The 230,686-nt window shown below is 43.2% G+C and carries 224 protein-coding genes, 3 pseudogenes and 2 riboswitches (1 of these 229 only partly in view); of the genes and pseudogenes, 154 read left to right on the top strand and 73 right to left on the bottom strand.

Annotation, left to right across the window (positions count from 1 at the left end):
* Window positions 1-152: 152 nt before the first annotated feature.
* The 11 genes from MHI25_RS17530 (at window position 153) to MHI25_RS17480 (ending at window position 10,397) form a co-directional block, all read left to right on the top strand.
* Window positions 153-941 (top strand): TIGR01457 family HAD-type hydrolase, encoded by a 789-nt coding sequence (locus MHI25_RS17530; RefSeq protein WP_340393789.1) that lies wholly within the window; start codon window positions 153-155, stop codon window positions 939-941.
* 45 nt (window positions 942-986) lie between these two features.
* Window positions 987-1,802, top strand: coding sequence for a DNA-formamidopyrimidine glycosylase family protein (locus MHI25_RS17525; protein WP_076133771.1), 816 nt, complete (start codon window positions 987-989; stop codon window positions 1,800-1,802).
* A complete protein-coding gene (locus MHI25_RS17520; RefSeq protein WP_340393787.1) occupies window positions 1,792-2,655 on the top strand; it encodes a deoxyribonuclease IV in 864 nt (287 codons plus the stop codon). Before MHI25_RS17525 ends, MHI25_RS17520 begins: the two co-directional genes overlap by 11 nt.
* Window positions 2,652-2,996 carry a cyclic-phosphate processing receiver domain-containing protein gene (locus tag MHI25_RS17515; RefSeq protein ID WP_076128423.1) on the top strand — a complete coding sequence of 115 codons (345 nt, stop codon included), beginning with the start codon at window positions 2,652-2,654 and terminating at the stop codon, window positions 2,994-2,996. The genes MHI25_RS17520 and MHI25_RS17515 overlap by 4 nt, the downstream gene beginning before the upstream one ends.
* Window positions 2,993-3,316, top strand: a complete 324-nt coding sequence (locus tag MHI25_RS17510) for a thioredoxin family protein (RefSeq protein ID WP_076128425.1) — start codon at window positions 2,993-2,995, stop codon at window positions 3,314-3,316. The genes MHI25_RS17515 and MHI25_RS17510 overlap by 4 nt, the downstream gene beginning before the upstream one ends.
* Complete coding sequence (locus MHI25_RS17505) at window positions 3,316-4,098, top strand: ATP-binding cassette domain-containing protein (protein ID WP_036687827.1); 783 nt, start codon at window positions 3,316-3,318, stop codon at window positions 4,096-4,098. Before MHI25_RS17510 ends, MHI25_RS17505 begins: the two co-directional genes overlap by 1 nt.
* A gap of 47 nt (window positions 4,099-4,145) precedes the next feature.
* Entirely contained in the window at window positions 4,146-5,162 is a 1,017-nt protein-coding gene (locus MHI25_RS17500; protein WP_340395691.1) for an SAM-dependent methyltransferase, read from the top strand.
* Window positions 5,163-5,285: 123 nt separating this feature from the next.
* Window positions 5,286-6,779, top strand: coding sequence for a serine/threonine-protein kinase (locus MHI25_RS17495; protein ID WP_340393786.1), 1,494 nt, complete (start codon window positions 5,286-5,288; stop codon window positions 6,777-6,779).
* Between the two features lie 114 nt (window positions 6,780-6,893).
* Window positions 6,894-8,447 (top strand): ABC-F family ATP-binding cassette domain-containing protein, encoded by a 1,554-nt coding sequence (locus tag MHI25_RS17490; RefSeq protein WP_036687697.1) that lies wholly within the window; start codon window positions 6,894-6,896, stop codon window positions 8,445-8,447.
* A 73-nt stretch (window positions 8,448-8,520) separates the two neighbouring features.
* Window positions 8,521-9,561 carry a ThiF family adenylyltransferase gene (locus MHI25_RS17485; protein ID WP_340393784.1) on the top strand — a complete coding sequence of 347 codons (1,041 nt, stop codon included), beginning with the start codon at window positions 8,521-8,523 and terminating at the stop codon, window positions 9,559-9,561.
* A gap of 116 nt (window positions 9,562-9,677) precedes the next feature.
* Window positions 9,678-10,397: a response regulator transcription factor gene (locus tag MHI25_RS17480; RefSeq protein WP_076128431.1), complete on the top strand. Its 720-nt coding sequence runs from the start codon at window positions 9,678-9,680 to the stop codon at window positions 10,395-10,397.
* Between the two features lie 45 nt (window positions 10,398-10,442).
* Here the strand turns inward: MHI25_RS17480 and MHI25_RS17475 are convergent, their stop codons facing one another.
* A complete protein-coding gene (locus MHI25_RS17475; protein WP_076128433.1) occupies window positions 10,443-10,943 on the bottom strand; it encodes a C40 family peptidase in 501 nt (166 codons plus the stop codon).
* 294 nt (window positions 10,944-11,237) lie between these two features.
* Window positions 11,238-11,879 (bottom strand): thiamine diphosphokinase, encoded by a 642-nt coding sequence (locus MHI25_RS17470; RefSeq protein ID WP_076309789.1) that lies wholly within the window; start codon window positions 11,877-11,879, stop codon window positions 11,238-11,240.
* 165 nt (window positions 11,880-12,044) lie between these two features.
* Between MHI25_RS17470 and MHI25_RS17465 the strand changes: the two genes are divergently transcribed.
* A complete protein-coding gene (locus tag MHI25_RS17465; protein WP_076184504.1) occupies window positions 12,045-12,509 on the top strand; it encodes a low molecular weight protein-tyrosine-phosphatase in 465 nt (154 codons plus the stop codon).
* A gap of 137 nt (window positions 12,510-12,646) precedes the next feature.
* On the opposite strand, the gene MHI25_RS17460 is transcribed toward MHI25_RS17465, so the two are convergent.
* Window positions 12,647-13,378 (bottom strand): alpha/beta hydrolase-fold protein, encoded by a 732-nt coding sequence (locus MHI25_RS17460; RefSeq protein WP_076279314.1) that lies wholly within the window; start codon window positions 13,376-13,378, stop codon window positions 12,647-12,649.
* A 265-nt stretch (window positions 13,379-13,643) separates the two neighbouring features.
* On the opposite strand from MHI25_RS17460, the gene pdhA reads away from it, so the two are divergent.
* The 9 genes from pdhA to MHI25_RS17415 all read left to right on the top strand — a co-directional run bounded on the left by pdhA (window position 13,644) and on the right by MHI25_RS17415 (window position 25,522).
* A complete protein-coding gene (gene pdhA, locus MHI25_RS17455) occupies window positions 13,644-14,711 on the top strand; it encodes a pyruvate dehydrogenase (acetyl-transferring) E1 component subunit alpha (RefSeq protein WP_038571556.1) in 1,068 nt (355 codons plus the stop codon).
* A 15-nt stretch (window positions 14,712-14,726) separates the two neighbouring features.
* Window positions 14,727-15,704 (top strand): alpha-ketoacid dehydrogenase subunit beta, encoded by a 978-nt coding sequence (locus MHI25_RS17450; RefSeq protein WP_038571553.1) that lies wholly within the window; start codon window positions 14,727-14,729, stop codon window positions 15,702-15,704.
* Between the two features lie 106 nt (window positions 15,705-15,810).
* Window positions 15,811-17,457 (top strand): 2-oxo acid dehydrogenase subunit E2, encoded by a 1,647-nt coding sequence (locus MHI25_RS17445; protein ID WP_076184428.1) that lies wholly within the window; start codon window positions 15,811-15,813, stop codon window positions 17,455-17,457.
* A 2-nt stretch (window positions 17,458-17,459) separates the two neighbouring features.
* Window positions 17,460-18,872: a dihydrolipoyl dehydrogenase gene (gene lpdA, locus MHI25_RS17440; RefSeq protein ID WP_036687684.1), complete on the top strand. Its 1,413-nt coding sequence runs from the start codon at window positions 17,460-17,462 to the stop codon at window positions 18,870-18,872.
* A gap of 152 nt (window positions 18,873-19,024) precedes the next feature.
* Window positions 19,025-19,999: a S66 peptidase family protein gene (locus MHI25_RS17435; RefSeq protein ID WP_076279317.1), complete on the top strand. Its 975-nt coding sequence runs from the start codon at window positions 19,025-19,027 to the stop codon at window positions 19,997-19,999.
* Between the two features lie 141 nt (window positions 20,000-20,140).
* Complete coding sequence (locus MHI25_RS17430) at window positions 20,141-21,121, top strand: thymidylate synthase (RefSeq protein ID WP_340033169.1); 981 nt, start codon at window positions 20,141-20,143, stop codon at window positions 21,119-21,121.
* 81 nt (window positions 21,122-21,202) lie between these two features.
* Window positions 21,203-21,694, top strand: coding sequence for a dihydrofolate reductase (locus MHI25_RS17425; RefSeq protein ID WP_076130027.1), 492 nt, complete (start codon window positions 21,203-21,205; stop codon window positions 21,692-21,694).
* A gap of 235 nt (window positions 21,695-21,929) precedes the next feature.
* Window positions 21,930-23,417, top strand: coding sequence for a glutamate synthase subunit beta (locus tag MHI25_RS17420; protein WP_076130028.1), 1,488 nt, complete (start codon window positions 21,930-21,932; stop codon window positions 23,415-23,417).
* Window positions 23,418-23,809: 392 nt separating this feature from the next.
* Complete coding sequence (locus MHI25_RS17415; RefSeq protein WP_340393777.1) at window positions 23,810-25,522, top strand: proline--tRNA ligase; 1,713 nt, start codon at window positions 23,810-23,812, stop codon at window positions 25,520-25,522.
* A gap of 15 nt (window positions 25,523-25,537) precedes the next feature.
* On the opposite strand, the gene MHI25_RS17410 is transcribed toward MHI25_RS17415, so the two are convergent.
* The gene (locus MHI25_RS17410) at window positions 25,538-26,401 is read right to left on the bottom strand and encodes a pentapeptide repeat-containing protein (RefSeq protein ID WP_339168123.1); all 864 of its coding nucleotides are present in this window, start codon (window positions 26,399-26,401) and stop codon (window positions 25,538-25,540) included.
* 164 nt (window positions 26,402-26,565) lie between these two features.
* Here MHI25_RS17410 and MHI25_RS17405 point away from each other — a divergent pair, with 164 nt between their 5' ends.
* The 13 genes from MHI25_RS17405 to MHI25_RS17345 all read left to right on the top strand — a co-directional run bounded on the left by MHI25_RS17405 (window position 26,566) and on the right by MHI25_RS17345 (window position 42,173).
* Window positions 26,566-28,821: a DNA topoisomerase 3 gene (locus tag MHI25_RS17405; protein WP_340393775.1), complete on the top strand. Its 2,256-nt coding sequence runs from the start codon at window positions 26,566-26,568 to the stop codon at window positions 28,819-28,821.
* Between the two features lie 510 nt (window positions 28,822-29,331).
* Window positions 29,332-29,820: a YfbM family protein gene (locus MHI25_RS17400; RefSeq protein ID WP_076130031.1), complete on the top strand. Its 489-nt coding sequence runs from the start codon at window positions 29,332-29,334 to the stop codon at window positions 29,818-29,820.
* A 158-nt stretch (window positions 29,821-29,978) separates the two neighbouring features.
* The gene (locus MHI25_RS17395; protein WP_248548722.1) at window positions 29,979-30,434 is read left to right on the top strand and encodes a DinB family protein; all 456 of its coding nucleotides are present in this window, start codon (window positions 29,979-29,981) and stop codon (window positions 30,432-30,434) included.
* Window positions 30,435-30,958: 524 nt separating this feature from the next.
* Entirely contained in the window at window positions 30,959-31,951 is a 993-nt protein-coding gene (locus tag MHI25_RS17390; protein WP_340393773.1) for a helix-turn-helix transcriptional regulator, read from the top strand.
* Between the two features lie 503 nt (window positions 31,952-32,454).
* On the top strand, window positions 32,455-33,321 hold the full coding sequence (locus MHI25_RS17385) for a GNAT family N-acetyltransferase (RefSeq protein ID WP_076218224.1): 867 nt from the start codon (window positions 32,455-32,457) through the stop codon (window positions 33,319-33,321).
* 200 nt (window positions 33,322-33,521) lie between these two features.
* Window positions 33,522-34,082 (top strand): MarR family transcriptional regulator, encoded by a 561-nt coding sequence (locus MHI25_RS17380; RefSeq protein ID WP_076279322.1) that lies wholly within the window; start codon window positions 33,522-33,524, stop codon window positions 34,080-34,082.
* Window positions 34,083-34,198: 116 nt separating this feature from the next.
* Window positions 34,199-34,702 carry a hypothetical protein gene (locus tag MHI25_RS17375; RefSeq protein ID WP_248548720.1) on the top strand — a complete coding sequence of 168 codons (504 nt, stop codon included), beginning with the start codon at window positions 34,199-34,201 and terminating at the stop codon, window positions 34,700-34,702.
* 2 nt (window positions 34,703-34,704) lie between these two features.
* On the top strand, window positions 34,705-35,571 hold the full coding sequence (locus tag MHI25_RS17370) for an SDR family oxidoreductase (RefSeq protein ID WP_312148827.1): 867 nt from the start codon (window positions 34,705-34,707) through the stop codon (window positions 35,569-35,571).
* A gap of 549 nt (window positions 35,572-36,120) precedes the next feature.
* Entirely contained in the window at window positions 36,121-38,262 is a 2,142-nt protein-coding gene (locus MHI25_RS17365; protein ID WP_076302598.1) for a peptide ABC transporter substrate-binding protein, read from the top strand.
* A gap of 75 nt (window positions 38,263-38,337) precedes the next feature.
* Window positions 38,338-39,300 carry an ABC transporter permease gene (locus MHI25_RS17360; protein WP_036687660.1) on the top strand — a complete coding sequence of 321 codons (963 nt, stop codon included), beginning with the start codon at window positions 38,338-38,340 and terminating at the stop codon, window positions 39,298-39,300.
* Window positions 39,301-39,336: 36 nt separating this feature from the next.
* A complete protein-coding gene (locus MHI25_RS17355; RefSeq protein WP_081383373.1) occupies window positions 39,337-40,239 on the top strand; it encodes an ABC transporter permease in 903 nt (300 codons plus the stop codon).
* Between the two features lies 1 nt (window position 40,240).
* Window positions 40,241-41,227, top strand: a complete 987-nt coding sequence (locus tag MHI25_RS17350; protein WP_036687658.1) for an ABC transporter ATP-binding protein — start codon at window positions 40,241-40,243, stop codon at window positions 41,225-41,227.
* Window positions 41,217-42,173, top strand: coding sequence for an ABC transporter ATP-binding protein (locus tag MHI25_RS17345; protein ID WP_076130038.1), 957 nt, complete (start codon window positions 41,217-41,219; stop codon window positions 42,171-42,173). Before MHI25_RS17350 ends, MHI25_RS17345 begins: the two co-directional genes overlap by 11 nt.
* Window positions 42,174-42,315: 142 nt before the next feature.
* Here the strand turns inward: MHI25_RS17345 and MHI25_RS17340 are convergent, their stop codons facing one another.
* The 3 genes from MHI25_RS17340 to MHI25_RS17330 form a co-directional block, all read right to left on the bottom strand.
* Entirely contained in the window at window positions 42,316-43,023 is a 708-nt protein-coding gene (locus MHI25_RS17340) for a DsbA family protein (RefSeq protein WP_036687653.1), read from the bottom strand.
* Window positions 43,024-43,132: 109 nt separating this feature from the next.
* Window positions 43,133-43,879: an HAD hydrolase-like protein gene (locus MHI25_RS17335; RefSeq protein WP_340393769.1), complete on the bottom strand. Its 747-nt coding sequence runs from the start codon at window positions 43,877-43,879 to the stop codon at window positions 43,133-43,135.
* A 36-nt stretch (window positions 43,880-43,915) separates the two neighbouring features.
* Complete coding sequence (locus tag MHI25_RS17330) at window positions 43,916-44,833, bottom strand: helix-turn-helix domain-containing protein (RefSeq protein WP_036687649.1); 918 nt, start codon at window positions 44,831-44,833, stop codon at window positions 43,916-43,918.
* A 160-nt stretch (window positions 44,834-44,993) separates the two neighbouring features.
* Here MHI25_RS17330 and MHI25_RS17325 point away from each other — a divergent pair, with 160 nt between their 5' ends.
* From MHI25_RS17325 to MHI25_RS17300, 6 genes are all read left to right on the top strand, one after another.
* Complete coding sequence (locus MHI25_RS17325) at window positions 44,994-46,148, top strand: MFS transporter (RefSeq protein ID WP_076130060.1); 1,155 nt, start codon at window positions 44,994-44,996, stop codon at window positions 46,146-46,148.
* 90 nt (window positions 46,149-46,238) lie between these two features.
* Window positions 46,239-46,964 carry an ATP-binding cassette domain-containing protein gene (locus tag MHI25_RS17320; protein ID WP_036687647.1) on the top strand — a complete coding sequence of 242 codons (726 nt, stop codon included), beginning with the start codon at window positions 46,239-46,241 and terminating at the stop codon, window positions 46,962-46,964.
* Between the two features lie 34 nt (window positions 46,965-46,998).
* Complete coding sequence (locus tag MHI25_RS17315; RefSeq protein ID WP_248548717.1) at window positions 46,999-48,279, top strand: hypothetical protein; 1,281 nt, start codon at window positions 46,999-47,001, stop codon at window positions 48,277-48,279.
* Window positions 48,272-48,970, top strand: coding sequence for a response regulator transcription factor (locus MHI25_RS17310; protein WP_036687642.1), 699 nt, complete (start codon window positions 48,272-48,274; stop codon window positions 48,968-48,970). The genes MHI25_RS17315 and MHI25_RS17310 overlap by 8 nt, the downstream gene beginning before the upstream one ends.
* Window positions 48,967-50,433 carry a HAMP domain-containing sensor histidine kinase gene (locus MHI25_RS17305; RefSeq protein WP_051491526.1) on the top strand — a complete coding sequence of 489 codons (1,467 nt, stop codon included), beginning with the start codon at window positions 48,967-48,969 and terminating at the stop codon, window positions 50,431-50,433. Before MHI25_RS17310 ends, MHI25_RS17305 begins: the two co-directional genes overlap by 4 nt.
* 6 nt (window positions 50,434-50,439) lie before the next feature.
* Window positions 50,440-51,498 (top strand): GNAT family N-acetyltransferase, encoded by a 1,059-nt coding sequence (locus MHI25_RS17300; RefSeq protein WP_340393766.1) that lies wholly within the window; start codon window positions 50,440-50,442, stop codon window positions 51,496-51,498.
* 100 nt (window positions 51,499-51,598) lie between these two features.
* Here MHI25_RS17300 and MHI25_RS17295 read toward each other — a convergent pair whose 3' ends face one another.
* Window positions 51,599-52,822 (bottom strand): glucose-1-phosphate adenylyltransferase, encoded by a 1,224-nt coding sequence (locus MHI25_RS17295; protein ID WP_340393765.1) that lies wholly within the window; start codon window positions 52,820-52,822, stop codon window positions 51,599-51,601.
* A 216-nt stretch (window positions 52,823-53,038) separates the two neighbouring features.
* On the opposite strand from MHI25_RS17295, the gene glgB reads away from it, so the two are divergent.
* The 5 genes and pseudogenes from glgB (at window position 53,039) to MHI25_RS17270 (ending at window position 60,765) form a co-directional block, all read left to right on the top strand.
* On the top strand, window positions 53,039-54,976 hold the full coding sequence (gene glgB / locus MHI25_RS17290) for a 1,4-alpha-glucan branching protein GlgB (protein WP_076218219.1): 1,938 nt from the start codon (window positions 53,039-53,041) through the stop codon (window positions 54,974-54,976).
* Between the two features lie 47 nt (window positions 54,977-55,023).
* Window positions 55,024-56,448, top strand: a complete 1,425-nt coding sequence (gene glgA, locus MHI25_RS17285; RefSeq protein WP_340393764.1) for a glycogen synthase GlgA — start codon at window positions 55,024-55,026, stop codon at window positions 56,446-56,448.
* A gap of 452 nt (window positions 56,449-56,900) precedes the next feature.
* A pseudogene (locus MHI25_RS17280) lies at window positions 56,901-58,364 on the top strand (ABC transporter permease subunit); the annotation flags it as partial.
* Window positions 58,351-59,073 (top strand): amino acid ABC transporter ATP-binding protein, encoded by a 723-nt coding sequence (locus MHI25_RS17275; protein ID WP_076130044.1) that lies wholly within the window; start codon window positions 58,351-58,353, stop codon window positions 59,071-59,073. The pseudogene MHI25_RS17280 and the gene MHI25_RS17275, both read left to right, overlap by 14 nt.
* A gap of 162 nt (window positions 59,074-59,235) precedes the next feature.
* Entirely contained in the window at window positions 59,236-60,765 is a 1,530-nt protein-coding gene (locus tag MHI25_RS17270; RefSeq protein WP_076218218.1) for a Ppx/GppA phosphatase family protein, read from the top strand.
* On the opposite strand, the gene ppk1 is transcribed toward MHI25_RS17270, so the two are convergent.
* Complete coding sequence (gene ppk1, locus MHI25_RS17265; RefSeq protein ID WP_076130046.1) at window positions 60,713-62,827, bottom strand: polyphosphate kinase 1; 2,115 nt, start codon at window positions 62,825-62,827, stop codon at window positions 60,713-60,715. The two genes, MHI25_RS17270 and ppk1, sit on opposite strands and share 53 nt — an antisense overlap.
* A 400-nt stretch (window positions 62,828-63,227) precedes the next feature.
* Between ppk1 and MHI25_RS17260 the strand changes: the two genes are divergently transcribed.
* A complete protein-coding gene (locus MHI25_RS17260; RefSeq protein ID WP_076130047.1) occupies window positions 63,228-63,884 on the top strand; it encodes a 3D domain-containing protein in 657 nt (218 codons plus the stop codon).
* An 88-nt stretch (window positions 63,885-63,972) separates the two neighbouring features.
* Here the strand turns inward: MHI25_RS17260 and MHI25_RS17255 are convergent, their stop codons facing one another.
* A complete protein-coding gene (locus MHI25_RS17255) occupies window positions 63,973-64,854 on the bottom strand; it encodes a polysaccharide deacetylase family protein (protein ID WP_076184412.1) in 882 nt (293 codons plus the stop codon).
* 187 nt (window positions 64,855-65,041) lie between these two features.
* Between MHI25_RS17255 and MHI25_RS17250 the strand changes: the two genes are divergently transcribed.
* From MHI25_RS17250 to glp, 8 genes are all read left to right on the top strand, one after another.
* Entirely contained in the window at window positions 65,042-66,076 is a 1,035-nt protein-coding gene (locus tag MHI25_RS17250) for an NADH:flavin oxidoreductase/NADH oxidase (protein ID WP_076130049.1), read from the top strand.
* A gap of 87 nt (window positions 66,077-66,163) precedes the next feature.
* Entirely contained in the window at window positions 66,164-66,868 is a 705-nt protein-coding gene (locus tag MHI25_RS17245) for a dihydroorotate dehydrogenase electron transfer subunit (RefSeq protein WP_076130050.1), read from the top strand.
* A complete protein-coding gene (locus MHI25_RS17240; protein ID WP_076098788.1) occupies window positions 66,861-67,793 on the top strand; it encodes a dihydroorotate dehydrogenase in 933 nt (310 codons plus the stop codon). Before MHI25_RS17245 ends, MHI25_RS17240 begins: the two co-directional genes overlap by 8 nt.
* 24 nt (window positions 67,794-67,817) lie before the next feature.
* Entirely contained in the window at window positions 67,818-68,156 is a 339-nt protein-coding gene (locus MHI25_RS17235) for a hypothetical protein (RefSeq protein ID WP_256721057.1), read from the top strand.
* Between the two features lie 70 nt (window positions 68,157-68,226).
* Window positions 68,227-68,895, top strand: coding sequence for a PspA/IM30 family protein (locus tag MHI25_RS17230; protein WP_036687619.1), 669 nt, complete (start codon window positions 68,227-68,229; stop codon window positions 68,893-68,895).
* Window positions 68,896-69,018: 123 nt separating this feature from the next.
* Complete coding sequence (locus tag MHI25_RS17225; protein WP_076184410.1) at window positions 69,019-69,423, top strand: DUF350 domain-containing protein; 405 nt, start codon at window positions 69,019-69,021, stop codon at window positions 69,421-69,423.
* A gap of 14 nt (window positions 69,424-69,437) precedes the next feature.
* Window positions 69,438-69,944, top strand: coding sequence for a DUF4178 domain-containing protein (locus MHI25_RS17220; protein WP_340393760.1), 507 nt, complete (start codon window positions 69,438-69,440; stop codon window positions 69,942-69,944).
* 168 nt (window positions 69,945-70,112) lie between these two features.
* Window positions 70,113-71,375, top strand: a complete 1,263-nt coding sequence (gene glp, locus MHI25_RS17215; RefSeq protein ID WP_340393759.1) for a gephyrin-like molybdotransferase Glp — start codon at window positions 70,113-70,115, stop codon at window positions 71,373-71,375.
* 670 nt (window positions 71,376-72,045) lie between these two features.
* On the opposite strand, the gene xerS is transcribed toward glp, so the two are convergent.
* On the bottom strand, window positions 72,046-73,128 hold the full coding sequence (xerS, locus tag MHI25_RS17210; RefSeq protein WP_076130054.1) for a tyrosine recombinase XerS: 1,083 nt from the start codon (window positions 73,126-73,128) through the stop codon (window positions 72,046-72,048).
* Between the two features lie 165 nt (window positions 73,129-73,293).
* Here xerS and MHI25_RS17205 point away from each other — a divergent pair, with 165 nt between their 5' ends.
* The 8 genes from MHI25_RS17205 (at window position 73,294) to MHI25_RS17170 (ending at window position 79,547) form a co-directional block, all read left to right on the top strand.
* A complete protein-coding gene (locus MHI25_RS17205) occupies window positions 73,294-73,803 on the top strand; it encodes a GNAT family N-acetyltransferase (protein WP_339281082.1) in 510 nt (169 codons plus the stop codon).
* Between the two features lie 363 nt (window positions 73,804-74,166).
* On the top strand, window positions 74,167-74,268 hold the full coding sequence (locus MHI25_RS17200) for a sporulation protein YjcZ (RefSeq protein ID WP_197069683.1): 102 nt from the start codon (window positions 74,167-74,169) through the stop codon (window positions 74,266-74,268).
* Window positions 74,269-74,451: 183 nt separating this feature from the next.
* Entirely contained in the window at window positions 74,452-75,075 is a 624-nt protein-coding gene (locus tag MHI25_RS17195; RefSeq protein ID WP_340393756.1) for a TetR/AcrR family transcriptional regulator, read from the top strand.
* A gap of 60 nt (window positions 75,076-75,135) precedes the next feature.
* Window positions 75,136-75,987, top strand: a complete 852-nt coding sequence (locus MHI25_RS17190; protein WP_340393754.1) for a hypothetical protein — start codon at window positions 75,136-75,138, stop codon at window positions 75,985-75,987.
* A 33-nt stretch (window positions 75,988-76,020) separates the two neighbouring features.
* Complete coding sequence (locus MHI25_RS17185) at window positions 76,021-76,500, top strand: flavodoxin domain-containing protein (RefSeq protein ID WP_339168085.1); 480 nt, start codon at window positions 76,021-76,023, stop codon at window positions 76,498-76,500.
* A 241-nt stretch (window positions 76,501-76,741) separates the two neighbouring features.
* Window positions 76,742-77,614, top strand: coding sequence for an AraC family transcriptional regulator (locus tag MHI25_RS17180; RefSeq protein ID WP_076302589.1), 873 nt, complete (start codon window positions 76,742-76,744; stop codon window positions 77,612-77,614).
* A 31-nt stretch (window positions 77,615-77,645) separates the two neighbouring features.
* Window positions 77,646-78,629 (top strand): phosphotransferase, encoded by a 984-nt coding sequence (locus MHI25_RS17175; RefSeq protein WP_340395690.1) that lies wholly within the window; start codon window positions 77,646-77,648, stop codon window positions 78,627-78,629.
* A gap of 177 nt (window positions 78,630-78,806) precedes the next feature.
* A complete protein-coding gene (locus MHI25_RS17170; protein WP_081383371.1) occupies window positions 78,807-79,547 on the top strand; it encodes a class I SAM-dependent methyltransferase in 741 nt (246 codons plus the stop codon).
* A 172-nt stretch (window positions 79,548-79,719) separates the two neighbouring features.
* Here MHI25_RS17170 and map read toward each other — a convergent pair whose 3' ends face one another.
* Together map and MHI25_RS17160 are read right to left on the bottom strand one after the other, a co-directional pair.
* On the bottom strand, window positions 79,720-80,466 hold the full coding sequence (gene map, locus MHI25_RS17165) for a type I methionyl aminopeptidase (protein ID WP_076302587.1): 747 nt from the start codon (window positions 80,464-80,466) through the stop codon (window positions 79,720-79,722).
* Window positions 80,467-80,473: 7 nt separating this feature from the next.
* Window positions 80,474-81,178: a TetR/AcrR family transcriptional regulator gene (locus MHI25_RS17160; RefSeq protein WP_248548709.1), complete on the bottom strand. Its 705-nt coding sequence runs from the start codon at window positions 81,176-81,178 to the stop codon at window positions 80,474-80,476.
* A gap of 419 nt (window positions 81,179-81,597) precedes the next feature.
* Between MHI25_RS17160 and MHI25_RS17155 the strand changes: the two genes are divergently transcribed.
* The 4 genes from MHI25_RS17155 to MHI25_RS17140 all read left to right on the top strand — a co-directional run bounded on the left by MHI25_RS17155 (window position 81,598) and on the right by MHI25_RS17140 (window position 85,334).
* Window positions 81,598-82,410 carry a hypothetical protein gene (locus MHI25_RS17155; RefSeq protein WP_076302586.1) on the top strand — a complete coding sequence of 271 codons (813 nt, stop codon included), beginning with the start codon at window positions 81,598-81,600 and terminating at the stop codon, window positions 82,408-82,410.
* A gap of 557 nt (window positions 82,411-82,967) precedes the next feature.
* Window positions 82,968-83,930 (top strand): YafY family protein, encoded by a 963-nt coding sequence (locus MHI25_RS17150; RefSeq protein ID WP_076126739.1) that lies wholly within the window; start codon window positions 82,968-82,970, stop codon window positions 83,928-83,930.
* A 109-nt stretch (window positions 83,931-84,039) separates the two neighbouring features.
* Window positions 84,040-84,666: a type 1 glutamine amidotransferase family protein gene (locus MHI25_RS17145; protein ID WP_340393751.1), complete on the top strand. Its 627-nt coding sequence runs from the start codon at window positions 84,040-84,042 to the stop codon at window positions 84,664-84,666.
* A 197-nt stretch (window positions 84,667-84,863) separates the two neighbouring features.
* Entirely contained in the window at window positions 84,864-85,334 is a 471-nt protein-coding gene (locus MHI25_RS17140) for a DUF3889 domain-containing protein (protein WP_254848769.1), read from the top strand.
* 504 nt (window positions 85,335-85,838) lie between these two features.
* On the opposite strand, the gene MHI25_RS17135 is transcribed toward MHI25_RS17140, so the two are convergent.
* Window positions 85,839-86,774 carry a Gfo/Idh/MocA family oxidoreductase gene (locus tag MHI25_RS17135; RefSeq protein WP_339168071.1) on the bottom strand — a complete coding sequence of 312 codons (936 nt, stop codon included), beginning with the start codon at window positions 86,772-86,774 and terminating at the stop codon, window positions 85,839-85,841.
* A gap of 111 nt (window positions 86,775-86,885) precedes the next feature.
* On the opposite strand from MHI25_RS17135, the gene MHI25_RS17130 reads away from it, so the two are divergent.
* Window positions 86,886-87,842 (top strand): WYL domain-containing protein, encoded by a 957-nt coding sequence (locus tag MHI25_RS17130; protein ID WP_339168069.1) that lies wholly within the window; start codon window positions 86,886-86,888, stop codon window positions 87,840-87,842.
* A gap of 163 nt (window positions 87,843-88,005) precedes the next feature.
* Here MHI25_RS17130 and MHI25_RS17125 read toward each other — a convergent pair whose 3' ends face one another.
* On the bottom strand, window positions 88,006-89,250 hold the full coding sequence (locus tag MHI25_RS17125) for an MFS transporter (protein WP_076126732.1): 1,245 nt from the start codon (window positions 89,248-89,250) through the stop codon (window positions 88,006-88,008).
* Window positions 89,251-89,393: 143 nt separating this feature from the next.
* Here MHI25_RS17125 and MHI25_RS17120 point away from each other — a divergent pair, with 143 nt between their 5' ends.
* The 3 genes from MHI25_RS17120 to MHI25_RS17110 all read left to right on the top strand — a co-directional run bounded on the left by MHI25_RS17120 (window position 89,394) and on the right by MHI25_RS17110 (window position 92,792).
* The gene (locus MHI25_RS17120) at window positions 89,394-91,166 is read left to right on the top strand and encodes an ABC transporter substrate-binding protein (protein WP_340393745.1); all 1,773 of its coding nucleotides are present in this window, start codon (window positions 89,394-89,396) and stop codon (window positions 91,164-91,166) included.
* A 254-nt stretch (window positions 91,167-91,420) separates the two neighbouring features.
* Window positions 91,421-92,344, top strand: a complete 924-nt coding sequence (locus MHI25_RS17115) for a ketopantoate reductase family protein (protein WP_076306022.1) — start codon at window positions 91,421-91,423, stop codon at window positions 92,342-92,344.
* A 34-nt stretch (window positions 92,345-92,378) separates the two neighbouring features.
* Window positions 92,379-92,792 (top strand): VOC family protein, encoded by a 414-nt coding sequence (locus MHI25_RS17110; protein WP_076306021.1) that lies wholly within the window; start codon window positions 92,379-92,381, stop codon window positions 92,790-92,792.
* Between the two features lie 126 nt (window positions 92,793-92,918).
* Here the strand turns inward: MHI25_RS17110 and MHI25_RS17105 are convergent, their stop codons facing one another.
* On the bottom strand, window positions 92,919-93,479 hold the full coding sequence (locus MHI25_RS17105) for a TetR/AcrR family transcriptional regulator (protein WP_076306020.1): 561 nt from the start codon (window positions 93,477-93,479) through the stop codon (window positions 92,919-92,921).
* A 153-nt stretch (window positions 93,480-93,632) separates the two neighbouring features.
* Between MHI25_RS17105 and MHI25_RS17100 the strand changes: the two genes are divergently transcribed.
* Entirely contained in the window at window positions 93,633-94,313 is a 681-nt protein-coding gene (locus tag MHI25_RS17100) for an SDR family NAD(P)-dependent oxidoreductase (RefSeq protein ID WP_076306019.1), read from the top strand.
* Between the two features lie 112 nt (window positions 94,314-94,425).
* Here the strand turns inward: MHI25_RS17100 and MHI25_RS17095 are convergent, their stop codons facing one another.
* Window positions 94,426-94,818, bottom strand: coding sequence for a hypothetical protein (locus MHI25_RS17095; protein ID WP_248548701.1), 393 nt, complete (start codon window positions 94,816-94,818; stop codon window positions 94,426-94,428).
* Window positions 94,819-95,004: 186 nt separating this feature from the next.
* Here MHI25_RS17095 and MHI25_RS17090 point away from each other — a divergent pair, with 186 nt between their 5' ends.
* Entirely contained in the window at window positions 95,005-95,877 is an 873-nt protein-coding gene (locus MHI25_RS17090) for a GNAT family N-acetyltransferase (protein WP_340395689.1), read from the top strand.
* Window positions 95,878-95,998: 121 nt separating this feature from the next.
* Here MHI25_RS17090 and MHI25_RS17085 read toward each other — a convergent pair whose 3' ends face one another.
* Window positions 95,999-96,166 (bottom strand): hypothetical protein, encoded by a 168-nt coding sequence (locus tag MHI25_RS17085; RefSeq protein ID WP_175618918.1) that lies wholly within the window; start codon window positions 96,164-96,166, stop codon window positions 95,999-96,001.
* 220 nt (window positions 96,167-96,386) lie between these two features.
* Window positions 96,387-96,845: an Hsp20/alpha crystallin family protein gene (locus MHI25_RS17080; protein WP_076126722.1), complete on the bottom strand. Its 459-nt coding sequence runs from the start codon at window positions 96,843-96,845 to the stop codon at window positions 96,387-96,389.
* Between the two features lie 115 nt (window positions 96,846-96,960).
* Here MHI25_RS17080 and MHI25_RS17075 point away from each other — a divergent pair, with 115 nt between their 5' ends.
* Genes MHI25_RS17075 through MHI25_RS17055 form a run of 5 tightly spaced genes read left to right on the top strand, consistent with a single transcriptional unit; the run spans window position 96,961 to window position 98,624 of the window.
* A complete protein-coding gene (locus MHI25_RS17075; RefSeq protein WP_036687577.1) occupies window positions 96,961-97,185 on the top strand; it encodes a spore germination protein in 225 nt (74 codons plus the stop codon).
* A 13-nt stretch (window positions 97,186-97,198) separates the two neighbouring features.
* A complete protein-coding gene (locus tag MHI25_RS17070) occupies window positions 97,199-97,426 on the top strand; it encodes a spore germination protein GerPB (protein ID WP_076126721.1) in 228 nt (75 codons plus the stop codon).
* Window positions 97,427-97,468: 42 nt separating this feature from the next.
* Window positions 97,469-98,083, top strand: a complete 615-nt coding sequence (gene gerPC, locus MHI25_RS17065) for a spore germination protein GerPC (protein ID WP_340393740.1) — start codon at window positions 97,469-97,471, stop codon at window positions 98,081-98,083.
* The gene (locus MHI25_RS17060) at window positions 98,061-98,237 is read left to right on the top strand and encodes a spore gernimation protein GerPD (RefSeq protein WP_111504304.1); all 177 of its coding nucleotides are present in this window, start codon (window positions 98,061-98,063) and stop codon (window positions 98,235-98,237) included. Before gerPC ends, MHI25_RS17060 begins: the two co-directional genes overlap by 23 nt.
* 3 nt (window positions 98,238-98,240) lie before the next feature.
* Window positions 98,241-98,624, top strand: a complete 384-nt coding sequence (locus MHI25_RS17055; protein WP_076126717.1) for a hypothetical protein — start codon at window positions 98,241-98,243, stop codon at window positions 98,622-98,624.
* Window positions 98,625-98,630: 6 nt separating this feature from the next.
* Here MHI25_RS17055 and MHI25_RS17050 read toward each other — a convergent pair whose 3' ends face one another.
* The 3 genes from MHI25_RS17050 to MHI25_RS17040 all read right to left on the bottom strand — a co-directional run bounded on the left by MHI25_RS17050 (window position 98,631) and on the right by MHI25_RS17040 (window position 102,517).
* On the bottom strand, window positions 98,631-99,944 hold the full coding sequence (locus MHI25_RS17050) for a PQQ-binding-like beta-propeller repeat protein (protein ID WP_340393738.1): 1,314 nt from the start codon (window positions 99,942-99,944) through the stop codon (window positions 98,631-98,633).
* Between the two features lie 188 nt (window positions 99,945-100,132).
* On the bottom strand, window positions 100,133-101,089 hold the full coding sequence (locus MHI25_RS17045; RefSeq protein WP_339281074.1) for an alpha/beta hydrolase: 957 nt from the start codon (window positions 101,087-101,089) through the stop codon (window positions 100,133-100,135).
* A 105-nt stretch (window positions 101,090-101,194) separates the two neighbouring features.
* Window positions 101,195-102,517 (bottom strand): amino acid permease, encoded by a 1,323-nt coding sequence (locus tag MHI25_RS17040; RefSeq protein WP_340393737.1) that lies wholly within the window; start codon window positions 102,515-102,517, stop codon window positions 101,195-101,197.
* Between the two features lie 128 nt (window positions 102,518-102,645).
* On the opposite strand from MHI25_RS17040, the gene MHI25_RS17035 reads away from it, so the two are divergent.
* The 3 genes from MHI25_RS17035 (at window position 102,646) to MHI25_RS17025 (ending at window position 105,565) form a co-directional block, all read left to right on the top strand.
* A complete protein-coding gene (locus tag MHI25_RS17035) occupies window positions 102,646-103,548 on the top strand; it encodes a LysR family transcriptional regulator (protein ID WP_076133707.1) in 903 nt (300 codons plus the stop codon).
* 28 nt (window positions 103,549-103,576) lie between these two features.
* The gene (locus MHI25_RS17030; protein WP_076106781.1) at window positions 103,577-104,482 is read left to right on the top strand and encodes a tyrosine-type recombinase/integrase; all 906 of its coding nucleotides are present in this window, start codon (window positions 103,577-103,579) and stop codon (window positions 104,480-104,482) included.
* A gap of 111 nt (window positions 104,483-104,593) precedes the next feature.
* Window positions 104,594-105,565: a glycosyl hydrolase family 53 gene (locus tag MHI25_RS17025; RefSeq protein ID WP_340010294.1), complete on the top strand. Its 972-nt coding sequence runs from the start codon at window positions 104,594-104,596 to the stop codon at window positions 105,563-105,565.
* 191 nt (window positions 105,566-105,756) lie between these two features.
* Here the strand turns inward: MHI25_RS17025 and MHI25_RS17020 are convergent, their stop codons facing one another.
* Window positions 105,757-106,680, bottom strand: a complete 924-nt coding sequence (locus tag MHI25_RS17020) for an L-lactate dehydrogenase (RefSeq protein ID WP_036687562.1) — start codon at window positions 106,678-106,680, stop codon at window positions 105,757-105,759.
* Window positions 106,681-106,852: 172 nt separating this feature from the next.
* Between MHI25_RS17020 and MHI25_RS17015 the strand changes: the two genes are divergently transcribed.
* From MHI25_RS17015 to murB, 15 genes are all read left to right on the top strand, one after another.
* A complete protein-coding gene (locus tag MHI25_RS17015) occupies window positions 106,853-108,235 on the top strand; it encodes an amino acid permease (RefSeq protein ID WP_076302576.1) in 1,383 nt (460 codons plus the stop codon).
* A 30-nt stretch (window positions 108,236-108,265) separates the two neighbouring features.
* Window positions 108,266-109,555, top strand: a complete 1,290-nt coding sequence (locus MHI25_RS17010) for a hypothetical protein (protein ID WP_081383369.1) — start codon at window positions 108,266-108,268, stop codon at window positions 109,553-109,555.
* Between the two features lie 223 nt (window positions 109,556-109,778).
* Window positions 109,779-109,955 (top strand): hypothetical protein, encoded by a 177-nt coding sequence (locus MHI25_RS17005; protein WP_169744776.1) that lies wholly within the window; start codon window positions 109,779-109,781, stop codon window positions 109,953-109,955.
* A 194-nt stretch (window positions 109,956-110,149) separates the two neighbouring features.
* Window positions 110,150-110,542, top strand: coding sequence for a DUF2500 domain-containing protein (locus tag MHI25_RS17000; RefSeq protein WP_076190442.1), 393 nt, complete (start codon window positions 110,150-110,152; stop codon window positions 110,540-110,542).
* Between the two features lie 636 nt (window positions 110,543-111,178).
* A complete protein-coding gene (locus tag MHI25_RS16995) occupies window positions 111,179-111,610 on the top strand; it encodes a cell wall hydrolase (protein WP_076126705.1) in 432 nt (143 codons plus the stop codon).
* A 144-nt stretch (window positions 111,611-111,754) separates the two neighbouring features.
* Entirely contained in the window at window positions 111,755-112,219 is a 465-nt protein-coding gene (gene gerQ, locus MHI25_RS16990) for a spore coat protein GerQ (protein ID WP_036687556.1), read from the top strand.
* Window positions 112,220-112,533: 314 nt separating this feature from the next.
* Window positions 112,534-113,850: a hemolysin family protein gene (locus tag MHI25_RS16985; protein WP_036687555.1), complete on the top strand. Its 1,317-nt coding sequence runs from the start codon at window positions 112,534-112,536 to the stop codon at window positions 113,848-113,850.
* Between the two features lie 197 nt (window positions 113,851-114,047).
* Window positions 114,048-114,764, top strand: coding sequence for a DsbA family protein (locus tag MHI25_RS16980; protein ID WP_076126808.1), 717 nt, complete (start codon window positions 114,048-114,050; stop codon window positions 114,762-114,764).
* Window positions 114,761-115,225, top strand: a complete 465-nt coding sequence (locus MHI25_RS16975; protein ID WP_076126701.1) for a disulfide oxidoreductase — start codon at window positions 114,761-114,763, stop codon at window positions 115,223-115,225. The genes MHI25_RS16980 and MHI25_RS16975 overlap by 4 nt, the downstream gene beginning before the upstream one ends.
* Before the next feature lie 194 nt (window positions 115,226-115,419).
* Window positions 115,420-115,579: riboswitch (cyclic di-AMP (ydaO/yuaA leader) on the top strand.
* A 124-nt stretch (window positions 115,580-115,703) separates the two neighbouring features.
* Window positions 115,704-117,521, top strand: a complete 1,818-nt coding sequence (locus MHI25_RS16970) for an APC family permease (protein WP_076126699.1) — start codon at window positions 115,704-115,706, stop codon at window positions 117,519-117,521.
* A gap of 203 nt (window positions 117,522-117,724) precedes the next feature.
* A complete protein-coding gene (locus MHI25_RS16965) occupies window positions 117,725-118,732 on the top strand; it encodes an iron-hydroxamate ABC transporter substrate-binding protein (RefSeq protein WP_081387609.1) in 1,008 nt (335 codons plus the stop codon).
* 220 nt (window positions 118,733-118,952) lie between these two features.
* Window positions 118,953-120,008 (top strand): iron ABC transporter permease, encoded by a 1,056-nt coding sequence (locus MHI25_RS16960; protein WP_076184381.1) that lies wholly within the window; start codon window positions 118,953-118,955, stop codon window positions 120,006-120,008.
* Window positions 120,008-121,042 carry an iron ABC transporter permease gene (locus MHI25_RS16955; protein WP_076126695.1) on the top strand — a complete coding sequence of 345 codons (1,035 nt, stop codon included), beginning with the start codon at window positions 120,008-120,010 and terminating at the stop codon, window positions 121,040-121,042. Before MHI25_RS16960 ends, MHI25_RS16955 begins: the two co-directional genes overlap by 1 nt.
* Before the next feature lie 55 nt (window positions 121,043-121,097).
* Window positions 121,098-121,898 (top strand): ABC transporter ATP-binding protein, encoded by an 801-nt coding sequence (locus MHI25_RS16950; protein ID WP_036687549.1) that lies wholly within the window; start codon window positions 121,098-121,100, stop codon window positions 121,896-121,898.
* A gap of 150 nt (window positions 121,899-122,048) precedes the next feature.
* A complete protein-coding gene (murB, locus tag MHI25_RS16945) occupies window positions 122,049-122,960 on the top strand; it encodes a UDP-N-acetylmuramate dehydrogenase (protein ID WP_076106777.1) in 912 nt (303 codons plus the stop codon).
* Window positions 122,961-123,024: 64 nt separating this feature from the next.
* On the opposite strand, the gene MHI25_RS16940 is transcribed toward murB, so the two are convergent.
* A complete protein-coding gene (locus MHI25_RS16940; RefSeq protein WP_036687547.1) occupies window positions 123,025-123,360 on the bottom strand; it encodes a hypothetical protein in 336 nt (111 codons plus the stop codon).
* 312 nt (window positions 123,361-123,672) lie between these two features.
* Window positions 123,673-123,716, top strand: a riboswitch (PreQ1 riboswitch).
* A gap of 163 nt (window positions 123,717-123,879) precedes the next feature.
* Here MHI25_RS16940 and queF point away from each other — a divergent pair.
* The 15 genes from queF to MHI25_RS16865 all read left to right on the top strand — a co-directional run bounded on the left by queF (window position 123,880) and on the right by MHI25_RS16865 (window position 139,120).
* On the top strand, window positions 123,880-124,353 hold the full coding sequence (gene queF / locus MHI25_RS16935; RefSeq protein ID WP_036687775.1) for a preQ(1) synthase: 474 nt from the start codon (window positions 123,880-123,882) through the stop codon (window positions 124,351-124,353).
* 29 nt (window positions 124,354-124,382) lie between these two features.
* On the top strand, window positions 124,383-125,045 hold the full coding sequence (gene queC, locus MHI25_RS16930; RefSeq protein WP_340393735.1) for a 7-cyano-7-deazaguanine synthase QueC: 663 nt from the start codon (window positions 124,383-124,385) through the stop codon (window positions 125,043-125,045).
* Window positions 125,045-125,527, top strand: a complete 483-nt coding sequence (locus MHI25_RS16925; protein WP_036687544.1) for a 6-carboxytetrahydropterin synthase — start codon at window positions 125,045-125,047, stop codon at window positions 125,525-125,527. The genes queC and MHI25_RS16925 overlap by 1 nt, the downstream gene beginning before the upstream one ends.
* Window positions 125,520-126,242, top strand: a complete 723-nt coding sequence (gene queE, locus MHI25_RS16920) for a 7-carboxy-7-deazaguanine synthase QueE (RefSeq protein ID WP_076184377.1) — start codon at window positions 125,520-125,522, stop codon at window positions 126,240-126,242. The genes MHI25_RS16925 and queE overlap by 8 nt, the downstream gene beginning before the upstream one ends.
* Window positions 126,243-126,377: 135 nt before the next feature.
* Complete coding sequence (locus tag MHI25_RS16915; RefSeq protein WP_076184376.1) at window positions 126,378-126,899, top strand: cysteine hydrolase family protein; 522 nt, start codon at window positions 126,378-126,380, stop codon at window positions 126,897-126,899.
* On the top strand, window positions 126,900-127,718 hold the full coding sequence (locus tag MHI25_RS16910; protein WP_076126687.1) for a VanW family protein: 819 nt from the start codon (window positions 126,900-126,902) through the stop codon (window positions 127,716-127,718). It begins immediately after the preceding gene.
* Between the two features lie 81 nt (window positions 127,719-127,799).
* The gene (locus MHI25_RS16905; protein WP_076304133.1) at window positions 127,800-128,936 is read left to right on the top strand and encodes a zinc-dependent alcohol dehydrogenase; all 1,137 of its coding nucleotides are present in this window, start codon (window positions 127,800-127,802) and stop codon (window positions 128,934-128,936) included.
* A gap of 142 nt (window positions 128,937-129,078) precedes the next feature.
* The gene (locus tag MHI25_RS16900; RefSeq protein WP_340393733.1) at window positions 129,079-129,993 is read left to right on the top strand and encodes a DMT family transporter; all 915 of its coding nucleotides are present in this window, start codon (window positions 129,079-129,081) and stop codon (window positions 129,991-129,993) included.
* 32 nt (window positions 129,994-130,025) lie between these two features.
* Window positions 130,026-130,871: a class I SAM-dependent methyltransferase gene (locus MHI25_RS16895; RefSeq protein ID WP_076217755.1), complete on the top strand. Its 846-nt coding sequence runs from the start codon at window positions 130,026-130,028 to the stop codon at window positions 130,869-130,871.
* A gap of 225 nt (window positions 130,872-131,096) precedes the next feature.
* Window positions 131,097-132,596: a sugar ABC transporter ATP-binding protein gene (locus tag MHI25_RS16890; RefSeq protein WP_340393732.1), complete on the top strand. Its 1,500-nt coding sequence runs from the start codon at window positions 131,097-131,099 to the stop codon at window positions 132,594-132,596.
* A 71-nt stretch (window positions 132,597-132,667) separates the two neighbouring features.
* Window positions 132,668-133,621, top strand: coding sequence for an ABC transporter permease (locus MHI25_RS16885; RefSeq protein ID WP_143761952.1), 954 nt, complete (start codon window positions 132,668-132,670; stop codon window positions 133,619-133,621).
* A 60-nt stretch (window positions 133,622-133,681) separates the two neighbouring features.
* Window positions 133,682-134,662 carry an ABC transporter substrate-binding protein gene (locus MHI25_RS16880; protein WP_076184371.1) on the top strand — a complete coding sequence of 327 codons (981 nt, stop codon included), beginning with the start codon at window positions 133,682-133,684 and terminating at the stop codon, window positions 134,660-134,662.
* 80 nt (window positions 134,663-134,742) lie between these two features.
* Window positions 134,743-136,353 (top strand): response regulator, encoded by a 1,611-nt coding sequence (locus MHI25_RS16875; protein ID WP_340393731.1) that lies wholly within the window; start codon window positions 134,743-134,745, stop codon window positions 136,351-136,353.
* Window positions 136,350-138,134 (top strand): sensor histidine kinase, encoded by a 1,785-nt coding sequence (locus MHI25_RS16870; RefSeq protein WP_340393730.1) that lies wholly within the window; start codon window positions 136,350-136,352, stop codon window positions 138,132-138,134. Before MHI25_RS16875 ends, MHI25_RS16870 begins: the two co-directional genes overlap by 4 nt.
* The gene (locus MHI25_RS16865; protein ID WP_076184368.1) at window positions 138,131-139,120 is read left to right on the top strand and encodes a substrate-binding domain-containing protein; all 990 of its coding nucleotides are present in this window, start codon (window positions 138,131-138,133) and stop codon (window positions 139,118-139,120) included. Before MHI25_RS16870 ends, MHI25_RS16865 begins: the two co-directional genes overlap by 4 nt.
* 54 nt (window positions 139,121-139,174) lie before the next feature.
* Here MHI25_RS16865 and MHI25_RS16860 read toward each other — a convergent pair whose 3' ends face one another.
* Window positions 139,175-140,065: a LysR family transcriptional regulator gene (locus tag MHI25_RS16860; RefSeq protein ID WP_076306014.1), complete on the bottom strand. Its 891-nt coding sequence runs from the start codon at window positions 140,063-140,065 to the stop codon at window positions 139,175-139,177.
* A gap of 328 nt (window positions 140,066-140,393) precedes the next feature.
* Between MHI25_RS16860 and MHI25_RS16855 the strand changes: the two genes are divergently transcribed.
* From MHI25_RS16855 to MHI25_RS16810, 10 genes are all read left to right on the top strand, one after another.
* Window positions 140,394-141,329, top strand: a complete 936-nt coding sequence (locus MHI25_RS16855; RefSeq protein WP_076126671.1) for a phosphate ABC transporter substrate-binding protein PstS family protein — start codon at window positions 140,394-140,396, stop codon at window positions 141,327-141,329.
* 90 nt (window positions 141,330-141,419) lie between these two features.
* Window positions 141,420-142,322 carry a phosphate ABC transporter permease subunit PstC gene (gene pstC, locus MHI25_RS16850; RefSeq protein WP_036687519.1) on the top strand — a complete coding sequence of 301 codons (903 nt, stop codon included), beginning with the start codon at window positions 141,420-141,422 and terminating at the stop codon, window positions 142,320-142,322.
* Window positions 142,319-143,215, top strand: a complete 897-nt coding sequence (gene pstA, locus MHI25_RS16845; protein ID WP_076184366.1) for a phosphate ABC transporter permease PstA — start codon at window positions 142,319-142,321, stop codon at window positions 143,213-143,215. Before pstC ends, pstA begins: the two co-directional genes overlap by 4 nt.
* 38 nt (window positions 143,216-143,253) lie before the next feature.
* The gene (gene pstB / locus MHI25_RS16840; RefSeq protein WP_036687516.1) at window positions 143,254-144,030 is read left to right on the top strand and encodes a phosphate ABC transporter ATP-binding protein PstB; all 777 of its coding nucleotides are present in this window, start codon (window positions 143,254-143,256) and stop codon (window positions 144,028-144,030) included.
* A gap of 223 nt (window positions 144,031-144,253) precedes the next feature.
* Window positions 144,254-144,856, top strand: a complete 603-nt coding sequence (locus tag MHI25_RS16835; RefSeq protein WP_076099095.1) for a nitroreductase — start codon at window positions 144,254-144,256, stop codon at window positions 144,854-144,856.
* A gap of 1,538 nt (window positions 144,857-146,394) precedes the next feature.
* Window positions 146,395-146,598 (top strand): helix-turn-helix transcriptional regulator, encoded by a 204-nt coding sequence (locus MHI25_RS16830; protein ID WP_036676881.1) that lies wholly within the window; start codon window positions 146,395-146,397, stop codon window positions 146,596-146,598.
* A 2-nt stretch (window positions 146,599-146,600) separates the two neighbouring features.
* On the top strand, window positions 146,601-147,068 hold the full coding sequence (locus MHI25_RS16825; RefSeq protein WP_076126667.1) for a DUF6773 family protein: 468 nt from the start codon (window positions 146,601-146,603) through the stop codon (window positions 147,066-147,068).
* Window positions 147,069-147,187: 119 nt separating this feature from the next.
* Window positions 147,188-147,904 (top strand): MBL fold metallo-hydrolase, encoded by a 717-nt coding sequence (locus MHI25_RS16820; protein ID WP_340393728.1) that lies wholly within the window; start codon window positions 147,188-147,190, stop codon window positions 147,902-147,904.
* Entirely contained in the window at window positions 147,905-148,477 is a 573-nt protein-coding gene (locus MHI25_RS16815; protein WP_340393726.1) for a WHG domain-containing protein, read from the top strand.
* Window positions 148,478-148,502: 25 nt separating this feature from the next.
* Window positions 148,503-149,195: a hypothetical protein gene (locus MHI25_RS16810; protein ID WP_076190238.1), complete on the top strand. Its 693-nt coding sequence runs from the start codon at window positions 148,503-148,505 to the stop codon at window positions 149,193-149,195.
* Between the two features lie 74 nt (window positions 149,196-149,269).
* On the opposite strand, the gene MHI25_RS16805 is transcribed toward MHI25_RS16810, so the two are convergent.
* From MHI25_RS16805 to MHI25_RS16795, 3 genes are all read right to left on the bottom strand, one after another.
* Window positions 149,270-149,452 (bottom strand): hypothetical protein, encoded by a 183-nt coding sequence (locus MHI25_RS16805; RefSeq protein WP_076126661.1) that lies wholly within the window; start codon window positions 149,450-149,452, stop codon window positions 149,270-149,272.
* Between the two features lie 227 nt (window positions 149,453-149,679).
* Window positions 149,680-150,909 (bottom strand): aminopeptidase, encoded by a 1,230-nt coding sequence (locus MHI25_RS16800; RefSeq protein WP_076126659.1) that lies wholly within the window; start codon window positions 150,907-150,909, stop codon window positions 149,680-149,682.
* Window positions 150,910-150,953: 44 nt separating this feature from the next.
* Window positions 150,954-152,186, bottom strand: coding sequence for an aminopeptidase (locus MHI25_RS16795; protein WP_038571402.1), 1,233 nt, complete (start codon window positions 152,184-152,186; stop codon window positions 150,954-150,956).
* A gap of 178 nt (window positions 152,187-152,364) precedes the next feature.
* Here MHI25_RS16795 and MHI25_RS16790 point away from each other — a divergent pair, with 178 nt between their 5' ends.
* Complete coding sequence (locus MHI25_RS16790; RefSeq protein ID WP_076126655.1) at window positions 152,365-152,643, top strand: hypothetical protein; 279 nt, start codon at window positions 152,365-152,367, stop codon at window positions 152,641-152,643.
* 54 nt (window positions 152,644-152,697) lie between these two features.
* Here the strand turns inward: MHI25_RS16790 and MHI25_RS16785 are convergent, their stop codons facing one another.
* Window positions 152,698-154,014, bottom strand: a complete 1,317-nt coding sequence (locus MHI25_RS16785) for a TrkH family potassium uptake protein (protein ID WP_076184980.1) — start codon at window positions 154,012-154,014, stop codon at window positions 152,698-152,700.
* Window positions 154,015-154,205: 191 nt separating this feature from the next.
* On the opposite strand from MHI25_RS16785, the gene MHI25_RS16780 reads away from it, so the two are divergent.
* Genes MHI25_RS16780 through MHI25_RS16770 form a run of 3 tightly spaced genes read left to right on the top strand, consistent with a single transcriptional unit; the run spans window position 154,206 to window position 155,571 of the window.
* Window positions 154,206-154,559: a VOC family protein gene (locus tag MHI25_RS16780; RefSeq protein ID WP_036677380.1), complete on the top strand. Its 354-nt coding sequence runs from the start codon at window positions 154,206-154,208 to the stop codon at window positions 154,557-154,559.
* Between the two features lie 25 nt (window positions 154,560-154,584).
* On the top strand, window positions 154,585-155,013 hold the full coding sequence (locus MHI25_RS16775; protein ID WP_076184843.1) for a GNAT family N-acetyltransferase: 429 nt from the start codon (window positions 154,585-154,587) through the stop codon (window positions 155,011-155,013).
* A 24-nt stretch (window positions 155,014-155,037) separates the two neighbouring features.
* The gene (locus tag MHI25_RS16770; protein WP_076184844.1) at window positions 155,038-155,571 is read left to right on the top strand and encodes a GNAT family N-acetyltransferase; all 534 of its coding nucleotides are present in this window, start codon (window positions 155,038-155,040) and stop codon (window positions 155,569-155,571) included.
* Window positions 155,572-155,620: 49 nt separating this feature from the next.
* Here MHI25_RS16770 and MHI25_RS16765 read toward each other — a convergent pair whose 3' ends face one another.
* Window positions 155,621-156,931, bottom strand: coding sequence for a hemolysin family protein (locus MHI25_RS16765; RefSeq protein ID WP_076126650.1), 1,311 nt, complete (start codon window positions 156,929-156,931; stop codon window positions 155,621-155,623).
* A gap of 114 nt (window positions 156,932-157,045) precedes the next feature.
* Here MHI25_RS16765 and MHI25_RS16760 point away from each other — a divergent pair, with 114 nt between their 5' ends.
* The 8 genes from MHI25_RS16760 (at window position 157,046) to MHI25_RS16725 (ending at window position 168,545) form a co-directional block, all read left to right on the top strand.
* On the top strand, window positions 157,046-157,813 hold the full coding sequence (locus tag MHI25_RS16760) for a DUF1836 domain-containing protein (RefSeq protein ID WP_036676915.1): 768 nt from the start codon (window positions 157,046-157,048) through the stop codon (window positions 157,811-157,813).
* Window positions 157,814-157,894: 81 nt separating this feature from the next.
* Entirely contained in the window at window positions 157,895-159,106 is a 1,212-nt protein-coding gene (locus MHI25_RS16755; protein WP_094900681.1) for an MFS transporter, read from the top strand.
* 185 nt (window positions 159,107-159,291) lie between these two features.
* Window positions 159,292-160,848, top strand: coding sequence for a TerB N-terminal domain-containing protein (locus tag MHI25_RS16750; protein WP_076184845.1), 1,557 nt, complete (start codon window positions 159,292-159,294; stop codon window positions 160,846-160,848).
* Window positions 160,849-160,863: 15 nt separating this feature from the next.
* Complete coding sequence (locus MHI25_RS16745; RefSeq protein WP_076184846.1) at window positions 160,864-162,183, top strand: ATP-binding protein; 1,320 nt, start codon at window positions 160,864-160,866, stop codon at window positions 162,181-162,183.
* On the top strand, window positions 162,180-164,378 hold the full coding sequence (locus MHI25_RS16740) for a DEAD/DEAH box helicase (RefSeq protein ID WP_076126645.1): 2,199 nt from the start codon (window positions 162,180-162,182) through the stop codon (window positions 164,376-164,378). The genes MHI25_RS16745 and MHI25_RS16740 overlap by 4 nt, the downstream gene beginning before the upstream one ends.
* Window positions 164,379-164,550: 172 nt before the next feature.
* Window positions 164,551-166,221 (top strand): spore germination protein, encoded by a 1,671-nt coding sequence (locus MHI25_RS16735; protein WP_076184981.1) that lies wholly within the window; start codon window positions 164,551-164,553, stop codon window positions 166,219-166,221.
* Between the two features lie 37 nt (window positions 166,222-166,258).
* Window positions 166,259-167,362: a GerAB/ArcD/ProY family transporter gene (locus MHI25_RS16730; RefSeq protein WP_076184847.1), complete on the top strand. Its 1,104-nt coding sequence runs from the start codon at window positions 166,259-166,261 to the stop codon at window positions 167,360-167,362.
* Window positions 167,355-168,545: a Ger(x)C family spore germination protein gene (locus MHI25_RS16725; protein WP_076126641.1), complete on the top strand. Its 1,191-nt coding sequence runs from the start codon at window positions 167,355-167,357 to the stop codon at window positions 168,543-168,545. Before MHI25_RS16730 ends, MHI25_RS16725 begins: the two co-directional genes overlap by 8 nt.
* Window positions 168,546-168,620: 75 nt before the next feature.
* On the opposite strand, the gene MHI25_RS16720 is transcribed toward MHI25_RS16725, so the two are convergent.
* Both MHI25_RS16720 and MHI25_RS16715 read right to left on the bottom strand, forming a co-directional pair.
* Window positions 168,621-168,929 carry a DUF4190 domain-containing protein gene (locus MHI25_RS16720; protein ID WP_036676925.1) on the bottom strand — a complete coding sequence of 103 codons (309 nt, stop codon included), beginning with the start codon at window positions 168,927-168,929 and terminating at the stop codon, window positions 168,621-168,623.
* Window positions 168,930-168,953: 24 nt separating this feature from the next.
* Window positions 168,954-169,640: a GNAT family N-acetyltransferase gene (locus MHI25_RS16715; RefSeq protein WP_175620034.1), complete on the bottom strand. Its 687-nt coding sequence runs from the start codon at window positions 169,638-169,640 to the stop codon at window positions 168,954-168,956.
* A gap of 281 nt (window positions 169,641-169,921) precedes the next feature.
* Here MHI25_RS16715 and MHI25_RS16710 point away from each other — a divergent pair, with 281 nt between their 5' ends.
* Both MHI25_RS16710 and MHI25_RS16705 read left to right on the top strand, forming a co-directional pair.
* The gene (locus MHI25_RS16710) at window positions 169,922-171,142 is read left to right on the top strand and encodes an MFS transporter (RefSeq protein ID WP_076126637.1); all 1,221 of its coding nucleotides are present in this window, start codon (window positions 169,922-169,924) and stop codon (window positions 171,140-171,142) included.
* Window positions 171,143-171,187: 45 nt separating this feature from the next.
* Window positions 171,188-171,712, top strand: coding sequence for a GrpB family protein (locus MHI25_RS16705; RefSeq protein WP_076126799.1), 525 nt, complete (start codon window positions 171,188-171,190; stop codon window positions 171,710-171,712).
* Window positions 171,713-171,722: 10 nt separating this feature from the next.
* On the opposite strand, the gene MHI25_RS16700 is transcribed toward MHI25_RS16705, so the two are convergent.
* A complete protein-coding gene (locus MHI25_RS16700; protein WP_076126635.1) occupies window positions 171,723-172,586 on the bottom strand; it encodes an AraC family transcriptional regulator in 864 nt (287 codons plus the stop codon).
* 257 nt (window positions 172,587-172,843) lie between these two features.
* Between MHI25_RS16700 and MHI25_RS16695 the strand changes: the two genes are divergently transcribed.
* From MHI25_RS16695 to MHI25_RS16635, 13 genes are all read left to right on the top strand, one after another.
* Window positions 172,844-174,142, top strand: coding sequence for an alpha-glucosidase/alpha-galactosidase (locus tag MHI25_RS16695; RefSeq protein ID WP_076126634.1), 1,299 nt, complete (start codon window positions 172,844-172,846; stop codon window positions 174,140-174,142).
* Window positions 174,143-174,322: 180 nt separating this feature from the next.
* Window positions 174,323-175,000 carry a succinylglutamate desuccinylase/aspartoacylase family protein gene (locus tag MHI25_RS16690; protein ID WP_076126632.1) on the top strand — a complete coding sequence of 226 codons (678 nt, stop codon included), beginning with the start codon at window positions 174,323-174,325 and terminating at the stop codon, window positions 174,998-175,000.
* A 156-nt stretch (window positions 175,001-175,156) separates the two neighbouring features.
* Entirely contained in the window at window positions 175,157-175,537 is a 381-nt protein-coding gene (locus tag MHI25_RS16685) for a GntR family transcriptional regulator (protein WP_076126630.1), read from the top strand.
* Window positions 175,534-176,403: an ABC transporter ATP-binding protein gene (locus MHI25_RS16680; RefSeq protein ID WP_076126629.1), complete on the top strand. Its 870-nt coding sequence runs from the start codon at window positions 175,534-175,536 to the stop codon at window positions 176,401-176,403. The genes MHI25_RS16685 and MHI25_RS16680 overlap by 4 nt, the downstream gene beginning before the upstream one ends.
* Entirely contained in the window at window positions 176,396-177,031 is a 636-nt protein-coding gene (locus tag MHI25_RS16675; protein ID WP_076126627.1) for an ABC-2 transporter permease, read from the top strand. Before MHI25_RS16680 ends, MHI25_RS16675 begins: the two co-directional genes overlap by 8 nt.
* A gap of 17 nt (window positions 177,032-177,048) precedes the next feature.
* The gene (locus MHI25_RS16670) at window positions 177,049-177,687 is read left to right on the top strand and encodes an ABC-2 transporter permease (RefSeq protein WP_076126625.1); all 639 of its coding nucleotides are present in this window, start codon (window positions 177,049-177,051) and stop codon (window positions 177,685-177,687) included.
* 81 nt (window positions 177,688-177,768) lie between these two features.
* Complete coding sequence (locus tag MHI25_RS16665) at window positions 177,769-178,863, top strand: HAMP domain-containing sensor histidine kinase (RefSeq protein WP_036676951.1); 1,095 nt, start codon at window positions 177,769-177,771, stop codon at window positions 178,861-178,863.
* A gap of 189 nt (window positions 178,864-179,052) precedes the next feature.
* A complete protein-coding gene (locus tag MHI25_RS16660; RefSeq protein WP_248548678.1) occupies window positions 179,053-179,469 on the top strand; it encodes a MarR family transcriptional regulator in 417 nt (138 codons plus the stop codon).
* Window positions 179,470-179,531: 62 nt separating this feature from the next.
* A complete protein-coding gene (locus tag MHI25_RS16655) occupies window positions 179,532-179,744 on the top strand; it encodes a DUF896 domain-containing protein (RefSeq protein ID WP_036676956.1) in 213 nt (70 codons plus the stop codon).
* A gap of 278 nt (window positions 179,745-180,022) precedes the next feature.
* Complete coding sequence (locus MHI25_RS16650) at window positions 180,023-180,961, top strand: alpha/beta hydrolase (protein ID WP_076126624.1); 939 nt, start codon at window positions 180,023-180,025, stop codon at window positions 180,959-180,961.
* A gap of 147 nt (window positions 180,962-181,108) precedes the next feature.
* On the top strand, window positions 181,109-182,986 hold the full coding sequence (asnB, locus tag MHI25_RS16645) for an asparagine synthase (glutamine-hydrolyzing) (RefSeq protein ID WP_076126622.1): 1,878 nt from the start codon (window positions 181,109-181,111) through the stop codon (window positions 182,984-182,986).
* Between the two features lie 15 nt (window positions 182,987-183,001).
* Window positions 183,002-183,529, top strand: a complete 528-nt coding sequence (locus MHI25_RS16640; protein WP_340391790.1) for a putative immunity protein — start codon at window positions 183,002-183,004, stop codon at window positions 183,527-183,529.
* Window positions 183,530-185,235: 1,706 nt separating this feature from the next.
* Window positions 185,236-185,721: a hypothetical protein gene (locus tag MHI25_RS16635; RefSeq protein ID WP_340393716.1), complete on the top strand. Its 486-nt coding sequence runs from the start codon at window positions 185,236-185,238 to the stop codon at window positions 185,719-185,721.
* Window positions 185,722-185,823: 102 nt separating this feature from the next.
* On the opposite strand, the gene MHI25_RS16630 is transcribed toward MHI25_RS16635, so the two are convergent.
* Window positions 185,824-186,537, bottom strand: coding sequence for an SDR family NAD(P)-dependent oxidoreductase (locus tag MHI25_RS16630; RefSeq protein ID WP_339281062.1), 714 nt, complete (start codon window positions 186,535-186,537; stop codon window positions 185,824-185,826).
* A gap of 449 nt (window positions 186,538-186,986) precedes the next feature.
* On the opposite strand from MHI25_RS16630, the gene MHI25_RS16625 reads away from it, so the two are divergent.
* Window positions 186,987-187,745, top strand: coding sequence for an SDR family oxidoreductase (locus MHI25_RS16625; RefSeq protein WP_076302996.1), 759 nt, complete (start codon window positions 186,987-186,989; stop codon window positions 187,743-187,745).
* A 139-nt stretch (window positions 187,746-187,884) separates the two neighbouring features.
* Complete coding sequence (locus tag MHI25_RS16620; protein WP_076302995.1) at window positions 187,885-188,502, top strand: TetR/AcrR family transcriptional regulator; 618 nt, start codon at window positions 187,885-187,887, stop codon at window positions 188,500-188,502.
* A gap of 558 nt (window positions 188,503-189,060) precedes the next feature.
* Here the strand turns inward: MHI25_RS16620 and MHI25_RS16615 are convergent.
* The 22 genes and pseudogenes from MHI25_RS16615 to MHI25_RS16510 all read right to left on the bottom strand — a co-directional run bounded on the left by MHI25_RS16615 (window position 189,061) and on the right by MHI25_RS16510 (window position 209,103).
* A pseudogene (locus tag MHI25_RS16615) lies at window positions 189,061-189,408 on the bottom strand (ATP-binding protein).
* 99 nt (window positions 189,409-189,507) lie between these two features.
* Window positions 189,508-189,906, bottom strand: coding sequence for a histidine kinase dimerization/phospho-acceptor domain-containing protein (locus MHI25_RS16610; RefSeq protein WP_340393713.1), 399 nt, complete (start codon window positions 189,904-189,906; stop codon window positions 189,508-189,510).
* 203 nt (window positions 189,907-190,109) lie between these two features.
* Window positions 190,110-190,331 carry a hypothetical protein gene (locus tag MHI25_RS16605; RefSeq protein WP_340393711.1) on the bottom strand — a complete coding sequence of 74 codons (222 nt, stop codon included), beginning with the start codon at window positions 190,329-190,331 and terminating at the stop codon, window positions 190,110-190,112.
* Between the two features lie 19 nt (window positions 190,332-190,350).
* Window positions 190,351-191,055 carry a DUF885 family protein gene (locus tag MHI25_RS16600; protein ID WP_340393709.1) on the bottom strand — a complete coding sequence of 235 codons (705 nt, stop codon included), beginning with the start codon at window positions 191,053-191,055 and terminating at the stop codon, window positions 190,351-190,353.
* A gap of 8 nt (window positions 191,056-191,063) precedes the next feature.
* Window positions 191,064-191,231, bottom strand: a complete 168-nt coding sequence (locus tag MHI25_RS16595; RefSeq protein ID WP_340395688.1) for a winged helix-turn-helix domain-containing protein — start codon at window positions 191,229-191,231, stop codon at window positions 191,064-191,066.
* Between the two features lie 72 nt (window positions 191,232-191,303).
* Window positions 191,304-191,528: a response regulator gene (locus MHI25_RS16590; protein WP_340393707.1), complete on the bottom strand. Its 225-nt coding sequence runs from the start codon at window positions 191,526-191,528 to the stop codon at window positions 191,304-191,306.
* Window positions 191,529-191,534: 6 nt separating this feature from the next.
* On the bottom strand, window positions 191,535-191,675 hold the full coding sequence (locus MHI25_RS16585; protein ID WP_340393705.1) for a hypothetical protein: 141 nt from the start codon (window positions 191,673-191,675) through the stop codon (window positions 191,535-191,537).
* A gap of 217 nt (window positions 191,676-191,892) precedes the next feature.
* Window positions 191,893-192,030, bottom strand: coding sequence for a hypothetical protein (locus tag MHI25_RS16580; protein WP_340393704.1), 138 nt, complete (start codon window positions 192,028-192,030; stop codon window positions 191,893-191,895).
* An 89-nt stretch (window positions 192,031-192,119) separates the two neighbouring features.
* Window positions 192,120-192,485 carry a hypothetical protein gene (locus MHI25_RS16575; RefSeq protein ID WP_340393703.1) on the bottom strand — a complete coding sequence of 122 codons (366 nt, stop codon included), beginning with the start codon at window positions 192,483-192,485 and terminating at the stop codon, window positions 192,120-192,122.
* Window positions 192,486-192,575: 90 nt separating this feature from the next.
* The gene (locus MHI25_RS16570) at window positions 192,576-194,855 is read right to left on the bottom strand and encodes a GH32 C-terminal domain-containing protein (RefSeq protein WP_340393701.1); all 2,280 of its coding nucleotides are present in this window, start codon (window positions 194,853-194,855) and stop codon (window positions 192,576-192,578) included.
* The gene (locus MHI25_RS16565; protein WP_340393699.1) at window positions 194,852-197,323 is read right to left on the bottom strand and encodes a PfkB family carbohydrate kinase; all 2,472 of its coding nucleotides are present in this window, start codon (window positions 197,321-197,323) and stop codon (window positions 194,852-194,854) included. The genes MHI25_RS16570 and MHI25_RS16565 overlap by 4 nt, the downstream gene beginning before the upstream one ends.
* Window positions 197,324-197,347: 24 nt before the next feature.
* Window positions 197,348-198,973 carry an ABC transporter substrate-binding protein gene (locus MHI25_RS16560; RefSeq protein ID WP_340393698.1) on the bottom strand — a complete coding sequence of 542 codons (1,626 nt, stop codon included), beginning with the start codon at window positions 198,971-198,973 and terminating at the stop codon, window positions 197,348-197,350.
* A 111-nt stretch (window positions 198,974-199,084) separates the two neighbouring features.
* Window positions 199,085-199,981 (bottom strand): carbohydrate ABC transporter permease, encoded by an 897-nt coding sequence (locus MHI25_RS16555; RefSeq protein ID WP_076184861.1) that lies wholly within the window; start codon window positions 199,979-199,981, stop codon window positions 199,085-199,087.
* 13 nt (window positions 199,982-199,994) lie between these two features.
* Window positions 199,995-200,912, bottom strand: coding sequence for an ABC transporter permease subunit (locus MHI25_RS16550; protein WP_175617341.1), 918 nt, complete (start codon window positions 200,910-200,912; stop codon window positions 199,995-199,997).
* Window positions 200,913-201,183: 271 nt separating this feature from the next.
* Window positions 201,184-202,152, bottom strand: coding sequence for a LacI family DNA-binding transcriptional regulator (locus tag MHI25_RS16545; RefSeq protein WP_076184863.1), 969 nt, complete (start codon window positions 202,150-202,152; stop codon window positions 201,184-201,186).
* Between the two features lie 510 nt (window positions 202,153-202,662).
* A pseudogene (locus tag MHI25_RS16540) lies at window positions 202,663-202,966 on the bottom strand (alcohol dehydrogenase catalytic domain-containing protein); the annotation flags it as partial.
* Window positions 202,967-203,046: 80 nt separating this feature from the next.
* Window positions 203,047-204,129, bottom strand: coding sequence for an alkene reductase (locus MHI25_RS16535; protein ID WP_076184865.1), 1,083 nt, complete (start codon window positions 204,127-204,129; stop codon window positions 203,047-203,049).
* Between the two features lie 43 nt (window positions 204,130-204,172).
* Window positions 204,173-204,871, bottom strand: a complete 699-nt coding sequence (locus MHI25_RS16530) for an SDR family oxidoreductase (RefSeq protein WP_076133019.1) — start codon at window positions 204,869-204,871, stop codon at window positions 204,173-204,175.
* A gap of 161 nt (window positions 204,872-205,032) precedes the next feature.
* Window positions 205,033-205,611 carry a TetR/AcrR family transcriptional regulator gene (locus MHI25_RS16525; RefSeq protein WP_076133021.1) on the bottom strand — a complete coding sequence of 193 codons (579 nt, stop codon included), beginning with the start codon at window positions 205,609-205,611 and terminating at the stop codon, window positions 205,033-205,035.
* Window positions 205,612-206,137: 526 nt separating this feature from the next.
* Window positions 206,138-207,637: a dienelactone hydrolase gene (locus tag MHI25_RS16520; protein WP_340393692.1), complete on the bottom strand. Its 1,500-nt coding sequence runs from the start codon at window positions 207,635-207,637 to the stop codon at window positions 206,138-206,140.
* 272 nt (window positions 207,638-207,909) lie between these two features.
* Entirely contained in the window at window positions 207,910-208,143 is a 234-nt protein-coding gene (locus tag MHI25_RS16515; protein ID WP_076106729.1) for a transcriptional regulator, read from the bottom strand.
* A 408-nt stretch (window positions 208,144-208,551) separates the two neighbouring features.
* Complete coding sequence (locus tag MHI25_RS16510) at window positions 208,552-209,103, bottom strand: TetR/AcrR family transcriptional regulator (RefSeq protein WP_340391784.1); 552 nt, start codon at window positions 209,101-209,103, stop codon at window positions 208,552-208,554.
* A 148-nt stretch (window positions 209,104-209,251) separates the two neighbouring features.
* On the opposite strand from MHI25_RS16510, the gene MHI25_RS16505 reads away from it, so the two are divergent.
* The 3 genes from MHI25_RS16505 (at window position 209,252) to MHI25_RS16495 (ending at window position 210,910) form a co-directional block, all read left to right on the top strand.
* Window positions 209,252-210,175 (top strand): 2-dehydropantoate 2-reductase N-terminal domain-containing protein, encoded by a 924-nt coding sequence (locus MHI25_RS16505; protein WP_340393688.1) that lies wholly within the window; start codon window positions 209,252-209,254, stop codon window positions 210,173-210,175.
* 134 nt (window positions 210,176-210,309) lie between these two features.
* Window positions 210,310-210,627 (top strand): hypothetical protein, encoded by a 318-nt coding sequence (locus MHI25_RS16500; RefSeq protein WP_340393686.1) that lies wholly within the window; start codon window positions 210,310-210,312, stop codon window positions 210,625-210,627.
* On the top strand, window positions 210,584-210,910 hold the full coding sequence (locus MHI25_RS16495; protein ID WP_076184869.1) for an MFS transporter: 327 nt from the start codon (window positions 210,584-210,586) through the stop codon (window positions 210,908-210,910). The genes MHI25_RS16500 and MHI25_RS16495 overlap by 44 nt, the downstream gene beginning before the upstream one ends.
* A gap of 25 nt (window positions 210,911-210,935) precedes the next feature.
* On the opposite strand, the gene MHI25_RS16490 is transcribed toward MHI25_RS16495, so the two are convergent.
* Window positions 210,936-212,429 (bottom strand): SMI1/KNR4 family protein, encoded by a 1,494-nt coding sequence (locus MHI25_RS16490; protein WP_340393683.1) that lies wholly within the window; start codon window positions 212,427-212,429, stop codon window positions 210,936-210,938.
* Between the two features lie 346 nt (window positions 212,430-212,775).
* Here MHI25_RS16490 and MHI25_RS16485 point away from each other — a divergent pair, with 346 nt between their 5' ends.
* Window positions 212,776-213,093: a hypothetical protein gene (locus MHI25_RS16485; RefSeq protein ID WP_340393680.1), complete on the top strand. Its 318-nt coding sequence runs from the start codon at window positions 212,776-212,778 to the stop codon at window positions 213,091-213,093.
* Window positions 213,094-213,113: 20 nt separating this feature from the next.
* On the opposite strand, the gene MHI25_RS16480 is transcribed toward MHI25_RS16485, so the two are convergent.
* The 3 genes from MHI25_RS16480 to MHI25_RS16470 form a co-directional block, all read right to left on the bottom strand.
* Window positions 213,114-213,302, bottom strand: a complete 189-nt coding sequence (locus MHI25_RS16480) for an alpha/beta hydrolase (RefSeq protein WP_053781983.1) — start codon at window positions 213,300-213,302, stop codon at window positions 213,114-213,116.
* A 226-nt stretch (window positions 213,303-213,528) separates the two neighbouring features.
* Window positions 213,529-214,119 carry a YdeI/OmpD-associated family protein gene (locus MHI25_RS16475; RefSeq protein WP_232061375.1) on the bottom strand — a complete coding sequence of 197 codons (591 nt, stop codon included), beginning with the start codon at window positions 214,117-214,119 and terminating at the stop codon, window positions 213,529-213,531.
* Window positions 214,095-215,036, bottom strand: a complete 942-nt coding sequence (locus MHI25_RS16470; RefSeq protein ID WP_340393675.1) for an alpha/beta hydrolase — start codon at window positions 215,034-215,036, stop codon at window positions 214,095-214,097. The genes MHI25_RS16475 and MHI25_RS16470 overlap by 25 nt, the downstream gene beginning before the upstream one ends.
* Window positions 215,037-215,135: 99 nt before the next feature.
* Here MHI25_RS16470 and MHI25_RS16465 point away from each other — a divergent pair, with 99 nt between their 5' ends.
* Window positions 215,136-216,047 carry a YafY family protein gene (locus tag MHI25_RS16465; protein WP_340393672.1) on the top strand — a complete coding sequence of 304 codons (912 nt, stop codon included), beginning with the start codon at window positions 215,136-215,138 and terminating at the stop codon, window positions 216,045-216,047.
* Window positions 216,048-216,593: 546 nt separating this feature from the next.
* On the opposite strand, the gene MHI25_RS16460 is transcribed toward MHI25_RS16465, so the two are convergent.
* The 13 genes from MHI25_RS16460 to MHI25_RS16400 form a co-directional block, all read right to left on the bottom strand.
* Window positions 216,594-217,451 (bottom strand): ABC transporter ATP-binding protein, encoded by an 858-nt coding sequence (locus tag MHI25_RS16460; RefSeq protein ID WP_076190254.1) that lies wholly within the window; start codon window positions 217,449-217,451, stop codon window positions 216,594-216,596.
* Window positions 217,452-217,460: 9 nt separating this feature from the next.
* Entirely contained in the window at window positions 217,461-218,474 is a 1,014-nt protein-coding gene (locus MHI25_RS16455; RefSeq protein WP_340393669.1) for an iron ABC transporter permease, read from the bottom strand.
* The gene (locus MHI25_RS16450) at window positions 218,471-219,412 is read right to left on the bottom strand and encodes an iron ABC transporter permease (RefSeq protein ID WP_312149973.1); all 942 of its coding nucleotides are present in this window, start codon (window positions 219,410-219,412) and stop codon (window positions 218,471-218,473) included. The genes MHI25_RS16455 and MHI25_RS16450 overlap by 4 nt, the downstream gene beginning before the upstream one ends.
* Window positions 219,413-219,570: 158 nt before the next feature.
* Complete coding sequence (locus MHI25_RS16445; RefSeq protein WP_339187138.1) at window positions 219,571-221,526, bottom strand: AraC family transcriptional regulator; 1,956 nt, start codon at window positions 221,524-221,526, stop codon at window positions 219,571-219,573.
* Between the two features lie 261 nt (window positions 221,527-221,787).
* Entirely contained in the window at window positions 221,788-222,069 is a 282-nt protein-coding gene (locus tag MHI25_RS16440) for a hypothetical protein (protein WP_076179406.1), read from the bottom strand.
* 53 nt (window positions 222,070-222,122) lie between these two features.
* On the bottom strand, window positions 222,123-222,674 hold the full coding sequence (locus tag MHI25_RS16435) for an NADAR family protein (RefSeq protein ID WP_340393666.1): 552 nt from the start codon (window positions 222,672-222,674) through the stop codon (window positions 222,123-222,125).
* Window positions 222,675-222,676: 2 nt separating this feature from the next.
* Complete coding sequence (locus tag MHI25_RS16430) at window positions 222,677-223,564, bottom strand: NUDIX domain-containing protein (protein ID WP_340393665.1); 888 nt, start codon at window positions 223,562-223,564, stop codon at window positions 222,677-222,679.
* Window positions 223,565-223,590: 26 nt separating this feature from the next.
* The gene (locus MHI25_RS16425; protein WP_340393664.1) at window positions 223,591-224,601 is read right to left on the bottom strand and encodes an AAA family ATPase; all 1,011 of its coding nucleotides are present in this window, start codon (window positions 224,599-224,601) and stop codon (window positions 223,591-223,593) included.
* Window positions 224,598-225,278 (bottom strand): nicotinamide riboside transporter PnuC, encoded by a 681-nt coding sequence (gene pnuC, locus MHI25_RS16420; RefSeq protein WP_076217644.1) that lies wholly within the window; start codon window positions 225,276-225,278, stop codon window positions 224,598-224,600. The genes MHI25_RS16425 and pnuC overlap by 4 nt, the downstream gene beginning before the upstream one ends.
* 607 nt (window positions 225,279-225,885) lie before the next feature.
* Window positions 225,886-227,535: a DUF6138 family protein gene (locus tag MHI25_RS16415; protein ID WP_340393661.1), complete on the bottom strand. Its 1,650-nt coding sequence runs from the start codon at window positions 227,533-227,535 to the stop codon at window positions 225,886-225,888.
* A 44-nt stretch (window positions 227,536-227,579) separates the two neighbouring features.
* Window positions 227,580-228,506 (bottom strand): ADP-ribosylglycohydrolase family protein, encoded by a 927-nt coding sequence (locus tag MHI25_RS16410; RefSeq protein ID WP_340393656.1) that lies wholly within the window; start codon window positions 228,504-228,506, stop codon window positions 227,580-227,582.
* Between the two features lie 306 nt (window positions 228,507-228,812).
* Window positions 228,813-229,754, bottom strand: coding sequence for an alpha/beta hydrolase (locus MHI25_RS16405; RefSeq protein ID WP_340393652.1), 942 nt, complete (start codon window positions 229,752-229,754; stop codon window positions 228,813-228,815).
* A 60-nt stretch (window positions 229,755-229,814) separates the two neighbouring features.
* Window positions 229,815-230,686 carry the 3' portion of an LLM class flavin-dependent oxidoreductase gene (locus MHI25_RS16400; RefSeq protein WP_076126567.1) on the bottom strand. 181 nt of this gene lie beyond the right edge of the window, so 872 of the gene's 1,053 nt are visible here — the last part of the coding sequence; the start codon falls outside the window, past its right edge; its stop codon occupies window positions 229,815-229,817.

Genomic DNA, 230,686 nt, shown 5'->3' with positions numbered 1-230,686 from the left:
GACATATTGCCGAAAATCAGTAGGTGATATCTTCCACCTAAAGGGATTGAGTTTTCCTGTAAATCCAAGCAGGGCAAAGGCTACGAGTTTGTTAATACTATTATTTATTTATTATATTAATTAAATTTATTGTGGAAACTGAGGGGTTAGTGATGGAACAAATTGAAGGATTATTGATTGATCTAGATGGTACATTGTACCATGGGCATAAAATGATTCCCGGTGCTGATCTGCTGATAAAAGCTCTTCGTGAAGCGGATATCCCTTTTTTATTTGTTACTAATAACTCATCGCGTACGGCAGCTAACGTTGCTGCCCACTTAAGTGGAATGGGAATTGAGGCGAAAGCTGAGGAGGTATGTACCTCTTCTATGGCAGCCGCACGTTACATAGCTGAGGAATCACCTGGGGCTACAGTGGCGATACTTGGAGAAGAGGGACTGCGTATGGCTTGCGTTGAGGCAGGGCTCCAAATCGTTACAGAATCCCCTGATTATGTGGTGCAAGGTATCGATCGTTCTTTTAATTATGCTTCGTTAGCTCAAGCTTCGCGTTGGATTTTGAGCGGGGCAAAGTTTGTGCTCACCAATCCAGATTTAATGTTACCATCAGATGATGGGGTTATGCCGGGTGCGGGTACGATTGGTGCAGCAATTGAGGCTGCAAGTGGAGTGAAGCCAGTAGTGATCGGTAAACCTGAATCCCACCTGATCAAATATGCGACAGATCTTCTGAACATTCAACCTGAACATGCTGCTGTTGTTGGGGATAATATGCGTACGGATATCGCTGCGGGTGTTAATGCGGGCTGTCGTACAATCCTTGTTCTTACTGGTTTAACCACTACAGAGAATCTGGAGCACTATAAAAGCATCACAGGGATCACTCCCGATGAAATATGTGCCGATTTAGCTGAACTTAAAATGTTTCTCGGTGTATAATAGCTAGGGTCTTATTACTTCACCAACTTAGAGGGGACGATGAGTATGCCAGAATTGCCGGAAATGGAGAATTATAGACAGCTGCTTAGCCAGCGTATTATAAATGTTCCGATAACTAATGTAATTGTGAACAGAGAAAAAACAATTAACATGGAAACAGAAGCTTTCATTAATGCCTTGATCGGTGCGCGTGTTGTTTTTGTAGAGCGGCGCGCCAAGTATATTTTGTTTCATCTCCATGATGGACGAAGATTACTATTGCATTTAATGCTGGGTGGATTGCTTTTTTATGGTTCAGAAGAAGAACGGCCGGATCGTAATACGCAAGTAGAAATCGCATTTGGTGATCAGATCCTTTATTTTATGGGCCTGCGGTTAGGGTTCTTACATTTAGTATCCGTGAAGGAAAGCGAAGCAACGATGGGTAAGCTTGGACCTGAGCTGCTGGATCGACGGATGACGCCGGAACGTTTTGCAGGAATATTAAAAGGGCGGCGTGGTGCGTTAAAAAGTCTGTTAGTGAATCAGCATGTAATGGCGGGTATTGGAAATTGTTATGCGGATGAGATTGCTTTTGACGCAGGGCTTCTGCCTTCAGTTTTAGTACAAAATTTATCACCTGAAGCCATTTCCCGCCTGTATCAAAGCATTCAAAAAGTATTAACTGATGCGACAGAGATTGGCGGATACATGGAAATGCCATTTATGACCGGTGATACGGTTACGGGTTCTTATAATGATCAATGTAAAGTCTATGACCGTGAGGGCGAGCCTTGCCTACGCGATGGGGGAACGATTATCAAAACAGAGCTGTCTGGACGCAAAGTATTTTATTGCCCAGACTGTCAGCATGAAGCCTAAACCCAAAATAGGGGCTCATGTCAGCATTCGTGGTGGATATGGGAGAGCTGCCCGATTTGCTTGGGAGAGCGGTGCAACAAGTTTTCAATATTTTCCGAAAAATCCGCGCAGTCTGAAGTTAAAGACGGTTGATATTCGAGATACAAGGGATTGTGCACTCTTTTGCCAAGAAAAAGGGATCACCTCTATCGCCCACACCCCTTATGCAATCAATATGGCTGCGAATAGGGATGACGCTACCCCGCGAAAGGTGTATGTAGACTCCCTACTTAATGATCTGGAAATTGCTGAAGCCTGCGGTTCCTTAGGCATTGTTGTTCATTTTGGACATTTTGCTGGAATGGAGCCGTTACAAGGCTATCAAAATATTATACAATGTATGAATGAGACGCTGGAGTCCTGGGAAGGTAACGCCAAGCTGTTAATCGAGAATCAAGCGGGCAACCATGGTACCGAAGGGATTACACTTGAAGAATTGGTGAAGGTTCGTGAGCTTAGCCAGTTTCCCGAGAAGATTGGATTTTGTCTGGATACCTGTCATGCTTTTGCGGCGGGAATTTGGAATCCTGAGCATACGGAAGACTTGCTTGAACGAGGAAACCAGCTTGGATTTTGGACGCATCTTGTAGCTGTTCATCTAAATGATTCTAAGTTTCCCTTTGATTCGAGACGGGACCGGCATGCTGGAATAGGAAAAGGTTATATCGGCGAAGAGGGTCTAAAGCGCTTAATAACTTCTGATCCATTACGTAAAAAATCTGTTGTTTTGGAAACTGAAAAGGGTCCAGATGGCAGTCATCGGAATGAAATAGCTACTGTTCGCAGTTGGTTTGAAGCGGGGGCTAGAAAGTGATTCATATCTATATGGACGATCTCCGTAAAGGTCCGCTTGGATTTGCTTTAGCCAGGACAACAGAAGAATGTCTTCTGATGCTGCGTGAGTGTGAGGTTGGTATTTTATCGTTAGATTATGATATGGGACCGGATGATTATTCTGGTGGGGAAGTGGCCAGACGGATTGTTCTGGAAGGGCTGTACCCCCGTGAAATCTATCTACACACCTCCAGTGTTTTAGGGAGAAAAGAAATGTATGAAATCTTATACGCGGCTAAACCTGAGGGGATGATCTTGTTTAATGGTCCCCTAAGTTCTGATAAGCTTTATGATATCGCTGGGGAGACGGATCTGAAATGAAGGAAATGAATGAAGCGGATTTACTGGAGATACTCACGAGACCGGGAGAACCGCTGGTAGTATTTTTGCATACTCCGCTGTGTGGTACCTGTAAGGCTACAGAACGCATGTTGGAAGTAGCGGCACATCTATTGCCTGCTGAACTCCAAATGGTTGCCGGAAATGTAAACATGTTGCCTAATCTGGTCCAACAATACCGTATTACCAGTGTCCCTGCTCTACTTGTGGCTTCTGCTGACCGGATAGAGAATCCGCATATTTATTATTCAATGGTTTCAGTTGAGCGGATTCTGGAATACATAAGGAGTGTTATATCATGATCATTTCATTACAACATTTATCTCTGCGCAGAGAAGAAAGCCTAATCTTGGACGATGTATCGTTAGAAGTGAAGGAAGGCGAAAACTGGGTCATTTTGGGACGAAATGGTTCGGGCAAAACAACAATTTTGGAGATTATGACAGGTTATTTATTCCCTAGCAAAGGAACTGTTGAGGTATTGGGGAATAAATATGGTCAATGTGATTTACGCGAGGTTCGTAAAGAGATTGGTTATATTGGTCCTTCCTTAATGGAGAAAATGTCTTTAAATGATCCGGTGTGGGAGGTTGTAGCTACAGGAGCTTACGCTTATTTGCGTTTCTACGAGAGCATTCCACACGAAGTGAAGGAGAAGGCAATCCGCTTGCTAGAGGATATGAATCTGGGCAATATGGCACTTCATCCTTTTGGAACCTTGTCACAGGGAGAGCGAAAAAAAGCAATGCTGGCAAGATGTCTTATGGCTGACCCCAAACTACTGATTATGGACGAGCCTTGTGCAGGTCTTGATCTGTACGAAAGAGAAAAAATGCTGGCTGAAGTAGACAAGCTGAGACAACGTAATGTCTCCGTTGTATATGTAACTCATCATGTGGAAGAAATTGTCCCGCTTTTTACACATGTTGCTTTAATTCGCGACGGTAAGCTAGCTGGTTCCGGACCGAAAGAAGAAGTATTAACCAAAGAAATGATCTTGGCCACCTATGATATTCCTGTTGATGTAGAATGGGATAGCGGTCGTCCCTGGATTAAAATTAGACCTGGAGGCAAAACGATTTGAACGAATTAAGACATGATAACGAAGAGCAGACCACTGCTCCGGAAGAAATGGTGTACTCCCGATATATTTGTACAGCTAATCACGGCTTTGCGCCATATGCTCAGGAAGAGCTTCGGCGCTTGTTCGGCGCAGTGAAGAGTACGCTGCTGCTGCCGGGAGAAATCTTTCTAGCCACCTTGCAGTCTGAACCCGAGGAAGTATCACGATTGCTCACACAGAATCTGCCCATTTTCCTTCGTCATATACAGCCTGTGCAGTTTCAGGATGAAGGAACCATGGATGGGTTACAGCGTTTGGCTGTGTATTTAAGCCGCCGCAGTGAGCTAGAGGGGGAGAAAATATCCCTAAATGTTCGTAAAGGGGATCCTTCCTTCTGGCAGGAAAGTCCGGGCGAACTTCGTGAATGGCTGCAGGAGCAATTGCAGAGCTTGGGTGCAGAATTTACAGTACAAGATCCGGCATGGGTCATTTCTGTCTACGCAGACGGGAATGCCTTATATGCAGGAGTGTCCAGACCAGAAGAGAATCTATCCGGCTGGAATGGCGGTGCAATCCGTTTCCGCAAGGAAGACGGACAAATCTCACGTGCTAAGTTCAAGCTGATGGAAGCGGAGAAGGAGTTCGCTATTCCTTTTTACAGCTTCCGTAATGCGCTTGATATCGGTGCCTCTCCAGGGGGCTGGACTTCTTTCTTGCTGGAGCGTGGAATGAAGGTAACAGCGGTTGACCCTGCTTTGATGCATGAATCGCTGCGTAATTACCCGGGTCTGAAGATCCTGCGCAAAAATGCCGGAGAAGTGAAATTCCGCGACAATGAATTTGATCTGCTTGTATGTGATATGAGCTGGAGTCCTAAGCTGATGGCGAAGCTTGTAACCGGGCTGCTGCACAGCCTGTCCCCAGGTGGAACAGCGATTGTGACTGTGAAGTTGATGCATAAGAAACCACTAGCGATGATCAAAGAGATCATTGCAATGTTTGAGGGCGAACGTATGCAGATTCAACGGGCCAAGCAGCTGTTTCATAATCGTGACGAAATAACACTTTATATGATTAAATACTAAGTTAGATCCTAATTTAAAAATCTTAAGGGAAAGCATCCCGTTATTAACGTTATCGTAATCTGCGGTAACAACGTTAATGGCGGAAGCTTTCTCTTTTTTTATGTGAAAAAGGGGGGAGTTCAGGTGAATTTTGCATCGAAGCTTGGGGTAGGGCAGATAATGGACGCCAGATACAGAATTATTGATCAGATTGGAACAGGTGGAATGAGTATTGTCTATCTTGCGGAGGATCTGCGTTTAAAGGGGAAACGCTGGGCTGTAAAAGAAAGTGTAAGCTCAGAAGAACTACCTTCAGACATTGAGGCGGAAGCGGAGATGCTAATGGGTCTGGATCACCCGCGGCTTCCCCGTATTGTTGATTACTATCTTTCGGATAAAGAAGGGTATTCTTATTTAGTTATGGATTATATTGAAGGGATAACTTTAAGTCAGCTGATGAAGGATAATCCCGGACCTTTACCTTGTGAGTTCATCCTACAAATAGCTAAACAGCTTTTAGAAGTTCTGCAATATTTGCATGGTCATCATCCGCCCATTGTTTATCGTGATTTAAAGCCCTCCAATCTTATGTTAACTAAGCAAAAAGAATTGATGTTAATCGACTTCGGAATCGCTCGGAATTTTAGAAAAGGAATCGTTGAAGATACGGTGAAGCTTGGTACAGTAGGATTTGCGGCTCCTGAGCAGTATGGGAATGGGCAGAGTCAGCCGGTTTCTGATTTATATGGTCTTGGTGCGTTACTTTTGTATATGGCTACCGGAGGCTTATGCAGCCACTGGGAGTCTGGAATGGAAAATAAGTTGCGTGATCATGTTCCCGCAGCTTTTATTCCTATAATTAGACGTTTATTACGGCCTCATCCGGAGGAAAGATATCAGGAGGCAACAGCTGTTATTCAAGCGCTGGTTCGTGTGGAGAATGATATGGATGAAGGTAATCCTTTAGCAGTGTCTGTGCCCCTAGCGGTTGATAAACGGAAGGCTAAAGTGATCGCCTTACTTGGAGTAAGGCCGGGACTTGGAACAACACATACTTCATTTGCAATTAGCAGTTATCTGGCACAGATCGGTTCAACAGCTTGGGTTGATCTATCACCGGATTCATCGGTTTATGAGCGCATGCACAATATGGTTGATGTGCAGAGCGCTTCAGTTCCTGATGAGAGCTCTGAGTCTGTATTTTCCTGGAGGAAGGTTCATTACTGGAAGCGACCTCACCATGGGGATGTAGCAGAGCTTATGAGAGGGGCTTATCAATTTGTTGTCTTAGATCTGGGCACGGGTGGATTTGATGGAGCGCTGGAAGAAATCAAGCATAGCGATATTCCCATTCTGATTGCTTCTGGCGCCGATTGGCGATTGGAGGAATCTTTATTATGGATTAAACGGAGTGGGCTGCAGCCTGAACGGGAATGGAGAGTGGGGTTACCACTTGCTGAATACCAATCTGTTGAACTATTGCGAAATTCTTTAGGTATAGATAGAGTTTATAATCTACCGTGTCAGCAAGATCCATTTTTACAAAAAGGGAAGTTGGCAGATGTAATTGCTGAGCTGTTAGGGGACATTAAGGGCGAGCGAAACGTTAGAAAACGCCGTGGTTTTTTCTTAAGATAGACTATTGGGACTAACATTTAATTCAGTGTTCCGCTAAAGTATGATAAAATATATATTTATACGTGATTTGATTTACGCATTATTTAAGTATAGACAGGAGCTTGCGGAGAATTTATGAGTTTACTTACTGTAGAAGACGTTTCCCACAATTTTGGGGATCGGACATTGTTCAAGAACGTGTCTTTCCGGTTGTTACCAGGAGAACATGTGGGAATTGTTGGAGCAAATGGCGTTGGTAAATCGACGCTAATGAACATTTTGACAGGAAAGCTTTTGAAGGATAATGGTAAAGTAGAGTGGACCCCTCGGGTGCGTTACGGTTATTTGGACCAACATACGATTCTTACACCGGGCAAAACGATTCGCGATGTTCTAAAGGACGCTTTTTTGCCACTGCTTGAGTTGGAGCAGGAAATGCTGAAGATCACAGAGCAGATGGGTGATGCTTCGCCTGAGGAACTAGAAGTACTACTGGAGCAGATGGGAGACATTCAGGAACAACTGGATATCGGAGATTTCTATCTGATTGATGTAAAAGTAGAGGAAATGGCCAATGGTTTAGGCCTGTCCGTGATTGGGCTAGATCGTGATGTTGCTTCTCTCAGCGGTGGTCAAAGAACCAAAGTGCTGCTGGCGAAGCTGTTGCTGGAGAAACCCAATGTACTATTGCTTGATGAGCCTACCAACTATTTGGATGTTGAGCATATCGATTGGCTGACCAACTATTTGAAACAGTACCCATATGCATTTATATTGATTTCCCATGACACTGAGTTTATGAATAAAGTCGTTAATGTCGTTTATCACTTAGAGTTCGGTAAATTGACCCGTTACACGGCGAACTATGAGAAATTCCTCGATATGGCGGAGATGAACAAAAACCAGCATATCGATGCCTATGAGAAGCAACAAGATTTTATTAAAAAACAAGAGGACTTCATCCAGCGGAATAAAGCGCGTGCTTCAACTTCAGGCCGGGCAAAAAGCCGTGAGAAGCAGCTTGATCGTATGGACCGAATTGATCGGCCTGAAGAAGCTGCTAAGCCGACCTTTAAGTTTAAAGAGAGCCGGGCAAGCGGGAAAACCGTCTTCGAGGGAATTGATTTCGAGATCGGTTATGATCGTCCGCTGCTGCCACAGCTAAATATGGTCATTGAACGTGGAGAGAAGATTGCTATTGTTGGCTGCAATGGTGTGGGTAAATCGACACTGCTGAAGACAATTCTGGGAGTGATCCCAACATACAGCGGCAAAACCTATCTTGGGGATTATCTGAACCCTGCATATTTCCAACAAGAAGTGAAAGCAGCTAGTCTTACACCCATAGAGGATGTCTGGAATGAATTCTCCAGTTTAACTCAGAACGAAGTTCGTGGACATCTGGCACGCTGTGGCCTAAAAAATGAACATATTACACGTCCGCTTAGTATGCTGAGTGGTGGGGAGCAAGCGAAAGTGCGACTTTGTAAGCTTTTGATGCGCGAAAGCAACTGGGTACTGTTCGATGAACCTACCAATCACCTTGACGTTATTGCTAAAGCAGAGTTGAAGCGCGCTTTGCAAGAATATAAAGGCACAGTCCTGCTTGTATCTCATGAACCTGATTTTTATGAAGATTGGGTTACGAAAATTTGGGATGTTGAGCAGTGGTCAGCTGTACAGGTATAGAATAATCATAAATCCGGAGAATAGCAGACATCCTGCTGTTCTCCGCTTTTTGGATATGGGGAGGAGATAATGTATGTTTCATAACGCTGGGCGAGAAGATCGATACTCACGACAGATACGTTTCGCGCCGTTTGGAACTGAAGGACAGCAGGGTCTCGCAAAATCAAAAGTGCTTGTAGTTGGTGCGGGTGCGTTAGGTACAGGGATTGCAGAGACATTAGTCCGCTGTGGGGTTGGGCATGTTCTTATCGTTGACCGCGATTATGTAGAGTGGAGTAACCTGCAGCGCCAACAGCTGTATACCGAGATGGATGCGCAGGAGAGAGCTCCAAAAGCCATTGCAGCCCAGAACAGACTGCAGCAGATTAATTCTGAGGTTGTCATAGAAGCGCATGTTATGGATGTGCGGAAGGAAGAGCTGGAAGGACTCATCTCAGGGGTGGACCTGATTATGGATGGGACTGATAATTTCGATACACGTCTCATCATTAATGATATTGCCCAAAAGAATAATATCCCTTGGATTTATGGAGCATGTGTAGGAAGCTATGGAATTACATATACGATTTTGCCTGGAGAAACGCCATGTCTTCATTGTCTTTTAGGTACAGTCCCACTAGGGGGAGATACCTGTGATACAGCGGGTATTCTCCCACAGGCCGTGCAATTGGTTACTGCAAATGCTACGGCTGAGGCGTTAAAACTTCTCGGTAACCGTAAGGACCAATTACGAAATAAACTGCTGACTTTCGATGTATGGCGTAATGAACATCAAGAAATTGGCGTGAAAAGTGCTAAAAAGGAGAATTGTCCTTCTTGTGGGACTCATCCGATCTACCCTTATCTAACAGCCTCAAATACGGAACGAAGTGATGTGCTTTGTGGCAGGGATACCGTACAGATCCGCCCTGCCCGGCCGCAGAAACTTAACTTGCAGGAAACAGCCAGTCGTCTGTCTCGTTTAGGAGACGGTGAGGTAGAGAGCAATCCTTATCTGATTTCCTTTAAGGAAGGTCCTTACCGGATGGTGATCTTCGCAGATGGCCGGGCATTGATCCATGGAACGAAGGATATTGCCGCTGCCCGTAGCTTTTATCATCGATATTTTGGATAAAAAGCATAATAAACAGATCTTCAGGCCATTTCATAGGAATGGTCTCTTTGTTTTCCGGGGATTCTATATCTATTAATGGGATGCTGATGCATGTCTGATGGATACGGGGGATCTTCGTGAGTGAGCAAATGATATGGTACATGTCTGCGGGAAACGGAAGAGGAGAGGAAGAACTAGACGCTATTGCGAAAGTGTTTAATGATATCGGTCTGCAAATAACAAAAAGCGAAGATCCCGAAGATCTTCGCTTATCCATTTCTGAAGTAGAACCGGTATTACTGCTTGCTGATTTAGGCGAGGTGGGAACATGGGAAGGATGGAAAATCATTTCCGCAGTAAGAGATGAGGGAATGATTCTTCCGGTCATGGTGATTTCCGAAGAATTATCTGGTAACGGAGCAGTTGCGGCCTTTTTAGCCGGAGGGAATGATTTCATGACAAAACCACTACATACCGGTGAATTTAAATGTAGAATTCTAAATTTATTAACCCTCACGGGTCGGCGTCGAAATTTAAAACATCTGTTAAAGGTAGATGGTTTAATGCTCGATCCCAGCCGCAGGCTGGTCACCCGTGAAGGGATCGAGCTTAAGATGACGCATAAAGAATTCGATCTTCTATATTATCTCGCTGCGAATCGAGGGATTATATGTTCCCGCGAGGAAATACTCAAACAAGTATGGGGATATCAATTCCATGCAGATACCAATGTTGTAGATGTATACATCAGGCATATCCGCTTAAAAATTGATAAAGGGTACCGGAACAAGTTGATTCATACTGTTCGCGGAACAGGATATGTAATGAGGGTGCCCGAAGGCAGCACCACATCCTGAGACTAATTCTCTTTTATAGAAAAGACTCTACTATAGAGCTGTTGTTTACAGTACGCGGCGAGCCTTTAGATAAGTCTTTTTCCATGTACCAGAATTAAGATCAGAAACCGTAACACCTGGTTTACCGTAAGTGTGCAGAATTTTACCGTTTCCAGCGTAAACAGCTACGTGAGTTACATTTTTACCAGTTGCTCTGCTGCCGCTGGAGAAGAATACAAGATCGCCGACACGAAGGTTAGCTTTGGATACAGCAGTTCCTACTTTTGATTGAGCCGCAGCTGTGCGGGGTAATGATACATTATATTTATTAAAGATATGTTTCATAAAGGAAGAGCAGTCAAAAACCTTAGTAGTAGAAGTAGAGGCTCCGAATTTGTATGGAGTTCCCATAAAGTTTTTTCCGAAATTGACAACGCTTTGTCCTTTGGACACCGTAGCGGCTTCAACTTTAGTTGCACCTACACCAGTTGCCATCATTGTTCCTAAGCCCATTGTAGTAACCATTCCTATAACAATCGCTTTTTTTATCCATTGTTGTTTATTCATGTTGTAAGTACCTCCAAAGTTAGTATATCAATCTGTCTTGCTTGGCTTGTCTTGCTTGCCTGATTCGTAGTATAGCAGGTTATCTATGTCATAAAATTTGGTAGAGCAGCAATAAAGTGAGGCTGGGCCTGGGTTGTAAGCGTTTTATTAAAAATTCATTAAAAGTTACAAAAAATTAATAACTTGATATTTTGAGCAATAAAATAAGCCGCAAACCCCTTGATATATAAAGGATTTAACGGCTTTTTAATTTTGAAACAAAAGTTACAAGGATGTTTCTATATCACTATGTATTTAGTCTTTGCTCTGGATAATCAGCAATAATCCACTACGTATTCTAACTGTTCCAGTGGAGGAAATCAGTTTGTTGCTTACACCTAGAGATTGCCCTAGCTTTAAAGTAGCATCATTCAAAGGATATTGAAATCCTTCTAATGTAATCCCTGTTACTTCAGGAGTTAATGGAAGCAAAGATACATAGGTGTAGCCCAAATCTTCAATGACTGTTTGGGATCCGGTAAGTGTCACATAGTTATTAGAATCCATCACGTAGCAATTGATTTGACGTTGCAGAGCCCTTGTCATCATTTGAATGCTGGCTAAGGAGTGATCAATTCGAGTGCCTGTAACTCCTAATAGTAAAATAGAATCAGGTTGCTGATTCATTGCAATATCGAGTGCCATCTCACTGTCGGTTAAATCCTTGTTCACGGCGTCACAAGTGATTGTTTTTTTACTTTTGGATTGAATATCCTGAAAAGCCTCAGGCGATACAGAATCAAAATCACCTACCGCAATATCGGGTATATATCCATGTGAGATGAGGAATAATGCACCCCGGTCCGCACCGATAATAAAATCTTCTTCATCTAATAGAGCGAAATATTCCGGAGATAGTTCTCCACCGGCAAAAATAACAACTCGTTTGGATGGCATAACATCCATTCCTCCTCTAAAACTCTAGTTGGTTATCCTGTCCCAGTATAATGCAGATCGAAAAGTTGCACAATTGACCAAGACAACGCTAAAATGATAGTGTGCGATTTTTTATGTGCATAAATTCATATTTACTAATGTTTTAACAATTGGGAGGTGAATGAAATCGTAAACGTGCTATTTGTCTGTCTGGGTAATATTTGTCGCTCACCAATGGCGGAGGCCGTTCTGCGCCATAAGATTGATGAACGAGAGCTTTCACATAAGATTCTGGTTGACTCTGCAGGAACTGGAGATTGGCATATAGGTAAGGAACCGCATGAAGGGACTAGACGTATACTTGATCAAAACAAGATTAGTTATGCAAATATGGCAGCGCGTTTGGTCAGTAGCGAGGATTTTCAGAAGTTTGATTATATCGTCTGCATGGACAAGTCTAATGGAGAGAATGTTCGAAAGGTTCCTGGTGGGGAAGAGGCTAAGCTTTTGTTCTTCATGGATTTATTGCCTGAGGAAGAATTGAGAGAAGTACCAGACCCTTATTTTACAGGTAATTTTGAACAGGTGTATGATTTGATCAATGCAGGCTGTGATGTTTTGCTAGAAATGGTGATAAGAGAAAAGCTGTAACCCGGTTGGGTTCCAGCCTCTCTGATTAGTATTAAAGTAAATTAAGGAAATTTGCTGGATTAAACTGTAAGCGTAAACACGGCTGAAATCTACATACGTTCTTTAGATGTTCATTTTTTGCTTCTATCAATAAGGCATTATGTGTTTAAAAAATAGAGTAGAGATTCAGGGAGTTCCTTTTGCCAAAAGCCCCAGAGATGACGACCGTCTTTCTCCCGGTAGGATACGGTAGCTCCACGTGCTTCAAGCAATGCTTTTGTTTCTCTGTTCATCTGAACAAAATCATAGGTCCCTGTATCAGTCTGGTAATCTGTTTCCTGCAGTCCAACGACCATATTAATGTTGAGCCAGGAGAGATCTTCTTCTTTAGCCAGCATGGCTTGTGATTCGGGATAGAATGCACCGGATAGGCTGATGATACGTGTGAAGATAGCTGGATAAGCAAGAGCGAGATGGAGGGAGACGCTGCCTCCAAGGGAATCACCGGCTAAGATTCGTTCGTCGGGTGTACGGCGTACGGGATAATTTTTTTCAATGAAGGGAATAATCTCTTCGGAAAAGCAAGATAGGTACTCCTTGAATCGGCTGCCGAACGGAGCGTATTCTTGAGTCCGAACAGCGACGTTAACTTCTACACCAACGATAATGAAGGGCTCGACATCTTCTTCTATAATAAGTTGTCCAGCAAGTGTAGCAATGCGTCCAAAGTTGAAAAATTCTTCTCCGTCTTGGCAGTACACCACGGGGTAACTCAGAACTTCATTGTAGCCTGGGGGCAGATAGATACGTAATTTACGTTCCTCCTGCAGATGTTCACTCCAAAGCGTTTCTTTTACAATTGTGCGTTTCAGAAAAACAGAATCGCTCATCGTTGTCACGTCACCTTTCTTGTCGAATTTTGCAATACACACAGGGTTACGCTAAAATTATTAAATGTGTAACTGTGTTATTAATCATTTACTTGTTGGAAAAGTGTTAAACTGTTATATAAAATTTTCTCACCTGTTATACATACAAAATTTGAAGGAATATAAATTTTATAAGTATTTCTTTGACGAAAGTAACTAAACAGGTGTATAATAATATTATAACAGAGGCAGCTGATATTCAAATTTTTTTATTGAGGTGAAGATAATGAGTAAAGTTCCTTATGAAGTGTATACAGAGGACGTCGAGGCTCTATCGGTACTTTCCCCGGATGGAGAAATTATCAATAAGGATAAGATGCCCGATTTAACCGACGATCAACTGAAAGAAATTATGTATCGTATGGTATTTACCCGTACTTGGGATGATCGTGCAGTAAACCTTGGCCGTCAAGGTCGCCTTGGTTTCTACGCACCGGTATCCGGTCAAGAAGCTACCATGATTGGTAGTGAGTTCGCTTTGGAGAAAGAAGACTTCTTATGCCCAGGCTACCGTGATATTCCGCAGCTAGTATGGCACGGACTTCCATTGTACCAAGCTTTCTTATATTCCCGCGGTCACCAACATGGTGGAGCTATTCCTGACGGGGTTAATGTATTGATGCCACAAATTATCATCGGTGCGCAAATCCTGCACGCTACTGGTATTGCTATGGGCTTCAAATTGAAAAAACAAAAGAATGTTGCAATTACTTACACTGGTGATGGCGGTTCTTCAGAAGGTGACTTCTACGAAGGCTTGAACTTTGCTGGTCGTTTTAAACTGCCTGTAATCTTCTTTGTTCAAAACAACGGGTATGCGATTACGACTCCGTTCGCTAAACAAACGGCTTCCAAATCGATCGCTCACAAAGCGGTTGCAGCTGGTATTCCAGGGATTAAGGTTGACGGTATGGACATCTTTGCAGTAATCAGTGCTGTACGTGATGCTGCAGAACGTGCACGCAACGGCGAAGGTGCTACATTGATCGAAGCTGTAACTTACCGTTTCCGTCCACACTCCCTTTCTGACGATGCAAGTAAATATCGTTCGAAAGAAGAAGAAGGACAATGGAGTGAAAAGGATCCAATCGCCCGTCTTGCCAAGTATTTGGAGAAGAAAGGTCTTTGGACTGAAGAAGATACACTGCGTGTGAAAGATGAAGCGAAAGCTACTGTTAACGAGCAGATCAAAAAAGCTGAACAAACCGAAAAAATGACAATACCTGGCTTGATCGACAGCATGTTCGAAGTAACACCTAAACATCTGGAAGAGCAAAAAGCCGATTTTGAATAAGGGGGATATCAGGCAATGGCACAAATGAATATGAAAGAAGCGATTCGCGACGCGATGCGCGTTGAACTGAATCGTGACCCTAACGTTCTTATCTTCGGAGAGGATGTTGGTAATGTAGGCGGCGTTTTCCGTGTAACTGAAGGTCTGCAAAAGGAATTTGGCGAAGATCGTATTTTTGATACACCACTAGCTGAGTCCGCTATCGGCGGTCTGGCATTTGGTCTTGGTGTACAAGGCTTCCGTCCGATTGCTGAAATTCAATTCGTAGGTTTTATCTTTGAAGCACTGGATCAAATCGTTGTTCAAGCAGCGCGTTTGCGCTGGCGTTCTGGCGGTAAATATAACGCTCCAGTAGTATTCCGTACTCCTTTTGGTGGCGGAGTTAAGGCTGCTGAGCTTCACACTGACTCACTCGAAGGTTTGATCGCACAAAGCCCAGGGATTAAAGTTGTAATTCCTTCAAACCCATATGATGCGAAGGGACTTCTAATCGCGTCTATTCGCGACAATGACCCTGTCTTCTTCATGGAGCACTTGAACCTTTATCATGCATTCCGTGCTGAAGTGCCAGAAGGTGAATATACAGTTGAACTTGGTAAAGCGAACGTAGTACGTGAAGGTTCTGACGTTTCGATCATTACTTACGGGCTGATGGTACATACAGCTACCAAAGCAGCCGAGCAACTCGAAAAAGAAGGCGTTAATGTTGAAATTATCGACCTTCGTACTGTAAGTCCAATCGACATCGATACTATTGTAGCGTCTGTGAAGAAGACTAACCGTGCTATCGTGGTGCAAGAAGCACAAAAGAGTGCGGGTGTAGCTGCTGAAGTTATCGCACAAATCAATGAAAAAGCACTACTGCACTTGGAAGCACCTGTGCTTCGTATCGCAGGTCCTGATACTGTGTATCCATTCGCACAAATAGAAGATACATGGCTTCCAAACCCTGCACGTATTATTGCAGGCGTGAAGAAAGTTTTGGAATTCTAAATATTTTTACGAGAAACAGTTGTCATCCATATGGATGACAACGTTGTTTCATCTTATAAAGTTTAAATCATAAGGTTAGTCCCAATTTCACGAGGAGGTTTTCAAAGTGGCAAAGTTTGAATACCGATTTCCTGAACTAGGTGAAGGTCTGCATGAAGGTGAAATCATCAAAATGCATATCAAAGCCGGTGACAAGGTAACGGATGATGATATCGTAATGGAAGTTCAAAATGACAAGGCGGTAGTTGAGGTGCCTTGCCCAGTAAACGGTACTGTATTGGAAGTTCTGACAAAAGACGGTCAAGTATGCCGTGTCGGTGAAGTAGTGGCTATTATCGAAGCAGAAGGTGACGTGCCTGATCAAGAGGGTGCTGCTACTGAAGCTCCTGCTGCTCAAGCGCCAGCTGCACCAGCTGCTCCAGCATCTAACAAAGCATCGAATTTTGAATATCGCTTCCCTGAGCTGGGTGAAGGTCTGCATGAAGGTGAAATCATCAAAATGCATATCAAAGCCGGTGACAAGGTAACGGATGATGACATCATCATGGAAGTTCAAAATGACAAGGCGGTAGTTGAGGTTCCATGTCCAGTGAATGGTACTGTATTGGAAGTTCTGACTAAAGATGGCCAAGTTTGCCGCGTAGGCGAAGTTGTAGCTATTATCGCTGCTGAAGGCGACGTTCCTGAACAAGAAGGTCATGCATCTGCTGAAGCCGATGCAGCAAAAGGAAGTGCAAACACTACTTCTTCCCCTGCAGCAACAAGCCCTGCTGATGCTAAAGAAGGCGGATCTGCAAGTGTAACACCAGCTCCTGACCGCGATGTTTTGGCTACACCAAGCGTTCGCAAATTTGCTCGTGAGCAAAAAGTGGATATTTCCAAAGTGAACGGAACTGGTAAAGGTGGTAAAATCACTCGTGAAGACGTAGAAGCCTTCTTGAAAGGTGGTTCTACACCAGCAGCTCCTGCAGCAGCAGCGTCGTCTGAAGCTCCTAAGGCTGCTAAAACCGAAGCTAAAGCAGCACCTGCAGCAGCTAGCGGTAACGTTAGTCTTGAAGAAGAACGTGTACCATTCAAGGGTATTCGTAAGGCGATCTCCAACGCAATGGTTAAATCGGCTTACACGGCTCCACACGTAACCATCATGGATGAAGTAGATGTTACTGAACTGGTAGCATTCCGTACACGTATGAAACCTATTGCTGAGAAAAAAGGCGTTAAGGTTACTTACCTTCCATTCATCGTTAAGGCACTTGTTGCAGCTTCCCGTCAATTCCCAGCACTCAATGCTATGATTGATGAAGAAGCAGGCGAAATTGTCTACAAGAAATACTACAATATCGGTATCGCTACTGATACACCAAACGGTTTGATCGTTCCAGTTATCAAAGACGCTGACCGTAAGAGCATTTGGATGATTGCTAGCAGCATCACTGACTTGGCCGTTCGTGGCCGTGACGGTAAATTGTCTGCTAACGAAATGAAGGGCAGCACGATCTCCATCAGTAACATCGGTTCTGCTGGCGGTATGTTCTTTACTCCAATCATCAACTTCCCTGAAGTGGCTATCCTCGGAACTGGCCGTATCAGTGAAAAAGCAGTTGTGAAAAATGGTGAAATCGTAGTTGCTCCAGTAATGGCGTTGTCACTCAGCTTTGACCACCGTATTATCGATGGTGCGACTGCTCAAAACTTTATGAACTACATTAAATCGCTGCTCAATAATCCTGAGCTGCTGGTTATGGAGGTATAATTATGGTAGTAGGAGACGCTTCACTAGATATTGATACATTGGTCATTGGTGCAGGTCCTGGTGGGTATGTGGCGGCAATTCGTGCCGCCCAGCTCGGCCAAAAAGTCCTCATCGTGGATAAATCGGAACTCGGCGGTGTATGTTTGAACCGTGGATGTATTCCTTCTAAAGCCTTGATCGCTGCTGCGCATCAATTTGAATCCGCACAGCATGGTGAAGTTTTCGGCGTTACAGCTGAGAATGTTAAAGTGGATTTTGCCAAAACTCAAGAATTCAAGAACAGCGTAGTTAAAAAAATGACTAGCGGTGTGACTAGCTTGATGAAGGGCAACAAAATTGAAGTATTTAACGGCGAGTGCATGTTTATCAGCGACACAGAAGCACGTGTGTTCAATGATCATGAATCTCCACGTTACCGCTTCAAACACTGCATCATTGCTACAGGTTCCCGTCCAATTGAACTTAAACCTTTCCCATTCGGCGGACGTATTCTGTCTTCGACTGAAGCTCTGGAACTTCCAGAAATTCCGAAGAGCATGATCGTAATCGGTGGTGGATACATCGGTGCCGAGCTTGGTCAAATGTACTCTAAATTTGGCACTAAAGTAACAATCATCGAAGGTTTGGATACTGTACTTCCAGGCTTCGATAAAGATATGACTCGTCTTGTTGCGAAAAACATGGCTAAAACTGGCATCGAAATCGTAACTAACGCTAAAGCTGAAAGTGCTGTTCAGAACGACAAAGAAGTAACCGTGAAATACTCTGTTGGTGGCGAGTCCAAAGAAGTTACAGCAGATTACTTGCTTGTTACTGTAGGTCGTCGTCCTAACACTGACGGTGAACTTGGTCTGGATCTGATCGGTCTTGAGCTCGACGAGCGCGGATTGATCAAAGTTGATCACCAAGGACGCACAAGCATTCCTACCATCTTCGCTATCGGCGACGTTGTTCCAGGTCTTGCTTTGGCTCACAAGGCTTCTTACGAAGGTAAAATCGCTGCTGAAGCAATTGCAGGACTTACATCTGTTGTTGACTACAAAGTCATCCCAGCTGTTGTATTTACAGATCCTGAGTGTTCAAGCGTTGGTTTGACTGAAAAAGAAGCAAAAGACAAAGGCTACAAAGTGAAAAGCGGCAAATTCCCATTCGCAGGAAATGGTCGCGCAGTATCTTTGAACAGCCCAGAAGGCTTCATCAAAATTGTTGCTAACTCCGAGAACAATTTGGTACTGGGAGCTCAAATCGTTGGTATCGAAGCTTCTAACTTGATCGCTGAACTTGGTTTGGCAATCGAAATGGGCGCAACGCTTGAAGATATCGCTTTGACTATTCATGCGCATCCAACCCTTGGCGAAATCGTCATGGAAGCTGCTGAATTGGTTGAAGGTCACCCAATTCATGTAATGAAATAATTTTTCTCCAAAAATTGCTCTAGCAGGCAACAGAAAGGCGGACGCAAATGCGTTCCGCCTTTTTTTGTGTTTTCCACTTTTTTGAAAAGAGATATACTGGGAGGAAGAGCAATTACTTAATCTGTATTTTATAAATATAGGGAGGTTCAATGATGAGAGCTGATAAATTAAAGCCTGGAGATGAGCTGCGTATTATCTCTCCTTCCAGAAGTTTGTCATTAATCGATGCTCAGCAAAGAAAAATCGCTAAAGAGCAGCTTGAACGGTTAGGTTTTCGGATATCCATTTCAACAAATTCTTTTGAGACGGATGATTTTGTTTCCTCTTCTATTGATTCGAGAATTGAGGATTTGCACGAAGCCTTTTTAGACCCCAAAGTGAAAGGAATATTAACGACCATTGGGGGCTTCAATAGTAACCAGCTCCTGCGTTATATCGATTATTCAATCATTGCAGAGAATCCAAAGCGTTTATGTGGTTATTCGGATATTACTGCACTAAGTAATGCGATTTATGCTCAAACAGGATTAGTTACATACTCCGGACCGCATTTTTCCACATTTGCGATGCTCCACGATAATGAATATACCATCGAATATTTCCGCAAGCTGATGATGGACAATAAAGAAATTCTAGTGCAGCCTTCCAGGCATTGGAGTGATGATGAGTGGTATCTGGATCAGGAAAACCGGATATTTATTAAAAATGAAGGTCCTTTCATTATCAATGATGGGGAAGCGAAAGGAACGATTATTGGTGGCAATTTATGCACTTTAAATCTTTTGCAGGGAACAGAGTATATGCCAAGTTTAAAAAATTCTATCTTGTTCATTGAGGATGATTATGAGTCAGCACCTGCAACCTTTGATCGAGATCTGCAATCCCTAATTCATCAGCCTGAGTTTGAAGAGGTCAAAGGGTTGGTGATCGGCAGGTTCCAAAAAGAATCGCGTATGTCAAAGAAGCTACTGACCACAATTATCCGCTCAAAAGAAGAATTATCCGATATTCCTGTGATTGCAGACGTGGACTTTGGACATACATCGCCGATGATTACCTTTCCTGTGGGTGGACAAGCAAGCCTTCGGGCTTATGGGGCAAGAGTGGAGCTTAGGATAGCGGAGTAGAGATACAATTGCTGAATCAATCCTTTATAATTGAATAGGTAACCCGATTATTAAATATATTTAAAAATTATCTTACCTTCTACAAAAATCGGATTTTTCAGATATAATATATGAGGTGAAATATTACGGAGGTGCAATACTTTGACGAATGAGTTAGAACAAACCTATTTGAATTTTTTACAATATATTTTGGATCATGGTGTGAAAAAAGAAGATCGTACAGGAACTGGTACAATTAGTGTATTTGGTTATCAGATGCGATTTGATTTATCAAAAGGCTTCCCGCTGTTTACAACAAAACGTACACCGTTTCGCTTAATTGCAAGTGAGTTATTGTGGTTTATTAAAGGCGATACCAACATTCGTTATTTATTGAAAAATAATAATCATATTTGGGATGAATGGGCTTTTAAAAGATGGGTTGAATCGGACGAATATGCAGGCCCGGATATGACAGACTTCGGGAATCGTTGTTTAGTTGATGAAGATTTTAATCAATTATATCAAGCAGAGATGAAATCATTCTGTGATCGTGTCTTAGAAGATGATGAGTTTGCTGCGAAATATGGCGAGCTAGGAAACGTTTACGGTAAGCAATGGCGGAATTGGACATCTTCAACTGGCGAATCAATTGACCAATTACAAGACGTTATTCATCAGATCAAAACAAATCCTGATTCTCGGCGTTTAATTGTCAGCGCATGGAACCCGGAAGATGTTATAAATGCTGGGACGAAAGGAAGCAAAGCAGCGTTACCGCCCTGCCACGTTATGTTCCAGTTCTACGTTGCAAATGGTAAACTAAGCTGTCACTTGCTGCAACGCAGTGCGGACTCTTTTCTCGGGGCAAACTTCAATATTCCATCTTACTCCTTACTTACACATTTAATCGCATACGAATGTGGGCTAGAAGTAGGCGAGTTTGTATACAGCATTAGTGATGCGCATATCTATTCAAACCATGTTGAGCAAGTGAAAGAGCAATTATCAAGAGAATTAAGAGCATTGCCTACACTGGTTATTAATTCACAGAAGAAATCAATTTTTGATATTGAACTGGAAGATCTGGTCATTGAGGGGTACAATCCGCATCCTTCGATAAAAGCGCCGATCGCAGTATAACGTAATTGTAAATGAAGATTCGCAAATATAATTTTTGGCAATATAGTTTTTTACTTTAGTATGGAGGAAGGAGAGAACTTCATGAGTATTAGCTTAATATGGGCAATGGGTGCCAATCATGTCATAGGAAAAGATAACGATATGCCTTGGCATTTGCCGCTGGATTTTGCTTATTTCAAAGCAGAAACATTGGGCAAAAGAATGCTAATGGGCCGCAAAACATGGGATTCGCTCGGAGGCAAGCCCTTGAAGGGCAGAACGAGCCTAATTCTAACTAGGGATACTGATTATTCAGCTGAAGGTGCAGAGGTTCTACACACGCTTGAAGAGGCTCTCAGCGAGGGTAGAAAAGAAGATGAGCTGATGGTAATCGGTGGTGCGGAAATTTACCGGTTGATGTTGCCGTATGCTGACAAGTTGATGTTGACGCAGATCGAACAGGATTTTGAAGGAGATACCCGGTTTCCTGAGATTGACTGGAGGATGTGGAAAGAGGTCTCCAATATCAAGGGAATTCGTGATGAGAAGAATCCGTATGATTACCGTTTCCTTGTTTATGAACGTACGGAATAGCAATAAAACGTTTTCTCTGACATAACATGTGAAATAGTACAAATAATCAGTAGATTTATCCATTACTGTGCAAAAGTGATGAATGTTACTATAATTAAAATTAGAAATGATTATGTATAGGTATAGAATAGAATGTGCAGGTACTTCATTGCGTTGCTGACAACCATACGAAGCCGCAATATGCTACAATGTACTATACTTCAACACGAAGAGAACGGATGGGGGAAACGTAAACATGTCTACACCTACAGGTTTTATGGAGTATAAACGGCAGCTCCCAGGTGATCGGGATCCTGAGCAGCGGGTAAAGGACTGGGAAGAATTCCACCATCATTTATCCGAGGACGAGCTTCGGACACAGGGCGCACGTTGTATGGATTGCGGAACCCCCTATTGCCATACAGGTATTGATATGGCTGGCGGGACCTCAGGTTGTCCAGTACACAATTTAATTCCGGAATGGAATAACTTGGTGTATCGTGGACTCTGGAAAGAAGCACTGGAACGTCTGCATAAGACAAACAACTTTCCTGAATTCACAGGCAGTATTTGTCCCGCTCCCTGTGAAGGCTCTTGCACAGTGGGCCTGATCGGACAGCCGGTAACCATCAAAACAATTGAACTTGCGATCGTTGATAAGGGTTTTGAAGAGGGCTGGGTTGTACCTAATCCTCCGGAGAAACGGACTGGCAAAAAAATTGCAATCGTAGGCTCTGGACCTGCTGGACTTGCCGCAGCAGCACAGCTTAACAAGGCTGGACATTCTGTAACTGTATTTGAGCGCAGTGACCGCATTGGCGGACTGCTGACATATGGAATACCTACTATGAAGCTTGATAAAAAAGTTGTACAACGTCGTGTAGATTTGCTGGCTGCTGAAGGGATTAACTTCGTAGTGAACACTGAGATTGGTAAAGACATTCCGGCTCAGCAGCTTGTTGATGAGTATGATGCGGTCGTTCTGTGTGGTGGAGCTACTAAAGCACGCCGTTTCAACATTGAAGGCAGTGAGCTTAAGGGCGTTATGTATGCCATGGATTATTTAAATGGCACGATCAAGAGTTACTTGAATTCCAATCTGGAGGATGGTAACTATGTATCCGCTGAAGGTAAAGATGTAATCGTCTTGGGTGGCGGGGATACAGGATCTGACTGTGTTGCCACAGCGCTTCGTCATGGCTGCGGCAGTATCACTCAATTTGGTACACATGAAAAAGCGCCTCTGCAACGGGATCCGATTGCTAATCCTTGGCCACAATTTCCGAATGTGTACAGCTTGGATTATGCGCAAGAAGAAGCGAAAGCTATTTTTGGCGATGATCCGCGTGAATTCTCTATCATGACCACTAAATTTGTTGGGGATGAAGAGGGGAACTTGAAGGAGCTTCATACGGTGCAGATCCGCCGGATCGTGGATGAGACAGGTCGTAAAATCTACCAGCCCGTTCCTGGAACGGAAGCTGTATATCCTGCTCAACTCGCTCTCATCGCTATTGGTTTCGATGGACCGGAGCAAGATATTGTTGAGGAGCTTAACCTGGAGACTGATCGTCGTACCAATGTGAAAGCACGTTACGGCAAATTCAATACGAACGTGGATAAAGTGTTTGCTGCGGGCGATATGCGTCGTGGTCAAAGCTTGGTGGTCTGGGCCATCAACGAAGGTCGCGAAGCTGCACGTGAAGTGGATAAATACCTGATGGGCTCAAGCGTTCTTGTCTAGGCATTAATTCAAGAAGCCGTTTCAAAAGCAGTTTACCTGCTGGAGAAGCGGCTTCTTTTTGGAGCCGACGCTTGACGGAAATATTATTTTCATATAGATTTAATACAATATTTAAATGACAAAAGCATTGACCAAGGACTTACGATCCTAGTAGCGTTAGAACAGAGAGGGAACTCACCGGCTGAAAGGTTCCTCAAATACGTGTGGATGGTATCCTGCCTGGGTAGCTGCAGCGTATAACCGCTGCCGGAATCGGCCGTTATTCGATCGAGGATTGCCATGTAGACTTTGTACGGGCTGGCGGTTAAATAAGGGTGGTATCACGACACATTCGTCCCTGACGAATGTGTCTTTTTGCGTTTAGAGCGTTCATTTTTAGGGAGGGTACAAATATGCGTCAAAGTAATCTTTTATTAACAACTCTGCGTGAGGCACCTTCAGAGGCGGAGACAAGCAGTCATCAGCTGCTGCTGCGTGCGGGATATATCCGCCAATTAGCAGCGGGTGTGTACACTTATTTACCGCTTGGCAGACGTGTTTTACGGAAAATAGAAGCGATTGTGCGGCATGAGATGGATGTCTCTGGGGCTCAGGAGGTATTGATGCCATCTATGCAGCCTGCGGAGCTCTGGAAAGAATCAGGCCGATATGAGGTATACGGTAAGGAGCTGATGACGCTGCGGGATCGTCATGAGCGGGAATTCATACTAGGTCCTACACATGAGGAAGTAGTAACCACACTCGTCCGGAATGAGATCAGCTCCTATCGTAAGCTTCCTATTACCGTATATCAGATTCAGACCAAGTTCCGAGATGAACGCCGACCACGTTTTGGACTGCTGAGAGGCAGAGAGTTTTTGATGAAGGATGCTTACTCTTTTGACACAAACCTGGAAGGTCTAGATAAATCATATATCCAAATGTTCGAGGCTTATCACCGGGTATTGGAGCGATGTGGATTGAAATTCCGTGCTGTCCATGCGGATTCCGGTGCGATTGGAGGCGAGGGCGGCAGTCATGAATTTATGGCGCTGGCTGATATTGGGGAGGATACGATTGCAGCATGCACCGTTTGTGATTATGCGGCCAATCTGGAACAGGCAGAGTCCGTGCGGCCTGTAAAAAATGAAGTTGTCATACAAGTACCGGAGATAGAGAAATTCCTCACTCCTGATTTGCGCACAATTGAGCAACTAGAGCAGGAGCTAGATATCCGGCCAGACCAGATTATCAAAACATTAATCTATGAAGGTGACGGACAGATTTTTGCTGTACTGGTCCGGGGTGATCATGAAGTCAATGAAATAAAGGTAAGTAAATATTTAGGAACGAATGAGATTAAGCTTGCTGACTACGAGTCTGTGAAATCCTTAGCGGGCGTTGAAAGTGGATTTGTAGGACCTGTAGGCTTAACGCTTACTGTCCTAGCAGATGCGGCAGTAGCTGATATGACTCAAGGGATTACAGGGGCGGGAGAAAAAGATTATCACTTCCGTAATGTCGTACCCGGCAGAGATTTTTCGCTTGGGCATGTGGGGGATTTTCGGAATGTAGCAGAAGGTGAAGTTTGTCCGCATTGTTTGGAGGGTATTTTGCATTTTCATCAAGGGATTGAAGTGGGTCATGTCTTCAAATTAGGTACTAAATACAGTGAAAAGCTAGGCGCTTCTTACTTAGATTCTTCAGGCAAAAGTCAACCTATGATTATGGGCTGTTACGGAATTGGTATCTCACGGCTTTTATCCGCTATTGCTGAACAGCATCATGATGAGGATGGATTAATGTGGCCAGCAGCATTGGCACCTTATCAGGTTCATATCTTGATAATGTCCGGCAAGGATAGTGAGCAGCGGACGGTTGCCGAAGGTCTCTATGATCAACTAACCAAGCTTGGCATTGAGACGCTGATTGATGATAGGGATGAACGCGCTGGCGTGAAATTTAAAGATTCAAGCTTGATCGGGATACCTCTATCAATAGTTGTGGGCAAGGAAGCATCACAGGGAAGAGTAGAGTATCTGAAACGAAACACAGCGGGGAAAGAAGTCTTAGAAATTATGGAAGCTGTGTCTCGGATCAAACAATTCTATTCACCGCTGATATAAATGATCTTTTTTCATTTAATGGGAATGCCAATGATCAGGGCAGGAGAGTGTTGCTGGTAATTTTGTGAGAGTATTGCCTTTTGCCGCATTGATCTGTGCCTGAGTGAGAAAGAGAGCTTCTGCTAAATTAGCACCTCTAAGGTCAGTATCGCGAAAGTCTGCCCCAATAAGGTCTGCACCTCTGAGATCAGCGTCCCTAAGGTCTGCGGCTATTAAATAGGCTCCTCTCAAATTGGCGCCTCTAAGATCGGCTCCTTTGAGCTTAGCTCCCATAAGGTCGGCACCTCGACTGAAATTCTTCGCTGATTTCTTTAGTTTACGGCGAGCCTCAGTTCGTACAAGCTCACTGACCTGCAACAGTAACATATTGATTTTTGCTCGATGAGCGGCAACATCCACTTTTACAAGTGCTTCAGGATTAAGTAAAGTGAGCTGTTCCGTTTCATCGAGAGCTGTTTGCAGCTCCGTATGGATTGTACGGGTTATTTCTAAGTTTAAAGATTCATGTAAATACCAGAGCAGCTCGTGCAAATGCCACATGATCGGAAATACCTCGAACATTTGCTTCGCAGTTTTCGGCTTTTTCCTCCAGTCTTCTCCAGCATAAGTGACTTGAGAAATCTTTTGCCCAGCTCCAAAACAGTCATAGACCGTACAACCACGATAGCCTAATTCTCTTAGCTCTGTATGTACACCACAGCGAAAGTCCGACTGTAGATTGTGACATGGCTGTCCAGCGTCTTTGTCTCTAGCGAAATCTATGGAAGCAGCAAAAGGCAATGCGGCACAACACAAGCCAAAGCACTGCTCACAATCCGCCTTCAGGGCGGTGAGGCTTCGATCTGAAAAAGGTTCTGTAAATCTGTGATTCTCATACAAGGTTTGTTTCCCTCCGATACATGAATACGCTTATACCAACTTATTTTAAATCAAACGAAAGACTATGAAAAGTCCGGTCGATTAAAAAAAACCGAGGTTAATGTTATAATAGAGTACTGGACCTGTTTTGGACTTAAGAACGAGAAGGTAAGGAGCGAATGTTTTTGAAGACACTTATTATTGCGGAGAAACCGGACATGGGGCGGAATATCGCCGCCGCAATAGAACCAAAGGCTAAAAATTACCGTTCCTATCTTGAAGGGGAGCAGTACATTATTACATGGGCAATAGGGCATCTAATCGGATTGGCTGAGCCGGATGCATATGATGTGAAATACAAAAAATGGAATATTAATGATCTTCCCATTATTCCGGACCAATTCAAGCTGGTTCCTAATGCGCGGACCATTGATCAGCTGAAGGTAATCGGAGAGCTGGCTAAACGAAGCGATCTGCTGGTAAATTCTTGTGACGCCGGGCGAGAAGGCCAGCATATATTTTCGCTCATTCAGCGGCATTTGAAGCTTGAACATCCTGTGAAACGGCTGTGGATTTCCGATTTGACACCAGAGACAATCCGCAAAGGCTTTCAAGAGCTAAAGGATGGGGCGGAGTACGAGAATCTAACTAAAGCGGCAAAAGCGCGCAGTGAAGCCGATTGGCTAATCGGTATGAACGGATCACGTGCATTTACTACGAAACATAATGTTCTGCTGTCTGTGGGGAGAGTTCAGACCCCAGTACTTGCACTTATTTATGATCGCCAGAAGACGATTGAGGCGTTCTCATCCCTTAAGTTTTTTGAGGTGGAGGGCCATTTTACACAAAATGAAATGACTTATAAAGGTATGTGGCAGGGTGACCGCCTCACTGATGGTGAGAAGGCGGAGGCGCTGGCTGACAAGGTCAAAGGAAAACCGGGACGAATTGACTCTTATGAGGTTAAGGAAACGAAAGAGTATCCGAATAAACTGTATGATTTAACGCTGCTGCAGCGGGAGGCGAATGGGAAGTACGCTTTTTCCGCTAAAAAAACACTCGATATCGCACAAGCCTTATATGAAAAGCATAAGGTGATATCCTATCCGCGGACGAATTCTAACTATGTTACAGAACAAAATATTCCGGAGATGCATAAGACTTTATCTGCGCTCCAAGGGACGGCTTATGATGAATGGGTGAAGGGCGCGAATCGTAATCTCGTTCATAAAGGAAACAAATTTATCTGCAATCCCTCCAAGGTCGAGGATCACCATGCGATTTTGCCTACATATCGGAAAGCAACAGGGCTTAGTGCGGATGAGGGGAAGCTGTATGATTTGATTGTGCGGCGCTTTTTGTCACAGTTCTATCCGGCTGCGGAATATAAAGTGCATACGGTTATGACTGATGTAGAGGACGAAAAGTTCAAAACTACTGTTAAGGAATTATTAAGTCTCGGTTGGAAGGTAATTTACGCGGACCAGAAAAAAGATAAAGCGAAGTCGTCCAAGGGAAAAAACAAGGATGATGAGGAAGACGAAGAGATTGAAGTGAATGAACCGTTCGCAATCGCTCCGGCAGATGAGGTGATCTGTAGTGACGCTATCGTTAAAGAGAAAGATACACAGCCGCCAAAACACTATACGGAAGGCACGCTGCTTAGAGCGATGGAAAGTGCCGGAAAGCAGATTGAAGACGAAGAGCTTCGGGATGCTATGAAGGATTCAGGGCTGGGTACTCCCGCCACCCGTGCTGCAACCATTGAACGGCTTAAGAATGTCGGATACATTGAAATGCAAGGTAAAAAAATCGCCATCACGCAAAAAGGACGAACGGCTATTGAACTGATACGTGGAGCGGGCATCGAGCTGTTGACTTCACCTGAAATGACCGGTCAGTGGGAACGTCGCTTGAACGAGATATCCAGAGGTACGGCGTCGGACGGACAATTTATGGAGAATGTAAAAAGATTTGCCTGCATGATCGTGGACAAGGTTCGTGTGCAGTCTCGGGCGTCCAAAACTTCTTTTGAAGGGGAAACTCCTTCTGTGAACACAGGGGCTAAAGGTCGGAATGGTGGAGGTACATCTCGTAAAACCAGCGATAAACCTGCCGCGCCAAGAAAACGTAAACCTGCTAACGAAGAAGAATCAGCAAATTCAGGTCCGAAAATTATCGGAAACTGCCCGCGTCCTGGCTGTGGCGGGATGATTTTTATGGGTAAAAAAGGCTACGGCTGCTCTCATTACAAAGAAGGCTGCAAGTTCGTGATCTGGAAAGAGAACCACGGGCGTACCCTTACAGATACACAAGTAAAGGCATTAATTGAAAAGGGCCGTACGGGTAAGCTGAAGCTTGCGAGCGAAGACGGCACCCCGCTGGAAGGTAAACTTGTGCTTAATAATATGGATACGGGTCAATTAACAGTGGAGTCATAGTCTAACTGGAAGTTTATATGGAACACGGGTGATTACATCACATTTGCATGTACGAAGCCGCTAGCGGACACAGATGACCCTAAACGCGGGAATACGTCCTTTTTGGAATGCTATCGGACCACATAGTCGTTATTTGCATGAAAAGGGCTATATATGCACCGCTTGCGAGAGAATAGCAGCGCTGGAGTCCGCAAACTTGCTCCAAGGGCTATAAATTCGCCAATAGCGTCAGCTGGGTCCGTAGTCAAGACTATTAGTCGGACTCGCCGTATATGGGATATGGTTTCGGTGACAGCTGTGGGAGACTATATATTTTACACATAAAATTCATTAGTTAAAGAGTGTAGGACATACCTATCTTAAACGGGATGTAGTAACTTGTGCGCACAAGATATTATGATTACGTAGGGGGCTGATCTTCACTCTTTTTCTATCCTGCGGGATAAATCCAGAGGTTACATTATGATAGGGCAGTATAGTCACTACTAGAATGGAAGGAAGGATGACAACATGGGAATGCGTGGATATTACTTTGCTATGGATGACAACCTAGTGCAACAAATTGTTACAGGCGACATTGCATTGAATAGCTTGAAAATAGACGATTATCCCGGACTGGACATTGATAGATCCTGGGAGGCGATTCACTACTTGCTTTGTGGAGTTATTTCCGATGGAGATGCCCCTCTTAGTTATGTTGTTCCGCTGACATCAGACAAAGGCATCGATTTTGGCTCATTCGGGGCGTTTTCCTTACGTGCCAAGCAAGTTGCAGAAGCTCATCAGGTTATTTCTGAGCTGGATGAAGCGCAGCTCCGCTTGCGGTATGATTTCCCGGCCATGGTTAAGGAAGAAGTATATCCTCTTGAACCTGATATTGTTTCAGACGAGGATAAGGATGCGTTCTTTGCCTACCTGCTACAGCATTTTAACGAAATCCGGCGTTTCTACAGCCAAACTGTAGCCGAGGGCAAAGGTCTCATCTTTTATATTTTCTGATTCTAACCAAAAGACGACACACGTCTCCTGATTCCATTGAGCGCGATAAAAAATAGAACCTTTGACTGATGAAGATTATGATGATTTGTGAAATAAATGACCAATTACGGGAAACGGTAGGTTCAATTAATCAATGAGACGAAGAGGGGGAAACGAAAATGAAGACGATCAAGTGTATGATGGACCACCTGTACTGGGCGGACGCACAAATCTTAGAAGCGCTCGAGGAGAGTGAGATGAAGAACAAGGACCTTCTGAAGCTGGTTCGGCATGTTGCGGTTGCGGAACGAGTCTGGCTGTCCCGATTGCAGGGCAAGGGTAGTGCGCAATATTCGTTGTGGGAGGAAGCGGAGGACCTGACGGCGATCCGAACGATGTTCGAAGAAAACGCCGAGAAATATCGTGTGTATATCGAAGGGCTCGAGGAATCTGATTTGGACGTGAGGGTCGATTATGCGAACCAGAACGGAGTCCCGTTCCAAACGTCCGTCCGGGATATCTTGTCGCAGGTCATTTTACATGGGCAATATCACCGGGGACAGATCAACCGGGCATTTCGGATGGAATTGGCAGAACCTGTCCAAGTCGATTACATCACGTTCGCCAGACTCTAACAGGGCCTAATCATCACCATTACCCGGAATGAGATGGGCATTGAACTCCTCCGAAATGATTTAGTTTACTCATGCAGGCTCATGAATTCGTAGGATTTTACCCTTTAGCTAAATGTGAGATAAGAAGGAAATTGAGGAGGCGGTGGCTTGGAACAACTGTAGGGGCATGTCATTTTCACTCCCATGTCTCAACGGGTCCGAGCCCTTTTGTTTAATGCCTCCCGATACTCCATGCTTCTTGTCCATCCTGCGAATGCAGGACAGGCTTAAGCTGCTTGCGGAAATAACTTTGACAGAACGATAGAGTTCTACACCGACCACTAAATGCAAAGAGGAGTCTGAGATTCAATATGTATTCCTTAACGATCCAAACGAAATAGTGGTACCGTTTCATGATGAGATTCCGAAATAGTAGGACCAAAACGTTTGAATTGTCATCTCTTTTCCGCAAGTAGAATCAAGCAATGCAAATTCCATTACTCTACAATGACTATAGAGTGGTTGAAACGAGGTGAACAGACCAATTGTACGAGTGGCACAAGCAAATCCAAATAATCGTTAATGAAATTGACGAGTGTATTAAGAATCGTAACAGTGAAGCAATAACGCTACGATTTCTTTCTCACAAGTTAGGTTATTCCGAATTTCATACTACGAGAAAATTTAAGGAAATATCGGGAATGCAATTTAGGGATTATCTACGGCATAGAAAATTAGCCTTTGCACTAAAAGAGGTTCGGGATAGTGAAAAGAGCATTTTGGATATTGCTTTTGATTATGGTTTTTCATCACATGAAGCTTTTACCAGGGCTTTCAAGGGAACATATGGTGTAACTCCAAGTGAATACCGGAAAAAGCCTATGCCTGTCGCCCTTCGTACAAAAATAAACTCTTTCGACCGCTACTTTTTCGGATTTGGAGAGATTGGTATGATGAAATCTACAGATGATCTTAACATTTATTTTGTAACCATTCCTACTCACAAATTTTTGCACATTAAAAACTATGAGAGTAATGGGTATTGGGATTTTTGGCAAAAGCAAAGTCTTATTACAGGACAGGACTGCGAAACAATTTGCGGCTTACTCGATAGTATCAAGGGCAAATTGGATGACGAGGGCGGGAGTGAATCTAACGGTGGCAGCGGTCAGATTATGGCTTACATTAATGACCCGGATGGCAGACTCTGCGATTGGGGTATTCCACGTACAGAGTGTTTTGGTGTACGTCTTCCTTTTGATTATAAAGGTGAAGTACCTCCACAAATGCTTATGATTGATGTTCTCGAAGCCGAGTATATTGTTTTTGAACATGGGCCATTCAATTATGAGCAGGAAAATCGTAGTGTAGAGGAAAAGATGGAAAGGGCAATGGCAACTTTTAATTTTGCAGACACTGGTTACTGCTTTGATACTTCCGCTGGGAGAATCATTTACGTTTATCACGATCCGGAGCGGTTTTTGAAGTATATCAGGCCAGTAGTGAAGTTGACCTCTAAGCTAATCGAAACAGATTAAGCAGGTAAGTAAAAGGTTGGTGCTATGTGCTGATGAAGAAAATAAGCAGACTGGAGTGTAGTCTCCGCATTCATATCGTCGCATGATTAGTTAGTTAGATTATCTGCTTTAGAAGCAATATAAGTTTAAAGGTCCTTATTGTTGTTTGAATTATTGACAGATAGATCTGGAAACGCCGTTCAGAGAACTGCCGGTTGGTGCGAGGCAGCGGATATCCGAATCCAAAAATCACCTCAGAGCAGTCCCCCGAATTATAGTAGATGGGACCGGGATTCTACCGTTACAAAGAAGCATCGTTGTTGGACGATGGCAAAGAGGGCGTTTATTATAAACGTCAATCAGGGTGGTAACGCGGAGCAACTCCGTCCCTAATGGGATGGTTTTTTTTGCGTCTTCATAAATTAATTATTAAATTGGCAGGCGAAAAATCAACAAACCGTAAGAAGAACGATTAGTTCGAAAAATCCGGAAAAACGTTGACCAGATGAAAGGGGGATATTGCAATGCAATTCAAGTTGTATACGGATGTGTATGAGTTTTACAATGATACCTATGGTATGCTGATGCGTCATGAAGCACAAAATTTGATTCCTCTTGGCAATATCATAATTGGACATGAAGGAAAAGACAAAACAGACTGGCGTGACCCTGTAAATTGGCTTATGGTAACTATTTCGGATGCTAAGGGCATACAACTTACCGCCATAATGACACCGCCACACAATATTACGCTTTATGCAACAGACAACATAATTAACCCAGAAGCTATAAACTGTCTGGTAGATGGGCTGAAAGACCGTGAAATTCCAGGTGTGATGACCGAAAAAACCTTGGCAGAGTATTTTGCCAAAGAATATACTTTGCGCAAGGGAACAACCTTTAAAACAATCATGACCCAACGTATATATGAACTTACGGCAGTAAACCCAGACATTCAAAAGGTTGGTATCGTTCGATTACTAGATAAAAAGGATATTCACTTTTTCCCTTACTGGGCTGAAGCATTTTATGCAGCGGGGAGTTATGGTAAAACAGAAATGTCCATCCCGCAAGATGCAGACCCTTACCTCTACCGAATAGCATCGAAAAAACTATATATTTTAGAGGACAACGGGATACCCGTTTCTATGGCAGGATATACAAGGGAGATGCAGACGGCTATTGGCGTGGCATTTGTATATACCCCTCCATATGAGCGCGGAAAGGGTTACGCAACTTCAATTGTGGCGCAAATAAGCCAACTTGCATTGGATAAAGGGTTTACTAGATGCGTCTTATATACCGACTTAGCAAATCCCACATCTAATAGCATTTATCAAAAGATAGGCTATATGCCAATCTGTGATTCGCTTCAGTTAAAATTTGAATAGTAGAATGATGCGGATAGAACTTCTACTACTTTTGAAAATAAGAGCAGAATATTCACTACGGATTGAAGATCTTGAAGGTCGATTGATCAAGCTTTGGGAGAAATATAGAGTTACAACCAAATGCAACTGTTTAACTCCAGGGTTGACGAGGTATAAAAAAATGAGTTGACATAAAAGTAGTTAGGGACCATACTACATATATGAACAACAATAATAAAAAAATAAACGACATTGAGGCTATTCCCTCGCTTGTACAATCCAAGCGTCAGATTGATCGCTATAACCTAGACATAGACGCACAGGCTATACTCGTCGCGTCTAGGCTAATGGCAGCGGGAGCCATGCTTGGACACGCCTCGGAGATTCATTTCTCTAGATTCGGTTTATCAACAGGGCGTTATCGTTTATTGGCAGATCTTGAAGATAACGAAGGAGAAGAGTTGCCTTCGCAATTAGCGGAGCATCTAGGAGTTACACGTGCTACAGTGACTGGTCTTATCGACATTCTTGAACGAGATGGGCTAGTATCTCGGCGATTAAGCTCAGACGATGGCCGTCAGAAATCAGTTGTTTTAACGGAAGAAGGAGCGAAGAAGCTCCGTGAAATGGCTCCTGAGCATTTCGCTCGGCTGGAAGCTATGGTGGGGTTGCTCAACATCGAAGAACGCAGCGTATTTCTCGACTTGTTAGGTCGAGTTACACAAGGCATTTCAGCACTTACGGGCGAATTAGGCTCGAAACCAAAGGGGAAACATCAGTAATGAGTAGAATTGGGCTAGTGAAGCTAGCCTATTTTTACTCTTATATAGTTAGGCGCCTAATTATAGTTCGCTGAAATCAATCGTTGAACTATTTCAAAGAAGAAGGGAGCAAGTAAATGAACCAGATGAAATACCCGAATCAGACAGATGATGTTTACAGCATCAAGGCTGTTGGTTCCAAGAAAAAGACTTTTGTACTATGGCGTGAAGTTGTAATGGCCTATGCTGCTCCTGCCATTATGGCAGGTATCGGGGGATTGGTTACTGCAGATAGGGGGCTTCAAATAGCGGCATTGACCACTATTGGCGGTGCATCCGCCTTGATGGCCTTGATGATTGGACTTTTGTTGCATAGTCGAGTGGGCCATTTGCGATGGGTCATCGGTGCACCTCACTTGGTTGTGGTAGGGGTATTCGCAATGGCCGGGTCCTCATTTGGGCTATACGCTGCATGGGTGACATCTGTTGTAGTAGAAATTATGATTCCGAGTAATCACTTGGTCTGGGTAAATCGTGTCTGGATCGATTTCCCGTTGTCTGGATTCATAGCGAGCACGATAGTGACATGGCGGTGGCGACTTGCCGTCACAACTGATTTTTCATCCAAAAGGAGAAGATAAAAATGATAGTTATTATGGGAGCAACAGGTACGATTGGAAGTGCGCTTTTGGAACGTTTGGTTGATCTTGGTGTACCTGTCAGGGCGCTGAGCAGAGAGCCAGAGAAGTTGCGTGATCAAATCGGAGAAAAAAGCCGATCAATTATCGAGGTCGCTTTTGTGGATGCTTCTGACCCTACATCGGTGCGCCGCGCGTTTACAGGTGCTAGCCAGCTCTTCCTTGCCATGTCCAACAGTCCAAGACAAATCGAATTGGAAACCTCAATCATTCAGATTGCCACCGAATCTGGAATCAAACATATCGTAAAAATATCCAGTCCAGCCTTTGAGCAGAGCGCTCCAGTGGCAGTGGCGGGGTGGCATCAAGAAATTGAGAACACGTTGAGAGTATCGGGTATCACCCATACCGTATTGCGCCCTTATGCGTTCATGCAAAATTTAATGCGCTTTGCACCAACGATCACAACCCAAAATGTTTTCTTCGGCTCTATGGGCGTTTCACCGTGTAACTTTATTGACTGTCGCGATATTGCAGACGTTGCCGCAGAAGTTCTGACCAACGACAAGGTATCAGGCCATATATATACGCTTACTGGTTCGGAGATTTTCAGTTATCCCCAGATCGCGAGTCGACTATCTGCCCTGCTTAATCGGCCGATAAGTTACATCAACATGGACCCTCAAGTACTACTCCGTAATCTTATTGAGCATGGGAATCTGCCTCCTTGGCTCGCGAACCACGTTGTGGAAATTCAAACCATGTCTAGGATGGTGCCAGAAAGTCCAAATGACACTGTGAAGCGTTTACTCGGCAGAGATCCACGCACACTAGACGCCTTTCTACATGAGTGTGTAGATAATTTCCGGTAGAGGCGGAGTCCACCTATTCTGATATTTGTATCGATAACAGTATTTTATTCCGATTCCCATATCTAAATGGTTCAGAGTGTATCCCAAAGGTCATAAAATGACTGCCGGGATGCACTCTTTTTATTATGTCCTAAGGAACTCAACTCATAGAACTAGTTCTTCTATAGCATTTATATCAGTATTACAAGAAATAAGCTAAAATTCGTCAATAAGTTAGTGTTATTTACGAAATAACACTAAAAAAGCTAATAAAAAATTAACGAAAAATTCATATTATAAGATTAAGTTATATTAATAATAACTAGTTATGCTAACTAACGTAACATTTTTTCTTGACAATCTTTGTGGAAAATTTTAGAATGTAAGCGATTACTCTTAGTTTCCTAAGTGATATTCAAAAGAAGATATTCGTAAGTTCACCAACAAACATCGGAGTTTAAATTTAGGGGGGCAAAGCATGAAAAGGTGAAGGATAACATCATAGATAACAAGATAATAAAATGTTAGTTTTTTTGTTTCATGACTATGTATGAGGGGGTTCACTTGAGGATGAAAAAAAAGAACGCGTTCTTAGCTCTACTTCTGTCATTTTCTTTGTTATCTGTGACTGCTTGCAGTAATTCCTCTAATAGTGCCAATGAGAACGGTAAAAATGCTGCAGGTAATAGCAATACTTCGGTAAAAGCAACCAGTGATGTGGGTCAAACGGCAGTTAAGAATGAGGGCGCTTCTGATCTTGAAATTAAAGCGGGAAGTTCGGTAACCGTTTTCAATCCAAAGATCCCGACGCTCGATCCTACACAATGGCAAGGACAAATTCTGGTAGGGCAAGGAACTTTGCTCGAAGGGCTTTATGGCTACAATCAGGATAATGAAATCGTTCCGAAAATTGCGACAGGTTATACCGTTTCCGATGACAAAAAAACTTGGACATTTACCCTCCGTAAAGATGCCAAATGGTCAAACGGCGATCCAGTAACCGCCCATGATTTTTATTTTTCTTATATGTATCAATTGGATCCAGCTAACACAACCGCACAACTTTGGCTAAGCGTACTTAATTTTGTGAAGAACGGATATGCATACCATGCCGGATCTGTAAGTAAAGAAGAAGTTGGTCTAAAAGTAGTTGATGATTACACGCTGGAAATTACGACCACGCTGCCTCACGCTATTCTGGGGGATATGGTTCTTTCCGGGTCGATGCCTATGAATCCTAAAGCGGTCGAAGCGAACCCTGGTAAGTGGTTTGAACCGGGGAATTTTGTGAGCAACGGCCCTTACATGGTTAAATCTTTTACACCTAACGGTGAACTCGTCATGGTGAGCAATCCGAATTATGTAGGTGCAGCCGGCCAGCTTAATCACGGCAATGTAGAGACCATCCATGTTCTTCCGGCGACAACCGTGCCGGTGGAGGATTATATGTCCGGCCATGCAGATGTCGTTCTAATCCAAAGCGCGTCTGATTTACAATACGTGAAGAAAACGGAGGAGCTAAAGTCCCAGCTGTATACTGCAGCGACTTATGCGATCAAATATTTGCTCTGGAGCAACCCGACAACGGAATCTCCATATGACAAAAAAGAGGTGCGCCAGGCTATCGCCAAAGCGATCCAGCGTAAACCGATCGTAGAATCGGTGCTGAACGGCATGGGCGGGGCGACCAATATCTTTGCTTCACCAGGTTGGCCAACGGAAAAACTGGAGCAAGGACTTCCGGAAGATCTCGAGGCAGCCAAACAATTATTGAAGGATGCTGGTTATGAAGGCGGTAAAGGTCTGCCAACCCTATCGTTGTATGTTGGGGTCAAGCAAGTAGATGCTCAGGGTGAACAAATCGCTTTGGCGTTAGGTCAATTACTGCAACAAAATCTTGGTATCAAAACAGAGCTAGTTCAGCTCAATGAGGCGCAGTTTAACGCTTATCAGTACAGCGGACCTCAGGGCGATGCAAAACCAGGCTTTATTCTGGCGTCGGGCGCAACCAACTGGAGTGAACCAGGAAGTTTGGACATGGGTGCAACGCAGCAACTATATTCCATAGGAACACTGGATGCCCCGCTAGAAGCTACGAAACAATTCGTGGATTGGACCAAGGAAACTTATTATAAACCGGCTATTGAAAAATATGGGGATCCGGATAATAAGAACGCCGGTGTAGAATGGAGCGAATGGGCAGCATTAGAAAAAGCTGCTAATGAGGATATCGCCTTTTTGGATAAATGGACAGCAGAGCAGCCTGCAGATTGGCAGCCTTATTTGAAACAACCGGGGCTTCCAACGGCCGCTGAACAATGGCAACAGATTGTAGACCTTTGGAAAAATGCTAAAAATAACGATGAAAAACATGCCGCCTTTGTAACCGCTTGGACCTTCGTAGCACCAAACGCGCCAGGTGGCAAGTTGAATCAAAATGCACTTGATGTACAGGTATATTACAACAGTTATCAATCTGATACCTTAAGAGATTTGAGAATGTGGCAAGCGCAATTCGTAAATGCGCTGACCGTCGAAGACGCTGCTCCTATCGCGGCTAAGGTAGTTAATAACCTGCTCGAAGAAGCTTATGCTGTTCCGTTGTATTATCAACAGCAATACTTCTTGGTAAAACCCGGCATTACAGGAGTGCAATCAAATCCTTGGGCATGGGGCAACTTCTATGGGCTACATCTTTTATCTGTAGAATAATCCTAAATGGGTTGAATAATTACCAATCACGGGCGCCAATTATGGTGCCCGTGAATCGGTAAAGGAGGGTCGGATTTGACCATATTGAAATTTATTTCAAAGCGCATTTTACAAATTATTATCACTTTAATCTTGGTCATTTCAGTTAGCTATACCATGATGTATTATTCACCTGGCGGTTTCATGAATACGAATACCATGGCTACGGCACTGGCTCCGCTGCAAGGGCAAAACCCTGTTCTCTATCAACAAGTCATGGACCAGTTTCAAAGCCGGTATGGTTTGAATTTACCGCTGTGGCAACAAATCATGAAGTATATTTGGCATCAATTAACCTTCGATTTCGGTAATTCGATGCAGAATCCGTCTTTGCAAATTGCGACTCAACTGAAGCAGGCTTTGCCGATCAGTACACTTTTGGCCTTTGGATCTGTTGTTCTTTCGGTAATTATCGGGGTTCCGCTTGGCATTATTGCAGCACTCAAACGTAACACTTGGATTGATTATGTGGTAAGCACCATCTCATTGACGGGTCAGGCTATTCCGGCATTTGTTCTCGCGGTGATTATGGTTTTGTTATTTGGTGTTGTGTTTCAAGGGATACTGCCCGTAACGGGATGGGGTCACTGGAGGCAAGCAATTTTGCCGATTATTTGTCTATCTGCGGCGAATGTCGGTGTTGTTGCCAGATATATGCGAGGCAGTCTGATCGAAACCATGAGGTCGGATTTTATGCGAACCGCAAAAGCTAAGGGTGTCAAATATTGGCCGATGATTTTTAAGCATGGTGTCAAAAACTCGCTGACTGCGATGATAACCGTCATCGGACCACAATTTGCTTTTACCGTGATGGGCACGATCTGGGTGGAGCAAATTTTCGCCATTCCAGCGCTTGGTCAGGTGATGCAGACGGCATTTACCAGTTTCGACTATCCGCTCGCCATCACATCTGTATTTCTGCTGGGATCCATGATTATGATTATGAATTTACTCGTTGACATTATTTATGCCTTTATTGATCCGCGTGTCAGATTATAAGCGGCACAGACTATACGAACCTAGGAGGGGGAGCAATTGGCTGGCACAGTTGCAGCAACTCAATCGGATGTAGCTTTGAAGAGAAAAAAGAATCTTCAGAGATCCCAGTTTTATCAAGGTTGGAAGCGATTTAAAAGACATCGTCTTGCCGTTATTGGTTTGGTCTGGGTTATCCTTTTTTTGATCGCGGGGATTATTGGACCTTGGGTGGCCCCATATGACTATCGCACGGGGGATTTTTTGGCCATCAATCAAGGGCCGACCTGGCAGCATATTTTTGGTACGGATAATGTAGGGCATGACATGTTCAGCCAGATTCTGTTCAGTGTTCGAAGCGCTCTGATTATTGCTTTTGGCGCGACTTTGGTCAGCTTCATCATCGGGATCATATTGGGCTTGTGGGCCGGATTGCGCGGCGGAATCGCCGATATGATTATTATGCGTGCTGTGGATTTTATGATGACCTTGCCGGGATTTTTGTTCGCCTTGATATTAGTCATTATGCTGGGACGTGGGTATTTATCTTTGATTCTAGCAATTGGAATTCCGGGTTGGGCGGGGTATGCACGCTTGATCCGAAGTCTGGTCCTAAGTATGCGGGACGGGGAGATGGTGGAAGCGGCAAGAGCGTTAGGCGCATCTCAGGCGCATATTGCCAGACGGTATATGTTGCCGAATGTTATCGGCAGTATGGGTGTCTCTCTCGCCTTCGGGATTCCCGGTGATCTCATCCAGATTGCAGGCTTAAGTATTTTTGGCATGGGGCTTCGGCCGCCAATCCCTTCATTTGGGAGTATGATTGCTCAAGCCAGTGAGAATATTCTCGGCTTTCCATGGCTGCTGTATTTTCCGGCAGGTATCTTTGCAATAACCTTGCTTTCGTTTCTGTTTGTAGCAGACGGTCTCCAGGAAGCATTCAGTCCGAAAGGAGGCAATTAATATGGGTGAACCGCTACTTTCTATTGATGATCTTCATGTGAAGTTCTCCCGGAGTGAAGATGAAGTTTATGCCGTAAACGGCGTCAGTTTTTCGATCAATGAAAATGAATCCTTGGGGATTGTTGGTGAAAGTGGCTCCGGTAAGTCCGTTACATTGATGTCATCAATTGGGCTCATCCGTGAAAATGGAAAAATAACATCGGGGACAGCTCAGTTTAATGGTAAGGACTTACTTAAAATGCGTCCCAAACAATTAGAAGATATTCGTGGACGTGACATCGGCGTTGTTTTTCAAGATCCGATGACCAGCTTGAACCCGATCATGCGTATTGGGGATCAAATTATGGAAGCCATGCTGACACATCAATATGCAAACCGGAAGGAAGCTTTTGACCGAACCATTCAGCTCTTGCATGAAATGGGGATTCCGGATCCTAAATCACGGTTTAAAAGTTATCCTCACGAATTTTCCGGGGGGATGCGCCAACGTATCATGATTGCTATTGCTTTGGCATGTGAACCGCAATTATTGATTGCCGATGAGCCAACAACCGCGCTTGATGTCACTGTGCAGATGCAGATTCTTGCACTATTGCAGGAATTGCGCAGAAAACATGGGATGAGCGTAGTGATGGTAACGCATGATTTTGGCCTTGCGACCAACTTTTGTGACAAAATCATCGTGATGTACGGGGGCCAAATCATGGAGAAAGCCACTACGGACAAGTTCATAAGTGAGGCGGCGCATCCCTATTCACTTGGATTGAAACGCTCCATTATCGAAGTGGGCCACAAGGGAAAAGAAATAATGCCTATTCCAAAGACGGCAAAGACACTTACACAGACATTGACCGGCTGCCCATTTGCCGATCGTTGCTTCTATACAACTGAACGGTGTCAGAATGAAGTTCCCAAGCTTCGTGATTTTAGCACCGATCATCAGATCGCCTGCCATCATGCTGAGGAGGTCGCTTCCTATGCCCAATAATCCGCTCTTGCGCGTAGAAAATGTCTCGAAAACTTTTCGGGTACAAGGAAAAAAGCTGCATGCCATCGAGAATGTTTCTTTTACCCTGGAAGCGGGGAAAACACTGGGGCTTGTTGGGGAAAGTGGCTCAGGAAAATCAACCTTAGGGCGAATGGTTCTGCGTCTACTCGAATCTGACAAAGGAAAAATATTTTTTGAGGACGTGGAGCTCTCAAAGGCAAATAAAGAGAAGCTGCGGGCGATGCGCCGGGATATGCAAATTATTTTCCAGGATCCCAAGGCGAGCCTCAGTCCGAGAATGACGGTAGGAGACGCTATTGAAGATGCAATGGCTATCCACAAAATCGGAACTAAAGTAAGCCGGCATGAGCGTGTGATCGAACTACTTGAGCGGGTCGGTTTGCCTTCTGAAGTCCAATACGCTTATCCGCATGAACTGTCAGGTGGACAATTGCAGCGGGTTGGGATTGCCAGAGCGTTGTCACTGAATCCCAAATTGCTCATTTGTGATGAACCGGTGTCCGCATTGGATGTATCTATTCAGGTTCAAGTCATTCAACTACTAAAGGATTTGCAGAAGGAGTTTAACCTGACTTATATCTTTATTTCGCATAATTTGGCAGTAGTGGAGTATTTGAGTGATGATATCGCGGTTCTTTATTTAGGAGAGGTGGTTGAGCAGGCTCCGGCGGATGAATTGTTCAAGAAACCTACGCATCCTTACACGCAGGTCCTGCTAAATTCGATTTTGAAGATTCCGGATAGTGTGGAGCAGAAGCAGCAGATGGTATCGATTCAAGGTGAGGTACCATCTCCGCTCAATCCACCAAGTGGCTGCACTTTTCATCCCCGGTGTTCTTTTGCCTCGGATGTATGTATGGCTGTCAAGCCTGAACGGAAAATCGTGTCAGAAGGCCATAGTGCCGTGTGTCATTTGGTAGAATAAGCAGAGGCTTAATTAAGTAATCAGCAGATGACTTCTGTATATCATAGAAGTCATCTTTTTTAATTCATACACACAAAAAAGCCCTGTAAGAAGGTCACTTTTTTCAAAGTGAACAGCTTATAGGGCGCAGTTTAAAGACTGCTTACTGCTTGTCAATCGCTGCTGCTAACCCTTCATACGAAGAATCCTGAAGCAGCACTCCGTTCACCATAAATTTAGGAGTACCGTTCACTCCGTAGGAACCAGCGATCTTAAAGTCTTCTTTTACATCGAACATGTAGGTATGATTCTTGAGATCTGTTTCAAATTGGGCGTAATCAATGCCCTCGATGTTATTCTTAACGAATTTTAAAATGAATTTCTGAGTGGCCCAAATTTCGCTCTCATCGCCTTGATTAGCGTACAGCTTATGAAGGTATTCCCAGAACTTCTCGTTGCTTTGCTTGTAGATGGCTTCGCCGGCGCTAGCAGCAAGATAAGAGTCCCGGTCCAAAAATGCAAAGTTCATGAAGAAAAGTTCCACTTTTCCGGTATCTACGTAGTCTTTAATAAAAGTATCCAGATACTTTTCAGTCCACATTTTGCAGGCGGGACATTTGAAATCTGCGAATTCGATAACTTTAACTTTGGCATCAGGACTTCCAAGATGAGGTTGCTTCTCATATTTCAGCCCATCAACAACAATGCTTCCCTTTACGTCGGTGTAGTTGGGTAGATCTGCTGTATCATCAGTCTTATTGCTTAAGATGAAAACAATTACAGCGAGAAGGATTACAACAACGACACCTAATATCATGGGAAGCAAAGGTCTTTTGGTCTGAGATTGTTTAGCTGACACTTTCTTATTCATATCTCACCTCCTAGACAATATAGGAATACTATAAAAATAGTATAATCATCCAGTTGGTAGTGTAGATATGTCATTTGTAACAATGCTACGTAACGTTGCAGCTAGATTATTAGTTTTTGAATTTAGCGGCTGAGCGAATGACAGGGGGCACCTCGTGGATGGACGAAATAGTCATCACGGCTTGCTGCATCTCTTGCTCCAGCTCGATAAGGTTATAGCTCCATTCATATTGCTGCTTCAGGTAAATACTGTTGATGCCTGCGGTAACTGCGGGAAGTACATCTGTACGTAACGAGTTGCCAATCATCCAGGTACGTTTGCGGTCAAAGCTTTGGGTAGCCAAAATATTTTCAAGCGCCTCAACATTTTTATGCTTCCGAATATAGATACGATCGTCAAAATAAGCATCCAGCTTCATTTGTTCAATTTTACGTTGCTGAATGGTGTCGTCCCCGCCAGTATACAAGAATAAATGGTGACCCTCTTGCTTCAGCGTATCGAGTGTTTCAACCATGCCAGGGTAAGCTTCAATTTCTTGGTCATAGACGCTTAGGCCGAGCTTGTGTAATTGCTGCTCTTGAAAGCGATCTGTCGGACGGTTATATTTGGCGCAGAAATAACGGTAGGTGGCGATTAAGGATTTGGGAAAGTTGTCGCTGGCCAGGCCACTTGTGTTGACGGTATCAACATCAATTTCTATTTGCTTGCTGCGTAATTCACTGGTGCTTGGACCAAATTCATTAAACCAATCAGTCATGAGCTCGAAATATTGCCCTAAAATTAAATCGAAATATTTGTTGCAATGAACCAGCGTATCATCTAGATCGAAAATTACTTGTTGAGTTGTGTATTTCATATCTCTCACTCCTTGGATCTGTATCTGTATAGTGTTCTATAGGTGAATATAAGATTCTAGAAACATTTGAAGCTCAGAAGCGCCGTCTGGACGGATACTGAAGCGCTCGTCTTGTTCCCCGCGAAGATGGATACGGAGTAAACCGGCTACGCGTAGGATCATTAGGTGATGCATAAGCATTTCTCTGGATTGATTTAGATCGGACTGCATCTCCCATAGAGATTTGGGTTCATGGGCGACATACCGAAGCAATCGGAGTCTGGTTGGATCTGACAGTGCCTTGGTCATGCGCAATAGCACCATCGGTGGTTCATTTTCATCTTCCAATGGCACATCTACAGGATACTGTACAATCACCATAGTTTTGTAGAAGCAGTAGGTGTTAATTGGTCGATTATGAACGGTAGGCAATAATACTATAGTCTTAAGATCCCGTATATCCTCGAAAACTACACCACCGGATGCATATTCAATTAAAGAAATAGGGTCCATTTTGCTTTCCAGCATTTTTTTCTCAGAGGCATCTTCAATTAATAACGGTAAAATCTTGTGTTCTACATGACGAAAATATTGCTCATACCAGAGTCTAAGAAGCGGACTATAGCTGCTCTTGATCCGGGAAGCTTCATCTATGGTGAAATCATGAATTAACGGTGCGATCTGCTGATAACACTCTTCTATAGAAGCTGAATCCAGATCATCCAGGAAATGCAGCACTGATGTTGCGGGCCCCCGGCTGTAAACCCAAGCATATAACACATCATAATCTGTAAATGGCCACTCGGCAGCTTGCATGAGAGCTGTTACTTTATGAGGAGTAATGCGATCTTCCACATCACTAACCCAGTGGGGACCGAGGTCTAAATTGGAGATCCATTTTCTGGTTACATATATCATAAAACTGTCCAACAGTTCATAAACCGGCGATACGTCGATTTTTAATTCGTAATCCATGTAACATGCACCCCCAGAAATCCGTAACTTCTACATATTATCTCTTGTTTTGAAGAGGGTTGTCCACTATAATGTTCGGTGTTTGCCAATTGGCGTTAGATCACATCATTGTTTTTATTATAGGGGGATATCATCCGTGTCAGACCGGCTTAAAGTATCTATACGAAGTAATAGCAAAATGACTTTCATGATTCTTATTACCGCTACTATAGCCGCAGGGCTTAGCCAAGGGCTGTTGCTGCCCATTCTATCCATTCTTTTGGAGCAAAAAGGAGTGTCCTCGTCACTGAACGGACTGAATGCTGCTGCACTATACATAGGATCATTTGGGATGACCTTGATTGCTGAACGTGTTCTTGGAGCGGTTGGATTTAAAAAATTGATAGCTGGTGGGATTAGTTTAGTCTTAGTAAGCTTGCTCATGTTTCCCTTTTTTACAGGGATCAAGGTATGGTTTGTATTGCGTCTGCTTGTGGGTGTGGGCGATGCTGCGATTAATTACGGGGCCCAGCTTTGGGTTCTGCTTATGACACCTGCCGAGCATCGCGGACGTAATCTTTCACTATATGGCATGTCCTATGGTCTGGGTTTTAGCTTAGGACCACTTGGGATAAGTCTGCTGCGTTATGGACAGGCCGTGCCTTTTATTGTTCTCGCATTTCTATTTTTGTTAGTCTTAATCCTTGTGACTACAATTCTGCCGGATTCCCGGCCAGATAAAGCGGAGAGTGGTGAAAGCCAGGTTCGCCGTTTCGGTCGTTGTTACAGCTTAGCCTGGTTCGCTTTAATTCCAGCCCTTTTATATGGCTTTATGGAAGCCAGCTTAAATAGCAGCTTTCCGGTATATGGTCTGCGTATCGGTTACAGCACAGATCAAATTGCAGCGTTATTGCCTTTTGCAGGGATCGGAGGACTACTTCTGCAGTTTCCATTAGGTCTGTGGAGCGACCGGTTTGGCCGCAAGCGGGTACTGATTATTGCCGGGATCGGAGGCGGGATCGCCTTTGCGATGTTGCCGCTGGCAGGTGATCATTTTACGCTGACAATGGTACTTCTGATGATCGCAGGAGGATTAGTGGGCTCCTTTTTCTCATTAGGGCTAAGTCTGGCCGCGGATATTTTACCAAGACATCTACTGCCTGCTGCCAATGTGGTTGCTTCTTTCCATTTTAGTATTGGTAGTATTATCGGCCCCGGCATTGGTGGTTTGTTGCTGCAAGTGGGCTTAAGCGGCGGTATTTTCGCCCTGATGGGTGGTTTATATATCGTGTTCGGCTTGCTGGGGTTATTATTCTCGCCACAACCTAGAAATTGAGGTAAGATAAGAACGAGTGCTCGCATGGAAATTGAACTCACATTCAGAGTACACTATAGATTATAGATGAAGACAGGGAGAGGCTGAACTATGATCACAGTTGAACACTTAGCCAAGGCAGTTGGGGAAGACAAAAATCCGGTCCTGCAGGATATAGGATTTCAATTAGAGCCGGGTGAACTCGTAGCCATACTTGGAGCGAGTGGGAGCGGTAAGACCACTTTATTACGCTGTTTAGCGCTGCGAGAGAAGTGGGACAGAGGGAATTTTAGAGTGGACGGTACGGATATTATGGCGAGTGCCTTTTCCGGAAAAAGAAAAATTCGCCGGGAGTGGGCTTACCTGGAGCAGAATGCAGAGCTCAATCCTAACCGCACAGCGCTGAAAAACGTGCTGATCGGCCAGTCCGCACAGACGCCAATGTGGCGTATGGTTACAGGGATGGTTCGTTCAGATGATTATATGGGTGCGATGGATGAATTAGATGCCCTTGGACTTCTTGACAAAGCGAAGATGAAGACTAGCCAGCTAAGCGGTGGTGAACGTCAGCGTGTAGCGATTGCTAGAGCATTAACTCATGGTGCAAAAGTTATTTTAGCGGATGAACCGGTTACGGGTCTGGATCCCAAATCGGCAGAAAGTGTATTGGAAACTTTGCGCAGACTGTGTAAAGAGACGGGTCTTACCGTAGTGACGGTGCTGCCTATTGAACTGGCTGAACGTTTCGCTTCACGTATATGGGTACTAGAAGATGGACGAATTAAGCATGATATAAAGGGACGTAGATTAACGTCTCAGGAACGCGCGAATTTGTAAAGTTCGGACACGGATAAGGAAAAGAGTGATGAGGTTGAGTATAAAAAGTCTTAGGTGCCTGGCAGCTGCAACACTGTCGTTATCCGTACTTTCGGGTTGTACTTTCATCAGTGATCCCGTTTCGAAGATGAAAGCTCCGCAGCTGTCTGCTGACAAAGCAACACTTATGGCTGCTATTAATTCACATATTCCAGCGGGTACGGAGTTGATCCGTCCGGTTAATGATGAGAGCTCAATTTTCACAGAGGATCTTAATAACGACGGAATTATGGAGTCGTTGGTGTTCTATAGAACGCCAAGCGAAGCTGTAGAGATTCACGGGATGATCTTAGAGAAGCAAGGAGATGCCTGGGTCAAAAAGCTTGTTTTTGATGGGGATGGAACTATGCTGGAGTCCGTCGATCTGAAAGATATGACAGGTGACGGGAAGCTGAATATCATTACAGGTTATTCACGCGGGGAAGAAAAAGGCCTCGTCGTGTATAGCTATTCCAGCGGATCATTGGAAGAAGTGCTTTCACTTCCTTACACCAAATATATGCTTGATGATCTTAACAAGGATGGAATTGAAGACATCACCGTAGTTTATTTTAAAAGAAATGAATTTGCAACCATTTCGATCTATCAGTACAATGATGGCTTTAAGGTGCTCGATAAGATTGAGGATATCGATCCGTATTTTTTTAATTATTACAATATTGTCGCAGGAAAGATTGCCAAGGATAAAGAAGGAATCGTATTGGACGCTTCGGTGGATTTCCAATCCGCCTACAGTTTAATTGTTCTTATGGAGCATAACAAGCTGCGTGTGGTTTTGCCAGGTGATACGAGGACTTACAAAGATCGTCTGATTGCAAGCGAAGATATCGATCATGATGGCATTATTGAAGTTGGATTGCTTGAAGCGCCAAAAGGATGGGAGTATTTCGACCCCGCAGATATTCCTTATTTCACCTCCTATTATAAATGGGATGGAAAAGATGGCCTAACCTTTGCAGTCCAGCTATATCGTGATCCATCGGATCGCTTTACTATTAATTTTGATCCAGAGCTGCATGGAAAGGTAAGTATTGATACGAAATCTGTTCTGGATAAAAACCTTAAGTTCATCATGACTGATACCGGAGAGACTTTTGCTGAGGTTTCCTTCTTTTCTCCTTCGGAATGGGATAAGGCTAAGAATGAAGGCTGGGAGCTGCTTGGACGGGATTTAGATAAAGTCATCGGCTACCGTGGTGAGCTAGAACAAAGTACAACTAAAGAAGGAAGCAATAAGATTGCCTCCCCTATTGAAAGGAAGGGAATAGATGAGTAAAGTTCTGATATTGGAAGATGAAGAGTCCATTCGCAGTTTCATAGTCATTAATTTGAAGCGTAATGGTTTCGAAGTGCTGGAGGCTGCTGACGGGAATGAAGCATTGCATAAATTAACCACTATACCTGATATTGATATTGCATTATTGGATGTTATGGTTCCCGGCATTGATGGATTTGAAGTTTGTAGACGGATTAGGGAGACTAATGAACGCTTGGGAATTATTTTTCTTACCGCCAAGGTTCAGGAGCAGGATAAAGTTTACGCTTTGTCCGTAGGTGCAGATGATCATGTTAGTAAGCCATTTAGCCCAACGGAGCTAATTGCGCGTATTCAATCTTTGCTGCGCCGAGTAAATGTGCATCGTGAACAGTCGGCCAAGGTTTCTTTTCATTCGGGGCCTTTCAGCTTGGATCTTATTACCAAACAATTCAAACGTGATAATGTAGCCATTGAACTGACGCCTACGGAGTTCTCTCTGATTCAATTCTTTCTTGAAAAAGAAAACACTCCACTTAGCCGCGATCTTCTGTTGGATCATGTGTGGGGCAAGGAGTATATGGGTGATCCCAAAATTGTAGATGTAAATATCCGGCGCTTACGCCAGAAGATTGAGAACAATCCTTCGGAGCCGGAATTTTTGCAGACTGTATGGGGGCACGGATATAGATGGAAAGGCCAAGGACAATGATTAAGAAGGGGATGCGCAGACAGATTGTTCTGCACTACATTCTTGTAGTTTTTTTGGCGCTTCTCCTCGTAGAAGTTATCTTCCTGCTGGCCATCAGAACATATTATTATGACAGTGTATACAGCAAGATTAAAAATCACATTTCTGTTTCAGAGTCGTTTTTTCAAAAGAACATGATACCCAGCGATAATAGCATCTATCTGCTACAAGAAGTACTGGAGAGGTTCTCATTGAGCAAGACGGAGCTGGAAATCTTATCGCTAAATGGGGATATCATCACTAGTTCCACTGGCTTTCAGCCGGATCGGACCATTACGACCAGTGATGTACCAGAAGCCGTTGGCGGCAGCGTTGGACGCTGGGTAGGGCGTCAGGCAGGCACGAATGAGAGCGTAATGGCGGTTTCCAAAATGCTGCAGATTCATGGACAGGATAAGTATGTCCTAAGGTATATTACTTCACTAGAAGAAATCAATAATGATTTGCTTAATCTAACTTTATTGTCCACTGCTATTGCTGCAGCTGTTATGGCTGTAGTTGTTGGGTTTAGCTTCGGACTGGCCAACTCGATTGTGAAGCCGCTGAATAATATTACGGCAGTTTCAGCTCAGATGGCGAAGGGGAGATTCAACGTACGGATTAAGGGAGACTATAAATTTGAGATTGGTGATTTGGCTTCAACGCTGAATTATATGGCTCAGGAAATTGTACGCAGTAATCAGATTAAGGATGATTTTATCTCGTCCATTTCTCACGAGCTGCGGACACCTCTTACAAGTATCAAGGGCTGGAGCGAAACCTTGGTTTCCGGCGGGTATGATCCGGAGGAGACAAAACTTGGAGTCAGCATCATCTCCAAAGAAAGTGAACGTCTGATTGGGCTGGTGGAGGAGATTCTCGACTTTTCTAAGCTGCAGCAGAACCAAATGAAGCTGTCGATTGGGGTTGTAGATGTAAAGGTGCTGCTACAAGAGACGATACTGAATGTTTGGGCTAAAGCGGAAAAGAAACGAATTCATCTGCTGCTGGAATGTGAAGACGCGATCTTTGTTAAAGGGGATGCCAATCGATTAAAACAGGTATTCTTGAACTTGGTAGACAATGCAGTAAAATTCTCACATGAAGATTCCAGTATTGAATTGTCAGCAAAGAGGCTGTCTGCTACAGAAACAGCGATTATGGTACGAGACAGCGGGATAGGGATTAGTGAAGCGCATATCTCCAGAGTTAAGGACCGTTTCTTTCAAGTGGATGCACTTAATGGAGGAACAGGCTTGGGGTTAGCGATCTCACAGCAGATTGTAGAACTTCATAATGGGACACTTGATATGGCAAGTGAGCTTGGAAAGGGAACGGAAGTAACCGTCATCTTGCCTCTTACTGAACCACAGCCGGAAGTTAACTCAGATGAGGTAACTCAAATTACAGCTACCTTTCCTGAATTAGATGATTGGGAGACGTGACCTGAGATGGGGATAACGAAGAATTCGATCCGTATAGTTCGTGGAGAGCCTGATCGGGTTAATGACATCTTGAGGCTGTTGCAAGAAGCGGCAGGATGGATGGAGCGTAACGGGATTAACCAATGGACACCCGGACAATTTAATGAGACCGATATTGCAGGATATTTCGCTGACAGACATGTTTATTTAGCCCTTGACGATGGGGCTGTAGTTGGCATGTTCACGTTGCAATTCAGTGATCCACAGTACTGGGGCAGTAAAAATGATGAGTCCTACGCTTATTTGCACCGATTGGCTGTGAAAGACTCCCACCGCGGCCGAGGACTTGGACAGCAAATGCTTAAATATGCAGTAGTTCTAGCCAAAGATCTAGGCTGTAAGAGTCTTAGGTTTGACACTGTGGCACATAACATTAAGCTTAATCGTTATTATCAGAGCATGGGTTTTCACTACATGGGCACTAACGATATGGGAAATGGTCGTTTAGTGAACTTATATGAGCATTTTGAGGAAGGTGCTGAGTCAGACCGTCTGATCCTAAGGTTTATATCGGAATCTGATTTTGAACACTTAAAGCGCTGGAGTGTTTCTCCAGAGTATCTGAAGCAGTGGGCAGGACCTTCGTTAACTTATCCTTTAGATGATGAGCAGCTTGTTAAATACTTAAAGGATGCTAATCATCCAGGCTTATCCGATCGCCTTATCTTCTGTGCAATTCAAGAAGCTACGCAGCAGGTAGTGGGCCATATTAGCTTTTCAGTCATTGACCGGGTTAATCGTTCTGCACGTATCGGCAGGGTAGTAGTAGATCCTGAGTTTCAAGGTAAAGGCATTGGCAAACGTATGATGCAAGAAATGCTTCGAATCGGATTTGAAGGTCTGGACCTGCATCGTCTGTCTCTGGGTGCTTTCGATTTCAATACGGCTGCCCTGAAAGCTTATGAAGCTGTTGGCTTTAAGCGGGAGGGTGTTCAACGTGAGTCTGCTTTATTCGGTGAGCAATATGTAGATTGTGTGGAAATGAGCATATTAGACAGAGAATGGACGGCTAGCCGTAATTCATAAAATCACTAATTCTTTATAACCGAAGGGGCTGTTGCTCTGGTCATGATCGACCAGGACAACAGCCCCTTTTTATATAAAGTATTTTTCTATATAATGGTTGTTATGAAGGAAGAACTTCACGCAAACGTCCTGTCTTCTCATACACATCCTGAAACAGACGGGAAGGTTGGTTTCGGACCGCCGGCTTGGCAGCCACAGTCTCATGTGGTCCAACGACAACGATATTATTTATGCTTCCCTTGATGACTGCTCCATCCTTAATGATTGCCCCTTCACCAATAATGGCATTCTCAATCAGCACTCCACGGCCAATGCGAACTCCAGGCATAATAACACTTTGTTTGATCTGGCTCATCTTACCGATTTCTACCCCATTAAAGACTACAGAACGTTGTAGACTACCTTCTTGGGAGCAGGATTCATTCACGAGAGAGTCCGTTGCTGGGTTCTGTACACGTGGTTTATGAACTGCAAGCTTAGTCCGGCGAACCCGACTATACATAGGCCAATGAGTCTTGTCTAACTTCATGCCATTGTCTTTTTGCAGAAGGTCCATATGTGCTTCCCAGAGACTGCCGACTGTACCTACATCTCTCCAGTAACCCTTGAAACGGTAAGCGAATAAATCATCGTTCTGATCCAGCATGGTAGGAATTACGTCTTTACCAAAGTCATGGCTGGAATTAGGATTAGCTGCATCCCGCAACAAGTGTTCCTTCAGATAAGCCCACTCGAACAGGTAGATACCCATTGAAGCAAGATTACTTTTTGGTACTTTAGGTTTTTCCGCAAATTCGGAAATTTTCAGATCATCGTTTACGTTCATTACTCCAAAACGACTAGCCTCATCCCAAGGAACCTCCATTACGGAGATGGTTGCTTTTGCTTCTTTTTCAATATGATAATTCAGCATCTTACGGTAATTCATATGGTAAATATGGTCACCGGATAGAATGAGCACATGTTCTGGGTTGCGGCTATCAATAAAGTCAATGTTTTTATAAATCGCATCAGCAGTCCCTGTATAACTGTCTCTGCCTTCAACACCTGAAGGAAGCAGTGTGACACCTTTATCCTTTTGACTAACTAAGCCCCAAGGCTCACCTTCACCGATATGATTATGCAAAGAGTCAGCTTCGTATTGTGTCAGAACACCTACTGTATCAATGTTCGAATTTACACAGTTACTTAGCGGGAAATCAATAATTTTATACTGTCCACCGAAAGGGACTGCAGGCTTAGCCATACTGGAAGTCAAGGGAGCCAATCTGCGGCCTTCCCCTCCTGCCAATAACATGGCGATACAATCTTTTTTGTTGTTCATTTGTTATCCCTCCCATTATTTTGTCAATGCTTGTAATATAAACTTACGACAAGCGCTTGAAACGACATAGGTGAAATATATTGCTTTGTAAACAGAAAAATTACAATTAATATTTCTTTATCAGAAAATCTTTTCTTTTAACATCAAAACATTTTCAAAATGGTAATATTCGGGTAAGGTAATAGGTACAAGCACATTGAAAAAGGTGGTGTAGAATTGGCTGAAAAAGCAAAAATCGAGACCCTTCCGTCAGCTGCTGATATCTATCTGTTCCATGAGGGCACCAATTATCGCAGCTATTCTATGCTGGGTGCACACACTGCCGCTGAAGAAGGCGTTACCGGTGTGCGCTTTACCGTGTGGGCTCCTCATGCGACATATGTAGGACTAGCTGGTGATCATAATGATTGGGACGGAACACAGGGCGTGGACTCGTTATATAAGATACCCGATTCAGGATTTTGGAGTCGTTTTTTTCCGGGAATACAGCCGGGAACTTTTTACAAATACAGGATTCTTGCCTCAGATGGATCAAGTTTCCTTAAAGCGGATCCTTTTGCTTTCAAAGCTGAGGTTCGACCGGCAACGGCTTCGGTAGTAGCAGAACTGGATGGCTACCGCTGGGGAGATGCAGCATGGCGTAGGAAAAGCAAAGCTCCATATCAACAGCCAATGAACATTTATGAAATGCACTTCGGTACCTGGCGTCAAAAAGAGGATGGTGAGTTCTATACTTACCGGGAAATGAGCGAGCTGTTAATTCCTTATTTGGTGGAGATGAACTATACACACGTGGAATTTATGCCGTTGGCAGAACATCCATATGATCTATCCTGGGGTTATCAAGGGACGGGGTATTTTGCGGCAACCAGCCGTTATGGCGAACCCCATGAGTTGATGTATTTGATCGATCAGCTGCATCAGGCAGGTATCGGTGTGATTTTAGATTGGGTTCCCGCTCACTTTGCCAAAGACGCACACGGATTACGTATGTTTGATGGAGCGCCACTTTATGAATATGCCGATCCAATGTTAGCTGAAAAACCAGGCTGGGGGACACTTTCGTTTGATTTCAGTAAGCCGGAGATTTCTTCATTTCTTATTTCTAATGCGCTGTTTTGGTTCGAGTATTATCATATCGACGGAATGCGTGTAGATGCGGTTACGAGTATGCTTCGATTAGATTTCGAAAAGCGGGATCATCAATATCGGCGGAATGTTAATGGTGGATTGGAAAATCTGGAGGCCATCAAATTTATCCAGAATCTGAACAAGGCTATCTTTCATTATTTCCCAAAAGCATTGATGATGGCTGAGGAGTCCAGTGCTTGGCCGGGGGTTACTGCACCAGTGCATGAAGGGGGCCTTGGCTTCAATTACAAATGGAATATGGGTTGGATGAATGATACGCTAGGCTACATAGAACATGATTTTGGTGGGCGCCCTTATCATCATAATTTACTTACGTTCCCAATATGTTATGCTTATGCCGAAAATTACGCATTGCCGCTATCGCATGATGAGGTTGTTCACGGCAAGAAGTCTTTGTTAGACAAAATGCCGGGTACTTATGAACAAAAGTTCGCAGGTCTCAGGCAGCTGCTGGGATATCAGATCTCTCATCCCGGTAAAAAGCTTCTGTTTATGGGTGGGGAATTCGGTCAGTTTATCGAGTGGAAGGATCAGGAGCAGCTGGACTGGCTGCTGTTGGATTATGAGAGCCATCGTCGTATGCTTGCCTACACGGCTGCACTTAATAAACTGTATCGCTCCGAAAAAGCGTTGTGGGAGCTGGATCATTCTCAAGAGGGTTATCAGTGGATTGATGCGGATGACAATGATCAAAGTGTGATTTCGTATATACGCCGAGGGAAGAAACCAGGAGATACGCTGCTTATAGTCATCAATTTTCAACCGGTAGAACGGCACAATTATCGTATAGGCGTGCCACGGGCCGGGACTTATGAAGAGCTCTTTAGCTCAGAAAATGTAGAGTATGGTGGCTCCGGATTGCACAATGTCCCTCAAAAGAGCGTTAAGCTGGAATGGCACAATCAGGTGAACAGCATAGAGCTGACTCTTCCGCCCCTTAGCTTCCTGGTGTTTAAAAAAACGTCACGAATGGGTAAGAATAAAGAGGCAAAAGAGTTATAGATCTAAGTACGAATAGAGAATCCGTACAGTTTAAGGGGGAAATAATCATGAAAGTTTTATTTGCCGCAGCTGAAGCCCATCCTTTTGTCAAAACGGGTGGTTTGGCCGATGTCATTGGAGCATTACCTAAAGCGCTGAAGGCTGCCGGGGTAGATGTACGAGTGATTTTGCCTAAATATCGTGGGATTCCTGACAAGTTCACCGCTCAAATGGAGCATTTAACGGAAGTGTATGTTCCAATTGGCTGGCGAAAACAATACTGTGGAATTGAACGCATTATCTATGAGGGTATCCCCGTTTATTTTATCGACAACGAGTATTATTTTGGCCGTGATGGAATTTATGGTTATATGGACGATGGTGAACGGTTTGCGTTCTATAATCGTGCAGTGCTGGAGTGTTTGCCAGCCATTGATTTCCAGCCTGATGTACTGCATTGCCATGATTGGCACGCGGCCGTAATTCCAATGCTGCTACAGGGGCATTATCGCCACAATCCATTTTACAGTGAAATGCGGAGTGTATTTACAATACATAACCTGTTGTATCAGGGAGTGTTTCCTTATGAGGTACTTGGAGAGCTGTTAGGTCTGGATAGCAGCTATTTTGGTAGTGTGGAGTACTATGGTAATGTGAATTTCTTAAAAGGCGGGATTGTATTCAGTGATCGGGTCACGACCGTCAGTCCGACTTATTCAGAAGAAATTCGCACACCTTATTATGGTTACGGTTTGGATGGTTTGTTGAACGCACGGTCAGATGTTTTAAGCGGGATTGTGAATGGCATTGATACTAAAAGTTATAATCCAGCGACAGATTCGAGCCTTGTTACCCGTTATCGTTCTAATTTGACCAAGAAGACGGAGAACAAAGTAGCCTTGCAGGAAGAGCTGGGATTACCTGCGGATGCTAATATCCCAATGGTAGCCATGGTCACGCGTCTCGTGGACTCCAAAGGTTTAGATCTGCTTACCCGAGTGCTGGATGAGCTGCTATATCACGAGGATATTCAATTTGTGCTGCTTGGAACAGGTGATGAATCCTACGAGCGTTGGTTCAAGGAAGCGGCATGGCGGTATCCGACCAAGCTGTCTTCACAGATCTTATTTAATGATGCACTCTCACGAAAAATATATGCTGCCAGCGATATCTTCCTTATGCCGTCTAAGTTTGAGCCCTGTGGCATCAGTCAGCTGCTCGCTTTACGGTATGGTAGCATACCCGTTGTCCGTGAGACAGGTGGCCTAAATGATACTGTGCACGCTTATAATGAAGAAACCGGTGAAGGCAATGGCTTTACGTTCAGCAATTATAATGCACACGATATGATGTTTACGCTGCGCCGGGCGCTTTCTTTTTACAAGCAGCCTGAACATTGGAAAAAGATCACAAAAAATGCTTTCGCGGGAGATTATAGCTGGAATGTATCCGCTCAGCAGTACATGGATATCTACGATGATATAACCAGATAAAGTTTAACGAATTCTGTAATGGGTTAATAAGGGATTGCACCTGGGAGTATGGTAAATACTCTGGGAGCAGTCCTTTTTTTATGAAATTAGGAATAAACAGTCGAATGATTTAGCCAGTATAGGGGATAGTAAAAATGTATAAATTTAGCTTCAACGTGAATAAAAGTGATTTTTTTGCTGCGTATTATAGAATTCCCCTCATAGCAATCCATTAAAAGGAAGTTATTGTCACAATTATGCCTTTGCATATTCATGCGTTCTGATTTATAATAAGTCAGTCATTGGGTCAACTTAGATTTTTTCATATGAATAGGGGAGATATAGAAATGAACAAATGGGGTAAACTTAGTTTAGGAATGGTATTAGCGGTAGGTCTGCTTTCAGGCTGCGGTCAAAATAAAAATGATAATGATACCGCTGCTAGTGGTAATGCAAATTCCGGTGCAGTTACTAAAAAGCTGATTATGGGAACAAGTGCAGATTTTCCTCCGTACGAATTCCATAAAGTAGTGGACGGAAAAGATACCATCGTAGGTTTTGATATCGACATCGCTAAGGAAATTGCTGCCGACATGGGCGCTGAGCTTGAAGTTAAGGATCTGCCTTTTGATTCACTGCTTAACGAATTGTCCAGTGGACGCGTAGATATGGTGATTTCCGGTCTTAGCCCGACTGAAGAACGCAAAAAAGCGGTTGAACTTTCAGATATTTATTACAAAGCAGAGCAAGCTATTGTAGTACGCGAAGCAGATAAAGATAAATACGCTACTATGGATGCGGTGAAGGGTACAAAAATTGGTGTACAGACAGGCTCTATTCAAGAAGAAATCGCCAAAGAGATTGAAGGCGCAAAGATCACCTCTCTTGGTAAAATCTCCGAGATCGTTCTGCAATTGCAATCTAACCGTATCGATACAGCAATTATTGAAGGACCTGTAGCCAAATCTTTTGTTAAGAATTTAGCGGGTCTTGTAATTACCGATGCTAAGCCTGAAGTAGAAGATGATGGATACGCAATTGGTATTAAAAAAGGCAATACAGAGCTTCTGGATAAAGTAAATGCTACACTTAAACGTCTAGAATCAGAAGGTAAGATTGATGAATATGTAGCGGCTGCCAGCGAGCTTGCTGAAAGCACGAAGTAAGGAATGTATATTGTTTTAGGTCTGCTGAAGTAAATTGTATGTGTATTACAGAAAATAGCGGAACTTTGCTATTTTCTATTTTTTTGGAGATAGGAGGATAAGATATTGGATATTACTTTATTTAGAATGGCTTATGATTATCGTGATCTTTTCTTGACTGGACTACAATATACCTTGCTACTTGCTGTTCTTGGTGTATTATTTGGCTTCATTCTTGGGATTATCGTCTCTCTACTACGCATGTCAAAATGGAGAGTGTTACGTTTCTTAGCCACAGCTTGGGTTGAATTTTTGCGGGGCACTCCAATGCTTGTGCAATTGTTTCTCATCCATTACGGGCTGGCGACGTTTGGGATTGAGTTTACTCCGATTCAGTCCGGGGCGATTACACTCTCCATTAACAGTTCTGCTTATCTGGCAGAGATTTTTCGTGCCGGGATTCAGGGTGTCGATCGTGGACAAACGGAGGCCGCACGTTCACTTGGAATGAAACAAGGGATGACCATGCGTCATATTGTACTTCCTCAGGCACTTAAAAGTGTTCTTCCGGCAATCGGTAATGAGTTCATTACCATTATCAAGGAATCATCGATTATTTCATTTATCGGAGTAACGGATTTGATGTTTCAAGCTCGTACAGTTACAACGATTTCGTATGATGGCATGACACCACTCGTGATTGCTGCATTTATGTATTTTGTTCTAACATTTACGCTTTCCAAGATCCTAGGTAGACTCGAAAGGAGGCTGAATACCGATGATCGCCGTTAAGAACCTGCAGAAGCATTACGGAAAGCTGGAGATTCTCAAAGGAATCGATTTGGAGATTAAAAAGGGTGAAGTTGTCGTTGTAATCGGGCCCAGTGGTTCGGGAAAAAGTACCTTTCTGCGCTGCTTGAATTTATTGGAGCAGCCTACAGGTGGAGAGATCACTTTTGAAGGGGAATCGATCACCTCAAAGAAGCATGATATCAATGCAACGCGTGAGAAGATGGGGATGGTTTTTCAGCAGTTTAACCTTTTTCCGCACAAAACCGTTCTGCAAAACATTACGCTCGCACCGATTAAAGTAAGAAAACAGCAGCAGGCCGTAGCCGATAAATTCGCAATGGAGCTCCTCAAGACTGTAGGGCTTGAAGATAAAAAGGATGTTTATCCAGCTCAATTGTCCGGTGGACAAAAGCAGCGGATCGCGATTGCTCGTGCATTAGCCATGCAGCCCCATGTGATGCTTTTTGATGAGCCTACCTCAGCGCTTGATCCGGAAATGGTAGGAGAGGTACTTGAGGTTATGAAAAAGCTTGCCGAAGACGGAATGACAATGGTTATTGTTACACATGAGATGGGCTTTGCCCGTGAAGTGGGTGACCGCATTCTGTTTATGGATGGCGGGTTCATCGTTGAACAGGGTACTCCTGAACAAGTATTTGGTAATCCTACACATGCTCGGACTAAGGATTTTTTAAGTAAAGTATTATAAAGAATTCGTCAAAACGGCCCTGGACAAGTATCCAGTGGCCGTTTTGTTATAGGGTCCTGAGGGTAATGTGGGAATATATCGCTGGGGGCTGAGTTCATTTATTTATGTAAACCATGTATAATAGATGGTCAGTCAATCAACAGGAAAAGGAGTACATACATAATGAGAGATGATCTACGCCGGATAGGCATTATTGATATTGGTTCGAACTCCATTCGTCTTGTAATTTATGATACAACGCGCGAAGGAGGCTATAAGATCATCAAGGAGTGTAAGTACTCCGCTCGCCTTAGTGAGAAGATTACGAAGGAGAATAGACTGGAACAAAAGGACATGGAAACGATTGTTCCGGTCTTGCGGCAGTTTAAGGAAATCTGCAATGCTTTTGCAGTGGAAACCATTCGTGCGGGTGCAACGGCAGCCATTCGTAATGCGGCTAACTCAAGTGAAATAATAAGCTTTTTGTCACAATCCTCTTCCATTCCGATTGAGGTGATCAGTGGCCACCAGGAGGCATATTATGGCTTCTTGGGTGTTATTAATGCCTTTAATGTAGAGGATGGTTATGTCATTGATATTGGTGGCGGGAGTACTGAAATCACTCTTTTTTGTGAGCGGCGTTATCAACACAGCATTTCTTTCCCGTTCGGGGCAGTAAATACCAACCTAATGTTTGGCCAAGGTGGGAATTGGAGCGATGAGCAGATTCACAAGCTGCAGACCTTTGTCCTGGGCAGACTGGTTGAGCATGATTGGCTAAATGCCAAAGCTGGACTTCCTTTATTCGGTTTAGGAGGGACGGTTCGTTCCTTAGGGAAGCTGGATCAGAAGACACGAGCATACTCATTGCCTAACTCCCATGGCTATACGATGACCAGTGAGACGATCGAGTACTTTATGAACACCCTACCTTCAATGCCTTACGAAAAACGTAAGGATTTAGATGGATTATCTAAGAGTCGGGCGGATATCATTGTATCCGGGTTGATTATTTTCCATACGGTGTATCAGTATATTGGGGCGAGTGAGGCGGTAATCAGCGGGGAAGGGCTCAGAGAAGGCTTGCTGCATGATCTGCTGGAGCCGGAGCAGCCAGTGCGTGATAGTGCATTGGAATATAGCTTAAACACGATCATTCGCTTTGATATTCATACTTCTAAACGGTATTTAGATCATATCAACAAGCTAGCACTCAGCCTGTTTGACGCATTTAAAGATGAATCGAATAGAGCAGAGCACGAGATGTTAATTTACGTGTCCATCATGCTGCATCGTACGGGAACGAATATTAACTATTACCAATCCAAAAGACATACTTTGTATTGGTTGATGAATTCACCAATTCGTGGACTTACCCACCGTCAGCTTATTCTTTGCGCCATGATTGCCTCATACAGCACAAAAAGCCGGAAGCAGAAATTGTCCCAACAACATAAGGACATTTTGCTGCCATCCGACGAAGAGTGGATTCATAAGCTCGGGTCGCTTGTCCAGCTTAGCATTGCGTTGGACAGCACGGAGATTGGAATTGTAAGCGGCCTGAAGGCCAATCTGCACGGCAATACGCTTCATCTGGACTTAGAGGGCGCATCGTCACTGCTAATTGGCCTAGAGGACATTGAGAACGCGATAAAAGCATTTAAGAATGCTTGGGCGGTGAAGGTAAAACTCGGCTTCCCTTCCAACGTGTAACATCCATTGCAGCAAACTGGCTCCGGAAAGGGGCCTTTTTGTCGTCTGGTTGTTCGTAATATCCATTAGCCTGCAAGAAGCTGGCTTTAACATTATCTTTTAGAGACAACTCTAGAATCTTGACGATCTGTTTACGGATGCCGCTGTCTCTGACAGGACACATCAGCTCAATCCGGCGGGTTAGGTTTCTAGTCATCCAGTCGGCACTGGATAAATACACCTCAGGTTTGCCGCCATTTTCGAAATAATAGATCCGGGAGTGCTCCAGAAAACGGTCTACAATACTGCGTACGGTAATGTTTTCGCTTAAGCCCTCTATTCCCGGACGTAGGCAGCAAACCCCTCGCACGATTAAGTCAATGGAGACTCCGGCTTGGGCTGCGCTATATAAATCGTCTATTACTTGCTGATTAGAGAGCGAGTTCATCTTGGCGATTATGCGAGCGGGTCTGCCTGCCCGTGCATGTTCAGCTTCACGCATCATTAGCTTTTGCAAGGATAAGCTCATATTCGTCGGTGCAACAATGAAGGAATGCCAGTCAAAATTAGCCGAATATCCAGTCATTTGATTAAACAGCTCAGAAGCGTCCAGTCCGATATCGCTTTGGGCGGTGAATAGACTGAGATCCGTGTAGGCCTTGGCTGTACTGTCATTATAATTTCCTGTGCCTACATGCACGTAACGGCGCAGTTCAGGGCCTTCCTGGCGGACAATCAAGGTCACTTTGGCATGCGTTTTGAGTCCGATCAGACCATAAACGACATGACAGCCTGATTTTTCAAGCTGGCGTGCCCAAGCGATGTTCCGTTCCTCATCAAATCGAGCTTTTAACTCTACAACCACTGTAACTTGCTTACCAGACTCCGCAGCATTGGCTAGTGCAGTAATAAGTGGAGAATTTCCACTGACACGGTATAAGGTCATTTTAATCGCCATCACTTGCTCATCCTCTGAAGCTTGAATGATAAAGTCTGTCATTGCATCAAAAGACTCGTAAGGGTGGTAGACTAATACATCCCGTTCACGCAGCACCTCGAAGAAATCCTCATTTTCTTGAAATTCAGCAGGATAAACCGGCTCAATAGGTGGATAGTTCATGTAACCAAAACCTTTTAAGCTTCCGGCAAAATTACGAAGAAAGCCTAGATCAAGCGGACCTTCAATTTCAAATACGAAGTCCTCCAGCTCAAATTCCGCTTGCAGCTGCTCAAGAGCATAGGGATGGATACCTTTTTGTACTTCCAAACGGGCTGGCACCCCGCGACGACGCTTGCGCAGCTCTTTTTCGATCTCTTCCAGTAGATCCTCTGCACCTTCCTCATCGATTGTAAGATCTGAGTTACGAGTCAAACGAAACTCACTAACCGCAACAGGTTCGTAACCGCTGAATAAGGTTTGAATGTGATGGCGGATCACATCTTCAATAAATACAAATTGTCTTTTCTTACTATTAGAGCGGTGGGGAAGAGGGATACATCTTGGCAGATTCGAAGGAATTTGCAGGATAGCAAAATAAGGCTCCTCTTCAAGACCATTCTTACGAGTAAGAACAACAGCTAGGTAGATAAACTGGCTGTGCACGAGTGGAAACGGCCGGCTCTGATCAACAGCCATTGGCGTTAGTACAGGATAGATGATATCCCGGTAATACTGTTCTATGGACTGCTCTTGGGCATGGGTAAGATCCTCATAATCCACAAATACGATGCCTTCTTTATGCAAACTCCGCGAAATATCACGGAACGTCCGGTATTGATCGGCAATGATTTTGGTTACGCGTTTGATGAGGCGTTTATACAGCCCGGAAGGGGTGTAGCCTGTGAAATCTTTTTTAGTATAGCCCGCCCGGATCTGATCCTGAATTCCCGCCACACGAACGCTTATGAATTCATCCAGATTGCTCGAGACGATCGCCAGAAATCTGGCACGTTCCATTAAAGGGTTATCAGGGTCCTGCGCCTCCTTGAGTACGCGGCGGTTAAATTCGATCCAGCTCAAATCCCTATTGAGGTAAGCAGTGGCTGGACTGCTCTGATTGTTTTTAATCTCTTCTGTATTCATGGGACCTCCAAATATGCTTCGATGTCTATATCTCAAATCTATTTATCATATTCTATCATTTTACTATTGGATGAGGCACGAAATGTTAAATCTATGTAAAATCTCAAAGAATATTATTTAATTATCTTATATAATAGGATGTGATTGTCGCTATTTAGTTAACATAATCAAAATTACGTTAACTTCTTAATGGACAAAAGACAATAATTAAACATGTTATTTCAGAATGGTAACAATTACATACGCATAGGTTACAAAATTGTGATATATTAAGTCCTGTCAGTTTTACAAATGACAACAATACATCAGGACATCACACAAGATGTACATAAGTACAGGAAATGTACACGAGCGTATACGGAAGTCATACCGCTTACGCCCATCTAAAGAGGAGGCATTTATGAAGAACAAGTTCAGAACCATTAAAACCCTTGCTGCAGTTATGGGAATTAGTGCATTGCTGCACACCGCTCCTGCTTTTGCAGACAGCGTTCATATTGCAAAGGAAGGCAATACTTTCTATACTCTATCTCAGCAATACAATGTCGGTGTTAATGATTTAATGAAAGCTAATCCAAACGTTGCTGCTCTTAATATTTACGATGGACTTAAAATAACGATCCCAAGTAAAATGCAAGCAGAGTCTGTGGCTACGACAGAAACTCCAGTGCTTACACCAAGCCTGAATGTTACTCCAGAATCAAAAACAGTTGAAGCATGGGGCAAGTCCTTTAACTACGAGAAATCGATACAAGTTAAGGCTTCTGCTTATTCCTCAGCGGCTAGTGAGAATGGAGGCTGGGGTGCCGTTGATTATTTCGGGAACCCACTCAAGCTAGGAACCATCGCAGTTGATCCAAGTGTAATTCCTCTCGGAACAAAAGTATTGGTTACCGGACATTCACACGCAGGATTGCCTAAAGAAGCTTTTCTGGCTACTGCAACCGATATGGGAAGTGCCATTAAAGGTAACCGGATCGATATCTTTATCCCAGGCAGCCAAAGCTTTGTAGCCGATTTTGGTTATCAATATGTACAATTATACATTGTTAAATAGCTAGATAAAAATATAGAGATATGAAATGGTTTTAAATAGGTTAAACAAGAAACGGAGGGAGTCCTTAGCGGCTGCCTCCGTTTCTTGTTTATTTATTTTTAGAGACCTGCAGCAATTGAGGAACGGTAACGAAAGAATAGCCACGTTTACGCATAATCGTGATAACCTCAGGTAAAGCCTGAATCGTTCCGCGAAGATCACTACCCGGCCCACCTCCACCATGCTGAAGGATAATTGCTCCTTTTCCAGCATTAGCTAAGATGTTATTTCTAACTTGAGTTTTGGAAAGTCCCTTCCAGTCCAACGAATCCACATTCCAATTTACAAGCTTATAACCATGATTTTTTGCCCATCTCAACTGTTGCTCAGAGATATCTCCATAGGGTGGACGAATCAAGCGTGGTTTATATCCGGCTAAGGTTTGAATAATGTTCTCGGTCTCAATGATCTGTGATCTGAAATCATGCATCTTTAGCTTTACAAACTGAGGATGATCATAAGAGTGATTTCCAATAGCATGTCCTTCTCTAATCATCCTCTTCACTAGAGCGGGATGTTTCTCAGCTCGGCTTCCCACCACGAAGAAGGTTGCTTTGACATGATATTTCTTAAGAACATCTAGCAATTGGGGTGTAAACCTTGGGTCAGGCACATCATCAAAAGTTAATGCGATGACTTTATTCCGAGGACCGCTGGTCTTAAAGGTCTCGGGATATTTGTGTAATAGCTGACTCAGAGACAAGCCCTTAGTGTTCTTATTGTTGCTGCTCGTTGAATTATTTGTAGTAGAAGTTCCCGCAGATATCGCCTTGTCTTCGTCAGTGGTTTGCGTGCTTTTAATTTGATCCTGCGAGGATTTCTGACTCTGAGCTGGGGCTGAAGCAACCTCTGCTGAAGAGGTTGGAAATAGCAGGACAATGATTGATCCTAATACTACTAGCAGTTTCTGGACTCTCCGTTGATCATACATCCCCATATGCCTCCTTTACTACCTGATCATCACCATATTCTTCATTGTTATCTCCATTGAAGGATGAATTTATGCCGTTTCTTCAAGGGCTCTGGTAAAGATTTCTTGCACACCCTAATGCGTGTATACTAAATAGAACGGGATATTCCCGGGCCAATTATAGACAGGTGGAAGGATGGGGACAAGGATGTCAGAATTGTTTGCACCTTATGAATTGAAGGGTTTAACGCTGAAAAATCGTATTGTTATGCCGCCTATGTGCCAGTATTCGGTGGATAAAGAGGATGGAATTCCTAATGATTGGCATTTTGTTCATTATGTAAGCCGTGCTGTTGGAGGTACTGGTCTAATCATTGTCGAGATGACTGGAGTCCATCCAGACGGTAGAATAACGAACCGGGATACAGGGATTTGGAGTGATACACATATAGAGGCTTATCGTAAGCTCACAGATAGTGTACATGCCTATGGGGCAAAAATAGCCATTCAACTAGGTCATGCTGGACGTAAAGCAGTCGATGCTGAACCGCCGGTTGCCCCTTCTGCAATTCCATTTGATGCTCGTTCTAAGCAGCCACAGGCGCTTTCTAAGGAAGGCATCCTTGAGATGATAGAAGCCTTTCGTGCTGCCGCTCGTAGAGCTGTGGAGGCAGGATTTGATACTGTGGAGATTCATGGTGCGCATGGCTACTTAATTCACCAGTTTCATTCACCTCTGACCAACATCAGATTGGATGAATATGGACAAGATCCAGCACTTTTTGGAGTACAAGTAGTTACAGCAATCCGAGAAGTAGTGCCAGTAGATATGCCCTTGATCATGAGGGTTTCCGCGAAAGAATATGTTGATGGTGGATATGATGCTGACTATGCCCTGGCGTTTTGCCGCCGATATAAGGATGCTGGAGTGGATATGTTCCATGTGTCTTCAGGTGGTGAAGGTCCCATTGGCTCTAATGGTGGACCTAATGCGGGCCCAGCCTACCAAGCAGATCTGGCAGAATATATTCGCAGTGGATTACAAGTGCCAGTAATTGCGGTAGGACGGCTTGAAGCCTATTCTGAGGCACAGTCCATCATTGCAGAAAAAAGGGCGGAGCTTGTAGCTATTGGCCGTGGGATGTTAAGTGATCCTTATTGGGCTTTACATGCTGAAGAAGCGCTTGGTGGCGTACATGATGTACCTAAACCTTATGAACGTGGGATTTGGAAAAGAGGCTAGAGCGTTTTGGATGTGAAGTTTGTCACAGATTTTATGCTCCTTCTAAGGCAATCTTAATAAAGATAAAATTTGAAGGAGCTTGATAACGTGGGGACGGTTCTAAGTAACGAACGGCTGACAGATGGTGTGTATCACCTTAAGGTAGAGACGAATAGTGGCGGAGCAATGGGTCAATTCTACATGTTACGGGCATGGGGAGCTTACCCCATCCTATCCAGACCCTTAAGTATACATGAAGTACACGAGGATAGTGTTGAATTTCTGTATCACGTCGTTGGGGAAGGTACGGAGATATTATCACGACTGGGTTCAGGTGATTCGGTAGAGCTTGAGGGCCCTTTTGGAAATGGATTTCCACAGGTCGAAGGGAAGGTTGCACTCATCGGCGGTGGGATCGGAATTGCACCGCTTTATTATTGCGCGAAGCAGCTTCCGGGGAGTGATATTTTTTTGGGCTTTAGCCGTGAAGCTTACCGGACAGAAGCGTTTCGCCCACTTGCAAGTGAGCTTGTAGTCGATGTTGGCGGTTTAATTTTGGATAGTGTGGATTTCAGCCAATATGATCATGTCTTTGTCTGCGGCCCACACCCTATGCTTAAAGCTGCTCAACGTAAAGGCATTGCTGCTGAAGAAGCAGGCAGTAGAACGAAAGTATACCTTTCTCTAGAGAACCGAATGGCTTGTGGGATTGGAGCCTGTCTGGTCTGCAGTGTATCCTGCCGTGATGGCCAAAAGAAGGCCTGTGCAGACGGACCTGTGTTTCTTTCTGAGGAGGTGCTTTTCCATGACTAAGTTGAACACAACAATTGCTGGCGTTCATTTTAAAAATCCAATTATAATGGCCTCTGGAACGTTTGGTTTTGGCCGTGAATATGGCAAGCTGTATGATGTGTCTCTGCTGGGCGGAATCTCTGGCAAGGGGTTAACCCTCAATCCGAAAGCGGGGAATCCCGGCACTCGTGTATACGAGACAGCTTCTGGTATGCTGAATAGTGTGGGACTCGAGAATCCGGGTGTAGCTGCATTTTTAGATAAAGAATGCCCTTATTGGGAAACACTCGACACCGCTCGTTTGGTCAACCTGGGTGGAGGCACACTTGAAGATTATGTTCTTGGAGCTGAGATGATTCAGCGGGATGCAGATGCTCGTGCGAGTGCAGGTAAGACAGCAGTAGACATGATTGAATTGAATATTTCTTGTCCAAATGTTAAAGAGGGCGGCATTGCGTTTGGGATCCAAACTTCAGAAGCTCAAAAAGTAGTACAGGCTGTTAGACGCGCAACTAAACTGCCCCTCGCTGTAAAGCTGTCGCCGGGAGCCGAAAATATCGTTGAAATGGCACAAATGTGTCAGGAGGAGGGTGCAGACGCTGTCTCGCTCATCAACACTATCTCAGGAATGAAGATTGATGTCCGGCGCAGAAGCAGTGTATTCAATAACTTATATGCTGGATTGTCTGGACCTGCGATTAAGCCTGTCGCTCTGCGTATGGTGCATCAAGTTGCACAAAACGTAACGATTCCCGTGATCGGAATGGGTGGCATCACTTCAGCAACGGATATCATCGAGTTTATTATGGCAGGTGCTGCAGTTATCCAAGTGGGAACTTATAATTTCATGAACTTGCGTGCAGGTAGTCAGCTAGTTGCAGAGCTTGAGCAATTTATGGTTGAAGAAAATATTCAATCACTAGAGGAAATACGGGGCATTATATAAAGTGAAGTAGTGAGGGGAATACTATTGACTACTAACCAGATTGATCCTGAGAATATTGAGCTGAAGGCGACGGCTGTCGGACGTGATCTCTTGCTCTTAATTAGTGGAGGGGTTCGGCATATTGGTGCCACGAGTACTGCTTATCTGGAGGGGGAGCAGATTAAAGTACTGACTTCAGCGGTTCCTCATCATAAAGAGCACACGATAAGCGAGCCCATTGCGATCAGAGTAGCTGAAGCGCTGAACAAGACGGTCACAGTAGTGATGGGGATTCATTACGACAATCTCACGAAAGAAGGTATTATGGAAGTCGTGGAAATTGTGAATTTAAAAGTAAATCAATATTTAGCGCAACAAATATGAAACGGTAGTGGCAATTCTACGTAAAAGATAGCATGTGAGGAATTAAATTATCTTTTGGAGGAATGAAACCATGTCTATATTTAAAAGATTGCGCGATTTAACCATGTCTAATGTGAACGCGATTATTGACAAAGCAGAAGACCCGATTAAAATGACAGATCAATACATTCGTGATATGACCGAAGATTTAGAAGATGCAGAAAAAGCTGTAGCGGCGCAAATCGCCATTGAGAAGAAATTCAAACAGCTGTATGAAGAACAAGAAGCGCTTGTTAACAAACGCACCCAACAGGCTCATGCAGCAGCTCAAGCGGGTAATGTTGACCTTGCTCGCCGCGCTCTGGAAGAGAAAAATGCTGCTGAAGCTAAACTGGTAGAATACAAAGCCAGCTTTGATCAGAACAAAGCCTCTGCGGATAACCTTCGTGGCAAGCTTGAAGAGATGCGCAAACAGCTTACCCAAATGAAGAACAAACGTGAGACATTGGTTGCACGTTATAACGCTGCCAAAGCTCAAACCGAGATCAACAAAGCAATGAGCGGATTTAGTTCCGATTCAGCGTCTGCAGGACTCAAACGTATGGAAGATAAAATGCTGCAAGCAGAAGCTCAGGCTGAAGCCAGCAATGAGATGAGTTCAGGCAATAAATCTCTGGATGATGAATTCGAGAAGCTGAACAAAGATCAAGCGGTTGAAGATGAACTGGCGGCTCTGATGAAACAATACGAGAAGCAATAACATTTGATCTTTAGCCGGTTCACGGCTGGTGTTCACAGGCGAAGGGGAGACAGAAATTCGTTTCTTCTTCGCTTTATCTATGCTTATGAAAGGCATGCAAAATGATTAAGCGGGGGCTATAGAATGGATCTCCATATTCTGGTGTCCATGGTCGTGTGGACGGTGAGCGGCGCTGTGTTGCTGTTTGTACTGATGTATATAGATTCACTTTTTACTCGTTATAACGATATAGAAGAGTTAAAGGCTGGAAATATGGCGGTGACTACACGGTTTGTAATGAAGCTTTTAGCTCAGGCCTTCATTTTATCTTCATCGATAGCGGCTTCCAATAGTTTGCCAGATGCGTTGCTGATTTCGTTGGTATCATTTTTGCTTTTGTTAATTTTAGAAAGAACGGTTCGACTTCTACTAGCAAATTGGGGGAAGCTGGATCTGGATCATGGTACACAGCTTGGTAAAATCGGATATGGCCTGCTATCAGGTTCACTGCAAATTACGGGTGCTTTAATTATTACTGCCTTTATGTAGGAGGAACGATCAAGTTGAGTATGTGGAAACGTATAGGTAACCTTTTCTCTAAGCCAGCGCCTCAGGAAGTTCAAAAAAGTATGCTTAATTTGTCTCCCGGAGACATTTGTGAAGTATCGCTTGTCACCTATGAAGTTACTGGCCGGACACATAATCGGGGCCGTAATGCTGTTGTTCTGACCCTTAGAGATGGAAGCCGGATAGCTTATCTTCATATAGAAGAGCGGGAACAGCTGCAATATGGATTGTACAGACCAATCGATGGGCGGTTAGATAATCCTGCTGAGGTTCCAGCAACGCTTGAGCTCGATGGCTATACATTTTTCCTGGAGGAAGAATATGAAGGTTTTGTTGCTGTTGCAGGTCAGACTCCATTTATGAACGGTGGAGAGCAGCATGTGTGGCAATATCAATCAGATGATTCACGTCTACTGCGTGTAGAGTGGCAACATGGACGGTTTATGCTTTATGAAGGGGAGAAAATAATCCCTGGGGATGTAAAGGTAATTAGAGCATCCTAGACTAGTAGAGAAGTAACGGATCACTATACCGGAAAAAATATTGTAGAAAAGGCTGCTGCCCATAAACATGGATGGTGGCCTTTTGTGTTTATAATTTTACTTCAAGAGGTCTCATGTTAAAATAATACCTATTACTGCAAACATCGAAGTTTCAGAACGGAGGTCTTTATGAAGGATAATAGATTTCAGCGTGAAGCGCTGCAAGTAAAAGAAGCTCAGGCCAAAATAATCAAATATGCCAATCCGCTAGAATCAGAAGACGTATCGCTGGATGAGTGTTGTGGACGTTATTTGGCTGAAAAAGTGATCGCTTCACACCCATTTCCTGCGTTTAATCGTTCGAGTATGGATGGATATGCGATTATCGCGGGGGATACCCGTAACTGTGTTAATGGACAAGTGGTATGGTTAGAAATTGTGGATAATATTCCGTGTGGCGCAGTGCCTGCGGTAGATATAACTCCGGGAACAGCCGCAAGAATTATGACGGGTGCACAAGTACCGGTTGGTGCAGATGCTGTGGTGATGCTGGAGGTCACGGAGAGACGTGAAGAGGAAGGAAAGACTTACGTTGGAATTCGAAAAAAACTAGAAGCAAACAGCAATATCACACCTCAAGGTTTCGAATTAAGCCAAGGTGATCTTGTATTGCCTACAGGAAGGTTAATCTCTGCGGGGGATATAGCTGTTCTTGCAGCGTTTGGATTACATACCGTGAAAGTCTATCGTCGTCCCAAGGTAGCCATCTTTGCCACAGGAACAGAGCTGCTGGAAGTGCATGAGCCGCTGGAGCCTGGCAAAATCCGCAATAGTAACTCCCCTATGCTAGAAGCTCTAGTCAAAGAAACAGGGGGTGTTCCAGTAATGTTAGGCGCTATTGTGGATGATCTGGAGCTGGCTAGAAGTAAAGTACAGATGGCGCTGGAAACTTATGATTTTGTGATTACAACGGGTGGCGTTTCTGTGGGGGATTATGATATCATGGGCGACTTGGTTCGCGAACAAAGTGGTAATATGTTGTTCAACAAAGTGACGATGCGTCCAGGAAGCGTAACTACTGCTGCGGTTAGAGGGGGTAAGCTGCTGTTAGCTTTATCCGGGAATCCGGGGGCTTGTTTCGTTGGGTTTCAACTGTTTGCACGGCCTGTGATTTCACTGATGCAAAGTGCTTCTCAGCCTTTTTTACCGGAATGGAGCGCTACACTCGGCACAGATTATAAAAGAGTGAATAATTTTACTAGATTTGTGCGAGCTCGGTTAGAAATTAAAGACGGCAGCCTGTTTGCTTATCCGGCAATCATTGATGAATCTTCCGTAACGGTCACGATCAAGGATAGCGACTGTTTGATAGTTGTACCCCCAGAAGAAAAAGGGCTATCTGCCGGAGATAAGGTAACAGTGATCAAGCTGCCAGGAGAGATTCGGGGCTAGATGTGGAGGGTACTCTGGCCATCGAGGATTAAAAGGTATTTGATATCCACGCACGCACAGAAATCGCCATATAATTGCTTAGCCAACGTTATTATTTCCAACATTTCAACATATGAAAAATTCACAATAGATAAGCAAAAAAATAGCGTTCGTGCTAACCCAATAGTCGCTTACAACCGGTTTAAAGGGGGATTTTACCCCATAAATTAGAATAAGAAAACCCACTTGCGTACCGTAAGTGGGTTTTTAGTGCAACTATAAAAGGGTTAGGGGTGCCCGCCGGATGTACTCAAATTTGAAAAAAAGCGAGAATGAAATGTCCGGGTAGGCGACACTATCATAGCAATTCTCCTATCGGAAGAGTCGCTGCTCTGCTGGTTGGAGTTATTAGCCTGCACCACTGCCGAGATTAATCCCCCGCGGATGCTTAAGGACTCAGATGATCTTATTTGCAAATTTATCACTTTTTAAGCGGGGTTTCGGACCTCAGCGTCGCTATTTCATAGAATGGAGCTCATAATTGCGTATTTCAGGCCAATAGCGACCTTGGGGTCCGTTGGCAATCCAAATGTGAGATAATCCTGCGTTTAAGGTCCGCTGGGTCTGATAACAACTCTGCACTAGCGAAGAGCGGCTACTCATCCGAAGTATAAGCTCCCCTTGGTGATGATTAATTATCGGCACGCCGCTCGATCGCCTCGGACATCGTTTTATCCGTTAGATGAGCGTAGATCTCAGTTGTTTCGGTGGATGCGTGCCCGAGTTGTTCCTTCGTTTTATAAATATCATTTTGCAGATAATAATCTGTTGCAAAAGAATGACGCAGCTTATGAACCGTAAGATACGGTTTACCAAAGCGTTTAGCGTACTTAATAATCATTTCTTGAATCGCACGTTTGGTCATACGTTTGCCTTCTTGACGCCCGTTAGGGAGAGAGATAAACAAGGCTTTTTCTCTCTTGGGTGTTTTGTAGCGGGATTGGCGCAGACTAAGATAAAGAGCTAGATCATCTTTAGCTTGCTCTCGAAAATAGACAGGTGTCTTGAACGTTTCGTCATTATTCCCTTTGCGGGTGACATATAGCAGCTTGTTGTTAACATCCAAATCGTCTACGTTTAGATTGACTACCTCAGACACACGCAGGCCAGAGTTCAGAATTAAGCTGGCAATACAGGCGTCGCGCTCATGATTTAATTGAAACGAATAATAAGCCTGTTTGTTACCTTCCACATCCCGTCCATAACCTTCATAAATGTACCCCACAAACTCCAGTAATTCCTCATCTTCCAAAATCTTACCCTTTAACTTAGCGGCAGTATCCTTTGGCTTATGTGTTCGTTTGACCTCAACCTTAGCCATAATGTTGCGTTTAAGCAATGGATAAAAGTTCTCATCCTCGGCGATTTGACTTAAATAATGAAATAAGGAGCGTAATGCAGATAACTTACGGGATACAGTAACTCGAGTGTTCGTTCCCTCGGCGCGGGTAGTTAGATGCAACCGGTATCCGACAATACTGTCCATATGTAGGGTTTCCAATTCTAGAAGTGTGATCTCGGTATTTGAGCCGGCTTGAGATAAGCCCTCTGCACGCAACCAGCCGAAAAAAGATTCATAATCCCGGATATACTCCAGCAGTGTGGAAGGGGAGAGATCAGGGCGTTTATAATCAATAAACTGCTGAACGAACCAGGGCATGAGGGGTAGCTTTTGATCAAGTTTTTTACGGTCATCGTTCTTTTGAACGCTCATGTGATTCACCTTTTTCCATAGATTGCATAAAATCTCTTCCTTCTATCTTAACATGTTTTGTCCCAGATTGGACTTCGAATGAAGGGGAAACTAGGTCCGAGCCTTGCTCCTGATGCCGCTAAGCTTTATGATGTGAAGTAAACATAAATGTCAGAGGTGCACATAATGAAACTTGAAATTGAGCTGGTTCCCAAAGAACATAAGCATACTATAAGCAGATTAATGCAGTTCTACCTATATGATTTCACCCGTTATTTAGAATTTGATGTCAATCAAGACGGGGTATTTCCGGCCTATCCGGGTCTAGAAGCTTATTGGAGTAGCGGAAATAATAAATTCGCATATTTGTTTAAGGTGGACGGGCATATTGCTGGTTTTGCTTTGGTGGACAGGTTATTGCGTAATCCTGAAGGCCAGTTTTATATGACTGAGTTTTTTGTGATGCAAAAATACCGCCGAAGTGGTGTAGGTACATGGGCTGCGCATAAGCTCTTTGATATGTACTCTGGGGAATGGAAGGTTTCACAAGTCCGTGCGAATATACCTGCTCGTGATTTCTGGCATAAAGTGATCGGGGACTATACCCATGGAGAGTTTCAAGAGCGCTTTAATCCACAGCAAGGCAACCCCAGCCAATACTTCAACACATTAACTATTAATAGGATTAAGAAATAAAAACCGTTATATTGCTGGTTTCTTTTAGCTATGGAGCTTGCTACTAACGGCAAATGGATTGAAAAAGGGGCTAAGCGAGTGAGCGCTAGACAGTAGAGAATGACAAAGAGAGCGTCAAGACGGAAGGTCAGGAAATTGTGATTTTTTATAAAACTGGCTAGCTATTAAGAACATATACGAATTGTGATGTAGGGAGCATCTTATGCTCTCTATTGGAGTTAACATAACATTTATTATGTCAACCTATTAAACCATTCACCATAAAAAAGGTCGTTGGTTTATTTTTTGTGTTCAAAATACCCAGTCAGTGAGGGCAATATTGCATATCTTATGATGTACTCAATTACAAAGGAGGAGTCAACAATGGGCGAATTTGCAGGAGGATACGGTGGTTTCACTTCCACAGGAGCTATTCTGGTTCTGTTTATCCTGTTGGTTATCATTACTAAAACCCTCTGTCTGTAATCCTTTAACTTCACAAATTAAAGGTTCCGTCAGTCTAAATGACTGGCGGATTTTTTATGTCCGATATGTACATTGGGGGAGGAGAATACATGTGACTAAGGAGATTGACATAAAATAATTCAAAATATATATTAAACAATGTTCAAATATTAAACGGTGTTCAATCCACAAGGAGACGAATTTATGACTAAAGAACAACGAAAAGTACGTGAGCGTGAAGAAATGAGAAATCTGATCCTGCAAAATTCAGCTTTATTGATTGCCGAAGAGGGAATAGAGAAGCTGTCTATCCGAAAAATCGCTGAGAAAATCGAATATTCACCGGGAATTATTTATCATTATTTTAAAGGCAAAGAAGAGATTATCGAGAACTATTTGCAACAAAAATATACGGATATGCTTTCTGAGCTTCAGTCTGTGCAACAAGAGGTACAGCAGGAATTACCTCCAGATACACTTTTAAAACGATCATTGGAGAAGTTCATCAGGATGTCTCTTTCTATGGGTGTAGAATACCGGAATGTCATGCTAAACGATGCACCGGTTGTTCTTAGTTACACGGCTGTTCTATTTAGAGGAGCTGCACAGGAACGTAAAGCGATTGGGATGCTCTGCCAGGGCCTGCTCAGATTTGAAGCACAAAAAAACCGTGAAGAAGCTTTCGTAGAACTCACAGCTCAGGTGATATGGAGTGCAGCGTTCGGTTTAATTATGCGGTTGCTTGTCGAAAAGGATCTGCCTAATGATCAGGTCGAAGCTCTGATTTCATGTCATTTGGATTCAATGGTTGCTATTGCCTCCAGGTGAAATCTAAATATTTTCATGGAGGAGGGGGAGGGTGTTATAAAACATATAAGGAAAGTCGTAGTGCTGTCGGTGTTGATTTCGGTTATTGCAGTGTTTGCAACAGCAGTTGGGTTGTTTTCAGATGGGATAAGTGATGGAACAAAATATACTTTCACGTCAATATGGGGCGAGGATGTAAAGCTTCAGGGGTCAGGAGTGTACAGCCATGATTCTGTCTCTGCGGCGGCACAAGCTAAAGCACAGGATGGAGTTACATTATTTCTTGCCATACCTTTACTGCTCAGTTCACTCATCATGACAATTAAAGGCTCGATAAAGGGGAGGATGCTCCTTACGGGCACTTTGGGGTACTTTTTATATACTTACGCATCCTACAGCTTTCTGACGATGTACAATTCATTGTTTTTAGTTTATGTGCTGTTGTTTTCTTTAAGTTTTTTCGCATTCATCCTAGCCTTATTTTCCTTTGATAAAGAATCCATACATACTTACTTTAAAAACAGTTTACCTTCTAAAGGAATCGGCTTTTCCCTATTGGTTATTGCTTTTATGATTTTATTGCTCTGGTTAGGGAAAATACTGAATTCACTACTGGGGGGAACACCGCCACAAGGGCTAGAGCACTATAGTACATTGGTAATTCAAGTTTTGGATCTTGCGATCTTAGTCCCATTAGCAATTGTAACGGGGATTATGGTCATTCGTAGACAACCTTTTGGGTACCTACTGGCAACTGTCGTTGTTTTTAAAGGAGTTACATTACTGCTAGCAATTACGGCAATGCTGGTGGCAATGATCTATAGCGGTGTGGCTGTGTCTATAGCCGAGTGTGTAATTTTTCCGACGATGACTGTAGCTATTGCTGCTTGTATGGTTATTTTGTTAAAGCATGTACGTGAACCCTTAAGATAATATGTGACCAGCGAGCGGCAGGGAGTGATTAGAATGAAGACAATAATTATGTATACCTCGAAATATGGGTGTGCGGAGAAAGCGGCTTATTTATTAAAATCTCAACTGGGCGAAGAAACCGAAGTAGTTAACCTGATGCATGCTAAAGAGCCGACACTGGAACGATATGATACGGTCATCTTGGGAGGATCTATTTATTATGGAAAAATCCAAAAACAAATGACTGATTTTACAACAAAACATCAAAATGAACTAGGGAAAAAACGAGTAGGATTGTTTGTTTGTGCAGGAGCAACAGGTGAACAGGCCTCACAAGAATTGAAATCTGCGTTTCCAGAAGTGTTATATGACCAATCGGTGACGAAAGAAGTTTTTGGAGATGAGATCTATGAAGAGAAGCTAACTTTGTTAGACCGGTTTGTACTGCGGATGGTAAAAGGAAAAAATAAGAACGTAAATGGGTTATCCAAAGAGACGATAGAGCGTTTTGCTCTTGCTATGAAAAGGTTGTGAAAGTGAGTGGACGATCGAGCTTCTGAACGCACTTCGGATCATAGTTAACATAATTATTATTATGTTAACTGTGATTTTGACATTCAAAAAAAGTAGTCCTTCTTGTGAGAAGAGAGTAACTTCCTCGTATTGAGTCTCTGTTCATCGAAACATGAAAAAACCCTACAGAATCGTGCAGATAAAGTCGGGAAGATAAAAACCATCTCTGATAACCTTATAATTAACGAGGGGAGGCAACGTCATGGATACGCTGGTACAACTGAACAAAGCAATAAACTATATTGAGGAGAACCTAACAAATCCCATTGATTATCAGGAGGTTGTGAAAATAGCCTGCTGTTCGGAATATCATTTTACTCGCATGTTCTCATTCCTAGCAGGCATTACTCTGTCGGAATACATCCGGCGTCGACGTCTAACTTTGGCAGCACTCGAGCTTTCACAAAGTAATATCAAAATTATCGATACCGCTCTGAAGTATGGTTATAATTCGCCGGATTCCTTTTCTAGGGCTTTCCATAGCCTGCATGGGGTTAGTCCTTCAGAAGCTCGGGTCCATGGACATTCCCTTAAGGCGTTCCCTCGGATGTCGTTTCAGCTGACTATCAAAGGAGGAAATGAAATGAATTACCGGATTGAAAACAAAGAGTCTTTCCGCATCGTGGGCATAAAAAAACGGGTTCCAATCATTTTCCAAGGGGTCAATCCGGAGATTGCGTCTATGTATGAAGGGTTGACGCCGGAAATGATTGATGAGATGAAGAGATTTTCTGATGTTGAGCCCTCAGGGTTTATAAGCGCCTCTACAAATTTTTCTGAAGGACGTATGGAGGAAAAAGGAGAGTTCGATCATTATATTGGCGTTGCCACTACAAAAGACTCATGGAATGGCTTGGAACAGCTGGAAGTGGCGGCCTCTATGTGGGCTGTATTCACAGTCGTCGGCTCTTTTCCGAGTGCGCTACAAGAGATCTGGGGGCGAATATATTCGGAATGGGCTCCGTCATCGGGATATGAGCTAATTAAAGGGCCTGAAATTCTATGGAATGAGCACAAAGATATCACATCGCCAAATTTTAAAAGTGAAATATGGGTGCCTATCACTAAGAAATAAAAGAGTTTGGTTGGACTATTGAAACTGAGCGCTGAATATCCTTTCACAACGAAGCTGCCGCGAAAAATCATTCCGGCAGCTTCGTCAAGCTATAGGCAGGATATTTCGAAAATGTTGTAGAAGTACAACCTATCGTGTTAATGACAGAACGGGAAAATCATATTTACTCCGCATTCATGACCCTTTTATAGAGGACATGAAAGGTCTGCAACATACATACAGCGGCATTCTTGGAGAATTGCAAATGCTTGAGAAGCTGGGAAGCTGGAGCACCAACGAAATACAGGCTCCCGTAAGAAACAATGAGGGTGAACTTATTACGATCATTGAATACGAAGGTGAACTGCTAAACTGCTCCGTCCTCACCTGGTTGGATGGAAGAGACATGAATATGAATGATGTTAACAATCTTGAACTGGTAAAAGAACTGGGATCTCAAATAGCAGAACTGCATACTTTTTTTCGGCAGTACGAACATTCAGGTATGGAGATTCGCCCGAGTCAAGGCAAAGCTTATAATGAACGGATGATCCGTGTGATTCATTCGGGTGTGAAAAAGAATTTATTTACGCCTCCTGATGCTAATGTCATTGAACAAACGCTGCAATTGATCAACTCCCGGTTAGATGACCATGGCGGGGAGGCTGGCCCGGACCTTATTCATGGGGATTTGTGTATGGGTAATATCATCATCACAACCGAAGGAAAGGTGCGTTTTATCGATTTTGGCTTTTTCGGAAAAGGTTATGCTTTACTTGATGTAGCCATGGGAGCTATGATGCTGCCTTCCGATCGAAGAGATACTTTCCTAAAGGGTTATTACAGAGAGTGTGAAAATACAGCGAGTGATCTACTACAGTTAGAAGGTTTAATGTTGGTCGCTATTATTGGGTATTACGTCTTCCAGATAGAGAATGTACATGTTCATGATTGGATGCGTGAAAGAATGCCCAAATTATGCGCTGAGTATTGTCGCCCCTTCCTCAATGGTGAAAGTATATTTTATAAAATATGAAATGGAACGTTCAGGTTGAACTAACGAGGACTGGTATGTTTGATAAAAATTGATTATAACCGTTTATCACCAAACGTGTTATCAAAAAAATAGTAAAATAATACTGTTAAGCGCGATGGCTGTCGATTAGCATTTATTTCGATTATATTCTAACAAGGAATGAAAGGGGGAATGGTGTTGATTGAACATAGCAATCTTGAAGAATTTCAAGATCCGGTAAATTACGATCTTGAATTTGACGGTGAAATGGACAAATATCAGTTCTATCTTGAGCTTGCCAGATCGAGTCCTGGGGAAGTGTTAGAACTTGCTTGTGGTACAGGCTTAACAACGATCCCCCTCTCGAAAGCCGGTATAACAATGACCGGTGTAGATATCTCTTCAGCGATGATTGCGTATGCGCGGTTGAAGGCGAAAGGGCTGACTGTTACTTTTATGGAAGGTGATGCCCGTACCTTCGAATCGGACAAGCGATTTTCGATGATTTATTTGACTGGTAATGCTTTTCAGGCATTTTTAAGTGATCAAGATCAAAGCGATTTGCTCACGACCGTTCACAAACATTTACAACCTCATGGAATCTTTGCATTTGAGACCCGAAATCCGGAGGGAACGGATTTATCCGATCAAGAGGAGACAGAATGGGGATCATTTATTGATAAGGATGGAAATAACGTCAAGGTATCAGGCACCCAATGTTACGATGCTGGCCAGCATATCATGCATTGGGTCACGATGCGTGATTGGGGGTATAAGCGAACGACCTCCCGAATTGCTTGTCGGTTCACGGATCCGAATACGCTACATTCTTTATTAACTCGTCACGGCTTTTGCGTCGAACATCAATATGCTGACTGGGATAAAATGCCGTTTTCTCTGTCATCTTCATCTATCATTAGTGTTTGTAGGAAATGTTAGGAGAAACGTAATGCATTGCGATAGACCCCCCCCTCAGATTGAGGGGGATTTTGTTGTTTCTAAGTTTAGCATCCTTTTCGCATTAAGAATTTAATCGGTCCGCGGGCCATTCGTTTTCTGCTCAATAAATAAAAAAGAAGTCGACCCTCTCGTTGGTCGGCTTCTAATTGTTCTATTGCGCGGTCAGGATTTGTGGTCCTTCAGAGGTGATGGCGATCGTATGCTCGTATTGGGCGGCGAGCTTGCGGTCCAGCGTCCGGGCGGTCCAGCCGTCCTGATCAATTGTCATGTTGTAGGTGCCTTCAGTGATCATGGGCTCGATCGTGAATACCATGCCTTCCTTGATGCGGGGGCCTTTGCCGGGCTTGCCGACATGCATATAGGTCGGCTCCTCGTGAAGGTCACGACCGATGCCATGAGCGAGAAGGTCGCGCACGACACCGAAGTTGTTCGATTCGGCATGCCGCTGGATTGCGCTCGTCACGTCTCCGAGCCGATTGCCGGGCTGTGCCTGCGCGATGCCGAGGTCAAGGCACTCCTTCGTGACGCGCATCAGCTTCTCAGCCGTCGGTGAGATCTTCCCGACCGCATAGCTCCAGGCTGAATCGCCGAGCCAGCCGTCGAGCTCCGCTACCGTGTCGATCGTCACAATATCGCCTTCCTCAAGTGGCTTATTTGTAGGGAAGCCATGTGCAATTACGTCGTTGACGGAGGCACAGGTCGCATATTGATAGCCATTGTAACCCTTCGTGTATGGTTTGGCGCCGTGCTTCAAAATAATATCCTCGAATATGCGCTCAATCTCGTTCGTTGTGATGCCCGGTTTGATGAGCGGGGCAATTGTGCGATGGCATTCGGCCACAACCTGGCATGCCTTGCGTATGGCTTCGATTTCATACTTGCTTTTTAAGATAACCATGTTTGTATTAGGACTCCTTTGTAATAGCTTGCATCGCGAGCTGGGCAATTCGATCGATGTCCAACTCGGAAGTGTTCGCATAGTAGTGCAGACCGCAGCAGCTGACCAACACGGCAAGCATAAGGTCGACGCTGTCGTCTTCGCGCTGGATGATCGATTGGAGTGGAACATACAGTCTTTCCGTGAATCGTCTTTTGGCAGGATGCCGATCTTTCTCTGGCAAGCCTGTAAAATGTTCCGCTGCCATTTTGTAGACGAGATATGCGCGGGCATCTGACTGCCACAACCGGAGTAACGTCTTGCAATACGTTAACAACTGCCTGTCGTCAGGGGTGTCCCGGCTGATGTTCGCCCATTGAGTCAGGGTTTGCTCACATCGCTCGAAGCCGCTGCTCAGCACATCTTCTATTAGTAAATGCCGGTTGGGGTAATAATGGTATACCGTGCCATAACCGAGACCAGCCTCGCGGGCGACGTCGCGAATATCAAAGCTTCCGCCCGTACGGAAGTAGGTGCGCGCGGCGAAGTCCAGGATTTGTTCCCTGCGCTGCATGCGTATGAGCTCATTTTGTTCTTTGGTACGGGGGCACATGGGCGCGTTAACCTCCTTTTTATAGACCTGCAAATTTGTCAATGTAAAGAGTGTAACGCATGAGGCGGAGAAATGCAATTGTTTGTTGGCGTTCGATGAAAACAACAAGGACACCATCATTGCGTCGTTAAAACGAAAGATGAAGAAGCTCGAAGAAGAAAATAAAAAGTTGCGAGAACAACTTAAGTTTTCCTATGCGGATGTCTATCAAAGGATTCGAGGGAATGACTGTTAACTTATTCACTTACGGGCAGCTTAGTTTAAGATCAGACTCGGTGAATCGTATCATAAATAGGGGCAAGTTTAACCCTTGAAACCAGTGAGCTAGGATCAATTTCGTTTCGAGCTAATGTAAATAGTAGCCGTTATTTTAAAATATGCGACAAGAATTGCATTTAAGGAAACAATATTGTATGATTTTGGTGTGTTAAAAATTGGAAAATTTAATCGTCATTGTGTGGACAGTACGTAAACTACTTCAGCAGTTAATTATGGCGTAACCAAAGTTTCTTATACTCATTAACTAAGGAGAAGCAGCCTTGCGTAAGAAGAAATATGTTAGCATTGCCTCAATTACATTGGTTGTGATTATGGTCGTTCTATTCTTCAGTATGAAAAATGTTCTTTTCGACGGCTCTTCTAACAAATCAGAGGAACAGGCCGCCACAACAACCAGTGAGATGATTAACGAGACAGAGAAACCAGCCGCTACAATAACGAATAAGGTAACCAATGAAAAGAAGAGCGTAACCGCGATGGAGGCACTGCGCCTTGGGTACTCAGAGGCGAAGAAGCTGACGGAAGAAGAGCCATTACTTATTAACATAACAAGCACGGATGACACTTCTGTTTCCCAGGAACGAACCGATGGTTCGGATGGAACAAGAGATGCTTGGAATCTCGAATTTGGCAGCAAGAAAGGGAATGTTTTTATTTATATCAAGATCGATAATGGAATGGCCATTAAGACTGATGTGAAAAGGCACGATAAGAATTTACTTGTAAAAGGACAGTATGCGATATCTGATATTCAAATCGATTCTTCCGATGCAGTTAAACAAGCTGTTGAGAGACTGGGGATGAAACCAGGAAATCCTGCTATAGCTGATGACTGGATCAAGGGGTATCATTTTACTATCAGCGGGTATAATACTGATCCTAACTCCTCCAAAACACGTCTGCTGCTAAGAGTTATGGGCATCTCGCCGAATTCTCCTAATCGTGAGAATGACAGTTTGAGAATGAGCGCTTTCTTTGATGTCAAAACAGGCGAATTGATGAGCGCTACCGAGATGACAGGCTTCGACAAGGATGGGAATACCATGTGGAAGGATATTGAGCTTAAATACTGATGACGGCATAAATAAATGAAGAAGGAAGATATTTTCATAAAAATACAACATATTACCAAATAAAGAGTTATTATTGATGGAACTTACCGTGCGTTACTGCTCATGAGCAGACGCATGGTAAGTTTGTTTTTGTGTAAAGGCGTTATTAACTGTCTACTTGGTAAAGGCTATACGCATCACTCAAGTTTATTGAAACTGGAAATATCCATTCTTCCAGGTGATGTATATGCTGTGTATATTCTTTAGTCCCCTGAACGGCGGTTAGGGTAATTGGAACCTAGCGGATCAAAGAAAGAGCATTCTGCAAAGGATGGTCCAAAAACTTACCGTTACAAACAGCGCGGTGAACTGTATCACAAGTTGTGGTAAAGTAGATTGTTGGGTTGAGCTAAGAGCAGCAATGTTAAAAATTGCAGATTGTTGTTAAGTTACGGGAGTCGACACACATTGAATGCTACGTTTGGATTGAAAGGCTGAAAGATTGATGAATAAAGGGATGCAGCGATTCGCAAAGCAAATAATTTAGTGCGATCCTAATAAAAGATGAGGTATATGTGATGCCAAAAAACGATAATATGCTGGCAATCCTATGGATGCTGAATTCGGGTGTTAAAATGACCGCAAAACAAATATCCGAAAAGTTAGAAATAAATATAAGGACAGTCTATCGGTATATTGATGCGCTAAGTGCCAGTGGAGTGCCTATAATATCCGACACTGGTCATAATGGCGGGTATAGCTTACTGAATAATTTTATCAGAGCACCTCTGCTATTTGATATTGAAGAAAAAAAAGCACTTCTTCATGCTGCTGTTTTTGCAGAAGAAGCCGGATACCCTTTGAGTGAGGCTTTAGGTAATGCGACATCCAAATTGAAAATGTATTCGAATCAGGAACAGGAAAGTGTTCTCAGCCGTCATTTAGCCGGATTTGAAGTTATAAACCGTAGGGGAGACCCTTCTATTCAGCCAGTATTGGCGGAATTGGAGCAAGCTGTAGCAAACGAATTCTCTGTAGAAATTGATTATCACACACGCCGTGATGATCAACCCAAGACTAGGGTGATAGATCCCTATGGAATGGTGTACTGGAACAATAAATGGTATATTGTTGCATTTTGCCACCTGAGAAATGAGATCCGCAGCTTTCGGGTAGAACGGATTTTACAAATCAAGCGGACTCAAAACATATTTAAACGTTCCGAAGCTTTTTTGGCTCGGGAATTTTTTTTGCGAAATCTATTACCTGATTTAGTCGGCAAGGACGGGTTAATTGCTTTAATTATCGAAGGTAGGTCAGAGGCGTTGGATGACTTATGCCTGCATTGGTTTTTGGGGCATCATCTGAAAGAGCGTACATCAAATCAAGCAATCTTTTTACTTGAGGAAAAATCAATTCATACCTATGTTCCTAATTTTCTCTTATCCTACGGGAAATCCATTCAAGTAATCGAACCACAGAGTTTGAAGGAAAAACTTGTTGGTGTTGTGTCGGAGTTAATGGAATATTATCAACTTTAAAAACTTCACTGACAGCGGATGTCAGTGAAGTCATTTTATAATGATGATAATCATTGATTACCGATGGTTGGTATCACTTGATGAATTGTAAAATAGGGAGAACTTGCAAATGAATAATACGGTATATCTTTATGTGTTTGACACAATGGCAGACTGGGAAATAGGTTACTTAACTGCCGAACTGAACTCGGGAAGATATTATAAAAAGGGGCTGGCCCCATCAAAAATAGTTACCGTGGGAATTGATAAGACTTCAGTAACTACAATGGGCGGATTAAAAATATTGCCTGACATCAAATTGGATGATTGCAGTATTGAAAGATCCGATCTATTGATTTTACCCGGTGGAGATACATGGACAGAAACCATTCACCACCCCCTCTTAAAAATCGCTGAAAGGTGTTTAAGGGAAGGTATATGGGTTGCAGCGATTTGTGGCGCTACAATGGGACTTGCCCAGACAGGATTGCTGAATTCACGTGGGCATACAAGCAATGATCTGGAATACCTTAAAATGATCTGTCCCACTTATACAGGAGAAAAGTATTACAAAATGGAGTCTGCTGTAACTGATGGAAAACTGATCACCGCATCTGGAATAGCTCCGTTGGAATTTTCTGCACACATCTTGAAAGCTTTGGATGTGTTTTCTCCAAAAACATTAGACGCCTGGTATAGCCTTTATAAGACTAGTGATTCTAAATATTACTATGAGTTGATGAATTCAATACAATAAAAGATATGGGAGTGTCAGGTAAATATACAAGAATGGAACACCCAACGACTTTACATCTATTACCCCATATATAACAGTGTGTTATATATGGGTAAGGACAAGATGCCGTATGAGTAACAATGCGATTTAAAATATTCGTTCCACAGAAATCCTAACGGAGTACGATAGTTAAGCATAAAGGGTTCCACATATTAGTCATGACTAATATGTGGAACCCTTTATTATATCTGACTTTCCTAAATCTAGATCTTGATAAATTTAAAAATAAAGTTGTAGACTGCACGCTGGCGTTAAGTTGTCTAAGAATACATTTGGATAAAGTGGGAGATATTACTGAAAACTTCTCCAGATGGGCGGTTATTATGAAAAAAATACTGATATCATTTTTGGCGATACTTATTTTTTCCACTGTTACAGTAGAGGCTGCGCCTGAATACGCAAAATGGGGCAAAATTGCAGTAGAGGAAACACAAAAACGATACAATGCAGTCATAATTGATTATAAGCACATTGGTCGTACTGAACTAACACCTAAAAAGTCTGAAGAGAAATTCAAACTATGGATTAGAAGCAAAGCAGGTAACGAGTTTGGAGTTTTTGTATCGATCCAATTTGACCCGCTAACTGATACAATCCAATCGATTCAGTTTTCTGAAACTAATCGTTAGATTTAATAAATCTCGCGATTACGCTAATGGGGCACGATAGCACAATGACAACAGACTGCCGAGATCATAGGCAGCCTGTTCAGCTAACGGGCAGAATACCGTGATGTAGGTTTGTACTTTAAATGAGAAGAGTAATAGAGGTGGATTAAAGATAGGACTTTATTTCCCAGTCCAAGACTGCCGCTGGTTTTATAAGGAGCCATTCTAATTTTGAGAATTTCCATCGTATGACTAGTTTATCCTCTAATTGAACGCCCTTAATCCCAAGGATGAAATCCCTCCAAAATGCTGTGAAATAACAGCTTTTTATGAACAAGAACTAACCATAGCGTTCCAAAAAGGACTAAATTTACTAATTTATTCTACAATTTCAACATATGAAAAATTCACAATAGAAAACTCAAAACCTATTCCTCTCCCTAGCTACTATCCACTAATTCTACAAATTCTACGCCCATACAAACAAAAACCATGAAAAAGGATACCTATCACCAACCCTTATGTTTAAACAAGCTTTTTTTCTATTTTTATTGCTAATTCCATAGCTTGTAAGGCATAGTCTAACTCGATTATTGATGTAGAACCCTCCTCTAAGCACTGGAGAGCATGCGTAATACTCTTTTCAAAAGGATTAGCTTGTTCTAACAAAAGTTGCTGTTTACCTACAGAGGTATATTCAATTAATGATCCTTCAACCATGCCATTCATGTCGTCACTTTCTTGATAGACTAGCTTTCCTTGTTCAAAATAAGCCTCATACCCTACGGAAAAAGGATAACCAGTTGGCATTTGTGAGGATACAACGATCTCTGCGGAGACATTCGTTTTCTGAAAATGGGTACGCACTAAAGCTTGTTCACTTCGTCCACCATCGGTTCCCCACACAGAGTATTCTTCTAACGATCCAAGCAGCCACGTTACAAAATCAAGTTCGTGAATCATCAGATTTGTGGAGATAGAATGAAGTCCGAGATCCCCCCAGAGAGGAGACGTTTCTCTTTTTAAGGTGAAGGCTAAAAGCTTTCCATATTTCTCATTAGAAGTGGTTTCGTATAAATATTTGTACGCAGGATCAAATTTAATAAATTGGTTCACGAGAATTCGTCTGCCATACAATTTTTCTGCTTCCTTCATCGCAAGGGCATCTTCAATGGTAAAGCATACGGGGGTCTCACAGAATACATGTTTTCCATGCTTAAGCGCCTCAACGGCATACTGTCTATGTAAAGTCACGGGCAGACAGATATCGATCACATCAATCGTGGTATCAAGCATGATATCCTCTATAATTGTGGTAATCTCAACGCCTAACGCTTGTTTTAAATTTTGCAGCTTAGCTTCATTTCTACCATAAACAATAACTTTGTCTACATGCTTATTTTTCGTCAATAATTCTGCATGATAAGCTCCGAACCCTGTTCCTAATACGGCAATTTTCATATGTTTCAGCTCCCTTTATGTAATGAACTAATCATAACCTGTTATTGTTGACAACATCATGGCAAGAATTTTGAAGTATACTAGATAAAAAAGAAAAGCTCGGAGGTTCTCATGCGCTTACATCGTTTGATCGCTATTTTATTATTAGTGGAGTCGAGAGGGAAAATGAAGGCCAATGAACTAGCTCAAGCCTTGGAAACTTCTGTACGTTCTATCTATAGAGATGTAGATGTACTAGCTGAAGCTGGTATTCCTTTGTTGTCTATGTCGGGGCCCAATGGTGGTATCTCTTTAATGGAGGGATACACAGTTAACCTGAAGCAGTTACATGGTGAAGATGTAATCAATCTATATTTAACAGGTATGGGCATCTATTCTGGGGGACATTCTGAATCGGGTCTTAAGCTGAAAACGACGCTGTTGAAATTACAAAAAACATTGCCCGCATCCTACCAACCTGACATTCAGAAAGCGCAAAAACGCTTTTATTTCGATGACACACCTTGGTGGACAGAACGAATAGAAATTCCCTGTCTTGAATCTATTCGGACAGCCGTTTGGCGATCTCAGAAACTACAGATTGCGTACCAAAAGGTTAGCGGAGAAATATCATGCAGGAAATTACAGCCCTATGGTCTTGTGGTGAAAAAAGAGGAATGGTATCTTATAGCCTACTGTGAAGAAGCTAAGCACATCCGCACATTTAAATGTGAGCGAATTGCCTCTACGCAGCTTGTGGAAGAAGAGTACTCTATACCTATGGATTTTTCATTAGAAGAGCACTGGAAGCAGCAGGGACAGGTTTTTAAGCAAGCTTGTAAAGAGGAAGAGGTCTATCCTGTTGTGATTAGAGCCGATAAGAGAACAATGTCTTCTTTATCTCAGCTAGAGGTCATGGAAATGAGAGAAGAAGGGGATGCATTCATTTTAAAGGTGAATATGTTTGGTTATGAAAGTGCATGTGCTAATATCTGGAGCATAATAGGACATTCCGAAATCATGGAGCCATTAGAGCTAAGGCAATATGTGAAAGGCCAGTTGAGTTTTCTGCAGGGAATATATGATTAACCGTTTTTTCTATGTAAAAGAGACCGTAGCTATTGCATATTCTGCAAAGATACGGTCCCGGTTTTTTGATAAATGAATTAATTCATATATTCGGTTAACATAATGATTATTATGTTAACCATGATGAGAATGATCCAATAAACATAATATTGGATTGGATAAGTTATCCTTTTATTGCTCTAGTTTCAACACCAAGTGTTAATTTCTCTCTGGCAACAAGTCTTTTGTGCGCTACGAGAAGAAAAGGAAGACCAAAAGCTGTTGTTAAAGCCAATGGTACGAAGATCGCAAGGCCATTCTGAGCGCCATAATGGTCTAACAACACACCCCCGAAGATAGGTGCCATAACACTCCCTAAATTATTAAAGCCAATCGTACCAAAGTACGTCCCTTTCATTTCAGGTTTGGCAATCCGATCGATCAACATATCCATCATCGTAAAGAGTAAGACTTCCCCTATAGTGAACAGAACTACACTGATCATTAATAGAGCCACACCACCTGCAAGCCCCACTAAGAGAAGACTAAGTGCAACGCAGATATTCCCAAGGATTAAAGGGACAATCGGCGGGAATTTACTTGCCGTTCGTACAATGGGATACTGCACTACTAACACGGTTATAGCATTCAGTGACAACATATAGGAGAACAATTGCCCACCATTGGTGAAATGCGTATTCATCGCTAAATATTGAGCCATTGTTGAGCCGAAGTGACCGTATCCTAACACACAAAAGATGGTACCCAGAAGTACAGGTAGGAACACACGGTCTTTACCGGTGATTGTCAAAGCTTCGAGTAAACGTGGTGCTTGAGCTTGTGTACGGGCGGGCATGCTTGAACGATGTGCCTTAAATTGCATGAATAATACAATTCCATATGCAACATAAACGATTCCTGCGATTAGAAAAGGAAAAGTTGATTCCGCAGAGCCGAGCTGTAGCCCAATGATCGGACCAAATACTACACCAAGATTAATTGCTGCATATCTAAGATTAAAGACAAGCAGTTTGCTCTCGGGAGGTGTAATATCAGATAAAAGTGCCCGTGAAGTAGGCTCGAATACAGATCGACATAAGCCGTTCAAGGTGTTCACCAGGAAAAATACCCATAGATGTTGAGCCACTGAGAATCCGAAGAAGACGGCTGCCCAGCCAAATACCGAGATTAACATGACGATTTTGCGGCCAACAATATCAGAAATATAACCGCCATAAAAACTGGCCAATACGCCTGCCAGCGAGCTAACCGCGACCGTAATCCCTGTTTGTGTCGGGGAAGCTCCGAGAACTTGGGTTAGATAGATGGATAAGAACGGGATGCTCATCGAGGTTACCAGACGTCCGAACATGGTGCCGATGATAATTGTCCAGGCTAGTGGGTGAATGTGCCTTAGATGCTGATTCATAATGATTACGATCTCCTAGTCTTATTGCTCTAATATTGTTGCTGCATATTCCTTGTTGATTTATGTATAATTATAATGATAAAAGGGGGAAGGAAAAGTGTAAGGATTACATTGACCATTTCACCTTTAAAGGAGTGAACCATTTGGACCAGATAAGTAATCATTTTTTATGTTTAGCAGCAGGCGTTACTAGTTCGTTCAAACTGAATGAACCTGTTCCTGTGACGATAGATTTATTGGCTTCGATCCTGATTTGCACTCCACGTAATGTTAAATTCGTGCTGCGGAAACTGGAAGAGCAGGAATATATTCAATGGCAGCCGGGGAGAGGCAGGGGGCATATCTCTCAACTTACTTTTTTAAAAAGTATTGATGAGGTATTCGAGGATAGCTTTCAGGAGTTAGTCAGTAAAGGAAAGATAAAAGAAGCTATCGAATTGATGAGCAGCGATCAGGTGACCGGACCCTTAAAGGAACGATTGTTAACGATGTTAAATAAACAGATGGGTTTCCGTAGTGAAGCAGAGTCAACCTCAGGGCTGGACGTCCTGCGGATTACCCGTAACCGGCATATGGAAGTACTGGACCCTGCTTATGTATACACCGCTTTTGAATCCTATTTGCTGGGTCAGATCTATAGCACACTAGTTACTTATGATGCAACGACCGATACCTTTCTTCCTGGTTTGGCCCATATGTGGGAAGCTAATGAGGGCCATACAAGTTACATTTTTTACCTCCGTAAGGGGGTGCGCTTTCATCACGGAAGAATCATGACCTCGAGAGATGTAAAAGAGACGCTACAACGGCTTATCGACTTGAACAGCCCTGCGGTTAGCCTTTATAAGGATATCGAACGAGTAGAGGTTGAAGGAGATCATCGAATCCGGTTTGTGTTGTCACGTCCAAATCTCTTTTTTCTGCATCTGTTCAGTTGTATTCACATGTCCATTCTTCCTTACGATATAGACATCACTAGTGAAGTAAGCGGTACAGGTCCCTACCGTTTATTGGATCTGAATGAGGATGTTTTGGTGCTCGCAGCTTTTGATTTTTATTTCGGAATTCGGCCGCTTCTGGATCGTGTTGAGATTTGGTATTTGCCAAAAGAGGCTTCTAATGAACGCCAATACCAGCTGCCAGATCCTGAACATGGGGAACTTTTACCTGATATCATCAGCAATCACAGTATAGATTACCCAGCCTTAGGCTGCAGATATATTCTGTTTAATTTTCATAGAGAGGGAATTCATCAGCAGCTGTGGTTTCGCCAAGTGATCCGTATCCTTTACAGTCGAACGGCTTTAATAAAAGAATTGGGTGGCAATCGTATCACTCCAGCAGATAGCTTTTTGCCATGGGAGAGCAGTAAGAGAGAGCTTCTAGATCCAACTTTGGAACATGCCCGAGCGCTTTTAGCGGAAAATGGGTATCAGGGAGAAGTCATTACTTTAGCAACTAAGGATAAAAAAGAAGAACGAGAAGAAGCGTTATGGCTCCAAACACGCGCTGCCTCCGTAGGTTTGCAAATTGAGTTATATTTTTTCAATGAATTTAAGGCAGATCATATACAGACAACAGCCGAGATCCAGCTTGCTGAAGAGGTTTTAGAAGATGATTGGCAATGGGGAATGATTAACTACTTTAATAATAAATCTAATTATTTATTTTCTTTGCTTAGAGAGGACCAGATTTCATTGTTTTCGAAGGTATTAGGTCCTTTCACAGAATCTCCAAAGGATGAACGGGTGAAACTGCTGAATCAAGCAGAGGGGATTCTTCGAGACAATTACTGGGTGCTACATGGCTGTCATATGAATAAAAAAGCTCAGCTAAATCAAAGCCTGTTTGGTCTGCACACCGGTTCCTTCGGGTTTCTGGACATCTCTAAGTTATGGATTAAAACTAGGCTTTAAGGTTTTCTTTTGTTATACTTTCCAAGGAGGCTGTATCGATAGAATCGAATGGCGCTCTAGATGGATCAGATTTATGAATAGTAATTTATTTGTAGCCATGGAGGTGAACTCGTTGGATTTTGCTCAGATCCGTATGGACCGAGACAAAAGAACGGTCGATACTTGACTCTTTTTTTGCCATTCGGACCTGTTTAGCGGATAAGCTAAGCGGTCTTTTTATTTGTTAAAAAAAGGTGGAAAAAGGGGAGACTTACATGCGTTTTCTATTCGTGGGTGCAGGAGCTATTGGTGGTTATTTTGGAGGGCGTCTGGTTCAAAAAGGGGAAGATGTAACTTTTCTAGTCCGTTCTACTAAACAAAAGCAGTTAGAAGATGAAGGTCTGGCAATAAAAAGTGTGCATGGTGACTTTCAGACTCCCGTTCGGACGATTACATATGGGGAGAAGGCAGCGCCTTTTGACTGTATTATTATTGCAGTGAAGGCCTATCATTTGCCTCAGGTGATGATGGATCTTACCCCTTTCGTCGGTGAACATACTATGATTCTCCCGCTCCTTAATGGGTATAAGCATTTTGGTATTTTGCAGCAGCATTTTGGAGCAGAAAAGGTACTGGGTGGTCTTTGTTATATCGAAACAACGTTAGGTTCTAATGGAGCTATCATACAAAGTAGTTCTTTTCATAGTATTGTGTTTGGTGAATGGGCGGGTGGGGAGTCAGAACGAACGCAGAAACTTCTCAGTCATTTGGATAAAGCAGGATTCACTGTGATACTAAGTTCTGATATTCAGCGCGAAGTGTGGCAGAAATATATATTCGTAGCTAGTTTAAGCGGGATTACAACTTTAATGGATAGCTCGGTTGGACCCATTTTAGCCTCATCTACAGCGCGTACTATTTATGAGCAGCTTCTGAATGAGATCGTGAGTATAGCGCAAAGTGCAGGTATGCCTGTTGGAGCAGATATGGTATCGGTCACGATGCAAAAGATGGATTCGGTGCTACCCGAATTTACTTCCTCTATGCATAGGGATATGCTAAAACATCTGCCAGTGGAAGCTGAACATCTGCATGGTGCACTTTTGGCGATGGCTGTACCTGGTCAAGTTATGTATCCCATTCTCGAAACCGTATATGCCCGTTTGAAAATATATGAAAGCGTTAATGATATGAGATGATCTGTATAAAATTACTTTAAGGAGCTGGAAGATTATGAAGGAACTGAATCAAAAGATAATGACATTTCTAATGTTCGAAGGAAAGGCTGAAGAAGCTATGAATTTCTATACTTCTTTATTTGATCACTCCGAAATCATCAGTATTAAACGTTATGGAGCAAATGAAGCAGGCCCTGAAGGGACTGTCATGCAGGCTACTTTTTCATTACATGGACAAGTTTTTATGTGTATAGATAGCTATGTGAAGCATGGATTCACCTTTACTCCAGCAGTATCCTTGTATGTGAATTGTGAAAGTGAAGCCGAAATTGACCGCGTCTATGCAGCATTATCCCAGGGTGGACAGGTGCTTATGCCACTAGGCGAATATCCATTCAGTTCGAAATTTGGCTGGGTAGCGGATCAATTTGGTGTGTCATGGCAATTAAATCTTTCGGGAAATGTGTAATCGATTGATGTGTTGCACGGTCAGATAATATTCTGTATCACAAGGGGCCGAGTTCGTCTGTAAATGACGAGCTCGGCCCCTTAGTGTCAGGCAGCGGAAAGGTCTGAGGAATCTTCTGATTTTAAATTACGATTGCAGCCCACGTAAGACTAATGATGAAATTCTCTCGGCGACTTCTTGTTGATTTATAGTATTATTCCCTGTTACCCATTGATAGACACCTTCATGGATCATTTGTGCGATGATAGGTACATAAAAGCTTTTCCCGTGATCTGGGTAGATATCTCCTAAAGCGTTAGATAAGTGAACCTTCAGCTCATTTATAATCTTCTCTTTCAATTGAGGGACAACCATCCCTATATAACTGCTGCGGCATTGTATGTTAGGTTGCTGATAGAAATCGAATACCGATAATACGAGTTGAGTGATGCCTTCTTGATCGAATTTAATTTCACCTTCAGTATGTTTTACAATAGCAGCGGATGCCGAATCACCCATAATATAATCCAATAATTCATATTTATCATTAAAGTGTGCATAGAACGTGGCTCGATTAACTTTAGCTCCCTTTGTTATATCGATGATTGTTATTTTCTCAAAATCCTTCAGGGAAACTAACCGTAAAAAGGAGTCAATTAAAGACTGTTTAGTCTGTGTCAGCCGAATATTGTTTACTTTAGTAGCCATTACTTCACTCCTACCCAACAATTTAGCAATCTTGTTGCTATAGCAACAATTGCAGGTTGATTGTTGATTGATACATTAAATTAGTAGCTGTATATTAGCAATTAAAGCAACAGCTGTTACTTTAATATATCATAGAAAAGGAGTTCATCAAAAATGAGAAATATTGTTATCGTGGGTGCAGGGCCTGGGTTAGGATTGTCTCTAGCTAAAAAATTCGGAGTTAATGGATTTAGGGTGGCTGTCATTTCACGCAATCCCGAGAAATTATCAATGATCATTAGTGAACTTAAGAAACTTAATATTGAAGCACAATCTTTTGTAGCGGATGTGACAGATTTAGCAGCTCTAAAACAAGTCTTTCAAGCGATAATAAAAGAGTTTGGTTCAATCGATGTACTAGAGTTCAGTCCGTATGCAGGGTGGGATAAATTCACTCATGTGCTGGAAACTACACCTCAAAGTGTGTTGGAACAAATAAACAGTTACTTGCTGCCCGCCGTTCTTTCGGTTAATGAAGTATTACCCGATATGATCCATAGAGGATCAGGAGCCATTCTTTTTACCACTGGTATTTCTGCTATGTTCCCTTTGCCTTTTGTAGGAAATGGCGGCATTGTTATGTCTGGTATACGAAATTATGCTACTGCTTTACACAATGAGTTAATAGATAAAGGAGTATTTGTCGGCCATCTTTCCATAGGGACAATGATACAAGCAGGAACAGCTGGTGATCCTGATGTTATTGCAGAGACTTGGTATAGCTTATATGAAAAGCAAGATAACTTTGAGGAAGTATTCCCTCTAGGATTGGATCCGACCCATCTTCCAAATTAAAAAACTAAATCTTATTTGATTAGCAAGTCGCCTTAATGGCGGCTTTTTATCCTATTAGAAGACATATCTCTCATCAGAGTGAAGCAGGATTGAAGGTCAGATGTGAATGGATTTAATTACATTGCTGAACAACGGTTGTGCGTTCATTAGTAATCGTGACTTTGGAATGACCTGATAAATATTCGGTATAACCGCACACGGTTTGTTCTTTAGACTGTCCGTTAGAGTTGGTATATCGAAGATATATAGCACCTTCACCATTTAAACTCAATTTTGGTTTGAATTTTTTCTTTTGTCCTGCTTTTATTGGACTTGTATACAATTTCTTTGAATCCGCACCAATTAATCCTACTTCGAAAGAGTTAATATCAACATCAGATTGATTATCTACGATGACTGAGAAGCTTTTAAACGGACTCAGAAGATTTGATATCGTCCCTACACCAAGAGCAACTCCACAAGTAATCAGAAATATCGTAATCCCTATAAAAAATCGTTTTCTCATCCTTCAGTCCCCCTATATAAGTAAGACAGGGGTTACTTAAAAAATGTTACAACAAGGAGAAGTTAGTTATAAAAATTCATTACCAAATCAAGCGTGGACTTGCATGTTATTATAAATATATTCCATATTAATGATTTGAAAAGGGGTTTTGTATTGACTATTATCCGTCATTTTGAACAAGGTGACATGCCATTACTTGGTGAACTTTATAACTCAGTATCTTCAAAGGGAAATGTTGTTTTTTGGTGGGTTGGCACTGAGGAAAATTGGGAAAATGTATATTGCGCTTTCGAGGACGGTAAAATGGTGGCCAAAGGTCAAGTGAGCATCATCAATATTGTTCCGCCCGGCCGTTCCAAGGATAGCAGACATTCGATCTACCTGAACTTAAAAACAATACCAGAACGTGAAGGCGATTATGATTTATTAGAAAAAGTTTATCAGTCACTCTTATTAAGAGCACTCGAATTAAAAGAAACGTTATCAAAGGATTACAAAACTACTCTATGTATAGGGAACGATTCGGCAGAAGTCTTGAATGCTCAATTTTTCGAAAAAGTGAAGGGCTTCTCTCATTATAATAGCTTATTTAAGATGAAACACAATCTAAGTGATGGCTTGTCTGAACCCACTCTGGCTAAGAAACTTGAATTCGCAACCTGGAATATGGAGACGCCTGAAGAAGACGAGCATTATTTGGAATTAGAAGCTGAGATTTGGCCGGAAACTCCGCTAGGGAAAGAACGGTTAGCTGAATTTAAACAAAATCCGCTCTGGACATCACTTGTTGTTCGAGAAGGGGAGAAGGTTGCGGGTAGCTTAATGGTCTGGCAGGAAGAGAAGGGTGGCTACATCGAAAATGTATTTGTACTTGAGCCATGGAGAAGATCCGGAATTGCTAAGTACATGCTTTTTCAAGCATTAAGCTATTTTAGAACCCACGGACTGGAAGAGGCATGTCTGATGGTGCTTACGGAAAATGATTCTGCATTACGGCTATATGAATCTGTCGGATTCATTCTAACGAATGAGGAAAGACGCTATCGGATTGAACTATAAAAGTTTTTGAAAGTGAAGGATTACCAAGCAAAGTGCGATAGCTTTTTTGTCGAGCTTAGGTTCGAGGTTAAGGTCGCACTTTATTTGGTAACCCGTTCTGTGAATTATCTGCTAAATGCTTTCATACCTTTTGCTTCCCATCACATTTCTTACATACGTTAAGCTTTTCACCTGAAATGCCTTTCCCGAAGTACAACAGCTTAATACGTGTGCTGCCACAGATCGGACATGTTCCTCTGGCCCGGGATGGAATGCGCCAAAGTGCTTTGCCACGTTTGTTTTTAGACATGATTTGCCCCCACCTTTACTCTGGATACTCCATCTTATGACCAAGAGGAACTTAAAGTTCGAAGAGCGAAAAGAATAGAAAATCGGATGAAAAAGGGGCAAAAAATACCCTCAAAAAACAGCGTATAACTTAAATTATACGCTGTTTTGATTTTAAGACGTTTTTTTAGGGGGAATGGGGCACTTGGACGAGTAAAACAGGTGGATTTTAAAGGAATATTTTATAAATAACGGATGTCGATGTCTTTGAATCTTCCCGCTGACATTTTAGGCATTCTGAATTGCAGGGAACCTTGTTTATAAGTGCCTCTGCTCTGATCTGGAATGACGGGAACTGGCAACTGAATAATCTCGCTATGATCTTTTCCTAAACCTGTTAATTTAATTTGTGTGCGATTGATTTGTGCCCATATACTTTCGGGGTGAATTCCGTTCGGAATACGAATTTTGGTAATCAGGTGATTATGAGTGTCGATATGCTCAAAACTTAAACTTGTGGTTTCGTTCATAAATGAAGAGGAGGTCGCTGCAGTTGCTTCACGGATTACTTTTTCGACATACCCGTCAATTTGGTTAGGATCCAACTTCCACTGCTCTTCAAGAGCTTTCAAGGATAACTTTTTCTTAAAAAAGGGATCTTCATTCATCCAATCTAAAGGGTTCGTCTTATTGGGACTCATAGCTCTGCGCCTCCTACGGTTTTTTATCCATTGTATGGGCGTTTGACTTATTCAGTGACATCTGGGCGAATATCTACATAGAATAGCTTATCATTCCGAAAGGAGGAGTGGTTTGGTGGTTTCAATCATCGGCAATATTAAAATCAATAGCGTAGGCCCCAGCTCCACAGTCTTAGTAGGAAATACGGCATCCGTTATCCTGAGCAGCAACTCTAAAATTTATGCCGGTGCCAACTCCTTCTCCATAGGTGACTCCATAGGTACGAATATAACGAATAATGCGGCCAGCAGTACAAATACGATGGATTCAGATGTGGTGGATCAAGTATCACCTCCTTAAGGGTGGGGTTTAAATGAACATTACGGTATATCAATGCATATCGATCTATAATCTAAAAATCGGCACTATCTCTAATTCCTCGGTACTTCAGATTGGTACATCGGGACGAATCAATACTTTGTCTCATAATTATGAGACCTCTGGAGCTCCATCATCAGCTCCAACGACTCCAGTGGAAAAAATGGCTTCACCCCTTGTATCCTTACCGCCAGCGGCGGAACTATATGCACATCTGAATTAGGCTCTATGTCCCCGCATACAATAAACCATAGGAGGGGGTTGTATGCATCCGTATTATGCTCAGCAGGTTTTTAATACACTAAGGTTGCAAGCGGAGAAGATTCAACAGCTAGAGAAGCAACTTCGCGATTTGCAAGGCGATGTAGACAGCATAAAGAACAATAAATCTGCAAGTATAGGACCTATCAATTATCATTTTGAACAATTAAAAATCGAAAAGCTGGAAGGCACTTTAAATATAGGCATTACACCGAATGAGGGAAACAATCTGGATGAAGCGATGATCAACGGTAAACCTATTGGAGAGCAGGAGGTAGGTACAACTGATTTATCGGATCAGATTCGCCCACAGATTTTGAAGTATGTGCAAGAAGAGGTTCCCTCGCAATTTTCACGTATAGAAAAAGAGAAGAATTTAAGCATTGATGAGCAATATATCCAAATGGTGACTCAGGATCTGCTGAATCAGATGGATGGACGGATTAACGAGTATGTAAACCAACTCCCTACCACAGAAGAAGGGCTTGGATACACTGACGAGGAATGCGCTTCTATTGTAGAGCAAATCAAACGAGATATCGTTATGGCAGTAGAGCGGCATTTGGAAATAAATATAACCGGAAGGCGGGAGACGAATGAAGATAACGGTGATCAATAGAGATATTAGTGTCAATGCAGTGAAAGTCGTTTCGATCTCAGGTTCATCAGTATTTTTAGTAGGGGATACTCAATCCATTCATTGCTCCTCGGCGTTTGACAGCGTAATAGAATATACTCAGAGCGCTCCAGATCAAGTCAAAAAAGGCAGTTAACCTATGCACACCTCACGCATACAAGATGTTTATATCAACAATCTGTCCGACAGTTCTATTTTTATTTGTGGATCTGTAGACCGGGTTCAATCTAAATTCCTGGGAAGCAAGGAGAATTATCTTTTTAACATAAGGGAGATTAATAATCACCCGAAAGATACTACACTCATAGACATCCCTATCCCTGTATGGACAAAGCAAGGGAATGAAGCGGATGAATTTGTGATATTAAAGGATTCCGCAGAATCAATGATTAATATACAATATATAAAAATTCTGTCGATTGGGTCTGGCACGACCTTCCAGATTGGAAACAGCGGGTCAGTTCATCTGGAGAGTCGAACCAGTGAGTTTAAACGAGAAGTGGCTGCAAAAGATGAGGAGTAACAACAACTATTTTAATTCTTTTGGCAGGGAAATCGCGAATATATCATGCTCCGTCTGGATGTAGAGAATACCATTCGCACTAAATAGTGTGCCGTATTGTTGTGCTCCGGTCTTTACTTTGCCAAGCGCTTTGCCTGTTTCTGCATTTATGATATAGAAGTAGCCATTCTCATAGCCAGTGTAAATCCCCTTACCGATCAATTGAACACTAAGCGCTGGACTGTCCGGTCCGTTGAAGCTTATAATGCGATTATCGTTCATTTGAACGCCAGTGATCTGTGCACCCTTTTGGAAAAAAGCCATGTTATTTACTGGTCCAGCCACCCAATTTCCGTACTCCTGATAACTTTTGGGTTCACTCGTTGTTTCTTGACCTAAGGTAAAGCGGTATAGTGGATGACCACCCCATTGGTCTAAACCTCCATCGACTGTATATAGATACGAGCCTTGAAGTGATGTGAAATAATTACCGAGTCTACTGACATCTTCGAGCGGTTTATAGTTCTTTTTGGTCTTCGCTTTTCCAGTTTTAACATCAACATGTACCAGGGTCAACTGATAGCCTTTAAGAGGCACGTTAGAGGCATCATTTGCAGCATTGGCTTGTTCGCGGAGTAATAATTCACCATCCCGGTAAGCAACAAAGCTATAAAATCCCTGAATTCTCCATAACTTCTTGCCTGTAGCCGGATCGAGACCGAAAAACTGTGTGCGTCTATTATCAACGGTACTGGATACTACCAATACCCCGTTATAAAGGCCGTCGATACTTCCTACATACATAGGGATGTCTTTATTCTCCCAGATCTTTTTACCAGTGACCGGATGATAAGCTGCAATTCCACCATGCTCGTTCCGGAAGTACAACACTCCGTTAACTAACTCCGCGAAAGCACCGATCTCAATCGAATCTTTGGCAGCCTTAACCTTCCAAAGCAAATTCCCCGTTTGAGCATTAACTTTTACAAGATAACCCTCATAAGTGATAAAGAAAACCGAGTTATTCGTTATAATCTCAGGATTTGTTCCGTTTTTGTAGGACCATTTAACTTTGCCTGTGGTGAGATCGGCGGCCTTTAGTGTCCCGCCTGATGAATAATAGAATAATCCATTTGCAATAGGGGTCTGTTGGCTATAAATCCCTTGACCATCTGCCTTGTCGTGCCATAAGGGTTGAATTGTGGTGATAGAGTCGACGGTTGTTGAAGAGGAGGCAGAGGTTGTTACTGCTGCTTGAGCACTAGACAAATATATACCAGCTCCAGATACGAGCAAGGAGGAAGATATAACGGTCTTTAGGATAAACGGTACATATTTCACGATTTTAGCTCCTTATACATAATTTATAATATATTGACGCAGAGAATGGATATTTGTTTCTCAATTGTAAAAATACACTTGTTAACATAATAAATATTATGTTGACAATAAAAAGCGAATCAGTTTCGCACAAGAATTCTGTGTGAACCAATTCGCCTAGTAAAAGAATATGTCAACAGTTGATTTGTTTAGAAACCTTCACGAAGCCATGTTGTCGCTAACTTGATAGCTCCTTTTTTAGCATGAGTCTCGGCTAAAGGATTCAGCATGACAAAATCATGAATGATGCCTTGGAAGCGGACAGCCGTAACATTCACGCCAGCTTCCCGCAATTTGGCGGCATAAGCTTCACCCTCATCCCGTAGCACATCTGCTTCACCAGTAATGACCAGTGCATCTGGTAAATTCCGTAGCTGTTCTAGGCTAGCCCGAAGAGGGGAGGCCGTGATTTGATTACGTTCCTCAGGGTCAGTAGTATATTGATCCCAGAACCATTTCATGCCGTCCCGCTGCAAGAAATAGCCTTTGGCGAACTCATGATAGGATTCAGTATCAAACGAGGCATCCGTTACCGGATAGAATAATAGTTGTTTCGCTATCTTCGGCCCACTCCGTTCTTTAGCCATTAGAGTAATAGCAGCGGCCATATTCCCACCAACACTGTCTCCGGCTATAGAAAGCTTGCTAGTATCTAATCCGTGCTCGCTTCCTTTTTCAGCTGTCCACTGGAGTACTGCATAGATTTCTTCAATAGCTGTAGGATATTTAGCTTCTGGAGAGAGGCTGTAATTTGGGAAAATAATTGCTGCCTCCGCTCCGACAGCTAGTTCACGGATCAGACGATCATGGGTATGAGCATTCCCAAACACCCAGCCTGCGCCATGAATGTACAGGATAACAGGCAGCGACGCTGATGAGGAGCTTGGGGGACGAACGATTCTTATGGAAACATCACCGTTAGGTCCACCTGGCACCATTAGATCTTCAATATCAACTTCAGGTTTATATATCTCACTGGATTGTACGCTATCTACCGTTTCACGGCCTTTTTCTGGCCCAAGGTCAGGTAGAAAGGGAGGTTTCGCATTATCATCGGCAAATTTTTGAGCAGCTGGCTCAAGAATAATCTTAGTTTTGTTTGGCATGATTTATCGTCTCCTTTGACTGGTCATAGTCTAGTATACCCTCTTCATTCCATAACCATCTAAGCAGCTGCTGAAACGAATGCCCGTTTAGGACTAGTTAGAGCCTTACAACACCTTTTGTTGTTCCTCATGCGTTTTAGGACCAATCTCTTCACTGACACGTATCCTCTGTTTACGCTTATTACGGATAATCCAAACGAACACCAAAGTGATGAGTAGCGGATAGCCTATTGCCCAGCCCGTAAAAGGAAACACAGCAGCTGTTGCTAAAAAAGAAATCCAACTTATCGTCACACCTAAGCGACTTCCTTTGAGCAGACGTATTCCTGCAGCACAACCTCCGATATAAGTCAGGATAAAAGTAGCATTCGGAAACTGGATCAGAGTGGTGATGGAAAGGGACCCGCTGCCATACAGCGTCATCACCGATACAAAACAGAGCAGAAGAAAAGCTATGCCACCGATAGGGGTATGATACTGTTTGGATATTTTACCCATCCATTTCGGCGCAGAGCCTTGGCGGGATAAAGCATAAGCCACACGTGAGGCAGCTCCTGTATAGGCAATAATTGTGGCTGTACAGATGAACAGACCGGTAAGTCCGGCAATAAATCCTCCCCAGCGCCCAAGAGGCTGACTAATAATCCAGACGAGTGAAGTGCTTGATCCACCTTTGAGGTAGCTTTGTGTACCAACAGTTGCTAGTGCGGAGAGAAAATATAGAATCCCTACTATAATAGCGGCGATAGTTACTCCTTTAACGGCGGCACGCTGTGGGTCCTTGAACTCCTCAGATAGGTGTGAGACAGCCTCCCAGCCAATAAAACACCAGAATAAGATTGCAGCAGCCTGGCCAATGCTCATCCATCCATGTGGGATAAAGGGAGTGAAGTGTTCGACTTCCATACGGGGCAGTGCAGTAGCAAAGGAGAAGACCAGCACAGCAACAATCGCTATAACTACCGCTATTTGTACCTTTCCAGCTACCTGCATACCAATCCAGTTCGTAATCAGGCCAATGACCAACATAATAGCGGCAATAGTAATTCTTGCAGATTCGTCCCAGCCCATAGCGGCGGTCATATAACCAGCTCCAGTCAGTGCAGCAACAGGTGCGCCAATCGGAACGGACATCAGAAAGAACCATCCTACCAGTGAGCCAGCTTTTGGACCAAAAGCAAGCGTTACAAAATGGGACACGCCTCCAGCGTTAGGGAATTTAGCAGAGAGCAGACCCATTGATAAGGCCATCGGCAAAATCAGCAACGACATAAATCCCCACGCCAGTAATGAAGCGGGACCCGCCATTTCTGCAGCTAAACCAGGAACAATTAAGACCCCAGAACCCAACACAGCCCCGATGTAAAGGGCAATAGCCTGAGGCATGCCAATGTTTTTTTGTAAAGTGTTTGAACCGGATTCCTTCATGTTTTTTTATCCTGCTTTCCTTGTCTTTTGTTCTAGAGTAGCAGATAATAGATCCATTGGAAAAACAGAATTTTTGAATAGTATCCATTCGATATTCCGATGGTTCATTTTCATTTAGGGGGAAATTCATGGAGTCACGTCATCTTTTTACCTTTTTAGTGGTAGTGGAGACGGGCAGTTTTACTAGAGCAGCACAGAAGCTTGATTATGCACAGTCCAGTATTACTGCACAAATCCAAGCACTAGAGTCTGAAATTGGTCAGCCATTATTTGATCGGATCAGTAAAAAGATTATCCTAACCGACGCAGGGCGTCGGTTGCTCCCGTTCGCTCAAGAAATATCCAGAATGCACACTTTAGCAGAGGACGCGTTACGTTCGGATAGTGAACTTACGGGTTCTTTACGGATTGGGGCTCCTGAATCTCTAGCTGCTTTTCGCTTACCAGGTATTATTAAGGAGTTTCGCGCTAAATATCCGAAGGTGCAAATTCTTCTGAAGCCTGGAGCTTGCTGGGAACTATCAGATTTTGTCCGTTCGGGTGAACTGGATTTAGCGTTCTTGTTGCAACCTGAGACGGAAGATAAAGATTTAAATATAGAAACATTAGTACATGAGCCGATGACGCTGATCGCAGCGCCAGATCATCCCTTATTAAATCTTGCTGAGGTAGAACCCCTTCATTTAAAAGGAGTGACCATACTTCATACCGAAACGGGCTGTTCCTACCGGACTTTATTTGAACGGCATTTGAACAGTTACGGTGTTTTTCCTGACCCCACGTTAGAGTTTTGGAGCATCGAGGCGATAAAGCAATGTGTGATGGCTGATCTTGGCATTGCCTTTCTTCCATTAATTACTGTGAAAAATGAACTCTCCGAAGGCAAACTTGCCAGGTTGAATTGGAATGATGAATCACAGCGTGTGGCGACGCAGATCGCCTATCATCATAAGAAATGGAAATCGCCCGTACTGACGGAGTTCTTACTTGCGATACAAAAACATGCTGAGCAATGGAGAAGTCTAATATAGATCAACGTTAACAAGGAGGCTCTAAGGCATGAATGAGTGGTGTGAAGACTACGAAGAAGGGCTGGAGGCCTTTCTCATCTGGATGAAGGATGCCGGGTACACTCCCTATACGCAAAAATCCTATTTAGTAGATGTGAAACAATTTTTAGACAGCCTGAATGGTAAAAAGCTTGAGACGGTGAAGAAGCTGCATGTCATTTCTTTTTTGACCTCTGTCCGCGAACGTGGAGTGAGTGATGCGACCCGTAACCGGAAGCATGCTGCGATTAACTGTTTTTTCAAGGCATTGATCGAGCTGGAATTACTTCAGAACAACCCGGCAGCCGGGATTAAGAAATCCAAAACGGAGATCAATCGTGAGCCGGTCTACTTAGATGAAAGTGATCTGGGTCGGTTTTTATCTTCTATAGATGGTAAATACAAAAAGCGCAATTTAGCAGTTTTTTTGTTGATGTCCTATATGGGGCTTCGGGTGGGGGAAGTCCACACACTGAATTTGAGTGATTATAATGTAGAAAGACATTCTCTCCGTGTGTTTGGGAAGGGGCGTAAATGGCGTAATGTGCCGGTTCCCGAGGATGTAGTGCCTTTTCTGGACTCTGCGTTAGCAGAAAGGTTAGATCCTTGGCGCAGTAAAGAGGAAGCGATGTTCATTTCACAAAAAGGACGCAGGTTGTCGATCCGCGGCATTCAGCAAATTGCAGCAGATACCTTTGATCGTTTCCAAAGGGATGTGCCAGCAGCACAGCGACGTCCGTATTCAAGTCATAAGCTCCGACATTCCTTTGCAACCATGCTGCTGAGAAAAGGGGCAGATCTGCGCACTGTACAGGAACTGCTTGGTCACTCCTCGATCCAGACTACAACCGTATACACACATATTACCAGTCGTGAGAAGGAAGAGGCTATGTCTAAATTGCAAATCCAGCTGTGATAGAAAAGAAAGAAACCTCCTCAGAAAATTGATAACAAAAATAACTTGTTATTATAACGGTATTGATTTATTCTAACAGTTATTAAGAGTTTTTTATAGGAGGTCCTAATCGTGAAGGATGTATTTCTAAAAGGGATGACTTATGGCTGGGGATCAAAACGAGGTGAATACCGTACAGAATATGCAGAAGATTCGATGAGAAAGCTGGCGGAGACAGGAAGTGAATGGATCGCCTTATCTTTTTGGACATGGCAAGACACAGTGCATTCAACAGAAATTCATTATGATTACGGTTACACGGTGACAGATCGTGATCTCGCACATGCGGTACAACAGGCAAAACAGCTTGGTCTTAAAGTTTGTCTTAAACCGGTTGTGAATTCGAGGGATGGCATTTGGAGAGCTAGGATTGGATTTCCGGAAGAGGGAGAGATTTATTGGGCAGCATGGTTCCGTTCTTATACAAATTTCATTAAACACTATGCAGAGTTGGCGGAAGAGCTTGAATGTGAGATGTTCTGTATCGGCTGCGAAATGGTAGGCACAGAGTCTAGAACTGCGGAATGGAGACAATTGATTCAAGAGGTCACCAATCTTTATACAGGGCCGATCATTTATAATGCCAATCATGGCAAAGAAGAAGGAATCGAGTGGCTGGATGAGGTGGATTTTATCGGAACCAGCGCTTATTATCCGGTAGCTTCCGTGCCGGGAGATTCTTATGAGAATATGCTGGCAGGTTGGGAGCGGCAGAAACCGCGGCTTAAGTCACTTTCTGAGCGATTTGGCAAGCCTCTCGTATTCATCGAGATTGGATGCCGAAGTGCGCATGGATGTGCCACCATGCCATGGGACTTTACATACACAGACTTACCGTATTCAGAAGATGAACAAGCCAACTTCTATCGGTCAGCGCTGGAAGCATTCTGGAATGAACCTTGGTTTGCCGGTTACTTCTGGTGGGACTGGAGCACGAAATTATATGCCTTGGAAGAGGCTTCCATTGACCGTGGTTTTGATATTTATGGCAAAAAAGCCGAACAAGTTCTCAAAGAATATTACAAGCAACCTATCACTAAATAAATTGATAAAAAAGATCCGGAATTTCAGGTGAGCCTGGCCTGCTAAAGGATCTTTTTGTCATTGGCAGGCTAAGTTAATTCGTGTTATATTAAAAACCGTCCTTTTCATAGTGGAGGCAACGCTCCACATATAAAAAGGACGGTTTCTTGTGTCTTTTGTAGTCAAAAAGGGCTGTTTCCAGCCATATTCGCTTACAATTCTAGCTTAGCTATTTCTGCTTTTAGCTTCTCAGCGGATTTCTGGAATAAAGCCTGTTCGGTTTCATTGAGTGGGAGGTCCAGTACCTGTCGAACACCCGAGCGATCTACTACGCAAGGCGCACCGAGATAGACATCCGAAACCCCGTTATAGTTATTTAATAAAGTAGAAACATTCAACACGGCGCCTTCATTATGAAGAATGGAGACTACAATTCGGTCCAGTGCAAGAGCTATTGCATAAGAGGTTGAGCCTTTGGCATCAATAATTTCATAGGCTGCATTCTTGGTATCTTGGAAGATTTCTTCGCGTTCTGCTTCGTCAAAACCAAGATCAATCCCAGCTACATTCGCAAGACTCCAAACCGGAAGCTCTGAATCTCCATGTTCACCGATGATCTGTCCGTGAATACTGCGAGGATCGATTTCTTTGTGAAGACCGATCAAATAACGAAAACGAGCACTATCAAGTACCGTACCAGAACCAATTACACGTCTGCGGTCAAACCCACTTATTTTCAAAGTCGCGTAAGACAGAATATCTACAGGGTTAGTTGCAATAAGTAGAATGGCATGTTGGTTATACTTTGTTATTTTTTCAATGATATCTTTAAAAATCGAAATATTTTTACGAAGCAGATCTATCCGGGTTTCTCCCGGTTTTTGTGATGCACCGGCAGTGACTATAATGATATCTGCTTCACGGCAGTCTTCATAAGTACCAGCCCATAACTTCACACCGCCGACAAAAGGCATGCCGTGATTCATATCCAGTGCTTCGCCAAGTGCTTTCTGATGATTAACGTCAATAAGTACGAGTTCGGGCATACGTCTACGTAACAATAATGTATAGGCTGTAGTTGTACCAACTGCTCCAGTACCGATAACTACGACCCGATTGGGTTTTGGGGGGGCCATGTCTCCATCTCCTTAATATTTCAAATTTTTGGTTTCAATCTTGTCCATCATAATCGTTAACGGTAGTGTTTTCAAGCTGATCTTATTTAATGCATTACCCTAATTAAGGCCATACTAAAATGTGATTTTTATTTCATTATCTTAGCAAGACTAGACAGGAGAGAATGTAAGGATGGATTTATTTCGTAAAAAGGCTCTACACATACCCACAAGTTCTGAGGGGACGCAGTTAAACAAGACGTTGGGTGCCCTGGATCTAACAATGCTTGGGGTAGGAGCCATTATCGGCACAGGTATTTTTGTAATGACAGGAGTTGCCGCAGCAGAACATGCAGGTCCTGGTCTTATAATTTCTTTTTTACTAGCGGCGTTTGCCTGTGTGCTCTCGGCATTATGTTATTCGGAATTTGCTTCGACCATTCCTGTTTCCGGGAGTGCTTATGCTTATAGTTATGTAGCCTTTGGAGAACTATTAGCTTGGATCTTAGGCTGGGATCTTGTCTTGGAATACGGAGTTGCCGCAGCGGCTGTAAGCAGCGGCTGGTCAGGGTATTTTCAGGGGTTATTAGAGGGCTTTGGGATACATCTTCCAACCGCACTATCGGGGGCTTATAATGCACAAGCGGGTACAATAATAAATCTGCCTGCAGTAATCATCATTTTGTTAATTTCCTATTTACTGACTCGGGGAACCAAAGAAACGGCACGCTTTAACGCAATCATGGTTTTTATCAAAATAGCAGTGGTGCTTCTATTTATCGTAACAGGATTTTTCTATGTGAAGCCAGAGAACTGGACTCCGTTTCTCCCTTTTGGGTACCATGGCGTGATCAATGGCGCGGCCACAGTGTTTTTTGCCTACATAGGTTTTGATGCGCTAGCAACCGCTGCTGAAGAGGTGAAAAGACCACAACGCGATTTGCCGATTGGAATTATTTCATCCCTTGCTATCTGTACTGTCTTGTACGTTCTTGTCTCACTCGTATTAACGGGTATTGTTCCATATACTGATCTCAATGTTAGTGATCCTGTATCTTATGCGCTTCGCTTTGTAAATCAGGATATGATTGCCGGTCTGATCTCTGTTGGAGCCATTGCGGGAATGACTACGGTACTGCTCGTGATGTTATTCGGTCAAACTCGGCTGTTATTTGCCATCTCACGTGATGGCCTACTGCCCATAAGTTTATCTAAGATTAATGCTAAAACACAGGTACCTGTACGAAGCACATGGATGGTAGGTATCTTAATAGCTGTGTTAACGGGTTTCATCCCACTGGACCGGTTGGCAAATCTGACAAGCATAGGAACATTGTTTGCCTTTTTTGTAGTGTCTTTAGGGGTAATCGCGCTTAGATATATTCATCCGGATTTAAAAAGAGGGTTCAGAGTTCCTTGGGTACCTTTCATTCCGCTGTTAAGTGCGGCAACTTGTGGTATTTTGATGTATAATCTAGGAAGTGAGACTTGGATTGGTTTTCTAATTTGGACAGTTGTTGGACTTCTAATCTATGCACTATATGGCTATCGTAATAGTAATTTGAATCATAAATAAGATTCAATCCATCCGAGAGGAGAGAGGTTATTGGCATCTAAGATTGCTGGATTGAAGGGAATAAGATTAATATTGATGCTGATTTTGTTAGCGTGGGTGGTCACGGCTTGTTCATCTCCTCCCCCTGAACCTACTCAGCAGCCCCAGCCGACAGAGGCACCTGAAGAAGGACAGACGATAACCCTGATTACTCCAGACGCCAATCATATTGACAATGATAGCGCTCCGAAATATCAAATTCAGACTCGTCTTACAGATTTTCAGCTGCTTAGTGAAAGTGAGGGTCTGGCCTGGGGGGTTACCAAAAACGAACTCCGGTTGTACTTGACCCGGGATAACGGAGCAACTTGGGCTAATATTTCACCAGCACCAAATGTGCAGTTCCTCTCCAATCCTGTGTATGGGAAGGGGATTTTCTTCACGGATCCATCTCATGGTTGGATTATAAGAAGTGCTTTTGGCTCGACAGAAACGATTGTGCTGCGAACCACAGATGGTGGCCAAAGCTGGAAAATCTCATCTTTAGGAGATGTGAATACAGTATCCTCTGTATATTTCAACTCACCCAGAAAGGGTTGGCTAATGACCTCATGGAACGCTTCTTCCAATAAAGAGAACAAGGCACTTTTTTCAACGACAGACGGTGGGGCCACTTGGGAAGAAGTGATGCAGAATGAGCAATACAATCCGAATTTCCCAAATGATTCGATACCGTTTGCCGGGGTCACCACTGGAATGATTTTTCGCAATAGTACACATGGATTTGTGACACTACAGACAGGTGCTCTTCCCAAAATCTTTATGACAAAAGATGGCGGTAAGAGCTGGAGCCTCGGGCCAGCTTTTCTAGTTAACGAACGTTTAGAAGATTGTGACCGAGTAATTACTGGCAAACCGGAGTTCTTCGATGCTAGTAAGTCTACTGGTTGGATGTCTGTTGGCTGTCAAAAGGATAAAGAAAAAACGATCACTTACCATGGATATTTTACAGCTAACGGCGGCTCTAATTGGAAATTCGCTTCCTTTGGATTGAACGCACAAGCTGGTGTTAATCGTCTAATTGCTCCGACTTTTTTGAATTCACAGATCGGTTGGACCATACTCGGCGACACCCTTTACCATACGATTGATCAAGGAGCGACCTGGTTACCTCTTAAAGAGAGCAGTGTACTGCGATCTAAGCTTTTGGAATATCCGGAGATTGTAAAGCTGCAGTTTTTTTCCACTGAGGTGGGGTGGCTTTTGATTGAGAAAAAAGAGGACAAGCGCTCGATACTGTTACAGACTACGAATGGTGGTATCAGCTGGCGCGTAATGTAATAAGGAATAAGAACCTGCCTGATGGTAGGTTCTTTTGTTGTTAGAAGAGTGGGGGGTTATTGTTGTTTGTGAATGATTGAATATAAGGAAAAAACTTATTTAAAATTTTCTTTATAAATGTGAAAAAAATCACATGACATTTAAAGAATCCTGTGATATATTTAACACATAGAAAACAAGTTCAAATTTTCACAAACTCAGACATCGAATAGGAGAGATTACAATGAAAACATTCGAAACAGATTATATGACAAGAAACCTTTTGCAACTTTGCTACAACTGTGATGACGCTCATCTTTGTGAAACTGAAGAACAATGCAGAGCTTGCTGGGCTGAGAATGGAATGTTAGACGATCAGACGGACGAAACTAAGAAATTGCTAGACCTAGTTCATGCTTAATTTAATAACTGAAAACTCTGTATAGAGACCACTCGAATTCTTGATTTCTAAGAAAACGAAGTGGTCTTTTTTGCATCTAGTCTCACTTATTTAATGCTTTCTGGACTAGATGAGGCATATACATGTACAGAAGTACCCAGAACGCAGCAATTAGGCTGAATAACAAGAGGAAGAAGGGGGAAACTGTCATGGGAATGGGCCCGGATCTTTCATGGATGTTTGATTTTGCCGGAACGGTGATGCCGATCTTTATCGTTGTTATGATTGGTATTCTTGCTATATCAGCAGGCAGGGGCTTGCTTCAATGGGGCAGGAACAATGGCTCCCCCATACTAACAATCCCTGCGCATATCGTTAGCAAACGGACTGAAGTACGACAGCAGCAGCTTCAGGAAGAGAATGGCTCAACTCGTACTAGTACAACTTACTATTTAACGTACGAGCTGGAGGGCGGTAGTCGCATGGAATTTAAAGTAGATGGCCATGAATATGGCTTGAGTGCTGAAGGCGATAGAGGAATGCTTACTTATCAAGGAACCAGATATCATGGATTCCAACGACAGGCACAATACTCAACTGCGGAGTAGTCATATGTATTAAATCAAAACAGCGATCCTCATGCTCATGGTGGATCGCTGTTTTGCGTTTTGGTTATGTACCATTCAAGCTCATTGATTCTGTAGCTCTCAAAGCTCACTGATACCGTAGCTCTCAAAGCTCACTGTAGGTGCGATCATCTATTAAGTGTCAGATATTCATTACCCTCTCACCTTGCGGACCCAGATGACGTTATTTGCAAATTCACAGTCTTTTGAGCCTAGTTTCGGACTCCAATGCAGCTATTCATTAGAAAGAGGCTTATAATCGGTGCTTTGCGGGCCAATAGGGGCTTTGGGGTCCGTTAGAATCCGAAAAGTGGATTAATATCGCGAATAAGGTCAGCTGTGTCCGATAGCGCCTTTTGAGCGGGTGCTGACATTGACATCGATATCAGCACCGATTCGACGCTGCCACCGACCCCGACTCAGACGCTGCAGCGCAAATGTAATTGGACATACGCAGCTTAGAGTGTAGATAATGGGGATTTGCTGAGTGGTTAAAAGGAAAGATCCCTACTCTAAAAAATAGGCGGGAACTGTCACCTCTTAGGCGAATGCACATACTATACAGCATGCAGTTAAGAACGAGGTTGCTACAAGAAGTGACCCCAAGGAGGAGACAGCGTGGCCGTCATCAAAACGAACTCGGAAGATGTGAAGGTGCTGGCGCGGTTGATGAGAGCGGAAGCTGAGGAAGATGGAGATCTCGGCATGCTCATGGTCGGCAATGTTGGCGTCAACCGGATTCTTGGCAATTGCTTGGACTTTAATAACATTCGGAATGTGAATGATATGGTCTATCAAAGTCCTGGAGGTTTCGAAGCGCCGCAGAAGGGATACTTCTACCAGCGAGCCAGAGAAGCAGATATCCGTCTAGCCAAACGTGTAATTGCTGGTGAAAGAACCTGGCCAGCTACCAATGCTTTGTGGTTCTTCAGACCCGCAGGTGATTGTCCTGCAACCTGGTATAACCAACAAAACACAGGCCGCTTTAAAGCCCATTGCTTCTTTACTCCGACCGGAGAAGATTGCCCGACTGTATTTATCGGCAATTAGCATGGTAACTGTGCAAAGAGAATTACTCAATAAAATGAGTAATTCTCACAGAAAGTTAGTGTGATTTCAATTGTGTCCAAATGTAAGTTTCATTAGTGTCCAAAGGAGCTCATGCTCTGATAAACATTTAGGAGGTTTCAGTAAATGATCGTTCAACCTTACCGCCCCGTAACTTATACCATCGGTAGTGTCTCTTCTTCAGGTATGCCAATGTCTTCCGGAATGCCGATGTCATCAGGAATGCAAGGCATGGGCAGCATGCCACCCCAAGTAAGCAGTGGTAGTCCAATGACTCCAGGGGGAGTAGTAGTTCAGAATCCACCACAAACGTTCGAACAATCCTACATTGAGAATATTTTCCGCCTGAATTTAGGAAAAGTAGGTACGTTTTATTTTACTTATGAGAACAATAAAGACTGGAATGCCAAAGTTTACAAGGGTGTGCTGGAAGCGGCAGGCCGTGACCACATTATTATCAGTGACCCTGCGACTGGCCAACGCACCGTCTTACTTATGATTTATTTTGATTATGCTACCTTCGATGAGCCCCTTACTTACCAATACCCAGGTGTAATTGGCAATCCTCCAACGATGAGAAATTGTCGCTAAATTTAACCTATCTTCAATGAGAAGAACTCCAACGCCAAACGGTTAGGAGTTCTTTTTTTTTGTGATGAATTTATGGAATAATCTTGATAATCATCGCCCATTTTTTTTCAAAAGGACACGCATGCTTGCGGTTTGCCCCAATATATTAATATAATAAAGTATATATTCAAAAACGTGATTCTAGACTGGAGATGAAACCATTGGGAAATTGATACTGAAAGGAACAACCGGCAAGCATTTTGCCAATACTCTGAAAAAACGAAGGAGGTGGGCCTATCCATCCATGTACGGAAAATGGTGGATAGGAGTATAAATTGAGCGACCCTTTACCCGGTATATTACATGTTGGTCTTATTATTTTGTTGGTATTGTTAAACGGATTTTTTGTTTCAGTCGAATATGCAATGGTGAAAGTACGAAGTGGTAGAATTGATACCCTGATTGAAGAAGGTAGTAAAAAAGCTTTTAATGCAAAAAGCATTGTCAGCAACCTGGATGGCTATCTCTCAGCCTGTCAGCTCGGCATTACATTGGCTTCGCTTGCATTAGGGTGGCTGGGTCAACCAGCTATAGCTAATCTTATCGGGCCTTTATTAGGAAGCATAGGTTTAGGAGAAACTGCTGTTAATGTTGTATCTTTGGTTATTGCTCTTATGTTCATTACTATCTTGCATATCGTATTAGGTGAGCTTGCACCTAAGACCATTGCTGTTAACAAGGCTGAATCTGTCCTTTTACTAACAGCAGGACCGATGAATGTATTTTACAAAATCATGTATCCAGTGATATGGATCGTTAATGGGCTGGCGCGTGGTTTACTGCAAATTTTCCGATTAGCCCCGGCTTCAGAGCTGGGAACGGCGCATACGGAAGAAGAAATTCGTATTATCATGCAGGAAAGTAACAAAAGCGGCTTTATCGATAATACTGAAATGGCGTTAGTTGACAATATTTTTGAATTTGTGGATACCATGGCTCGGGAGATCATGATTCCGCGGACAGAGATGATCTGTCTGAATAATCATGTTTCTGCTGAGGAGAACCTTGAGATTGCCTATGATGGCATGAGGACACGTTATCCCGTCTGTGACGGTGATAAGGATCATATTTTAGGCTTCATCCATATAAAGGACTTAATTAAGGATCGTCCACAAAGTTATCAGAAATTAATTCGTCCAATATTGACCGTGCCGGAATCCATTCAGATTAGTGCTTTGCTGAAAGTTATGCAGCGTGCGAAGACACAAATCGCCATATTGATCGATGAGTATGGGGGTACTTCAGGAATGGTGACACTGGAAGATATCATGGAGGAAATTGTTGGAGAAATTCAGGATGAATTTGATGAGGAACGTCCCGGTGTTGAGAAGCTTGGCGAGGATGAACACTCCATTGACGGTTTGATGCTTATTGAAGAGATTAATGATCTTTTAGGTCTTCATATGGAGACTGAGGATTACGATACGATAGGCGGCTGGCTGTATTCTAAATTGGAGGTTAATCCACCTCAAAAAGGGCAATCCGTAGAATTTGATGATCATCTATTTATTGTAGAAGAGACTGAGAATAAGCGAATTTCTCGAATTAAGCTATTGCGGTTACAGTTATTGAATGAAGAAGCTGGAGCTTGATGGAATTTTATATTTTTAAAATAAGAGCAGCGTTTCTCCTTTTGGAGTCACGCTGTTTTTTTTGACCATACTGTTTGCCAAAAAGAGATTAATAATTATATAATTTTAAATGTATATGATAAAAACTACATTAGTCCCTAGAGGACAGAAAGGAATTCTCCTTGAGTAAACCTAAAAAAAGTCCAAATGTTCCCCAGTTGAGCAAACAAGAGAAACGACGGGTAGAACAGGAGCAACAGAAGCAGAAAACGAGAATTTTAGTTATTAGTTCAATAGCTGTAGTAGTTATCATTTTTGTTGGATTGTTTATGTTAGCTTCGAAAGATGCAGCAAAGAATGTCTCTACAGGAGAACCGGTAGAATTCAATTACAGTGAGCTACCTAGGATTGGTAATGAGGATGCACCTGTTAAGCTTGTTGAATTTGGTGATTTCAAATGTCCAGCTTGTTCCCAGTTTGCTGGCTCCATGAAACCGAAAATTGTTCAAGATTTTGTCAACGAGGGAAAAGCAGCTCTTTACTTTGTAAATATGGCTTTCGTTGGTCCTGACTCTGAGACAGCTTCACTAGCTGCATTGTCTGTATACCATCAGAATAAGGATGAATTCTGGAAGTTCTATGATGCTGTGTATGCGCAGCAAGGGGATGAGAGCGTGGAATGGGCCACTGAGGATTTCTTGGTAAGCCTTGCTGAAAAAGAGAAATTAGCGATCGATTACGATCTGTTGCGTAAAGACATCCAAGAGAAAACTTATGCAGATGAGCTGAAGAAAGACATTCAGTTGGCAACTGACGCAGGCGTGACAACTACGCCTTCGCTCTACATTAATGGAGTGAAAACGGCTGAACCTTTCGATATTGAAGCGATTACATCTGAAATTAACACCGCCGCAAAAGCAGTGGAGGCAAAGTGACAAAATTCCTATCTTTTTGCAAGCGTAACTGCCTCTATCTGGCCTGGTTCGTCTCTTTGGTTGCTGTAGCTGGTAGCTTGTATTTAAGTGAAGTCTTGAAGTATGAACCTTGTAAGCTTTGCTGGTTTCAGCGGATTTTTATGTATCCGCAGTTATTTTTGTTGGGAATTGCCACTTTCCGTGGAGATAAGCGCATCATTCCTTATGTGCTTCCATTAAGTTTGATTGGTGGCAGTATCTCAATCTATCATTATGCGGAACAGAAGATTCCAGCGTTAAGTAAAGTTCTACCTTGTACAGTTGGTGTTCCTTGTAATAAAGATTACTTGAACTACTTCGGATTTATAACGATTCCTTTGTTAGCTTTAATAGCGTTTGCTCTAATAAGTCTCCTTCTTTGGTATGGACGTAGGGAAGAAGAAGTGATTGAAGTAGATGCTGAGGAGAGCTTAGGATTTTAGTTTTTACTTTGGAAGGTACAAAAAAGCTGAAAAGGTATTAAAATCACGGGCTAGAGGGATAATTGAAGATAATGAAAGAGAGCATCCAATAAGACGCTATATTTGAGCTTATTGGATGTTTTTTCATTCTTTTTTCATTTTTTTCAACGCTTTACTGTAGGCACTTTGTAGACTAATATTAGACCTTGTGAGAAGTTGAATATGCGCTGAATTTTCTTAGGAAAAACGGGGGAACCAAACTTGGCATTCATGCCAATGGGGTGAATCGGAACCGGGTCGAACAGACCTCTACCGTAGGGCTATAACCACAGCCCGAATCCGCCAGCTAACCTCGTAAGCAAGGTGGGAAAATGACCATGCATAAGCATGCGGATCATTTCCGTATGCTTATTTTTGTGTCTGCATTTATGAAATCCACCGATGAAAACAGCGCACGGAAATTCCGTTTCAGCTCCCAAAGAAAGGAACTGTATCCACCATGGTAAGCAAGGTAAAACGACTATTGATCGGACGTCCGATGAAGTCGAATGAACTCGATCATGAAAAGTTATCCAAGGTTAAAGCACTGGCTGTCCTGTCTTCTGATGCGCTCTCGTCTGTAGCCTACGGAACGGAACAAATTCTGATTGTACTGGTGGCTGCCGGGTTTACTGCCATCTGGTATTCCCTGCCAATTGCATTAGCCGTATTGGGCCTGCTGGCCATCCTGATTTTATCCTATCGGCAGACGATTTTTGCTTATCCGCAAGGAGGCGGAGCTTATATCGTAGCCAAGAGTAATCTTGGTATTCCGACAGGGCTGCTCGCTGGGGGTTCATTATTGGTGGATTACATTCTTACCGTAGCGGTTAGTGCCTCGGCAGGGACGGATGCGATCACATCGGCTTTTCCAAGTCTTCATAATCATACTGTTCTCATCGCTGTATCTGTTATCGTTTTATTAACAATCATTAATCTTCGCGGAGTGACTGAATCGGCTTCATTTATCGCAATTCCAGTGTATTTGTTTGTGGTTTCGATTGTTGTTCTGATTATCTCCGGTATCGTTAAATATGCAATGGGTGGCGCGCATGCGAATGTTCCTGAAATAGGCAGCGCCGTATCTAATGTAAGTTTGTTTCTACTATTAAAAGCGTTTAGCTCTGGTTGTTCAGCCCTAACGGGGGTTGAGGCCGTATCTAATGCGATCCCAAACTTTAAAGCACCCGCTGAGAAGAATGCAGCCAAGACGCTAATGATCATGGGACTTATCCTTGGCTTTATGTTTACCGGAATCACTGTGCTGGCGTATTGGTATGGTATTGTGCCAGATGAAAAGGCTACGGTTGTCTCTCAGATCGCTGAATCGACCTTTGGCCGTGGCGGATTGTACTTTTTCATTCAAGGGATTACAGCAGTGATTTTGTTCTTGGCAGCTAATACAGCATATTCAGCGTTTCCGCTGCTCGCCTTTATGTTTGCAAAAGATAAATATCTGCCACATGCATTTATGGTCCGTGGTGACCGCCTGGGCTTCTCAAACGGCATTATTTTTCTAGGAGTTATGTCTATCATACTTGTGACTGCATTCCATGGGAATACGGAAGGTTTGATTCCACTATATGCGGTAGGCGTGTTCATTCCTTTTACCTTATCCCAACTGGGGATGATGGTGCATTGGATCAAAACAAGACCCGCTGGATGGGTGAAAAGATTTGTAGTAAATACCATCGGTATGCTGACTACATTGACGATTACGCTTATATTTATCATTACTAAATTCTCGAGCGTATGGATGGCATTCATTTTCTTACCTGCTGTAATGTTCGTGTTCCACCGTATTCATAAGCATTATTTGAACACTGCGGATCAACTGCGTATATGTCCGGCTACTGATAAACCTGTAATTAAAGGAAGTACTGTAGTTGTTCCTGTTGCAGGGGTTACACGTGCTGTATTACATTCCATCAGCTATGCGAAGTCTCTAACAGATAATGTTGTTGCTGTGTATGTAGGCTTTGATGAAGAAGACATTCATAAGATGGAGCAACGGTGGGAGGAATGGAATCCAGGTGTACGCCTGATTGTTCTTCGTTCCAGATATCGTAGTATCATTCGTCCGTTAGTGAAGTTTATCGATACGGTAGAGTGGAAGACCGCTGCGACGGATCACATCACGATTCTGATTCCACAGTTTATTACCAAACATTGGTGGCAAGCCGTGCTTCATAATCAGACCAGCTTTTTAATCCGCTCGTATCTAATGAATCAAAAGGACGTTGTAGTAGCGACTGTCCCGTATCATTTAAATAAATAAGTAGAAGATTAAAGATGAGGTTATATCCGGAACGTTCGGAATATAACCTCTTTTGTATTTTATATGAAGGAAATTGTTGCAAATCCACAGAATTTGAAATTTATATGTTGACACAGAGAATGAGAATCAATATCATTTAAAAGTGAAGCAGAGGTAAAGGTCACCTTTGAATATCAAAGCAGTTACATATAGGAGGGTTTTTAATGTTTTGGCTTAACAGAAAAAGATCAGGAAGCATGAAAGTGACGATGAGCGGACTAATAGTGATGACGCTAATACTTTCCGCTTGTGGTAATAATAATGCTGAAAGCTCATCAAATGCAGGAACAGCGCCTACAACAGCGCCTACAGCAGAATCTACAGAGGCACCTGCTGCACCTAAGACGTTAACAGATGCAATGGGTCATAAAGTAACGATTCCGGCTAATCCACAGCGCGTTCTGGGTTCATATTTGGAAGACTCTTTGGTAACTCTGGGTGTAACTCCAGTAGCTCAATGGTCAGTTACAAACGGCGTTCAGGATTATCTGGCCACTGAATTGAAGGATGTTCCTACAATTAGTTACGACCTTCCGTTAGAGGCTGTAACCAGCTTTGCTCCGGATCTTATTATCATCCCATCGGAGTCTTCTGTTCAGAACGGGATTTACGATCAGTTGAATAAGATTGCACCCACTTATGTAATTGGGGATGAACTAAATCAAGATTGGCGCAAATCGTTGCTCAAGATGGGTGAGATTTTGAACAAAACCCCTGAAGCAGAAAAAGCCATTAAAGATTATGATGTTAAAGCAGCGGCTGCGAAAGAACAGCTTGCAGGAGCTATTGGACAAGAGTCCGCGGCTATTTTATGGTTGGTGCAAAAAAACTTCTATATTGTAGACGAAACCCGCAGCAGTGGAGCTGTATTATATACAGACCTTGGCGTAACGCTGCCTAACTTAGTAACAGAGATCCCAGTAGGAACAAGAGCAACTTGGAATCCGATCTCACTAGAGAAGCTTTCTGAGCTGACCGCAGATCATATTTTCCTTGTAAATAGTGATAAGACTGAGGGTTCGGAGATCCTAGATAGTGCAATCTGGAAGGGCATCCCAGCTGTAAAAGCTGGAAATGTGCATGAAATGAGCTCAACAAGCAGCTGGCTTTACAGTGGTGCGAACGCTGGCAGCAAAATCATTGACGATGTGCTAAAAAGTCTTGTGAAATAAAAGTCGTAATTCACCATGAATGAGACTGATCATTTCGGTGGGGAAGAGCGTGCAGATCAAGTATCTCGTGATACAAAGATCTGCACCATTTTTTTATAAACCAATCCCATAGTACGGAAAAATCGATCCTGCAATTGTACAACATAAATATTTTTGCGATAATGAGAATGATTGTTGTTATCATATAAACCATTGTAACTATTGAATAAGGAGACGACTCATGGTTTCACCCTCAGATTTCGCAAATCGTATTAAAAATGAACCCAAAAAAGCTCTACATACCCGACCGGCAGCTGCCATTGGTATTCTTATTTTTGGACTTGCTGCCATTGCCTTCGGATTGGCACTTTCGGTCTCAGTAGGTGCAGCAGATATCAAGTTAGCTACGGTATGGGAAGCTATATTTCATTTCAATCCAGATTTACAAAAACATCAGGTAATTAGAGAACTGCGATTTCCACGTGCTATTGCTGGCGCCTTAGTCGGTGCTTGCTTCGCAGTAGCAGGGGCTATCATGCAGGGGATGACAAGAAACCCGCTTGCGGATTCAGGGCTGTTAGGCTTGAATGCAGGAGCAGGGGTAGCGCTGGCCATAGTATTTGCTTTTGCACCCTCACTCTCATTCACTTCACTAATGTTGTATTGCTTTATCGGTGCCGCTGTGGCCTCTTTTATCGTATTCGGAATCGGTTCGCTTTCTTTTAATGGCCTGACCCCCTTGCGATTGACATTAGCAGGTTCGGCAGTTAGTGCTTTATTGGTTGCTATTAGTCAGGGAGTAGCTATTCTTTTCAACTTATCTCAGGACATAGCCTTCTGGTTAGCTGGTGGGATGGGTGGAGCTAGCTGGACTCAGATCAAGATTATATTCCCTTGGGTGGCCGTAGCCTTAATTGCAGCAATGATGTTATCACGATCCGTCACATTGCTCAGCTTAGGAAGAGAAGTAGCGGTTGGTCTGGGGCAGCGGACAAGGATAGTTCAATTGGCATGTATGATTGTTGTGGTTATCTTAGCTGGAAGCGCGGTTTCAACGGTTGGCCCGATTGCTTTTATAGGACTAATTATTCCACATGTTACACGTTATTTCGTTGGAGTGGACTACCGCTGGATTATCCCTTGCTCGGCAGTTCTAGGGAGCTTATTGATTATCTTTGCAGATATTGCCGCAAGAATGATAAATGCACCTTATGAGACACCGCTAGGAGCTTTAATTGCCATCATCGGCGTACCGTTCTTTATTTATTTAGCGAGTAAGCGGAAGGGGGAGCTGTAATGCCCAAATTAACCCTTACTCCAGATGAAAAAGAACGCCGCACACGCGCCCTAACGGTGTTATCACTCCTTGCTATACTGATCGTCGTTGTGTTTATAGTCAGTATGAATACAGGGTTTATGCGTCTATCCCCACTAGAGGTATTACATACACTCATGGGTGATGGAACACATCAGCAAAAGCTTATTTTATTTGATTTCAGACTACCCCGCATCGTAATTTCATTGTTAGTAGGAGCGGGCTTTGCAGTATCGGGCTGTATTCTACAAAGTCTCGCACGTAATGCACTCGCAGAACCGGCTACGCTGGGCATAAGTGCTGGTGCAGGTTTTGCGGTAATCATTTTTATCTCGTTTTTTCCGGCTACAACAGCAGCTCCGGTATTTGTCTTGCCTCTCCTAGCGCTTGGTGGGGCTGGCCTGACCGCAGCTTTAATCTATATTCTTGCCTACCGGAAGGCAGATGGTCTGTCTCCTACAAGGCTGATCCTTATCGGGATTGCGGTCGCTGCAGGAATCAATGCTTGCCAGCTTGTATTGGCACTTAGGCTTGATCCTAATAATTATCAATTTGTAGCTACTTGGATCGCCGGGAAAATATGGGGTGGGGATTGGAGATTCGTCCTTGCTTTGCTGCCTTGGATCGCGATTCTGTTACCGTTCGCCTTCTATAAAGCCCGGGTTCTAAATGTATTGAATCTAGGGGACCATACTTCATTAGGTCTAGGAATGCGTGTGGAGAAGGAACGTATTCTCCTTCTGGTAACAGCCGTAGCGCTTGCCGGCTCCTGCGTCGCGGTAAGCGGAGGTATTGGCTTCGTCGGCCTGATAGCACCACACCTGGCTCGCAGGCTCGTGGGACCCCGCCATCAAGTGTTATTACCTGCTAGTGCTTTGACAGGGGCGCTTCTTATGATTACCGCTGATACCATCGGCAGATGGGTGCTGCAACCTGCGGAAGTTCCGACTGGCATTGTGGTTGCGATTATTGGCGCACCTTACTTTTTATATTTACTCGCCAAGTCTAAAGCGTAAATTAGTTCATACTTAGGAGCATAGCTCCATAAAACTTTTAAGGGAGTTGTAGATCATGTCAGAACGTTTGAATACAGAAGAATTAAGTATTGGGTATGCAGAGGCTACTATAGTTAAAGGCTTGAACTTGTCTATCCCTACGGGAAAAATCACCGCACTAGTGGGCGCTAACGGCTCCGGTAAATCTACAATCCTCAAAACGATGGCCCGGATTATGAAGCCGAAGAGTGGCACCGTAATGCTGGACGGCAAATCGATTCATAACTTTTCAACTAAAGAGGTTGCTCGTCAGCTAGCGATTCTACCGCAGAACCCAACGGCTCCTGACGGTCTGACGGTATCTGAGCTGGTCAGTTACGGTCGCTTCCCTCATCAAAAGGGATTTGGCACGATGACCGCAGAAGATCGCAACATCATCTCCAATGCCATCTCTGTTACGGGCATGGAATCTTTTCATGATCGCCCTATTGACCGTCTCTCTGGTGGACAACGTCAACGCGCTTGGATCGCTATGGCGTTAGCTCAAGAAACAGATATTTTATTCCTTGACGAGCCTACAACGTTCCTAGATATGGCGCATCAGCTCGAAGTTCTTCAGCTTTTGCAAAAGCTGAATGAGGAAGAAGGCCGTACCATCATCATGGTCGTGCATGATTTGAATCATGCTACTCGTTATGCGCAGCATATGGTAGCGATTAAGTCCGGTACTGTGGTTAGCGAAGGCTCACCTACTGAGGTTATGACACCAGATGTATTGCGGGAAGTGTTTGGAATTGAAGCGGATATCGTTCCGGATCCACGTACGGGTGTGCCACTGTGTCTTCCTTACGAGCTTGCTGCCTATAAAGCTGTGTAATTATCATCTAAAATCATACAACGAACAGGCTCCCGTCATTGACAAGGGAGCCTGTTCGTTGTTACAGTTGTGGTTGCCTACAATTTCATAATAACTCTTTAAAATAGATCAAGGACCATCATTTATACATGGTTAAAGGAGCATGAAAACATGAATATTGATAAAATTCAAGATGATCTAGAGCAGCTAATGACCGCAGGAATAGTGAAAAGTCATGAGAATTTAAAAGATCACGTGTATACTAAAATGGGCGGCAAAGCTGATATTTTGGCTGCACCAGCTACTTATGATGAAATTCAAAAGATCGTTACATATGCAGAACAAAATGGGATAACCCTTACGGTACTTGGGAATGGCTCCAATGTGATTATCCGTGATGGAGGTGTACGTGGAATCGTTCTGCAAACGGCAGGACTGACCGAAATGGGAATTCGCGACAATCTCTTATATGCGCAATGTGGTGCCAAAATAATTGATGTTTCCAGATATGCGCTTGATAAGGAGCTTACGGGTCTTGAGTTCGCCTGTGGCATTCCAGGAACAGTTGGTGGAGCGCTCTATATGAACGCAGGTGCGTATGGCGGTGAGATCAAAGATGTCCTGCATAGTGCACTAGCTATAAATAAGAACGGGCAATTGGTAACTCTGCAAGGTGATGAGCTGCAATGGGGTTACAGAAAAAGCGTGTTCGCAAGCGGTGAGTACATTGTACTTGAGGCCAAATTTGCTATGACTTCCGGTGATGTTTTAACGATCAAGGCAAAAATGGATGAACTAACTTATTTACGTGAATCGAAGCAACCGCTTGAGTATCCATCCTGTGGGAGTGTATTTAAGCGGCCTCCAGGCCGTTTTGCAGGTCAGTTAATTCAAGAGAGCGGCTTACAGGGTACAAGAATCGGCGGTGCTGAGGTATCCAAGAAGCATGCGGGATTTATTGTGAATGCAGATAATGCAACAGCCAGTGATTACATCGGGCTAATCCACCATGTAAGAGCGACTGTGAAGGATAAATTCGGTGTAGAGCTGGAAACTGAAGTGGAGATCATTGGAGAAGAATAAACGATAAGCAAAAAGAGCCCGCAGATCGCTGTGGGCTCTTTTTGCTTATCATAATCATGTTCGTTTAATCTACTGAAAGGGTGTAATTAGCTCTGTCCGTAGTTATTTCTGCCTTGCGGTCGGCTAAGTCTACGATTTGAAGACCTTCAACAGCTAAATCATAAGTGGATTGTGGCAGGGATACCAGTTCACCATCGGCGTTAAGTGTGCTGCCGAAACCTCTTAATATCAGTGCACTTCCAAGATATTCATCAATTACGTCGTCTGCACTCCGGAAATCTACGGACTCTAAATTGAAATGAACTTTATCCAAATCACGAAGTTCTTTCTTTTCAATAGCGATTGTTTCATTCAAATGATTGTTAAGCCAATCCATAAGCTGCTGTATACTTTGTTCCATAAAATGCTCCCACCCTTAGCTCGAAGATTATTATGAATAAGTTACCCCTTTCTTAGGATTTGAATCCTTTTTTTTGCCACATCTTAATTAACCATATGAATAGTTCATGTGATTAAAAAGAAATCCGCGATCAAATTGCCGTGGTTTTTGAGCTTCCTAATCTCTACATACGCAGGTCTATCCACGTTAACCTGGAGTTATTTGCTGATCTATATAAGGTAACAGTAAAGAGTAGAACTTGTCAGGAGCGGGCTACCCATGGTATAGTTCAAGACGCAATATGCTTTAAGAAGAAGTCTGCGCTAAAGTTGTGCAGGAGAGGTTCGCGAACTCCCTCTATAAAAAACTAAGAATATATTAAACAGTACAAGCGGTTGCTGTCCTTTATACGGACGTTGCTTCCGTTTCTTCTTAGTGGAGCCAAGTTTTCGAAATCTCGTTCTTCTTTCCATTACCGGCCAAGGCCGAAGGAAAAGAGAGGGGTTTTTTGTCGTGTCAGAAGGAAGATTGAAAGAGGAAATGCAGGAAGTTACTTTGCTTGGTAATCAGGGAACACAGTACAAGTTTGGTTATGATCCAGACATTCTGGAGGTGTTTGATAACAAACATCCCGGGCGTGATTATTTTGTTAAATTCAACTGCCCTGAGTTCACTAGCTTGTGTCCTGTAACGGGTCAGCCGGATTTTGCCACGCTGTATATTTCGTATATTCCTGAACAAAAAATGGTGGAATCCAAATCATTAAAGCTGTATCTGTTTAGCTTCCGCAACCATGGTGATTTTCATGAGGACTGTGTCAACATTATTATGAATGATCTGATCTCACTGATGGATCCGCGTTACATTGAGGTATGGGGCAAGTTCACTCCGCGCGGAGGCATTTCAATTGATCCTTATTGCAACTATGGAAGACCGGGTACGAAGTATGAGGCGATGGCGGAACACCGCTTAATCAATCACGACCTCTATCCAGAAAAAGTGGACAACCGCTAAATTCCAACTTGTGATAAGGAGAGATTCATATGAACAAAAAAGCACTCGTCGTATTCAGCGGCGGACAAGATAGCACCACTTGCCTGATTTGGGCATTGCAGCAGTATGAGGAAGTGCAGGTAGTTACCTTCAACTATAATCAACGTCATGCGGCTGAAATCGAAGTTGCAACAGAGATAGCAGCTAAGTTTAATGTAAAACAGCATATTCTTGATCTGGGGCTGCTCAATCAGCTGGCACCCAATGCACTTACCCGTCAGGATATAGATATCGTGGCTGGTGAAGGAGATGAGCTTCCAAGTACTTTCGTCGATGGACGGAATTTGTTGTTTTTATCTTTTGCCGCAATATTAGCTAAACAACTGGGGTACTCCCATATCGTCACTGGGGTTTGCCAAACGGACTTTAGCGGTTATCCGGACTGCCGTGATGTTTTTGTGAAATCATTGAATGTTACGCTGAACTTATCTATGGACTATGAGTTTGCGATCCACACTCCCCTAATGTGGCTGGATAAAAAAGAAACGTGGAAAATGGCCGATGCACTGGGGTATTTTGATTATGTTCGCGAACACACACTGACCTGTTACAACGGTATTATTGGCAGTGGCTGCGGTACTTGTCCAGCCTGTCTATTGCGTCAGCGTGGTCTTGAGCAATATGAGGCGGAGAGAATGGAGGCCGGTTCTTAATGCTTAACGAGGTTTCAGTCTGCAAAATATTTACGTTCGATGCGGCACACCAGTTAGTGGGACACAAAGGGAAATGCAGCAATCTGCACGGACATACTTATAAGCTCGAAGTAGTGCTTAAGGGCAAACCTATGGCCGCGGAAGGCCACTCGGATGAAGGTTTCGTCATTGATTTCAGCGATATCAAAATGACAGTACAACAAAGCCTTGTAGATCGTTTAGATCACGCTTTTCTTGCCATGGGAAATGAACCTGTGTTAGAGACGTTAACGAATACGGGCTCCAAAGTAGCCTTGTTGTCTTTCCGCACCACAGTAGAGAATATGTCTTCATATATTGCCTACAAGCTTAAGCAAGCAGGGTTGCCTTTGTACTCGGTAAAGCTATGGGAGACTCCAACCTCTTGGGCAGAGGTGCTGGCTGAAGATGTTCCGGATGAAGGGCCATCCTACCGTTTGTATGGAGGCTGTGATTGTGAGTAAGATTCCTGTAATTGAAATGTTCGGTCCAACTATTCAAGGCGAAGGTGCGGTAATTGGAGTGAAGACGATGTTTGTCCGCACCTATGGCTGCGATTATCGCTGCGGCTGGTGTGACTCCGCTTTTACTTGGGATGGTACGGCTAAGAATAAGGTTCGCATGATGGAAGCAGAGGAAATCATAAATGAATTATTGGCGTTAGCTGGAGATAATTTCGACTGTGTTACGATTTCAGGCGGTAATCCTGCCTTGATTGGTGAAGGAATGGGTACCTTCATCAATCTGCTTCATGAGCGTGGAATAATAGCAGCGATAGAAACTCAGGGGAGTAAATGGCAGGATTGGTTCAATGACGTGGATGTGCTGACAATTAGTCCTAAACCCCCAAGCTCAGGAATGACAACGAATTGGGAAATGCTAGATAACATCATGAGTAAGATGGAGAAACTGGGTCGTTCTACGCATAGCTTGAAGGTCGTAGTGTTTGATGATAAGGATTTTGATTATGCGAAAAACGTTCACCAGCGATATCCGAATGTGCAGCTCTTTCTGCAGCCTGGTAATGATGATGTCACGGAAGAGGGCAACATTTCTGCTCGGCTTCTGGGAAGGCTGGAGTGGTTGTTTAATAAAGTAATCGTGGATTCGGATATGAACAAGGTTCGTGTACTTCCACAGCTGCATGCATTGATCTGGCATAATAAGCGTGGCAAATAAATGATTGATGAAATCGTCCGGGTATCTGCTTACAGATACTCGGTTTTTAGTTTTAACATTTGTAACTTCTAGTAGGTAGATAGTCTGTCACAGTTTCTGGTATGATTTTAAAAAAAGCTCTTGGAGGTTATTCATTTGGAACAATCAACAGCATTATTAATTATCGATGTTCAAGAAGCCATGTTCTCCTATGATCTAAAGCTGTACGATGAAGAGGGTGTGATGGACAGGATTGTCTCCCTTCAGCAAAAAGCTCGATTAGCAGGTACTCCTATTGTGTATATTCAACATACCGAAGATGAGGAGTACACAAAAGGTACACCCACTTGGCAGATCAGTCACCGCATCACACCGCAGGAAGGCGAAGTTATCGTTGAGAAGCCTACTTGGGATGCTTTTCACCGAACGGAACTGCAAGATGAACTCCAAAAGCTCGGGATCACGGATCTGGTGATCTGTGGGATGCAAAGTGAATTCTGTCTGGATACGACAATAAGACGCGCATACAGCATGGGATATAAAAGTGTACTGGTCTCAGACGCTCATAGCACCTTTGATAATGGGGTTCTGAGTAGTAGGGAGATCGTTAAGCATCATAATGCGATAATTGGAGGTAGATTCGCCCAGTTACGAGCTGAAAGCGAGGTTCAGTTCTAGATGAATACACCCCAGGCTGCCATGAAGCCTATTCAGCGTTCTCGCCTTAGATTGTTTGCTGGCAAACGATATTTTATTTGGAAAAGATATTTGAAATGGTGCACTGGACGAAGCAAAATAGCGAGGCAGCGTACGGATGAAACATTATCTTATGCAGCTATGACTCATGCTACCCCGTTATTAAGAAGTCTTCGGAATGTAGATATGGTGCTTCAATACAATAAAATAACTAACTTACGGCTGGCAATTGCGAAGCTGGATGGACTTGTTGTGCACCCGGGGGAGACTTTTTCCTACTGGAGAAGTATTGGTAAGCCCACTAAGCGAAAAGGGTATCTGCAGGGTATGGTGCTGCATTATGGTGGTTTTCATTCCGGGGTTGGAGGAGGCTTATGCCAGTTGTCTAATCTGATCTATTGGATGGCACTGCATACGCCACTTACCGTTATGGAACGGCATCGTCACAGTTATGATGTATTTCCAGATGAACAACGTACGCAACCTTTTGGAAGCGGGGCGACCTGTTCTTATAACTATTTGGATCTTCAATTAAAAAATAACACCGCTCAAACGTATCAACTAAAGCTCTGGCTGGACGATAGCCATTTACACGGGGAGTGGAGATGCAATGAGCAGGCCCTTTATGATTATGAAGTATACGAAAGTGATCATAGGATTAGTCTAGAGCCTTGGGGCGGATATATACGCAGTAACAAGATCAGTCGAAAAGTATATACACGCTCTGGAGATCTAATTGGAGATGAAGCTGTAACTGATAATTACGCACTAATGATGTATTCTCCGCTTCTTCATGGATAAGGGGTTAGGGCTTAGGGATATAACATAGAAAGGCATGAAAATTATATCTCTAGACCATCTCCAAAGGAGCGGATTAACAGCATGAAAGCACTAACCTACCAAGGGAAGAAAAAAGTGAAAGTTAAAGAAGTAGCTGATCCGACACTTGAGAAAAAAGATGACATCCTTGTTCGGATTACCACTACGGCGATTTGTGGCTCGGATCTGCACATTTATAACGGGGAAATTCCAGGTATGCATGATGATTATGTTATTGGTCATGAGCCGATGGGGATTGTTGAAGAAGTGGGTCCTGACGTAACTAAAGTCAAAAAAGGTGACCGAGTCATCATCCCCTTTAATGTCGCCTGTGGGCAGTGTTTTTTCTGCCAGCATGAGATGGAGAGCCAATGCGACAATGCAAATGACGCCAAGGACACAGGCGGTTATCTTGGTTATTCCGATACTTATGGCGGTTTTGCAGGCGGACAAGCTGAATTGCTGCGGGTTCCTTATGGTAATTTCGGCCCTTTTGTCGTTCCTGAGGATGCAGAAATGGAAGATGAGCGGCTTCTTTTCTTATCGGATATCGTTCCTACTGCTTGGTGGGGAGTAGAAAGCGCGGGAGTGAAGCCGGGAGATACAGTCATTGTTCTCGGCTGCGGGCCCGTTGGACTGCTAACTCAAAAGTTTGCTTGGATCAAAGGTGCCTCTAGAGTCATTGCTGTTGACCATATCGGCTACCGATTGCAACATGCGAAGCTGACCAATAATGTTGAAGTTTATAATTTCGAAGAGATCAAGGACATTGGGGCTCATTTGAAGGAGATCACTCGTGGGGGCGCAGATGTGGTTATTGACTGTGTGGGTCTAGATGCCAAAATATCTGCCTTGGAGAAAGTGGAAACGGTTCTGAAGCTGCAAGGAGGCTCGCTCAGTGCATTCAGAATGGCCGCAGATATCGTACGTAAATTCGGAACCATCCAGCTTGTAGGAGTCTATGGACTTAATTACAATATGTTCCCGCTGGGTCAGCTATTTGAACGGAACATTTCATTAAAGATGGGACAAGCGCCGGTGATTCACTATATGCCGTTGTTGTATAAGATGATTAAAGAAAATAAATTTGATCCTACAGATATCATTACGCATCGCCTGCCAATTAGTAAAGCGGAGCATGGCTATGACGTTTTTAGTGAGAAAAAAGAGGATTGCATCAAGGTTGTTCTGAAGCCGTAGCCTTTTAAGAAGCATGAGCTTTCGTCAGAAATGACATTGCTTGTGCTTTTTTTAGTGAAATCTTATGAAAATAGATGCATTTTTTCACGGTCTGCGTTAAATTAACATAAGTGACTTAAGATATTGAAAGGACGCGTAACATGTGAAACTTAAAAAAACGCCACTTCCGATTCCACTATTAATGTTGATAGGGATTGTGGCCATCTCTTTTTCCGCCATTTTTATTAAATGGTCTGATGCACCTGCATCTATACAAGGCATGTACAGATTATTATTTACCTCACTGCTGATGCTGCCTTTTGCAAGACCCTATAGTGGAGCTGCTTTTGCTCTTCGTAAAAAAGACTGGCTAATGCTCATCCTCTCAGGCGCAATGCTTGCGCTGCACTTTTTGCTATGGATGGGATCATTAAAGTATACTTCGGTAGCTAGTTCAACAATGATCATGGCGCTGGAGCCTGTATTTATTATGCTGGGTGTTTATTTTTTGTATAAGGAAAAGACAGCTCTGTCCGCTATTCTAGGGCTTGGCATTGCGATTGGCGGTGTCGTGTTTATCGGCTGGGGTGATATCGGCATCTCTGCGGATAATCTAAAAGGTGATCTATTATCGGTCGGAGGTACTGTCGCGGTAGCTGTACATATGCTGATCGGTCAAAAGCTAGTGGTGCGCATGCCCTCTTACTTATATAGCTTGATTGTCTTCTTATCAGCCGCTGGCGTGTTTGCCGTATACAATCTGTTCATGGGGATTTCCTTTTTTAATTATCCGGCCAAGGAATGGGGAATCTTTGTATTGTTAGCAGTGGTGCCAACGGTGTTTGGCCATATTTTGTTTAATTGGTTACTACAATATGTATCCGCGACTACGGTTTCAATGAACATTTTAGGAGAACCAGTGGGTGCCAGTATCTTAGCGTATTTACTCTTGGGTGAGCAGCTAACAACCTTACAATGGGCAGGTGGGCTGCTCGTTATGATTGGCCTCGCAGTATATTTGTACGCGGGAAGAAGGAAAACTATCCGGATGGCTGATGCCATTCAGAATGCTTCATAACAGATATTTTACACATAAAGGGGTAGCAATGGATGGAAGAGCAGAATCAATATTCAAATAATCAGGCAGAAAAAAACGCTGTGCCAACAAGCGAAGAGCTTTGGAACGAAGATACTTATACCGCTTGGGTAACTCGGTTTGGTACACCGTCAGAAGCAGCTGCAAAATTAATAAAGGAACCAAGTGCAAAGCTTCACCCGCTCCTTTCTTTTTTTGGAGAGGTGAAGAGTAAGAAAATGATGAATTTAATGGGCTCAAACGGGATGAAGGCCGTGGCACTCTCATTACTAGGTGCGGAAGTAACGGTTGCTGACTTCTCGGAAGCCAATGCGCGATATGCGGCTGATCTTGCCCAAGAAGCAGGGGTACCACTAACCTATATCGTCTCAGATATTCTTAAGCTGCCAGAAGACGTCCTTGATGGTTCATATGACATCGTCTTTGCAGAGTTAGGAATTGTTCATTACTTTACCAACCTTACACTATTCATGGAAACGGCTCGCCGATTGCTATCTCCTGGAGGCGTATTTGTACTCCGCGATTTTCATCCGGTAACGACCAAGCTTATTTCCTCGAAGGGATCTACTGCGAAGGTACGCAAACACAAAGTAAACGGAGATTATTTTGACTCTTCATTGGAAGAGAAGAAGGTATCCTATTCCAAGTATTTGCCTTCCACAGGTAAACCAGCAGGTGAACAAGAGCATAGTGTTGTGTATTGGCGCCGCTGGACACTCGGAGAAATTGTAACCGCAGCAGCTAATAGCGGACTAGTGATCCGCCAATTAGTAGAAGAACCTAATCTATCTTCCGACGTGTATGATAAGGGAATTCCTAAGACCTTCACATTGGTGGCTGGAAATGGCGCAAGCCTTTAGGAGGGTTCGCTGACATGTGATTTTTAGGGTATAACATTTGTGCTGAACTGAGGTGCTCTCGGTTCAGCTTTTTTTGTATGTAAAACATAAAATTTTAAACTTTTTTACGGAGATTATTCCATTACAATGGCAACTTATAGGGAATACAATGATTTTACATTCCGGATTGAAAGCGATTACTTTAAGGGTTAAGGCATTCTCAAAGAATTTGAGGTGGATATCAAAATGAACGAAGTGTTGCTTCGTATGGAGGGAATCAACAAGTTTTTCCCAGGTGTTCATGCTTTGAATGAATGTCAATTTGAGCTGAAGCGTGGGGAAGTTCATGCGTTAGTAGGAGAAAATGGCGCTGGCAAGTCTACCCTTATGAAGATTGCGACAGGTGTCTATTCCAAGGATACTGGTCAAATGTGGTACAAGGGAAATGAAGTGGAGATTGTTAATACCCGTGAAGCACAGGAGCTTGGAATTAGTATCATCCATCAGGAATTGAATTTAATGCCTCATCTTACGGTCGCCCAGAACATTTACATTGGACGAGAGCCGCGTAAAGCTCTGAAATGGTTCGTTGATGATGTGGAGATGAACCGAAAAGTTCAGGTACTGTTTGATCAAATGAATCTGAAGCTGGATCCCAGAGTTTTGGTATCAGACCTGACCGTTGCTAATCAGCAAATGGTTGAAATCGCTAAAGCTTTGTCTTTCCAAGCCGAGGTATTGATCATGGATGAACCAACCGCCGCGTTAACAGATACAGAAATTAACGAGTTATTTCGAATGATTGAGCAGCTACGAGATAAAGGTGTGGGAATTATTTATATCTCTCACCGCATGGATGAATTGAAGCGAATTACAGACCGCATTACAGTTATGCGTGATGGTTGTTATGTAGATACCGTTCGTACCGATTCAATAACGATTGATCAGATCATCAGCATGATGGTTGGACGTGAATTATATCAAACGTCGAAACCAACGATTGCAAAACAGACTCAGCAAGTTGTCTTAGAAGTTCGGAATCTTTCTAGAGGGCATGCGTTCAAGGATATTAGCTTTCATCTGTATAAAGGTGAGATTTTGGGCTTCGCTGGTTTAATGGGAGCTGGACGTACCGAGGTTGTACGTGCCGTATTTGGTGCGGATCCCATCGATGAGGGTGAAATTATGCTCCATGGAAAATCGGTTCGGATACGTCAGCCACATCAAGCGGTACAGCATGGTATTGGGTATTTGTCCGAAGACCGCAAACGTTTCGGATTGCTTGTGGATATGGATATCAGCATGAATAATGCGATTGCCTCCTTTTATAAATTCCGTAATTCATTTGGCTGGATGAAGGAGCGGGAGATGCGAAGCTCAGCGGAGCAGCATGTTGAAGCGCTAGCCACCAAAACTCCAAGTGTAGGTCAAAAGGTTAAGTTTCTGTCCGGAGGTAATCAACAGAAAGTGGTCATCGGCAAGTGGTTGACTAGAGACTGTGATGTACTCATCTTCGATGAGCCCACACGAGGTATTGATGTAGGCGCGAAAAGTGAAATTTATAAGCTGCTGGATCAGCTTGCGAGCGAAGGGAAGGCGATCATTATCATTTCTTCAGATCTTCCTGAGATTCTAAGAATGAGCCACCGGATTATCATTATGTGTGAAGGGCGTATAACAGGAGAACTCCCCGCAGAAGAAGCATCGCAGGAGGCGATTATGAAATATGCGACGAAACGTTCATAACTGTTCAAGAGTTAACCGGAGGTGTCAGGACTATGAAGATCGCGGATAAAGAGATTAGTCAGCCAGCGGGTATGAAGCAAACGGGAGGGCAATCCGGATTCAAACAAAAATTATTGGCATTTGCCAGTCTGATCATATTGGTCATCGTATTTTCTATATCCTCTAGCAACTTTTTTCAATTCTCAAATCTTGTCGGAATTCTAGTTTCTACAGCTGTAATCGGAGTATTAGCGCTTGGAGCTACCTTTGTTATTATTACGGGCGGCATCGACCTTGCTCTGGGTACTGTAATGACATTCTCATCTGTTATGGTTGGAGTCATTATTACCTTCTGGGGTCTGCCCGTCCCGTTAGGCATTGTAGGTGGGATTCTGGCTGGAGCACTGTGCGGCTTTATCAGCGGTTTGATGGTGGCGAAGATGAACATTCCACCCTTCATCGCCACTCTGGCGATTATGATGGTCACCAAAGGCTTGTCGCTTGTCATCACCGGTGCCAAACCTATATATTTCAACGATGATCCGATCTTCGCCAAGATCGCCATGGGTAAAATGATCCCCGGTATACCCAACACCATCGTTATCTTCTTATTACTCGGTATGATCGCAAGCATAATCTTGTCTAAGACGATTATTGGGCGTTACAACTTCGCGCTTGGCAGTAATGAAGAAGCTACTCGCTTATCAGGTGTGAACACAGTCAAATGGAAGATTATTATCTATTCCATTACAGGGATTTTTAGTGGAATCGCAGGTATCCTGATGGCATCACGTCTGAATTCAGCACAGCCATCACTGGGCACCGGTTATGAACTAGAGGCTATTGCGGCAGTGGTCATTGGCGGAACTTCCTTAAGTGGAGGTGTAGGTTCTATTCTAGGCACGATTATTGGCGCACTGATTATGAGTGTGCTGACGAATGGCTTACAGATTATGTCCGTGGCTCAGGAATGGCGGACGGTCATTGTCGGTGTTGTAATCATCATTGCGGTTTACGCTGATATTCTACGCCGCCGTAAGCAATAAACTTGGTATGATCTCCATCCGGAGTGATATACAAAGCAAATGACGAGGGGGAAGATTCAAATGAAACTGCGTCGTAGAGGGTTTATTATGCTTGCCAGTCTATTGTTAGTCACTACTTTGCTGAGTGCATGTAACAACAATGATAGTAACAAGAGTGCATCCGGTTCAGACAAACCATACATTCCAGTCATATCAAAAGGGTTCCAGCATCAATTCTGGCAAGCGGTGAAGCAAGGAGCGGAGAAAGCTGCTAAGGAATTTGATGTTGAGATTACCTTCGAAGGTCCAGAAAATGAGAGTCAGGTGGATAAACAAATTGAGATGCTGCAAACCGCTCTCGACAAGAAGCCAGCTGCAATTGCGCTTGCCGCACTGGACAGCAAAGCTGCGATTCCTTATCTAGAAAAGGCAAAGGAAAATAAGATTCCGGTCATCGGCTTTGACTCTGGTGTAGACAGTGATATCCCTGTAGCAACGGCAGCGACTAACAATAAAGCAGCAGCGGCGTTGGCCGCAGATAAAATGGCTGAACTGATTGGCAAGAAAGGTAAAGTGGGTCTTGTCATACATGACCAAACAAGCAGCACGGGGCAACAGCGTCGCGATGGCTTCTTGGAACAAATGAAAGAAAAATATCCGGATATTCAAGTGTTAGAGCCGCAATATGGGGGTGGAGATCAGTTAAAGTCCACAGACCTTGCGAAAGCGATGATGCAGGCAAATCCGGATCTGAAAGGAATCTATGGCTCTAATGAAGGCTCTGCTGTAGGTGTGGCTAATGCAGTAAATGAATTGCAAATGAATGGTAAGATCGTAGTCGTCGGCTTTGACTCTGGCAAGCAGTTGATGGATGCTATCCGCAGTGGTGTTGTGGCTGGTGCTGTTACACAAGACCCCATTGGTATTGGCTATCAAGCTGTGAAGGCAGCTGTGCAAGCGATTAAAGGGGAAGCGGTTGAAAAGAACATCGACACGGGGTTCCACTGGTATGATAAAAACAATATGGATTCCGATGAGATCAAACCTCTACTATACGAATAGAGTTTAATAATAGAGGTTGCCTCACGCAGGCGGCCTCTATTATGCTTATGCTGATAAGTTCAAAGTTGTGGAGGTGTTGGATGTATAAAATAATTCTGGTTGATGATGAAGATGAGGTTCGTGAAGGGATCAAACAGAAGATTACATGGAGTAAATATGGGTTTGAGCTGGTTGGTGATTTCGATAATGGCAGAGATGCACTGGAAGCAATCGAGCAGCATCGGCCTGACGTAATTATTACTGATATTTGTATGCCTTTTATGGATGGACTGGGATTGGCCAGAGCTGTGATGGATAGGTACCGGGAAATGAAGGTCATTATCGTCACTGGATATGAAGACTTCGAATATGCGAAGCAGGCCATAACACTGAAGGTGACTGAGTACTTATTAAAACCGATTAATGCACGTGAGTTTGCTGAATTTCTAAGTAAGATGAAGCAGGATTTAGATGAAGAGCATCTACAAAAAGCGAATTTAGTTAAGCTTCGTATGCAACTTAATCAGAGTCTTCCATTGCTGCGGGAACGATTCTTGGAGCAGCTGGTAACTACTCGAATGAAAAGCGAAGAAATCGAGAAAAAATTGAGTTATTTTCATATTCCGTTGCAGGGTCAAGTGTACCTTGCGCTCGTTATAGATATAGAACTGGAGAAACGAAGCCAGGACCTAGCTTTTGATGCAGAGCTACTGCGTTTCGGCGCCTTTAACATTGTTCAAGAGCAGCTGGAGAAAGAGCAAGAGGGAGTGGTATTCCAGACGAGAGATGGAAAAATCGCTGCGATAAGATCCGGCAATTCGGAGACGTTAGAAGTAGCAACGCAGCTTCTTGCAGAGCAAGTCCAGGGTAGCTTAAATAAATATTTGAAGCTGTCATCCACCATAGGCATCGGTAGAAAATATAATACTTTGCAACAAATTCCACAATCCTTCCAAGAAGCGATCTCCTCCATAGAATATCGTTACCTTTTAGGCATAGATAAAGTTATCTCCATACAGGATCTTGAGTTTGGCAAGGGATTGGATCAGGCGCATTTCACCTCATGGGAAAAGCAATTCATATCCGCTTTAAAGACAGGTAAAGCTTCTGCTGTATCGGAAATTCTGTTGAAGTGGTTTCAGGAGCTTAAAAGTAATACCTCCTCTATAGAAGGCTGCCGTAGCAGCATCTATCAGCTGCTGGTTTCTTTGATGAACTATGTGGTCGACATCGGCTTCCCAAATACAGTAGTTGTTTCGCATAATATGTTTGCAGAGGTTGCTGCGCTTAAGACTCTAGATGAAGCAAGGAATTATCTGGAGAGGACTTGCCATGCGCTGATACTTAAACTATCGGAACAGAGAACAACGGTTCGGACTTCTCAGATGCAAGCCGCAGAAGCTTATATTCGCGAGAATTATTGTAATGACAGCTTTTCACTCAATGAGCTGTGTAGCCATATTTTTATGAGCATCAGTTATTTCAGTGCAACTTTTAAACAGCATACCGGTGAAACATTTATAGAGTATCTGACTCGACTCCGTTTGGAAAAAGCAAAAGAACTCCTTACGGTCACACAGTTGAAGACATATGATATCGCTGCCAGAGTTGGTTATGCTGATCCACAGTATTTTAGTGTTATTTTTAAACGTAATGTAGGAAGCACACCGAAGGAATATCGACACCGGCAGAAGGAGAATCTCTCTCTATGAGATCACAGCGCTTTTTCCGCAGCCGAAGTATTCATACTAATATTGCTATCTCCTTTTCACTTCTTATCCTCTGCACAACTATTGTCCTGAGTTATACTTCCTATCGCCTGTCCTCAGCCGCGGTCAAGGGAAATTCTGTAGCCTATACTTCACAGTTAATAGAACAAGTAAAACTGAATATCGAGAATTACATTGGCAATATGGAGAGCATAGCTGCTCTAGTGTTAACTAGCAGTGATCTAGAGAAGTATATAAAAGGCTCGAATTTAGATAAAGAAGAGGCACTTAAGAATAAACTGCTTGCCAGTCATTATCTCCGGTCAGTCGTTCAGTCCCGCTCGGATATTTCCTCTATATTATATGCAGGCTCAGATGGCATGACCGTTTCGGATCGACAGCATGCTGTTTTGAAACCGCTTCCTGAACTAATAGCTCAAGATTGGTATCAAAAAGCTATGAATCAATTAGACGTTGCAGTTTCTTCCTCTCATGTGCAGCACATCTTTCAAGATGAATACCGGTGGGTAGTCTCGATCAGCCGAAAACTCTCGAATGCGAATGCTATGACGGAAGCGGATCAACAAGGTGTACTGCTCGTAGATCTCAATTACAGTGTAATTAATAATCTATGTAAACAAATCGAACTGGGAAAACGAGGTTATGTTTTTATCGTCGATCCCGCAGGTAGCCTTGTCTATCATCCACAACAGCAGTTGATCTACTCCCAGCTCAAGTTCGAACAATTAGAGACGGTCCTTGGGATCAAGAGTGGATCTGTTACGGTTAATACGGGGAATGATCAGAAACTGTACACTGTGGACACTACCAGCTTTGGCTGGAAAATAGTTGGAGTCACTTATCCGGATGATTTGGTCGCGAACAAGCAACGTATGCAAGGAACCGCCGCCTTATGGGGAGCAATTAGTTTGATTTTTGCTATGGCTATATCGATATTTCTCTCTTACGCACTGACCAAACCGCTGAAGAATTTGGAGCTGAATATGAAAAAAGCGGAACGTGGAGAGTTCGACATACGCGTGGAGATTGAGAGCACGAATGAAATCGGCAAGCTTGCTCGTACGTTTAATCTTATGATTATGAAGATTAAAGAGTTAATGGGACAGATCGTTCTGGAGCAAGAGATGAAACGTGTGAGTGAACTGAAGGCACTGCAAGCGCAGATTAAACCTCACTTTTTGTACAATACACTTGATTCGATTATTTGGATGGCAGAGACAGGAAAGATGGAGGAAGTGGTGGAGATGACTTCATCTCTATCCAAGCTGCTTCGTTCAACAATTGGTGAGGGTGAGGAATTGATTCCGCTGGCCAAAGAATTAGAGCATATTCGGCACTATTTAACGATTCAGAACATGCGTTATCGTAATAAATTCACTTATTCCATAGAGGTACAAGAAGATATCCTAACCTGCAGCATTTTAAAAATGGTACTTCAGCCTTTGGTTGAAAATGCGATCTATCACGGCATAAAACATAATCCTGAGCAAGGGCACATTCTGATCCGAGCAAGACAAGAACAGAACGATATTATCGTACAGGTCATTGATGACGGTATTGGGATGGATGAAGAGCAAATGGGTAAGGTACTGCTGCAAAAATCAGATTTCAAGACTGGCAGCGGTGTAGGTGTCGCGAATGTGAACCATCGTATCCAGCTGTATTTCGGTGTGAAATACGGTTTGTCTTTTGCAAGCGAGATGGAGGAAGGAACGACGGCCACTTTACGAACACCTGTGATTTATGAGGAGGAGAGTCAATGAGCGCTTTACGGTCAAAAATTGGCCTGTATACTCTGCTACTGCTCTTCATTGTTACTTTGGGTTCATTAGCCTATCGTATGTTTACAAATGAGCTTGACGCAAAGGTTAGGACCATTATTTATGTGCCCAAGACTATCGATAGCAGTATTGAATTCTGGGAAGTGATGAAACAAGGTGTGGCAACAGCGGCTAAGGAGTTCGGCGCAGAGGTTCGCACGGTTGGAACGGATACAGAGCTTGATGTAGATCAACAGATAGAACTGCTGGAGCAAGCAATTAAGGAAAAGCCTGACGCCATTATTTTATCTGCTACGGATTATTATCGCCTCATTCCAATCGCGGAAAAGATCAAATCAGCTGGCATTACACTTATTACTGTAGATTCGGGCTTAAGCGGTGGCGTATCAGAGAGCTTTATTGCTACAGACAATTATGAAGCAGGACGTAAGGCAGGGCAGGAGTTAAGAAAATATATCGATCCAGAGGATAAAGTCGCTATCGTTAACTTTGTACAAGGCTCTGCCACCGCAATTGAGAGGGAAAGAGGGGCTCGTGATGCCCTTTTAGAGAATGGAGTTCATGATGTGCAGCCTACATTATACAGTGATGGTTCCGTGCGAAAAGCGTACCAGTTAACTGTTGATTTACTAAAGGACGAGCCAAATCTAAAAGGGATAATAGGTCTTAATGAACCTTCTACACTAGGTGCTGGGCAGGCGATTATGGATATGGGATTTCAGGACAAAGTGAAATTATTTGGGTTCGACAATTCTAGCAATGAGGTGAAGCTCCTCGAAAAAGGGATCTTGCTTGGCACGGTTATGCAGAAGCCTTTTAATATGGGGTACTTAGCTGTGAAGACAGCGATTGAAGCTGTTGAGGGTGAGAAAGTGGAACGGATAATAGATACAGGCTCCGTGATCATCACGAAGGAGAATATGTATTTAAGTGAAAATGAGAAATTAATGTTTCCTTTTATAGAATAAATGAACAAGGTAGCTTCTAAAACCGTTTGCGGCTTTAGAAGCTACCTTGCTTTTTTAAAGATCAAGAGTCGTTACTATATCAACAAAGGATTGCTGCAACGGTGTTAAAATATGATCTTTACGCCAGCCGAGCACAAACCCGCCGCTTTCAGGCAGAATCCCTGGCAGGTTGGCATAGCTAAGCTTGCCTAGCTCAATCTCAGCTTTAACAGCCGCTTTAGAACATATGCCAACACAGTCACTCCCGCTAACTAGCTGCTTAATCACTTCTGGAGAATTCAACTCGGATCGGTTCCATAAACGGATTTGATTGAATTGTGCCCATTGATCGGCATACCCTCGTAAACAAGATCCTTGCTCATGCTGAATCCACGGCTCATTGGCAATTAGTTCAGGTGTTAATTTCTCTAGGCCTTCAAATGGATGACCAGTTGCAAAAATTAGGACAGGTTCATCACGGACAATAAGCTGAAAATCAAAAGATTCGTCCTGCCAATCCGCAGTATGTAAAATGGCCATCTGAATATCCCGACTACGGAGACGCTCACGTAACAAAGCATCGCTTTGAACAGTCAAAGAGTTGTTAATCCCCGGATAGAGTTTCATGAATTGGATTAACACATTAGGTAAAATATAAGTTGCAGGAATAAAACTGGCTTCCAGCTCTAATATTCCTTTTGAGGGGGAAGAAAATTGTTTAACTGTGCGCTCAGCTTCTGCTGTGAGAGAGACGATTTTGAGGGCGTATTGATAAAGGGCTCGTCCAGCATCCGTAAGCAGCACTCTTCCGCTTCGGTAAAGAAATAGAGGGGTTCCGAGCTCAGCCTCCAGATTCTTCATATGAAAAGAAACAGTTGGCTGTTTAAGGCCTAATTCTGCGGCTACATCGGTTACTTTTTTATATTTTTCAATTAGAACTACGATGTTCAATTTCATAATATTCATGACTTTCCTCCACATAATGCTAAGTTGGATTATAAATTATATCTCCATTATAGATTATATCTATATAGATATACACTTTATATTGGTATTTTTTTCGTTCGCTTTACAAAGATAAGAAGTTTCTCTAACGAACGAGCTCTAGAATAAGAAGAGTCAGAGGGGCCAAGAAGTCCCGGACAACATATAACATATGCGTTTGATGAACTTTTACAGTAACCATGCATATGGGGGCCAAGCTCCACAACACCATGTTAAAGCTTTCGAAGCCAGTTTGGTATGAACTGATCAGGGAGCCATGCTAACAAACCATTTAGGAGGAGACAAAACAATGCAATTCAAAAAATCATGGATCATGACTTTGGCTTTAACAAGCGTACTGGCACTATCGGCTTGCGGTAACGGCGGGGCAAACAACACAGGAGGAAACGCTGCAGCAACTAACGAAGGAAGCGGCGGCGCTGAAATAAGTGGTTCGATTCTGGCTTCAGGTTCAACAGCATTACAACCCTTGGTTGAGCTGGTAGCAGAGAATTTCATGGATAAAAACACTGGCGTGGACATTCAAGTTCAAGGCGGTGGCAGTGGTACTGGTCTTACTCAAGTAGCTGAGAAACAAGTAGATATCGGAAACTCTGACGTATTCGCAGAAGAAAAATTAAAAGATGCAGATGCAGAAAAAGCAGCAGCACTCGTAGATCATCAAGTAGCAGTAGTAGCGATCGCAGCAGTATCTCATCCTGATGCTGGTGTGGATAGCTTGACTAAACAACAACTGGTGGACATTTTCACTGGTAAAATCACTAACTGGTCTGAAGTAGGCGGAGCGGATCAAAAAATCCAAATCATCAACCGTCCAGGCAGCTCCGGTACTCGTGCAACCTTTGAAAGCTTTGCACTTGGAACCAAAACAGAAGATATCCCAGGTTCGATTCAAGAAGATTCCTCCGGTACGGTTAAGAAAATGATCGGTGAAACTCCAGGGGCAATCGGATACCTTGCTCTTTCTTACCTGGATGATTCCATTAAAACACTTAGTCTTGACGGTGTAGAAGCATCTGTTGACAATGTTGTTTCGGGTAAATACCCAGTATGGGCTTACGAGCATATGTACACAAATGGTGAACCTAATGCAACAGTAAAAGCATTCCTCGACTTTTTCTTAACTGACGAAGTGCAAACAGGTGAAGTTGTTGAACTTGGATACATCCCAGCTGTTAAAATGCAAGTTGTTCGCGACGTTGCAGGAACTGTTACCGCTAAGTAATTTAATTCTAGGCAATGTTATTGATTAGAATCTCAAGTGATTAGAGGCGGATACATCTGCCTCTCTTTTCACTTTAGAAAGAGGGAGCAATTGAGGGTGAAACTAAAGAACTCACGATTCGAAAAACATCATATTGAAGATTTTGTTGGACGTACTTATATGTCCTTCTGTGTATTACTGTTGATAACAATCATTGTATCGATGGTATATTTTGTAGCGTCTAAAGGAATTTCAACCTTCACAAGTGGCAATGCTACAGTTTCTGAATTTCTATTCGGTACAAAGTGGTCGCCAGAAGCGGATACGCCTTCCTTCGGAGCCTTTCCATTTATCTCGGGTTCCTTCCTGGTTACTTTGCTTGCCGCATTGATTGCTAGTCCACTTAGCTTATGCGCTGCGTTATTTATGACTGAGATTGTTCCAGGGTGGGGCAAAAAATTACTTCAACCTGTTATTGAGCTTTTGGCAGGGATTCCTTCGGTAGTATATGGTTTCATCGGATTAAGTGTAATTGTACCGTTTCTACGCAACAACCTGCCGGGCCAAGGCATCGGGGTAGCTGCAGGCGCGCTTGTGCTCTCGGTAATGATTCTTCCGACGATTACAAGCGTGGCTGCAGACGCGCTGGCTTCATTGCCGCAAAACTTAAAAGAATCTTCCTATGCGCTTGGTGCCACCCGGTGGCAGACGATTTCGCGGGTGATTATTCCAACAACCTTTCCTGCCATTATGACAGGGATTGTATTGGGAATGGCTCGTGCTTTCGGTGAAGCACTCGCTGTACAAATGGTTATCGGGAACGCGCCATTCGTACCAAAATCACTCTTTGAGTCAGCTTCTACCTTGACCAGTGTAATCACACTCGGTATGGGGAACACGACCATGGGCTCACCTCACAATAATGCACTGTGGAGTATGGCACTGGTTCTCATGCTGATGACTTTCGTATTTGTCTTCTTTGTGAGAATGCTTGAAAGGAGAAATAAAATTTGAAGCCGAGAACCGTAAATAAAATTGCCACCAGTCTTATTGTATTTTTCGCGATGCTCATCGTTGTCATTCTACTTGGACTTTTGGGATATATCCTCTTTAGAGGCTTAAGCCATATCAGTTGGGATTTTCTTTTCTCCGCACCGCAAAAGATTCGTGCAGGTGGAGGGATCGGACCGCAGCTATTTAACTCCTTATTCCTGTTGGTACTGACACTTATTATTACCGTTCCGCTTGGACTGGGTGCCGGTATTTATATGGCGGAATATGCTCGTCCCGGTAAGATTACCGGCTTTATTCGCTTGATTGTTGAAGTGTTGTCATCTTTCCCTTCCATCGTAGTCGGCTTGTTTGGTCTATTGCTGATTGTTAACTATTTCAATCTGGGCTTCTCCTTAATCTCTGGTGCGCTGGCATTAACGGTCTTTAATCTGCCGCTGATGGTGCGGATTACGGAGCAAGCTTTCCGTAGTGTTCCAAAACAACAAAAAGAGGCTGGTTTTGCATTAGGATTGTCCAAGTGGAAAATTGTTACCTCGGTGTTGTTTCCGGTAGCATTACCTACAATTATTACAGGTACTATCTTGTCCGCTGGCCGTGTCTTTGGGGAAGCAGCTGCGTTGATGTTCACAGCAGGGATGAGTAGTCCAAGATTGGATTTCACCAACTGGAATCCACTTAGTGCGAATTCACCACTGAATCCCTTCCGTCCAGCGGAAACGCTGGCTGTCCACATTTGGAAGGTCAACAGTGAAGGTCTAGCTCCAGATGCTGCACAAATTGCTGCGGGAGCTTCGGCGGTGCTTGTAATTATGGTGTTAATCTTCAATCTGGCAGCACGTTATTTCGGAAGATTTATTTATCGTAAGCTTACAGCTTCAAAAAGAATGAACTAATCATACAAATTAAAGTAGAGATGTAGGAGGAGTAATCGATGGGAACGTCGGCAACAGCAGTGCGTGAATCTTTTCAAACCGAAGACCTGAGTATTTTTTACGGAACATATGAGGCAGTAAAGGGGATAAGCCTTCCATTTGCTGAAAATACGGTTACTGCACTGATCGGCCCCTCCGGCTGCGGTAAATCAACCTTTCTTCGTTCTTTGAACCGGATGAATGACGAAATTTCTGGCTCAAAAACAAAAGGAAGCATCTGGATTGATGGAGTGGATATTAATGCTCCGGGTACGGATGTGATTAAGCTGCGTCAGAAGATCGGGATGGTATGGCAAAAGCCAAATCCGTTCTATAAATCGATTTACGATAACATCGCTTTTGGACCTAAGTATCATGGCATTAAAGGTAAAAAGGCTCTTGATGAGATTGTTGAGAGCAGTCTTCGCAAAGCAGCATTGTGGGATGAGGTAAAGGATCGTTTAAAAGATTCAGCGCTTGCACTTTCCGGTGGACAACAGCAGCGTCTTTGTATTGCTAGAGCGTTGTCGGTTAACCCGCAAATTCTGCTCTTGGACGAACCAGCATCAGCTCTAGACCCGGTCTCCACAGGTAAAGTAGAGGAGCTAATCAAGGAGTTAAAAGAAGAGCTTCGCATCGTTATTGTGACACATAATATGCAGCAGGCAGCTCGGATCTCTGATTATACTGCATACTTTTATCTTGGCTCCCTTGTCGAATATGATAAGACGGATAAAGTCTTTACCAATCCAGAGAATCAAATGACGCAAGAATATATCATGGGCCGATTCGGCTGAAGCTGTGAACATCGTTCCTTCAGGAACGGTGTTTTTTTTGTGAATTCAAAAGTTAATATGCAGAGAAACAATAACATCCGAAAGTTTCTGCGAAGTATATCGGTTGTTTTTATATGAAATTAACTGTGATTCGAAAGGTTACCTGTTATTTGCAAAAGGTAGAAAGATGCTGTATCATTTGTGATAATGATTATCATTATTACTATAATAGGGAGTGGATCTTATGACGCAATCTCAACAGACTCAACAGAATAGTGTGGCCGAAATAATAAAAGAACGACGCTCGATTAAGCTTTTTAAAAAAGATCCACTTCCACAAGGCCTTTTAGAGGAATTATTAAATGTAGCGGTATGGGCACCGAATCATGGTGTGCGTGAGCCGTGGAGATTTATTGCTTTTCAAGGGGAAGGTTCGAAATTCCTAGCTGAATCTGCATTTGCTTTTGTGAAACGTGCTATAGCTGATCCAGAAGTGGCTGCTAAACGTAAAGAATATATCTCGAATATTCCATTAACAGTAATCGTAGTGATGCCTGAAGATCCTCGGCAGAGAGAGTGGGACGAGGATTTTGCAGCAGCGTCCGCACTTGTACAGAACTTCCAGCTCGCAGCTTGGGAGCAAGGTGTAGGGACAATTTGGAAGACTGATCCATACATCAACAACCCTGAATTCCGCACTAAAATTGGTGTGAAGCCCGGCGAAAAAATTGTAGCCATGATTCATGCCGGATATCCGGAGACTGTACCTGACAGCCGTCCACGCACAGACGCTTCGGAGCTGCTGAAGATCGTAGACTTCTATCCAGAGAATGGCGTAGTGGAATAAGGAAAGTCGAAGGCATTCGTATATTAAAAGCGGCGAAAGATCAAAAATATCGAAAAAGCGTCGAAAGATCAAAAAGATCGATAGATCATTAGCATCGAAAGATCAAAAGTATCGAAAGATCATAAGCGTCGAATTATCAAAAGTATCCTTAGGGATGCTTTTTTTTGTTGCTTAGAATAGCCGTAGTCGGGTGAGGGGGGAAGGGCTACTGGGTGCTGATCACGTTTCGCTGCCGGTCCTCTGCTTATGTGGCTCAACCTTCTACTTACTTCATAGTATCTCCTATTGACCTTCTGCGGGCTTCCTACTGACCTCTTGTGGGCTTCCTACAAATCTCCGTATCGGACTGTATTGCAGCTATTTGAGCTTTTTGAGTCATTTTGCCGATCTATCGGACCGCATAGCTCTTATTACCATGTAACTGTGCAGAATTGGTGTGGTTATGAGTAAATAGCTGCAACTGGGTCCGATAGCACGTCAATTAGCTGCAAATCTACGAAATAAGGACTCCTCAGTCCGATGCAACGGCGAATAAGTGAACTAACTCCAAACTAACCCAAACTAACTAAAGACCCTCAGTATGTTACGGACTGTATAGCAGCTATTTGAGCTTTTTGAGTCACTTTGCCGATCTATCGGACCACATAGCTCTTATTAGCATGTAGAGGCGCAGAATCTGTGTGGTTATGAATAAATAGCTGCAACTGAGTCCGATAGCTCGCCTAAAACGTTTGAAATGGTGAAATAAGATCAACTGAGTCCGAACCATCGGCAAAAGTGTGTTCACAAGCATGGGGGATAGTTCAAATCGCGCAAGAACCCAAAGTAACCTAAGTACCAAACCAATGATGTCCAAGTTACCGAATTAACCCAAGTAAGCAAAGAAGCTCAAGTCACAAAAGTAGTCAAAAAAGTAAAAAGAGCCAAGATAACCTCAAGAATCTGATGAAGCTAATGAAGCTATTGAAGCTCAAGTAGGCTCAAGTAGGCGTATAACCCAAACTAACTAAAGACCCTCAGTATGTTACGGACCGTATAACAGCTATTTGAGCTTTTTGAGTCATTTTGCAGATGTATCGGACCGCATAGCTCTTATTACCTTGTAACGGCGCAGAATCTGTGTGGTTTTGAGTAAATAGCTGCAATTGAGTCCGATGCCCCGCAGAAAACACTCGAATTTGCATAATAAGGTCATCTGAGTCCGAAATATTGGCAAAAGTGTACTTACATACTAGCAAAGGCGGCGAGTTAGGCATCGCAGCTGACTGGCTATGGACTCAGTTACAATCACTCTTCACCATTTGATCCAACGGTGGGGAGAAAGTATTTCCTGACGGAGAGGGAATGGAAAATGAAGTCTGGATCCTAATATGAAACGTTGATCTTAATATGAAACGTTGCCCCTAATATGACACGTCGATCCTAAAGTCAAACGTTGATCCCACCAATTAAATGCAATATATAATGTACATAATGACCGATATAGATTACAATGGTGGAAAATGGAATGCATGACAAACATTAAAAGGGGTTATGGAGTGGGAGAGAACAAAAACATCAAGTTGAAGCTGGCTAGGATCCAAAAGAATCTTTCCCAAGAACAGTTAGCGGAAGTTGTAGGGGTTACACGGCAGACGATCGGCTTGATTGAAGCTGGTAACTATAACCCGACGATTAAGCTGTGCATAGCCATCTGCAAGGCGTTGGATACGTCATTAAACGATATTTTTTGGGAGGATTAGTTGTGAAAGGGCCAAAGATTAAAGACGAACGAATTATCACAGAAATTCAGAAGTTTAGTACGCACGGATTGTTGATTGTGTTAGTGGGATTTATGATTAGCCTTTTGGTGAAAGTATTTATCCTGGAGTGGGACATCAAATACTGGGTTGATACTTTTGGGATTATGCTGTTAGGTTGCTTGTATGTTACCGTTCGTTGTGTCAAAGATGGGATATACCTGCTGCCAAGTAAGGAAGGAGAACTCAAACGGTTTAAGAAGATTCATTTAATATCGGGAGTTATCAGCACGATTATTTGGGCCACGCTAACATTTTTGCTTGATTTTAGAGAAGCGGGAGAAGTGGATATTAGAAAAAATATATCGAGTACTCTCGTGGGGGCGGTTGTATTTTTCATAGGGGTCACTTGGGCGATGTGGTACATAATTAATAAATCCAACAAAAATGCTGACAAGAACATTGAGAATTAAATATTAAGTATTAAATATTAAATATTAAATATTAAATATTAAAAATAACTACCTCTTGAAAAACTAATGTCATTAGTTTATATTTAAGCTAATACCATTAGTTTATCGGAGGGGTAAGGATGAGAGTAACACGTGAAGGTCATTTACTGCAGTTGACTTGGATGCCAAATTTTTTTCCAGTGAATTGTTACATTATTGAGGAAAACGATGGATTGACTTTAATAGATGCCGCTATGCCATTTAGTCTAAAAGGAATTATGGAGACCGAAGCGAAGCTAAATAAGAAGCTTACACGCATAATCTTAACGCATGCGCATGATGATCATATTGGGGCACTGGATGGACTAAAAAAGCAACGTCCAGAGGCTCAGGTGTACATCTCTGAGCGAGATTCGGCATTACTTCATGGAGATCGTTCACTTCGGGAAGGAGAACCTCAGACCCCTATTAAGGGAGGCGTGCCGAAGAAGATAGCTACCAAGCCAGACGTCCTTCTCCACGAAGGGGATACCATTGGCTCATTATCAGCGATTCACACTCCAGGACATACCCCCGGCTCTATGTCTTTCCTTGATTCACGCAGCGGTGCTGTAATCGTGGGGGATGCTCTTCAGACCTTCCGGGGAACTGCGGTGGCAGGAACCATCATCCCCCTGTTTCCTTTTCCAGCAATGGCTACATGGAATAAAGCTCAAGCTCTGAATAGTGCGATTAAGCTTCTAGAGTTATCTCCAGCTTTACTTGCTGTGGGTCACGGCAACTTACTTAAAGCGCCAAAGCAAGAGATGGAGAAAGCCATAAGTAAGGCACAAATGATTCAGGATAGGAGTAATTAAATGTCACCTAGAGCAGGATTAGATCGTCACACGCTAGTGATTAGAGCAGCAGAAATTGCCGATGCTGAAGGTATAGAAGCTGTTACCTTGGCTGCACTAGCAGCTAAACTAGGTGTTCGTTCCCCGTCACTATATAACCATATAAATGGCCTGCAGGATTTGCGGACCGGGCTCGCCATTTACGGTTTAGAGTTATTATTTACATGCATGTCGAACGCAGCTGAGGGATTAAATGGAGATGCTGCTGTACACGCGATGGGCCGAGCATATGTGGATTTTGCTAGAAGTAGACCAGGTTTGTATGAGACTACACTACGAGCGCCTGAACAGGAGAACACGGAGCTTGAAGCGGCTGGTGAGCATATTTTGCAGTTTATAATTCAGGTGATGAAGAGTTATCAATTAGGTGAAGAAGGAGAACTTCATTCCGTAAGGGGATTACGGAGTATTCTACATGGATTCGCCTCATTGGAGCAAAAGGGTGGATTTGGTATGGCGCTCGATACTAACGAGAGTCTAACCCGCTTGATTAGCACTTTTATAACCGGAATTGGAAATATGAAATCAGATTAAATTAGATCTAGGAGATGATGAACAAATGGGTCAGGAATATGAACAAGGTAGTGTCACCACTTATGGGGAAACAGCAGAGATCATTGCGAAATTGGGGATTTTACCGCTTGCTGCGCTGATTCCCGGGCACCCGTCTTTAAACGGCTTAACTAAGCCCGAGAATTGGCATACTGGAACAGATTTAGATCCGTGGTCATGGCGTGCGCAGTTTCCAGGTGAGGGTCTTGCAGGATACGGAAAGTTTATTAAGAAAAAGGCTATTTTGGTCTCAAGGGAGTGGTTTCCGGCATTTGTAGCAGCAGTAGGCAGTACCAAATCTATTGAAGAGCGGTATAAGGATGGGTTGGCTAGTAAAGAAGCTGTGACCTTACTGCAGATTGTTCGTGAACATGAAGGCATTGATACACGTAAACTTCGGGCAGAGGCTGATATGAAGGCAAAAGAAAAGAAAACAGCCTTCGATAACGCGGTTACTGAGCTTCAAGGATCGTTAGATATGGTGATCTCAGGCATCAAGCAACGCCTGAATGATGAAGGTGAAGTAAATGGCTGGAGCAGCACCTCGTTCGAGACGGTCAGTCACTGGATGTCAGATAACGGTCTATCCGCTTTTGAAGGGGATAGAGAAGAGGCCAGAGCTTGGATACAAACGAAGATGAACGGGGTATGGTCGCCAACAGCAATAGCTTGGACAAACAAAGCATTCTCATGGAATTAATAAAAACGGTTAATCACTGCTCCATAGAGAGTGATTAACCGTAAGCGTTTTCCAATAAAATTATATCCATCACATTAAGGTTCCAACATAGGCGCCAAGTAAGCAATCAGGAAATACAAGAATCCAAAAAGCAGCATAACATAGGCAGTGTATTTAATAGCATTAGATGCAACAATTCTTGAATCTACCGGTGGTTGAATTTCTAGCTGTTCTTCTTCGAGGCTGTCAACTTCTTTGGATACTGGGTCTCTCAACATGATAATCCCCTCCTTGGAAATTCAATCCTTAACTGTATTGTGACATATTTGTGAACGGAAATCAACAATAGTGTGAACAAATATTGAACTTTTATTCAAATTTGGGCATTTTACCACCTGAAATGTTGCTGTTAAAACAAAAACAACCCGCTAACTCTCTAATTAGAGAGCTAAGCGGGTTGTTTGAAGTTGGTTCTATCTAGGATCTAACGGGTGTTGTTTAAGCCTTAAGCCCAATCCCCATTACGGAAGATAGGTACTGTTGTTCCATCATCGTTAATTCCGTCAATATTCATTTCAGGTGAGCCCATCATAAAGTCAACATGGGTATGGCTTTGATTCATTCCTTTTTCCAACAGCTGTTCTTTAGTCATCGTAATTCCTTCTTGAATTGTGAAGGCATAAGCTGCACCTAAAGCCAAATGACAGGAGGCATTCTCATCATACAACGTAGTGTAATAAAGAATACCGCTCTCAGAAATCGGAGAGTGGAAAGGCACCAAAGCAACTTCACCAAGATAGGAAGAGCCTTCATCCAGTGCGATTAGTGATGCCAGAGTTTCTGCGCCTTCTTCAGCAGTAAAATCAATCACTTTACCGTTCTCAAAGGTCAGCGTGAAGTTATTGATTAGATTGCCGCCGTAGCTAAGTGGCTTAGTGCTGCTCACTTTACCATTAATACCAGACTTCAGAGGGGCAGTAAACACTTCTTCCGTTGGAATGTTGGCTAGGAAAGGGACGCCCTTACCGTTCACAGCTCCTGCCTGACACCAGATGTGTCCTTCCGGCAACTCAATAGTTAAATCTGTACCAGGTGCTGTATAATGCAGCTTGCGAAACTTACTTTCATTCAAGGAAGCGCAACGAGTTTTGAGTCCATCTAAATGGCGGCTCCATGCTTCAATAGGATCTTCCTGATCCGCACGTGTGGCTTTAAAGATGGCGTCCCATAATAGTTCAACCTGCTGCTCTGATGGAGCGTCAGGGAACACTTTTGCCGCCCAAGAGGCTGATGGGAAGGCAAGGCCGCTCCAGCTCGCATGATTCCCCATTAAGTACTCACGATAAGGTGCTAGGGTCTGCCCAGAAATACGTTGATTATCTGCAATTCTTCCAGGTTCAACGCCTTTTAAAAGATCTGGGTCAGCGGAGATAATGGTTAGAAATGCGGCTCCCTTTTTAGCAAGATCCTCTAATTCATCGGCTTGCCACTGCGGCGGCTCCAGGAAGGAATCAGATGGAGCAAGATCATAACGTGTACGTAATACAACTTCATCACTATAATTTACCTTTACAAGTCTCGCGCCGGCTTCATAGGCTTTACGAACCACAAGTCGCACAAGCTCTGCGGATACAATATCTGCATTCACAACGAGTGTCTGACCCGGTTGAATATTAACGCCAATCTTCACGGCCAGCAATGCGTAATTCTCCAGCTTTTGCTTGAAATCCAACATAGTTTCTATTCCTCCCAATATCCTGTATCTCTTGTGTGCTTAAATTAGAACGCCCAGTTTCCATTCAGGAAGACAGGTTCTTCAGTTCCATCAGCAGTTATCCCGTAAATGTTCATCTCAGCTGACCCGATCATGAAATCCACATGGGTAACACTATTGTTGAGGCCATGCTCAATTAACTGCTCTGGATTCATGTCTTTACCGCCTTCTAAACAGAAGGCATAAGCCATACCTATAGCAAGGTGATTAGAAGCATTTTCGTCAAACAATGTGTTGTAATAAAGAATGTTGGATTCAGAAATAGGGGATTTATGAGGAACCAAGGCAACCTCCCCTAAGTATTTCGCTCCTTCATCCATGCTAATGAGGTGCTCTAGCGCTTCTTGACCTTGCTCAGCAGTAACACTTACAATACGGCCGTTCTCAAAGCTAATAGAGAAGCCATCGATGATGTTGCCGCCATGACTAAGTGGCTTTGTGCTTCTTACAGTGCCATTAACACCAGTCTTTAGTGGTGCAGTAAAGACTTCTTCGGTAGGCATATTGGCTACAAAAGAATGACCTTTTGCATTAATGCTGTCACCTTGTGCCCAGATATGGCCTTCAGGAAGCTCGATGCTAAGGTCAGTGCCAGGTGCTATGTAATGCAGCTTTTTATATTTTTTTGCATTGAGTACATTCGCTTTTTGCTCCAAGGTGTCAAGATGCTCCTGCCATGCAGCTACTGGATCTTCACGGTCAAGACGCACGGTGTGGAAAATGGCTTCCCAGAGTTTATCTACACGTTCTTCGGCTGGAACCTCAGGGAATACTTTATCCGCCCAAGCTTGACAAGGAACAGCTACAATACTCCAGCTCACTTTGTCGGACATTTGCATTTCACGATATTTGGTGAGGGCAGCTCCGCGAACTTTTTGGAAATTGGAGATACGTACTGGATCAATACCTTTAAGTGCATCAGGATCTTCAGCGATCACGTTAAGGATAGCCGCACCTTTTTCGGCGAATTCAGTCATTTCACCTGCGTACCAAGTAGGAGGCTGAGTGAATACCTCTGGTGCAGCGTGTTCAAACTGTTGGCGTGTAATGCTTGCATCACTCCAGTTCACCTTAACTAAACTTGCTCCGATAGCATATGCCTTAGCGGTAATTAGACGTACGAAATCAGCGGCAAGAATCGGTGCATTCACCACTAGAATTTGCCCGGGTTGAACATTAACACCTATTTGTACAGCTAAATCTGCATATTTACTAAGCTTAGCCTGAAAATCAGTCATTGTAATTTCCTCCATTTACTAATAGTTTAGTACTTTACAAGCATTGTACTAAATTATTAACCGCCGGATGAAAAAAGTCAATTACGTGGAATTTACAGTGCAAAGAGAAGGAATTACATTCATTTCAATGATATACTGAAAGGGTAGCTGATTTGATGATAGGAAGGAAGATAAGTGGATGAATTTAGAGATCGTAAGTGCTGAAATGAGCCGTAAAGAAGATAAAAGTTATGTAGGGAGGACTGTATTCACTCTCGAAAATCATAAGGCTCCATATGAAATTACTTTCTTCAGTACAAGAGGAACGGAATGGGATTACAGTCTAAGCTTTGCGGGTGAGCCTGGGAGCGAGGAACAGTTCTTAGAAACGGATGCATTGCTGGAGAATAACGATGATGTGTACAATCAGTTGCTGGATGCTGCACTTGATCAACAAGAAATCGTGGAAGAACAATAATATTATTGATATGACGCCAGCGGCATTATCTGGTAGCCGCTGGCCATATCATGATTATCCAATCGTTATCTTACCTTCTGGGTAACGGTACAGTTCTTTACTACCTTTTGGTTTCAAAGCATAAGCAAGTGTAAGTGGTCCGGTCCGGCCCATAAACATCAGGATAATTACTAGAACCTTTCCTGCCGTAGTCAGTTCCGGAGTAAGGCCCATAGATAAGCCTGAGGTACCAAAAGCAGATACAGCTTCAAAAAGTACAGTTAGAAATTCAGCGCTCTCGGTTAAGGATAATAACATCGTAGCGATGACAAGCAGCATAAGAGACATTAATGTAATAGTAAGGGCTCTATATACATTTTCTTTAGCGATCCGGTGGCGGAACATTACAATATCTTCTTTCCCCCGTAATCGCGCAGCTACTGCAGTAACCAGTACGGCGAATGTAGTGATCTTGATTCCTCCACCCGTCGACCCAGGTGCAGCTCCGATAAACATCAATAGAATCATCAGAAATTGTGTGGATTGCCGTAAAAGTGGAACTTCAATGGTGGTGACACCACCAGATCGCGGAGTTACCGCTTGTAAAAAGGTCGCCCAAAACTTTCCGCTTGCACTCAAGGGCTTCAGCGTAGAATTAAACTCCAGTAAAAAAAACAGCCCCGCACCAATAACAATCAATATAAGAGAAGTCCAAAGAACAACCTTTGAATGAAGGGTGAGTCTTCTGCGTTTAGGAAAGTCCATAAGATCAGACAGAACGATAAAACCAATCCCTCCAAGAAATATGAGACTCATTGAGGTGAAGTTAACAATGGGATCATTTACAAAACGAGTAAGTCCGCTAAACGGCCCATGAATATCACCGAAGAGATCAAAGCCTGCATTATTAAAGATAGATATACTGTGAAAAATCCCATAATATGCTGCTTTCCCAAAGGGCATATCCATCATAAACCTTCCAGCAAACAACACGGCCCCCGACAGCTGAATAACAAGAGAATAGATCAGGACTCTACGGATTAAGAGTACAATTCCCTGCATCGAATTTTGGTTCATGGATTCTTGCAAAAGGATTCGCTCTTTCAAGGATATCCGTTTATTAAGGACCAAGGTAATCAAAGTAGCCATCGTTACAAAGCCTAATCCTCCGATTTGAAATAAAATGAGTAGAACAACTTGTCCGAAGGTAGTTAGCTGAGTTCCCGTATCAATGACCGCAAGGCCTGTTACACAAGTGGCTGAAGTCGCCATAAATAAGGCATCGATAAAGGATATTTGTCCGGATGTTGAGGAGACCGGGAGACTAAGCAGAAAAGTCCCGGCAGTGATAAGGATTAAGAATCCTAGTGATAAAACTTTGGGCGGGGTCATTTTAAAACCACCGAAGTTCAGGTTAGCCAATGTAATTCTCCTGACGTACGTGATATTGGAGTAATGCTCACAGAATTATAACACAACTTACCAGCCCTTCCCTAAATGGAGGGAGGTAATTGACATATTTTATCGAATTATTCTAGAATAACACCCTATCCGTCAACTTAAAAGAGGAGGCTTTCTTAATGATGATAAGTCCGATTCTGAATCAGATTGGTGCTGTTTTTATTCCGGTAAAGGATATTGAGAAATCAAAACAATGGTATTGCCAATTGCTTGGACTCCCATTAGATGGAGAGGTATTATTCGGTCATTTATATGTAGTCCCTATGCAGGGACCGGGCATCGTTTTGGACAGTAAGATTTACACCGCTGAATCTGTTCTAAACATCCCTTCGTTTCATCTTAACACCGAGGATATTGATGCTGCTTATGATTATGTAAAGGCCAACGGAGGAGAGATTCTCACGGATATTGAGCATGATCATTGGTTTAATTTTAAAGATCCCGATGGAAATGTGATTATGGTCTGTCGTTGTTAATCGTTGTATAGAAGGGAGTAGACGAATGATAAGAGAAGCAGTGCCCGAAGACGCTACCTTCATTGAAGAACTTTATCGGATTTTGCTGCCTGAGCATCCAGCTATTCATGTATCTCCTGAGCGGCTGAAGCAGATAGCAGATCATCCGGAGAGTTTTCTATATGTGTGCGAAGAACAAGAAACAATTGTCGGGTCGTTACATCTTCATTTTTGTATGGATGCTTTGTGTGACGATAGGCCCTTTGCTGTCATAGAAAGAGTCATTGTGGCTGAAAAAGTACGAGGAAAAGGGTATGGCGCAATGCTAATGAGACATGCCGAGAATGTAGCAATCTCCAAGGGAGCCCTTAAGATTATGTTATCAAGTGCTGCAAAGAGAGAAGAAGCGCATCGTTTCTACGAAATTCTTGGTTATGATAGCAGCTCCAGTAAGGTATTCAAGAAGTACTTATAGTTATTTACGATTGGAAGTGATGATATGATGGTTACACTTAGAGAACTGGTGCCGGAGGATGCAGGTGAACTGCTTCGACTTCAGCATCAGTTAGACCAAGAGTCCAAATTTATGTTATTGGAACCGGATGAAAGACAAGCTAGTCTTTGTCAAGTCAAAGAAATGCTTGAAAGCTTTCTGGCAGCAGAAACTTCAATTCTTATAGGGGCAGAGGTTGACGATCATTTGGCAGGTTACTTGTCTGTTAGAGGTGGAAGTGTTAGACGTAATAGACATAGCGCGTACATAGTGATTGGGATTCAGAAACAATATCAGGGGAATGGGATTGGGGCTGGCCTGTTCCGTGAGATGGACATCTGGGCTATGAACAATGGGATTGTTCGTCTTGAGTTATCCGTCATGACCCATAATCAAGCTGCTTTGGGGCTGTATACCAAGAGCGGGTTTGAAATCGAAGGGACGAAGCGGAAATCTCTTATTATCGATGGTGAGTGGGTGGATGAATATTATATGAGCAAAATTCTCCAAAAAGAAAAAAGGATAGAGTGTCAGATTTAATCTGATGACCCTATCCTTTTTTTATGAATAAAGGTTATGATTTCGTGATTTATGATGATTCAGTGTTGCTTGATTGTTCGATAACAACTTCAACCTTGCGGACACGGTATCTGTTCATCTCGCGGATGGTCAATGTTACATGGTCACGAACAATACTTTTGCCAATGGCTGGATCTGCGATATGACTGTATACCCAGCCTCCAACTGTGGTCACTTCTTCATCTTCGAAATCAAGCCCTGTAAGATCCTTGACCTCTAACAGAGATACCTTACCATCGAACAGATAGTTAGTATCGCTTATTTTTTCGACTTCTCTGCGTTCATCACCGTCAAACTCGTCACGGATTTCACCAACGATTTCTTCCAAAATATCTTCAATCGTGATGAGACCGGATGTTCCACCATATTCATCAAGCAGCAAGGCAATATGCACACGCTCCAACTGCATACGAGTTAGAAGATTCTTGACCGGTGTCACCTCAGATACTGTCAGTACGGGTTGAATTAAGCTATGAAAATCAAAATCAGGATTGTTATCATACTGCAAATAGAGCTGTTTCGTGTTGATCATTCCGATAATATTATCCTTGCTGCCTTGTGCCACAGGGAAACGAGTATATTGCTCCTTGCGGATAATTTCGAAATTTTCTTTCAACGAATGATTGGTGAAAAGACATACCATATCGGTTCGCGGAACCATGATTTCTTTGGCGAGCATCTCATCAAAAGTAAAGATTCGGTTAACATAGCCATATTCGGCTTTATTGATTTTCCCGCTTTCGTAACTCTCGGACAGGATCAAACGAATCTCATCTTCACTATGCGCGTCTCCATGCTCACTAGCTGGTTTCATCCCAAAAAGACGAACAAGCATATTAGCGGAACCGTTCATGAACCAAATGAGAGGGTACAAAATTCTGTAGAACCAAATAATCAGCGGTGAAGTAATTTGACCGATTTTTTCCGGAATGTTTATAGCTGCCGTCTTCGGAGCAAGTTCTCCGACAACGACGTGCAAGAATGTTGCAATGATGAATGCGAGTAAAAACGCAAGAGGGTGACTCACACTAGAACTGATATTGGCCCAGTCGAAAATAGGAAGCAATAACTGTTCGAATGCAGGCTCTGCCAGTGCACCAATACCCAGCGCAGTGATAGTAATCCCGAGCTGACAAGCGGATAAATAGCCATCAAGATTAGCGGATACCTTCTGTACTGCCAAGGCATTCTTCTTTCCGTCAAGCACCATTTGACTGATCTGGCTACCTCTAAGTCTCACCAATGCAAATTCTGTTGCTACAAAAAAAGCGGTTAAAATAATCAAAATAACCACCAACGTCAAACTAAGTCCTATACCCATATAATCTTTACCATCCCTTTCGTTCCTAAAATAGGTTATACTCATTATTATGAGTTCTTATGAACTATTCTACGAACTTTTTAGTAAAATATCAAATGGTGGAGGGAAACAGATATGGAATCATTTGCATTGACTCGTGTGGAGATGTCCAGTCTACTGCTCTCATTGACCGGATTGTCAGACCGGAAACCGCTGAATATCCTCCAAGAGGCATGGGCAAAGTTTCACCGTGAAGAATTACAAAAGGGGACTTCGTTACCCGCTTTTTTATCAACCAATGTTCCACCCATATTACAAAAGATCATTAAAGGTGGCCATGTAAAAGGCTTTTCACTTGGTGAAATTGCTTCATTGGGCCATCTTATAGAGTATTCCACATTGACCGTCACAGCTATGCAAAATTGGGTCAAGCGCGACTTCAAGGAATATCTCGGTTCGCCTAAAGAAGGAAAGAAATATTCGGTTAATCAGGCGGCGCTTTTGTTTATTATCGATGATCTCAAATCCGCTCTTAACTTTGAAAGTATCCGCCAACTGTTCCAGCTAATGTTCCTAAAGCCGGATCGCGATGATGATGATCTAATTGAACCGGCCAAGCTGTATTACGCCTATGCAGGGCTTTTTGAGGAGATCAAAAGCAATCCATCGATTCAGACGCAATGTAAAGTAGATCAAGTGTTGCACAAGGAGTTCTCTTGGAAAGAAGATACCTCGTTAAAAAGCTCTATAGATCGTGTAATTAACCGGCTGACACATTTATCGAGAGCGCAGAGAGAATCCGTTCGTAATATGCTGCTTATCGCCACAATTTCTGTGCAGACCTGTTATTTTCAATCGCTGGCTAGGCAATACTTTAATGCTGCTTTATTTCTTGATTTTTGAGCACTTCAATTTTAAAATGTATAAGTGAAACAATCAAAAGTAAGTTTATTGGTTAACAGGTTGAAATAAGGGGGCTTCGAAGTGAATCAAATGACACTGCTGCGGAATCCGAAACAAAGGAAATTACTCTTCAGCGCTGGCTTGAGCTGGATGTTCGATGCGATGGACGTCGGAATGATTTCTTTTGTTGTAGCAGCTTTAGCTAAGGATTGGAATCTGGGACCGGAGCAGATCGGTATATTGACTAGTATTAATTCCGTCGGTATGGCAGTAGGTGCTGCAGCGGCAGGGATATTAGCAGACCGCTTTGGCCGTAAACCGGTATTGCTGTGGACACTCCTTATTTTCTCGGCGGCAAGCGGATTATCTGCATTTGCAACAGGCTTTGCGATCCTCTGTGTGCTTCGTTTTATTGCTGGGTTTGGTCTTGGCGGAGAGCTGCCTGTCGCTTCTACCTTGGTCTCAGAGAGCATGCCTGCTCAGGAGAGAGGCCGTGCGGTTGTGCTTTTGGAGAGCTTTTGGGCAGTCGGTTGGATTGCTTCGGCATTAATCGCGTTCTTCATTATCCCTGATTATGGCTGGCGTATAGCTTTTGGAATTGGGGCTGTACCTGCACTCTACGCTTTATATCTAAGACGGGCGATTGATGATTCACCGAAATTTGCTGAGATTAAAAAGGCACCCGTTTCCTTAAAGAAACGAATCGCTACCGTATGGTCGCCAGAATATCGCCGTTCTACAATTATGTTGTGGATTTTATGGTTTACGGTGGTGTTCTCGTATTATGGCATGTTTCTATGGCTGCCTACAGTTATGGTACTTAAAGGCTTCAGCTTGGTCAAAAGCTTCGAGTATGTGCTTATTATGACGCTCGCTCAGCTGCCTGGATATTTTACTGCCGCTTACTTTATTGAAAAGTTCGGACGTAAATTTGTCCTAGTCATCTATATGCTGTTCACTGCAGTTAGCGCTGCATGGTTCGGAAATGCGACTACTGAAGGCATGCTGATGGCTGCAGGAATTTGTTTATCCTTCTTCAATCTTGGCGCTTGGGGTGGCATGTATGCTTATACGCCAGAGCTGTACCCAACGGCTATTCGTTCCACAGGCGCTGGTTTAGCAACTTCCTTTGGCCGGATTGGGGGCATTATCGCACCTTTGCTGGTAGGGGTTCTAGTAGGTAAATCTATGGCGATTGGCTCGATCTTTATGCTATTTTTTGTAACGATTATTATCGGTGCATTAGCGGTATTGTTCCTTGGCAAAGAAACAAAGGGAACCGAGCTTCTCTAAAGTGAGATTCTGCATTACATACTTGATGTTAATCTATCAACAATGCTAAAATATCAAGAAGAAACGATGTTGTCGTCCTGTATGGATGACCACTATTCACGTAAGAACAAAACGGTTCCTTCACAGTTGTGAACAGGACCGTTTTTTTACATTAATCCTTATTTATAAGGACGGAGCGATCGCACATGAGTAATGATAGGAAGCAGCCGCATTTCACAGAATTAGTCTGGGAAAGTACGGAACAAAATGTACCGATTCCGCCGCGAAATTCCCCTGAACCTGCGCTGCCTAAGTCATCTTCTAAGAATAATGGCAAAACAAATTCAACCCCTGAACCTTCATTACAGCTGCAGCTTTGGGATACAGAGATGGAAACGCCGGAGCCTGTGACTACCACCGAAGGGCAGTTCGTAACAAGAGCGAAGGAATTAGTTGAAAAAACTGAGGACTCAGCGCTTTTTGTTCCTTTTAAGAGTTACTGGCCTACATATGGCCATATGACAGGCACGCAAAGCAGATGGTATTTTTATTGGCGGAATGAAGTTAGACAAGGCAGATATCTGAAAACAGATCTTTCTTATATTTTTCTGCATGTATATGAGCTTATTAATGGCGTGGGGTGGACTGACCCTAATGATGGCTATAGGCAGCTAAATCTGATCTGGGAAGCTTACCGGGAAAGTTATAAACGTTTGGATCAATATCTTGGCGGCTGGATCGCGGACTTCTCTTTTGTACATCATTTGGATGTCCCGCTTTCTATCATTGTGGCTCGTTCACGTGGTCTTGCTGGGGATCTGGCGGAGCTTGAATTAATGAGAGGACTGACGACTGCTCCTGAGCAGCTAACCTTCGCAGTATTAACGGCAATGTCGGACTATGATATTAGTAAATCCAAGTTCTACATCGGAGAAGGCAAAGAAGCTCTTGAACAATACATTCCGCAGGTCGTGGCGTTAATTAATGCTTATGTCACCCGGAAACACGGCTCCAATCTAGTTGAAATGTTTCCGCCTGGACCAGCGGTGATGCGGGAGCGTTATTTATTCCGAAGTGCCGTATATGATATTTCATTATATGGCTATTCTGTTCTTATACCGGTTGTACGTATTAGTAAATCTCCACCACTTCGCAGTCTGATTACAAGGTTATTTCGTCTGACTGAGAATAAACTCCGGGAACTGATGGGCTACCGCGGACGACTTAAAGGTATTAATGTAGATGCCGATATGGACGATTTGATCACTCGTTTTCTAAAGCGTGAGTACCTTAAAGAGACGCAGGAAGACAAAGGGCCGACAGTCGTCATAGATCCTGAGAAGCTAGAACGCCTGCAAAGTGATTCTGAAATTGTACGGACGATGCTTACGGTTGAGAATATGGACGAGCAAGATTACGAGGATAGCAAGCTCGAAGCAACTATCGGTGAAATTGATCCAATACAAGATAGTAAGGAAGAATTGTTGCCTGTAGAGGTGATTGAAGAAGCTCAAGCGGTTAGCATAGGATCGGAGGCAGAACAGTTTGCCAATGCTTTAAGTCCACTACAACGGGAAGCACTGCTTGCTCTTTTGGATGAGGATGGAAGTCAAGCTTTACTGAAGCTGGCTGCTGCTAATGGCACGATGTCAGAGCTTCTAATTGATGAGATTAATGAGATCGCAATGGACATTCTTGGTGATCTGATCATTGAGGGGGAAGACATTGTTGAGGAATATATCTCTATGCTGCGCAATATTTAATGAGGTGAACTTTGGATGAGTGAATTAAAAATACCTAAACGAATGACAACTGCGCTAGTCAATTCGTTGACGGCTGGTGTTGTTCCGCGTATCGGACTAGAGCACATAGCCGTTGGCCGTCGGCCGGAGATTGAGGCCATATTAAGAGATATGGAGAACATTGCAGAGGGTGGGGCAGCTTTTAAGCTGATTACAGGCAAATTCGGCAGCGGCAAAAGCTTTCTGCTTCAGATGATCCGTAATTACGCGATGGATCGGGATTTTGTAGTAGCAGATGCTGACCTGTCCCCTGAGCGTAGGTTAGTAGGAACTAAAGGACAAGGCCTAGCGACTTACCGGGAGCTAATGAGCCATTTATCGACCCGCACACGTCCAGATGGTGGAGCGTTGGAGATCATCCTGCAGAAATGGATTATTACGCTACAGCAGTCCGTGATGCAGGAGAAGGAATATGGGCCTGATCACCCTCAGCTTGGTGAAGAAGTAGAGAAGCGAATTTACGCTGTAGCCTCTGAAATGCGTGGTTTGGTACATGGTTTTGATTTTGCCAAAGTGCTCGCCTCTTATTGGAATGCACACAAGCTGGCCGATGATGACCAGAAACAGGATTCGCTTCGCTGGTTGCGTGGAGAATTTGCAACTCGGACAGAAGCCCGCAAAGCGCTTGGAGTTGGCGTGATTATTGATGATGATAATTGGTATGACTATATGAAGCTTTGGGCGGAATTTACTGCGGCTATTGGCTATAAAGGTCTGCTGCTGTTTATTGATGAAGGTGTCAATCTTTATAAAATTACGAACAGTATTTCCCGTCAGAGCAACTATGAAAAGCTGCTTACCATGTTCAATGATACGATGCAGGGGAAGGCAGAGAACTTAGGGATTTTTATAGGGGGAACTCCGCAATTTGTGGAAGATGGACGGCGTGGTTTATTTAGTTATGAGGCACTGCGATCGCGATTGGTTGCTGGCCGGTACGTGGCGGCGGGTCTGAACAATTATACTGGACCTATCATTGCACTGGACATGTTATCACACGAGGAAATTCTTGTACTGCTGCAAAAGCTTAAAGAGATTCACGCCCTACATTATGGTTATGAAGCACGTTTATCACAGGAACAATTGGTTCATTTTATGGAGGAAGCGGTTGGAAGATTAGGGGCTGAGGAACTCTTGACTCCACGGGAGGTAGTACGTGATTTCATGGATCTGCTGCATACGCTCCACCAGCATCCGGAGATTACTTTTGAACAGCTAGTCGGCGAAAAAACGGCTAAGCCAGCTGAGACCGAGCAAAATGAACTGGATGGATTCCTGGCGGAGTTTGAATTATGAGTGATAATCCGTTCTATAGGCTGGCTCCCTTCATTAAAGAGTTTATTTATAAGAACCGCTGGGAGACTTTGCGTGAGGCACAGGTGGATGCCTGCCGGGTGCTTTTTGATACCCCGCATCATCTGCTGATTGCCTCAGGTACCGCTTCAGGTAAGACAGAGGCAGCTTTTTTCCCAGCGCTTACTGAGCTGTATGAACGTCCTTCCGGTTCGGTTGGCATTTTGTATATCGCCCCTTTGAAAGCTTTGATCAACGATCAATTTACACGTTTGAATGATTTGCTTCGTGAAGGCAACATTCCGGTGTGGCACTGGCATGGAGATGTACCACAAGCCGATAAAACAAAACTGGTGCAGAATCCTTCAGGCGTGCTGCAAATCACCCCTGAATCGCTTGAAGGATTGTTGATGAACCGCCCGAATGCTATTCCAGCGTTGTTCCATGATCTACGTTTTATTGTCATTGACGAGGTGCATGCCTTTATGGGAGCTGACCGGGGGATCCAGGTGTTAAGCCAGCTGGCGAGAATCTCACGAATGGCGGGATGTCATCCTCGCAGAATCGGTCTATCAGCTACGCTGAGTGACTACGCTTCTGTCACAGAGTGGCTGGCGGCGGGCACACGGGAGAGCGTTGAAGTGTCCGCTCCACAAGGCGGGCGTAAGCTCCGTTTAAGTGTGGAGCATTTCTCTTTCCCGGATGCACGGGATGAGGTGCAGGCGGAGCATTTAGAACGTGCGAAGCAGTCTTATTACGATTTCATTTATGATCATACGCATCTGAAGAAGGCGTTGATCTTCACCAACAGCCGCTCAGATGCGGAGACGGCGACCCTAGAGATGCGGAGAACGGCCGCGAAGCGTGGTGAACGGGATGTATTTCACGTTCACCATGGCAGCATCTCCGCGATGCTGCGTGAAGAGACGGAAGCCGCGCTGCGGCAAGGCACCGGACCGGCTGTTGCCGCAGCGACGTTGACGCTGGAGCTGGGCATTGATCTGGGCGAGCTGGAGCGAGTGCTACAGGTCGGCGCTCCCTATAGCTGCGCAAGCTTTGTGCAGCGGTTAGGCCGCTCGGGCAGGCGTGGAGACGCTGCATCCGAGATGATCTTTGTCACGCCCGAGGAAGAGGACGAGGAAGCTCAGCTTCCGGCGCGGATGCCGTGGACACTGCTTCGAGCGATAGCGGTAATTGAGCTATATGTGCGCGAGAAATGGGTGGAACCCCTGGTCGTGCGTCAGCTGCCAGTTGGACTGCTGTACCATCAGACGATGAGCATTTTGAAAAGTATGGGTGAGGCCGAACCGGATGATTTAAAAGAAGCGGTTCTGAGTTTGCCTTCGTTTAAAACCATAGATCCTACTGATTATGATATTTTCATGACCTATATGTTAGGCATGGGACAAATTGAGAAGATGGACGAAGGCAGCTTGATCATCGGGATGGCGGGAGAGAAGATCGTGAATAACTTCCGCTTCTACGCGGTCTTCAAAGATGATGAAGAGCATGTGGTCTATAACGGGACTGAGGAAATCGGATCGATCACAACGGTTCCACCACCAGGCTACTGTTTTACTCTGGCAGGTAAGCTTTGGAAGGTAGAAGAGGTGGATAATCGCCATAAAGCCGTTTATGTGAAAACCTCACGCGGCAAAGTAGATACGTTGTGGCTTGGTGCGGGTGGGGATGTACATACACGCATCATGAACAAGATCCGTGAAATCTTAGGAGCCACTTCATTGTATCCGTATTTAGCTCCGAGTGCGGCTGCGCGGCTTGAACGAGCCCGTCGTTTAGCGAAGGAAAGCGGAATGCTTGTGCGATCCGTTATGCCGGCGGGTGGAGATTCCATGTTCATTCTGCCCTGGGCCGGTAGTCGGCAATTCCGTACGCTGGAGCGCCTTCTGAAGAACAACCTGAAGAGCCCTCTGGGACTGCGTTCTATCGTTCCCATGGAACCTTATTATATGGTCGTTGCGGGTAAAACAGATGCAGAAACGCTGGAAGCAGAGATCATTGCCGAAAGTATGGCTGCCACAGATCCATTATCATTGTTATCCCCAGATGAAGCACCCTACCTCGGAAAATACGATGAGTTCATACCGCATGAGCTGCTGCGCAAAGCTTTTTCCTTGGATGGATTAGATGTCCCGGGTCTGATTGAAGTTTTAAAGCAGTGGCAGCAACCTAATTAACCTTAAGCAGTACCTGTTGAAAATACTCTAAATTGCAGACGTCCGCTTATGCGGGCGTTTTGTTATGTCCGGACCAATGCTGATATATGAACTTTCCTTAAGTTTCAAATGTTGCATAAGAATAGGGTGGAAGGAGAATAGTACTAACAGATTCCTATAGAGGATGATTGCGATGTGGCCTAAAATAGTCTCTTATATTCCGGACTGGACAATTTTTATGCAGGCGGCGATTACGCTGCTCTTTCCCGTAGGGATTTTTTATCTTTACAGGCATTTGTATTTTTATGTTGGAAGCGGACGCTCCAAGGAAACAGAGGCCAAATCACAGGATGCGGAACTGAAGAAGAATGACAATCGGGAAGTAAATCCGCAGCCTCCTGTGTCTACTGCTTTTACCCAGGACTATGATGCCGATCTGACAGCGATAAAAACGGCATTGGGGGAGAACAGTGATGTACATTTTCGTGAATTCTCAGTTAAAGGTATACAGGCACGTGCCGCATTGGTCTATGTAGAGGGGATGCAGCACGAGGAGCTAATCAATCAGCAGGTGCTGCAGAATCTGATGTATGCCGGCGAAACGCAGGCTTCAGAAGGAATATACAACTACTTGAAACAGAATATGCTCCCCTTAGCTCAGCTTAGTGAAGCCAAGGATTTAGACCAACTGCAGGAGTTTGTCCTATTCGGATACACTGCGCTGATTGTCGAAGGCATGCGTGAGATGTTGCTGGTGGGTTCTCCGCATGGATCCGTGCGCGCGATTACTGAGCCGACCTCGGAGGCTTTACTGCGTGGGCCTCGGATTGGCTTTACCGAGGTGCTTAGTGAGAATACCTCTATGCTGCGGCGCCAAGGGCTTAATAAGAATCTGGAAATGAAAATGGTTGAAGTAGGCAGCGAAATCAAGAAGAACCTGGTTATCGCTTATATGAAAAACATTGTAAATCCTGATCTGCTCCAGGAAGTGGAGGAACGTATCTCCAAAATTGATATGGACTTTATTCTGGAATCCGGCTATGTGGAACAGTTGATCGAGGATGATTATTTAAGCCCGTTTCAGCAGACACAGAATACGGAAAGACCCGATCGGGTAATTGCATCCTTGTTAGAGGGAAGAGTCGCTATTTTGCTGGATGGCACACCGTTTGCACTCGTTGTTCCAGTGACGTTCAGTATGCTTTTGCAGTCTCCTGAGGATTATTATGAGCGCTGGATTCCGGGTACACTTTTGCGGATACTCCGGTTTTGCGCATCATTTCTGGCTCTGTTGGCTCCGGCGCTGTATATTTCCTTTATCTCTTTTCATCCGGGACTGATTCCTACACAACTGGCGATTTCCATTATCGAAACACGCCAAGGTGTACCCTTTCCTGCATTAATTGAAGTGTTGATTCTGGAAATTTCCATTGAAATCTTGCGTGAAGCTGGAATTCGGCTGCCGAAGCCCATAGGTCCGGCAATGGGGATTGTCGGAGGTCTAATCATTGGAGATGCCGCGGTACAGGCTGGTATTGTAAGTCCTTTTTTGGTAATTGTTGTAGCCGTGACAGCGATCTCTTCGTTTTCCATACCGATGTACAGTGCGGGGATTACTCTCCGGATCTTACGATTCGCAGGCATGTTATTTGCGGCGGTCCTGGGCATGTTCGGAACCATCCTTTTCTTCCTGCTTATTTGCAGCCATCTGACTCGGCTTTCAAGCTTTGGAGTTCCTTACGTCACCCCTATTTCCCCTTTCCGCTTAAGTGACTGGAAGGATTTGTTCGTTCGTGCACCGTTATCGATCATGAAGCGAAGACCGGAGATGCTGAAGACCCAGAAGAAAAAGCGCAGGTCCTAGAGAATGTATTCTTAGCAGGAGCAGAGGGGAGACCACAGTGTTTAAACGAACTGATGACAAGATCACAACCTCGCAGGCTTCCATAATCTTGACCAATTCAATGCTAGGTGCGGGAATTTTGACTTTGCCCAGAAATGTTGTAAAGGCTGTGCAGACTCCCGATGCCTGGATTTCAGTAGTGCTGGGAGGTATCGTCGTATCTTTGGTCATATTGGTTATGGTGAAGCTTAGCCAGCAATTTCCAGGGAAGACTGTCTTTCAGTATTCTAAAAGAATTGTTGGGAATTTTCCAGGCAGTGTAATGAGTACAATATTGATTCTTTACTTTATTGTGATTGCGGGTTTCGAAATCCGCGTTCTGGCGGAAGTAACATTGTTCTTTCTTCTGGAAGGGACACCGATCTGGGCGATTGTGATGCCGTTCATCTGGGTGGGCACTTATTTGGTGTATGGCGGGATTAATTCCATGGCCCGCGTGTTTCAGATTGTATTTCCGATCAGTATTTTTATTCTGATTATTTGTTATATCTTAAGTACTAGAATATTTGATATCCAGCATTTGCGTCCTTTTCTGAGTGAAGGCATGATGCCGGTGATCCGAGGCATGAAGTCGAGCATCCTGATTTTTACTGGTTGTGAGGTTGTGATGACAATGACGGCCTTTATGGAGCATCCGCAGCAAGCGGTCAAAGGAATGATGGTCGGTTTAAGTATCCCGCTGGTATTGTATCTGGTTACTGTTGTGATGGTTATCGGCGGCCTATCCATCAATTCTGTAATCACCAGCACCTGGCCTACGATAGATTTGGTACGGAGCTTTGAAATATCAGGGTTCTTTTTTGAACGATTTGAATTTCCGTTGCTCGTCATTTGGCTGATGCAGATGTTCTGTAATTTTTGTAGCTTTTTCTTTAATGCGTCACTTGGCATCTCTCAGGTATTCCACCTAAAGATCCATCCGGTTATGTTCGCTTTAATGCCCATCATCTTCATCTGTACGATGATCCCTCAGCGCATCAATGATGTCTTTAGTCTTGGTGATGCGATTGGCTATATGGGTGTGCTGATCTTTATAATGCTGCCACTGTTATTGTCGATTGTATTAATCATTAGGAAGAAAGGACTCAAGCAGAATGTTTAGACAGCGGGTTATTCGCCTACTATTGGTATTCGTGATTCTGCTTACGCAGTCTGGCTGCTGGAGCAGTAAGGAGATTGAAGACTTGAGTGTTTATACGGGATTGGCGCTTGACAAGGGGGAGCCGAAAGGAGTCGAACGGGAGTTTGAGGAACTCGGAGGAAGCTATTTTAAGAAAAATAAATTGACGGCTACGGTACAAATTGTGCCTGAAAAAATACTCGGAAACTCTGGCAAAGATGGCGCAACACCACAAACTCATTATCACAATATTTCTGAGACAGGGGATTCTCTGCTTGAGATATTCCGCCAAATCTCAATACGTAAGAACCGTCCGATTATAGGTCATCACCTCAAGGTTGTTGTCATATCTGAGAAACTGGTGCAACAGGAGAAGATCAGACGGCTAATGGACTTTTTACTGCGAGATAATGATATCCGCCCTAGCTGTCTTATATTTCTTAGCCAAGGGCCTGCATCCGACACACTTAAAACAACTTCGGAGGAGATTCCTTCTTTTCGTCTGGCAGACATGATTCATAACCACTTCAGAACCAGTAAAGTTATGAAGGGCATAACGTTGTCTAATCTAGATGCACTTATGTACTCCAGGCAAAGCTTTGTTTTACAGAACGTTGTGGAGGCACAAGGTGAGGTGGAATTTTCCGGAGCAGGTATTATCAAGGGAGACACAGGACAGTGGATTGGCAATATTGATCAACAGGATGTGGAGAGTATTGCCTGGATCAAAGGGGACATAAAAGGTGGGAGCATTAAAGCCTATAATCAGTTGAATGAAGCGATTACTTATGAAATTAAATCAGTTAAGAGCAAGATTACGCTGAAGGAGACTGCGGATGAGAAGTTCTCTATTCATGTAGCCATTGAGTCTGATGGACGTCTTATTGAGAATTGGGATGATAATGAGCATTCCGCGGAAGTTGCCTATTTCAAAGAATTGGAGAAGATATTCGAGGAAAAATTAACCGAAAAAATCAATGCTCTTATTCACAAAATGCATTCTACCTACAAAGTGGATATAGCAGGGTTCGGAAATTGGTTCAGCATAGAAAAACCGCAGGTTTGGAAAAAGATCAAGGATCATTGGGACGAGGAATTTATTCGGATGCCATTGACCTTTGATGTTAAGCTTAAAATCACCGATTTTGGTTCCACGACTGAATGAAGGGTTCACTTGATAGCGTGTTAACTCGAAAAGGATCTCAGCAGCCGATGATGGCTATTGAGATCCTTTTCGTGGTTAGTAAGTAGAAGCTGCAAAAACAAACACAACGACGAATAATATAATAATTGCGTACATCAGCGTGCCCACAATTCCACATACCAGGCCTGCAATCGCTAGGCCTTTGCCTTGTTCATAACGATTACGGATTTCCTTCAGCGATAAGGCGGATAGAATAATCGCAATAATTCCTAACAGAAAACCAATATAAGGCACAACAATAGAGAGGATTCCCAAGACAAAACCAGCGATTGATTTACCATTCGTCGGTGCCGGAGGGGGTGGAGGCTGATAATAGTTCAAATTGTCGTTTGGTGGATAGCTCATTAAAATCACCTCCAATAGAAATTGTTATTGAATGTAGTTAATCCAGTGCTCTAGCTGCACACAAGGGACAAGCCCAATAGATTCAGCTAGACGAATGGACGCTTGATTTCTTTCAAGGACGTGATAGCGTGGAATAAAGCCTCGTTCTAACGTTTCTTGTATGGCTGTGCGAACTACCATTTTCGCGTATCCGTATCTTTGAAATGCTTCTAAAGTATGAACAGCGCCGATTTCCCAAATCTGCTCTTCATTTCGGAACGCTAGGCAGGTACTAACCGGATTGTCGCCCTGAAAGATTGAAACGGAAAACGCTCCTTTTTGGAAATATTCCTCAATTTCTTCCTTATTGTAATGGTTAGCAGCCCAAAGTGGAAGTAGTCTGTCGTCAAATGAATGATTGATTGACACCTCTTTGTCCTTACTATACCTTAACCCCTCAGTTGTGCTGTAAGAGAAAAACCCCCGAGTTTTTTCTAAAGAAAAATGCGCAGACAGTGCCTCTTGGTACTTCACATCCTGTAGTTTAAAAACAAGCTTCGCCTGTGCTGGGAGCAGTGGTAGTAAAGCTGGAAATATATCGGGGCAGCTGTAATCCAAAAATACGATGTAATCCGCTTGAGGATATACCCTATGATCATATGCGTATGCTGTGGCTGGAAGAAGTAATACAATACCCCACTGATCACCATGCTCAACTAGATGTGTTTCCATGACTTCGTGGAAGGAGTTTAACATTTTTAACAAGCTTACATTCTTTAAGGGATTCGTTTGTAATTTGTTTATGATTCGTTCGTTCTGGTGCACGTTCATCCACTCCTAGCTCAGATTTATATATTTTACTATAAATTGTACTTATGCAGATATTTATATTTTTCCCTTTACTAATCATTAATCTATTGAAGAAGGAAGGTTGACATTGACTGTTATAATATATTAGGGAAAATAAAGCTCGCTGTTTGAAGCAGCATACGTGAACGGAGGCACATAATTTCATGACACAATCTATCACAGGCGCTGCTGTTCGTGTAGGAGAAGGTCTATCTAAGCAATTCATCCTAATTCTAGCCATTGCATCAGGACTAAGCGTGGCAAATATGTATTATAATCAGCCGCTCCTAGCTGAGATAGGACGCACATTTAATGCTTCCTCTAACGCAGTGGGATATGTATCGATGCTTACTCAAATCGGCTACGCGCTGGGAATGTTATTTTTTGTTCCACTAGGTGACATTCGTGAACGCAGAACACTGATATCAGGACTTCTTATTGCTGTATCACTGTCACTAATTGGTTTCGCTACCGCACAAAACCTCACTTGGATGTATATCGCCAGCTTTGCTATCGGCATAACTACGGTGGTGCCGCAGGTCATCATTCCTCTCTCGGCTGAGTTAGCTTTACCGGAGGAGCGGGGGAAGGTTATAGGCACTGTAATGAGCGGATTGTTTTTTGGTATTTTGCTAGCAAGAACAATATCCGGAATTATAGGGGATATGTTCGGCTGGAGAGCGATGTACTGGATTGCCGCAGTAGTCATGTTATTGTTATCCCTTATTCTTTATCGGCTAATCCCGGCAACGAAACCAGACAATAATTCCTCGTACTCAGATCTGCTGAAATCAATGGGACAACTGATTCGCAGATATTCGACGCTTCGTGAGTCATCTTTAATTGGGGCTTGCATGTTTGGCGGCTTTAGTGTGTTCTGGACTTCTCTAGCTTTCTTTCTGGAAGGAGAACCTTATCACTACAGTAGCTCTATTACAGGATTGTTTGGTCTTATTGGTGTAGCAGGTGCTGCTGGTGCTCCATTTATCGGGAGGTTAGCAGACAGAATTGCTCCCAAAAAGATTGTAGGAATCCTACTATTAATTACATTAATTGCTTACGGATTTTTTGGTTTAGCCGGATTTACGATCTGGAGTTTGATTGCTGGAGTTATTATTCTGGATCTTGGGGTACAGGGGTCACAGGTCAGTAACCAAACACGGATATATGCACTTGAACCAGCGGCTCGCAGTCGTATTAATACTGTTTTTATGGTCAGCACTTTTACAGGTGGAGCGATTGGATCCACGCTGGGAAGTTTTGCATGGCAGCATTGGGGCTGGAGTGGTGTCTGCTTAATGGGGGGAACGCTAGTTGTAGCCGCTTTATGCATATGGATCGTCTATAGAGTGATCGAGAAAGAGGATATACCAGAGACTAGCTAGAAACGTATTACAGTACCTTTTATTATACCCGGGAGGTGTTTGATCATCGCTGAGAAGACGAAAGTTATAGAGGTTGTCCCGTATAACCCAGAGTGGAAGGCAGAATTCAATAGATTAAAAGAACAGCTCTTATCTTATGTCGGAGATCTTATTATTTCTATCGAGCATGTGGGCAGTACTTCGATTGAAGGGCTAGCTGCTAAACCTATCATCGACCTTGATCTTGTGATGGACAGCTACGATGTACTCCCACAAATCATAGAACGTTTACAACAGCATGGATATGAACACCAAGGGAACTTGGGAATAGAGGGAAGAGAAGCGTTTCAAAGACTTCAGGAAGATGGATTTATGAAATATCATCTGTATGTATGTCCTAAGGATGGAAAAGGCTACTTGGAGCATATCGCTTTCAGAGACTATCTGCGATCGAATACAGCAGCGCGTCAAGCGTATGCAGAGGTCAAACAACGCTTGGCAGAACAACATCGTTATGACATTGATGCTTATTGTGAAGGAAAGACAACGTTTGTTAGCTCAATTTTATCTAAAGCCATGAAAGAAACGTAAGATACATCAATCACTTGCCCGTTCGAAGATGATTTCGAAATTCACTGGGAGACATGCCGCTCCACTTACGGAACTGCTTGGAGAAGTATAACGCGTCATTGAAACCGACCGAGGAAGAGATCTGGTCGATGGTCAGCGTGCCTCCTAGCAGTTTTTTTGCTTTATCCATACGAACCTTTAATAAATATTGTTTGGGAGACATGCCGATCTTTTGTTTAAAGACTTTAGAGAGGTGCGCCCTATGATAGCCTAGAGACGATGCCATATGGTCGATACTGATCTGTTGATGAAACTGTAGAGAAATCCAACGGATCGCTTGATCGATCTGGCGGTCGATAACATCCGGTAATTCTATCGATTGAGAGGGAAGCGAACTTATGTTCGCAACACCGAATTTGTGCACTAGCAGCCGCAGCCAACCCGAAGCTTCTAAGCTCTCCAGTCGAGGATAAGCAGATTGCTGAAAGGATAAACGAATATGTTCATATACTTTATGTATCTCTATTAGGTTATCTAAGTGGATTATTGGCTTGTCCCTTGTAATTCCCACTTCGTGTAGTAGCTGTTCAACCGCTTCCCCTTGTAAGGCCACCCATACATATGTCCACGGACGATCCATGTCTGCCTGATAGCTAAATAACGCCCCCGGAAAAATAACAAAGGTATCCCCCTTACTACATCCCTGCGAATTACTGCCACTTTGAAAAACTCCTTCCCCATCAATTACTGTATGAATGAGATAGTAATCATGAACAGATGGGCCCATTTTATGGCCAGGAACGGGTTTGCCTTCTCCGCTGAATAATACAGATAGGTCATGATCATCGGGAGCCAGATTAAACCCTGCTGTAAAATGATAATGCTCTGAAGCCATTTACTTAGAACCTCCCCAAGATTGCTTTTATAATACATTTAGATTATAGGATTGAATATACAAATGCAACAAACGTCCATATATCTCTTGTATTTCTCCATACTCATTGGGACCGCTCTCATTTATAGTGATTAGTGAAGAGAGCAGACGGTTATGACCTGACATCCTAGTGTTTATAAGGGAATTATAGTTTACTCTATTCCATAAAACTGCGATGTTAATACCGTTCACCTCACCTATAAGGAGGAATATTTCACATGTCTAAAATTACATTTATCGGAGCGGGTAGCACCGTATTTGCCAAAAACGTGTTGGGAGATTGTATGAGAACGCCAGCCCTGCAAGGGTTTGAACTTGCCCTGTATGATATTGATCTACAACGCCTGAAAGATTCCGAGAATATGCTAAATAATATAAAAGAGAGCAGCGGCAGCACTTGTGTTGTGAAATCCTATACGGATCGTAAAGAAGCTTTGCGTGGAGCTAAATATGTCATTAATGCAATCCAAGTGGGAGGTTACGATCCTTGCACCATCACAGATTTTGAAATTCCGAAGAAATATGGCTTGCGGCAAACGATTGCGGACACAGTTGGCATAGGTGGGATTTTCCGTAACCTGCGTACTATTCCAGTGATACTGGACTTTGCTGCGGATGTACGGGAGGTTTGTCCGGACGCACTCTTTATGAACTATACGAATCCTATGGCAGTTCTGACCAATGTGATGAATACCTATGGCGGTGTAAAGACGGTGGGATTATGTCATAGTGTGCAGCATTGTATTCCGGGCTTGTTCGAGCATCTGGGTATGGATCAGACAGGTGTTCAGGCTAAGATCGCTGGGATTAACCATATGGCTTGGTTATTGGAGGTTACTAAAGACGGCGAGGATTTGTATCCGGAAATTAAACGCCGTGCCGCTGAGAAGCAACAAGAACATCACGGAGACATGGTCCGTTATGAAATGATGCTTAAATTCGGTTACTACATTACGGAATCTTCGGAACATAACGCAGAGTATCATCCTTATTTTATCAAACGTAATTACCCAGAGCTTATCGAACGGTTTCAAATTCCACTCGACGAGTATCCACGCCGCTGTGTAGATCAAATTGAACGTTGGCAACAAATGCGTGAAGAATTGGTTAATAACAAAGAACTTAAACATGAACGTTCGCATGAATATGCGTCTTATATTATGGAAGCTATCGAAACTAATGTGCCTTTCAAAATAGGTGGCAATGTTATGAATACAGGTCTTATCACTAATTTGCCAAAAGAAGCATGTGTAGAGGTCCCTTGTTTAGTAGATAGAAGCGGAGTAACTCCGACCTACGTGGGAGATCTGCCTCCACAGTGCGCCGCACTGAATCGTACAAACATTAATACACAGTTGTTAACGATCGAAGCAGCGATTACCCATAAGAAAGAGCATATCTATCACGCCGCAATGCTCGATCCACATACAGCAGCTGAATTGTCGATGGATGACATTACAAATATGTGCGACGAGCTGATCACAGCCCATGGAAACTGGCTCCCGGCGTATAAATAAATTAACTAGTTAGGACTAAGGAAGCCTGAGAAATCAGGCTTTTTTTGATTGTATTTCTACGAAAACCGAATGCTATCTTTAAAAAAGACCACGTCGTTTCTTCTTGCTTATCTGTCTAGGACAACTGGGAGACATCGGAATACACATATATGGATTATCTAAATGTGGAGGTGATCCTTTATGATCGTTGAAAGCTATACCTTAGCATCGTCCACAGCTTATGCTACTCCTTATTATGTGATTAGAGGTGAGCTTCCTGGTCCTGTCTTTATGGTGGTGTCGGGGATACATGGGAATGAGACAGGAAGTATTCGTGCCGCACAGATCATTGTAGAACATTTTAACCAGAGAAGGTTGTATATACACCGGGGCACGATCATTGTAGTACCTCTAATGAATCAAAAAGCTTACCGCAAACGGATCAGAGGTGTACCCGATTTAAATCGCACCTTTCCACGTTCTAGCAAAACGGCGGCAAAACATCCATTAGCTTCAGCTTTGCTACAGCTAGTACTAAGATATCGTCCCACCTGGTTTCTGGATCTTCATGAAGCAAATGGGTTGTCACAAAAAAATCCGAAGCGACTTGGCCAGTCGATCATCGTCACTCCGGGAAGCCGAGGAACAGGTACAGCAAAACGTGTCATCAAAGGCATTAATCGAACGATTCCCAAAACCGCTTATCATTTTAATATCCGTTTACGGGAGCGCCCCGGCTCCTCAAGGGCAGCCGTTACCCGTATATTAGGGGCTAAAGCATTTACTGTGGAAACCTGCTGGAGCCTTGATCGTGAGCTACGGATTCGCTATCAGATAGATATTGTTAGCCGTTTTTTAAAAAGTGCGGGATTATTGTGATAGAGAAAATATCTGATAACTGTGTTAGCTGGTTCTTAGATCCTAGGAATCAGCTTTTTTGCCGATACAAGAAAGGTAATTGACAACAATGGGTATAGTGTATATATTACATATATACATTGATAACACATAAACTAGGAGTGAGGGCACGATTACATGAACATATTGATATCCAACACTTCCGGTGAACCCATCTATGCACAGATTGTCAGCCAGATCCGCCAGATGATTCTGCAAGGAGAGTTAGTGTCTGGCACCCCATTACCTTCTATCCGGCTATTAGCCAAAGAGCTGCAGATTAGCGTAATTACAACGAAACGAGCCTATGAAGAACTGGAGAGAGAAGGGCTTATCAATTCAATTGTGGGGAAAGGTTCCTTTGTTTCTGGTGCAGATCAGGAGTTTATTCGGGAACAACGGCTACGGATTATGGAGAACAAAATGAAGGAGATTATCGACGAGAGTAAAATGCTGGGGATTAATTTTGCTGAGTTTAGTGAGATGTTGAAATTGCTTTATGAGGAGGAGACAGAATGAAAGAAGTCATTCAATTGGACCAAATATCTAAAAAATATGGCCATTTTAGCCTATGCGAACTTACGTTCGGTATCAAAGAAGGGTATATCACGGGGCTAATTGGACCGAATGGGGCAGGGAAAACAACATTAATAAAAATGATGATGGGGATGGTGTTTCCTGATCATGGCAGCGTCAAGATTTTTGACCAAGAGATGTCTATCCATGAAGCAGAGAATAAGGATCGGATTGGCTATGTCTCCGATGAGAATTACTTTTACGATCAATTAACCATCGATCAGATGAGTAAGATTATTGCTCCTTTCTATAGTCGTTGGGATCAAGAAACGTATAGGAAATACATAGAGATGTTCAAGCTTTCCCCGCGGAAAAAGATTAAGGAGCTCTCCAAAGGAATGAAAATGAAGTATTCGCTCGCCATTGCCTTATCACATGGTGCAGATCTGCTCATTATGGATGAACCTACTGCAGGACTTGATCCTATATTCCGAAGAGAGTTGCTTGATTTGCTTAGTGAGCATATCCAAGATGAGAAGAAGTCTATTCTTTTTTCAACGCATAATACGACTGATTTGGACCGGATCGCGGACTATATTGTTTTTGTGAACGAAGGGCATCTAGTATTTAATGAAATGAAAGAATCTCTAGCCAACAAATACATGCTGGTAAAAGGCAATAAAGAGTTGCTTGATCGGGATGTACGAAAATGGTTCATCGGGCTTAGAGAGACGGAAGTTGGTTTCGAGGGTCTTCTGAACAATCGCTCTGAGGGGGAACACTTCTTTAGAGGTCATGCCATATGCGAAACACCTACTCTGGAAGAAATCATGTATTTTACGGTAAAGGGAAACGCTTTGTATGTTTAATCTCTTGTTGCTGATTCGAAAAGACTTTATTCTCCTGCGGAATTTTATCCCTATATTTCTCTTGAGTATCTTGTTCATCGCATATGTTCAACTGGATAACTCCAGCATGTTTGCTACTTTTCAATCTTTACTGTTGCTCGTATACTCCTGTTCTATGGATGCACAGAATAACAACACAAAGTTTGTGATAGGGTTACCAGTAAGACGGCAAGAGATTATCTTGGCTAAATACTTATCACTTATTCCTTATTGTTTCATCGGTTTGGTTTGCTCTTTAGCTTTGTTACTAATTTCCTTTTCATTTGGATATTCCATTAGCTCGTTTTATTGGATAGGGGTATCTTTAACGTTACTTATGATTCCTTTGGCTGCGTCTATTTATCTGCCGATTCATTATTGGCTTGGTTCCAAAAACTATTACTTCAATATCCTTTTTAATGTAGTAATAACGATTACCACCCTGAACACTGGATCTTCACTCTCAAATTCATCCTTTTTCTTAACAATTACCGACATAAAGCTGCAGGATCATCTGTTGTCGATTGGTTTGATAGGGATTGTTTATCTCTCCATATTGTACTGCTCTTATAGGATTTCACTACGATTGTTTAGCAAGGAAGAGTTATAAGCTAAGGAGGACGTAAAGTGTATAAATCATTTTTTTTAATTCAAAAAGACTTCATTCTTCTGCGTAAATTTCTGATGCTGCTAATCCCCTTTTTTATTTTTATAGCTTACTCGAACTATCATAGCTTCAGTTTATTTACGGTAATGCCACCCATGCTGTTATTGATAAGCTCCTGCTCAATGGATACTCAGCAGATGACGCAACGGTTTCTCGTTAATCTCCCTGTAAGGAGACAAGAGCTTGTCCGTGCCAAATATTTTTCGATCCTTCCGTATGCGCTTGTTGGGCTGGCAGCCACGTCCTTTACCTATCTCCTGATTATTGTAACAGGTAAAGCCGTAACCCCTCATTTTTGGCAAGAGGTTGGTATTACGTTATCCATTTTCCCTCTCCTTGCGATGCTTTATTTACCGATTCATTACTGGTTAGGGGCAAAGGGAGCGCAAGTGGTTAATCTTGTTTTTATGATGATTGTTATGTTTGGACCGAACGTGTTTAGCTTTTTGATCCAGTGGATACCTGATGTGAACAGATGGCTGAGTTTTGGAGTGAAAGGTACGGTCATTCCCTTTATAATCCTAGGGCTGGCTTATATATTCTTGCTTAGCTGTTCATATATCATTTCTCTGCGGATTTTTGTGCGGAAAGATCTTTGATTCGAAGGATTTGAGATTTTGAATGAATTCATATACCATTGTCACTACAAAGATAAATAGTAGGGGAAGGGTATATAACCAATGCCTAAAATGATCTATAGCTTTCGCACAAAAATGATTATGCTGCTGATGGCCAGTATGCTTGTATCCGGTGGAATTACCTTTTCAATCTATAAAATTCTGCAGAGATATTATCGATCAGAGGTCTTATTAGAAAATCCATTGACTAAAGTTCGCTACTTGATGCGGGATATCGGTGATGTTAATGCGTTTTTGATTATCTTCATTCCTTTGGCCATCTTATTCTTTTTTATATTTACTAAACCATATGCAAATTATTTCAAGGAAATCTCGAAAGGGATCCATCAGCTGGCGTCGGGTGATTTCTCGGAGCGGGTGGATATCCCTTCTAAAGATGAGTTCGGCCTTATTGGCCATGATATCAATCTGGCTATTGATCATCTACAGGAAGCTATCGAGCGGGGCGACTTTGCGGAGAGCAGTAAAGATCAACTTGTATTAAATCTGGCACATGATCTGCGTACACCACTTACCTCCGTTATAGGTTATTTGGATTTTATCCTGAAGGACAATGAATTAACGCCAGAACAGACCAGACATTATACAACGATCGCTTATACTAAATCTCAACGTTTGGAAAAATTAATTGATGAGCTATTTGAAATCACAAGAATGAACTATGGTAAGCTTACGCTTGAAAAAACCTCGATCGACCTGAGTGAGCTTCTTTTGCAGTTAAATGAAGAGTTATATCCCGTTTTTGAGAAAAATGGTCTTACTTCCCGCTTGGATGTAACCCAACCTCTGAAGATAGAGGGTGACGGTGAGCTGCTGGCGCGTGTATTTGAGAATCTCCTCACCAACGCAGCGCGATATGGAAGCGACGGTCAATTTATTGATATTCATGGGTATTTAGAGGAAAATGAAGTCGTTATTGAGATCATTAACTATGGAGATTGTATTGATCCGGAAGAGCTCCCGCGTATTTTTGATATGTTCTACACCGGGGATCGAGCGCGAACGCATCCCACAGGGAGTACGGGACTGGGCTTATTTATCACTAAAAACATTGTGGAACAACATGCTGGAACAGTTTCTGCACAAAGCAGTGTAGTGCGGACGATGTTTGAAGTACGGCTTCCACAAAATAATTGAGAACGAAGTCAAGTGTCGACTAAGCAGGAGTAAAACCGAGATCTATGTGATCTTGTGGTTTTACTCCTTTTTTTATGGTTTGGTCAGCAGACAGGATGAACGTTACCGGACATTTATTTGAAATTTTTAATAAATCGTGATATTATTAGCTTGCTAAGTAATTTGTAAGGCAGTACGGAGGAAATATCTGTGATAGAAGATGAGATAAGGGAACTACTGGATAGAATATCAGCGGAAATGCGTAGAGATTATGCAGAACTGCTTAGAGAACTTAATCTTCATGTGGGTCAAGAACAGTTATTATGCCGGTTATGGAGAACAGATGGAATGACACAAATACAGCTAAGTGAACGCTTGAATTGTGAGCCTCCAACCATAACAAATATGGTGAAATCTCTTGAAAATCATGGGTTTGTTGTTCGAAAAAGAGATTCTGAAGATGGCAGAGTTAGCCGAGTGTATCTAACCCCAGCCGGACGTAATCTCTGCGAACCTGTGGAACAGATCTGGAACAAACAGCTGGATAAATTACTAGCCGGAATTATACCTGAAGAACGTTTATTATTAAGAAGACTTATGAAACAAATGGCCGATAATTTAGCTTGAATCTGGGACTAATCGCCATAACCGTTAGTAAGCTAATTAAAACTAAGAAAAGAGGAACATAGATGATTACAAGTTTGACTCGCATCAATGAATTAGCTAAGAAAGAACGTGAAGTAGGCTTGACACAAGGCGAATGGGTTGAACAGATCGCATTGCGTGAAGACTATCTGCGTGAAATTCGTGGACAAGTTCGTAACAGTCTTTCTGGCGTGACAATTTTAGATCCGGATGGAAACGATGTAACCCCTGAGAAGCTTCGTGCAGCGCGTAAATAATCAATGAACTAATAAGTGGAAACTACACCTTTAGATAACATTAGATTAGCCTATGGCTGATCGACGGATATCTAGAGGTGTTTTTTGTTATATAAATCTTAACAGAAGCTTAATTCGTTATCATTAGGAGCTGGTGAAAGTTAAGAATCAATTAAACTTGCGTTACACAGGATCTAAGACTGGATTGTTAGAATGAAATAGACAAAAGATAAGGGATAACATGAAGGGGTGCAGAAGTTGGAGAAACTAAAAGAAACATCAAGGAAGGAAATGAAAGTATGAAAAAAACATTATTAATTTTACTTAAAGTAATAGTCGCTATAGTCATACTCCTAGCACTTTTTCTGGTCATCGTTTTTACAGTCAATGTGATCAGCAATAAAGTGGAGAAAGGAAAAATAGAACCCTATGGTCAGCTTGTACCTGTCGACGGGAAAAAGATGAATGTTACCATACAAGGGCAAGGCAAGGAAACAGTCGTGTTACTCCCAGGGTTTGGAACCGCATCACCCGTAATTGATTTCAAACCACTTGTAGATGAACTGACTCCTTTCTATAAAGTTGTAGTAGTTGAGCCGTTTGGTTATGGACTAAGCGATGTCACCACAAAAGAACGAACGGTCGACAATATCGTGAGTGAGCTTCATGAAGCCTTACAAGAATTAAAGATAGATCGTTATATTCTGATGGGACATTCTATAGCGGGAATTTACGGACTGGACTATGTGAACAAATACGAAAACGAAGTTAGTGCATTCGTAGGCATCGACAGCAGCGTACCCACACAAGGGGGCAACGATGAAGAATTTCCATCAGGAACCTATAAGCTGCTTAAAAACTCAGGATTTATGAGATTGCTGGTAAAGCTCAATCCAGCCCAAATCGTTACACCAAGTGATGATGAGGAAACTAAAGAACAAAATAGAATGATTTCACTTAAAAACATGATGAATCCAAATATCATCAGCGAAGCAGAGCATTTTAAAAGTAATTTCAAAGCCACGGAAACATTAAATTTCCCAAAAGATCTTCCTGTTATTTTCTTCCTAGTGAAAGAAAATACGGATGTTCCAGGCTGGGAATCCCTGCATAAAGAACAGATTAAAGACTCCTTACACGGGAAATTGATGTTGCTTGATGGGGAGCATTATTTGCACCATACCCGATCCAAAGATATCGTCGAGAACTTTAGAAGTTTTATGGGAGAGATAAAGTAAGAATGAATGAGAAAAGCCTGCTAATACAGGCTTTTCTTTTTTTGTATTTTCAAATAAGTGAATCCTTTAGAAAAAAATGATAAATTTATCAAAGCAATTATGGGCACTCTATATCCTAATCTTTATTATAGGAAGGACTACCATAGTATGTGCGGAATAGCAGGAATATTAAAATATAATGGACAGCCACCACATGAAGAAACCTTAAAACAAATGACAGGGGTTATGAATCACCGAGGTCCCAATCATGAGGGAGTATGGCTCGATTCTCACATTGGACTTGGTTTTCGCAGATTGTCTGTAATTGATTTACGTGATGGTAATCAACCGATGACGAATGAAGATCGTACCCTTTGGATTGTTTTTAATGGTGAAATCTATAATTATAAAACACTACGAAATCAGTTAAAGCTAAAAGGACATCACTTTCAGACGCAATCAGATACAGAGGTCATTGTGCATTTATTTGAGGAATACGGCAAGGACTGTGTCCATCATTTACGTGGAATGTTTAGTTTTGCGATTTGGGATCTTAAGGAACAATCTCTTTTTGCTGCCAGAGATCATTTCGGGATCAAACCTTTTTATTATTACAAAGACGAAAATAATCTTTTATTTGCTTCGGAAATTAAAAGCATACTTGCAGTGCAAGGGGTACCCAGAAAGCTTCAATATCAAAGTTTATTCAGCTACTTAACTTTTCAGTATGTCCCGCATCCTGATACGATGTTTGAACACATTCATAAATTAGGACCTGCGGAGCGATTATTTGTTAACTCGGATGGTGAAATGAAGATCGAGAAATATTGGGAACCCCATTTTCAACCGGTAGAACGATCTTTAGCAGACTATGCCGAAGAAATTCAGTGGAAATTGAAAGAGTCTGTAAACCTTCATTTACAAAGTGATGTGGATAGAGGATGTTTTTTGTCCAGTGGAATTGACTCCACCGCAATAGCTGCAATGATGAGAGCAGAAGAATCAACAAAAACCTTTTCGATTGGATTTGAAGGGCTGAACAATGAAACAATCATCGCAAATCAAACGGCAGCCAAACTGGGGACAGATCATTATTTTCACATTTTATCGCAAAAAGATTTTTTTGAAAGTATCCCGAAAACGGTCTGGCATCTAGATGAGCCTGTTGCAGATCCTTCCGCTATTGCACTCTATCATCTAAACCAGCTTGCAAAAGAACATGTCACGGTGGTCCTATCAGGGGAAGGCGCTGACGAATTATTCGGAGGGTATAGAATCTATAGAGAGCCAAATGCATTAAGACCGATAACCTGGATGCCTAACTTCATAAAGGATTCGTTACGAAAATCATTATCTGTATATCCCTATCATTTTTATGGCAAAAATTATTTACTTCGGGGTCTGACACCTTTAGAAGAGCGTTTTTTCGGAAATGCTAATATTTTTAACAAAAGCGGTAAAATGAACTTGCTTCACGAATCGGTACACGCTCAGAATAGCTTTTTACATCCCATGGATATCGTTAAGCCTTTTTATGATAAGACAGCTCACCTAGACCCTACGACAAGAATGCAGTTTATTGATCTGAATTTTTGGTTACCTGGAGACATTTTATCAAAAGCAGATAAGCTGTCCATGGCACATTCATTAGAATTAAGAGTCCCGTTTTTAGATAAAGAGGTTTTCGAAACGGCTAGTAAAATACCTGTGTCCAATCGGATTGGGCAAAAAACAACAAAACTTGCTTTGCGTAAAGCTATGGAAGGAATCGTTCCGGAAGCAATTGTGAATCGCCCGAAACTAGGATTTCCCGTACCCATTCGTGATTGGCTCAAAACTCCAATTTCAGATATAATGTTCGAACAAATACGATATAGTGGCATTGAAGAAATATTCAATATGAATATCATCGAAGAGATGTTTACCCAGCATCGGAGTAATAAAGGCGACTATTCGCGTAGAATATGGATAATTTACATTTTTTCAGTATGGTACACTCTTTTTATAAAAGAAGATCTGAAGCAATTAAATAGTGCCGTGTTGTAATGGGGGAGTGATTCGTTGAATATTGAGGAATATGCATGGAATAAACATGAACAGCAATTAAGAGAAACTAACATGTTTACTTATACTAGTCCAAAGATAAAGATTGTAGATAACCATGAATTAAGAAATCGGCTTGAAGAAACGCTTGAAGAGCTGCCGCAGAAGTTTCTGGCCAAATGGGCTTTGAAAGTAGCAGTTGAGCACCTGGATCATCTGGTCCAGCAGCTTGTAAATGACCCGCGGATTGATTTAGGTATAGAAACGCTAGAAAAGCGTATAACTGGTGAGATTAGAGCCTTTGACTTAAGAAAAGTTGGATTTATTGTCAATGAATTAGCCAAAGAGTCCACAACCGAGGCTAGTAAGTATGCTGCCCGTTCTTTTGCACAAGCCATTGCAACTGGACATATGCGAGGACACGCTATGGTTTGCAGTGACTATGCAGTAAAACTGGTGAATTACATATCAGATCATTCTTCAGTTGCAGAGGCAGCTACTAAAGAACGTGAGAGACAATTAAGGTTAGCTGAAGAGTTACTTTGAAATTGAAGGTTTAAAGATGAACATGTATGAGGATGATTCTAAAAGTTAAATAATGGTAATAAATAACTTTTTATATAATTGAGAGTTATGTAATCTAATGCAAACAATAATGCGTGACTTGATGAGCTTTAAAGCTTAATACTCGTTTTAGATAATACGATTACTAAATAAGAATCAATTGCTTAGGAAAGGGCAGTTATTTTGAACAGTTTTGAACATTGCCAAGATATCAGTTATGGATAGCTAATTAGTAATATTATGGAACTAATTGGTTGCTTCCATTAATTTATACACTACTTCCTCACAAAACCCGTATTTTGTACATATGTCACTAAGATGCGTTCTACTTAGATTATACATAGTTCTTATGGATTTGTCTGAGGACAAGAACTTGTACCCATTGACGATTTACGGTGTTCTTCCCTTCATACTAAAAATGCTTCTTTATTATAAATAAAAACCCGTTAATTTTCAAAAGATGAAAAATTAACGGGTTTTAAAAACTTAATCTTTTTACATATTTATCAACTGACTTTTGTAGCTTTAAGTTCTCTGATTTTAAATGGATGACCAATATAATCCTGCGATGCTAAGGGTTCCTTAGATATAGCTCGATTTTCGTTCTGTTATTTTTATAAGATCCCTCCCCATTCTCGCAGTAAAAAAGCAATTCGGATTAAATACAAATTGCTTTTTCATTGAATACTGTGCTCCGGTACCTGAAGTATGTTGGGGATGACTCGATAATCACCTGTAGAACCTTAATTTGGATGTCATAATCTAGTTGAATCACGATGCGGGAGCATTCGATATTCAGGTAATGATGAAGAAGCTCCACTTCCTTATCCAATGCAATATAGTCTCACCTTTGTCCAGAGCAAGCCGATAATACCGTGCGGACAATTTGGAGATTCGTTCAGTCTCCTGGACCTTCTCCTTTCGTGCATTCCATGAGATCAGTACCAGCGTTAATATAGAAAATGCTGACGCAAAGGCCCCCATTTCCACTTTACGCTTGAGTTGTTCGGTCTCTCAAGTCGTTTGAATCGGAAGCTATGGCGGGAAAACCAGCATGTACTGAACCAGTTCCGATGAATACCGCAGATCTTCCTATCGTAGAGTAATTGAAAACACTCATTTTCATGGAGCTGCACTCTAACTAGTAAAACGTTGGAGTGCAGCTCCAGTTATATGTAATGCGTCAGAACATCCAGTGCTTTTAGCTGACGAGCTGCGTAATACGAAAATTACATGTCGTAGATTGAGTGAGCACGCTTCTGTTTTATTAGTTACCTATATAATTTGACTCGCTAACTTCATTTTTGACCTGTATATAAAACAAAAAGGCATCAAGATTTGCTGTCCTGATACCTTTGAATTCTCCTGTATGAAATTCCCGTTTCTCCTTCAGATCAAGGCTATCCTTGGTTTCTTTTTATAACCAGAATAGATCTCTAAGAAAATTAAGCAACCGTTCCCCAGCTTTAATACCGAGAAACGGTTGCTGTTTAAAAGGGACTTTTTAAGTTTGTCTTCTTGATTGGGTGTGTATGACCAACTATGCGACTTCTGTTGTTATTGTCGTCCGACATCATTTCTCGTACTACATTTTATATTCAACCTTTTGGCGGTTTATTATAGTCTTTCCTCATGTCACTCATAAGATGTTCCGTATAATAGACAGATTACTTCCTGTCTATTATGGGATGATTTCATTACTTATACGTCAGCTTGTTTTTTTAATCTTCGAGCTCTTTGATGATTTTCGGATATTTCTTATCCAAATCATTAAAATACAACAGGTGAAGATCGGGGATCTGATGGTAGTTGGGCGGTATATGGATCGGATTCGAGCGATTGAGCCTCTCCGGACAACGCCTGCTGGCACCGTTTTTTGGGATATTCAGATGCTAGGTTTGAGGGGGACCTCGGCGGCAAGAAAAATTCGGACGATCATGCCTCAAGCGCGAATTGTATTTACTACGGCGTATTCGGAGTATACGTTAGAAGCGTTTGAAATTCAATCTATCGACTATAAGCTATATCTGAACGTCAAGTCCGTACGGATGCGAATTTCGGCAAGCACCCTATATTCAGTGCCTCGGGGGAATTTCATATTCATTTGCCGTATACCGAAAGCAGGCAACTATCATGGAAAACGAGCAAGGAGAAGGAGATTAACGCTTTTTTGATCCACTAAATAGGGAAAGCTGTGAATGGCACGCTTTTGATAAAGTCGCTTTGGCCGGGGTTACAAAATTCAAAGTATCGCTTTTAAAGACCTTAGCAATTATTTATTTTTTGATAAATTGCATGATTCCTTTAGGAAAAGTATCCTCTACCTCTGTTCTTTTATCATACAGATTGTACCAAGCCTCAGCCACTTGATCAGGATCAAAACTTGTACCCTGTTTGATTAAAGGACTAATGGATAAATGGCCCACAAATACTCCAAGAGGAAGCAAACGCTCGTGTAAACTAAGAATATAGTTTCGGAGTCCAGACATGGCGATACCCGAATTTCCAAACATCGAGCTTGGACTCATTGCGGAAAGATCGCTTGTGAAAAGAAGTGCTCCTTCACCCCGTTCAATCATTTCTGGAAAGACTTGTCTAGCTGTATTAATAGCTCCGATGACAACATTGTTAAAAAATTGAAGTGCGCTCTCATCAGTCGTTTCCAGAACAGATGTTGTAGTAACATTTCCACTATGCGGGCTAAACTCCAAGACATCGATTGTACCGAACGTATTCTTAATTTCTTGAAAAGCTCTCATAAGTTGCATTTTGTTAGTGATATCGGCAGCAAAACCCTGAGCTTCAATTCCCATCTCACCAAGCTGCTCTGCATATTTGTCCAATTTCTCCTGTGTTCTTGAAACTAGGGCGATACGGAAACCGTTTTTTCCAAAAGTCTTGGCCAGCGAGAATCCCAGACCTGGTCCTGCACCGATAATAACCATTGTTTTCAATGTATACTCACCTTCCATAGAGACATTAATAGTCATGATATAGCCCAACATTGCCAAAAAGAGTTGCATAAGAGTTCAAAACCATATCAACCTTCTTCTATTCTCTGAAACAAAACGATTGGTTTTCGTGACTTCAATCGCAAATGGGAGTCAATTTCCTATAGATACAAATACTCTTCTGTACGATTATTTGTATCTAATTTAGACAGTGGAAGCCCTCCCGGCTTCTCTTACTTGATAACGATCTTCAGACATTGAACCTATTTAGCTGATGTCCCATCAGGACTACTCCTCCCTCATTTGTCAGTGTCATCTTTCACTTTCTCTAAACGAATAAAAAACTTCTTTAATTCTGTATTCACAGTCTCTTGTGCTCAAAATGATCTTATCACATAAGAAAAAATAAATAAAGTTGAGTTACTTGACTTTGCATTATTGTTCGCTTATATTTGTCCTTGTAAGTATCTTGCGATGGAGGTTTTAACATGACTAGACTTAATGGTAAACGAGCACTTATTACGGGTGGCACCAGCGGAATTGGCTTGGAGACAGCCAAACAATTTCTGGCTGAAGGTGCTGAATTGATTGTCACCGGAGTAACTCCGGCAAATGTAGAAAAAACGCAAAAGGAACTTGGAAATCAAGTCCTTGTGCTTCAGGCAGATTCCCGAGACCTCAATGCTCAACGTCAACTGGCTGATCGAGTTGAACAACATTTTGGCAAACTGGATATTGCCTTTTTAAACGCAGGCGTATCTGACTGGCGTCCATTCGAGCAAATCGATGAAGAAGCCTTTGACCGCTTGTTTGCCATCAACGTAAAAGCTCCATTTTTCTTAATGCAGGCATTAACTCCAGTGATGGCGAACCCATCCTCTATCGTTTTAATGGGATCGAGCAGTTCTCATGCTGGATATGCACATTCCAATGCTTATGCGGCTACTAAAGGCGCCATTTCCACTCTGACCAAAGCCTGGAATTCCGACTTATTATCGTCTCACGGAATTCGCTTCAATACTGTGAGTCCTGGACCGATTGATACCCCGCTTTACGATAAGAACAAGCTAGGCGTGTCTGACGAAATTCGTGAGATGGTTATTAACCGCATTCGTGACGGGATTCCGGCTGGACGCATGGGTACTGCCGAAGAGATTGCCAAAGCTGTTGTTTATCTGGCTTCGGATGAGTCACGCTTCACCATTGGCGTTGACTTGGTTCTGGATGGCGCTCAAACGATTCTCTAATAGGTTAGCCCTATTGCTGCTTAAGCCCTCCGAGGGTGCTTAGGCAGCTTTTTCTTTTAGAACACGATCAACTGTTGTATAGTAGTGAGGAGGGTGCTATCCCTCTGATAAGACTTAAATCCAACTTTGGAGTGGAATTATGGGAACTAAATCAACTTACCATGAACGTATAAAGGAAGAAAAAAGGGCGTGCGCGATTGCCGCTGCACAAGAACTGTTTTTTGAAAAAGGGTATGCGCGGACTACTTTAGCTCAGATTGCAAAACTTGCTGGTCTCTCTACAGGTACACTTTTCAATCATTTCCCGACGAAGGAATTGATTTTTGAAACCATCGTCAAGCATTTTTGGGAGCTTGATCCCGAATGGGACTTTCCACCGGAGCTCGGCTCTCCCCTGCAAGGATTAATAAAGTTCGGACGAGACTACGCATGCGTGCTGACTCGTGATGGAATGGCTCCTTTATTCCGGGTCGTCATTGCAGAAGCCAAGCAGTTCCCCGAGCTCAGTCTTTTTCATTATGAACTGGGCGAAGGCGCCGTGCATCAGAAATTGACGCAATATTTAGTAGATGAAGTTCAATTGGGTAATATAAATCTGCCGCATGCATCAAAAACGGCCAACGAATTTATGAGTCTCATTTCCGGGCAGGTGCTATGGCCAAAAATGTTGCTGCTTGATTTCAGTATTTCACGAGAGCAGGCTTTTCAAATAGCGGATGAGGCTGCTCATACGATTATAAACAAGTATGCCGATTAAAAAGACGAATACGAGAGATCTCCCAATATGAGACTCCCTCGTATTCGTTTATTTACGTTCTTTGTAGAAATGAAGAACCATCAGGGTTTATTGATTATCACCGTATTTTTAGAGCGACTTTTGCTTCAGAGAACTCACCTCTATCTGTGATGCGGTTCTCCGCACTTTCTGTCATAATCCAACCTTTAGTGTGGTAGCCACTCAATAGAGACTCATAATCTACTTAGATATACATCTAATCTGTAATCGGGCTATATTCTTGTCCATTCCGGTAATCGGTACAAGTTCTTGTCCTTGGCTTGGGACAAGAACTTGTACCGATAAAACAAAAAAGCCGCTATAATAGCGACTTCAATGGGATCATGTTCTTGTCCCTCGACAGGATTGTCTCACAATCTAGAAGTTTATATTATTTGATCTATTTATCACTTCCTCTTCCGAGTTCCGAGCAATAACCACATCATTAATTAGAGCCTTGCGATCTTTGCTGCGTTCTATAGATATCCCCAAAAGTCCCGACAACAATTGTAAGTCTCTTTTGAAGAGTACTATTATTTTTTAACTAATCAGCGGAAAACGAATCATAACTGTCGTACCACACCCTACCCCGTTGCTAATGTGGACAGTACCTTGATGTTGATTGACGATCCAACGTGCGATCGATAGCCCTAAACCTGCTCAGTGATCCCCTCTACTTCTAGAGGAATCTCCCTTATAAAAGCGATTAAATACGAGTGGTAATTCATGTTCCGAAATACCCACTCCGTTATCCTTGACGGTTACAAGAACTGATTTCCCCTGCCTAAGACACTCAAGATCGATTTGCCCATCCGCCTGCGTATATTTAATGGCATTGTCCAACAAAATCATGAACAACTGTATGAGACGATTCTCATCTCCATTCATGAGCAATTCCGAGCCTTCGACATGAAGCTGTACCCGCAACTGCTTGTAATCCATTATTGGCTCCATTTTTTTGGCGATCTCTTTAATGATCTCGTCAATTCACACAGGTTTGCATGAGATAACTTCCTCATGTGAATCGCCTCTTGCCAGAAGAAGTAGGCCGTCTACCATGTTGCTCATTCTTTTGGTTTCTTTCAGAATGGCTGAAATTGGAGCACTTTCTTCCTCGATCGTATGATCGGGATGGCGTAACAATATTTGTGTTTGCCCTCGGACGACCGAGGGCGGACTTCTCAACTCGTGAGAGGCATCTGCAACGAATTGCTGCTGCTTATCCCAAGCCTTCTGAATTGGTATGAGCGCCCGTCTAGCCAAAGAGTAACCTGCGATGATAGATAATAACGCGCCGACACCGATTCCAATACTAATACACCATAATAACCGGTTCAAATAATACACCTCGGCGGAAATTTCCGTAAATATCTGAATTGTTTTCAAAGGAATGTTCGACAGTTTCTCGACTATTGGCAATTTCCCCTGATAGGGTCTGCTCACGAATCGATAGGTTTTCTTACCCACGAGTATCGACTCGGGCCGTATGTGGTTTTGTTTTTCCCGAAGCATCGAACTCAATTCGATATATGGTACTTTATAATATACGCTTTGAATCAATGCATCGTTGGAATCCCAATAAAATGACATCATAAACGTTCCAGTTCCTTCGAATCAATGTTAAGTACTTGCTCCCCGTTACTTAGAGAAATTTGTTGCATGTGGTCATTATTAAACACCAGATGACGGTCAATATCGGAATAGATCCGATAATGTGCCAACCCATATAACGCTCTCCCCAGTGTGACGAGCAAGCAAAATACGACCGTGCTGTTCCATATCGTCATTCGTACTAACGTGCGTTTAATCATACCGGGGTTTGCTCTCCTTTTATTTGGCGGATTTGATGTATTGATTCACTTGCTGCTCCAATATTGGAAATGGCATATTCCCGTTTCGAAGAAGAACGGAATGAAATGCCTTGATATCGAAGCGATCCCCGAGTTCGCTTTCCGCCTTCTCCCGAAGGGATTGGAATTGCTCCGATCCGATCGCATAGTTTTCGTTAAGTTCAGGATAGGCAATGACACTGTCGATCAAAGCATCGTTCCCCGTTCCGGTAACACTAACCAGATACTCATTAGCTTGTTCTCTTGTCCACTTCAGCCCATGGATACCTGTATCTATCACGGTACCCATGGAATTGCCCAGCAAACGGTTTAGTACCATATTCCGATCAAGCAACCCCTTCTCCGCGCATAAGCTTTCCATATAGACCGCCCATTCCTCTACGTATCCAGCCGTCATCGTTATTTTGCGGATTAATGGAATGGATGGTTGATCATATTGAATCGAGAATTGAAAGTGATGTCCTGGAATACCCTCATGCAAGGCAAGCAATTTAACTATTTCTTCGGAGGTCGGATTTTCGAGTGGAATGACAAATCTCCCGCTCCTATCACCATCTATAGATAAGGGGATATACATTCCACCTGCCGATGCGAAAAGAGCCGAATACGCCCGCACATCCACGGGATGGTCCGGGATAAGCTCCTCTTCAAACCAATCGGACAAGTAGGGCGTGGCATCCGACAAACTGCTGTTTAAGACAGCTTCTTTCGAAGATAATGGACATAGAGCTCGACGATGCCAATTCCCGCTTCTGAATCCAGTCCCCAAATTCGGTTATAGATTTGCTCTTTCGTCACGATCTGCTCTTTATTCATGAGCAGGTACTCAAGCAGCTCATATTCCTTTTCTGTTAAAGTCAGCTCTTCTCCTGTGACCGTTATTGTTCGATTTCGAACTTGAATAGCAATCGGGCCGTAGCTAATCTGCTCTTCTTAATTAACCTTGCCATAACGGCGCAACAGCACTTTAACTCTGACAATCAGCTCTGGAATTTCGAATGGCTTCACCACATAATCGTCCGCTCCGATCGTTAACCCCTTTACCCGGTCGTTCAATCCGTCTTTTGCCGTCAGACAAAGAATCGGGGTATCCACTCTTTGCTTCCTCAGCTCTTGGATGAACGTAATTCCATCAACCTTAGGCAGCATAATATCCAAAATAATTTAATCGAACTCGCCGTACAATGCGTGATGCAAGCCCTCTTCTCCGTTATGACACTCCGTAACCTTATGCCCTTCATCCTGCATAACTCTTGCAATTGTGTGCGATATTCCAATATCGTCCTCTACGATCAACAGCTTCATAAGTCCCTCCATGAATGAACAAATATGGGGTTAGACATCTCAGTTCCTCCTAAATAGTGCCATATTGCCTGCCCGTCAGCTTATGAACAATGGCATCTTTTAACTTTCTGCAGTAGATGAAATCATATTGGGAATGTAACAAAGTTCGTGTCAACCGTTAAAAAAGAACCCTTAAAGTACTTTGGGTTCTTTTTATTAAACTATTTATTTGAAGTATTTACTTGAAGTATTTACTTTCATACTTGTCAAGAAGCACCGACATCTTATCCAATTGCTTAGCACCTTCTATAACCTTCTTGTTACCCGTTTCGAATTTGGAATAATTAATTTTGGTCGTCTTCAGGCTGTCCCGCATTATAATGAACCCTTCCAGCTGGAGTTTTGCCCCTGCCAGATAGTAGTTATGTATTTCTTTTAACTCAGCATTATTGGGCTTGAGGTTTTTTACCCGGATACAAACTTAGTATAGTTGGGCACTACAGTATTGTTTAAAGACAGGAAGAATGTTTTTCTTGTTGAATTGTTTGGGCCTCTATTTTGATGTAATGCAGTTATAGCTTTCTCTTCATTGTTTACTAGCGGCTTCAACTGTTCAGTGTAATCTACCATCTCCTGCATCATGATTTCTTCGTGTGTAAGTTCCTTTACAACTACCGGCTTTGTTGGTTCAGAAATGACTGTATAATCATCCACTACTTGAACAGTGAATACATAAGGTTCAAACTTATCTCCAATATTGACAGTCAAGGTAGCAGTCCCTTTATTAATTGCATGAAGTTCAGATACCCAATTCGTTTTGCGTACTACCATGACAATGTTGTGCGAATTTCTTTAATAGCGATTTACTTATTTGAGGCGTTTTTTTTCTTCATGGGGTAAGGAGCGCCTGGGCGCCCCGCGTTACCAAATAGACTTCATATCCCATATTTCCATGGACTTCACCAATGACTTACCATCTCCCCAGAGCTCAAGTCCTAATGCATCCTTACGGCTGGGATAAACCCGGGTCGTCAGGCTTTTCAAACCGTTGGCATAGGCTTCGACCATAGAGCGATCCAAATAGATATGCAGCTTCAGATTCTCTCCTAACAATTCCAGCTTCCCTCCTTGAACCCCACTACACTTTTCACCTAGATGCAGTGTCGTTTTCGTACGGTCGACAAGGAACTTAGCTTCATTAAAATCATAATACAGCAACGTTTCCTCTTCTCCATCCGGTGTACACCGGACCTTGATTCCGAGTTGTGTGGCACTGCCTCGATCCAGTTCCAATTGAATCTCAAGCATGTCGCCTTGAACATCCCTCAACTGTACATTTACCTCAGCCAATGACGTGTCCCGGAGCGATAATCGTTTCCCACCGCGCAGCGACTCTAGCTCCTGAACCGGCTCGACTCCGAGCCGCCCATCCTCCCGCAAATAGACGTTTAGCGGCAAGCCGCCGTTATGAGCCCAGCCTGACTGGTATTCCAATTTAGAAGTACGATCACCCTGTGCAATCGTAAAGACGATATTTCGACCAGTCTTCGGATCAACCATGCCGCTCGGACCGGTAAAATGGAAATCACCGACATCTATCAATTGCGGTTCTTCTAGATCCGGGATAAATGAAAGATTGTCTTGATCCAGCTGCCCGATCCAATAGAATACCTCAACATCGGCACCCTTTCCTACAGGACTAACCAGCAGAAGATGCTTGTTTTCCCCCTTGTTGTCAGTGCCTAAGGGAAGAAGTACAGGCAACTCCCAAATGGGTCCAAGATAAGGGTACTTCTGAATATCCGCCTGATGGAAAGGCCCTTTGTATGTCCAATTCAGCATATCCTGCGAGGTAAATGCCAGCGCTGCCCCGCCTTCGCCTTCAATCCCTGACCCGACCAGGGCATACCAGCCGTTCTCATCCTTCCACACAAACGGGTCCCGAAAATCTCCGAATGCACCCATTCCCTTCTGCTGCACGATGAGCGGCACCGGGTGTTTAATCCACGTAATGAGATCCGGGTCTCCATCCTGCGGATAAGTGCTACGGGCAAGCGCGACGCTCTGATTCGGTGAAGCACTATCATTGCCTGCCGTAAAGAACAGCACTGGCAGTCCCTCTGCATCATAGGTTGCACTTCCAGACCATATCCCGTCCGGTGCGAGCTGATCCTTCTCAGGTGCCAGCGCTACAGGAAGATCACGCCAATGCACCAGATCTTCACTCACCCAATGTCCCCAATGGATATGATGAAAGTACGGTCCTTGCGGATTGTGCTGATAGAACAAATGATACTGCCCTTCAAAATAAATTGGCGCATGAGGCTCGTTCATCCAATGTGCCGGCGGGCTGACATGATACTGCGGTCTGTGCCGATCCGTAAGCAGAGGTGTACGATCCAGCTTGATGTCGTCATATCTCAATTGCGGCCGGACGCCTCCATGTGCGGAATCCAACACTTCCTGATAAAAAGCTGCTACGTCCTCATTACTTAGGGCACGGTTATAAATCTTCAACTCATCCATGATCCCGCTGAACATATGAAGGCTGAACACTTCGGCAAGCCTGCTGCTGTGATTATTCCTGCCGATGAACAGATCCGTGTCCAACGCCTCAGCCAGGCGGGAACCGCGGGGCACCGCTGCCGATATGATTTCGGTGCCGTTCAGGAACAGCTTGATTTCACCCTCTTCTCCATCGAATACAGCGTTCACATAAGACCACTCATTCTTAGGAAGTTCATAGCCGTCCGGCGACCAGATTTCCTTCCATTCTCCTCCCTCAAGCCCGATTTGGAAGGACCAGGAGCCGTGACGGAACATGCCAAGCAGATATCCCTGCTTAGCCTTGTTATTGTAGCGGTTCACTATGGCAGCCAGTTTGCCTTCATTTCCCCACTCATAGGTTCGCGGGGCAACCCAAACCCCAATGCTGAGAGCCGATAGAAATTCCGGCTCTCCGTTACACTCTTCTCCGTGGACAGAATGAGCAATATATGTTGAGTAACCATCGAAGAGGAGACCACTTCCTGTTACCCCCTGTCTCCACAGCGGAGTACAAGGGTCGGTAAACTCTGCGTTGTTGAATACATAATGAATCTCATCTACCGTCTTAGTGACGCTCTCCATAGCGCTCGCTCCGGTCCCTTCATCAAAAGCCCAATGCATCATTAGTCCCCGGTTACCGACTTGGCTACTCATGCCTCATTCCTCCCTGAAGACTGCCCTGTGCTAACACTCGGAATCTGTATGGACTTCAGCGTATGGATTTGAAGCGAGTTCAGGACAACCTGTCCTGATTGTGTACTTATCTGAATATTCTCAATCGGAGCATCCGGGAAAATCTGATCGGTTAACACAACCAGACCATTAGCCGCATAAACTTCAACTGCATTGCGATCCAGCCAGATGTGCAGCTTAAGCTTACCGTTCGTAGCGGCCAGGCTGGCACCGTGACGGCTTGCGAACGCCGGGTGGAAATCAGTCAGACCACTTTCTGAACGGTCGGTAAACAGCCATTCCTTAGCAGGGTCATATCCGATAATAATTTCGCTCTGCTGTCCGCCAGATTGCAGATGGATACATATCTCGTCCCCGGATTTGATATCAATCTCTCCTTTAATTTCTAACAGATCACTATTCGTCTGCTGTATAAAAGGAGTCTTCGGCGTAACTGTGACATCGTTCCAGCTCATAGATTCATTACGCAGCTGCTCTATTTCCCGGACAGGCATTTGGCTCAGCACGACACTTCCGTTCTTACTAGTCAGGGACAAGGCGCGGGGCAAAGTCATTGCACCTCTCCAGGAGCCGGTAGGCGTCTCGTTGGCATATTTCCAGTTGCTCATCCATCCGATGATTACGCGGCGTCCATCCTGCTCCGGAATATCGGACCAGGTAACTCCCGCATAATTATCTCTTCCATAGTCTAGCCACAGTATATGATCCGCAGGATTGTCATTGATGAACGTCTTTCCATCGAACTCTCCAATAAAATATTGCGTACGCGATCCCTCTGGACAATTGGGATTATCTCCGATGCTGATGATCAGCACCCATTTTGAACGCCCGGTGTCATCCACCGGCAGTTGAAACAGATCAGGGCATTCCCAGACGCCATCATGTGACCCTTCATTTATACCAAATTCACCGGTCAGCGACCATTCACGCAAATTCTCGGATGCGTAGAACAGGGCATGATCTCCAGCGACAATCACCATAATCCACCGTTCACTTTGCGGATGCCAGAACACCTTAGGGTCCCGGAAGTCTATCAGTTCTTCCTCGATCAGCACCGGATTTCCGTCATACTTATGCCAGGTCTTGCCCTTATCGCTGCTGTAAGCCAGGCTCTGCCGCTGGCGCGGCTGCCCCGTGTCCGAATGGTTATCGGCATGCGTAAAGATCGCGACCAGTCCATCTGAATCTTCGAATAAGCCGCTGCTGTTATTCCAATCCACTACACAGCATCCCGAAAAGATCGCTCCGTGCTCATCCGGGAATAGAGCAATAGGCGCGTGCTCCCATTGAATCAGGTCTTCACTGACAGCATGGCCCCAGTGCATTGGTCCCCATTTATTACCGTAAGGATGATGTTGATAGAATAGATGATAGCTTCCCTCATAATAGACTAATCCGTTGGGATCGTTTGCCCAGTTTGAGGGAGGTGTGAAATGAAACCCCGGTCTGAACCGCTCATCATTGAATTGTTTGCTGGACTCTATCATATCGTTAATCTCATCTGTCGTTGGCATGGACCCAAGAGCCCCCTTTCGTGTAGTTACCAGCGCTCCGGCGGCATTGGCAAAGGTCAGCATGTTGGTGATTTGCAGCTTGGTCAAATCCTGTAAAGAGCTTCCGCTTTCCAGAATCTTAAATAACATACTGCCCAGAAAAGCATCACCGGCTCCTGTTGTGTCAATGGTCTTGACCTTAAAGCCCGGTACATATCCCTCTTGACCAGCCAAACGGTAATAGCAGCCTTTTTCCGCTAGAGTGACGATAATGAGCATGATATCGAAGTTCTGCTGGAGCTCTTGTGAACCCTGTTCAACATCACTAGTTCCGGTTATAAAAGAAAGCTCTTCTTCTGAGATTTTCAGAATATTAGCATAATTCAGGCCCCAAAAAATATTCTGTCTGGCTTCTTCCTTGCTCTCCCATAAAGAAAACCGGATGTTAGGATCGAACGACAGTAGAACTCCTGCTTCCTTCGCCTTAAGAACTGCCGTCCTGGTAGCCGTGCGAGCAGGTTCATGGGTCATCGACAACGAACCAAAATGCAGCGCCTGACATGCTTCAATCCGCGCCAGCGGAACATCCTGCGAGTGTAAGAAGGTATCCGCCCCCGGTTTCCGGAAGAAGCTGAAGGACCGGTCCCCCTGATCGTCCAGATGGACAAAGGCCAGCGTTGTACTCGCTTCATTGGTAACCGAAACTCCTGTTACATCTACCCCGCTGTTACGCAGAGCATTTTGCAGCAATAAACCGAATTGGTCTTCCCCAACTTTGCTGATCAGTGCTGATCTGGCCCCCAGGCGGGATAGCGCTGCGGCTACGTTAGCCGGAGCTCCCCCCGGATTGCATTCAAACTGATCATTCCCCCCAGTCGTCCTGCCTGCCGGTGTAAAGTCTATCAATACTTCCCCTATAGCGATGACATCAAGCACAGTTTCTCCCCACCTAACTTCTATTTATTTTTTCAGATTTTCATTATAGCGATCCAGCCCTTTTTGATAGATCTCCATCAGTTCATTCAGGCCCATCTTTTCCAGTGTTTTAATGTAGTTGTCCCACGCCTCATCTGCGCCGCCATCCACAATGAATTTTCCTCTTTGGGTATTTACATATTTAATCAGTTCCGGCTCAATCTTATTGATGGTGTCCAGTTCCTTCGGCTCAAAGAAGATGTTCGGATAGTTTTCTTTTTCCATATACGGATTGTAGTATTTCTCCAGGTCCTCAGCGCGCTGCTGAGCCCGGGGTTCCATATCTACCACTTTTCCGAAGTCATCGAAAGTAATGATACCGGGTGCACCTGATCCCGGAGCAACCTTCTGTCGGAATTCACCTGCTGAGGCTCCTTCAGGAAGCGGTAAATTCACCAGTTTTCCGTTTTCGTCCTTCTTGTACACGACATCCAGTGGTCCCCAGTGGATTTGAGCAGCCATGTAAGGTTCATACTGCTGGTCAATCCAACGCATGGTGATTTCTGGATTGCTGTTCTCTTTGGTAATGACAAAAGACCCGCGCCCCGGACCGCCGCCATTAGCGCGTCCAATCGTCTGCTCGCTATCCGCGCCTTTAAGCGGAGACAATAGCACATAATCCTTGGCACGTTCGGTTCCGACAACTTCTTCGGCTTCCCACCAGACATAAGATCCCAGCGTCTCATCTGTCGTTTTACCTTTGGCCAGATACTGTGCTGCATCCTGAGTGAAGGATTCCGGATCAATCAGGCCCTGCTTATACCATTTTTCATGGAAATAATTCAAAGCATCCTTATATTCAGGCTGAGTTGCGGTGAAAATGACTTTTCCATCGCGGACGACACGGTGTTCCAGATTATCCGGAAGACCAAAGGCCCCGAATAGTCCGGCAATATCCATGCACCACTGCATGTGCATAAAGCTTAACGGGATTTCATCCTGCTTGCCGTTGCCGTTCGGATCTTTTGTTTTGAAGGCAAGCAGCGCTTCCGTGTATTCATCCAGCGTTTCCGGTACTTTTAGGCCAAGCTTATCCAGCCAGCTTTTATTAATGACGTGAAAGAAAGGGTTGGTTCCAAGGTTGTTTTCTTCCCAGGACGGCAGACCGTAGATATGCCCATCCGGCGCTGTGATCGATGATTTGATATCAGGACGACGCTCCAGAAGCGCTTTCAGGTTAGGCGCATATTGATCAATTAAATCCTCCAGCGGAATTAGCGTTCCATCTTCACCATAATTGATAAGCTCGTAATCAGTGAATCCGGCTGCATAGAAGGCATCCGGCAAATCGCCACTTGCGAGAAGCAGGTTTTTCTTTTCTGTATAATCGGTATCCGGAATGTTCTCCCAATTAATCTTCACGTTGGTTTCTTGCTCCAGCCGCTTGAAGATTTCCATCTCTGAGAACTCTGGTGCCAGGGCCGCCTTCGGGGCTACCATTCTTAACGACACTGGTTTGTTTACAACGGGAAGACCGGTTGCATTGAAATTGTCTTTCTGATTGGAATTTTCCGCCTGATTGTTTGTCCCGTTACCGTTACCCGAACATCCGCTCAGCGCAAACGCTCCTGCTAATACCAGAATCCCCGCATTTTTAAATAAAGAACTCATTTTCGATAACCTCCCTTTTGTTCATCCCGCCAGCTAATTACTCCTGTTTTGTTTTCATATATTGCTCTGTATACGCTGTGCATCCCCCCTTTCAAGTACCGCGTCAAAGTATTATCCTTTGATGGAGCCAATCATTACGCCTTTAACAAAGTACTTCTGAAGGAAAGGATACAAAATCAACAGCGGAAGACTGGATACCATAATGACCCCGTATTTGATCAGTTCCGTCACACGCATCTTGGCTGCATAGGATTCCACATCGATCATCATGCCGGAGTTGACCTGATTCTGGACAAGGATGTTGCGTAGCACTAATTGCAGCGGATACTTGCTCTCATCATTTAGGTAAATCAATGCATCGAAGAATCCGTTCCAGAAGCCGACCACATGGTATAACACCATTACCGCCAGGATGGACTTGGACAACGGCAGAACGATGCTCCAGAAGAATCTGGTGTTAGAACATCCGTCGATTGAAGCCGCTTCCCACATTTCGTCTGGTATGGATGACTGAAAAAAGGTTCTTACAATAATGACGTTAAAGACACCGCCTGCCCCGGGAATGACCAGCGCCCACATCGTATTTAGCAGGTGCAGATCTTTAATCAGCAGATAGGTGGGAATCAGCCCGCCGCTGAAAAACATGGTAACCAGCAAAAACCACATAATCAAAGACTTCCCGGCCAGATCCTTCCGGGCTAACGGATAGGCTGCAAATACTGTCACGGCTACTCCAATTAATGTTCCCAGCGTTGCATAAAGAATGGAGTTGCCATATCCGATCCAAATGGAGGAGTCACTGAATATCCGTTCATAACCGTCCAGCGTTAAGCCTTTCGGGAATAGCCAGACCTCACCGGAGTAAATGTAATTGGGGTCACTGAATGAGGCAACCAGTACAAAATACAACGGGTACAATACTAGCAGCATAATAATGGTCAACAGAATGTAATTGATGATGTCAAACCATACATCCCCTCTGCTCTTTCGCTTCAATAATTGATTCATAATCGTCTCCTCCTTACCACAGACTGGTCTCTGTCATCTTTTTAGCGATCCGGTTAACGGTGAAGATCAAGATAATATTAATAAGGGAGTTGAACAGGCCGACTGCCGTAGAAAAGCTGTATTGGGCTTTCTGAATCCCCATCTCATATACATAGGTAGGGATAATATTGGAGGTGGCGTAGTTTAGATCACTCTGCATCAAAAAAGCCTTTTCAAAACCGATACTCATAATGTTGCCGAGTGCGAGAATCAGCAAGATAACGATCGTCGGCAGTATGCTGGGAATATCTACATACCAGACACGCTTCCATTTGCTCGCCCCATCCATAATGGCCGCTTCATGCAGCTCAGGATTGACTCCCGCAAGTGCAGCAAGATAGATAATCGTGGCGAAGCCTGTTTCCTGCCAGATTCCTGATAAGATATACAAGGGACGGAACCAACCCTCATCAGCCATGAAGAGAATAGGCTGTCCGCCAAACGAGGTAATAATATGATTCACGATTCCGCTGTTTGGAGATAAAAAAACATTAAGCATGCCAACGAGTACTACGGTAGAGATAAAGTGCGGCGCATAAATCACAGTCTGTACAAATTTCTTATAGGACTTGCCCAGCATCTGATTCAGCATAATTGCGATGATGATTGGAGCCGGGAATCCAAATAACAGCGAAAGAAAACTGAGTGAGAGCGTGTTTGTGATGATTGTCCAGAAGTTATAGGAATTAAAGAAATCTACAAAGTGCTGAAATCCTACCCATTCACTTCCCCAGATCCCCTGGCTGGGTGAGAAATCCTTAAATGCAATTTGCACCCCATACATCGGATAGTACTTAAATACGAGGTAAAGAATAATGATTGGCAGTAAAAACAGGTACAGTTCGTAGTCGCGTTTGAACCTGCTCCATGGTTTACGTTTTGGTTTGATCATGGAATGATTCGCCCTGTTAGTTGTTGAATTCACGCGTATTCTCCCTTTCGTGTACAATTAATTACTTTTGAAACGTTTCCAATTTGAATTTAGAAAAAAACATTGGATAGATCTTTATCAAGAATCACCCGGATGTGCACATGTTTTCCAAAACTTTTTATAAGAACTGATCTATCTTAATTATTTTTGAAACGTTTCCAATTTAGAGTGAAAAACATCAGTTAGTAACGTGCTTCCACAGAATGAGCTGAAGTTTTTCGATTAAAGGGGATCATGTAGTTTCACCTTGTTTGAATTTAACGGGGATACGATAAACTTGTTTATCTAAAGGAATGCCATCAATCTTGTTATAGAGCAGTCTAATTGTCATGCGTGCCATCTCTTCCACCGGTTGCCTGATTGTTGATAGAATAGGATGAAAATAAGGATTATCCTGAATACCATCATAACCGACGACCTTCACATCTTCTGGTATACGAATGCCCTTCCTGCGTGCTTTGTCAATATAGCTGGCAGCGAGCATATCGGTAATGGCAAAGATACCATCTACATCGCCATGTTCGTTGAGGAACTCGTTAATATAGGCATTGTCATCTACTATTGGATCCGGCTTCTCGTAGATCACATAATCGATGCCTAAAGCCTCCGCTTCATGAATAAATCCTTGCCTGCGGTTCATGGTTTCGCTGAAAACGGAAGTGACACTCCCCATAAAAGCCGGTTTCCTGGCTCCTGCTTTCACCAGCTCTCTTAAAGCAAGACGTCCTCCCTCAAAATTATCTGAGGTCACACAGGTAATCTTCTTGTTAAAGTGCCTGTCGATGCTTACAATCGGAATGTCGTTGCTTACATTATTCTCGATATCGTTGTAAGTTATGCCAACAATACCAGCCACTTTGTTCTGCCGGAGCATTTCCAGATAATATAGCTCCTTTTCAGGCTTGCCTCCACTATTACATAACATAAGCTTAAAGCCTTCCCGGTCCAACTCATCCTCAATGTAATAAGCCAATTCAGAAAAGAATGGATTCCAGATACTTGGAAGTAGTAGAGCCACCATCTTAGATTTCTGCATCTTGAAATTCCTGGCCACTTCATTAGGGAAGTAATTCAGTTCTTGTATAGCTTCCTCCACTTTTTTGCGTGTCTTGGGTTTTACAGCGCCAGAGTTGTTAATGACTCTGGACACGGTTCCTACAGCAACGCCTGCTAAGTTTGCAACATCTTTAATACTTGTCATTTAACACCCCCGACCTCTCTATGGAAATTATAATATCACCAAAATGGAAACGTTTCAATATTTATTTTGGAAACGTTTCAACTTTTCTTCTGCTTGTAACAAAGATCTGTTTTTACTGCTATGGATGTTCTAAGGTATAGCCTGCAAAAATCAGATCAGAAAATTAGATGAACATAAAATCGGCAATAGTACCATATTCTTGTCCATTATCGGCATGGGAGCAAGTTCTTGTCCTGAGCAAAGGACAAGAACTTGCTCCCTTAAAACAGAAAACCCGCGCTTGGCGCGGGCTCTAATGGGACTATGTTGTTGTCCACCGACATACAATGACACAAAGTTACCTACATAAATATAGATGTCATCCTCCCTATAATGATAACAAAAAATCTATCTTCAAAAAAATTCTTCAATTAAAAATACTATATCTATTAGGTAATAGCCTACGGATTTTTTATGTTGTTCTAATTCAGTCAATTTATATTCGAGATACAAGTTCGAGTTAATCCGATATTTAGGCATTTTAAATATAGCTTCATCTTTGACCGCCACATATTCAGCGAAAACTCCTATTTTATTCACCGGCAACCTCGTATAAACTCGGTTACCAACCTGAAAATTAACAACATCTTTACCACATGCTTCTATAACACCAGATAGTTCATTACCTAATGTTAATGGGAAATCATAATCAGTAATCATTCGGATACTGCCATTTAAAATTAATGAGTACCTCACGATTATCGATTTCCGGTATCTTAACATTGTTTATTTCCAAATGAATTTCTTTTGAGTATTGTATTTGAGCAGCTCTCATGTTCTGCCAGCTTCCTCTCCATTTGAAAATTTTATGGCGTACAATTTTCAGTTGTACGCCAGTTGTGATTCCACATATTCTTATTGATGTTGAGTTTTTAATTCTTCCATTCTAGGGTAGTCTGTATAACCTGAGCTTCCGTTACCAGAGTATAATGTTTTAGGATCAACTTCATTTAAAGGTGTTCCTTTTTTTAGTCGTTCCACAAAATCCGGATTAGCTAAAGACCAGATACCGACTGGTACGACATCAGCAGTACCACTATCAATATCTACACTAATATCTTCAAGTGCCCGCCCTACTCGATTGACCAATAATGGATTTGTCCAAATTGAACGAATTTCATGGAGCAGTATTTCATTCCCTAAATGCATCACATGGAGGTATGCTAAATTATAATTAGCTAATTCTTTTACAAGATGGCGATAAACCTCTGGTCCTTGTGCGCCTTCAACAATCCCACCAAGAGGTGTTCCTGGTGAAATACGGAAACCGGTTCTTTCTGCTCCAATTTCTTCAACGACTGCTCTTGTTACTTCAATTGCAAACCGAGCACGGTTCTCCACAGATCCACCGTATTTATCGATTCGTTTATTAGAATTTTCACTAATAAATTGATTAATTAGATAACCGTTGGCTCCATGAATTTCAACCCCATCAGCACCTGCTTTAATAGCTGCTGCAGCTGCTCTTCGGAAGTCTGCAATAGTATTTTGAATATCTTCTTCACTTAGCTCTCGTGGGACGGGTATTTCCTGCATTCCTTTAGCAGTAAACATTTCTACACCAGGTGCGATCGCAGAAGGTGCAACTGCTTGTCGATGATGCGGAGTATTGTCGGGGTGCGATATACGGCCCACATGCATTAATTGTATATACATAAAGCCACCTGCTTCATGCAACGCATCCGTAACCTTTTTCCAACCTTCTATTTGCTTTTCAGTATAGATGCCAGGTGAATTTAAATAACCTTGACCATCATCAGATGGTTGTGTACCTTCACTAATAATTAATCCCATTGATGCTCTCTGAGCATAGTAAAGAGAGCTTAGTTCTCCAGGTGTGCCGTCCTTCTGTGCTCTACTACGTGTCATAGGTGCCATTGCTAAACGATGAGGTAATTCCATATTTCCAATTTTCGTATTACTCCACAATTTGTTCATTTATTATTCCCCTTTATGAATTAAATTAGAAATGAAATTGTTATTAAGAAAGATGAGGGTACAGTGCAGGAACGCCACCTGCAAGTCCACCTTGTATCATTCGGCTGTTATCATCAGCAATAATTTCAAAGCTGCCAGATTCTATGCCATTAATAGCTATTTTTGCGATATCTGCAGGGCTTGCTTTGGGGACTTCTAAGCTGGTTGTCATGTCTGTATCCATAAAGCCCACATGTAATCCTGATACTCTTATATTATGAGGATATAGATTTAAACGTAAATCGTTCGTCAATGCCCACTCTGCAGCCTTTGCAGCTGAATAAGCACCTACAGTTCCTGAACTAAACCAAGATAATGCGGAAAGAACATTTAAAATAGATCCTCCCCCATTTTTTTCAATTATTGGTGCAAAAGCACGAACCATGGACAGCGTACCGAAGAAATGCGTATCAAACTCCAAATGTATTTTTTCTACCTCATCGTCCAGCAAAGTGGCGCCAGTAGCTGAGCCTGCATTGTTGATTAAAAGCGTCACGTCCTTAGCGAGGATAACAGCTGCTTCAACTTCTTGAGTGTTGGTAATATCAAGCTTTACTGGTATAACGCCTGGAATGTTAATGGTTTCCGGATTTCTTGCACCACCATAAACCTTAGCCCCTCTGGATAAAAGCTCCAGCGTGAGATGGCGGCCAAAACCTCGATTTGCTCCAGTGACAAATGCTACTTGTTCAGAAATTATCATTTTTGTTACTCCTTTTATTCATCGTTTATTCACTATATGGGAATGATCATTCTAAAAAACATATAAGAAGGATCGTTTAAAGAGATCTTTAAACGAGACAAGACTCAGTTATGAGAACAATCATTCTAGAATATGCATAAGCAATTATATTTAAATAATAATTACTTATATAAAAGTTTAATTGATAAATCGGCTATTCGATGTAATTTTTCTTTAGGCACTGAGGTCCTAGTCATTACCCTTAATCCCACAAAAACAGAATGCAGATGTTCCGCTAGATCGTCGGCATTGAAATCCAAGCTAAATTCTTCATCCTGCTGGCCCCACAGAATAATATCTTTGAGCAGCTTCTCTGATAATGTGAACGATTCAATGGACTTCAAATCCACATTGGCATCGCGCATTGCTAATTCCACCGCTGAATTCACCATCAAACAGCCTGAGGGCGAATCTTCTTCACCATTTATTATGAAACTAAAGATAAGCTGAAGTGCCTCAGTTGCAGTCTTGGAACGTTTAACTTCTCTTGAAAGCTCAGCATTCACTTTATCGCGAAAACGGTCCATGGCTTTCAAAAACAGCGTATGCTTGTCGCCAAATGTGTCATATAAACTTCTTCGATGAACTCCCATATGCTCTACAAGATCTGTCAAAGATGTCTTCTCGTAACCCTGTTCCCAAAAAAGCTTCATCGCCTTATCTAATACTTCGTTCTCTTCGAATTCTTTGCTTCTTGCCATTCGATTCCCTCCCTAATAGTAAATGTAACATATTGAGAACGATCGGTAAAGAATAGATTTTCTAATCACTGTTGACGATGTGCTCTCTTAGCTTTCTTCTTCACTCCTTCCGACTGGTCTGTGGTGACTTACCTCCGAACGGATCCCTTCCCCATCATAGCGCGACTATGTAGGTAACTTTAAGTCAATAAACCACAATGTAGATACATTTGTGCATTTTTTTTGACACAAATGTACCTACATAAAAAAAAGAAAAGCCTGATTTAACAAGCTTTTGTCGAGTAGCTTATGTTGGCACTTTTGTGTCTTTGGACAGTTCGTTATATAACATGTCGGTGGACAAGAAGATTGTCTACTTCGGCTACGGTACTTAAAAGGGTAAAGTTAACGGGTGGCCGTTAGCTTAATAAAAAGACAGCCGATCATCTAGACGGCTGCGATCGTGTATGGATTGATCGTTCCCCATAAGCGTAATGATGTTGCTTCAGTCAAAAATAACTGCAATCTTATTAACCTGCTCGGTAATTTATAGCGAGGTTACGAACTTCACCTCCGGAAAGCGGCTATCTGGTCCTTTCATTAAGATTCCGTCTTGATTTTTCAGATACATATCGAAGAAATTCAGCATATAGGTATTGGTAACAGAGTCCGCTCTATCGGGCTCAATCTTTCCTGTAATGCCCAGCATTTTGAAAATCGGAGAAATGAACTGTACGTCGGTAAAATTCAAATGCTCCGTATTTTCGATATAGAGGACTTGTCCCCCTTCGTCGACCGCTTTGCGCATCCGTTCAAGCTCCAACTTTTTATCTTCCGTTACTTGATCCTCCCACTCTCTGGTTGAGCCCATACGGTTAATTTCTGCATCCGTGTAGACCCGGTTATCCATCACCATTTTTAATTTTTCGAAATAGCTTTCCGAGTTGAGGAACAAAAACGGCTTTCGCAGTCCCTCTCTTTCACGCAGACGATAAAGCCCTCCATCCAGATCTATGCCAACCGCGATTCGCGGATCGTAAGAAGCGTCATAAGCCGTTGCTCCGCCGATAGAATGACCGAACACCCCGACATGGTCGAGATCAATCCAGCCTTTTAGATGACTTGGAATCTGCCCCGATTGGATAAGCTCGAATTGGTCCAGCACAAACACCACATCGTCGGTTAAAACTTTCCCTAACTTGTCGCGATTTCTGCTTTCCGTCCGATAATTATGGTCAGGCGAGAATAAGTCGTTGGTTGTGCTGGTCGTGATTCGACCGTCCGGAAACTCGGTTGCAAATGTGTTGTAGGTGTGGTCGATCATTGCCACGATATATCCGTGGCTCGCGAGATATTCGGCTTGCGAAGTGTGGAGGAATCTAGAAGAGCCGTTGCCGGGATTCCCAAGGATCAGTGGGTATGAAGTCTGTGCCGTAGAGATTTCCGCCTCCGAATATGCATAACTGGATACGTACTTCAGGTGTTGAAAAGTAAACCCGGGAAGACCATAGTTTGCGGCCATATAACTTAAAATCCGCGTATCGGGAATAAAAGCAGTTCGCTTGCCACTACCAGCTTGAGTCGGATACCATACCTGAACCATCAATTCTCTTTTACCCTCTCTTGCTTTATCAAAAATCTCTTCTCTATTGGTATCCACAAAATGAAACGTTTGCGTTCCTACCTTAAATTCCCCTGTCAGTTCAGGGAGTTTAAATACAGGAAAAGCATACATGAGAACAGCTGTTCCGACCAGCATGATCGCTATAGCGGTATAAGCTGAACCCAACAGGAATCGAGGGATTTTTTGGAAACTGCTTTTTTTAAAATAACTATAACCTGAAATGGCTAAAAAAATGACCGTTATGCAATATGGGAAAAACAGCTGAACTCTGTATCCTTCTACCGTCCAATGAATGACCAGCAAAACTGCGGCGATCCCGCTTGCAACGAATACTGGAATAATACGCTGACCTTTTTTTAATACAACTGTTAATACAAATAAACTGATGTTTGACAAATATAGCAATAATTCAAACAATCTCATCTCAAGTCTCCTTTAAAAAAAATTCATTTTCATTTGTTCCAATCATTCCTACCTAGCTAGCCTAACCCCCCTCCTTTTGCTGCTTCAGTATAAAGACGGTTTCTGAATCCAAAATGTATCAGTTTCGTTTCTGTAAACTGCTTATTAGCTTAATAAAAAGGCAGCCGATCATTTGACCGGCTGCCTTTTTATTTTGATTGAGCTATCGTTTCCCATTATCTTAGCTTAATAGATCACATTCGTAGTCTTAATGCAACCTACCACTTATTCCATTAATCTCCCTTTACTTCATTATCATTCGGAATTAATTCATACAAGGCACGAACATCACAACCGATGGAATCGGCGATCGATATGGCAATTTTGAGTGGCATCACTCTTTTGTTTTCAATAAAGTCGTAAACTCGTTCCGGTTTAAAAAGCAAGTCTTTTGCCAGCCATTCCGCAGACTTCCCGGATTCCATCAATCGTTCATTCAGTAAGCAACGTCCTAGTTCAAATTTCAAGAAGTGATGACCTCCCGCATAAGATAATACTTAACCTTAAGCGTTGTCCATTGCCAGCATGAATATACTTCATAAAGGGTCCTATAACGATGAAGTTCCCCATGTTTCCCGTTAGTTCAATCTGTGGTTTTCCTATTTTCAGCCCAATTTTCCTGTTCACAATTGAGATTAATGATGCATAATAGCACTGTGTAGAAAATCTGCTAAATCCTCATTGCTATATTGATTAATGATGTTCATATCTCTCACTCCGTACATATATAAGCAATAACGCCCCATCTCGTGGTCTATAACATCGTCCACCTTAAGAGTAAGTTAGGTCAGTTTTTATGGAGTATATTGTGTAAACAAGCTTTTGCGCGCTTTTTTATTGTTATAGAACATATGGATTTGGTTTGAATGACAGACTCATTCTTTAAAATAGGGCGTAATCCCTCTTGAATATAGGTTCTCCACTAACTTGAAAAATTCTTCTGACGATAAATCCTTTTGACGCTGGAGCCAAAGACGAAACAAAGAAAGAGCAGTTGTCAGGTAAAACTCAATGAAGTATGGCGTTAAGGATTGGTTTTGAGGAACGTCTAATTCTAATTGATCCAAAGCGATTTCTTTTTTTAAGCGTTTTAAAAAACGGGCACTTCCATAATCACCCAAAAGGGCGTTGAGAACCAGGAGATGTTCTTTTTTGTCCAGACAATTGAGCGTATCTTGAACCGTATCCTTCGATAGCTCTTTATTCGCCAATTCTTTTTTCATGTCATTCAATAAGTCATTTTCAACAGAGTCTAACAATTCGTAAATGTCAGTAAAGTATTGATAAAAGGTGCTGCGGTTATATCCTGACTTATTCGAAATTTCCTGAATCGAAATTTTCTCAATCGGCTTTTGGCTATACAACTCACAAAAAACTTCTACAAATTTTTGTCTCGTTTTCTCCGTTATTTGGGGTTGCTTTTTCATGTTTCCCTCCTACTAGTGAATAAGAATATCATCCGACAAATCATAAAAAACTGATGGTTGATCAAGGAATAATGAAGATTTATAATCACATCATACAACATGTTGTCGGATAATAAAAAGGGAATATTAATAAGTAGAGGTGGTTTATATGTCGGGAAAACAAGATAGAATTTTAATTTTTGGTGCAGGTGTCATCGGGAGCATGTACGCAATAAAGCTTATTGAAGCAGGGTATGACGTTAGCCTGTTTGCACATTCGAATAGATATACATCATTAAGAGAAAATGGCCTGCAGTATATAGAAAAAGGTACAGTTAGATCGATACAAGTGAATGTCATGGATACGCTCGAAAATGACGATGTATACGATTTTATTTTCGTTACTGTTCGTTATGATAGGTCCGAATCAGCATTGTTAGCGCTAAAAGATAATCAAAGCAAAAATATAGTTACGATGATTAGTAATTCAATTGGATTTTCTTCGTGGCTGGATATCGTAGGGGATAGACTTCTACCAGCTTTTCCCGGCTTCGGAGGACAGATTAAAGATGGAGTATTACATGCGCGATTTCTACCAAAGTTTATAGCGGCAACTGCATTTGGAGAAATTAATGGTGCAGTGACAGAACGTATAGAAAACCTCGCAAAATTATTTAAAACTGCAAAGCTTCCCTACGTTATTAAAAAGGATATGCAAGCGTATCTAATCTCACATTCCGTATCAGACATTGCCATGTTGAGTTTTTTGCATTCTGAGAATAAGATCATTGACGAAAAAACAGCCAGAAACAGAAAGACGGCACGCAAAATAACAGTCACTTTAAAAGCGTATCTAAGGGCAATACAAAAAGCTGGCGTTTCAATTGATCCTCCAATGCTTAAAATGGTGCTTAAATTTCCAAACTTATTTTTGGATCTTTTCTTTATGACATGGCTACGAACTAAGATGGTTAGGGATATGATGTTGCCGGATTATGCGAATAATGCTAACAATGAGATTGTACAGCTGAGTAATGATTTAATGAAATTTTTAAGTCAACATGATATCAAATCGGAAATACATGTTCAGTAATTTTTTGTTAAAATAGTATGGTGTTTTTTTATTTATTTTCATTAAATCCTTCAATCAGGCATTAATCTGAATATGAAAATCTAAATATATAGTTTTTTCGTAGCATCCTTGAATAAACTAACGGGAAATGATAATTGAACAGCGGCAGTCTAAGACTTTATTTATCAAGTCTTGGACTGTCGCTGCTTTATTATCCTGGACAGTCAGCTGATAAACGCATTTCAGTATTCAAAGTTTTACTCACACCTGGGGTGATTCCTATCTTGGTTGTGGTTCTTGCCTGGATGCTGACTCATAATATTTTGTACACCTATATCTCTCCTTTCCTGGATGATATGGGGCTTGAACCCTATCTCGGACAGGTTCTGCTTGTTTTTGGAATTATGGCACTGGTGGGAATCTGGGTGATTGGGATTTGCTCTGATATCTCTTGTACTAGGACTTTGGAGTGAGCATGGTACTATTATCTTCATTTCTGTTGCGCTGTGGGGGCTGACATTCGGTGGTGCGGCAACATTGTTGCAGACAGCACTTGCTCAGGCTGATGGGAAGCAAGGTGTGGATATCGTGATGCCTATCAATACAACGGTTTGGAATCTGGCTATCGCCGGCGCCGGGATGTTGGGAGGAGTCCTTCTGAATCAATGGGGCACCACCTCCTTTCCTTGGGCACTTCTGCTTCTCTTGCTTCTTGCTCTGTCTCCTTTCTTTTATAAAAATTTCACCCTATTTTGATAAAGCTCAGTGTAGGCAAGCTTCATTAATCTTTCCATGTTACCTGCCATCCATATGACTGAAGTTTAAAGTATTTATTAAACTCCGCAACTACGGACTTCGCGTTCTCTTTCGATGTTGCATGAAATATAGTTATATCGACTATATTACAGTCTGAAATTTCCTCCAAACCTTTAAGTCTTGATGCATCTACTCCAATCTGCTTTAGACTCATACAATTTTTGAGTATTGTTAAATCTCCAACCGGATAAGTGAACTGCTTTAATTTCTTCAATTCTCCTATAACCTCTATATGTGATTCATCTATTGCACAGCTATCTGTCTCAAAAACCGTTAGATTCTTTAAAGCTTTTAAGAATGATAAATGTGGTATTGTCACTTGTTTGAGCTCTAGTTTTATTAACTTACTAAGGTTTGAAATATAAAGCAGGTCGCCAACCTCCATTTCTTCTAAACTTAGTTCCTTCAAATTTTTTATAGTTCCTATTAATCCCCTATCAATTGAGTTCATTCTACATAATCTCAAACTCTTTAATTTCTTTATATCTTTCAGTGTATGTATATCTTTTAATGGAAGTCCTATTAATGTTAGCTTCCTTAACCCATCTAAAGAAACTAAGTACTTCAAATCAGACTCTTTAAAAGCTTCTGATCCTATCACAAGTTCTGCTAAAGAGGCCAAGCGTTGAAGTACATCAAAATTAGTAATTTCATCCGCATGTATAATAAGTTCTTTAAGATTAACCATATGGGTTAAAATATCCAAAGATATTGCTCCGTATTTTTGAGCTTGATCAGCTCTAATAAATACCATTCTCTTTTTTTTCAATGTTTTTGAAGATACAAAACCACTTTCAACATCGTCTTTAAAATACTCTTCCCAAAATCCGCTTACAGGGATAAGGCTGTTCTCTTCGATATTCAAATTAGTCAAAGCCAAAATATCATCTAACAAACTTCCACTTTCACGGGATAATATGATTACATCTTCTTCTTCACGAATACCAATACTACTATTTCTGAGACTCGAATCGATAAATTCAAAGAAATGTCCCAAACTTTCTGCAATAACATAGGAAAAATGAGAATTATGATCTATCGTGATAATTTGCCCATAAACGCCCTTTTCTCCGGGGTCTAAATCTATTGCCAAAAATGAGCCACCACCATCTTCAGCAAAAGGAATCCAGCCTTCTCTGTAGTTCCCGTCTTTTATTACATCTGATTTGCTGGATATAATATCATAAGCTGATTCTAAAAGGGACTTCCAGTTGCTTACTATCGATTCAATGTTCATCCAACCAAGACCAGCCATAACGCCAAAAATCTGCTCTCCTTCTCCATTAGAATTCATGTATAACTTTCTGAAATCTTCTGGAAATTTGCAGTTCATCATGCTCTCGAAAAGATCTATTTCTGATTCCTCAACTGCTGGATTCAGTAATTCCTCTACATTTGGTATATGCGATTTTAATGTCTCGATAAGGAAACACTCTTCTTTTTTATTAGCTAATGACATATAGTGGCCCCCATTCTACAGAGTCATAATAGTTTCAGTAAACATTCTTCGTTGATCATCAATCATTTTGTTATGATTCATCTTCAACAGTTCTATCAATAATTAATTCTATCTTAAATATGGAGCATCTATCTCCCGATTTAGCAATATCGTATCATGAATTTGTAAATATTGTTGTATTAAGTCATATGAAAAAAACTAAGAGTCATCTTAGGGGTTAATTTTATCTCTATATAAACTTCATTCACAACTAATTTTCACCCTATTTAATGGTACGGTTCAGCGTAACATCTATAGAACGCAGACACCTACACAAACACCTGCACCATTGTCTCCACAAGCCGCGTTGGATACGATTAATGCTTACTACGTTCAGCAAGCTGGCGATGCGCCTGACCACTCAATATTTGACACTACTGGAGTAACAGATGTTACTCCGTCGAACTTAACCTATGTTGATTATGCATTGAGCGAGGACGAGACATCTCCATGGACAGTACTTGAAATTCAAGAGATTGTTAATGAAGTTCATTCAGGACTCGTATTGACAGCGATCGGCACGGGGCTTTCCCATGCCGTTTTGAATTCCATTTTTATTCCCGTTCTTACCTTTGAGCTTAACTTAATGACCTTGCCTGTTTGGGTGTCCTTATTGTTTTTCTAAGTTTTGCTTGCTAAGCGACTCTATTCAGCATCATTCTGCTCTTCCAGCCATCTCAAAATCGCTTGGTTTGTTTCTTCCGGCTTTTCTTGCTGGATCCAATGACCGCAATCCAGATTGACCACTTCTGCATTAGGCACGAACTTTGTCAGGTTTTCAGACCTCTGGACCGTATCCCGGTCACCATAGATCATGAGGGTCGGCTGTACCATGAAAATGAAGGGGGTTGCGATTTTGGATGAGCTGTTTCATCCCTTCTTCATTTAGCGATTTGATTTATGCCTCGCATTTAAAACGTTCTGACTTTTGATGAGAATTAAACCCTAATTGATTGAGAAATACAGTAGCTCCTCTCTCCTATAGATCAGGGAAACAATAGACCCAGATTTATGCAGTACCAAAAATCCGTTTAACCATTCTTTTGTTATTTATATTTCCTTATTCTGTAATATATTTTTTGCAATGTTGAAATTTTAGCCCTTCTTCAGATGAAGCGATCAATATTCCAAGCCTTCTTAATCGTGTTTCTTCTTTCTTGGCGCTCATTACCCACCAGATTGAATCTCTTTTATAGGATGGTGATAAATTAGTGAAGAATAGCCAGGCTGTTTGATTTGCCTTGATTTGTTCTTCATATTCTTTGGCAAGTTCCACGTTTCTTTGTTCAGAGGAATAGCCTTGTGCATCGGTTCTGTTGTTAAAGACGTGCATTCCTTCTGGTCTCATCTTTCCAAACTGTATTAGTGCTTTTACCTTCTTTACGTTCACAGCACTCCATACACTATTTACTTTGCGCGGAGTAAAGCGAATCTTATAGCTTTGTTTATCAATGGTTTTTCGTATACCGTCAATCCACCCAAAACAAAGAGCGGCATCTACTGATGCAGACCAAGTAAGGCTTGCACGACCTGTACTTATCCCAAAATAGCCCACCCAAATTTCACTAGCTTCAGCATGATGTTCTTCTAACCAATCGTTAAACTCTTCTTGGTTGTTGAAAAAAACTACATCTCCCATTGTTCCAGCCATTTTAAAATCGCTTGGTTTGTTTCTTCCGGCTTTTCTTCCTGGATCCAATGACCGCAATCCAGATTGACCACTTCCACATTGGGCACGAACTTTGTCAGGTTTTCAGACTTCGCAACCACATCCCGGTCGCCGTAGATCATGAGGGTCGGCTGCTGGATGATTGGGTTCACTTTCGCCAATAAGCGCCAGTTGCGGTCAAGGTTCCTGTACCAATTTATGCTGCCCGTGAACCCTGATGTTTCAAAAGCGGAGACGTAAACGGCCAGCTCGCTTTCGCTCAATACGGGCTCACCGAGCGGTGTTTCTGCTCTGGCGAGATTGATCAACGCCATACCTGGCTCAGGTGCTCTGAGAGGCTCGCTCTTCCGGTACAGGTTGCGAAGGAACCTGTATGTATTGTCTTCGAATACGGCGTCCGCGACGCCTGGCTGTCGATTGAAGTGGACGAAATAGAAATCGCCGCCAAGTATTTCTTCCATGAACTCGATCCAGGGTTTTTCTCCGCGCTCTTGGTAAGGCAAGCTCAGATTTATCACTTTATTGACGCGGTTTGGATGCAACAAGGTCAGTCCCCAAACGACGAATGCACCCCAGTCATGACCGACAAAGGTAGCGTCCTCGTATCCATAGTGATCGAGAAGCGCGATGAGATCACCCGACAAGTGTTCAATGTCATAGTCTGTTACTTCGGTCGGACGGGATGAGTTGCCGTAACCCCGCTGGTTGGGGACGATGGCATGGTAGCCCGCTGCGGCAAGTGCGTCCATCTGATGGCGCCAAGAAAAGGCATGCTCTGGCCAGCCGTGGCAGAGTACAATAGGTTTTCCTGCGTTTTCTCGGCCTGCTTCAAACACTTCGAGTTCCACACCGTTGGCTGAAATAAGGGTGGGCTTGGGAAAATCGGTTGGATTAAACATTGAATTAAAACCTCCTTCTTGTGATACTTGTAGTATAATGAATAAAAGGTGACATCTAGGTGTCACCTTTCTGAAATCATGTAAAAAAAGAGGGCAATTATGGACAAAGTGGAGAGACTCATTTCGATTATCATGATATTGCTGAAAAAAGAGGTTGTTTCTACAACGGAATTCTCACAACTATTCAATGTCTCCAAAAGAACGATCCTTCGCGATATGGAAACATTGAGCTTATCGAACATCCCGATCTACTCTGTCAATGGGGTCAAAGGGGGCTACGGCATAATGGATGAATACAAGGTTGATAAACGCCCTTTAAGCAGCTCCGATTTACAGAATATATTAACTGCGCTCGGCGGATTGGAACAAATCCTCCGTACTGAAGAAGTTGAAAGAACGATAAAAAAAATAGAGGCAATGGTTAGTCCATTGTCTCTAAATCGTTCCATTCAACTGTCGTTTTATGATTGGGAAGGTCGGTCCGAGATTCTTGAAACCTTAAAGACATATCAAGAATCCATTTCAAAAAAGAGGCTGGTTTCGTTTGATTATACAGATAAGGACGGGGCTGTAACGAATAGAATGGTCGAGCCCTATGAGCTGCATTTTAGCGAATCGAGTTGGTACTTGAAAGGATTCTGTTTACATCGACAGGGATATCGAACTTTCAAGTTATCTCGGATCGATCATATTACTATGGATGAACGCGCGTTTCATCCTAGAGACGATTGGTCAGAGCAAGTACACGAAGCAAATTATCTACCTGAATTCGTCACGATTAAGGCCTGGATATCGCCTAGCATAAAAGATCAAATCATCGAAAGGTATGGTCGAAGAAGTATTGAAGACCATAATTCTGGATTTTTATTAGCAACCATTTATGTCCCACAAAATCGTATGGGATTTCAACTTTTAGCAAGCTTCGGCACTCATCTAAAAGTTGTAGAGCCCAAAACCTATGTTGAAGACTTTCGAAATTATTTATATCAAATGATGGAGAACTATTCCTGATATATTTAGCATTAAAGCTTCAACCTTCAACTCAACTTTTCACCCTATTTATGGTACGGTTCAGCCCGATTTGTCTTCACCGTGTGATACATCTGTTCCAAGATTTCAGCCACGTTTAGATTCTATTGTGATTGTGCGCCTGAGTCTGAACCAGCTGATCTTCTCAACTGCTGTGTTGCGGTCCCCATCTGCAGTTTCCGGGCAATCTGCTTGTTGCGCATTCCTCTGATACCTTCAATAGTCCTCCTTGCTTCATTTAGAGTTATATATACTGGTTCTCTCAAATTAATCACGTAATCTAGTGCTCCGAATAATAAAAAAAGCCCGCAAGCTAGTTACCTGCGGCTGTGAATTTAGGATATGTTGTTATTTATTATTATCTCTCCCCTCTGCAACAAGCCTTAGCCCACTTTCATGGAGTTAGTTGCTTGTGGAAGCTACACCAAAGGCTATACGCGTTGAATCGTGGCTATCATGACACCGGCAAATCCAATGCCTAACTGCACCAGTATTTCCGTGCGCCTAGGAGGACACGCTATGCGATTTTCAAGTGGCAATCGCCTCCTTCTGTTCCTTAGCTTTTGGGAATCCTTGATCCACACCTTGTTCTCTACGATTATCACGCAAGAGCTCGTACGTCACATACACCGGTCGCCCTGTTCGTGGTTCCAGCATAATCTCGGCATCAATGGCAAATACCTCACGCAGCGTCCGTACCGTCATTACACGCTCTGGCGAACCATGCTCCACCACCTGACCCTCACGAATCGCCACCATATAGTCGGAGAAGCGTGCTGCCAGATTCAGGTCATGCAGCACCATCACAATCGTCACCTGTTGACTGCGATTTAGTTCATAGAGCAGTTCCAGCACTTCAAGCTGATGCGCCAGGTCCAGATAGGTTGTGGGTTCATCCAGCAGGATCAGATCGGTTTGCTGGGCGAGCGCCATCGCAATCCATACGCGCTGACGCTGACCGCCAGATAGCGTATCGACCTCACGATGCTCAAACGCTGTAAGCTGTGTAACCGATAGGGCCCAGGCTACTACTTGCTTATCCTCTTTGGAGAGCTTGCCGAAGCCCCGTTGATGTGGAAAACGCCCATAGGCGATTAATTGACCGACCGTCAAACCGCTCGGTGCGGTCGGCGTCTGCGGCAGAATCGCCATCTGCTTGGCCACTTCCTTGGTGGACAGCGTACGGATATCGGCGCCATTCAGATAAACCGTACCATTATTCGTCTTGAGCAACCGACCGACTGCCTTTAGTACGGTTGATTTGCCGCATCCATTGGGACCAATAATCGAGGTAATCTGTCCACGCGGAATCTGCAAGTTCAGTTCTTTTACGATAAGCGTGTCATTATAGGCAATATCGATTTGTTGCGCTGTAATACTTTCCATGACGTCCTCCTAATTGGCCTTCGATAGTAAATAAAGAAAGTACGGAACACTGATGACCGTAATGACGATTCCCGTCGGCACATCTCCCCCCAAGCTAACCGTGCGCGTAATCGTGTCAGCCAGCACCACGACTAATCCTCCGGTCAGGCTGGCAGCCGGAACGAGCAATTTGTGATCGGGCCCGACCAGTTTTCTTGCCACATGCGGAGCGATCAAGCCAACGAAAAAGAAGCTTCCGCCCACGGCCACACTGCCAGAGGATAAAGCAACCGCAGCGACCGACAACCCCAAAAACTGCCGCTTCACGGCAAGACCCAGCCCTTCTGCCGTCTGATTGCCCAGATGGAGGGTGTTGAGTATGCGAGACTTGTAGAAAATATAGCCGAGTAAAATCAAGACCCATGGTGCCAGTACGGAAATATAACGCCAATCAGCGCCCCATAAGCTTCCCGCCAGCCAATGCAGCATGAAATCCATCTGCGAATCATTCAGCTTGAGAGTCAGGAAGGTGGTCAGCGCTTCATACCCGCTTCCGAGTGCGACCCCGGTTAAGATCAAACCGATTGGCGAAATATCTCGCCCACGGCGATACGATAATAAGAAGATCAATCCCGCCGCCAATAATCCGCCAACAAAGGCCAGTAGTGGTAGGGCAATAAAGGAGCCCTTTCCTGTCGATGCGATGAATACGACGAAGAACAGGACAAACAAACCCGATCCCGAACTAATCCCCAGCGTCCCTGGACTAGCCATGTCATTACGCAGCAAACTCTGCATCACGACCCCAGCCGCTCCCATTCCCAGACCTACCAAGATCGACAGTGTGATTCGTGGCAGGCGAAAATCGAACACGATCAGATTTTGCTTATCTGTACCGTTTCCGAGGAGAACATTCAGCACTTCTAGCGGTGAAAGATTCATTTTGCCAGAATTCATGCTAATGACAGCAAAAATAAGGATGAGCACCATAAGCACTATATTGACGATAATGCCCCTTTGCACCGTATAACGCTGCTTGATCATTCAGATTCCCTCCTTTGCTTGCGAGCCAGGAAGAGAAAGTACGGCACACCAATGATAGAAAATATAATACCAATCGGTGTTTCGAACGGCTTATTGATCAAGCGGCCAGCCAGATCGGCCGACACGGTCAGCAACGCACCATATAGTGCAACTGCCGGAATAATGTAACGATAGTCGACACCGACCATGTATCGCACAATATGTGGGGTAATCAGACCAACAAACCCGATCGGACCAACTAAGACAACAGCTAATCCAGTCAGCACGAGCACGATAATCGTCGATAAACCTTTGACCAGTCCGCTACGAATACCGAGTCCACTTGCCACATCATCCCCCAAACTGAGCAGTGTAACAGAAGGAGATAGCGCCAGCGCCAGCAGTACACCACCAACAAATAGCGGTGAGATGATCAGCAATTCCCCCCACTTGACCCCCGCTGTACTGCCTGCCGTCCAGAATGCTAATGCTCGACCCAGATTATAATTGATCGCTAAATACTGACTGAGTGCGCCAAATAGCATAGAGATGGACAGTCCTGCCAGTACCAGCCGCTGAGGCGTCATCCCGCGCTTGCCCAGTGACGCGATGAAGTAAGTGATCCCGGTCGCGAGTGCTGCTCCCAGACAAGCAAACAGCATCATATGCCCATACGAATAACCCGGCAGAAAGGCCAGGCAAAGAGCAATCGCGAATGCTGCACCAGAGCTGATGCCCATCAGCCCGGAGTCAGCCAGCGGATTTCGCGTCGTTCCCTGCATAATAGCCCCACATACCGCAAGGCTGCATCCGACGATCAGATCGGCTACGGTACGCGGAAGACGTAGGGTTTGTATAATTTGATGCTCAGTGAGCGTTGGATCAAATCGGAAAATAGCCTCCCATGCAGTCGCTAACCTCATGTCGGCGGCGCCGAAGCTAATCGACGCCGCCGACATGAGAACCGTTAATCCAAGCCCTACCACCATGTACATGGTGAAATTCACCGCCCCACGGCGTTTTTGTTCAGGCTTGTTTTTCATTACGCTTTCCTTTCCTTACCTACTGATAGTCATATTTACAAATTGGAGTACTTCTTTTTACCTCGTCAAAATCCTTATCTAGCCATAGCCAGCAATTGATTTACAATATGATCAATCAATGCACTGGAAGTCATTATATCCGTGGACCAAGATAGCGATGTACCCACCGATATGATCCGATTATGTTGCACAGCAGGTAGCGATTTCCAGACCGCATTATCAGTAGGGACTTCCGTATCTCCTATAGCGATTAGATAATCCCCTATGTAAGCAGCCAAGACCTCCATAGAGATATCTCCCCAATATTTATCTGTGTCAATAATATCAGTTTGAACTTTTGAAGGTGCCTTCATTTTAAGTCCATTATAAACAAGCTCGCCAACCGCATGCTTGGCTCCAGCGATGTAGTTACTTTTATCACTGAATTCCCCCATAGTAATCGTCACGTCTGAAAGACCTGCATTCTGAAGGGCTAGCTTCGCTTCTTCTATTTTTCCGGCATAAGCACTCAGAACAGCCTTAGCCTCTTCCTGCTTGTTCAAAACATCACCAATAAAATGTATCCGCTCTTCTGTAGTCATATCACCATAAGGGACATAAATTGTCGGGGCAATTTTGGATAAATCTTCATAATTTTCATCGCCCCATGCTAAAATGATCAGATCAGGCTCAAGAGTCATGACATCTTCCGGCTCCATAGCTATTTTAATAGAGTCTGTAATCTGGTTAGCAAAAACAGCCTCTTTCCCGTCCCTTGCCGCTCTCGCCACCCCTAAAGGAGTTACACCTAGGGCCACCACATCACCAACCAAATAATCGACTACAACACGCTGAGGGTTGTTCGGTACCTTAACGTCACCCTTTACTGTGGAAATCGTTCTCGTCTGCGAGACTGCTTCTGAAGCTTCCGGTTGTGTCGTCTGTTGTGTCTGCGCAGGGTTTGAATTCACCGTTCCCCCGTTATTCGATGGCGTTCCCGACGCACATGCCGACAATAACAGCATCAAGCTCATCGTCGCCGCCAAGATCATTTCTTTACTTCTTACTTTTCCAAACATGGTTGATTCCCCTTCTCTATAAGACTGGACTAGACCCGCTAGTTCCCTCTCATAGTAAAGAAAATGAGAATCATTATCAATACCATCAACCTGCATAGATAGTGCGTTTATTTTCCGATAATCACTTGGCGTCATCTTGTAATACTTCTTAAACATCCGAAACAAATTTTTCTCATCTGCAAAACCAGATCCTGTTGCGATCTCTTTAATGGTTGCTTCTGTATGTTTCAAGTCATGGCAGGCAGCTTCAATCCTTCTCTGAATGAGGTACTCCTGTAAGCTGATGCCTTCCTTTTTTTTGAACAGCCGCGTCAATTGCCCGCCACTGATCCCAAACATATCGGCAATTTCTTGGAACATAATCGGCCGCATGTAATGTTTATCGAGATATATCTTGGCAGAACAGGCTGGATCTGGCTGGAGATACCGAATCTCCCCACTCTCAAAATCTCTGTACACCCCATGTATCAATTGATATAGAAAACTTTTGGCCTGCAGCTGATCCATCGCTTTGCCGCGGTTCCAGCCATTCATCATCTGTTGAAACCAATCGAGTAGCAAGATAGGATTACTTGGTGTATAACCATACTGTTGAACAAATGGATTTACTTCCTCGAGTAATTGCTGCAGGTGCCTCTTGAAAAAAAGAGGTAATTCTGCTTTATAAAATACCATAAAGGTCTTCACATTCTCCCCTTTAGGCGAAATACTGAGCAGGCTCCCCTTCCCTCCGTGAACTAAACCAAAGCGTTCCATTCCAAATGTGGTTTCATTCAGTTGAATTTGTGCTTCTCCTCCACATGCATAGATAAACATGCTACTAGGCATTTTATACTGCTCCAACGGGTATTGGGACGCTACATTCTGAAAACGTACATCTATTAATGTAATGATCGAACGTGTCCAAATGTGGGCCATCGTATCGATCATCTCCGGTGTAAATACCTGACTTGCTGCTGCTTCGTCTTGCATCTATCTGCGCTCCTTCATCTCACCTTTTGCAATTTATATATCACCTATCAATTCAATTGATATTGATTATCAATATCATAATTAATGAGGTAAGTATATCATCATTAAGTGACATTGGGGACAAGTTCTTGCCCTAAACAAAAGACAAGAACTTGTACCGATAAAAAAAGCCGCGCACAGCGCGGCATCCCGTGAGACTATGTTCTTGTCCTCTGAGCGAAGAATTGTTTCTATAATCTCAGTAGAAGATATTATTTACAGCTAAATATTCCGAAGCAGTGAAAGATTTAGTTCCGCTCTCCCTAAGTAGCCGCTGCAGATAACGGGGCGGTTAATGATTTCATACATTTTTTTAAGATCCGAAATGTACTCTTGGCTCCAAGTTTCAAAAGAATCGAATTCCGCCTTAGAAATTTGATGGTACTCCGGGGAGTCGGTTACCCCCGTAAGGACCTCATATGCATAAATATTATCGCCAAACTTTCCTACTGATTGGTATCTTCCTGTTTTCAGGCAGATATAATCGGTATATTTCACGGTCATCCCTCATCCTGTCATTGATTTCCTCAAGTCCATTAATTTAATCTTGTATAAATCTAACTCCGCAGCAACTCGTCCCGCGCTTCCGTCAGTGCGAACCCCAGCAGATTTCTGCCCCGCCATTTCATGGGATTCTCAGCATCCGGATTGGACTGGCCCATGCCGATCCCCCAAATACGGTCCCGCGGGCTAGCCTCGACGAGGATGCGGTTCTTCGTCGAGTTAAGATAATCGTTAAGCTTCGGATTCTGCGAAAATTTGGCCAAGCTGGCTCTTTTGACGATGTTGTAACATTCCTTATCCCAAATATCTTTGTCAAAGTTTTGGACCGCACGTCCAAAAGCCTTCATCTCCTTTGGATGCTTAGCTTTAAGGATGGACTCCAGCATTTCGTCATCGCCGAACAACCTTGCCTTCTCGGCCATCATAAACTGCTCGGCGCATGAGTACTGCGTTCCCTCTACCGTGAACGGGCACAGCCACCATTGGCTGAAGCAGCTTTTATCAACGCTCCCGTCCTTAGGCGGTGTATGTCCCCAAAAAAACACGAATTTGAACTTTTTTCCCTCGTTATATGCTTTTCTTAACTCATCGATATTGTAAATCATCGTTAACCCTCCAAATTTCTCCGATATAAGCGGGATGGTCTATGCCCCGCATTTTCGGTATAATGATCGGTCTCCACTACAAGATCGGCTACTTTACGCCGGAAGGCCGCCTTCAACAGCTCTTTATCCATAATTACCTCATAAACCTGCTGCAGTTCCGTCAAGGTAAAAAGCTTCGGCATCAAGTGCAGTGCAATATCGGTGTAATTCACTTTTCCCCGTAACCGATCAATAGCGCATGCTATGATCTTCGCATGGTCGAAGGCCAATCCGTCATTCGATACGATCTCATAATCCGTGCCAGTCGATGTAGTCTTCGCTGTCATAGTCCTCGCCACGACCGCCGAAAGTTCTTCTTCTTCACTGCTTAGTTTGAGTTCGTACTCCAGCGTCTTGATGTATCCGTCCACAATCAGTTCTTTTTGCTCCCGCAGCGGCCGATAGGATACCTTGAACCAGGCGGCGTCTGCTGCATCATCTCCTGCCTTAAGCTCCAACTTGTCGCTATTGATCAGAGCCATATAGCTGCAGCTTATTACCCAGGTTCGTGGGTCGCGCCCGATATCACTGAACGTATATAGCTGCTCCAGATAAACGTCTTCTACGCCAGTTTCCTCGCATAGTTCCCTTACTGCTGCCTGCTCAGTCGTCTCATTCGGCCGGACAAAACCGCCAGGCAGCGCCCATTTGCCCAGGAAGGGGTGAGCCCCCCGGCGAATTAATAGGACGCGTAGCTCTTTTTCCGGTAGTTTGCGATAACTGTCAGCCTCTTCTTCCGTCACAGTGAAGATAACCATATCCGTCGTCACTGAAGGACGCTCGTAATCCCCTGCCCTGTATTGCTTCAAAAATTCAGATTCCGTAAGTCCATCCTTATCCAACAAATCCAAGTGGGTATGCCTCCTTTATATTTGATTTAACCGTTCAGCTCTCCGAAATAGTTCCCGTAGGGCTCGAACTTCGCCAACACTTCATCAACCCTGCGAATACGTTCCTCCAGACTCCCCCGCAGCGTAATATAGGGGATCCGCCGCTCCTTCAAATCCGCGATAATCTGTTTATGAAAGATATGCCGCTTCTGATCCCCGCTGCGGTCCCACGTATCGTCGTAAGGAATATCGTCAGCGCATAAAAAGAACAGATCATAACGTTGCGCGTTCTCCAGAGCGATGCGGGTTAACAGCTCGGGGGCCCGGCCGTGGTAATCCAGGGCGAACATATACGTCGTGATCGCATTGGTATCGACGAACAGAACCCGGTTCGCCGCATGCATTGCCTGTTCTTCGCGCTCGATATGACCCACTGCGATTTCATCGAACGCTTCCAAGCCGATTCGGCGGTCCACCTGATGTTCGGTCCAATAATCACGTCCGTATTCGCTCGCAAACGTCGTGCAATATCGCCGTGCCAGCGCTTCGGTGATCGTCGACTTACCCGTCGACATTGCTCCAACGAACACCACTTTCGTGATCAAATCCCGGTACACGATATCACTTACGAACTCCCTGTACTGATATGGATTGGAACGGACCATCGTCGCTGAGATCGGGACCCGTTCTCGGGCTTCATCCACCCGCCGGTCTATTGCACCCAAAGCGAGACTCATATGTTTGCCGTAGAATTCGCTCGAGTAAAAATGCGTTACTTGCTCTCCGTTCAGCAAACCGAGTATATACTGTTCTTCCCGAACCTCATGCTCCCTGTCATCCGAATACCCATCCGGACCATCCCAAGCTTCGATTACCCGGACTTCCGGATAGAGCCTGCGAATCCAATTTGCCCGGACATGAAGCGGGATCGGAGTGACTGTCGTTTCGTAAATGACCAGGATCAATTCATCGACCTCTTGTAGCGCCGTTTCAATCATGAACTGATGGCCTTTATGCAGCGGGGCAAACTTCCCCAGTGTTAGTCCAAGCGTGCTCATGCCGCCACCTCCTTCGCCCCTTTATTCCAAATATAGTACCCGTAAACTGCGTTGACCAGATACGCGCTCCACATCACGATCATCAGTAGGCCTTCCCCGCTGCCCTCCAGCATGCGAATCGCCCACAGCAGCACCGTAAAGAGATTTAGCACGATATAGACCAGCCATTGTTCCTTGAATCTTCTAACCATTAAGAAGGTCGCCACAACAGACAGCACCGTTGTAGTGGCATCAATGTAAGGCGAATTCTGTCCCGGAATGAACGAAAGCCCAAATCCGAGCACTAAACAGCCGATTACACAGACCATCCCAACGAGGAGCAGTCTTCTAAGATCCATCTGCCGCATGGTCAGTCTACCGTCTTTTTGGCGATTATTTTTCCACATGTAGAAGCCAATGACATTCATTGGAACAAAGAATAGCAGATTCAGCATAACCTCTCCAAACAAACCGTTAATATAGGCCAAATAAGCATAACCGATGGTATTGTACATGCCGAAAACATAGCTCATCAGGTTGCCCTTCGCTGCTAGCACCACGCATAACACCCCAGTAATAAATACCGTGAATCCGAATAAAGAGTCCTTTGTAATCACTGTAAACCCGACAGCGATTGAGGTAAATAGTATCAACCACGTAATTTCGAACAGATTCCAGTTAGCCGCTACCTTTTTCATCTTACATCCCTCCGCTTTTTCCACTCATTCATAGAGCGAAAAAAAAAATTAGTTATACTTAGTATCATTTTGTTAATAACATATTGTTACTATCAAAAATAACAGAAAATTCTGCGAAGGGCAAGCAAATTCTTCCTATTTCCACAGGCAGGTACTTATTTAAGGCTTCTCAACAGAACTAACTTTAAATTTGTAAAAATAAAAGGAAACCCCTATTAAAAGGGATTTCCTCTAATCTTGTTCAACTAACGTACCAATAGGTGGACTGTTTTTTAAGGTTTACTATTCCGTCTTTCTACTCAAATAAATAATCACCCTCTTTTTCTAAGAGAACAGGTAAATACTGAGTTACCATTTCAGTAAACACGAAATCATCCCCACAATTAAATTGTGTACTTCATTACATAAACCCGTCTTCGGGTTCACCAACATCAAATCCTAATACTTTTGTCGCCTCCAATTTAAATCTCTCTATCCAAGAACTCCAATCACTATTACTCATCTCTGCATAAAATGATAAACCACTTGGCTCCACTGAAGCCACAATAAAAACATCATCATCTTCCTGCCCGAACCAATAGGGAATTCCATTTTTTATATATCGTAATCAACTTATAAGAGTCAGTAGCTCCGATAGAATAACTCTAAGTTCAAGTTCCGTCTGCTCTGACTTCACGGATTTTTCCAGCTTTGCACGGCTTCCGAATATCCGGTATATAACCTGCTCCCGTTCATATATTTCTTTAGGCGACAGCTCTTGAAGCAGCGCTTCTGCAAGCTCGACCCGATCGATCACGAAGTTTTTGACAGATCTTGCTTCCTCATTTCCTGCTAGCAGGATGTCTACTAGGACTGGCATAAGCTCAGCCTCCACGGCGTGCGCATCAATAAAGGTCTCCGCATAACTATCCTGTATCATTTGGTGCTCCGAATCTACCATCTCCATATAACGAGAGACGAGTGAGAAATATTCCTTGCTATATAATCCTAATCCGAGTACAGCATAGGTACTAGGCATGACCGACTTTTCACCCGGTTCCGTGTCCTTGTACCACGCATAGGGCTCCATAGCGATATCCGCATACGCAGCCAGCTTAGGAAAAAGAGACGGATAGGCTAGTGCACCCGCAAAAAACTGATGAAGACCTGATTTAGCCATTTTTTTTAGAGGAAGATAGTTCTTTTGTTTGCTTTTCAGCTTCAGGTTATATTCCTTCGGGAATCCCTGCTGCAGCAATTGGGTAATGTGATCCAATGCTTCTCCATAAGCTGCTTCCTCCTCGTTCAAAATCCGGACTTCAATGCTCTGCGTTACATCATTATTATCAACTTCAACACGGGTCCCTTTATATACTGGAGTGAATTTCCCGCTTCCCCCCTGGATATACTCCGCTGCGTGTTTTGAACCAAGCTGGACAGCTAGTTTCAAATATTGTTCCCGGATGTCCGGTTTCGTTTTTCCAATTTGCAGAGTGGCATATACAAAAAAGGAAAGTTGATCCGCGTTCGGATCCATAAGCGCCATATTCTCTTTAGGTATCCAATCCATTCTAAAGCTGCCTGTACGCACAAAATAGCGCGGAAGAAAAATATTATGAATCCAATTATCCATAGCCAAAGTATACTGGCCAGTCCATTCGTCTAAGCGTCGCCTATTACTTCTGAGCTTGTCGGATAAATGCTCAATTAATGGGCCAACCGTATTTTCTTCTTGCTTCATAAGATCAGGGTTCATCAAGTGATGAGAAAAGAAAAACTGGTCATCAACACTCGGCAATACGGGAAGATTAGACATGATTTTGGATGTTATAAACTTCTGTAATGATTTGCGGAGTTCGTTCAGCTTCTCTTCGTTAACCAGATGCACGCAAAGTGTTAAGTCTTCGTCCTCCATTTCAAAGGAAAGTACGATCTGGAATCGGTAATCAAAAAAACGAGGACCTAACTTCTCTGATAAAAAAAGCTCCTCCACTCTCTTGCATAAAGCCGGGTAAAGTTCAGATCTAATTAATTCATCCGTGAGTTCGGCGATATAAGGACCTGCTTCGATTTTATAAGAGCTGTCTGTCCAATCAAACGGTTCTTCAACATCAATATGTATTTTTCCGTCACGCCAAGCTACCTGAAGATAATCCTTTATCCCTGCCTGGAGCGGACGATTTCCTATGAATTCATTTATTCTTATAGTCTCTTTGTTGTATATGGTTATCATCTCGCTCCACACATCGTCTAAAAACCTCTGTACTGCTGCGTTCATTCCCACTCCTCCTCATTGTTAATGCTAATAGAACTTAGTACACCTCATGCAGTTTGAAGACGGAGAAGCAGTTGATCAACCAGATCTGCCTCTCGCAGCTGGTTGATCCAGCGCTGAGGGATATGCTCATAGCCATATCGGATTCCGGCAAGACCACCTGTGATACAGGCCGTTGTATCCGTGTCGTTGCCTAAGGCAACTGCTCGTTTGACGGCATCTTCGTAGGAAGTGCAGGTTTGGAGGATCATACACGCACTGAACAAGGAATCCACAACATAACCAGATCCTTCGCCATAGAATACTTTATCTGGCTGAATGTTCTCTTCGAGCTCCCGTTCATGCTCAGGCATCTGCTGGTAGATCGTTCGAAGCTTGCTAAGAGCAGTTCGGTAGCACAGATTGAAGTCTTGCTCTTGCAACAGTTCACGTGCAATTAACACATAGAAGGCACAACATACCTGATTACAGATATGTGCATGAGTTACAAGGCATTGAGTATGTGCATCCTGAACAAGTTGTTTATCTGTTCCTTTGTGCCACAAGGCAAGTGGTAGCACGCGCATTAGCGCCCCATTCCCTTTCCCATCAGGAACTGTATTGCCACTCTCGTAAGGGGACATTCCTTGGTAATAAGTAGACAACGTACGACTGGTTTGTATTCCAACATCAAAAACTTGTTGGGCTACTGCCCATCTACCTTCATGATACCAGTCGACCAATTTGTCAGCAAAATCAGTTAGCTCCAGTGTACCTTTATCGATCAGACTCTCCAGCAGACATAGTGCCTGCGCACCATCATCCGACCAGGTGCCGGCAGGAACATCTCGGTAGGTGGGCTGAAAGCCCACAGGAGGAGTAAACTCAATCTGCTCCAGAGGTGGGAGCTGCTCCGCTGATCTGAATTCATAGGGGACACCAAGAGCATCTCCAATCAATAAGCCGTAAAGCCCACCCTTAATCTTATCCCACATGTTGTATTCTCCTTATCACTTGATATAATTTGGATCAAGCTGTCTACAAATATATAAGCCTACCCTATCAATATTTAAACTGTTTTGCATCATGTAAATAAAAATTGAAGAAATAAGCTTCCAATGAACAATACGATAGTAATCTAAGCCCTTTTTGAAATCAATAATATATAACAAAAGATGAGGCTGTTTTTAAAATCAACAACCTCATCTTTTTTATGAATACTTCCCGAATAATTACGTGTCTCTACTTAAATAACCAATCAACTTTTTCAGCGTATTCGCAGTTTATTTTAGTCCCTATGATTAGCTAGGATGAAGTGCCCGGGCCATCGCATCCATATAGCCCTGAACAGCGCGCTGACTCACTTCTGTTTCTGGAGCGAAAATTTCGAAAAGGTGAAAACAACCGGGATACAGGTGGAATTCAACATCTACACCTGCTTGTGCAAGTCGTGCCACATACTCCATTGTCTCGTCTCGGAATAGATCGAGCTGACCTATACAAGTATAGGCTGGCGGCAAACCTGCCAAGTTCTCCGCTCTCGAGGGTACTGCATAAGTAGATTTTCCTCTGACGTCGCTCTCCTCGCCCAGGTACATGTTCCAAGCTGCTATGTTGTCTGTTCGGTTCCAGATTGCGCCTGCTTCCGTAATCTCATGACTGGACGGTGTGATGTTACGGTTGTCAAGCATCGGGTATAATGGCATTTGGAAAATAAGAGACGGTCCTCCTTTATCACGCGCCATCAGCGCGAGTGCTGCTGTCAGTCCGCCGCCACCGCTAGCACCGGCAATTGCAACCCGATCCACATCAATGCCAAGCAAGGCTGCCTCCTCCGTCATCCATACCAATCCAGCATAACAATCTTCGATCGCCGCCGGATAAGGGTGCTCGGGAGCAAGCCTATAATCAACCGATACGACTATACATTCAGCTGTCTGAACAAAACGTTCGCATAATTCGTCGTCCATATCCGGATGTCCTAACACGTATCCTCCCCCGTGAATCCATAGCATGGCAGGTAACAAGTCATTCGTTCGCCCGGCAGGCTCATAAATTTTCACCAGCATCTCGCCTCCATCCCTCGGGATTTTGCGCCTGGTTGTGTTTACATGCTCTGTTCCTTCCACGGATGCAGCTGACACTAAGCTCCTGCTCCACTCTAAATTCTTCTCCAATTCAAATCCAGGAAATTGTGAATAAACCTCTCTTAATTCTGGTAGTATACGTGGTTCAACACTCATAATAATCCCTCCAAATAAAATAATGAATTCGTTCGTTTACGTCTTATTCATAGATAATCCTTATCCCATTTGAGCTTCCCACTTGGCAATTTCCTCTCGTACTCGCGGCGCAACCTCTGTACCGAGCAGTTCTATAGCCCGCATAACCAACTCATGCGGCATCGTACTTAAGGGAACATACATCATGAATCGTGTAATCCCTACATGCTTACGCAGATGGATTATTTTTTTGGCGACTGTTTCCGGATCCCCTACATACAACGCACCATCAAAGCGTCGGGCAGCATCATAGCTGGAACGATCGTAGTACGCCCACCCCCGTTCTTTGCCGAGCTTATTCATACCGTACTGGGTAGACGGAAAAAAGAGTTCTGCCGCCTGTTCCGTATCTTCTGCAACAAATCCGATGGAATGTGAACCTACCTGAAGCCGCGATACATCATGTCCGGCATGAGCTGCCGCCTTTTTATACAGTTGTACAAGCGGTGCAAAATTGGTTGGGTTTCCACCGATAATCGCCAGGACTAATGGCAGGCCCAGAAGTCCTGCACGCACGGCAGACTCCTGGGTACCGCCACTACCAATCCATATGGGTAAAGAGTGCTGAACAGGGCGCGGGTATACACCCAGATTATTTATCGCTGATCGATGTCCTCCACTCCATGTAACTTTCTCAGATTCCCGTATTTTCAGAAGCAGCTCGATGTTTTCATTAAATAAATCCTCATAGTCATGCAAGTCATACCCAAAAAGCGGAAAGGATTCAACAAAGGAACCCCGGCCCGCTATAATCTCGGCACGTCCATTGGATAAGCCGTCAAGCGTGGCAAAATCCTGAAACACACGGACAGGATCAGCTGATGAAAGAACCGTCACAGCACTCGTCAATCGAATCCGCTTTGTTAGGGGGGCTGCAGCAGACAACACCACTG

The sequence above is a fragment of the Paenibacillus sp. FSL E2-0177 genome, from assembly GCF_037992975.1.
Classification (GTDB): Bacteria; Bacillota; Bacilli; order Paenibacillales; family Paenibacillaceae; genus Paenibacillus_AQ; species Paenibacillus_AQ odorifer.
This window is presented reverse-complemented; position numbering and strand designations above follow the sequence as displayed.

What these genes read in the sequence shown, in the direction of transcription:
- MHI25_RS17375 (WP_248548720.1), top strand. Translation starts at nt 34,199, where the DNA reads ATGAACCAGATGAAATACCCGAATCAGACAGATGATGTTTACAGCATC.
- MHI25_RS17420 (WP_076130028.1), top strand. Translation starts at nt 21,930, where the DNA reads ATGTCTACACCTACAGGTTTTATGGAGTATAAACGGCAGCTCCCAGGT.
- MHI25_RS16605 (WP_340393711.1), bottom strand. Translation starts at nt 190,331, where the DNA reads ATGATTAAACGCACGTTAGTACGAATGACGATATGGAACAGCACGGTC.
- MHI25_RS16545 (WP_076184863.1), bottom strand. Translation starts at nt 202,152, where the DNA reads ATGACAAGTATTAAAGATGTTGCAAACTTAGCAGGCGTTGCTGTAGGA.
- map (WP_076302587.1), bottom strand. Translation starts at nt 80,466, where the DNA reads ATGGTTATCTTAAAAAGCAAGTATGAAATCGAAGCCATACGCAAGGCA.
- MHI25_RS16775 (WP_076184843.1), top strand. Translation starts at nt 154,585, where the DNA reads ATGATAAGAGAAGCAGTGCCCGAAGACGCTACCTTCATTGAAGAACTT.
- MHI25_RS16765 (WP_076126650.1), bottom strand. Translation starts at nt 156,931, where the DNA reads ATGGGTATAGGACTTAGTTTGACGTTGGTGGTTATTTTGATTATTTTA.
- MHI25_RS17055 (WP_076126717.1), top strand. Translation starts at nt 98,241, where the DNA reads ATGCACACCTCACGCATACAAGATGTTTATATCAACAATCTGTCCGAC.
- MHI25_RS17070 (WP_076126721.1), top strand. Translation starts at nt 97,199, where the DNA reads ATGAACATTACGGTATATCAATGCATATCGATCTATAATCTAAAAATC.
- xerS (WP_076130054.1), bottom strand. Translation starts at nt 73,128, where the DNA reads ATGAGCGTTCAAAAGAACGATGACCGTAAAAAACTTGATCAAAAGCTA.
- MHI25_RS16865 (WP_076184368.1), top strand. Translation starts at nt 138,131, where the DNA reads ATGAGCGCTTTACGGTCAAAAATTGGCCTGTATACTCTGCTACTGCTC.
- MHI25_RS17350 (WP_036687658.1), top strand. Translation starts at nt 40,241, where the DNA reads ATGGGTGAACCGCTACTTTCTATTGATGATCTTCATGTGAAGTTCTCC.
- MHI25_RS16440 (WP_076179406.1), bottom strand. Translation starts at nt 222,069, where the DNA reads ATGACCGTGAAATATACCGATTATATCTGCCTGAAAACAGGAAGATAC.
- MHI25_RS17035 (WP_076133707.1), top strand. Translation starts at nt 102,646, where the DNA reads ATGGAGTCACGTCATCTTTTTACCTTTTTAGTGGTAGTGGAGACGGGC.
- pnuC (WP_076217644.1), bottom strand. Translation starts at nt 225,278, where the DNA reads ATGAAAAAGGTAGCGGCTAACTGGAATCTGTTCGAAATTACGTGGTTG.
- MHI25_RS16470 (WP_340393675.1), bottom strand. Translation starts at nt 215,036, where the DNA reads ATGTTTAATCCAACCGATTTTCCCAAGCCCACCCTTATTTCAGCCAAC.
- MHI25_RS17030 (WP_076106781.1), top strand. Translation starts at nt 103,577, where the DNA reads ATGAATGAGTGGTGTGAAGACTACGAAGAAGGGCTGGAGGCCTTTCTC.
- MHI25_RS17500 (WP_340395691.1), top strand. Translation starts at nt 4,146, where the DNA reads ATGGTGTACTCCCGATATATTTGTACAGCTAATCACGGCTTTGCGCCA.
- MHI25_RS16425 (WP_340393664.1), bottom strand. Translation starts at nt 224,601, where the DNA reads ATGAGCACGCTTGGACTAACACTGGGGAAGTTTGCCCCGCTGCATAAA.
- MHI25_RS16560 (WP_340393698.1), bottom strand. Translation starts at nt 198,973, where the DNA reads ATGAGTTCTTTATTTAAAAATGCGGGGATTCTGGTATTAGCAGGAGCG.
- MHI25_RS16715 (WP_175620034.1), bottom strand. Translation starts at nt 169,640, where the DNA reads ATGGAAACACATCTAGTTGAGCATGGTGATCAGTGGGGTATTGTATTA.
- MHI25_RS17275 (WP_076130044.1), top strand. Translation starts at nt 58,351, where the DNA reads ATGATCGCCGTTAAGAACCTGCAGAAGCATTACGGAAAGCTGGAGATT.
- MHI25_RS17530 (WP_340393789.1), top strand. Translation starts at nt 153, where the DNA reads ATGGAACAAATTGAAGGATTATTGATTGATCTAGATGGTACATTGTAC.
- MHI25_RS17365 (WP_076302598.1), top strand. Translation starts at nt 36,121, where the DNA reads ATGAAAAAAAAGAACGCGTTCTTAGCTCTACTTCTGTCATTTTCTTTG.
- MHI25_RS16520 (WP_340393692.1), bottom strand. Translation starts at nt 207,637, where the DNA reads ATGAGATTGTTTGAATTATTGCTATATTTGTCAAACATCAGTTTATTT.
- MHI25_RS16620 (WP_076302995.1), top strand. Translation starts at nt 187,885, where the DNA reads ATGGGAACTAAATCAACTTACCATGAACGTATAAAGGAAGAAAAAAGG.
- MHI25_RS16585 (WP_340393705.1), bottom strand. Translation starts at nt 191,675, where the DNA reads ATGAAGCTGTTGATCGTAGAGGACGATATTGGAATATCGCACACAATT.
- MHI25_RS16465 (WP_340393672.1), top strand. Translation starts at nt 215,136, where the DNA reads ATGGACAAAGTGGAGAGACTCATTTCGATTATCATGATATTGCTGAAA.
- MHI25_RS16460 (WP_076190254.1), bottom strand. Translation starts at nt 217,451, where the DNA reads ATGGAAAGTATTACAGCGCAACAAATCGATATTGCCTATAATGACACG.
- MHI25_RS16780 (WP_036677380.1), top strand. Translation starts at nt 154,206, where the DNA reads ATGATAAGTCCGATTCTGAATCAGATTGGTGCTGTTTTTATTCCGGTA.
- murB (WP_076106777.1), top strand. Translation starts at nt 122,049, where the DNA reads ATGAATATTGATAAAATTCAAGATGATCTAGAGCAGCTAATGACCGCA.
- MHI25_RS17125 (WP_076126732.1), bottom strand. Translation starts at nt 89,250, where the DNA reads ATGAATCAGCATCTAAGGCACATTCACCCACTAGCCTGGACAATTATC.
- MHI25_RS16570 (WP_340393701.1), bottom strand. Translation starts at nt 194,855, where the DNA reads ATGAGTAGCCAAGTCGGTAACCGGGGACTAATGATGCATTGGGCTTTT.
- MHI25_RS17130 (WP_339168069.1), top strand. Translation starts at nt 86,886, where the DNA reads ATGCGCTTACATCGTTTGATCGCTATTTTATTATTAGTGGAGTCGAGA.
- MHI25_RS17135 (WP_339168071.1), bottom strand. Translation starts at nt 86,774, where the DNA reads ATGAAAATTGCCGTATTAGGAACAGGGTTCGGAGCTTATCATGCAGAA.
- MHI25_RS16450 (WP_312149973.1), bottom strand. Translation starts at nt 219,412, where the DNA reads ATGTCGGCGGCGTCGATTAGCTTCGGCGCCGCCGACATGAGGTTAGCG.
- MHI25_RS16940 (WP_036687547.1), bottom strand. Translation starts at nt 123,360, where the DNA reads ATGGAACAAAGTATACAGCAGCTTATGGATTGGCTTAACAATCATTTG.
- MHI25_RS16630 (WP_339281062.1), bottom strand. Translation starts at nt 186,537, where the DNA reads ATGACTATTAATGTCTCTATGGAAGGTGAGTATACATTGAAAACAATG.
- MHI25_RS17205 (WP_339281082.1), top strand. Translation starts at nt 73,294, where the DNA reads ATGAAACTTGAAATTGAGCTGGTTCCCAAAGAACATAAGCATACTATA.
- MHI25_RS17320 (WP_036687647.1), top strand. Translation starts at nt 46,239, where the DNA reads ATGATCACAGTTGAACACTTAGCCAAGGCAGTTGGGGAAGACAAAAAT.
- MHI25_RS16795 (WP_038571402.1), bottom strand. Translation starts at nt 152,186, where the DNA reads ATGACTGATTTTCAGGCTAAGCTTAGTAAATATGCAGATTTAGCTGTA.
- MHI25_RS16535 (WP_076184865.1), bottom strand. Translation starts at nt 204,129, where the DNA reads ATGAACAAATTGTGGAGTAATACGAAAATTGGAAATATGGAATTACCT.
- glp (WP_340393759.1), top strand. Translation starts at nt 70,113, where the DNA reads ATGAAGGATAATAGATTTCAGCGTGAAGCGCTGCAAGTAAAAGAAGCT.
- ppk1 (WP_076130046.1), bottom strand. Translation starts at nt 62,827, where the DNA reads ATGAATACAGAAGAGATTAAAAACAATCAGAGCAGTCCAGCCACTGCT.
- MHI25_RS16815 (WP_340393726.1), top strand. Translation starts at nt 147,905, where the DNA reads ATGTCACCTAGAGCAGGATTAGATCGTCACACGCTAGTGATTAGAGCA.
- MHI25_RS16970 (WP_076126699.1), top strand. Translation starts at nt 115,704, where the DNA reads ATGGTAAGCAAGGTAAAACGACTATTGATCGGACGTCCGATGAAGTCG.
- MHI25_RS17185 (WP_339168085.1), top strand. Translation starts at nt 76,021, where the DNA reads ATGAAGACAATAATTATGTATACCTCGAAATATGGGTGTGCGGAGAAA.
- MHI25_RS17000 (WP_076190442.1), top strand. Translation starts at nt 110,150, where the DNA reads ATGGGCCCGGATCTTTCATGGATGTTTGATTTTGCCGGAACGGTGATG.
- MHI25_RS16725 (WP_076126641.1), top strand. Translation starts at nt 167,355, where the DNA reads ATGTTTAGACAGCGGGTTATTCGCCTACTATTGGTATTCGTGATTCTG.
- MHI25_RS16750 (WP_076184845.1), top strand. Translation starts at nt 159,292, where the DNA reads ATGAGTAATGATAGGAAGCAGCCGCATTTCACAGAATTAGTCTGGGAA.
- gerPC (WP_340393740.1), top strand. Translation starts at nt 97,469, where the DNA reads ATGCATCCGTATTATGCTCAGCAGGTTTTTAATACACTAAGGTTGCAA.
- pstB (WP_036687516.1), top strand. Translation starts at nt 143,254, where the DNA reads ATGGGAACGTCGGCAACAGCAGTGCGTGAATCTTTTCAAACCGAAGAC.
- MHI25_RS17100 (WP_076306019.1), top strand. Translation starts at nt 93,633, where the DNA reads ATGAGAAATATTGTTATCGTGGGTGCAGGGCCTGGGTTAGGATTGTCT.
- MHI25_RS17300 (WP_340393766.1), top strand. Translation starts at nt 50,440, where the DNA reads ATGGGGATAACGAAGAATTCGATCCGTATAGTTCGTGGAGAGCCTGAT.
- MHI25_RS16490 (WP_340393683.1), bottom strand. Translation starts at nt 212,429, where the DNA reads ATGTCATTAGCTAATAAAAAAGAAGAGTGTTTCCTTATCGAGACATTA.
- MHI25_RS16650 (WP_076126624.1), top strand. Translation starts at nt 180,023, where the DNA reads ATGAAAAAAACATTATTAATTTTACTTAAAGTAATAGTCGCTATAGTC.
- MHI25_RS16690 (WP_076126632.1), top strand. Translation starts at nt 174,323, where the DNA reads ATGATCGTTGAAAGCTATACCTTAGCATCGTCCACAGCTTATGCTACT.
- MHI25_RS16475 (WP_232061375.1), bottom strand. Translation starts at nt 214,119, where the DNA reads ATGGCTGGAACAATGGGAGATGTAGTTTTTTTCAACAACCAAGAAGAG.
- pdhA (WP_038571556.1), top strand. Translation starts at nt 13,644, where the DNA reads ATGAGTAAAGTTCCTTATGAAGTGTATACAGAGGACGTCGAGGCTCTA.
- MHI25_RS17160 (WP_248548709.1), bottom strand. Translation starts at nt 81,178, where the DNA reads ATGATGGTGTCCTTGTTGTTTTCATCGAACGCCAACAAACAATTGCAT.
- MHI25_RS17255 (WP_076184412.1), bottom strand. Translation starts at nt 64,854, where the DNA reads ATGTATGATCAACGGAGAGTCCAGAAACTGCTAGTAGTATTAGGATCA.
- MHI25_RS17110 (WP_076306021.1), top strand. Translation starts at nt 92,379, where the DNA reads ATGAAGGAACTGAATCAAAAGATAATGACATTTCTAATGTTCGAAGGA.
- MHI25_RS16480 (WP_053781983.1), bottom strand. Translation starts at nt 213,302, where the DNA reads ATGGTACAGCCGACCCTCATGATCTATGGTGACCGGGATACGGTCCAG.
- MHI25_RS16700 (WP_076126635.1), bottom strand. Translation starts at nt 172,586, where the DNA reads ATGGCTTCAGAGCATTATCATTTTACAGCAGGGTTTAATCTGGCTCCC.
- MHI25_RS16820 (WP_340393728.1), top strand. Translation starts at nt 147,188, where the DNA reads ATGAGAGTAACACGTGAAGGTCATTTACTGCAGTTGACTTGGATGCCA.
- MHI25_RS16860 (WP_076306014.1), bottom strand. Translation starts at nt 140,065, where the DNA reads ATGAATATTATGAAATTGAACATCGTAGTTCTAATTGAAAAATATAAA.
- MHI25_RS17195 (WP_340393756.1), top strand. Translation starts at nt 74,452, where the DNA reads ATGACTAAAGAACAACGAAAAGTACGTGAGCGTGAAGAAATGAGAAAT.
- MHI25_RS16810 (WP_076190238.1), top strand. Translation starts at nt 148,503, where the DNA reads ATGGGTCAGGAATATGAACAAGGTAGTGTCACCACTTATGGGGAAACA.
- MHI25_RS16745 (WP_076184846.1), top strand. Translation starts at nt 160,864, where the DNA reads ATGAGTGAATTAAAAATACCTAAACGAATGACAACTGCGCTAGTCAAT.
- MHI25_RS17435 (WP_076279317.1), top strand. Translation starts at nt 19,025, where the DNA reads ATGAGAGCTGATAAATTAAAGCCTGGAGATGAGCTGCGTATTATCTCT.
- MHI25_RS16405 (WP_340393652.1), bottom strand. Translation starts at nt 229,754, where the DNA reads ATGAGTGTTGAACCACGTATACTACCAGAATTAAGAGAGGTTTATTCA.
- MHI25_RS17335 (WP_340393769.1), bottom strand. Translation starts at nt 43,879, where the DNA reads ATGAAATACACAACTCAACAAGTAATTTTCGATCTAGATGATACGCTG.
- MHI25_RS16905 (WP_076304133.1), top strand. Translation starts at nt 127,800, where the DNA reads ATGAAAGCACTAACCTACCAAGGGAAGAAAAAAGTGAAAGTTAAAGAA.
- MHI25_RS16655 (WP_036676956.1), top strand. Translation starts at nt 179,532, where the DNA reads ATGATTACAAGTTTGACTCGCATCAATGAATTAGCTAAGAAAGAACGT.
- MHI25_RS16680 (WP_076126629.1), top strand. Translation starts at nt 175,534, where the DNA reads ATGAAAGAAGTCATTCAATTGGACCAAATATCTAAAAAATATGGCCAT.
- MHI25_RS17305 (WP_051491526.1), top strand. Translation starts at nt 48,967, where the DNA reads ATGATTAAGAAGGGGATGCGCAGACAGATTGTTCTGCACTACATTCTT.
- lpdA (WP_036687684.1), top strand. Translation starts at nt 17,460, where the DNA reads ATGGTAGTAGGAGACGCTTCACTAGATATTGATACATTGGTCATTGGT.
- MHI25_RS17345 (WP_076130038.1), top strand. Translation starts at nt 41,217, where the DNA reads ATGCCCAATAATCCGCTCTTGCGCGTAGAAAATGTCTCGAAAACTTTT.
- MHI25_RS17105 (WP_076306020.1), bottom strand. Translation starts at nt 93,479, where the DNA reads ATGGCTACTAAAGTAAACAATATTCGGCTGACACAGACTAAACAGTCT.
- glgA (WP_340393764.1), top strand. Translation starts at nt 55,024, where the DNA reads ATGAAAGTTTTATTTGCCGCAGCTGAAGCCCATCCTTTTGTCAAAACG.
- MHI25_RS17400 (WP_076130031.1), top strand. Translation starts at nt 29,332, where the DNA reads ATGGGAATGCGTGGATATTACTTTGCTATGGATGACAACCTAGTGCAA.
- MHI25_RS16695 (WP_076126634.1), top strand. Translation starts at nt 172,844, where the DNA reads ATGTCTAAAATTACATTTATCGGAGCGGGTAGCACCGTATTTGCCAAA.
- MHI25_RS17260 (WP_076130047.1), top strand. Translation starts at nt 63,228, where the DNA reads ATGAAGAACAAGTTCAGAACCATTAAAACCCTTGCTGCAGTTATGGGA.
- MHI25_RS17330 (WP_036687649.1), bottom strand. Translation starts at nt 44,833, where the DNA reads ATGGATTACGAATTAAAAATCGACGTATCGCCGGTTTATGAACTGTTG.
- MHI25_RS16550 (WP_175617341.1), bottom strand. Translation starts at nt 200,912, where the DNA reads ATGATCAAACCAAAACGTAAACCATGGAGCAGGTTCAAACGCGACTAC.
- MHI25_RS17040 (WP_340393737.1), bottom strand. Translation starts at nt 102,517, where the DNA reads ATGAAGGAATCCGGTTCAAACACTTTACAAAAAAACATTGGCATGCCT.
- MHI25_RS16880 (WP_076184371.1), top strand. Translation starts at nt 133,682, where the DNA reads ATGAAACTGCGTCGTAGAGGGTTTATTATGCTTGCCAGTCTATTGTTA.
- MHI25_RS17340 (WP_036687653.1), bottom strand. Translation starts at nt 43,023, where the DNA reads ATGAATAAGAAAGTGTCAGCTAAACAATCTCAGACCAAAAGACCTTTG.
- MHI25_RS16575 (WP_340393703.1), bottom strand. Translation starts at nt 192,485, where the DNA reads ATGGTAGTACGCAAAACGAATTGGGTATCTGAACTTCATGCAATTAAT.
- MHI25_RS16580 (WP_340393704.1), bottom strand. Translation starts at nt 192,030, where the DNA reads ATGCGGGACAGCCTGAAGACGACCAAAATTAATTATTCCAAATTCGAA.
- MHI25_RS17295 (WP_340393765.1), bottom strand. Translation starts at nt 52,822, where the DNA reads ATGAACAACAAAAAAGATTGTATCGCCATGTTATTGGCAGGAGGGGAA.
- MHI25_RS16790 (WP_076126655.1), top strand. Translation starts at nt 152,365, where the DNA reads ATGAATTTAGAGATCGTAAGTGCTGAAATGAGCCGTAAAGAAGATAAA.
- asnB (WP_076126622.1), top strand. Translation starts at nt 181,109, where the DNA reads ATGTGCGGAATAGCAGGAATATTAAAATATAATGGACAGCCACCACAT.
- MHI25_RS16530 (WP_076133019.1), bottom strand. Translation starts at nt 204,871, where the DNA reads ATGATAATTTCTGAACAAGTAGCATTTGTCACTGGAGCAAATCGAGGT.
- MHI25_RS16455 (WP_340393669.1), bottom strand. Translation starts at nt 218,474, where the DNA reads ATGATCAAGCAGCGTTATACGGTGCAAAGGGGCATTATCGTCAATATA.
- MHI25_RS17145 (WP_340393751.1), top strand. Translation starts at nt 84,040, where the DNA reads ATGAATAATACGGTATATCTTTATGTGTTTGACACAATGGCAGACTGG.
- MHI25_RS17045 (WP_339281074.1), bottom strand. Translation starts at nt 101,089, where the DNA reads ATGCCAAACAAAACTAAGATTATTCTTGAGCCAGCTGCTCAAAAATTT.
- MHI25_RS16800 (WP_076126659.1), bottom strand. Translation starts at nt 150,909, where the DNA reads ATGTTGGATTTCAAGCAAAAGCTGGAGAATTACGCATTGCTGGCCGTG.
- MHI25_RS17150 (WP_076126739.1), top strand. Translation starts at nt 82,968, where the DNA reads ATGCCAAAAAACGATAATATGCTGGCAATCCTATGGATGCTGAATTCG.
- MHI25_RS16435 (WP_340393666.1), bottom strand. Translation starts at nt 222,674, where the DNA reads ATGATTTACAATATCGATGAGTTAAGAAAAGCATATAACGAGGGAAAA.
- MHI25_RS17370 (WP_312148827.1), top strand. Translation starts at nt 34,705, where the DNA reads ATGATAGTTATTATGGGAGCAACAGGTACGATTGGAAGTGCGCTTTTG.
- MHI25_RS16510 (WP_340391784.1), bottom strand. Translation starts at nt 209,103, where the DNA reads ATGAAAAAGCAACCCCAAATAACGGAGAAAACGAGACAAAAATTTGTA.
- MHI25_RS16735 (WP_076184981.1), top strand. Translation starts at nt 164,551, where the DNA reads ATGTGGCCTAAAATAGTCTCTTATATTCCGGACTGGACAATTTTTATG.
- MHI25_RS16955 (WP_076126695.1), top strand. Translation starts at nt 120,008, where the DNA reads ATGCCCAAATTAACCCTTACTCCAGATGAAAAAGAACGCCGCACACGC.
- MHI25_RS17005 (WP_169744776.1), top strand. Translation starts at nt 109,779, where the DNA reads ATGAAAACATTCGAAACAGATTATATGACAAGAAACCTTTTGCAACTT.
- MHI25_RS17085 (WP_175618918.1), bottom strand. Translation starts at nt 96,166, where the DNA reads ATGTCTAAAAACAAACGTGGCAAAGCACTTTGGCGCATTCCATCCCGG.
- MHI25_RS16870 (WP_340393730.1), top strand. Translation starts at nt 136,350, where the DNA reads ATGAGATCACAGCGCTTTTTCCGCAGCCGAAGTATTCATACTAATATT.
- MHI25_RS17450 (WP_038571553.1), top strand. Translation starts at nt 14,727, where the DNA reads ATGGCACAAATGAATATGAAAGAAGCGATTCGCGACGCGATGCGCGTT.
- MHI25_RS17225 (WP_076184410.1), top strand. Translation starts at nt 69,019, where the DNA reads ATGGATCTCCATATTCTGGTGTCCATGGTCGTGTGGACGGTGAGCGGC.
- MHI25_RS16665 (WP_036676951.1), top strand. Translation starts at nt 177,769, where the DNA reads ATGCCTAAAATGATCTATAGCTTTCGCACAAAAATGATTATGCTGCTG.
- MHI25_RS16785 (WP_076184980.1), bottom strand. Translation starts at nt 154,014, where the DNA reads ATGACCCCGCCCAAAGTTTTATCACTAGGATTCTTAATCCTTATCACT.
- MHI25_RS17230 (WP_036687619.1), top strand. Translation starts at nt 68,227, where the DNA reads ATGTCTATATTTAAAAGATTGCGCGATTTAACCATGTCTAATGTGAAC.
- MHI25_RS17485 (WP_340393784.1), top strand. Translation starts at nt 8,521, where the DNA reads ATGTTTCATAACGCTGGGCGAGAAGATCGATACTCACGACAGATACGT.
- MHI25_RS16525 (WP_076133021.1), bottom strand. Translation starts at nt 205,611, where the DNA reads ATGGCAAGAAGCAAAGAATTCGAAGAGAACGAAGTATTAGATAAGGCG.
- MHI25_RS17460 (WP_076279314.1), bottom strand. Translation starts at nt 13,378, where the DNA reads ATGAGCGATTCTGTTTTTCTGAAACGCACAATTGTAAAAGAAACGCTT.
- MHI25_RS17475 (WP_076128433.1), bottom strand. Translation starts at nt 10,943, where the DNA reads ATGAATAAACAACAATGGATAAAAAAAGCGATTGTTATAGGAATGGTT.
- queC (WP_340393735.1), top strand. Translation starts at nt 124,383, where the DNA reads ATGAACAAAAAAGCACTCGTCGTATTCAGCGGCGGACAAGATAGCACC.
- MHI25_RS17095 (WP_248548701.1), bottom strand. Translation starts at nt 94,818, where the DNA reads ATGAGAAAACGATTTTTTATAGGGATTACGATATTTCTGATTACTTGT.
- MHI25_RS16855 (WP_076126671.1), top strand. Translation starts at nt 140,394, where the DNA reads ATGCAATTCAAAAAATCATGGATCATGACTTTGGCTTTAACAAGCGTA.
- MHI25_RS16835 (WP_076099095.1), top strand. Translation starts at nt 144,254, where the DNA reads ATGACGCAATCTCAACAGACTCAACAGAATAGTGTGGCCGAAATAATA.
- MHI25_RS17490 (WP_036687697.1), top strand. Translation starts at nt 6,894, where the DNA reads ATGAGTTTACTTACTGTAGAAGACGTTTCCCACAATTTTGGGGATCGG.
- MHI25_RS16505 (WP_340393688.1), top strand. Translation starts at nt 209,252, where the DNA reads ATGTCGGGAAAACAAGATAGAATTTTAATTTTTGGTGCAGGTGTCATC.
- MHI25_RS16760 (WP_036676915.1), top strand. Translation starts at nt 157,046, where the DNA reads ATGGAATCATTTGCATTGACTCGTGTGGAGATGTCCAGTCTACTGCTC.
- MHI25_RS16675 (WP_076126627.1), top strand. Translation starts at nt 176,396, where the DNA reads ATGTTTAATCTCTTGTTGCTGATTCGAAAAGACTTTATTCTCCTGCGG.
- gerQ (WP_036687556.1), top strand. Translation starts at nt 111,755, where the DNA reads ATGATCGTTCAACCTTACCGCCCCGTAACTTATACCATCGGTAGTGTC.
- MHI25_RS17140 (WP_254848769.1), top strand. Translation starts at nt 84,864, where the DNA reads ATGACTAATATGTGGAACCCTTTATTATATCTGACTTTCCTAAATCTA.
- MHI25_RS17270 (WP_076218218.1), top strand. Translation starts at nt 59,236, where the DNA reads ATGAGAGATGATCTACGCCGGATAGGCATTATTGATATTGGTTCGAAC.
- MHI25_RS16885 (WP_143761952.1), top strand. Translation starts at nt 132,668, where the DNA reads ATGAAGCAAACGGGAGGGCAATCCGGATTCAAACAAAAATTATTGGCA.
- MHI25_RS16625 (WP_076302996.1), top strand. Translation starts at nt 186,987, where the DNA reads ATGACTAGACTTAATGGTAAACGAGCACTTATTACGGGTGGCACCAGC.
- MHI25_RS17015 (WP_076302576.1), top strand. Translation starts at nt 106,853, where the DNA reads ATGGATTTATTTCGTAAAAAGGCTCTACACATACCCACAAGTTCTGAG.
- MHI25_RS17250 (WP_076130049.1), top strand. Translation starts at nt 65,042, where the DNA reads ATGTCAGAATTGTTTGCACCTTATGAATTGAAGGGTTTAACGCTGAAA.
- MHI25_RS17090 (WP_340395689.1), top strand. Translation starts at nt 95,005, where the DNA reads ATGCCATTACTTGGTGAACTTTATAACTCAGTATCTTCAAAGGGAAAT.
- MHI25_RS16710 (WP_076126637.1), top strand. Translation starts at nt 169,922, where the DNA reads ATGACACAATCTATCACAGGCGCTGCTGTTCGTGTAGGAGAAGGTCTA.
- MHI25_RS16925 (WP_036687544.1), top strand. Translation starts at nt 125,045, where the DNA reads ATGCTTAACGAGGTTTCAGTCTGCAAAATATTTACGTTCGATGCGGCA.
- MHI25_RS16910 (WP_076126687.1), top strand. Translation starts at nt 126,900, where the DNA reads ATGAATACACCCCAGGCTGCCATGAAGCCTATTCAGCGTTCTCGCCTT.
- MHI25_RS16685 (WP_076126630.1), top strand. Translation starts at nt 175,157, where the DNA reads ATGAACATATTGATATCCAACACTTCCGGTGAACCCATCTATGCACAG.
- MHI25_RS17415 (WP_340393777.1), top strand. Translation starts at nt 23,810, where the DNA reads ATGCGTCAAAGTAATCTTTTATTAACAACTCTGCGTGAGGCACCTTCA.
- MHI25_RS16895 (WP_076217755.1), top strand. Translation starts at nt 130,026, where the DNA reads ATGGAAGAGCAGAATCAATATTCAAATAATCAGGCAGAAAAAAACGCT.
- MHI25_RS16965 (WP_081387609.1), top strand. Translation starts at nt 117,725, where the DNA reads ATGTTTTGGCTTAACAGAAAAAGATCAGGAAGCATGAAAGTGACGATG.
- MHI25_RS17180 (WP_076302589.1), top strand. Translation starts at nt 76,742, where the DNA reads ATGGATACGCTGGTACAACTGAACAAAGCAATAAACTATATTGAGGAG.
- MHI25_RS17200 (WP_197069683.1), top strand. Translation starts at nt 74,167, where the DNA reads ATGGGCGAATTTGCAGGAGGATACGGTGGTTTCACTTCCACAGGAGCT.
- MHI25_RS17525 (WP_076133771.1), top strand. Translation starts at nt 987, where the DNA reads ATGCCAGAATTGCCGGAAATGGAGAATTATAGACAGCTGCTTAGCCAG.
- MHI25_RS17395 (WP_248548722.1), top strand. Translation starts at nt 29,979, where the DNA reads ATGAAGACGATCAAGTGTATGATGGACCACCTGTACTGGGCGGACGCA.
- MHI25_RS17115 (WP_076306022.1), top strand. Translation starts at nt 91,421, where the DNA reads ATGCGTTTTCTATTCGTGGGTGCAGGAGCTATTGGTGGTTATTTTGGA.
- MHI25_RS16415 (WP_340393661.1), bottom strand. Translation starts at nt 227,535, where the DNA reads ATGAACGCAGCAGTACAGAGGTTTTTAGACGATGTGTGGAGCGAGATG.
- MHI25_RS16720 (WP_036676925.1), bottom strand. Translation starts at nt 168,929, where the DNA reads ATGAGCTATCCACCAAACGACAATTTGAACTATTATCAGCCTCCACCC.
- MHI25_RS17240 (WP_076098788.1), top strand. Translation starts at nt 66,861, where the DNA reads ATGACTAAGTTGAACACAACAATTGCTGGCGTTCATTTTAAAAATCCA.
- MHI25_RS17510 (WP_076128425.1), top strand. Translation starts at nt 2,993, where the DNA reads ATGAAGGAAATGAATGAAGCGGATTTACTGGAGATACTCACGAGACCG.
- MHI25_RS16635 (WP_340393716.1), top strand. Translation starts at nt 185,236, where the DNA reads ATGATTTCATTACTTATACGTCAGCTTGTTTTTTTAATCTTCGAGCTC.
- MHI25_RS16555 (WP_076184861.1), bottom strand. Translation starts at nt 199,981, where the DNA reads ATGAATCAATTATTGAAGCGAAAGAGCAGAGGGGATGTATGGTTTGAC.
- MHI25_RS17020 (WP_036687562.1), bottom strand. Translation starts at nt 106,680, where the DNA reads ATGGCCCCCCCAAAACCCAATCGGGTCGTAGTTATCGGTACTGGAGCA.
- MHI25_RS17385 (WP_076218224.1), top strand. Translation starts at nt 32,455, where the DNA reads ATGCAATTCAAGTTGTATACGGATGTGTATGAGTTTTACAATGATACC.
- MHI25_RS17470 (WP_076309789.1), bottom strand. Translation starts at nt 11,879, where the DNA reads ATGCCATCCAAACGAGTTGTTATTTTTGCCGGTGGAGAACTATCTCCG.
- MHI25_RS16890 (WP_340393732.1), top strand. Translation starts at nt 131,097, where the DNA reads ATGAACGAAGTGTTGCTTCGTATGGAGGGAATCAACAAGTTTTTCCCA.
- MHI25_RS17425 (WP_076130027.1), top strand. Translation starts at nt 21,203, where the DNA reads ATGAGTATTAGCTTAATATGGGCAATGGGTGCCAATCATGTCATAGGA.
- MHI25_RS17310 (WP_036687642.1), top strand. Translation starts at nt 48,272, where the DNA reads ATGAGTAAAGTTCTGATATTGGAAGATGAAGAGTCCATTCGCAGTTTC.
- MHI25_RS16410 (WP_340393656.1), bottom strand. Translation starts at nt 228,506, where the DNA reads ATGTGGGATAAGATTAAGGGTGGGCTTTACGGCTTATTGATTGGAGAT.
- queF (WP_036687775.1), top strand. Translation starts at nt 123,880, where the DNA reads ATGCAGGAAGTTACTTTGCTTGGTAATCAGGGAACACAGTACAAGTTT.
- MHI25_RS17080 (WP_076126722.1), bottom strand. Translation starts at nt 96,845, where the DNA reads ATGAGTCCCAATAAGACGAACCCTTTAGATTGGATGAATGAAGATCCC.
- MHI25_RS17060 (WP_111504304.1), top strand. Translation starts at nt 98,061, where the DNA reads ATGAAGATAACGGTGATCAATAGAGATATTAGTGTCAATGCAGTGAAA.
- MHI25_RS16805 (WP_076126661.1), bottom strand. Translation starts at nt 149,452, where the DNA reads ATGTTGAGAGACCCAGTATCCAAAGAAGTTGACAGCCTCGAAGAAGAA.
- MHI25_RS16740 (WP_076126645.1), top strand. Translation starts at nt 162,180, where the DNA reads ATGAGTGATAATCCGTTCTATAGGCTGGCTCCCTTCATTAAAGAGTTT.
- MHI25_RS17520 (WP_340393787.1), top strand. Translation starts at nt 1,792, where the DNA reads ATGAAGCCTAAACCCAAAATAGGGGCTCATGTCAGCATTCGTGGTGGA.
- MHI25_RS16950 (WP_036687549.1), top strand. Translation starts at nt 121,098, where the DNA reads ATGTCAGAACGTTTGAATACAGAAGAATTAAGTATTGGGTATGCAGAG.
- MHI25_RS16445 (WP_339187138.1), bottom strand. Translation starts at nt 221,526, where the DNA reads ATGCAAGACGAAGCAGCAGCAAGTCAGGTATTTACACCGGAGATGATC.
- MHI25_RS17380 (WP_076279322.1), top strand. Translation starts at nt 33,522, where the DNA reads ATGAACAACAATAATAAAAAAATAAACGACATTGAGGCTATTCCCTCG.
- MHI25_RS16875 (WP_340393731.1), top strand. Translation starts at nt 134,743, where the DNA reads ATGTATAAAATAATTCTGGTTGATGATGAAGATGAGGTTCGTGAAGGG.
- MHI25_RS16770 (WP_076184844.1), top strand. Translation starts at nt 155,038, where the DNA reads ATGATGGTTACACTTAGAGAACTGGTGCCGGAGGATGCAGGTGAACTG.
- MHI25_RS16960 (WP_076184381.1), top strand. Translation starts at nt 118,953, where the DNA reads ATGGTTTCACCCTCAGATTTCGCAAATCGTATTAAAAATGAACCCAAA.